A 177,011-nucleotide genomic window follows, 5' to 3' on the forward strand; every position below is an offset into this window, starting at 1 on the left:
AGCACTGCTCTATGCCTCAAGCACTCGCCAGTCCTCTGCCCACCAGCCATCACCGCTGGTGTCCTGCACTACCGACACGATCACGTCATCGACAATCTCAATGACAACCATCTCCCATAGGCTGCCGCCGAAGTCGTACGTGCCGCAGTGCCTACACCCCTCCAGCACGCCCTGAGCAAGCACACGGTGATGGCCGGGTTCACCCGCCACGGCCCATCTGTACTCCCAGTTCAGATGCTGCCCCACCTCATAGTCGATGAGGTCTGTCGCCCCGAACCAGAACTGCGCGGTCCAGATACCCGTCACTCCGCAGTTCGGGCAAGTGAGCGGCTTGGGAAACTTCACCCTGTTGAACAGCCCCATAGCTCATGCTCCATGCGAGCTCCCTGGCACGCCAACTTCTTTTCGCCTCCGGCGGGGGCACTCCGGCTCCGGGATGATTGTCGCGCGGGCCTGAGGCTCGTGATTAGTTGAGGTGGAAGCCTGATCACCCCGCCCGCCGTCGACCCGGGACAAGCCGAGCAGACCAGGGCCACGGGGCCAAGGTCGTTCCTCCAGTTGGGGGCTCCACCTTGTCCCCGTGGCCCTGGCCCGCTTCCCCTTCGGGCGGGTCGACGGCAGACGGGATGATCAGGCAGGCGGAGCGCGCGCGTCACGCTGGAAATTACCAGGTCGCGGGCTGATCGTCGTGCCATTAGCGTGCCATTAATGGCGGTAACGAGGGGTCAACCACGGTCACTCAGGACCGGCCTCAGTCCCAGGCCAACGTCCCTACGAGCCAAGATCCCTACAATTCCCAAGCTGAGGACGCCGATTCCGTCTCCTCCACCGCCAGCCCAAGCGCGGAGTTCGCTAAAGTAGCCATCTTCGGATGGGGCAACTTCCGGAGTCTCTGAAGGCGAACGCCCATGACGAACCCTGACCAGACGTCCGCCCGACTCCGTCTCAAGGCCGCGTTGAACCGCATGGCCGTCACCTTCCGTGGCATGACCGCCCGTCCTGATGAGTACAAGTGTGAGTGCCACTGGGGCAGTGCGGAAGAGCTCGCGCAGTTGAAGGTGCCGGACGTGGAGCTGGACCTTGATCTTCTGTACCGCGCTTGGCGGCCCCTCGATTGGAAAGACCACGCATCCGTGCTGCGCCGTGCTCTGCCCCAACTGTCGAGGGCTCTCGTTGACGGCCTTGTCGACTCACTCTTTGGTATGGATGAGGTCGGACGTTCGTTAGCGCGGGGCCAGTGGCAGCAGTGGCCTGGCGAGCAGGTTGCAGCGGTCTGGGAATTCCTGAACGCCTGGTGGGCCCATACTCTCATCGACCCGGATCCGGTTGTGCCCGTGCACGAAGTTCTCGCACTGTGTCACGAAGCCTCTGCCACACTCAGCCCCTGGCTGGAAGTCTGGGAAACGCAGACGTCCAGCGTGGCCGATCATCATCTGGCCAAGGCGGTGGCGCACTGGGAGTACGACTTGCTGGGAGACCAACTCCCGTGGGAAACCTGGGAGGACGCGGAAGAGACGCGTATCGAGTTGACGGCCTGGTTGATCCGCAATGCCCCTGCCCGGCTCCGTGCCCAGAACGCCCCCGTAGAACTGCTCCATCGGATACGACTGCTCAGCCTCGTCGGACCCGCCCGTTGGGAGGACCCCCACTGGCCTGGCTAGCGCTACTGAGTCAGCGCCCACCTCGCAGTGGTCACCGCTCCTGGACGTCACGCAGAGCAAGATCCGGAACATGCGCGGAATGACCTTGCCGGAGTTGAGAGGGAGCGGGCGATCGCGCGCAGGTCAGCACGTCCTTGGTTAGCCAAAGGACGATCCACTTCTGATCCGACGGTCGCAGGTTCGAATCCTGCAGGGCGCGCTTTCCAGAGACAGTGGACGAGAGCCCTTGACCTGCGGGAACGCCGGCCAGGGGCTCTCGTCTTCTGTCCGGGTGCGTACGGCTGACGGCGGGCCGCTGCGGATGATCGTGCCAGATGCGTGCGCACGTTCCGCGCATGCTCCGGATCATTCCTCCCTGAGGGCGTCGGCGATCCGGCGCTTGGCGGCCTCGTCCTGGCCGACGACGCACTTGGCGTAGATCCTGAGCAGGACCTCCACGCTGTGGCCGCGACCTGGGTGGTAGGCACACCCGCGTTGAGCCACGTCGAGACGCAGGCGAGACGCCGGTCGTGGACCCGCTTGGTGAGGAGTGAGGCGTATTGCGTCTCGGTAAGGGCGGCGGTCCGTGCACGACGCCATGGTGTCGTGGCTGGTGAATCCCGTCCCTGCGGCGCGGCGGCCGGGGGAGGGCCACCTGCTCACGGCGGCCGGCGTGGAGGCCGTACGGGAGACCACGGCCATGTTCGCCAAGCTGGACTACCGGTTCGGCGGCGGGCACGCCCGGTCCACGGGTTGTGCAGTACATCGCCATGGAGGTCGAACCGCTGCTCAAGCAGGTCTCGCCCGACACCGTGCTCGGCCGGGAGTTCCTGTCCGAGACCGCTGCCATGCTGCGGCTGGCCGTCTGGATGGCGTACGACACGGGCCGGCACGGGCTCGCCCAGCGGTACATGGTCAAGGCCCTCATGCTCGCGCGCGAGGCCGGCAACCGGATGCTCGGCGGACGCATCCTCGCGGGCATGAGCCACCAGGCCAACTACCTCGGGCACTACGGTGCCGCGGTGAACCTCGCCAGAGCCGCCCGCATGGGCGCTGACGGCGCGGCCACGCCCACCGCCATGGCGCTGTTCCACGCGATGGAGGCGCGGGCCCTCGCCTCCCAGGGGGACGAGGCCCGCGCCCTCGGGGAGGCCGAGCCGTGGTTCGAGCGGCGCGTCCCCGAGGACGACCCGGTCTGAGGTACTTCGACGAGGCGGAGCTGGCCGCCGAGTTCGCGCACTGCCTCCGCGACCTCGGACACCACCATCGGGCACAGGACCGCGTTCTGGAGAGCGTGGAGCTGTCGGAGAGCCTGTACGTGCGCAGCCTGTCCTTCGTCCGCACCATCCTGGCCACCATCCATGTCGCCGAGGGCGATCTTGAGCAGGGGATCGCGGTGGCGCGTGGTCTCGCGTTCGAAGGTTTTGCCGACGTCGTAGTGAGGTGCGGGTCGGCGGTTGGTGGAGCCGGGTGGCCGCCCAGGGCCGGGGCTTGCTCGGTTTCGGTGCACCGGCGGGGCAGGTGGTCTTCGCGCGCGTTGATCAGGTTCGATCGACGCTCAGGAGATCAGGTAACGCAACCAGTCCGGGTCCGCAGGCTCACAGACCAGGAAGGGCAGAAGCTACAACGCATTGTGCGGCGCGGCACGATGAGCACGGTGCGCCATTGGCGGGCGATGATCCTGCCGGCTCCGCCGGCGGCAACACCGTCCCGGTCATCGCCCGCCTGGTGCAGGCTGACGAGGACACCGTGCGATCCACCGCTTCACGAGATCGGGATGGCCTGCCTGGACCCTCAGTGGGCGGGAGGCCGTCCCCGCCTGACCAGTCCTGACGACGAAGAGTTCATCGCGACGACGGCCACCACCCGACCGACCAAACTCGGCCAGCCCTTCACCCGCTGGTCCATCCGCAAACTGCTCGACTACCCGCATCGCCTGCCCGGCCGCGCCATCACCATCGGCCGGGAAGCCTTACGCACCCTGCTGGCCCGCCACGGCATCACCTTCCAGCGCACCAAGACCTGGAAAGACTCACCTGATCCGAACTTCGAAGCCAAGCTGGAACGCATCGAGTACGCCCTGGCCCAGCGGCCCGACCGCGCCTTCGCCGTGGACGAGTTCGGGCTGCTCGGCATCCGTCCCACCGCCGGCTCCGGATGGGCACCACAAGCCGGACCGGCTGGCGGCCACCTACCGCCGCACCCACGGCGTCACCCACTTCACGGCTGCTACTCCGTCGGCGACGACCTGCTGCGGGGCGTCAACCGAGCCCGCAAAGGCATCGACCACACCTGGGCCGCGCTGAAGTCGATCCGCGCCGCCCGCCCGGACGGCGCCCCGACCTACGCCTCCTGGGCCAACCCCGTCGAGGCGCACTTCGGACCCCTGCGCCGGTTCGCCCTGGCCAACTCCGACCATCCCAACCACACCGTCCGGACCCGAGCCCTCCACGCCTACCTGCGCTGGCGCAACGCCCACGCTCGCCACCCCGACGTGCCGGCAGCACAGCGCCGCGAACGCGCCCGCATCCGAGGCGAGAAAGGCGTTCGATGGGGCGGGCGACCGCTCGCAACCGCGGCCTGAGACCTCACCCAACCCGGCGATCATTTCCGGTCACAGCACTGGCGGTCTCCGCACGGCGCCGCCGGCTCAGCGCTCTTCGCATGGAGTCTCCACCTTATCCGGGGCGATTCAGCGGGCTGATCAACGAGTACCAGCGCACTGGCTAACCAACCACCTTCAGCTAAAGAGCACCACACCTGTGTATGTGCCTAAGGCTGCGGTCCACAATAGCCAGCCTGTGAAAAATTTCTTGTGTCGACTTGCGGCGAATCCAGCGAGTCCGGCGAGTAGGTAAAGGGCGCAGGCGAACAGGAATCCAATCTGCACGCCTAGCATGAAGCCGCTGAATACAATGACAATGAGCGACGAACATGCAGCCGCGAACAGTCCTGTCGCAGTCTGGAATACGTTACGAGCGGTAATGTTGCACACTCCCGGGTCTGCTTGAAAATTGAACATAGGCGAAGCGCAGTCGGCACCTACCGTTCTGCACTTCCCTTTCTTGATGGTCTGCAGATCGTAGGGCATCTCTGTCTGGATCTTTCTCTGAAGTCTGATCCAGTTTTCACAGGTGTGGAGGTTGGTGAACCACTCTATACTCGGGTGGTGAACCCCCGTCTTTGGGCCCCATGCTGTGACGGTTAGCCACAAGGACGGTCCACGCCCTGGCTGTAGTTGCCGCCATAGGTCATTGAGAATTCGATAAAGGAGCCGGAGGGCTCGATGTGTCCTCCTTGCCTAGCTGGCTCCACACCCTGGTATGCCTGTCAGTTCACCCTTCCGTACGGCCTCCTCTTCCTTGGTCGACCATTCAGGAGAGTGTAGGTTTACCTCAATTTTTCGGGTTTTCGCTTTGCCGGTCGAATAGTCGGTGGGAGTGAGCGCCCCTTTCCCGTGTCTGTATCGTAAACGCCTACTCGGGCGCCTCTTTGGGGTCCCAATCGAGCTGGGACAGAATGTACTCTGCTGAGGCAATGTGCTCTATCCACCACTGTGCATGAACGAACGTCGCCGAGCAGATATTGTCACTGCAAACATGCCCTCCGCCGTTGCTGCTGTATGTGCCTGTGGAGGCTGCTATGTCGCCTGCACCAGAGTAACTGGAGCTGCTGTATCCAGAAGTGCTGTAGCCGCCACTGCCGAGGCTGACGCTCGTCCCTCCCGCGATTGTTGTGCCGCCGCCGTTGCCTGTGTTGACGCCGAGGCCGCTGGTGTAGTGACCGGTTGGGTCGATGCCGGTGAGAGGCGGGGCGTCGGCGTAGGTGGTGGCTGTCCCACTTGGTCCAGTTCGGAGCAATGATTAAGCGGACGAAGCGTAACTTTTGGGTGATCAAGGAACAAGAGTCACTTTTGCTGTGACATAGGTGCGGAATGCAACTTTCCGGATAAGAGGTGTGCTGCTGATCGGACGGTCTTGGTACCGCTACATGGACGGAGAGTGATCGGCGGGTGGGGCAGGTCACCCTCGGGGCGAAGATGACGATGCCGTGGAGGCGCAGCGGCTCCTCATCTATGAATATCCCAAGGTCGGAGACCGGTTAGCGTCGACTGGTTGTGGCTGTGCCAGCACATGGATGCCGCCGATCGCGTACGCCATCGATGCTGGGAATGTCTCCTGTGCCAAACACATGCCGAAGAAGACGCGAGCGGATCCCTTGGCTGACCTGCGCAAAAGCGCTGGTCGCGCCCTTGACTTCTAATCCGACGGTCGCAGGTTCGAATCCTGCAGGGCGCGCTTGTCCCGGCCGGCGTAGGAGAGCCTCTGGCCTGCAGAGATGCAAGCCAGAGGCTTTCTCCGCATGTCCGGCTGTCTGCGGCTCGCAGTGGCCGTTTGCGGGTGCCTAAGATGGTGATGACCGCCGGGCCGTGGCGCTCGCGCAGCCTCGCGGGGCAGCGAGGTCGGGAGCGCGGTGAGAAAGGCTCCGTCCTCAGGCGCGAATCGCACTCTGGTGTCAGCGCCGAGTTGGCGTTCAAGGACGGTGATCTGGTGGCGCAGGGCGAGAATCTCTACGTTCTTGTCCCGATCGCTCACGGGTAGCAAGCGCAGTGCGGTGAGAGCGTTCGTGACGGTGAGGTAGGCCAGGCGAAGGAGCGCGGTCGATCATCATGCCGCACCCGCCTCCCTCTCCTGCTCGCCGGAACTCGTGTATGCCGCACGTAGCCCTAGCAGGGGGCATGACCTGGGCGGACGTGATCTTTTCTGCAGGCGCGCTTCCACTCGATGATCCGGAGGTGGCCACCGTCTCGGGGTCAGCGACCGGGCTGAGTTCGCCCTCGCCGGCTCTGTGATCCCGCCCCCTCAGCGCCCGCCCCCTCAGCGCCCGCCCCCTCAGCGCCGGCTCCCTCAGCGGCGGCTCCCTCAGCGCCCGCCGCCCGGCGAACGTCCTGGCGGACCTGGACTCAGTCGACGATCGCGCCGCTGGTCAGGTTGGCGATCGTCCCGGTCATGGCCCCCGTTCGATCCGAAGCCAGGAACGCGGCCGTCTCCGCGATCTCGGAGAGCCTCGGCAGCCTCTTGAGCAGCGTCCCTTGCGCCATCGCCCCGCCTTCGAGCATCTCCTGGACCGACTGCCCCGCCGCTGCCGCGGCCTGCGCGAAGAGTTCCTTGGTATAGGAGCCTGCTGCCGGCGCGTCGACGACAGCGTGGGGACGGATGCCGATGACCCGGACGTTGCCGGGTGCCAGTTCCGCGGCCAGAACCCGGGAGAACGCCTCCTTGCCGGCCGCGCTCACGGCGTGCCCCAAGATGCCACCTACAGCCAGTTTGGCGCCCGGCTCCGACAGCGTCAGGATCACACCGGGACGCTCGCCCCCCATGTGCCGGGCCACGGCCTTGCTGGTGATGAACAGCGTCCGCAAATAGCCGTCGATCGGCCGCATGAACTCCTCCAGCGACAGATCCGCCAGCGAAGTCCCCTGGTCGTGCTGGACACTCACGGCGTTGACGGCGATGTCGATGCCGCCGGCCGTCGCCGCGACAGCGTCGGCGTGCTTCTCCACGGCCTGTTGATCGAGCACGTCGACCTGCGCGGTCTCGACCGTTCCGCCCGCGGCGGCGATGTCGCGCGCCACAGCGTCGAGCTTCGCCTGCGTCCGCCCGGCGATGAAGACCCTCGCGCCTTCCCGGGCGAAGACGCGTGCGATGGCGCCGCCGATGGCGCCGCCGCCTCCGTAGATCACAGCGTTCTTGTCCTTGAGCAGCAATCCGCTCATCGGTGACCTCCACATGATGTTCTTCCGGATGGACAGGCCGGCTCCGTGGTCAGACCGTGGTCGCGGCCATGGAGGCGTCCGGTGTACGAGAGCGCACTTGCGTGATGCAAGCGAGGCTAGAGGAGTAGTCTTGCATGACGCAAGTGATCCTCTGGGAGGTGGGGTCGCCATGCTGGGCAAGACCTACGACACACAGGTGTGTTCGGCCGCCAGGGCGCTGGAGGTCATCGGCGAGCGATGGAGCCTGCTGATCGTGCGCGACGTGTTGTTCGCCGGGGCGACCCGGTTCGCCGACTTCCAGCGCCTGGGCATCGCGACCAACATCCTGGCCAAACGCTTGGACAGCCTGGTGGACGCGGGCGTCCTCGAACGGCGATCGAGCAAGGAGCAGCCCGATCGGAGCGGCTACGCCGTGACCAGGAAGGGACGCGACCTGGCGCCCGTGATCATCGCACTGACGCAGTGGGGTGATCGATGGGCGGCGCCCGACGGTCCGCCCATTCTGTATCGGCACACCGGTTGCGGCGGGGCGGTCACCGAGCAGACCACCTGCGACACCTGCGGGGAGGTCACTGACCTCGCGCAGCTCCACGTCGTCCACGGCCCTGGCTTCCCCGAGGCCCTCAGCGCCTCGCGGAAGCATCGGCCGGATGTCGCCGACCTGCGGTGACGCTCCGCACTGGGAGATGAACGCTCAGCCCCGGGAGGCCGGATCCCGCGCACCGCGACGGCCACACGCCGTGCCTAACGCCGCTTCGTCGTCGGATTCGATGACGTGCGGCTGCCGCGTGAAGGCGTACCCGCCAAGCTCCGGAGCCGAACGCATCGACAGACACCCCTGGTCACTGCCACTGCGGGACTTGCCGAACCGATCTGTCAGACATCAAGGCGACGGTGCTCCGCACCGCCGCACGGCCCTCGCCGGCGGCGTGCCCGGCCCGCCGCCCGCACGCCGGGCCGGGCTGTGGCCTGGACCCTGATCCCGGCCGGTGGCGGGAACGCGAGCCGCCCGCCGTACGGGAGCCGCCCACCCTACAGGAGCCGCCCGCGGTACGTGATGCCCGCCGTACCAGCCCGCATCCGCCGACCAGGGACGTGCTGCAACCAACTGGTCTCGTGTCATCGGCATTTCCGTCGTCTCGGAGGAATGCTCGTTGGACCGAGCGCCATTGGCCCCGCATGCGTACGAACTCGTCGTCGGCAGCGTGCCGTGGCCGACGTCGTCCTCATCCTGGTTCCACGCCGATGGGGAGCCGCCTGCCTTGCCCCGCGTACTCATATGTTCCGGTGGGGTTCCCGCCGTCGTGGCTGAGCCATGGGCCGGCCAGCACGCCCGTGCGCGAACATCCAGATGGCGAGGCCGGTGAGGGTCGCGACAGAGACGCATGTCAGCGCGGGCATGTACCAGCCAGGGACGAGCATCGCGAGATCGTGATCGTCGTTGAGCTCCCAGAACGAGCTGATGGGATTGACCACTATGACCAGGGCAAGAGTCAGTAGGTACCCCACGCTCGCCATTCCGCGGAGGAGGAAGTCATTGACGGTGGGGCGACGACTCCGCTGGTCGAGCAGAGCGAGGAAGACCGCCTCAATGGCGAGGACAAGGGTGAGGCCGAGCGTCACCATTCGCGCCTGCGCGACAGCTTCGCCCAGTTCCCTCAGCGACCGATCATCCCAGGATTCCTCGTACCAGTTGACCCCCGTCGGGTGGGCGGCGATCTGCAGTGCGATCAGGTTCACTGCGACGTACAGCAATGGGGCCGCCAGAGCGCACAGCAGAGCGGGCGAGCCTTTCAGGACGCGCAGATTCATGAGGCATTGGACGCTGACTCGATCGCTCAGGTTCCGGGGTGATCGTTCACCAGCGTGGCGCACCGAGGCGAACAGGCTTCGATCATGGCGTGACCCGCCCATGGCGGGGTGGGCGTCGAAGCCGTCCCCGATGTCTGGGGCGGTGTCGTGCCGGCGCGTCCTGGCCGTACATGCCGAGGCCGGTGGCGGAACTGCGGCACCCGCCGCACGGATCGGCGGGCCTCCAGCAGGCTGGGTAGCGCTGCTCGGCGTGAACCGCGCCGAGTTTCGTGGAGACCCTGGTGTGCCGGATCGAGTGGTTCATGGATTCCTGTGCCACTTGATGAGGGGAAAGACGCGTGGGCCGGGCTTCCGGCAGGACGCCCGGCAACTGTCTGGATGGCCGAGCCCCGAGGTCAGCCGCCGACCACCTCGACCGCTGCGGCTACAAGGTCATCGACGACGGAGCAGGCAGGAGCGTCGCCCCAGGCTTGCTCTGCGGCCCGCCCGTCGCCGGTGCGTACCAGGATCGGCCGAACGCCGGCGGCCTGTGCGGCCGCGATGTCCGATGACCGGTCGCCGATCAGATGGCTCTTGGACAGGTCCAGGTTCAGCTCGGCGGCCGCGCGCCTGATCATGGCGGGGCTGGGCTTCGGTGCGTCACCCACGTTGTACCGATCGGAAACGGCGTGCTCCCCGGCCACCGGGCTGCTGTAGATCGCATCGACGGTGACGCCTTCGTCGGCCAGCAGCTCAGACATTCGATCATGCACCTCGTCCAGGGTTCCGGGCTCCGCGTAGCCGAGGCCGACGCAGGATTGGTTCGTCACGACGATCAAGGCGTAGCCGTGATCGCGCAGAAGCCGGAGCGCGGGCGCCGCGGCCGGCAGCAGTTGCATCGCCTCCGGCCCGTGTCTGTAGGTCGGAAGCGTGTTGATGCAACCGTCCCGATCGAGGAACACCGCCCTCCGGGCGGGTGCGTCACCTGCGAGATCAACCTGTGTATGCCGGACGGCGTCGACTCGATCGCCATCGAGCGCGATGTCGAAGATCCGGTACGGGTGGGGATGCTCGACAAGTGCCGGCGTGACACTGAAGGTGGTTGATCCGATCGTGGTCGGCTCGGCCCCCGGATGGTAGTGCCCGGACAGGGACAGGACGACCCGGCCGGAGTCGCTGGTCCGCTGCTGGAGCTCTTCACCTTCCGCGTAGGTGTGCGGATAGCCCTCGTCCAACCGTGGAGTGATGACGAAGTGCTGGAGATGGACCTGCGGACGTGTGCCTGGGTCGAGCAGTGACGAGTCGAACCGCTCCCGTTCGGTCAGCGTGCGACGAGGCACGTTGCCGGTCGACTCGCGATCCCAGAAGCTGACGATGCGTAGCTTCCCGACGTCACGGATGAATGGTCCGGAGCCCAGTTCCTCGGCGTGGACGCGATAGCTGTCGTGATTGCCGGGAACGGCGATCCATTCGATGCCGCAATCGTCCAGCATCCGTCGCACGAGGCGATAGTCCGCTCGTACCCGCTGCCAGGCCAGCCCGTCCCGGGCGGCGTCACGCTCGGGATCGAACAGGTATCCCGGAACGTCCACCACGTCACCGGTGATCACGATCAGTTGGGCGCCACGACGGCGGGCGTCGTCGAGCGCGGCCGCCAACAGTTCGGGAGCCGTACGACCTCGCCGGACCGGCAGCGTGGGGTGTCCAGGGATATGGCGTCGGAGGTGTATGTCGGTGATATGGGCGATGCGCATCGGGGATGCTTCTCCTGTCGTGCCGGCGCGTGACTCGAACAGCCTGCGTCTGTCGCGTGACCTTTGGTCGACACCGGCTGGTGCTGTGAGGAATGGTCTGTCCGGTGAGAGCAAGCCGGACGTGCTGATGGTCCGCTTTCTCCTACTGGAAGGCACCGGATCGAGCCGGTGAGATCACCCGGCCGACCGGGCCGTCGACTTCCGGACCTTGAGCTCGACGGGAAGCTCCCGATGAGGTCTCTCGATCTCGTCCCCGTTCAGGGCCCCGATCAGCATCGTCGCCGCCTGCCGTCCGATCTCGAACCGATCGAGCGCGATCGTCGTCAGGGCCGGGCCGAGCAGATGCGATGTCGGAAGATCGTCATGACCGACGACGCTGAGGTCGCGGGGAATCCGGAGCCCGGCTTCGATCGCGGCGTCGTAGACGTGGTGCGCCAGCAGGTCGCTGTCGGTGATGACGGCGGTCGGACGATCAACTCTGGAGAGTGCGCGAAGCACTCGCCCGACCGTTTCGTCGGCGGTGCCGCCGGAGATGACCCGAGACGGAAGCCCTGCGGCCTTCATCTTCCGACGGAACAAGGACACCCGTTCCGATGCCGACGACAGTCCCGGATTGGTGAGCAGGCCGATCCGGTGATGCCCGAGTTCGAGAAGATGGTCAACGGCCAACCGGACTGCTTGAGACGCGTCACCGCGGATGCTCATCGCACCCGATGACCTCGCGCTGCGCGCCGAGTTGACCAGCACCACGGGACGATCGGATTCACCCCGCCAGGTCGCCAGCACGGCCTCGACGTCGATCGGCGCGATCGCCAACCCGTCGAGCTGCCGGTTCGTCATGGCCCTGATCATGTTGGTCTCGCGCGACCGGTCAAGATCGGAGGTGCCGATCAGGATCTGATAGCCCTGCTCCTCGGCGGCACCGCTGAAGCCGTCGATCAGGCGCAGGTAGCCGGGGTTGCTCAGGTTCCGGCTGATCAGTCCGAGCATGTTGGAGCGCTCGACCCGGAGTGCGCGTGCGGCGAAGTTCGGACGGTAGCCCTGCTCTTCGGCGATCGCTCGCACGCGCTCCCGAAGCTCGTCACTCACCCCGGGGCGACCGTTCAGGGCCATGCTGACCGCGCTCGGGCTGATGCCGATGAGCGCCGCCAGCCCCTTGAGGGTCGGACCGCTGGACATCCTCGGCATCAGACGCCCCGGCTCGCCGTCGGCACGCCATCCCCGGCGTACGCGTCTTCGGCGTTGGGCCCCACCACGGCGTCTATTGTGCCACTCTGCTCGATGATCGGCGGCGTCGGCGAGCTGAACGAGTTGCCACTGACGACGGTCGCCGCGATCTCCCCGCCGACCGCGGCGTCCAGGTGGACCGCGGGTCCGCTGGTGCAGTTCACCACGTTGCCGGTGATCGCGACGCCGGTCACCCGCCGGTCACCGCCGGTCCTGATCCGGATCCCGGCAGCAGTACCGGAGAAGGTGTTCGCGGTGATCGAGACAGCGCCGGTGTTCGTCAGGTTGACCGCCCAGCACGACAGGTCGGTGGCGGTGTTGTTCGCGATCACGACCGAACCGTGCTGGAGACTCGGATGCCCCGTGTGACAGCCGACGAAGGTCGGATAGCCGGAGCAGAAGTTGTCGATCACGCGGACATGGCTGCTGTGGGTGTCGTCCTCGGCGCCCCAGGCTGTCAACCCGGGCGCGGCCAGGTCGAGGCTGACCGCCTCCGTCTGGTAGGCGTGCGGTTCGCGAGCGATGCCGGTGACGAAGCGGCATCCGGAGATCGTCACGTTGTAGGTCGAGTTCGTCTCGATGGCGTGCCACTCGGGCATGTTCCGGATCTCGAGATCACGAACCTGAACATCCCTCGCATGGTTGAACACCATGCCGAAGGACGGCCGGGGATTCTCGAAGCCGTTCACGTCCCAGATGCCGCCCTCGACCATGATGTTTCCTGGCCCGTCATGAGCGCCGACGGTTCGTCCGGCGCCGTACGGCCCGTTGATCAGCATCGTCTCGATCGGTCCGGTCCGCACGATGCGCGTCGCGGGCGTGAGCGTCAGCCGAGTTCCGGCGTGCACCCGCAACGGCGCCTCACGGAGCCGCCACTCACCAGGACCGACGATCACCTGCCCACCGGCGGACCTGGCCACCTCGTCCAGTGCCTGCTGCAACACGCGCTCGTCCTGCGCTCCGCTCTGCCGAACGACCTCGACCACGGCTCGATCTGTCACGTACGCCTCCGTCTTGCCGAACTGTTGTTTACGCCGTCCAGCCAGTGTTAGCGTGCCAACTATAACGTTGAAGTTGCCCCGAACTATAACGTTGAAGTCCCTGATGGGTCGAGCCAGAGGATGATGCCGTGACGTCCATTCAGGGGAGGGACACGATGGACCGTGAGACCGTCGTCACTCATCCCGACGCGACGACCCTGATCCGCCCGAACCCGCAGTCGTCCCCACCTTCCGGACGGATTCGACGACTCGCGCACGCACTGCGGCAGCACAAGGTGATCTATCTCCTGCTGCTGCCGGGCATGCTCTACTTCCTGGCGTTTCACTACCTCCCCTTGGCCGGCGTCTCGATCGCCTTCATGGACTACTCGCCGTTCCTGGGGCTGAGCGGCTCGACGTGGTCCGGACTGGACAACTTCGCCAAGCTGTTCGACGATCCGGAGTTCGTCGGCACCGTCCGCAACACCCTGATCATTTCGTTCCTGCAGATCGCGTTCGCGTTCCCCGCTCCGATCCTGCTGGCGTTGCTGCTCAACTCGCTGCTCAGCGAGCGGGTGAAGCGCATGGTGCAGGCCGTGGTGTACCTGCCGCACTTCCTGTCCTGGGTGATCGTGATCGCCGTCTGGCAGCAGGTCCTGGGCGGCGCGGGAGCCTTGGCCGACCTGTTCCAGCGGCTGGGGCTCGACGGCGTCAACGTGATGGCGAACGCCGAGACGTTCAAGATCCTGCTGACCTCACAGGTGATCTGGAAGGACGTGGGGTGGGGAACGATCATCTTCTTCGCCGCCATAGCCTCGATTCCCACCCAGTTGTACGAGTCGGCCGCGGTGGACGGGGCGGGATCCCTGCGACGCACCTGGCACATCACCCTTCCGGGGATCCTGCCGGTGATCGTGCTGCTGCTCATCCTCAGACTGGGCAACGTCCTGTCCGTCGGTTTCGAGCAGATCCTGTTGCAGCAGCCCTCCGTGGGAGGCGAAGCGGCGCAGGTGCTGGACACATTCGTCTACTTCCGCGGCGTGCTCGGCGGCGACTGGGGGATCGGCGCGGCCGCCGGCCTGCTCAAGGGCGCCATCGGCACCCTGTTGATCGTCGCCGCGAATCGGATCGCGCGCCGCACCGGCAGTGAAGGACTGTTCTGATGACGACGTCATCCCATCGGCCGGCCTGGGTCGAACCGCCGAACCCTGTCGTGACGACGATCAAGGGGGTCGTGATCGGCCTGATCCTGCTGATCATGATCTACCCCTTGGCGTACGTGATCCTGAACTCGTTCGCCAGCCCCAATGCCACGACGACAGCCGGGCTGATCCCGAGCGAGTGGAGCTTCTCGTCGTACAGCGCGATCTTCAAGGGTGGGATCGTGCAGCGGTCGTTGATCGTCTCGATTCTGATCACGCTGGTCGGCACAGCGCTGTCCTTGGCCGTCACCGCGACCCTCGCCTACGCGCTCACCAAGACCAGGCAGGTCCCGGGGGTCCGGCCGGCCCTGTATCTGGTCCTGCTGACGATGATCTTCAGTGCCGGCATCATCCCGAACTACCTGGTGGTGAAGGCGTTCGGACTGCTCGACTCCTACTGGTCGCTGATCATCCCCGTGCTGGCGTCGGCCTTCAACGTGGTGGTGATGCGGAACTTCTTCATGCAGTTGCCGCGGGAACTCTTCGAGGCCGCGCGCATCGACGGCGCCGGGGAGCTGAGCATCTTCATCAAGATCGTGCTGCCGCTGTCCAAGGCGGTGCTGGCGGTGATCGGCCTGTTCTACGCGGTGTCCTACTGGAACTCGTTCTTCAACGCGATGCTCTACCTCAACGACTCCTCGAAGTGGCCGATTCAGCTGGTGCTGAACTCGTACGTCCTCCAAGGACAGTCGATGAGCTCGATGAACAACACCGAGATGTACAACCTGCCCTCCAGCCAGTCCGTGCAGATGGCCGTCGTGGTGTTGGCCACGATCCCGATCCTGGTCGTCTACCCGTTCCTGCAGAAGTACTTCACCAAGGGTGTGCTGACCGGCGCCATCAAGGGCTGACCACCCGCAGCGCCGCTGCCACCAGTCACCAGTTCACTCCCCTGACCCAACATGTTGGGAGTTCAGCATGTCCTCACCGTTCACGTCCCCGCGCGCCGGAGGCGGCGTCCCCCTGATGAGCCGACGGGCCGCACTCGGCCTCGGGTTCGGTGCCGTCGCCGGGGCGGCACTGACCGGCTGCGCCTCCGGCGGCGCGAGACCGTCCAGCGCGAAGAAGGCCGCGGTGCCGCCGCCGACGTACGTCGCGCCGCCGGTCTATCCGGGGGCCATCGTTCCGGAGGTGCCCGGTGTCCCGACGGCCTATCCCTCGATGCCGAAGAAGCTGACCAAGACCGTCGCCGAGACACCGGGCCGGGGCGGCGCCGTCCGGCACTTCCACCTGACCTGGGGGCCGCCGGCGACCCCGCTCGCCGGCAACCGGTGGTGGCAGGGACTCAACGAACGTCTCGGCGTCGACTTCCAGGTGACGGAGGTGTCGGCCGGCAACTACGACGCGAAGTTCGCCACCATGCTGGCCGGAGGTGATCTCCCCGAGGTCGTCCAGCTGACCTTCTCCGCGGGCTGCATGAAGGCCATCAAGCAGGGCGCGTTCGCCGATCTGAGCGAGACCCTGTCCGGCGACAAGGTGCTGGAGTACGCCAACCTGGCCAACGTCCGCACCGAGCAGTGGCAGGCCTGCACCATCAACGGCGGGCTGTGGGGCGTCCCGATCGACGTGCCGGTCGAGTTGCTCGAGTACCGGTATCGGAAGGACTGGGCGGAGAAGCTGGGCTTCCCCAAGCCGCCGGCCGACGCCGACGAGACGGCTGAGCTCCTGGTCGCGATGACGAAGGGGAACCCGGAAGGGTCCAAGAAGACCTGGGGGCTGACGGCCTTTCCAGGGATGGCTCTCGACCTGGCCTACGGCATGTTCGGCGTACCCAACAACTGGAAGTACGAAGGCGGCACGCTCACGCACGCCATCGAGACTCCGCAGTTCGAGGCGGCGATCGCCTGGCTGGCCGAGCTGTGGAAGAAGGGCGGCATGCATCCCGACGCGCTGGCGCTGGGCAGCCAGACCGACCGCTACCGGGCCTTCGTCGTCCAACACCAGGTCGGCATGGCGGTGGACTCGGCGGCGAACTTCCACCGTCCGAACTCCCAGTTCGGCAAGGTGGTCGCGGAGCTGGACGGCGCCTTCGCCGCGTTCATCCCGCCCGGCCACGACGGGCAGAGCAAGGCGGTCTTCAGGAAGACGGCGGGGGTCTACGGCATCAACGCGATCTCGGCCAAGGTCGCCAAGGACAAGGACCGGCTGGCCGAGATCCTCCGGCTGTTCAACTGGCGGCGCGGGCCCGTGGGCAGCGAGGAGTGGTACTACCAGGGCTGGGGAGCCGACGGCGACTACTTCACCCGTGGGGCCGATGGGGAGCCGGTCGCGGTCGAGGGCACCAACCTCGACGCGGACAAGGGAGCCATCGGCTACGGACTGACGCCGCAGAGCTGGATCTTCCCGACCGCCAAGGACTGTGTGGAGACCAACTCCCAGATGGTCCGCCAGTCGGTCGCCAGCCCGGTCGAAGGGCTTCAGTCGGACACTCAGGACGCGCGCGGCGCCCAGCTCGACCAGCTCTTCGCCACCTACGTCAACCAGATCGTGGTCGGCTCCCGGCCGCTGAGCGACATCGAGAAGTACCGCCAGGCCTGGCGCAGCCAGGGGGGCGACAAGATCCGCCGCGAGTTCCAGGTGCAGCTGTAGGGGCGTTGACACCGACATCTTCAACCTCAGAAGGGAAACGACATGACAGTGAGTCGACGGGCCGCACTTGTGGCCGGTGTACTGGGCGGCGCCGCGGTGGTGACAGTCGGCGGCACCTCGGCAGCGCAAGCAGAAACGAGCGGGCCCGTGCCGAACACGCCGGTCGAGGGTGAGTCCGACAGCCTGCGCAGACTGCGCCTGCAGCTCAACCTCGCCGCTCTCGGCGACCGGAGCCTGGAGCGTGACGCCGGTGGGCGTTGTGTCGTGGTCGCCCCGGCGGGCGTCCACGTGTTGAAACGACCCCTGGTGATCGGTGGCAACACCACGCTGCGGGCGGACGGTGCGACCTTCACCTCCGACGTGGCGGTCAAGCCGCAGACGTACTACAAGGACAAGAACCAGCACTCCCCGGAGCCGACCTACCCGGATTCGTTCGTCAGTGTCGCGGCGGTGAACTCCCGCGAGGCGACGTTGCTGATCAACTACGTTCCCGACGACTGCACCGGCCACCAGGCAGCCGGCAACATCCGGCTGGAGGGCGGCATCTGGGACCCGACGGCGTACTTCGTGCGGAACGCGGTCGGTGATGACCGCGCTCGGGCGACGGATGCGCCGCCGATGAATGCGATCACCTTCGAACACACTCACCACGTCGAGCTGTCCGGAGTCACCGTGCGCAACGTCAAGTGGTGGCACGGAGTCGAGTTGAACGCCGTCCGTACGGCGATCGTGAGCGGCTGCCGGTTCGAAGGCTGGGTCGAGGCGCCGACGGCCGGGCTGTGGCACGGTGAGGCGGTCCAACTCGACTTGGCGACCACCGGCACCACCTGGGGCGGGGTCGCCGACAACACTCCGAGCACCGACATCCGGATCATCGACAACTACTGCGGTTCGTCGCAGGAGTATCCGGGCTGGGGCAAGCTCACCGGCTCGCACACCGGCGCCCCTGGCGCGGTGCACAGCGATGTGTGGATCGAACGCAACCTGATCGAGAACGCGAAGTGGGATGCGATCGGACCGATGAACACCTCCCGGGTCGTCATCAGAGAGAACACGATCAAGGCGAGCTGGGGCGGCGTCTACGTGAAGTCGATCAACCCGAATCCGAACCAGACGGTCGACATCATGGGCAACGACATCACACTGGTCGCCGGATCGACCCGTCCCGCGGTCGGCGTGAACGCCACCAACGCCCAACTGCCGGTCAGCGATGTCGCGGTCTACGCGAACACGGTGCGAGGCGGTGGGTTCAGCTACAGCTCGAACGTCACCTTCAGACGGGAGCCGCAACGGTGACCCGTCGTGCCCTTTGAAGGCCGCAGCGACGCTTTCGTGATCCCGGGGCGGGCGCTGTCCTTCGGCCGTTGACGTTCGGCCCGCCGCGGGCTGTCTCCGGCGGGTCAGCGTCCGTCGGCGGGCGATTCCTCTTCGCCGGTGCCGCAAGCGGTGGCGAGTGCCGGCGCACAGGCGAGCAGAAGGGTGTTCTTCACCGCTGTTCCTTCAGGGTGACGACGGTTCCGGTGAGGCGGGCCTCCTCTGCCGCCCACGCGATCTCATGGCTGTGCAGGCTTTCACGGGGGTCCGAGAGAATGGGGGATGGGTCGTTCCGGCTGAGGGCGTCCAGGAATGCGGTGACGAGGCCCTGGTCACCGCCGCTGTGCCCCTCCTCGGGAGGCTTCGTGTCGATGACTTCGACGGCCCCGGTCACGAAGTCGGTCACGGTGAGCCGGGCGCCGTCCCCCTCGAGGGAGCCGCGCGTGCCGAAGACGCGGGTCTGGCGGAGGGCCTTCGGAGAGAAGGCGGTCATGGTGAACGAGGCGGTCGCTCCGCCGTCGAAGTCCAGGCTGACCACCTGGTGGTCGACCACGTCGTTGTCGCACGCGTACACGCACCTGCCGTAGGGGCCCTCGCGCAGCGCGCGCAGCACACCCGCCTCCGTGGTGTCCTCGCTCAGCACGGCCAGCGGCCAGCGGTCCTGGCCGCCCACGAAGGGCAGGTAGATGCGCTTGGCGTCGTAGGGGCAGGCGTCCGCGACGGCGCAGTCCAGGCAGCGCTCCGCCGCGCCCGCCGGCTGGTTGTCGGCCGTGAAGTGCTTCAACCCCCCGAACGACGACACCCGCGTGACCCGGCGGCCCATCACGTACGTCAGCCAGTCGAGATCGTGGCACGACTTGGCCAGCAGCATGAACGTGGCCTGATCGGTACGACGCCAGTTGCCGCGCACGTAGGAGTGTGCGTGATGCCACCAGCCGACGGGCTCCAGGTGCTCGATGTTCACGATCTCGCCGAGCCGCCCGCTGTCGAGCACGGCCTTCACCCCGCGGGTGTAGGACGTGTAGCGCATGACGTGACAGACGGCGAACAGCACGCCTGCCCGTTCGGCGGCCGCGACGATTCTCCGGCAGTCCTCCAGCCGGATGGCCATCGGCTTCTCCAGCAGGATGTGGTAGCCGAGCTCGGCGAAGCGCACCGCCGGTTCCACGTGGTCGGCGTCCAGCGTCGCGATCACCACCGCGTCCGCGAGCCGCGGCTGCTCGGCGAGTTCCCGCCAGTCGCCGAAGCCGACGGCCTCCGGGTGGTCGGCGAGCAGCGCTTCCCGGCGCCGTGGATCAGGCTCGGCCACGGCGGCGAGCCTGGCCCGACCGTCCGTCGTCGCGTACCTCGTGTATCTCGTCCCCCGGTCGCCCGCGCCGACCAGGGCCAGATCAACTTGCGGCATGTTCTCAACTCCAATTATGAGAAGATGCGACGTAAAGCTAGAGTCTGCCCAGTCCGACCGTCAAGGGGCTTTATGAGAGCACTCGGTGTTACTAACGACACCGCCCTGCTGCGCCGCCTCAACACGCGCGCCACCCTGCACGCCCTGCGCCAGGGCGGGCCGCAGACGCTGACCCAGCTCGCGCGTGCCGCCGGCCTGTCGCGGCAGACCGCCGAGGTGGCGCTCGCCGATCTGACCGAGCGGGGGCTGGCGGAGGAGTCCTCGCCGACCGAGGGCAGGGCGGGGCGGCCCGCCCGGCGCTTCAGGTTCAGGGCCGAAGCGGGTCACGTCGTCGGCCTGGACGTGGGGCCACGGCGGATCCTCGCCATGCTGGCCGACCTCAACGGCGACGTGACCGAGCAGCGGTGGCTCGACGCCGACGAGCACATGCCCGCCGCCGAACGCCTCGCGCTGGCCGAGCGAGCCGCCACCGCGTGCGTGGAGGCGGCCGGGTTGGCGCGTGGAGGCGTGTGGGCGGCCACGGTGGGCACCTCGGGCGTCGTGGACCGGTCCGGCAGGGTGTCGGTCTCGACCCTCATCCCCGGCTGGACCGGGCTCGACCTCGGCGGCCATGTGGGGCGATGGTTCGGCTGCCCCGGGTTCGCGGCGAACGACGCCAACCTCGCCGCCGTCGCCGAGCACTGGCGCGGCAGCGCACGCCACGTCGACGACCTGGTCTACGTGCTTTCCGGATACCGGGCGGGACACGGCCTGCTGCTCGACGGCCGATTGCGTACCGGCCGCACCGGCAGCGCCGGCGAACTCGGCAGATTGCCGCTCGCCGGCTGGGAGGATCCGTCTGTCGTGCTCGGCGAGGCAGGGCGGGACGCGGAGGAGATCTTCCAGGCGGCGCAGGCGGGCGACGAGCAGGCGCTCGCGGTGGTGGACCGGCTCGCTCACGGGCTCGCGCGCGGCGCGTCGGCGCTCGTTCTCGTGGTGGACCCCGAGTTGGTCGTCGTGGGCGGTGGACTCTCGCGCGCGGGCGAGCCGCTGCTCGAGCGGATGCGGGCTCACCTGGCCGAGATGTGCCTCAACCCTCCCGAGGTCGCGCTGTCCACGTTCGGTGAGGAGAGCATCGCGCTCGGCGCGGTACGCATGGCACTGGACCACGTCGAGCAGGAACGGCTCGGGCTGTGACGGGAGAAGACCGCCTCCCGCGCCCCTGGAAGTTCCGTCGCGGTCGCGGTGATCGCGGCGCTGTACGGCCTGCCCAGAGCGGGACGCGCGCTGAGCATCGAGATCATCTCGGTCCGGCCCCTGTACGGCGTGGCCGGCCAAGTCACGTTGCCTGCGCCAGGGCGACGCCCAGGTCGGTGAGCGTCTCATGCGCGCTCATCCCTTCGGCGACCGCCTCGAGCTGGAACACGGAGACAGACGTGGGCGGGTAACCGATCAGTTCGACGGCCTTGCTCACGTGGGCCGGGCCGCTCATGTGCTCTGCGGAGTCCCAGAGGTAGACCGCTCCCCACACCTGGCGTTCGGGGTTGGCGAACCACATCTTCAGCCGCATGCCTTCAAGCCGCGAGTAGGCGTCGACGGCGTAGTGGCGCAGATAGGCTCGCAGGCTTTCCACGGTCTGCGCGGAGCGGGTGAGATCCCAGGCCACGATCGACACGTACATCAGGGGTGTCCTCACTCAGGGGAACGGGTGGGGGTGCGGGTTGGGCTCCCGGCCGGCCAGCGCCTGCCGGAGCCGGGGCAGGCCGTCGACCCGGCGGAGCGCGTGCCCGAAGGTCATCGGGAGCATGCCGGGGATGATCACTTTGACACAGGAGAAGCCGCCGGCCCGGTGTTCGGGCGTCGACTGGTCCACCACGACGACGTCCATGCCGCGTGCGAGATACCGTCCGATCAGCGCGTTGAGGTCGTCGCGGAGATCCGCGTTCCGGAAGGGGGCGGTGTCGCCGAGGTCGCCTACCTCGCGGGTCTCCACGGGGGAGAGGAGGAAGTCGAGCCGCCCGGCGGCCAGCGGGTCGCCGTAGAGGACGACGTGATGCTCCAGGTCGGTGACGAGCGCCGGATCGTCGGCCATGCGCCGGGCGAGGTCCCGCTGGACGGGGTGCAGGCGGATCCGGTCCGCCAGGATGTGGCCGAGCTCGTTCAGCGCGTTCTCCGCCGCGCGTTCCGGGTCCAGATGGGCGGCCGCGGCGCACACCGCGGCGGGTCGCTCGCCGTCGCGGGCGGGGTCCAGAGCCATGGCCCACACACTGGGGACGCCGTGTTCGCGGGTGATGTCGAACAACAGGACCTGATAGCCGGTCTCCGACTCCATCGCGCCGGCGACCAGCGGAAGGGAACGATCGGCGGCGCAGCCGAGGTCCACGCGCGGGACCGGGAGGTTCGCGTACCAGGTCATGAGGAATGCGTCGCGTTCGGCGACTTCCAGGACGCCGTGGAGGATCGCCTCCTCCAGACATCCGCCGAGGGCGCACCCGTTGGAGGTCTCGTAGACCAAGGGTTTGTCGCCGTTCGCGACCCATGCCCCGTAATAGGCGTAGGACTCCGGCACGAGGACGGGCTCGTCCCTGGCGAAGGAGTGGCACCAGACCCAGGCGATGGGGTCGTCCTCACGGAAACGGGCCAGGCCGGAGCCCGGGGCGTCGTACCGCCCCTCAGGGTGAAACCCGAGCTGCCGGGGATCCAGCGCCCGGTCCGCCAGGTCGCGGTAGGTCCCGTGGACGCTGGTGCGTCTGCCGCCGGGGGACACCCCGCCGTACCGTTCCAGGGCTTCCAGCAGCGCGGTCGTTCGGCTGCTGCGGTAGTCGCGGGTGCGGCCGAAGCCGTACTCCACCCCTCCGCTGCGCAGGCCGACGGTCGCGCCCGCGACGGGCAGGGAGCCCTGCTCGCGTTCGGCGATCCGGCGGATCAGGCCGGTTTCGTCGTCGACGTAGGTGGCGAGGAGCCGGTCGAGGCCGGCGCCCACGTCGCCGATCCGGTACGTCCTGGGATCCCGTTTGGGGCGGGAGGCGAGGACGACGGCCGCCAGAGCGGGCGCGTCCGCGGGCGCGACCCCGCACCGGGGGCACAGCGGGTCGGGGAGGAACCGGTGCCTGGCGACGTGCAGGCTGTCCAGTTCGAGATAGAGCAACGCCTGCCGGGTCCGCATCAGCCGCGGGTCGGCGTCGAGCTGCTCCAGCTCTTCCGCCACCACGGCCGACACGAGGTCGGCGCCGTGCCCGGTGAGCCACAAGGACGGCCGCGCCGCCAGTTCCGCGCGATGGCTCCGCCAGACCTCCTCGTGGGAACGCGGGTCGGCCCGGGCGAGGCGGCGCCGGAACTCCGCACACTCGTAGCAGCCCGGAACCCCCGGGAACGCGACCGGCCCGATGACGACCCGTCCCAGCTCGACGTGGACGGGGATCCACGGCACGCCCGCCGCCGCGCAGGAGGCGTGGAGCTCCGGATAACGATCCACGTCCCAGGAGTCGGCCACCGTCACCACGGGGCGGCGCAGGTCCGGCGGGATCTCCGGACGCCGGACCGCCTCCGAAAGCGCACCGGTGACGGCGTCGGCCAGGAGCCCACGGCCGAGCACGACGTACGCCGGGCGCTCAGTCATGGGCCAAGACCACGTGGACGACGTACGGCATGACCTTCCTCGCTTCCTGATCATGGGTGAGCGGGACCGCGACGGGGATGAGACCTCGGCGGGAAAGAGCGGCGATCAGGTCGGCCACGGGCGCCTCCCTGCCGGACGGGAGCGCCGCAGCGTCCGGTGACTGTCCGCGCGTGCGGGTCTGATGGTGGAACAACGCCTGCTCCAGCGCATCCCGTACGGCGGACTCGATGGCCGGCCCGCAGGCGCGGCCCGTGATCACGCCGTCCTCCTCGCACATCGCGGCGGGGACGTCGAGAGGCCCGGTGATGTCGTGGACCGTCACGGCCCGGCCCGCCGCCGCGAGTGCGGAACGCCAGCGCGCGCCGTGCTCGTCCAGCGGGAGCGCGGCCGGGTCGAGCAGGCCGGGCGCGGGTCTCGACGCCAGGTCCTCCAGCGTCACCTGCAGACACCTGCCGAGCAGGGCGGAGCCGACCGCCTCCCGCCAGGTGAAGCCTGCTGCCGTCCCGGGGGAGTCCGGCCCGTCCCCGCCGAGGACGGCGAAGACCTGCCGCGCGGGCACGAGCCGCGGCTCGCCGTCGTCGAGCCGGCTACCCGGCACATAGGCCGTCGTCTCCCCCGACCGGACGGCCGCCAGGCCCTTCCACGGATCGTCCACGCCGGACAAGGGCCGCCCGCCGGCGTCGAGGAGCCGCCGGGGATCGATCGTCAGCGCACCGTACAGGGCGAATGCCTTGAGGGCCGCGCGGAGCCGCGCGGTCCGGAAGTCCGCACCATGCCCCACTGCCACGGGACGGCGGGGCAGGAGCCTGAGCGGGTCCGAGACCTCGATCTCGCAGATCCGTAAGGGGACCTGGTTGTGGTCGCGCTCCTGCGGCTTGCCGAACAGGCCGGTCCACGGGTCCATGTACCGCGGCACGAGCCGGGCGAACTGTTCGCTGTCGACGGCGGGACCTTCCGGGAGCACGCCCGGACCGCCGTCCGCACGCGTGAAGGGGTGAGGGAGTACGCGCTGCGGTTCGCTCCGCAGCGTGGCGAAGTCGAACCGCGTCAGGTGGGCGGCCTCCTCGTCGCCGAGGGCCCCGTCAGCCGAGCGGAGGACCCGATGGATCCACTGGCCCATCGCGATCTTCAGGGCGGCGCCACGCGATGACGCGTGCCCCCCGTCAGGGGCGGGGTGCCGTGCCAGGTGCCTCAGCCAGCCGTCCGTCCAGCTCGGAGCGCCGTCCCCGATCCGGCCGACGGGCCCGATCCACGCCTGGCCGCCCGTGATGACGAGCTGGCTCACTCGTACGCCGATGCCCGCGCAGACCCGGTCCGCGATCATCGCGTGCTCAGGACGATCGGTGACGTGCAGGACGAAGTCGGGCCCGCTGTCCAGCAGGCTCTCCCGCGATTCGATCCGCGCGGCCGGTACCACGTGGATCCGGCGGAAACCGGCCCGGCGTGCCATCGCGGCCGCGGCTTCCACGAGCCGCTCGTCCCCGGCCATCGTCACCGCAGGAGAGCTTCGGACCGGTTCGCCCCTGGGCACCCGCCTGATCACGTCGCGCGACGCCAGGGCTTCGACCAGCCGCTCCACCGCCTGCCTGCGCTCCGGCGCCAGCTCGGCCGTGAGCTCGGCGAGGGTGAACCGGCCGTCCAGATAGGGCGCGAGCCGTACCAGCAGACGGTGCGCCGACGGACCGCGGAAGGCGACGGATCCCCGGTGCGTCAGCAGGTAGAGGCCGTCGGAGGAGGGGCCGTAGCAGACGTCGGGGCGCAGGAGCAGCGCGCTCTCCCCGGCGCTCATCCGGCCGCCCCGCTGCCGAGCATGAACTCGCCGACGCTGGCCTCGGCCAGTTCGTCGAGCCCGGTGGCGGCGCTGAACGCCGAGGAGTCACCGCCGCCCAGCGCGCACGCGCCGAGTCCCATGGCGGTGGCCACCAGGTACATCGTCTGCTGCAGCACCCCCACGTGCTTGAGAACGAGCGCGTAGGCCATCTCGCTGTAGGACCACATCACCCGCCCGAACCTGGCCGAGATCACGATGAGGACCTGGGGCCGCTCCCGCGTCGCCGCGGCCCATGCGGCGGCCGCGAGCAGGCGGTTCACCTCGGGGCCCGCGGATCTCACCAGGTTCAGCCGATGGGCCCGCGGGTCGTAGTGGTACATGCCGGCCTCCAGCCCCGCCACCGTCCGGACCACGGGATACAGTTCGAGCTCGTGCAACGCGCCGCCGGAGGGATACGGCCGATCCACCCTCTCCTGGTCATCCAGGAGATACCCGGCGCGCACACGGGCACAGCGATAGAGCAGTTCGCCCAGTTGCCGCACGTCGATCGGCCGTTCGTCGTCGAAGACCCGAGCCGATCGGCGATCCTCGATCACCGCGGTCAGCGACGGATCGGTGAGGCGCAGGGCGGCCAGGTCGGGGCGGTGGAGCCGCACGCCCGCGCCGCCGTAGCCCTCGTGGCGGGCGGGCAGGGGCGCGAAGGCGGCCTTCCCCCAGGACGTGCGGCCCCAGCCGCGGTCCGCGGGAAGCCGGTCACGCATGCGGCTGCGCTCATGGAACCACAACTCATGCGGGCCCCACTGGCGCAGCTCGCGTCGCGTCTCCTCCTCGCCGCAGGCCGGTACGGCGAGCCCGGCCACGCGCAGATCGTGTCTCACCCGATGGCCCAGCCGGTCGTCCGGGGTGAGCGGCTCGTGAACGGGCCCGGCCAGACCGGCCACGATCCGGGCCACCTCGGGGTCGTGGACGCGTACGCCCGCCCATGCCAGCGGCGACTCCAAAAGCAGTTCAGCCTCCTCCCGACGCATGATCGCGAACCGGGACAGGACGAGGTCCCCCGCCACCGGCTCCGGAACGGCAGGCGGGGAAACGGGACACAAGGTGTACAGGGCATCGCCGTGACGGCTGATGGTGATCTCCAGCCAGCCGCCCGCGCGCAGGGTCTTGAGCAGTTCCAGCTCCGGACCGACGGTGATCGGCCCCTCGGCCAGACTGCGCAGCAGGGCACGGTCATCAGCGCTCAGGGCGCCCAGCGCCTGGCATCGTCCCCAGCGCTGGAACAGGTGAAGCCGGCCCTGCTGGTCCTCGGCGCTCCACACGCCGGGCTTGAGCCGTACCCACTCCTGGAAGCCGCCTGTCATGAGGTCCCCTCCATCGCCGGAACCTGCTCCAGCGGCATGGACGCCACCTCGAGGGCCGTCATGCCGTACCGCGCCTCGACCAGGCCGGCGATCAGGTGGCAGAGCAGGTACCGCTCGGCCGGGTTCACCCCCAGGCGGGTCAGTTGCAGGTACGTGTAGTTCGTGAGCAGCCGGAACACCTGGAACCAGGTGGCGCCGCGCAGCTCGGACCAGGTCCGCGTGGCATACAGCTCGCGATGGAAGGGGCTGTCGTCGATCGAGCCGGACCACCGCGAGGTCATGAGCGAGGCCCCGGGGTCCATGGACAGCTGCCCGGACTCTATGAGCTGAGCCGCCCTCGATCTGAAGGGGGCCAGTGCCGCGGCCCACTCGCTCGCGTGGGACCCCGTGCCGCCGTCCAGCGACGACAACGCGGCGCTCAGGAGGCTCTGCAGGTGCGCGGAGTTCTGCTCGCCGAACGCGTCCCACTTCGCGCGCAGGCCGCGCCCTTCCGCGTGCAGTTCCAGAAACGCCTCGGCATGGGAGCGGAAGGACACGAAGCCGTTCATGATGCCGACGCCCGACAGGCTGTGCGCCAGCGCCGTCAGCAGCTCGAACGCGATCGCGAGCCGTCGCTCGCCCCGCCGGACGCCGTCCACCATGCGGAAGCTGAGGGGGGTCGTCGCGGTGTAGAAGTCGGCCAGCAGCTCGGCCGCGGGCCGGCCGCCGGCGGGCTCGAGGCGCCATTCGTAGTCGGCGCGATGAAGGGAGTTGTCGGGCCGCCAGGGGAACAACGGGCCGGGCTCCGCCTCAAGCTCGGCGAGCCTGCGATGGAGATCGAGATACCGCTCGGGGTCGAGTGCCGCCGTCGAGGGACGTTCCTTGAGAAACCCCCCGATGACCTCCTCGACGACCGGGCCGACCTCCTCGGACGGGCGCACGTTGACCCGGACGTGGGGGCCGAGCTTCCAGTGGCGGGTGTAATAGGCCGCCTCTACCAGGCCGTGGAGCCGCGCGAAGAGCGGGCGGATCCCGTCCAGCACCAGATCGTCGTGCGAGCCGTGATAGTGAACGTGGAAGCTCTGCCAGCTCACGGCGCGACCGCCGATCGTCCGGCCAGCGCGCCGACGGCCCGTACGGCCAGCTCCCGGACCGCCGACTCCTCCGCGAGCGTGACCCCGAGCCGGTTGCACGCGAGGTGGGCGCAGATGTCGAGCACTCCGACGGCCCGGCCGCGCGCGGACGTCTCCGCCACCGGTCGCGACCCTTCCCATCCGCGGACGGGAGGATCGAACCCGCCGGAGTCGATCTGAGTCTCCACCACGTCGGCCAGCGCGCGGATCGACCTGAACCAGGCGATGAGCGTGCCCTCCTGCCTCAGGAGCTCCGCGTTCGCGGCGAGCCGCAGCATGTCCGTGGCATGGCCGAGCCAGACGTCCGGCGGCCGTTCGAGCCGGGAGCCGGTCGCGCCGATCGTCGCGGCCAGTTCGGCGGGGGCGTCCAGGCAGGCGAACCAGCCGAGCAGGATCATGGCGTACGCCCCCACGAGTCTGCGTTCCCGCGTCGGCCCCTTGCGCAGCACCTGCATGACGAGCTCACTGGACTCCCCGAAATGCCGCTCGGCGGCCTCCATCGAGGCGCCGGCGCCGTAGCGGCGGTGCTCACGCCGGTACGGCAGGCGCTGCAGGGAGTTGTTGGGCCACTGGCGCGGCGCGTAGGAGGTGAGGCCCTCCCAGCGGGCCAGTTCCTGTGCCATCCGCAGGTACTCCGGCTCGGTGAGCCGGTTCTGAGAGGGATGGGCCGCGAAATATCGCCGGAAATCACGGAAAAGCAAGGACTCGACGGCCTGCCGGGCCGTCTGCCCGGCGGGCAGGACGCGTAACCGCACATGAGGACCTCCGTCCCAATAGCGGAGGAAGAACCACCGGTCGATCAGTCCGGCGCGGGACAGCTCCGCCATCAGGCCGTCCACCGGCCCGACCAGCAATCGATCCAGATCGCCCTGGTAGAACGCGTGCACGCTGATCCAATCCTCTTCACGCGGCATCGCCGGACACCTCCAGCAGGAACTCCGACACGTGCGGATCGGCCGGGTCACCGGCGAAGGCGTCCTCCACCTCCGGCAGGGCCTCCTCGAAGACCACGGTGCCATCGGCGTCGGCCGTCGTCCGCTCGAAGACCAGCACCAGGAGAGGGTTGGCGAAGTCGACGTAGATCGGTTTCCGGGTGCGATCGAAGTACCACTGCGTTCCCGGGCCGCCGTGCCGCCGGATCCGTACGAAGCACCTGGCCGGCATCCCGTGCCGGGCCAGCCAGCCCAGCATGAGCAGGAGGTAGTCCGCGTCCGGCCGGCCCTTGGCCCGCCGCGGCACCAACGGGGACGGCACGCTCCACCGGGCCCGCTCCAGCACGACCCGCCCCACCTCGACCCGCGGGGCGGCGACGATCTCCTCGGGCGCGTCCTGCGGGGGCACCGCCAGCAGCGGAATGCTCGGGTGCACGTAGTACCCGCCGCCGAAGCCGAGCGCGAGGAGGCGGGCGAGCGGCGGCAGGAGCGCCTCGGTCATCATGCCCAGGTGCATGGTGCGTACCTCGGCTCTCCGCTCGCGCGACCATAGTCGCGCCAGACCCGTCTTCCCGTCGTGGACGACCAGGAGATCGTTCAGTGCCATCCGCTCGTTCCCGGGGCGGGTGCTGGCGGTGAACGGATAGTCGATCTCGTACGGCAGGCTCGCGTGCCGCACGTTGAGCGGCGAGCCGAACAGGCCCCCCAACTCGGCCAGGAGGGGGCCTTCCGCCTGCGCGGCCCGCCCGAACCGCACGTCGCCGCCCGCCCGCTCCAGCAGGTAGGCCATCCTGCTGCGGCCTCGCCCGTACCCCGAGTACGCCCCGTTGAGCGCGACCCTGAGCGGCTGTTCCTCCCTGAGCACCTGCAGGTAGCAGGCGAGCGATCCGGTCGCCTCCACCCACTCGGGGAAGCGTCCCGCCTGCGCGAGCAGCAGCCGCGGATCGAGGCTCACCGTGCCGTCCGCAGGGGAGGCGGCCAGCCGCCTGGCGTCCTCCCGGAGCTGATCCAGCCGCCGTAGCCGCGGGAGCCGGCCTTCGGCCCGTACCGCCAGCTCCGGAGTGGCGGTGCGCAGCAGCCGGCGCAGGTCCCACGCGGCGTCCCCGCGCTCCGCCCCTTCGTCGGCCGCTAGTTCCCCCTGCACGGCCCGGTGGAAGTCCAGGAGCGGGACGGCTGCGCCGGGCCCGAAGCGTTCGGCGCAGTACGCGCCCAGCGCGATGCGGAACGGCAACATCCCGTCGAAGACGGCCAGCCAGCGCCGCAGAACGTCGAGATCTTCCAGGACGGGCCGCCACGCGGGCAGCGAGCACGTCCCCAGGGGACCGGCGAATACGGCGTTCTCGTGAAAGATGTGCTTACCCGGATCGTCGCGCCGCAACAACGCGCCCGCCGCCCGCCGCAGCCGCCGCTGGCGGTCTTCGTGCCCCCGTACGTCGTGCACGGGGATCGCCTTCGCCGTCTCGGCCCGCACCGCGCCCACCAAGGGCGCACTCTCATGGCCCGCGGCCGCCAGCCATGACTCCCATTCCCCCAGGGGGTCGCAGGCCAGGTCCGCGACGGGCTTGACCGGCTCCAGGAGACCGACCTCGACCAGCCCTTTCACGAACTTCTCGTGCTCGGGTGAGGCATATGGCACTCCGCTCAGGCAGTCGCGGAGCCCGGCCACCGTGGCGTGCGGCCGGTGTGCCAGCGCCGCCAGGCACGCCTCGACGGCGGGTGTCCTGGGCACCCTCACCACCGGCTCCCGCGGAGGCCGGCCCACGAAGCTCAGGCTCTGCTCCGTGAGCGTCACGCTCGGGTTCAGCCGCACCCGCGACTCCGGATCCTGTTCCAGGGCCGTGGCGAGCCCGTGCGTCACGAGCGCGCTCACCTCGATCACTCCGCGGACCTCCCGGCCGCCGTCCATGCCCAGGACGGGGCCCGTGCGATCCCAGGAAGCCAGCCCGCTGACCGTGAAAGTGCTGTAGGGACTGGTCTTCGCCGCCGCCCTGGCCACGTACTTGGCCAGCCGGACGAGTGACTGCCGCCTCGGCGGCTCGCCGTCGTCGTCCAGCCATCGGGTGAGCACGTCGTAGAGCGCCGGGCCGGCCTGCGACAGGGCGCGACGGAACATCGCCTGCTCCCCGGCCTCCCTGAGCACGTCCGACGCCTCGGCCATCGCGTTCTCCCAGACCTCGGGAAAGGAGGACCTGAGCCGTTTCACCTCGTCCAGGTCCGCCAGCCACGCCGTCACCCGGCCGCGTACGTCGCCGGGCAGCGAGGCCATGACGGCGCCGTCCCATTCACCGGTGCCCGGACGCCGTTTGCGGTGGACCGCCCGGCGCAGCCCCACCAGGCGCGGCTTGAGTCCTTGCCCCGCGGCCCCGATGAGGGCGTGCAGAACGGCGGACAGCGCCTGCCCCTCATCCTCCAGCCGCCTCTCCAGAGCGACCAGCCGCGCCGCCCGCGCCGCGAGCTCGGGCGAACGCGAACGCGTCAGGAACGACGCGGGAAGCCCTGCCATCCGGGCCATCACCAGCGCTTCCACCCGTGCGTCCCCGGACAGCCGCAAGTCGAGATCTCTCATGCTCCCCTCATCTCCCGCCCCGTCACGACGAGGGGGAGTGCCGCTGGAAGTCAGCGGCACTCCCGTCGTCAGCTGCTGCTGCTGCAGGCGACGCTGCACGAGCAGAGAGCTGAGGTCGAGGCGCCGGTCTCGGTCAGCCCGTGCCCGGCCGTCAGCGACTCGAGCCCGAGACCGCTGTCAGCCAGTTCGAACACGTCCATCGGCAGATTCGCCAGATCGAAGTCGAGCCCCTTGGACACGCTCACGCGATCTCCCTTCTCTGATGACTGTTGTCGATCACGACCATGGGTCCGCGGACCTCGTGGCGCGCTTGAGAAGGGCTCGGCGGCCGATGGGGCGGGGCTCAGACGTCGCCGAACATGCGCCGCTTGTCGCTCTCCGGCGCGTCGAGGTCGCGCAGCGCGCGCTTCAGCGCCCCCTCCTCGAATCCGAAGTGCGCCTTCATGGCGCCCTTGATCTCGTTGAGCTGCTGGAAGAGCTCCTGCGGCGTCGAGTCGGCGGAGTCGAGGGCCCTTTGGAAGTCGGTCAGGAGCCGCGAGAGGCCCTCGTGCTCGCGGGTGAGCGCGGTGATGATGGGCTCCAGCGCGGGGTTCTGCTTGAGCAGGGCGGGGAAGAACGCGGCGTCCTCGCTGCGGTGGTGAGTGCCCAGCGCGGAGCAGAACGTGTAGCAGAACTGCAGCAGCTCGGGCTTGAGCACGGCGGCGCGGTCGCCCTCGCGCAGGGCGTCTCTGGCCTCCTCCAGCGCCTTCTCCAGGCGGCGGTGGACGTTCCTCAGCTCAAGGTGCCAGGCGAACAGACGGTTACGCAGCATCGTGGGGCTCCTTCCGCGCGGCGGGGACCGGCGCCTTGTCGCTGTGCTTGGGCAGGGCGAAGACGAGCGCCAGGGCGATGAGCACGAACACGACGCTCGCGCCCATGGCGTAGGTGGCGCTCCGGGCGAAGACCACGTCGGGGGAGTCGCCGGTGGAGAAGTCGAGGGTGTCGAACAGGAGCCGCCCGGTCACGGCGATGCCGATGGCGCTGCCGACGCGCTGCATGGTCCCGATGACGCCGCTCGCGGCGCCGGCGTCGTCGCGCGAGACGGTTGCGACGATGAAGTCCATGTTGGGCGGGATGAACAGGCCGCTGCCGATGCCGCCGACGACCAGCGGCGCGACCAGCGTCCAGCCCCGCAGGTCGCTGGGCGTGACCACGGCGAGGAGGACCAGGATGGAGACCATGCTCAGCGTGACGAGGGCGAGGCCGATGATGAGCACCGTACGGCCGAAGCGGGCCGCCAGCTCGTCACTCTGCGCGGCCCCGATGATGGTGCCGATCGCGAAGGTCATCAGCAGCAGGCCCGACTGCAGTGCCGTGGCGTCGAGCCCGGCCTGCCACAGCAGCGAGATGGTGAAGAAGATGCTGGTGAAGGCGGCGAAGTAGACCAGGGCCAGCACGACGCCGCCGGTGAAGGCCGAACTGTGGAACAGGTGTGGCGGGACCAGGGGGTTGCCGCCGCGCGCGACCACCCGGCGCTCCCACAGGGCGAACAGGCCGAGCAGGGGCAGGCTGAGCACCGAGATGAGGTACGACCAGAGCGGCCAGCCCTGGTCGTGGCCCTCCACGAGCGGGACGAGCAGGACGATCAGCGCGACGGTGAGAATGACGAGACCGGCCCAGTCCGCCCGGTCGTCCTCGTCGGTCCTGCCTCCGGCGGGCAGCAGCCAGAGCGCGGCCAGGACGGCGACGACGCCGATCGGGAGATTGACGCCGAAGATGTAGCGCCAGCCGTTCTCCTGGCCGAACGCCTCGATGATCAGGCCGCCCGCGAGCGGGCCCACGGCGCTGGAGACGCCGATGACCGACCCCATGATCGCCAGCGCCTTGCCGCGCACGCTGCCGGGGAACATCAGGTGGATGAAGGCGGTGATGGAGGTGTAGAAGATGCCGGCCGAGAGCCCTTGGGCGGCGCGCGCGAGGTTGAGCTGCAGGTCGTTCTGCGCGAACGCGCAGGCCGCGCTGGTGAGGGTGAACAGGATCAGGCCGATGACGAAGACGGGCTTGTGGCCGTACCGGTCTCCGAGCCGTCCCGCGGGGACCAGCGCCAGCCCGTAGGCGAGCATGTAGCCGGACAGCACCCAGGACAGCGTGGACTCCGACGCCTTGAGGCTCGTGTAGATCGTTGGGATGGCGACGTTGACGATGGTGGTGTCAAGTAACGCCATGAAGGCGCCGACCAGCAGGACGGCCAGGGCCAGCCAGGCGGAACGGGAGGTCACCGGTGTTTCACGGTGCTGGGTCATGCAAGGTCCTCCGGGTCTTCTCGTCGAGGGTCAGCTGCGGCAGCTGCGCCGCGAGCTCCTCGTGCCAGGTGATCTCCGCCTTCAGCCGCACGACGTGGTGCCGCATGGCGAGGGATTCGGCCAGGGACAGGTAGCGGGCGACCGTGAGCATGTGCGCCTCGTAGTCGGTGAGCATCGCCTTCAGCGAGGCGAGGCGGGCCGTGATGACGGGCTCCAGGTCGTCGAGCCGGTCGAGGTCGAGCCGGGTGAGGGCGAGGTCGAACGGGTCGGGTCTGATGACGATCTCCCGCAGAGCGTTGATCTTGAGCGATGACAGGGTCTGGCGACCGGCCTCGGTGATGCGCCAGACCTTGCGCGTGGGGTAGGAGCCCACCTTCTCGGTACGCATCTCCTCGATCAGTCCTTCGGCGGCGAGGCGCTTGATGGCTCCGTAGAGCCCGCCGGTGGTGATGTCGGTCCATAGGTCGAGGTGTTCCTCCTCGGACAGGAGGCGTAGGTGGTGCCCGTGCATCGGGCCGCGTTCCGACAACGCGCTGAGGATGAAGATGCGTATTGACGACACACGACTAGTTTCGCGAGAGTAGTCTCCTGAAGCAAGGGCCCGAGGGCGCGAATGTCAACGCGTGACCGCGCGATCGGCGTCGGAGGGAGGAATCCGAAAGCACGCGTATCTAGAGGGCCCCGGGCACGTCTGATCTATGTCCATGTGACGCCGTCGCGATGCCATCAGCGCCGGTGACCTGGGTGTTCCCTTTGACCTGTGCGATCGAACGACCACTCCACGATCCCTCACGCGGAGGAGAAGGATCATGAAGACCGTCGCAGTAATCGGAGCAGGCGTGGCGGGCCCTACCGTTGCGATGGCCCTGCAGCTGGCGGGGTTCGAGCCGGTCGTCTACGAGTCGCATCCGACTGACTCGGACGGCGTGGGCGCGTTTGTGATTCTGCACGTGAACGGCATTGACGCGTTGCGCGCCATCGGCGCGGACAAGTGCCTGGACGGCCTGGGATTCGACACCCCGCAGATGCGTTTCCGCAGCGGGACCGGGCGTTCCCTGGGCGTGGCGGGTACCGGCCTGCCGCTGGCCGATGGGACGGTCGGGCGTACGATCCGGCGTGCGGACCTGTGCGGGGCGCTGAGGGACGAAGCGTTGCGCCGCGGCATCCGTTTTGAGTACGGCAGACGTCTGGTCGAGGCGGAGGACGAGGACGGTGGCGTCGTGGCCGTCTTCGAGGACGGCACCAGGCGTGCGAGCGAGCTGCTCATCGGGGCGGACGGCATCAAGTCGAGGGTGCGCTCGCTGATCGATCCCACCGCGCCGCCGGCCAGGTACATCCCCAACCTCTACATCAGCGGTTATGCCCGGGCGGGTGTGGTGGATGCGCGGCCGGGTGAGTATCAGATGGTCTTCGGCAGGCGTTGCTTCTTCGGCTACACCGTGGCGCCGGGCGGTGAGGTGTGGTGGTTCGCGAACCCGCCGTACCCGAACGAGCCGGGCCCGAACGAGCTGCGGGCGCTGGGCGACGCGCACTGGCGCACCACGCTCGCCGAGCTGCTCAGCGTGGATCCCGGCCCGGCACGGAAGATCGTCGAGGCCACCGAGCACGAGCTGGTGGCCTGGCCGTTCCACGACATCCCCACCGTGTCCCGCTGGCACCGCGACCGCGTGATCATCATCGGTGACGCCGCGCACGCGACGTCACCGGCGGCCGGGCAGGGCGCGTCCATGGCCATCGAGGACTCCGTCGAACTCGGCCGCTGCCTGCGCGACCTGCCTGACGCGCGGCAGGCGTTCCGCGCCTATGAAGGGCTCCGCCGCGCACGCGTCGAGCGCGTGGTCGAAACGGGCGCTAAATGGTCCACGTTTAAATCAGTGGGGCCGGTCACGCGTATGATTCGCGACCTGGTCATGCCGATCATGCTCAAGCACTACGCCGGCGACGGTGGTGCGTCCCTGGGCTGGATGCATCATCACCACATCGAATGGGATGAGCGGGTGCCGGCCTGATTCCACGCAGAATCCCACAATATTATTTTTCATTTTACGGCCCGCCTGGCCTGCTTGTTCGTCTTCTGCTGGGCGGGCTGGACCGTCGTGCCCGCATTCGTTTTGCCGTTCTCTGCACGGTGAATTTATTTGCATTACCGAGAGTTAACGCTGGTGCCCGTTAATGGTGATTGACATTCGGCGTCGCGAGCTACAAGACTGTAGACGAATAGCCGATTTGCAATAGGAGGCATACGGGGAGTGAGGCGATCGGTGCGGCCCGGTGCTGCGCCACGGGGAGATCAAGGGGATTTACCTTGGATCGCAGAAAAACCATTTCAAATTTGTCATGTCCGTTACCTGAAAAGGGGCAGGAGGAGGACCCCTCCCCAGACCACTGTTTGGAAGAGCTGGTCAAGCTGGCCAGGGACGGGAACCAGTGGGCGTGGGGCGATCTCCTGCGTCGGTTCCTCCCGCTCGTCCAGCTGATCGCGCGCAGGCACGGCCTCAAGGGACACGACGTCGAGGACGTGAACCAGGTCGTCTGGCTGAAGCTCCTCCAGCACATCAAGAGCATCAGGGACACCCGGTCCCTGCCCAGGTGGATCGCCACCACGTCGAGGAACGAGTCCGTGAACGTCATCCGGCGCTCGCGGCCCCTGGTGCTCTTCGACGACTGGCCCAGCTTCTTCGAGACGGCGCACACGGTCAGCTACGACTGGATCGAGGAGGTCGCCGCCTATGAGCGCAGGCGTGCGCTGGCCGACGCGCTCGACGACCTGAGCAGCCAGCATCGCGAGCTGCTGAACCTGCTCGCCAGGGATCCGCCCCTGTCCTACGTGGAAATCGGCCGGCGCATGGGGATGCCGGTGGGCAGCATCGGGCCGACCCGGCAGCGGGTCATCGCCCGGTTGCAGGAGCTGATGAGGGGATCGGCGGGCTCCCCGCCGCAGCAGAGGAAGTCCGCCTGAGAGCCGGGTGAGAGCACGAAACGGGACGGCCGCGACGCGGCCGTCCCGTTTCGTCTTGCGGCGGGTCCGGTCACCGGCCGAGCAGGAAGGCGCGGATCGCCTCGGCCACCAGCTCAGGCCGTTCCATGTACATGAAGTGGGCGGTCTCCGGGATCACGCTGAGCCGCGCGTCGCGGTGGTTGCCCTGGATCCACTCGGCCTGCTCCACGGTCGTGCACTTGTCCTGCGCACCCGCCACGACCAGGGCCGGGACGGTGAGCCTGCGGATCGTCTCCTCCAGGCCGGGATGGCGCATCCTGACCAGGTTCTGGTGCACCTCGAAGGCGATGACGGACCAGGCCGCGCTGACCCGCCTGGCGACGTCCGGATGCTTGTCGTGGAAGAAGAAGGGAAGGGCGCGGGCGTTGGCCTCACGCACGTACTCGCTCCAGGTCTCCTTGGTGGGCGGGTGCTCAGGCCGCTGGAAAGGCAGGCTGAAGGAGGCCGCGGACCCCATGAGGACGAGCCGGTCCACCAGGTCGGGCCGCCGGTCGGCGAGGGTGATGGCCACCGCCGAGCCCAGCGAGTGCCCGGCCAGCACCACCTTGTCCCATTCGTAGTGCAGGATCAGCCGCTCGATGTCGTCGGCGAACAGCGCCGCGCTCAGCGGGACGTCCAGCGTCGAGGACAGGCCGTGGCCGCGGAAGTCCACGGCGACGGTGTACTGGTCCGCGCCGAGCTGCTCCTGGAGGTCGGCGTAGTGCGAGTGGTTGTCGCGGTTGCCGTGCAGGAAGATCATGGGTGGCCGCGCCGTCGTACGCGACCCTGCGTGGCGGCAGAACAGCTGCACCCCGTCCGCCACCGCGACGTAGTCCGCGAGCACCGGGCCTTCTCGATCAAGCATCATCACTGACTCCTCGCAACGGTCACTCATCGATCAACGCGACGGGCCTCGCCCAGCCGGCGCCGGCGCCCTGCACTCGGACCGGGGCGCAGAACACGGTGAAGCCGGTGGGACCGGGCAGCCGGTCGAGGCCGGCCATTCGTTCGATCTGCAGGTACTCGCGCTCACGGCCGAACATGTGGCAGGGCCACAGGTGCCGGGAGTCACCCGTCTTCACGAACTGCTCGATCATGAAGGCGGTGGGCAGGTCGAATCCGGCGGTGTCGACGCCGATCAGCTTCACGCCGTGATCGACGATGACCTCGATCGCCTCGGGGGACATCGCCGGATGCGACGAGTAGTACGTGGGGTCCGGCCAGTGGGCGCTCCAGCCCGTCTCGATCAGGACCACGTCGAGCGGTCTGAGCCGGTGGCCGATCCGGTCCAGCTCGCCCCGGACGTCGTCGGCCGTGATGACCTCCAGGGCGTTCTTGCCGCGGAAGGACAGCCGCACCCCCGGGCCGCAACACCACTCCAGCGGCACCTCCTCGATCGTCTTGGCCGGCCTGCCGGCGGACGACGGCCCGTAGTGGTACGGCGCGTCCACATGGGTGCCACCGTGCACGCTGAGGGTGACGATCTCGTTGCTCATGAACACGCCGTCAGGAAAATGCTCCTTCTCCAGGAACGGCGCGGGGGAGACGCCCTCGCGGTCGGCGATCTGCTGGATCAGCGATTTCGCGGCGTTGCCCAGCCGGCCCGGCCCGCTCTCATGGGTCCACCGGTCGATGTCCCGGACGCCTGGGTCGTCCGGATGCTGGGCGATGGTCATGCTCAGGTCGATCAGGCGCATGGGTCAGCCTCGGGAAGAAGGGACGCGCAGGGAGTAGAACCGCATCTCGCTGGGTCGCACGAAGTACGGCCGCATTTCCGCCGTCATGCTGTCGTGGGCGGGCGACTCCAGCCACTCGGTGAATTGCTCACGCTTCTCCCACTCGCTGATCAGCACGTACGAGCCGGACACGCCCTCCAGGCGCAGGAGTTCGTCCCTGATGTGCCCCGGCATGGTGGCGACGCGTTCCCGCACTTTACTGAAGGCGGCCTCGAACTCCTGCTCCCGTTCCGGGTCGACGAACGAGAAGAGCATCATACGAACGGACATCCGGCATTCCTCCTCAGACGGTGACCGAGAACAGCGCGATGCTGCCCCGGGTGTGCAGCTTGTAATTCGTGAACCGCTTCGCCAGCGCGTTCTCGAGGTCCTCCAGGGAATCCTGCTCGTTGGCGAAGATTCCCATCTTGTTCATGTAGCCGAGCTGCGATCGCGACAGCCTCGTCTGGGGCACGCCGAGGCTGAGGATGGTCGAGCCGAACAGCCGGCCCTTCGGCCTGAGCAGCGGCGCGAGTTGGTCGAACACCTGCGCCTTGTCCTGGATGCTGCCCGGCAGGCAGTGCAGGACGTGGACGAGCCCGACGGAGTCGAACTGCGCTCTGCGCAGCGGAAGGGGTTTCAGCAGATTCCCCTTGACGCACTGCGGGTGATATCGGGCGATGCGCTCGGACACGCGGCTGAGGACGTCGATGTTCACGTCCAGCAGCGCGATTCTCGGGTGCGCGGAAGGGAACCGGCATTTGTTGAGGTACCAGCCGGTGCCCGGTCCCACGTCGAGATGGTCGTCCGACACGTTCCCGTGGTAAAGCCCAAGAATGGCCCGGCTGGGACAACGCCAGGTGAATCTGTTCTGGAAACGGACGACGAGTGGGTCGTAGACGTATTTCAGAAAGAACGGGGTGTAGGCGGCCTGGCCCGCATATGCCGGATCGTCGGGCTCCAGGCGTGGTTCGGGTTCATGACCGTTGTTGCTGACGCTCGGCGTGTAAGGCATGCCCTACAGACGGCGGACACCCGCCTTAGATACGGAGATTTTCGCCGGTATCAGGCGGCGGCCGCTTGCGTCTGAATGCCATACACGTTCTCCACTCACGAGCCCTTCTGCCCCAGGGAGAATCATGCCTTCTGACGAGTCGACCCTCGACAACCGCATTCAGGGCAGCGTGGTCAGGCCCGGTGATCCGCACTATGACGAATACCGCAAGGTGTTCAACGGCATGATCGACCGCCGCCCCAGCCTCATCGTCCGCTGCGCCTCGCCCGCCGACGTGGCGGAGGGAATCGCTCATGCCCGCCGCCACGGGCTGCCGCTGTCGGTGCGGTCAGGCGGCCACGGCGTGACCGGCGACGCCGTCCTCGACGACTCCGTCTGCCTGGACCTGCGGCCGATGAACTCGGTCACCATCGACCCCGATCGGCGGCGCGCCCTGGTCGGGGGCGGCGCGAACTGGGGTGAGTTCGACGCCGCCGCCCAGGAGTACGGGCTGGCCGTCACCGGAGGCCGCATCCGCAGCACCGGAGTGGCCGGGCTGACCCTCGGCAGCGGAAGCGGCTGGCTGGAGCGCAAGTTCGGCCTCACCTGCGATTCGCTGCTCTCCGTGGAGCTCGTCACCGCCGACGGCGACGTGCTCAGGGCTTCCGAGACGGAGAACAGCGAGCTGTTCTGGGGCGTACGGGGCGGCGGCGGCAACTTCGGCGTGGTCACGACGTTCGAGTTCCAGCTCCACCCGGTCGGCCCGCAGGTGCTCGGCGGGCTCGTCATGTATCCGCCGTTCCAGGTCGCCGACCTGATCCGGCAGTTCCGGGACTTCATGGCGACGGCGCCGGACGAGGTCGGCGGCGCGCTCGCCTTCATCTCGGCGCCCGACGAGCCGTTCGTCCCCGAGTTCGCCCGCGGCAAGCCCGTCGTGGGCGCGACGCTGGCCTACTTCGGCCCCATCGAGGAGGGCATCGAGGTGCTGCGGCCGATGCGCGAGTTCGGCCCGCCCGTACGCGACATGGTCGCGCCCATCGCCTACACCGACCTGCAGGGGCTGCTGGAGCCCAGCAACCACGAGGGCATGCAGAACTACTGGAAGGCGGAGTTCCTCGCCGAACTGCCCGACGAGGCGATCGACCACATCGTGCGCTTCACCCAGACCGTGCCCTCCCGCCTCACCCAGACGCTGCTCATGCCGCTGGGCGGCGCGCTGGCCCGCGTCGACAACAACGCCATGGCCTTCGGCCAGCGCGAGGCGCCCTTCAACATCCACATCATGTCCATGTGGGAGGACGCGGCCGACACCGAGCGGCAGATCTCGTGGACCCGCGAGTTCCACCGGGCGGTCCAGCCGTACAGCACGGGCGGCGCTTACCTGAACTTCATCGGCAACGAGGGCGGCGACCGGATCAAGGCCGCCTTCGGCCCGGAGAAGTACGAGCGGCTGGTCCGGCTCAAGCGGCGCTACGACCCGTCCAACGTCTTCGCGGGCAACCAGAACATCCCGCCGCAGGCCGAGGCCGTCGAGGAGGAGCCCAAGGAGACGGACGGGCAGGGGCACTTCGCTCCGCTGGCCGTCCTGGAACTGCTGAACGGGATGTGGGTCGCCCGCGCCCTTCAGGTCGCCGCGCACCTGCGGATCGCCGAGCAACTGGCCGGCGGGCCCCGCACGCTCACCGAGCTCGCCACCGAGTGCGGTTGTGACCCCGCGGCGCTGGGCAGGCTGATCTCGGCGCTCAGCACCGTCGGGTTCTTCGCCCGTACCGCCGAGGACAAGATCCAGCAGACGCCGCTCTCGGCCGTCCTGTCCGACGACCACCCGCAGTCCGTGGGGGCTGTCGCCCGCCTGTTCGGCTCGAACTGGCAGTGGCAGGCGTGGTCCCAGCTCGAACACTCGGTACGGAACGGCGAACCGGCCCTCGACCAGGTGCTCGGCACGAGCCTGCTGGAGTTCCTGGACACGATGTCGCCCGACGACGGAGCCCTCTTCGACCAGGCGATGACCGGCCTGTCCCGGTTCCTCAACCGGACGATCCTGAACGCCTACGACTTCTCCGGCGCGGGCCGGATCGCCGACGTCAGCGGCGGTCACAGCACTCTGCTGATCGACATCCTCGCCGGTGACCCCTCGCTGAGCGGGGTCCTGCTCGACCGGCCCGCGATCACGGCGAAGGTACGCGGCAGGGTGCGCGAGGCCGGTCTCGGCGACCGGCTGGACGTGGTGGACTGCGACTTCCTGCGGTCCCTGCCGGAGCAGGCCGACACCATCGTGCTCAACCGGGTGCTGCACGACTGGGACGACGACGCGGCCGCCGGCATCCTGCGGGCGTGCCGCGACGCCCTGCGCCCCGGAGGCCGGATCGTGGCGGTGGAGCAGCTCATGACCGGCGACAAACGCGCGGCCTTCCTGGACCTGCAGATGCTGGTGCTTCGCGGCGGCCGCGAGCGCTCGCGGGAGGAGATGGCCGAGCTGTTCGGACGCTCCGGCCTCCGCATCGCGGAGACGATCAACACCACCTCGCCCATGTGCCTGCTCATCGGCCACGCCCTCGACGACTGAACGGGGTTCTGCGACATGACGACCACCACGAAGGCCATCAACGCCGCCGACGTCACGCCCAACCGCCGCCGCGGCGGTGAGATCCGGGTGACGCTGAGCCAGAAGACCTGCGGCGCCACGTCGGGATTCGGCGGCTCCGTGCTGCTGCGTCCCGGTGAGTACGTGAGCGAGCACTATCACCCGTACTCGGAGGAGTTCATCCACGTCATCACGGGCGAGCTGGAGCTGAAGGTGGAGGGCGAGCCGGTCGCCCTGGGCCCCGACGACTCGTTCATGGTGCCCATCGGCCAGCGCCACCGCCTGGTCAACGTGGGCGACTCGACGGCGCACGTCATCTTCCACCTCTCACCGCTGGCGCCACGTCCCGACCTCGGCCATGTCGACACCGAGCCCCAGCCGGGAGAGCCGTTATGAGACGTGCGGTCATCACCGGGATGGGCGTGCTCGCCCCCGGTGGCGTCGGGCGGGACGCGTTCTGGAAGCTGCTGGCCGCCGGTCAGAGCGCGACCCGCGCCCTGACAGTGTTCGACCCGGCTCCGTTCCGTTCGCAGCTGTCCGCCGAGGTCGACTTCGACCCGCGCGCGGCGGGCCTGACCGAACGAGAGACGCGGCGCATGGATCGCGCGGCCCAGTTCGCCGTCGTGTGCACGCGCGAGGCGCTCACCGACAGCGGGCTGGACCTGTCCCGTGTGGACCCCTCGCGGGTCGGCGTCAGCCTCGGCAGCGCCGTCGGCTGCACCACCTCCCTGGAGGAGGAGTACCGGGTCCTGTCCGACGAGGGCCGCCAGTGGCTCGTCGATCACACCTACGGCGTCCCGCACCTGTACGGATACATGGTCCCCAGCACGCTGGCCGTCGAGGTGGCCTGGCAGGCCGGCGCCGAGGGGCCGGTTCACCTGGTCTCCACGGGCTGCACCTCGGGCCTGGACGCCGTCGGCACGGGCGCCCGCCTGATCGAGGAGAACGCGGCCGACATCGTGCTCGCAGGCGCGACCGAGGCGCCCCTGTCACCCATCACGTACGCGTGCTTCGACGCGATCAAGGCGACCTCGGCCAACAACGACGATCCCGAACACGCCTCGCGCCCCTTCGACGCCCGGCGCGACGGCATCGTCCTCGGTGAGGGAGCCGCGGTCCTGGTGCTGGAGGAGGAGAGCAGGGCACGGGCGCGCGGCGCCAGGATCCAGGCGGAGCTGGTCGGGTACGGCCAGCGCAACAACGCCTTCCACATGACCGGCCTGCGCCCGGACGGGCGGGAGATGGCCGAGGCGATCCGGGTCGCCCTGCGCGAGGCCCGCCTCGACCCCACCGCCGTGGACCACATCAACGCCCACGGCTCGGGCACCAAGCAGAACGACCGGCACGAGACCGCGGCGTTCAAGGACAGCCTCGGCGACCACGCCCGCCGGGTGCCGATCAGCTCGATCAAGTCGATGATCGGCCACTCCCTCGGGGCGATCGGCTCGATCGAGCTGGCGGCCTGCGTGCTGGCCCTGGAACACCAGGTGGTGCCGCCCACGGCCAATCTGCGCGTGCCAGACCCCGAATGCGACCTGGACTACGTCCCGCTGGAGGCCCGGGATCACCGCATGGACGTGATCCTCAGCGTCGGCAGCGGGTTCGGCGGGTTCCAGAGCGCGGTCCTGCTGGCCGCACCCGGAACGGTTCGCCCATGAGCGCGCTCGCGATCACCGGCATGGGCGTCGTCTCGCCGACCGGCCAGAGCCCGGACCAGCACTGGTCGTCGGTCATGGAGGGCCGCAGCGGGATCCGTCCCATCGGCCGCTTCGACGCGGCCTCCTATCCCGTCCGGGTCGCCGGGCAGGTCGAGGACTACGTGGCGCGGGGCTCCATGCCCTCCCGCTTCATCCGGGAGACCGACCGCTTCACGCAGATGGGGCTGAGCGCGGCGGACGCCGCGCTCCAGGACGCGGCGCTCGACCCGGCCGAGCTGCCGGAGTACGCGGTCGCCGTGGTCACGGCGAGCTCGTCCGGTGGCACCGAGTTCGGCCAGAAGGAGATGGAGCGCCTCTACCAGCACGGCCCCTCGTGGGTCAGCCCCTACCAGTCCATCGCGTGGTTCTACGCGGCCACCTCCGGGCAGATCTCGATCCGCCACGGCGCCAAGGGACCCGCCGGGGTGCTCTGCGCTGAGCAGGCGGGCGGCCTGGACGCCGTCGCGCTCGCCCGGCGCCTGGTCAGGGACGAGGTGAAGGCCGCCGTCGTCGGCGGCACCGACGCCTCCCTGTGCCCGTACGGACTGACGGCGCAGCTCACCTCGCGCCGGCTGTCCACGGTGAACGAGCCGGAGCGGGCCTACCGCCCCTTCGACGCCTCCGCCTCCGGCTATGTGCCGGGCGAGGGCGGCGCCATGCTGATCGTGGAGTCCGTGGACGAGGCCAGGCGGCGCGGGGCGCGGATCCACGGCACCGTCCTGGGGCACGCCGCGGGCTTCGACCCGGCGCCATGGACCGGCCGTCCGTCGGCGCTGCGACGGACCATGGAACGGGCGCTCGACGACGCCGGGATCGGGCCGCGCGACGTGGACGTCGTCTTCGCCGACGGGATGGCCGTGCCCGCGGACGACGCCGACGAGGCCGCGGCCATCGGCCAGGTGTTCGGCGGCGGCGGGGTCGCGGTGACCGTGCCCAAGGCGCTCACAGGGCGGCTGCACGCGGGCGGCGGGGGGCTGGACCTGGTCACGGCGCTGCTCGCCATGCGCCACGGCCGCGTGCCCCACACGGCGGCGACCACCGACGTCCCCGGCTCCTACGACCTCGACCTCGTGCTGGACGAGCCGCGCCGGCACCCGATCCGGCACGCGCTGGTCCTGGCCCGCGGGCACGGCGGCTTCGTCTCGGCCGTCGTGCTCGGCGCCTGACCCTTCACCGCTTCGACACCGATTCGACACCGATTCGACACCGATTCGACACCGATTGGACGAGGAGAGCGACATCATGCCAGAGCCCGCGACCGGCGTCTTCACCCTGGAAGACCTGCGCTCGATGCTGCGCGTCGACGACGCCGACGAACTGACCGAGAGCACCGTCGACAAGGAGTTCGAGTATCTCGGCTACGACTCGCTCGCCAAGTACGAGCTGATCTCCCAGCTCGTACGCCGGCACGGCATCCAGATCTCGGAGGAGACGATGGTCCACCTGCACACCCCCCGGCAGGCCATCGACCACATCAACAGCCTCCTGGCCGCCGCTTCGGACAACGCAGTGAGGTCCTGACATGTCAGCACATACCGACAATGCCATCACCATCGACGCCCCCATGGACCTCGTGTGGGACCTGACCAACGACATCGAGTCCTGGCCGAAGCTCTTCAGCGAGTACAGCGCGGCGGAGATCCTGCACCGGACCGACAACGTGGTGCGGTTCCGGCTGTCCATGCACCCCGACGAGAACGGGGTCGTGTGGAGCTGGGTGTCGGAGCGGATCGCCGACCCCGTCACCAGGACCACGCGCTCACAGCGGATCGAGCCCGGGCCGTTCAAGTACATGTTCCTGTTCTGGGAGTACCTCCAGACCGACGAGGGGGTCCTGCTGCGCTGGGTGCAGGACTTCGAGATGAAGCCGGGGCTGCCGGTCGACGATGCGGGCATGGCCGACCGCATCAACGCCAACTCGGCCGTGCAGCTGAAGCTGATCAAGGAAGCCGTCGAAGCGGCGGCGCGCGGCTGAGCGCGCCCTGATCGACCTTGAGGAGTCTTGCTCATGGCCTTAGCGAAGGATGACGGCAACTGGGAGCTGTGCCAGGAATGCACCGCACTCGTCTACCGGCCGCGGCTGCTGCGATCGCGCCGCGTCTGCCCCGAGTGCGGGCACCACCAGCGGCTCACCGCCGAAGAACGCATCGACACCGTCACCGACCCGGGCTCCTTCGTCCCCGCGCCGCAGGTCAGCGGTGGCGACCCACTGGGCTTCGCGGACTCGCGGCCCTACCCCGAGCGACTCGCCGAGGCGCGCGGCCGTACCGGGCTGCGGGACGCCATCCTGTACGGCACCGCCACCATCGGCGGCCGCCGGGCCGTGGTGGCGGCGATGGATTTCGGCTTCCTGGGCGGCAGCATGGGCTCGGCCGTCGGCGAGACGGTCACCCGCGCCTGCGAGACGGCGCTGCGCGAGCGGATCCCGCTGGTCCTCGCCATCACCTCCGGCGGGGCCCGTATGCAGGAGGGCGCGCTCTCCCTCATGCAGATGGCCAAGACCGCCCAGGCCATGCGCGTGCTGCGGGAGGCCGGGCTGCTCAGCGTGTGCGTCCTCACCGATCCCACCTTCGGCGGGGTCACCGCCTCCTTCGCGACGCTGGGCGACGTGCTGATCGCCGAACGCGGGGCCCGTATCGGCTTCGCCGGCCCCCGCGTGATCGCGGCAGCCACCAGGGAGGAACTGCCACGGGGCTTCCAGACGGCCGAGTACCTCAGCGAGCGCGGCCTGCTCGACCGGGTCGAGGCCAGGGACGGCCTGCGGCCGCTGCTTGCCAGGCTGCTCGCGGTGACCTCGGTCGTGGAGACGGCCGAGGTCACCGCCGGGGAGAGTCCCGGTGAGGAGCCGCAGCAGGCGTCCGCGCAGGAGGAGCCGACGCCGTACGCGACGCTCCGCCTGGCCCGCGACACCCGCCGCCCCACCGCGCTGGACTACATCTGGCAGATCTGCACGGACTTCGTCGAACTCCACGGCGACCGCCTGGAGGGCGACGACCCCGCCGTCGTCGGCGGCCCGGCGCTCCTCGACGGCCGCCCGGTCATGATCGTCGCACACCAGAAGGGCCACACCACCGACGAACTGGTCACCAGGAACTTCGGGCTGGCCCACCCGGAGGGCTACCGCAAGGCACAGCGGCTGATGCGGCTGGCGGGCAGGCTCGGCCTGCCGGTGGTCACGCTCGTGGACACCCAGGGCGCGGCTCCCGGGATCCGGGCCGAGGACCGCGGGCAGTCCTGGGCGATCGCGGAGTGCCTGGCCGCTACGTCGGAACTGCCGGTGCCGGTGGTCTCCGTCCTGATCGGTGAGGGCGGCAGCGGGGGAGCGCTGGCGCTGGCCGTGGCCAACCAGGTGCTCATGCTCCGGCACGCGGTCTACTCCGTGATCAGCCCGGAGAGCTGCTCCACCATCCTGTTCGGCGACCCGTCGCACGGCCCGCGCATGGCCGCGGCCCTCCGGATCACCGCACCGGACCTGCTCGCCCTGGGCGTCGTGGACGGCATCGTGCCCGAGCCGCCCGGAGGCGCCCAGGCCGACCCCGCCGCCGCGGCCGGGCACCTCAAGGCCGCCGTACGGCAGGCCCTGCGCGAACTCGCCGGGCTGAGCGGCGACGAGCTGCGCAAACATCGCTACGAACGCTTCCGCGTGCTGGGGATGATCGCCGATGACTGAGCACACCGACGAGCGGCAGGCCGCTCTGCGCCTGCTGCGCGAAGAGGCCGGCAAGATCGTCAAGACCGTCCCGGGCCCGCTGGCCAGCCTCTCCCTGCGGGCGGGCGAGCTGGCGCTGGACATCTTGTGGGCGCACGGGACCGCCCCCGCGGCCCCGCCGCCGGAGATGGAGACGGAGGCGGACGACCCCGCTCTGCACGAGATCACCGCCCCGTTGGTCGGCACCTTCTACGCGGCGCCGGAACCGGGCGCCACCCCGTACGTACGGGTCGGGGATCGCGTACGGGCGGGACAGACGATCGGCATCATCGAGGCGATGAAGCTGATGAACCAGGTCAAGAGCGACCTGGCGGGCGAGGTGGTCGAGGTCGTGACCGGCGACGCCACGCCCGTGGAGTACGGCCAGGCGCTGGTGCGGATCAGGGCGGAGGAGCCGTGAGCTTCAGCAAGATCCTCATCGCCAACCGGGGCGAGATCGCCCTCCGCATCGCCCGGACCTGCCGCGAGCTGGGCATCGCCACCGTCGCCGTCTACTCGACGGCCGACCGTGACGCCCGCTTCGTGGCCTACGCCGACGAGGCGGTGCACATCGGACCGGCCCCCGCCAGGCGCAGCTACCGCTATCCCCCCGCGATCATCGAGGCCGCCCTGCGCACCGGCGCCGAAGCCATCCATCCGGGCTACGGCTTCCTCTCCGAGGACGCGGACTTCGCCCGTATCTGCGCCGAGCACGGGCTGGTCTTCATCGGGCCCAGCCCGGAGGTGATGGAGTGCGTGGGCGACAAGGCGCGGGTGCGCGCCCTGCTCGCCGCGGCCGGGCTGCCGATCCTGCCGGGCAGCGACGGTCCCGTGGGGACCCAGGCGGAGGCCGAGGAGGTGGCCGAGCGCATCGGCTACCCGGTCATCGTCAAGGCCGCCGCCGGTGGCGGCGGCCGCGGCATCGAAGCGGCGCACCACCGCGCCGGGCTGCGTGAGGCGTACCGGCGCACGACCGCGCTGGCACGCCAGATGTTCGGCAACGGCGAGGTCTACCTGGAACGCCTGGTCCACGCCCCGCGTCACGTCGAGGTGCAGTTCCTGGCCGACACGCACGGCAACGTCCTGCACCTGGGCGACCGCGACTGCTCGCTGCAGCGCCGTAACCAGAAGCTGGTGGAGGAGGCCCCCTCACCGCTGCTGCCCGAGCGGGTACGCGAGCGGCTCGGCCGTCACGCCGTGGCCGGCGCCCGCCACGTCGGCTACGCCGGGGCGGGGACCATGGAGTTCCTGCTCGACGCCGCGGGCGAGATCACCTTCATGGAGATCAACGCCCGCATCCAGGTCGAACATCCGGTCACCGAGCTGCTGACCGGCGTCGACCTGGTGCGCGAGCAGATCCGCATCGCGGCCGGCGAACCCCTCGGCCTCACCCAGGAGCAGGTCACGCTGACCGGCGCCGCCATCGAGTGCCGGGTCAACGCCGAGGACCCGTCGGCGGGCTTTCGCCCCACGCCCGGCCGCCTGACCGTCTACCATCCGCCGGGCGGTCCCGGGGTGCGGGTGGACTCCGGGTTCAGCCAGGGCGACGTGATCCCCCCCGACTACGACTCGTTGCTGGCCAAGGTGATCGTGTGGGCGCCGACGCGCGAGCAGGCGATCGTCCGCGCCGACCGGGCGCTGGCCGAGTTCGCCGTCGAGGGGCCTGGGGTGGCCACGACGATCCCGCTGCTGCGCCGGCTGCTGACCCAGCCGGATTTCGTGGCCGCCAGGCATTCCACAGCTCTCGTCGACGCGTTGACACATGAATCCAACCTCATGGGAGAGAACCGGTGAACGTCCTGCAGACCATCAAGGGAATTCTGATCTCCGACCTGCTCGTCGACATCCCGGCCGAGAGGATGGAGCCGGGTGACAGCCTGCGCGACGCCTACGGCCTCGACTCGCTCGGCTACGTCGAGATGCGCGTCTGCATGGAGCAGACCTTCGGGATCACCATCGGCGACGACGATTTCTCGCCCGTGAACTTCAGCACCCTCGGCGGAGTCCAGGCGCTGGTCGAGCGCCTTCTCCAGGACCAGGAAACGGTCGGCTGACATTTCGTGGAGAAAGGATTTCCCCTCATGCTCCAGACAGCCTCACCGCAGGCGGACCGGTCCCCGGCCGACCGCACGCTCGGCTTCACCGAGATCAAGAAGTGGCTGCGCCACCGCCACCCGATGATCTACATCGACCGGGTCACCGACTATGAGCCCGGGGTGTCCCTGAGGAGCCTGCTGTCGGTCTCCGGCAACCTCGACGCGATCGCGGGGCACTTCCCCGAGCGCGCCATCTATCCCGGCAGCCATCTCATGCAGGCCTTCGCCCAGTCCGGCATCATCCTCTACCTGATGAGCACCGAGCCGCTGGCCGAGGACGAGCTGACGCTCATCGGCTCGGTCACCGCCCGCTTCACCAAACCGGTCGTCCCGGGCGACCAGGTCGTCTTCGACGTCCGGGCCGACCGGCTGAGCGGCGCGGCGTTCTTCTTCTCCTGCCGCGCGTTCGTCGGCAGCGCGACGGTCGCGGCCTTCAAGGGCACGCTCACCCGGACGAAGGTCGCGGCGATGGGCCGGCAGTTGTGGTGAGGGCGCCCGCGGTCGTCGTCACCGGGATGGCCTGGACCACGCCGCTCGGGGACGGGCTCGACGAGGTGTGGCGCCTGCTCTGCGCGGGCGCCACCGGCGTCGTGCCGGTCGGCTCGCCGCACCGGCTGCGCACGTCGCTCGCCGGGGAGGTGCCCTTCCCGCCGTACGCGTCCACGGCCCCGGAGGAACGGCAGATCGCCCTCGCCGTCCGCACGCTGGCCGCGGCCCTGGCCGACGCGGGGGTCGCGGCGGACGACCCCGCGGTGACGCTCGTGCTCGGCACCAGCTTCGGCGGCCGGCTCGACAGCACCGGCGAGCCCGGCGGGGCGGACGAGCCCGACCGGCATTGGACCCGGGAGGTCGCGCGACGGCTCGGGCATCCAGGCACCCCGCTGTGCGTGACGACCGCCTGCTCCGCGGGAGCCGACAGCCTGCTCGTCGCGCAGGCGCTGCTGCGCGGCGGCCGGGCGCGGATCTGCGTGGCGGGCGGCGCGGACGTGCTGAGCGAGGCCAAGCGCCTGGGACATTCGGCGCTCGGCACGATGAGCCGGACCGGGCTACGGGCCTTCGACACCGGCCACGACGGGACGATCCTCGGCGAAGGTGCGGGATTCCTGGTGCTGGAACCGGAGGAGACGGCTCTGGCGCGCGGCGCCCGCATCCTGGCCCGCCTGGACGGCGTGGGCTCCGCCAACGACGCCACCGGCCTGACCACGCTCGACCCCACGGGCGACAGCGTGGTCGCCGCGGTACGCAGATGCCCGGGCGGCACCTCGGACGTGGCCGTGGTGTGCGCCCATGGGACGGGCACCCCCGTCAACGACGAGGTGGAGGCGGCCGGCCTGAACCGGCTCTTCGCAACGGCGGGGAGCGATCCCATCGTCTTCGGGACGAAGGGCGCCCTGGGTCACAGCCTGGGCGCCACAGGCGCGATCGAGGCGATCGCCACCGTCCTGGCGCTGCGGCACCGGGCGGCCCCGCCACTCGCGGGTCTGGACACGCCGATGCCCGGCTTCACGCTGCGGCTGGCGGACGGCACGGCCCAGGAGTTGCGCGGCAGGGCAGGGCTCAGCCTGACGCTGGGGTTCGGAGGGTTCAACACCTGCGTGCGGTTCTCGTACGGGCAGGGCGGGCCGGAGGAGCGCGGCGCGCCGGCCGGGCCCGCCCGATCGGCCGTCGTCGGCCATGGCGAGCTCCTCTCCGAGGATCCCGCCGCCCGCTCCGCCGACCGCCCGGCCCTGTACGCCGACCCGGTGGCCTGGCTGGTCGCCGGGGCGGTGGAGGCCGTGCTGGACGAGAGCGGCTGCGGGCCGGACGTGCTCGCCGCACGGAACGACGTGGCGGTGATCGTGCTCACCGGCACCCAACCGCTGCCGACCAGCAGCGCGCTCGCGGCTCAGGTGGCCGCCCAGGGCCGGGTCTCACCGCGCCGCTTCGCCGGCGCCAACCCGGGCATTCTGGCCGGGCTCACCTGCATCCGATGGGGCCTACGCGGCCCGTCGCTGGTCCTCGAGGCGGCAGACGACGGCGCCGTCGACGCCGCGCTGACGGTCGCGGAATCGTGGCTCGGCTCCGGCCAGGCCCGCTACGTGATCGCGGTACGACACCAGACGCACTCCGGGGGACACACCGTCCGGTGCGCCGTGCTGCGCGCCGCCCCCGAGTCGGACTTCATGTCGCGCTGCGACCCGCGCGTCCTCCTGACCGCCCCCATCGCCTCTCCGGCCACGACGGCATGAAGAAGGGAACGTCCCCGATGTCCGCCACAGACCACGGACCTCCGCTGGACCCGACGCGCGTCGCCGGCTTCCTCGCCAGGTCGGCCGACCTGGACGGTTCGACGTCGCAGGAGGGAATCGACGGCACCCTCGACGACCTGGCGAAACTCAAGCTCGAACCCGGCGACGCGGTCATCGTCGCGCTGTCCAACTCCATGCGCACGGTGTGCACGTACCTCGCCACCCTGTTGCTCGGCCTCGTCCCGATCGCCGTCTCCCCGAGGACACCACCGGCCAGGATCAGGCGCCTCGCCGACACCCTGGGAGCACGCGCCCTGCTGGCCGCCAGACCGGACCCGTACAGGTACGGCACGACCGGCAGCCGGCCTGTGGGCGGGGCCGAGGCGGTGCTGCTCGGCGGCACCCCGACGGGAGGGCAGGCCGGGGACGTGCCGCCGTACCGGGCCGGACAGGTGCTCATGTCGACCTCCGGCACCTCCGGAGCCCTCAGCGCCTGCCTCCACCGCGCCGACGCGCTGCTGCGCAACGCCCGCCGCCACGCCGCCGCGGTCCGCATGACGGCCGACGACGTCGTGCTGGTCAACCTGCCGCTGTACTACTCGTACGCGATGGTCGCCCAGGTGCTGGCCGCCTACGTCACCGGGGCCAGGATCGTGGTCACGGGCCCGCCGTTCACTCCGGCCGGCTACACATCGGCCATCGCGGCTCACGGCATCACCCATTCCTCCATCACCCCCGAACTGGCACGCAGGCTCCTGGCCCATGGCGACCTGCCGCAGCGGGCACCCCGGGTCATGACGGTCGGCGGGGACCAGATCCACCCGGCCCAGGTCGCCCGGTTGCTGGCCGCCAGACCGGACGGCGAGCTGTACCTCACCTACGGCCTCACGGAGGCGGGCCCGCGCGTCCTGACCCTCGCCGCCCACGCCGAACCGGCCCACCGGCACGCCTCCGCCGGCCTGCCCCTGCCCGGTGTACGGACCTCCCTGCGCCCGGAGACCGGCGAACTGCTGGTGGAGTCCGACACCGTGCTGGAAAGGAAGATCGGCGGCCCGGCGCCCGAACGCACCCTGATCGCCCCCGGCCGCATCGCCACCGGCGACGTCTTCGCCATCGACGAGGACGGATACCACTACTTCCGCGGACGCAGGTCGGACTTCGCGATCGTCCGCGGCGAGAAGGTCCACCTCGGCGGCCTGCGGCAGACGGTCAACGCCATCCCCGGAGTCGTCCGCTGCACGCCCCGGCTGGCCCAGGACCCCGCGGGCGAGAGCGTCCTCGAACTGGAGATCACGGTCACCGACCCGCGGCCCGACACCGAGGCCCGGCTCCGCTCGGAGCTCGACTCCCTGCTCATGCCCGCCGAACGCCCCCGCGCCATCCGCATCGCCGCCGCCGACCCAGAGGACTTCCACAAATGACAGTGCTCTTCTGCGTGCCTTACGCCGGTGGCTCGGCACGGGTCTATCGCGGCTGGCAGAAATGGTTCGCCGGCGACGCCGAGGTCGTCCCGCTGGAGCTCGCGGGCCGCGGCACCCGCTCAACCGAGCCGGTGGCGCCGTCGGTGCGCGCGGCCGCCGCGGATCTCGCCCGCCGCGTGCGGGACATCGCGGCCGGGCGGCCGTACGTCCTGTTCGGCCACAGCATGGGCAGCCTGATCGCCTACGAGATGGCCGCGACCATCGAGGACGCGGCGGGCGACGGGCCGAGCCTGGTGGTCGTCTCCGGGCGCAACCCGCCCCAGACCAGGGCGAACTGGGGGGATGACGCGCTGATGCTGACCGACCTGGAGTTGTTCGAGGCGCTCCAGGCCGTGGGCGGCGTACCGGCCGGGCTCACCCCGTCGATCGCCGCCGCGCTCTTCGTGCCGCTGATCCGTGCCGATCTGAACAACACCGTCTCCTACGACCCCGGCTCGCCACCGCGCCGGATCTCCGCCCCGCTGCTGGTGCTTCTGGGACGGGAGGACCCGCTCGTGGGACCGGACGCGGGCGCGGGCTGGGCGAGCTGTACGCAGCGGGAATGCACGGTCGTGCGGCACGAGGGGCGTCACTTCTCGATCTTTGAACGCGTCGGTGAGCTCGCCGAAACGCTGAGACCGTTCTTGGCGCGCGGACATGAGCGCACCGCACCGGGTGATGCGGGGGTTGGTTGCATTGCGGGTAAGCCTGCTGGGCCCGTTGGAAGTGATGTGTGACGGGGTTCTGGTCACGCCGACCGCTGGAAAGCTCAGGCAGTTGCTCAGCCTGCTCGCGCTGCGCGCGAACACCGTCGTACGGACGGAACGGATCGTCGAGGAGTTGTGGGAGGCGACGCCGCCGGCAAGCGTCTCCACCACCCTGCAGACCTACATCTACCTGTTGCGTAAACACCTCAACCTCGGCCGCTCCCCGTCCGCCGAAAAGCCGGCCGAGCCCCTGCTGGAGACCTCCCCGTACAGCTACCGGCTCAGCCTGACGCCCGGCATGCTCGACGCTCTGTGGTTCGAGCAGCGCGCCGATCGCGGCCGGGCCGAGCTGGAGGCGGGCGACCTGGCGGCCGGCTCGGCGACCTTGGGGGAAGCGCTGCGGCTCTGGCGGGGCCCCGCCCTGGCCGACGTGGTGTGCGGGCCGCTGCTGCAGGCGGAGGTCCTGCGGTTGGAGGAGCGGTACAAGGGGGTGCTGGAGAGCCGCATCGACGCAGACCTCGCCCTCGGCCGCCACGCTGAGCTCCTGGGGGAGCTGACCTCGCTGGTGGCCGAGTACCCGACCCACGAGGGCTTCCCCTTCCGGCTCATGACGGCGCTCTACCGGTCCGGTCGCCGGGCCGACGCCCTGAGCGTCTACCAGCGGTTACGCCGCAGTCTCGCCGAAGACCTGGGCCTCGACCCCTCGGCCGGGATCCGGCGGCTGCACCAGAGCATCCTGGACTCCGATCCGCTTCTGGACCTGCCTGGGACCGCGACGGTCGCCACTCCGCCGCCTCCCGAGGTGAACATGGTCCCGGCCGCCCCGAAGATCGTGGGCCGGGCCCACCAGCTGGCGGAGATCTTCGATCTGCTGACCGCGCCTCCCGGCAGTCAACCGGCCGTGGTGATGATGGCCGGTCCGCCCGGCTCCGGCGCGACCACGATCTGCGCCCACGTCTCCCAGGTGGTCCGCGAGTGCTATCCGGACGGTCAGTTCTTCGCCTCCATGCTCGATCACGAAGGCCGGAAGATCGGCGCCGAACGCGTCCTGGAGGACTTCCTGCGGGCGACCGGAGTCTCCGGGGACTGCGTGCCGCTCTCACTTCCGGGCCGGGTCCTGGCCTTCCAGGACTGGACGCGGTCGAGACGGGTCCTGATCGTGCTGGACGACGTCACGGAGACGGCCCAGCTGAGCCCCCTGCTACCCGCCAACGCCGACAGCGCGGTGCTGGTGACCTGCCGGCGCAGGTTGTCGATCCCCTCGGTGAGCCACTTGATCAACATTCCTCCGCTGACCGTGGGGGAGGGCGTCCGGCTCCTGGCGGACCTCCTGGGTGACGCACGCGTCATACGAGAGCCCCATCGCGCCCGGCGCCTGGTGGAGCTGTGCGACGGCCTTCCCGGCGCCCTGCATGACGTCGCGGCTCGCCTGCTCGTACGACCGCACTGGGAACTCGGCAGGATGGTCAAGACCTGCGAGCTGTCGTACGCCGGCTCCTCCCCGGCCGGAGGCAGCATCTGGGCGAGCGTCGAACGCACCTGCCGGCTGGCTTCCCACCGGGTGCAGGCCGCACTGGGCCGCCTGACGGAGCTCGCGAGCCCCGTCGTCCCGCTCTCCCTGGCGGCCGCCACGCTCCAGGTGGACGAGCACCTCGCCGAGATGCTCCTCGAGGAACTGGTGGAACTGCGGCTCCTCGAGGCCGACCCCGGCGAAGGCCACGCCAAGGAACCGCGCTACCGGTTCATCCCCACCATCCGGCATGTCGCGCGGCTTCTCACCGGCCCCGCCGAAGCCGACCCGCTGGACGCAGCGCTGGTCCGCGCCGGCCTCCCCAGCTGACAGTGATGACGGAGGTGAGCGCTTCCCGCCAGGGTCTGACCCGCCGACTGACCTCGAGGTCCTCAACGGGATCTGTCGTCCCCGGCCGGGAAGCGCTCATGTGTGCTCACCGGACGTGGCGTTGTGACTCCGAAGCCCTCCATCCAGGGCAGGTGCGACAGCAGGGTGAACCGCGTCGTGCGCTCCACCAGGGCACCGATCGCCGACCTGCCGGTGCCGATGATGAGATCACCCTCCCAGTGGCCCGGAACCGCGCGGGGCTCCACGATGTCGTCCAGCGGCGGTCCTGACGGTGGGGTTTGTTCCGTCCCTTCCAGGGCGCTGTCTGCGGCCCCGCCACCGGCGTGCCGTCCGGGTGGCATACGTCCGCGTCGAGGCGTTGCGCCGGAGCTCGCGGGAGATCGTCGACGGCGAGCGCCCCAGGCGCCGGGCGATCTCGCGCACGCCGAGCTTCGGGCACGGCATAACGCGATCTCTTCCCGCTCCGCGAACGACAGGTAACGGCCCGACACCGTCGGGGAAAGGCATGGTCCCACCCCGCCGGCCTGGCGAAATCAGCGTGTCCCAACCGCCGGCGACACGCCGATCTCCGCCGCGGCGTCCTCCGAGCTCACCCCTCGAGCGATCGCTCGCCAGAACCGGACGCGGTCCTGTCGCCAGGCGACAGCCGGCCGTCCCGGCGAGGGGATCCGACCGCGATACAACCGGACGGCCTGCTGTTTCCTGCCCACCCCCATGCGCGAACACCTCGAACGACGAAGTGTTGCGAGCACCGATCGAATCCGCCCTGACAGCCCCTGTCCGAGTGAAAGATCACCGGCCCGGTGGGGCGGCGGCGTGCACAGGCCCGGCGCAGGGCCCCGGCATGGCACTGCGGCGGGCGTAGCAGGCGGCACGGGAGACTCCCAGCAGCTCACACGCCCGTTTGACGTTGTGGCCGCCCTGCTTCTCCGCCTCGATGAACGGGTGCACGCTCACCGGGTCTCCTTGGCGAAGAAAGCTGTCGCTCGCTTGAAAAGCTCGGCCGAGCGGTCACCGCGTCGGCACAGCTCCACGATCTCGGCCTTGAACTCCGGCGTGAACGAGCGGCGAGGACGCGGCTTCTTCTTCCTCATGCTCTCCATCATGGGCATCCTTCCGGGGACGAGCCCCTGATCTCGGATGTCCGTCAAACCGGATCAAGCCCAGCTACCTCGGCGCGGCGCAGACGTCGTAGAGCGATCAGCCGGCACAGCGCGGACACTTCACGCCACGTCGCCTGGTGCTCATTCCGTACGCAGCGCTTCGGCGATGGTCAGCCTGGCGGCCGAGCGCGCGGGCAGGTACGCGCCCAGCATGGCGATGGCGACGCCCGCCACGGCCAGTGCGGCCAGTGCTGTGGCCTGCCAGACGTCGAGCAGGATCTCAGGTGCGGTGAGCCCCGCCGCGTTGAGCATGGCCAGCACGATGACCCGGTGCGAGGCGATGCCGATGGGGATGCCGACCAGGCCGCCGAAGGCGCCCAGCGCCGCCATGGACGTGATCATCATCAGCGTCACCTGGCGCGGGGTCATCCCGATCGACTTCAGCATGGCCAGGTCGCGACGGCGCTCGCTGGTGTCGAGCACCACGGTGTTGAAGACGCCCAGTGTCGCCACCGTGCCGAGGAGCAGGGTGAAGACGGACGCCGCGCTGATGACGGCCACGCTGTTCTGGTCCACCCGCGACTTCGTCTGCGGGTACAGGCCCGGTTCGGCTGCTTTGACGGCGGCGTTGAACTTCTCGACGTCGGCGCCCGGAGTGAGCCGCACCTCGTACTGAGTGGCGCTGCTGTTCGGGTCGAGCGCGGTCAGCGTGGGCCAGCTCGCGACGACGAGGTCGTTCGCGGCGTCCATGAGCTCGCCCACGATCGTGGCCTGGGTGTGGCCGCCGCCGAGCGCGAGCGTGAGCCGGTCGCCGACGCGCAGCCCGAACCGCTTCAGGAACGCCGAAGGGGCGGCGACCTCGCCAGGCCCGGAGATGTAGCGCCCGGCCACGACCACGTCGCCGCGGGTCGCGGCGTCGCCGCGCAGAAACTGGGCCTTGATCCGGCCCGTGTGGCCCGGCAACTGCACGTCGATCCAGGCGTCGGCGGTCACGTACCGCACGCCGGGCTGCGAGCGCAGCAGCGCCTCGATGGCGGCGTCGTTCAGCTTGGGCCTGGTCTGGTCGGGCCGTCCGACATGGACGACGGAATGGACGTGGCCGACGCGCTGTGCCGTGTCGCCGTAGGCGGTCATCGTCTGGAACAGGCCGGTGGCGAGCGTCACCGCGGCCACGCCGAGGATGATCGCGGCCAGCGTCAACGTCGAGCGGCCGGGGCGGGCGAACGGCAGGCCCAGGCCCAGGCTCACCGAGCGCGGCAGCGGAGTGCCCGACAGCAGGCCCTGGATCGCCTGCCCGCGTCCCGGTCGGGGCGCGCTGCCGGCCCGGATGGTCTCGGCGGCGGGCAGCCGGTGCGCGCGAGAGGCGGGGATGAACGCGGCCAGGACGACCACGGCCGGTACGCCGATCAGCGCCGCGAGATACACCCACAGGCTGACGGCCAGGCCGATGGACGACCCGATGCCCGGGAACGCGCGTTGCAGCAGCGGCTGTGAGACCAGGGCGCCGAGCCCGGTGCCGACCAGGCACCCGGCCAACCCGGGCAGCAGGACCATGGCCAGGTACACGGCCATGACCTGGTTGGGGGTGAACCCCAGGGACTTGAGCACCCCGATGTGGCGCTGCCCGGCGACAACGGCGCCGCCGATGACGTTCGCCACGATGAGCACCGCCACCAGAAGTCCCAGGAGACCGAACCCCACCAGGAACGGCAGGTAGGCGGCGGCAGCCCGGGAGACGTCCTGCTTGACGGCGAGGTAGGACTGCTGGCTGAGCACGCCGGAGGGCGGCAGCCCGGCGGTGGTGCTCGTCGTGGCCGCGCGCAGGTCGCCTTCCGTCTCCGCCTTGGTGAACCGGTAGAGCATCTGGGTGGTCTTCGGGTTCATCGTCTGCATCTGCGCGGGTGTGACCCAGGCCTCGGATGTCCTGCTGACGCTGGAGGCCAGGCCGACGATGGTGAAGTTCACCCCCTCCTGGGTCTGCACCGTGGCGCCGATCAGGTCGCTGAAGAGCGGCTCGACCGGCCGGTTCACCACGATCTCCCCGGGTTCGGCGGCCCAGCGGCCCGCCCAGAGGTCGATCTGGTCCACGGGACCGCCCGGACCGGGCCGTCCGACGACCGTGAGCGGTCCGGGCGGCAGGCTCTGCCGGGTGTCGGCGACGATGACCACGGTCTGGCCGAACGGCCCGGCCGCCGCCTCGACCCCTGGCTTGCCCGCCGTCCGCGTGAGCAGCGCGTCGGGAACCGTGGCCCGGTCGAACGTGGACACGACGTGCGCCCCGTGCTGCTTGGCGAAGGTCCGGTCGAAGGGCCCCGAGGAGGCCTCGAGCAGACCGAGCGCCACGACGATCGCCACGGTCGAGGACATGACCACCACGGCCAGGATCGTGCTCTGCAACCTTCGCTGCCGCACCGCCGCCAGCGCGGCGCTCCACACCACGCTCATGGGGCCCACTCCAGCTTGCGTTCGGCGGTCACCCGGCCGTCGGCCAGCTCGATCACCCGGCCGGCGCACCGCTCGGCCAGCCGTTCGTCATGGGTGACCAGTAGCAGCGTCTGGCCGATCTGGTGCAGGTCGAGCAGCAGGTCCATCACCTGCTCACCGGAGTGGCTGTCCAGCGCGCCGGTCGGCTCGTCGGCCAGTAGCACGGCCGGCCGGTTCATCACGGCGCGGGCGACGGCGACACGCTGGCGCTCGCCGCCGCTCAGCACCGCTGGGTACATGCGGGCGCGGTCGGCGATACCGAGTTCGTCCAGCAGTTCCAGCGCGCGTCTGCGGGACTGGGCGGCGGGCGTGCCGGTGAGCTGGGCGGCGAGCGCCACGTTGTCGAGCGCGGACAGGTCGTCGAGCAGGTTGAAGAACTGGAAGACCATGCCGATCCGGCGGCGCCTGAACAGTGCCAGCCCTGTCTCGTTCAACCCGGTCAGGTCCTCGCCGTGGACGATGACCCTTCCGGCACTGGGCCGGTCCAGCCCGGCGATCATGTTGAGGAGCGTCGACTTCCCGCAGCCCGATGGCCCCATCACCGCGACCGCCTCACCGGCACGGATCTCCAGCGAGACGCCGCCCAGTGCCACGGTCTCGCCGTATTGCCTGCGTACCTGATCAAGTTGTACGACGATTTCGGTTCCGGTTGTCATGGAAGGAAGCTACAAACGGTGCCGGAGGCCGGGCGTCCTTCCCCGGATGTAAATCCGCTCCGATGTCATCCTGTGGATGTAGTGCGGATCTCCACGCCGTTTGCCAGGGTGGAACGGTGGGCGGAGTCTGGGCGTACGCCGTGGTCGTCGTTGTGGTCGCGCTGCTGGGAGCCACGCTGTCGCTGAGTGTCGCGCTCGTGCGATCCCACCGGCGGCACCGCGAGGCCATCGAGGAGCGAGGCAGGCTCCTGGAGTTGGAGAGCAAGAGGGCCGCCAGGGCAGCGGTCGACGCCGAGCGGGCCAGGATCGCCAGGGAACTGCACGACATCGTCAGCCACAACGTGAGCCTCATGGTGGTCCAGGCCGGCGCGGCGCGCGAGGTGATGACCAGCAAACCGGACGAGTGTGTGGAGGCGCTCAAAGCGGTCGAACACGCCGGCCGCTCGGCGATGTCGGAGCTGCGGCACCTGCTGGGACTGCTCGCCCCTTCCCCGGACGGCGTCGAGGACTCCTTCGACGCCGGCCTCGTGCCGTCGCCGAGCCTGCGCGGCCTGAACACGCTGATCGACCGCTTCTCCTTCGCCGGGCTGAACGTGGAGACGCGCATCCTGGGCGACCCGCGCGTGCTGCCGCCGGGCATCGACGCGACGGTCTACCGGATCATCCAGGAGGCGTTGACCAACACGCTCAAGCACGCCGAGCCGGACGCGAAGGCCGAGGTGACGATCCGCTACGCCGCGAACCAGATACGTGTGGAGGTGCTCAACACCGGACCCAGCACGCTCACCGCTGGCCGGCCCGAGCAGCCGGCAGGGCGAGGCCGTGCCCTGCCGGTGGCGCAGCAGAGGAAAGGTGACGACGGAGCCGGGCGCGGCCTGCTGGGGCTGAGCGAACGGGTCGCCGTGTACGGCGGGGACCTGGACGCCCGGCGCCGCCTCGGCGGCGGTTACCGCATCCGCGCCCGCATCCCGCTGAACGCGCCGCCCGCCGGCGACCGGTCTGGCCCGCCCTCGGCGGGCACGTTGTCCCGACAGGACGGTTGATGACCCCCGAGCCTTCGCCCCGCGTGCTGATCGTCGATGACCAGGCGCTCATCCGGACAGGTTTCCGGCTGATCCTCACCACCCGCGGCATCGACGTGGTGGGGGAGGCGGCCGACGGCGTGGAGGCGGTGACGGCCGCCCGGGAGCTGCGGCCGGACGTCGTGCTCATGGACATCCGCATGCCCAACATGGACGGGCTGGAGGCGGCCAGACGGGTCCTGGCGCAGGATCCGGGCTGCCGCGTGCTCATGCTGACCACGTTCGACCTCGACCGCTACGTGTACGCCGCGCTGGCTCTCGGCGCGAGCGGCTTCCTGCTGAAGGACGTCACGCCCGAGCACCTGGCCAATGCCGTGCGGCTGGTCACCACCGGTGACGCCCTGCTGGCGCCGTCGATCACCCGGCGGCTCGTCGAGCGCTTCGCCGCGCAGGAGCCCGCCGGCGGCGCGCCGTCCAAGGACGTGCACGCCACCCTGGCCGGCCTGACCAGTCGCGAGATCGAGGTGCTGACCCTGGTGGGGCGCGGGTTGTCCAACGCCGAACTGGCCAAGGCGCTGACGCTGAGCGAGACCACGGTGAAGACCCACGTCGCCCGCATCTTCACCAAGCTGGCTCTGCGTGACCGCGCCCAGGCCGTCGTCGTCGCCTACGAGACCGGGCTCGTCACCGCGGGCACCGGCAACTGACCGGCTCGGTCGGCGGGAGCGCTCACTGCCGGGCCTCGGCCAGACCGAGCACCTCGAACTCGGCGGCCCGATCCCCGCTGATCGAGGCCAAGGGCGGCGACGTGGGGGCCAGCACGCTCCGCAAGGGGCGGGCGCAACCGGCCGGTAGCGAGATCCTCGGCTCGTACGCTCACCGCCCTGTCCTGGTCGGCGCGTGCGTGCGGCCCGGAGACCACCTCCTCCTCACCATCGACCACGACCTGCACCCCGGGCAGCCGACGGCGCACCCGAGCCGGATCCGACATCGAAGACGAGTCAGCGGTCGGGCAACCTCGAAGACCGAGGGGTGGGGCTAAGGGGTTGGCTTGGTGATGCGCAAGGCGAAGTCCGCGTAGGCGTCGGCCACTTCGTCTGGCTCGTACGGCAGGGCGGAGTCGTACCAGTTCGCCACGCGCATCCCCATCCCGCTGATCGCGGTGACCGCGAGGAAGGCGTCGGGCACGTCGAAGACGCCCGCGGCGATGCCCTCGTTGATGATGTCGATGAGCAGCGTCCGGCCGGCCGCGCGGAGCATGAGCACGGGGCCGGCCAGCTCGGGGGAGAGGGCGTGCAGCTCGTTGTCGGCCACGACGGCGAGCATGGGGAACTCCGCGTGCGCCAGGACGTGCGCGCGGACGACCCGGCGCAGGCGCGACTCGGGGTCCGCCAGGCCTGTGGAGGCCGCCTCGGTGAGCCGCCGGTGGTGCTCCTCGTGGCCGATCCGCACCAGCTCGGCCAGGACGTTCTCCTTCGTGGGGTAATGGGAGTAGAGGGTCGCCGATCGGATGTCGCAGGCCAGCGCGAGGTCGCGGATGGAGGTGCCGTAGAAGCCCCGTTCGGCGAAGAGCCGCAGCGCCTCGCGGAGGATCCGGCCGGAGGTGCCCTGCAGCAGGATGTGCTCAGGCAACCGGATCTCGGAGGCGGCGATCCTGCGCAGGGTCCCCAGAGCTGCCGATCGATCGTTAGTCACGCGCTCATTCTGCCAAGGTGTCAGCCCGGTTGGTCTCCTTGAGCGCCAGGGCGCAGACGAGGGAGACCAGCAGGGAGACGCACACGTAGGCGGCCACGGCCCAGATGCCGGAGGCGGTGAGCAGGGCGGTGGCGATCAGCGGGGCCAGCCCGCCGCCGAGGACGGCGCCGATCTGACCGGCGACGCAGGCCCCGCTGAAGCGTACGGCGGTTCTTCACTGGGGGACGAGCGCGTTGCGGCGGACGTCCGACCAGGTGTCGCGGTCCACGCACATGCCGCAGGCCGGACCGTGGAACAGGGCGCGCGCCTCGGGGTCGTCCATGAGCTGGAAGCGCCACCAGGCGGTGGTGGGCGCGGCGAACGGTCCGGGGTCGCCGACGACGGTGAAGTGGTCGGCGCCGCGCACCTCGCCGTAGATCGCCGGGATGTGGTCCGCGTCGTCGAAGAAGGCCTTGACCAGCGAGGGCCAGACGATGGAGTCGTACTGGCCGGCCATGAGGAAGGCGGGGCCGTGGACGGCGTCGATGTCGGCGAGCGGGCCGGGCTGGATGGGCAGGATGCTGTCGACCCGGGCGTCGGCGCCGACGACGATGGCCGCGGCGCCGCCCTGGGAGTGCCCGGAGGCGCCGATGCGCGTCAGGTCGACCTTGCCGTGGAAGATGCTCGACGGGTCGGCGTCGCGTCGGGTGAGGGCGTCGATCCCGGCACGCATGGAGATGCCGAGGTTCGACATCGGAGTGTTGGCGGCGGAGACGATGAAGCCGTGGCTGGCCCACTGCAGGAGCAGGTCGCGGTAGACGAGCGGGGCGCCGCCCGTGCCGTTGCCCCAGACGATCACCGGGTGGCGGCGGCCGCTCTGGGCGATGTCGCGCGGGTAGTAGAGGGTGTTGACCACGCCGATCTCCATGGCGGTCGCGTAGGGGCCGGGGGCGCCCCAGTCGGTGCTCGCGGCCTGGGCAGGAGCCGTGCCCAGGGTGAACACGAGAAGCAGGGGGACGAGCAGGCGTCGCAACAAGACGGCCTCCTTGGTTGGGGGGTTGAACGAATCCTGTACACGGCTGAGGCCGCCGTCTCTCCGCACTTGGGGCAAGAATTGACGCGCCGGTTTGGGCAATGTGACGATCACGGGATGTCCGACCTGCACAGCGGGATGCAGCGGAGGGTGCGGGAGCTCACCACCGCGGTGATCGCCCGGTGCGCCGCCGACGTGCCGTTCTACCGGGAGTTGCCGCCCGAGACCCTCCACGGTGAGGTGACCCGCTCGGTCTCGGAGGTCCTCACGATCCTGCTGCGGACACTCGGCCGGCCTGACGCCGTCGGCCCGGCCGATCTCACCCGCGTCATCGAGTGGTCCGTGCGCCGCGCCGTGGACCGGCTGCCGCTGGAAGCGGCGCTGACCGCCTACCTCATCGGCGCCGAGGTCTGGTGGCAGGCGCTGACCGAGGTGGCCGAGCCTGAGGAGCTGGCCGCGGCCGGCAGAGGGATGCTCGGCTGCCTGCGTACGGTGATGCCCGCCGTCGCCCTGGCGCACCAGCAGGCGCAGGAGGACATCAGGAGCGAGGACAAGCGGGTCCGACGGGCGCTGATCAGCGCGTTGCTGAGCGGTCATCCGTACGAGAGCCTGGCCGCGGCGGCGGGGGTGGAGGTGGTCCAGGCGTACGAGGTGCTGCTCCTCGACCTGGGGCAGCCCGCGCCGCCGGTCCGGCTCGTGCAGTCGGCGCTGGACGCGCACACCGGGACGCTGGTGCTGATGGATCACGTCGACGGAGTCGCGCTGCTGCCCGGCGGATGCGCTCTGGAGCGGCTCGCGGGCAGGCTGGCCGAGGTGGTGGGACGGCCGGTGCTGGCCGCCGCGGCGTCGGCCTCGTCCCCTGGGGCGATCCCGGACGCGGCGCGGGAGGCCCGCGAGGTGCTGGCGCTGGTGCGCAGGCTCGCCCGGCCGCCCGGCGTCTACCGCCTGGACGACGTGCTGCTCGAACACCAGCTCGCCCGTCCGGGCGCGGGCCTGGCACGGCTGGCCGCCAAGCTGGCGCCGCTCGACGGCCATCCCCATCTGCTGGAGACGCTGCGGGCCTTCGTCAACCGCGGGCACAACCGTCGCCAGACCGCGCTCGACCTGCACATCCACCGCAACACGCTGGACTACCGGCTGCGGCGGGTGAGCCTGCTGACCGGGCTGGACCTCGCGGATCCCGCGCAGGCGCGGCTGCTGGGGGCGGCGGTCACCGCGCGCGATCTAGCCAGACCCTGAGCTCCTCGTCCCGCGGCGCGTGCACGACGCCGGAGCCGGGGGAGTCGAAGACCATGACGGGCCGGGAGGAGTCCCACCGCTGCCAGCCCGGGTCCCCGGTCGCGGCGAAGGCGATCCAGGCCCGGTGCATCGTGTCGGCCAGTTCCTGCGGGGCCTCGTCGCCAGCCAGTTCGCGGCAGTGCCGCAGGTTGTCGAAGACGAAGCCGATCTCCAGGCCGTGGCAGGCGCGCAGGTCCATGACCTCGGACCTCCAGGCGAACTCGTAGACATGGGCGCGGTCCACGCTGTCGGCCAGGCGGTTGAGCGGGGCGCGCAGGAGCAGGTCGGTGGCCATCTCGCCGAGAATCTCCCCGGACTTGGCGCCGGGCCGGCTGGAGCGGTAGAGCCGGGCGGCCCGTCCCGGGACGCGGAGCTTCAACAGGGCCAGGCGCAGCATGAGCCGGCTGACCCGGTCCACGGCTCCGGTGGGGACGAACCAGAGACGGTACTCCTCCCGGTTGGCGCCGATGAGGAGGCCGGCCTCGACCGGACCGGCGTCCGGCTCCGTCACGACGTGGAAGCCGGGCCCGCCGGTGATCGGGTCGGCCTTGCCGACCACCTCGACCTGTGCGTCGAGCAGCCGCTCCCGGTCGATCGCGGCGAACGCCTCGGCGGTGGCCGGAACCCCCAGCTCGGCCGCCATCAGCTTGACGATTCTCGCGGCCTCCTCGCGGGTCACGGTGTGCGGCGGGCCGCTCTGCATGATCGCTCGGTGGAACAGGCCCTTGGCGCGCGGGCTGGTGAGCAGCGCGCCGATGCTGATCGCGCCCGCCGACTCGCCGAAGGCGGTGACGTTGCCGGGGTCGCCGCCGAAGGCGGCGATGTTGTCGCGTACCCACTCCAGCGCGGCGATCTGGTCGAGCAGGCCGCGGTTGTCGGGCGCGTCGGGGAAGACGCCGAAGCCCTCGACGCCGAGCCGGTAGTTGATCGAAACCAGGACGACGCCGTCCCTGGCGAAGGCGTGCCCGTCGTACAGGGCCAGACTCGATGAGCCGTTGCGCAGGGAGCCGCCGTGGATCCAGACCATCACGGGACGCGCGCCGTCGTCCGCGCCCGGGGTCCAGACGTTCAGGTTGAGGCACTCGTCGCCGGGGATCTGCTCCTCGGGGATGAGCCGGTCGAGCGGCGGCCGGTAGGGCCGCTTGGGGGCGGTCGGCCCGAACTCCGACGCGTCACGGACCCCCTCCCAGGGCTCCACGGGCGCGGGGGCGCGGAAGCGGTGAGCGCCGAAGGGAGGCGCCGCGTAGGGAATGCCCCGGAAGACCTGGATCCCGTTCTGGAGTCGGCCGCGGATTCTGCCGTGCCGGGTGACCGCGATGATGTCCATGACGCGGATCCTACCGATCGATCGATCGGAACCAAGGGCGCCTGTTGCCCGTTCGCCGACGGTGACCGCGACCGGCCACAGGCCCCACCCTGTCGTCCAGCGTGATGGTCTGCCCGTCCGAGACGAGCACCCCGTCCATCGACCTGCCTGCGGTGTGGTGGTCCGATCTGCGGTGATGGGGGACATCACCGCAGACGCGCCCGCCGGAATCACCGGGCCACCGGGACAGAACGGCTAGCGCAGGTCGTCCCACTCCTGGAGGAGGTGGGTGGTGGCTGCTGCGGGGGCCGTGAAGGACCAGCGGCCCGGCGGCAGGTTCAGGGCGCAGCCTCCGTCGGCCAGTCTGGTGGTCGGCAGTTGCTCGCTGAGGCCCATGAGGAAGGTGCCGTTGACGGTCATGCCGTCCCACGCGCCGCGTACGGGCAGCACCGCGCGGGCGGTCACGCCGTCCGGCACGGCGAACGTGAACTGGACGCCGTCGGGCCCGGCGCGCCAGCCCGATTCGACGGTCCCCGACGCGCTCTCGTAGCGGGCGTGCGCCTGGCGCAGCAGCGGGACGGGCCCGGGACGCAGCAGCAGCTCGCCGAAGCCGCCGCCCGTCCCGCGCGGGTCGTCGCCGAGGCCCGCGACGTGCCGGAACAGCCAGTCGCCCACGCAGCCGTAGGCGTAGTGGTTGAAGGAGTTCATGGCGGGCGTCTGGAGGCCGTGCCGGTGGTGCCAGGCGTCCCAGCGCTCCCACATGGTCGTCGCCCCGGCGCGGAGCTGGTAGCGCCACGACGGATAGCCCTCCTGGTTGAAGATCCGGCACGCCAGGTCGTGGTGGCCGGTCTCCGACAGCACGGGCAGCAGCAGGGGCGTGCCGACGAAGCCCGTCATGAGCCGGTGCCCGTCGGCGCGGACCAGTTCGGCCAGCGCCTGCGCCGACGCGGCCCGGTCCTCGGGCGGGACGAGGTCCCAGGCGAGGGCGACGGCGTAGCCGGTCTGCGTCTCGGTGTGCAGTCTCGGCCCGCTGAGGAAGGCCCGCTGGAAGGCACCCGACACGCGGGTGAACGCCTCGCCGTACTCGGGCGCGTGCGGCTCGCCGAGCACGTCGGCCGCGTGGGCGACCAGGCGGAGGCTGCGGGCGAGGGCGGCGGTGGCGATGAGGCTCCTGGGCGTCTCGACCGTGCCGGGGGCCAGCCAGTCGCCGAGGGCCCTGCCCGGTCTGATGCCGTCGTCGGTCTGGGCCAGGCAGTAGTCGGCCCACCGCCGCATCGGGTCGTACGCGCGGCGCAGCGTGCGGTCGTCGCCGTAGCGCCGCCACAGCAGCCACGGCACCTCGACCAGCGCGTCGGACCACACGGGGGAGTCGTATCCGTACTCGGGCAGGACCGGCGCGACGTGCGGGACGGCGCCGTCGGCCCGCTGCCCGTCGATCAGGGTCGTCACCCAGCCGGACAGGAACGCCTGGGTGTGCCGCAGGAAGCTGAGCGTCGAGCCGAACACCGAGATATCGGCCGTCCAGCCGGTCCGCTCGTCGCGCTGCGGGCAGTCGGTCGGCACGCTCACCAGGTTGCCGTCCGCCGACGCGCCGATGTTGGCGACGAGTTGCCGCACGGCGGGGTCGCTCACGGTCAGCGTGCCGGTGACGGCGAGCGCGGAGGACAGCAGCACCGCCTCCAGGTCGTCGGGGGTCAGCGTGCCGGGCCAGCCGGTGATCTCGGCGTAGCGGAACCCGTGGAGGGTGAACGCGGGCTCCGCGACGTGCGAGCCGGGGCCGAGGACGAACTCGTCACGCTGGTCCGCGGTGCGCAGGTTGTCGGTGTAGAGCCGCCCGGTCGCGGTCAGCTCCTCCCCGTGCCGCACGACGATCCGTACGGGGCCGGGCGTCTCGACGCGCAGCCGTACGCGCCCGACGACGTTCCGCCCGAAGTCGGCCACCTGGACGCCCGGCGCGGGTTCGGTCACGGACACGGCGGGCACGGTGCCGATGACCCGCACCGGGGGAGCGGGGTCGGCCTCGACCAGGATCTCCGGGACCGTGATCTCCGAGGCGGGTCCGACCCGCGGGGAGGGGGCCCGGACGGTCTCGCCCATCACCAGGTCGGCGCGCGGGCGGCCGAGGTCGCGCCGGGTCCAGGTCGCGTCGGTCGCGAACACGCGGCGGACCCCGTCGTCGTCCCGCACGAGCACCTGGGCGCCGGCGGCGGGCCGGTCGCCGTAGCGGCGCGGGCCTCCTCCGGCGACGTGGCCCGCGTACCAGCCGGGAGCGAGCCACAGCTCCAGCTCGTTCTCGCCGGGCACGAGCAGCTCCGTGAGCTCCAGCAGCCGGTAGCGCGTCCGGTGGCGGTAGTCGGTCCAGCCGGGGGCGAGCTCCTCATCGCCCAGCCGTTCCCCGTTGAGCAGCGCCCGGTAGACGCCGAGCGCGGTGGCGGCCAGCCAGGCGCGCCCGGGAGCGGGACGCCAGGTGAACGACCCGCGCAGGCTCACCGCCGCCTCAGGGTCGCCCGCCAGCCAGGGGGCGTCCCACCGGCCGCGCGCCCGCAGCCCGGTGGTGAACGCGCCGGTCGCGTGCCCTTCGACCGTCCACGTGTACGGCGTCAGCGGCGCCAGCGACTCATCCGGCACGTCCACGCCGTGCGATCCGGCGGGCACGGACGACCGCCACACCTCGCGCCCGTCCGAGGACACCACCACGGTGGCCTCCGCGAGCAGCCGGGCGTTCCACGACAGCCGGGGCGACGGCTCGTCCACACCCACCGGATCCGGCAGTCCGCACGTCAGCCCCGCCCGCGAACCGGGCAGGACCGGGCGGATGTAGGGCGTCTGCGCGCCCGAGACCTGCACCCCCGAGTTCCGGTTCACGCATCGAGCCCGGTCGTGAAGGCGTTGTGCAGGCCGTCGACGTCGACGCCGGACAGGCTCGGCGCCATCACGTTGATCAGCAGCACGAAGCACGCGTCCTGCTCCGGGTACATCCACCACTGGCAGCCGGAGGCGCCGCCGTGGCCGTACAGCCGCCGTTCGAGCAGCCCGGGAGCGGAGTGGCGCAGGTTCCATGTGAGGCCCCAGTCCTGACCGGCGTTGACGGGGTCGGGCTGCAGCTTGACCAGGCCCGTCGTCTGCGGGGTCGTCATCGCGGCCAGGGTGGTGGGGTGGATCAGCGCGCGGTCGCCGCGCAGCAGCGCCGCGCCCAGCGCCAGGAGGTCCTCGGCGCGGGAGAACAGCGCCCCCGCCGGGTGGCGGAGCCGTACGAACGCGTCGAAGTCGAAGCCGGGCCCGAGCAGTTCGAGGCCGTGGACCTCGGCCGCGTCGCACGCCGGGTCGAAGGTGCTGCGCCCGCCGCCCGGCACCAGCGGGTTCAGGTCGGAGTCGATCACGCCCGCCACGTCGCGGCCCGTGACGTCGCGGATCATCTCCGCGATCCCGGCGAAGGCCAGGTTGGAGTACTGGCTGAGCGTGCCCGCCTCGAACATCGACGGCGCGGTGACGAGGTGCTCCACCAGGTCGTCGGGGGTGAGCGTCTGCTCGGCGATGCCGCTGGTGTGGGTGAGCAGGTGCCAGAGCGTCACGTCGGGCCGCGCGAAGCCCGGCAGCACGTCCCGCAGCGGGCGGCGCAGCGACAGCAGCCCGCGCTCGACCTGGCGCAGGGCGGCCAGGCCCACCAGCGGCTTGGTCACGGAGAACAGCGCGAAGTGGTCGTCGGTCCTGGTGGCGCGGCCGTCGTGCGCGCCGAACGACTCCAGCACCTGGATCCCGCCGGAGGTGGCGGCGCCGAACACCGCGCACGGCAGCCGCCCCTCCTTGATCTCGCGCCTGACCCAGTCGAGCGCGATGTCGTGAGTGGTCATCCCTTGAGTGCACCTTCCGTGAGGCCGGCCAGGACGCGCTTCTGCGCGACGACGTACACCGCCACGAGGGGCAGCGTGGTGAGCAGGACGTGGGCGAAGACGAGGTTCCAGTTGAGGCTCTGCAGGGTGCCGGAGGCGAACTGGAACAGGCTGAGCGGCAGCGTGGCGTTCGCGCTGCCCTGCAGCAGGAAGAGGGCGAAGAAGAAGTCGTTCCAGACGTTGATGATCAGGATCACGCCGCCGACGAACAGCACCGGCCGCAGCAGGGGCAGCAGGACGCGGACGAAGACCTGCGGACGGGAGGCGCCGTCGATGGCGGCGGCGTCCTCCAGGTCGCGGGGGAACGCCCGGACGAACCCGGTCGCCAGGAAGATCACGACGCCCAGGCGGCAGCCGGTCATCGTCAGCACGTAGCCGAGCGAGCCGCCGTCCAGTGACAGGGCGCGCAGCAGGTAGACGGTCGGGATGATCGACGGCGGCAGCAGGATCGACAGCCCCATCACGAAGTAGGCCGCCTGCAGCCACCGCGACCGGCTGCGCCCGAACGCCCACGCCGCCGCCGCGCCGAGGAGCACCACGGCCATCACGATCGGCACGGTCACCTTGAGGCTGTTGACCAGCCCCGTCAGGTAGCCGCCCCGGTCGAGCACGATGCCGTAGTTCTCGGCGATCGCCCACGTCCTGGGCAGGCCGAGGCCCAGCTCGGCGGCCTCGCCCGCGGGCTTGAACGAGTTGACGACCACGAGCCAGATGGGCACGAGCACCCACGGGATCGCGAAGAGCGTCAGCGCCGTGTACTTGAGCACGGCCCTCATGCCGTCACCTCCCTGCGCCGCAGCCACCACACGAGGGGCACGGCGGTGGCGATCACCAGGAGCGTCACGGTGAACCCGAGCGCGCTGGCGGAGCCGAAGAAGCCCTGCCCCCACTGCTGGCGCATCACCACGTTCAGGGCCCGCGTGTGGTCGCCGGGCCCGCCGCCGGTGGTGGCGGCGATCACGTCGTACGCGCTGAGCGCGCCCACCAGCGTGACCGCCACGTTGAAGGTCAGCGCCGGGGCGAGCAGCGGGAACACCACCCGCCGGAACCTGGTCCACGGCCCGGCCCCGTCGACGGTCGCCGACTCCAGCAGCGACTCCGGGATGCCGTTGAGGCCCGCGATGTAGACGAGGGTGATCAGCCCGCTCCACTTCCACGCGTCGATGAACGCGACCGTCACCAGCGCGGTGGACGGTTCGCCCAGCCACGCCCACTCGATGCCGAGGAAGGAGTTGACCGCCCCGTCGGGGGCGAGGAGGCCGCGCCAGATGTATCCGGCGGCCAGCGGCGAGACGAGCGTCGGCAGGAAGAACGCGGAGCGGAAGACGGTGTTGATCCCGCTGGTCCGCTGGAGGGCCAGGGCCAGCGAGAGGCTGACCGTGTTCTGGATCGCCATGCACAGGATCGCGTACAGCACGGTCACGGTGACGGCGTTGGCCAGCAGGTCCTGGTCGATCAGCGTGCGGACGTTCTCCAGCCCGTTCCAGGTGATCTCGGCTCGGAAGCTCGTCCAGGAGGAGAACGCGAACCGGACGTTCAGCAGGAACGGGGCGACGAAGAAGACCGTGACCAGCACGATCGCGGGCAGTGCCCACGGCAGCCAGGCCGCCCTGTTCCGCATCACCATCCGGGCAGTCCCGCCGCCTTGGCCGCCTGCTCGACCTGGCCCTGCAGCTGGGTCGCCGCCTTCTGCGGGTCCTTCTGCCCGGCGATCAGCTCGGACATGAGCTGGGCCAGCCCGCCCATGCCGGGGATGTCGGAGTTGAAGGCGATGACCGCGCCGGTGTCGTACGCCTTCTTGACGTCCTGCAGCACGGCCGGGACGCCCTGCGGGTCGGGCACGTCCTTGAACACGGGGAAGGTCTTGGACGCGGTGACGTACTCGGCGTAGGCGGGGCCGGTCATGAAGCGCACGAAGTCGAGCGACGCCTTCTCCCGCGCCGCGTCACCGGTCTTGGGCAGGTAGAACGTGCCGATCGGGCCGGGTGCGTAGGTCACGAGCGGCTTGTCGCTCGACAGGCCGGCGAAGCCGACGGTCTCGTCGACGGTCTTCTGGTCGCCGCCCGCGGCGGCGAGGAGGGCCGGGAGCATGTCGGAGTGCTGGGCGACCATGGCGGCCTCGCCGGTCACGAGGGCCTTCATGGAGTCCTCGAACTTGGCGGTGACGATGTCCTTGTTGAAGCAGCCGTCGGCCTTCAGCTTGGCGTAGGCGGTCAGGCCGGAGACGAAGGGCGAGCCGGGGTCGGCCAGGGTGCTGGTGTGGGAGGCGATGGCCTTGCCGTACGCGTTGGACTGGTTGGCGCCCGCCAGGTAGAGGATGGGCAGGATCTGCACCGGCCAGATCGACCCGCCCGACTCGAAGACCGGCGTGACCCCGGCGGCCTTGAGCTTGGGGCAGGCGGCGGCGAGTTCGGTGAAGTTCGTGGGCGGGGTCAGCCCGGCCGCGGCGAAGACCTTCTTGTTGTAGTAGAGGCCGAAGACCTGGGGGAAGCCGGTGATGGCGGCGTAGACCTTGCCGTCGACGGACCCGGCGGTCCGGTAGAGGTCGCCGGACCTCCCGATGTACGCCTCGCCGGTCAGGTCGCGCAGGTTCTGGGCCGGGTTGAGGGCGAGCAGGCCGCTCACCGTCGCGTGGTACTCCAGGATGTCGGGGCGGTCGCCGGTGGCCCACTTGGTCTGGGTGGTGTCCTCGAAGCCGTCGGACGGGATCGACACGAGCTCGATCTTGTGGCCGGACTGCTTCTCGAACTTCTTGTACATCTCCAGCAGCGGCGCCGGGTCCGCGCTGTTGTGCCAGAGGGTCAGCTTCACCTGACCGGTCCCCTCGGGGGCGGACGACCCGCAGCCGGAGAGGGACAGGGCGAGGACGGCGCCTATCGCCGCGCCGAGCGGACGAGATGGTGCTCTCACGCTCGTGCTCCTGTTCATGTGGGGGAATGTGTAGAACGTTCTACGGCATGGCGGAAACGCCCGTCAAGGGGTGGACCTGAGCAGTGGTGGCGGGCTAGCCTCTGCTCTCAGCGCAGTGTGTAGTTCGTTCTACGAGAACCCGAAGGATGGCGTGTGACGAGCGGACGGGTGACGATCGCCGACGTGGCCAGGCGGGCCGGGGTTTCCACGGCCGCCGTGTCCAAGGTGGTGCGCGGGGCCTACGGCGTGAGCGCGGAGATGCAGGCCAAGGTGACGCAGGCCATCGACGAGCTGGGCTACCGCCCGCACGCCGCGGCCCGCGCCCTGCGCGGACGCACCTACACCCTCGGCGTCATGCTCTCGGACACCCGCAACCCGTTCTTCCCCGACATCATCGAGGGCGTCACCGGCCGGCTGCGCGACACCGAGTACCAGGTGCTGCTCGGGCCCGGCGGGATCGAGCCGAGGACGCAGGCCAGGATGACCGACGCCATGATCGACCGGAGCATGGACGGGCTCATCCTGATCTCGCCGGTCATGACGGACGCCGAACTCGCCGCCATCGCCGCGGCCGTCCCGGTCGTGGTGGTGGGCAGGCACGGCGGGGCCGGTGCCTCCAGCGCGGCGTACGACTCGGTCGTCGACGACGACGTGATGGGGGCGAGGCTCGTGGTCGACCACCTGGTCGGGCTCGGGCACACCCGGATCGCGCACATCACCCACCTGGAGCGGGCCCGCGCCCAGGGGCTGCCGCACACGGTGCGCGCCGAAGGCTACCGCCAGGCGATGCGCGCCCACGGGCTCGCCGACGACGTGCTGGCCACCTCCTTCACCGAGGAGGGCGGCTTCGAGGGCGCGAGGGAGCTGCTCGCGCGCGACGACCGGCCCACCGCGATCTTCGCCGGGGCCGACATCGCGGCGCTCGGCGTGCTGCGCGCCGCCGACGAGGCGGGCCTGTCGGTGCCGGAGGACCTCTCCGTCGCCGGGTACGACAACATCGGCATCGCCTCGCTCAAGCGCATCTCGCTCACGAGCGTCGACCAGGACGGGCACGTCATCGGGGCGACCGCCGCGCGCCTGCTCGTCGAACGCATCGAGGGACGCTCGCGATCGGTGGCGTCGTCGGTGTCGCCCACGCTGATCGTCCGCGGAACCACGGGACCGCCTCGCCTCTGAGGGCCGGCCGCACGCCCGGGGGAGTGTCGCGGACCACCTATTAAAACGATTTAATGGAAGGACCCCCCACGTGAGACGACTCGCTCTCCTCGCCCTTCTCCTCCCGCTGGTCGCGCCCGCGCAACCGGCCCTCGCCCGGACGGCCGCCCCGTCCTGCCCGGTCAGGGTCGACCCCGCGGCGTTCGCCTCCGAGGCCCGCCTGAGCACCCTGGCGGAGCAGCAGAAGGCGTTCGGCCCCAGGCCGACCGGCTCCACCGCGCACGCCGCCTACGTCGACTGGCTGGAGGACGAGATGGCGGCCGTCCCCGGCCTCCAGCTCTCCTCCCTGCCCTACGCCATCGACCGCTGGGACAGCCTCGGCACCGGCCTGACCGTCGGCGGCACGGCCGTGCAGGTCGCGGCCCCCGTGCCGTTCTCCTCCTCCACCGGCGCGGGCGGCGTCTCGGCGCCGCTCGTCCACCTGGCCGCGGGGACGAACATCACGGCGGCCAACGCCGCCGGGAAGATCGTCGTCAGGGACCTGCCGTGGACCAGCGTGCCCAACCTGCTGTTCTATCCGCTCGGCGGCCTCGGCTACTCCATGTACGACCCGGCCCTCACGATCAACATGCTCGGCTCGGAGTCGATGGAGGCCCCGGCCGCGGCCGACGCCGACCTCAAGGCGGCCGCCGCCGCGGGCGCGGTGGGCGTCATCGAGGTCAGCCAGCTCCCGCACGCCCAGATCCAGGGCATGTACGCGCCCTACGAGGGGCTGCCGTACGGCGTGCCCGGCGCGTACGTCGGCGCCGACCAGGGCAAGCAGATCAAGGACGCGCTGGCCGCCGGGCAGCCGGTCCAGGCCACGCTGACCGTGAACGCCGCCTGGACGCCGACGACGACCCGCACCCTGCTCGCGACGCTCCCCGGCGGGAGCGCCCAGAAGATCGTCGTGGAGAGCCACACCGACGGCATGAGCCCGGTGTGGGACAACGGCCCGCTCACCATGATCGAGATGGCCCGCTACCTGTCGTCGCTGCCGGTGGAGTGCCGTCCGCGCACCGTGCAGTTCGCGTTCGTGACCGGCCACCTCTACCAGCACCTGACCGGCCCCGGCGCGCGCGAGGGCGGCGCGGGACAGCTCGCCGCCCAGCTCGACGCCGAGTACGACCAGGGCGGGGTCTCCTCCGTCGTCGTGCTCGAACACCTCGGCGCCAAGCGCTACGACGCGGTCGCCAGGCCGAACGGCCTGCCGGGCAAGCAGCTCGTCGCCAGCCCCACCCTCACCGAACTGCTGATGGTCCCCGTCAGCGAGAGCACGCCGCTGCGCGAACTGGTCAGGGGCCACATCGAGTACTGGGACGTGAGGCGCACCGCCGTACTCAAGGGCCTGTCCGCGGCCGACCTCGCCACGGTGCCGCACCACTGCGGCTTCGGCGGCGAGGGCACGCCGTACAACCAGCACCTGCTGCCCGTCATCGCGCCCATCGCCGCGCCCAGGACGCTGTTCTCGCCGCAGTTCGGCGTCGAGGCGATCGACCTGCCGGTGATGCGCAAGGCGTCGCTCGCCTTCACCGACGTCGTGCTCGACCTCGGCCCCATGGACCAGTCGGCCGTCGCGGGCGACGTCACCGCCATGCGCCAGCAGCGCGCCTCCGGCACGCCGGGGTGCGCGTGAGCATGGACAGGAGGGCACTCGTGCGCCGGCACACCGTCGTCGACGCCGGGTGTCCGCTCACCGTCGGCAACGGGGAGTTCGCCTTCACCGCCGACGCCACCGGGCTGCAGACCTTCGCGCCGCTCGGCACGCTCGCGCAGTGGGGCTGGCACACGATGCCCAACCCCGAGGGCCACGCGCTGGAGGACGCGTTCACCGACTACGACGGCGTCGGTTATCCGGACCTGTATCCGGCCACCGAGGCGGGCGGCTGGCTGCACGTGAACCCGCACCGCCTGCATCTCGGCCGGATCGGGCTCGACGCCGACGAGGCCGCCCCGCTCGGCCGGTCCGCGCAGACCCTCGACCTGTGGACCGGCACGCTGTCCAGCTCCTTCGAGCTGGGCGGCCTGCCGTACGAGGTGGAGACGGTCTGCCACCCCGAGCGGGACCTGCTGGCCGTTCGCGTCGTGGGCGGCGCGGGGATCAGGATCGCCTTCCCCTACGCCAGCGACGGCTGGAACACCACCGCCGACTGGGACAAGCCGAACAGGCACACCACCACGTACACGCGGGACGGCTCGCGCTGCGACTTCACCCGCGTCCTGGACGAGGACCGCTACCACGTCGCGGCCGAGTGGACGGGAGCCGCACGGCTCACGTCGCCCGGCGCGCACGTGTACCTGATCCGGGGCGACGAGGAGCTGGAGCTCGTCGTCGAGTTCGCACCCCACCCCGTCGGGGCCGCCCTCCCGTCCTTCTCCCAGGTCCGTACGGCAGCCGCCGCCCACTGGGAGAGGTTCTGGACGAGCGGGGGAGCGGTGAGCTTCGACGGCAGCGCCGACCCGCGGGCGCCCGAGCTCGAACGCCGGGTCGTACTCTCGCAGTACCTCACCGCGGTCAACTGCGCGGGCTCCACCCCGCCGCAGGAGACCGGGCTGGCGGTCAACTCCTGGAGCGGCAAGTTCCACCTGGAGATGCACTGGTGGCACGCCGCCCACTTCGCCCTGTGGGGCAGGCCGGAGCTGCTGGAGCGGAGCCTGCCGTGGTACCGCTCGATCCTGCCGCGGGCCAGGGCCACGGCCGCGCGGCAGGGCTTCCGCGGCGCCCGCTGGCCCAAGCAGGTGGGGCCGGAGGGCAGGGAGAGCCCCAGCGAGATCGGCGCCTTCGTCGTCTGGCAGCAGCCGCACCTGATCTACTTCGCCGAGCTGCTCCGCAGGGTCCGCCCGGGGGCGCTGGAGGACTACCGGGACCTGGTGTTCGAGACGGCCGAGTTCATGGCCTCCTTCGCGGGCGGCGGGCATCTGGGGCCGCCCCTGGTCCCGGCGCAGGAGTCCTACTACGAGTCCAGGCGGTCGGTGCGGGATCCCACGTTCGAGCTGGCCTACTGGTGGTGGGGGCTGGAGACGGCCCAGCGGTGGCGGGTCCTGCTCGGCCTCGACCCCGACCCCGAGTGGACCAGGGTCCTGGACCGCCTGGCCCGGCCCCTGGTGCGCGACGGCGTCTACGCGGCCATCGGCGTGGAGCCGTACACGGTCAGGACCGACCATCCCTCGATGACCGGCGCGCTCGGGTTCGTGCCGCCCACCCCGCTGATCGACCCCGAGATCATGCGGGCCACCCTGCACGACGTGCTCGCCGACTGGGACCTGGAGAGCACCTGGGGCTGGGACTATCCGATGCTCGCCATGTGCGCGGCCAGGCTCGGCGAGCCCGACACCGCCGTGGACGCGCTGCTGATGGACGCCCCGAAGAACACCTACCTGGCCAGCGGCCACAACCACCAGTGGCCCGGCCTGCTGCCCCTCTACCTGCCGGGCAACGGCGGCCTGCTGGCCGCCGTCGCGCACATGGCGGCGGAGGGGTGCTTCCCCGAGGGCTGGCTGGTTCAGGCGGAAGGGGTGGTCGCGATGCCGTGATCGGGCCCGGCGAGCAGGGTGACCGTGTAGTGGCAGAGGTCGCCGGCCCACGACGTCAGCGTGGCGACGCGGCCCTCACGCACCTCCGAGGCGATGAACTCGGTGGCGCCGTAGACGATCAGGCGGGGCACCGCGGCACGCAGCGGCGGCAGCGAGGGGTCCTCCAGCCTGGCCCGCGCGGCCAGGGCCCCCAGCATGTCGAGGAAGGGCCGGTAGGCGGCGTCGCGCTGCTCGACGGCCCGCTCGCCCACCCTCGGCAACTCCACGAAGTACGCCTGCGCGTACTCGGGGCGCTCCTGCCACCACCGCAGGTAGGCGGCCATCCCGAGCCGGAGCGCCTCCCTCCAGCGGTCGCCCGCCCCCGACGCGGCCGCGCGGATCGAGTCGATCATCTCGGGCAGGTCGCGCTCGCATCCGGCGAGGAAGCACGCCTCCTTGTCGGCGAACTGGGCGTAGAAGGCGTTGCGCGAGACCCGCGCGGCGGCGATCACGTCCGGCACGGTCGTGGCGGCGTATCCGCGCCTCGCGACGAGCCTCAGCATGGCCTCCACGAGGCGGTCCCGCTGGGAGGCGCGCACCGTGTCGGGGGAGAGCCCGTGCCGCCCCCTGGGGAGCGGCCGGGCCGCCGGAACTTCCTTCTGTTCATGTCTTGACATCGCTCACCGATCGTACTTCCCTCTCTTTGGAGACGTTCACGTCTCCAAATAATCCGCGAGGTGACCATGGAGAACTTCACCCGTCGGCAGGCGTTGCGGGCAGGGGCACTCGGCCTCGTGTCGGCCGGATTGCTGTCGTGGACCACCGAGGCCGGCGCCGCCTCCACCATCGAGACGATCTACAAGGCGGCGGGTCCGTGGCCGGTCGCCACCGGCACCTCGGGCGGCCACCGGCTCTACTACCCGTCGACCCTGGGCGCGGGCGGCGTCACCCACCCGATCGTCACCTGGGGCAACGGCTCGTGGGCCACCCCCGACAACTATCCGGGACTGCTCAACCACCTCGCCTCATGGGGCTTCGCGGTGGTCGCCTCCACCGACACGACCACGGGCACCGGCGCCGAGATCCTCGCCGCCGCCCAGCACCTCATCGGCCTCGGCGCCGACCCCGCCAGCGTCTTCCACGGCAAGCTGGACACCGCCCAGGTCGCCGCCGTCGGCCACTCCCAGGGCGCGGGCGGATCCATCAACGCGGCCAACCACTCCGCCGGGCTGATCAAGACCGTCGTGCCGATCGCCGTGCCCGCGCAGTGGATGGCCAGCCCAGGAGACGAGTTCTCCGTCCCCGACCTGACCTGCCCGGTGCTCTTCCTCAGCGGCGCGAACGACTGGCTGATCTCCTCCGCCGGGACCGTGCAGGGCTACTACGACCAGGCCACCGCCGGGGCGGGCATGGCGCTGCTCAAGGGCGCGGGGCACAACGACATCCAGAACACCGGCGGGGGCTTCCTCGGCTACCTGACCGCCTGGCTGAGGTACCGCCTCCAGGCCGACACCCAGGCCCGCGGGGCGTTCGCCGGCGGCGCCCCCGAGCTCCCCACCAACACCGCCTGGCAGAACCAGGCGCTCAAGAATCTCACCTAGGAGAACCACCATGGCGGATCTGACGCGGCGTGGGCTACTCGCCGCCGGCGCGCTCACCCTGCTCGCCGGGTGCGGCAAGGACCAGCCCCGGCAGCAGGCCGCGGACGGCAGGCCGCAGGGCAAGGTCACCGTCTGGCTGCACGGCTCGCAGGACACCGGCCGGCAGTTCCAGGAACTCGTGCACCGCTACATCGCCGAGTTCAACGTCGACGTGCAGTTGCTCTACCTGCCCGTGGGCCAGCTCGACGCCAAACTGCTCACCGCCTTCACCGGCGGCGCCCCGCCCGACGTCTTCAAGATCGGCCACTGGAGCTTCCCCGCGCACGCCAAGAAGAACCGGCTCGCGCCCGTCGACGCCAAGGCGCTCTCGTTACAGGACTACGAGCCGGGCACGACCACCCCGCTCACCTACCAGGACGTGCCCTACGGCGTGCCCATCGACTTCAACCCCTGCATGCTCTACTACCGCAAGGACCGGTTCGAGGAGGCCGGACTCGACCCCGACAAGCCCCCCGCGACCTGGGAGGAGGTCGCCGAGTACAGCGCCAAGCTCACGTCGCGGGACCGCAGGCGCGTCGGCCTGCAGTGGCTCTACGGCGACCCGCAGTGGGCCCTCATGACGCTGACCGCCCTCGTCCAGGGCAAGGGCGGCACGCTCGTCACGGCGGGCGGCGCGAAGGCGTCGCTCGCCACCGAGCAGGGCATCGACGCCCTGACGTACATGTCGGGGATCGGCAACCCCAAGCTCTCCAACCCGCTGGGCGCGCTCGGCCTGTTCTACTCCGGCGAGGCCGCCATGGTCGTCAGCGGCGCCTTCCTCGGCCCCGCGCTGGAGAAACTGGGCAAGGACCAGCTCACCTTCGGCAAGCAGTACGGCGTCGCCCCCATGCCCACCTGGGCCGGCGGCACGCCCGTCGTCCCCGCCTACACCTGGGGCTGGGGCGTGGCCAAGGACTCGCCCAACCAGTTCACCGCCTGGCACCTCGTCAACTACCTGCAGGGCGCCCCGGCGGTGGCCGCCAACCTCGACAACGGCATCATCATCCCGACCAAGGGCTGGCGCGACGCCGGGCCGCGCGGCAAGTCCGAGATCATGAAGATCGTCGCCGACAGCCTCCCGCACGTCGACTTCGGCCCGATCGTCCCCGGCGCCCTCGAACTGGCGAAGGCCGCGGCCGGCGCCGTCGACTCCGTCGCCCACGGCAAGTCGACCCCCGCCCAGGCCGCGGCCACCTTCGACTCCACCGTGCGACCGGTCCTGTGAGAACTCGGCCGCAGGCCGCCGCGGGGGTGGCGCTGACCCTGCCGGTGGCCGTCTTCTTCGTCGTGTTCTGGCTCGTCCCGTTCCTGGCCGCCGTCTACCTCAGCTTCACCGACTACGAGATGGCAGGGACGCCCCGCTGGGTCGGCCTCGCCAACTACGAGCGCATGTTCGCCGACCCCGGCTTCCTCAACTCGGCGTGGATCACCGTCGTCTACACGGTCTGCACGGTCGTCCCCACGATCGTGCTGGCCCTGCTGGTGGCCGTGCCGCTGAGCAAGCCGGGACGGCTCAACCGCCGGCTCAGAGCGCTCGTCATGATCCCGGCCGTGATGCCGCTCGCCGCCACGTCCATGGTCTGGGTGATCATCTACTCCGACCGGGGCCTGGCCAACACCCTCCTCGGCCTGGTCGGGATCGACCCGCAGTCCTGGCTGACCAGCTCCGACCTCGCCATCTGGGCCCTGGTCGTGATGGTCGTCTGGAAGAGCATGGGACTGTTCGTGATCATCCTGACCGCCGGACTGCAGGCCCTGCCCGGCGAGGTGTACGAGGCCGCCGCCATCGACGGCTCGGGAGCGGTGACCACGTTCACCCGGATCACGCTCCCGCTGCTGCGCAGGACCCTGCTGTTCGTCCTGGTCATCTCGGTGGCCGGATCGATGCAGGCGTTCGTGCCCGCCTTCCTGCTCACCGGCGGCGGGCCCGCCGACGCCACCCAGGTGCTGCCGTACTACATCTGGGCCAACGCCTTCCCGTACGAGCACATGGGCTACGCCGCCGCGATGGGCATGGTGCTGCTCGCCGCCATGGTGATCGTCTCGGCGCTGCAGTTCGGGTTCCTGAAGGGAGGCGACGAATGAGAGCGGGCACGATCCTGCGCGCGGTCTGGCTGATCGCCGCGGTCGGGTTCATGCTGCTGCCGGTCTACTCCATGCTCGTCGTCGCCTCCGCGCCCGACGACACCGACCTGCGCGGGCTGGTCTTCAACGGCTTCCACCTGCCCGAGAACATCGGGCAGCTGTTCGGCGAGGGCAACCTGCCCACCTACCTGCGCAACAGCCTCATCCTGTGCGTCGGCACCGGCGTCCTGGACGTGATCTTCTCGGCCGCCGCCGGATACGCGATGGCCCAGCTCTCCTTCCCCGGCCGCCGCGCCCTGTTCGCGCTGGTGGTCGGCACGCTCGCGCTCACCCCGATGGTCCTGGTCATCCCCGTCTTCCTCATCGTGAAGGAGCTCGGCTGGGTCAACACCTTCCAGGGGATGATGGTGCCCGGCATGATCAGCGCGTTCGGCGTCTTCCTGGTGCGGCAGTTCGCCCTCGGCATCCCGCAGGAGCTGCTGCTGGCCGCGCGCATCGACGGCGCGGGCGAGTTCCGCATCTTCGCGCGCGTCGCCGTGCCGCTGCTCAAGCCCGCGCTCATCACCCTGTTCCTCGTGCATTTCCTGGCGCAGTGGGACAACCTGCTGTGGCCGCTGATCGTGGCCAACGAGCAGGAGCTGTGGCCGTTGCCGGTCGGGCTGGCCAACTTCCAGAGCGAGGTCGGCTTCAACTACCACCTGACCACCACCGCGGCCCTGGTCACCGCCGTGCCGCCGTTCGTCCTGATGGTGGCGCTGCAGCGCCACTACGTGGCGGGGCTCACCTTCGGAGGGCTGAAACGATGATCCCGGACCTGATCCCCGGCGCCGCGCGGATGATGGAGTGGATCGAGACGGTCACCTCGCGGGGCATCAGGCGTCCCGGCTACCCGGCCGACGACTGGACCGCCGCGTGGGCCGCCGAGCGCTTCACCGAGTTCGGGCTCCACGGCGTCCGGCTGGCGCCGGTCGAGCTGCCCGCCTGGCGGCCGGTGACGGCCTCGTTGACGGTGCGCCTGGACGCCGACCCGTCGAGAGCCGTGCGGGTGGCGGCGTCGGCCCTGCCGTACACCACGCCGAAGGCGATCGTGAGCGCGCCCGTCAGCCGCGAGGTCGTGCCCGGCGCGATCGTCGTGCCCGAGTACACCTTCGCCGAGCTGCCGCAGTCCTACCTCAGGGACCTGGCGACGGCCGTGCACGACCCCGAGGGCGTCTTCGACGACCTGGTCCAGACGCTGCCGTTCCAGCTCGACCACCTCGACGTCATCCAGGGCGTCATGGACGGCGGCGCCGCCGCCTTCGCCGGGGCGCTGACCGGGGTGCCGTGGGAGACCCGCGACTACTACGTGCCCTACGACGCCGTGCACCGCGACCTCCCGGCCGTCTGGCTGTCGGGCCGCGACTCGCGGCGGGTGCTCGACCTGGTCGACGAGGGCCCCTGCACGGGCACGCTCACCGTCGAGTCGGAGACGGGCCCCGCCGTCTCGCACAACGTGATCGGCACGCTCCCCGGCCGCTCCGACCAGTGGGTGATCATCGGCTCGCACCACGACGCGCCCTGGGCCTCGGCCGTCGAGGACGCCTCGGGCATCGCGCTGGTGCTGGCCGCCGCCCGGTACTGGGCGGGCGTGCCCGAGCGGGACCGGCCGCACAACCTGGTCTTCCTGCTGACCGCGGGTCACATGGCGCACGCCGCAGGCACCCGGGCCTTCATCGAGGAGAACCGCGGCCTGCTGGGCGACGTCGTGCTCCAACTCCACCTGGAGCACGCCGCCCGGCGGTGCGTGGCCGTGGACGGCGAGCTGCTGCCCACCGGCGACCCCGAACCCGGCTGGTGGTTCACCACCAGGAAGCCGGAGCTGGAGCGCCTGGTGGCGGAGGCCGTCGTCGCCGAGGACCTGAGACGCTCGTTCGTGCTGCCGCCCGACGTGTTCTCCCCGATGCCGCCCACCGACGGGGCCTTCTTCCACCCCGAAGGGGTGCCGCTCGTGCACTTCCTGTCGGCTCCCATGTACCTGTTCGACTCGGCGGACACCGTCGACAAGGTGCACGAGGAGAGCCTTGAGCCGCTCACCCGGGCGGCGGTCAGAATCGTCGAAGGGACGGACGGATGGCGCCGCGCATGATCGTGCGAACCACTGCCGGGCTGGTCGAGGGCAGGGCCGAGGAGGGCGTGCTCGCCTTCCTCGGCGTGCCGTACGCCGCCCCGCCCTTCGGCGAGCACCGCTTCGGCGCGCCCGTCCCGCCACCCGCGTGGGACGGCGTGCGGCCCGCCGTCACGCGGGGCGCCGCCGCCCCGCAGGCGGCCGGCGAGGACATCGGCCTGTACGCGCCCGACGTCTTCGAGGTCGGCGAGGACTGCCTCAACCTCGACGTGCGCACCCCTCGAACCGGCCCTGACGCCGGGCTGCCCGTCCTGGTCTGGATCCACGGCGGCGCGTTCTCCATCGGCGGCAACGGGGCGGCCTGGCACCAGGGCCAGCGCTTCGCCCGCGACGGCGTCGTCTGCGTGGCCGTCAACTACCGGCTCGGCTTCGAGGGCTTCCTGGCCCTGGAGGACGCCCCGCTCAACCGGGGCGTCCTCGACTGGCTGGCCGCGCTGGAGTGGGTACGCGACAACATCGCGGCCTTCGGCGGCGACCCCGGCAACGTGACGGTCGCCGGGCAGTCGGCGGGCGGCGCCGCCGTCGCCACCCTGCTGGCGACGCCTCGCGCTGAAGGGCTGTTCCACCGCGCGATCGTGATGAGCGGCTCGGCCGGCCTGGTCGCCACCGAGCAGGAGGCGCGCGACTACGCCAAGGCGCTCGCCACCCGGCTGGGGATCGACCCGACCAGGTCCTCCTTCGCCCGGCTGTCCCCCGAGGCGCTCGTCGCCGAACAGCCGCCGCCGCTGACCGGCGACTCCGGCGGGCTGAACGAGTCGGTGCCGGTCAAGCCGGTCGTCGACGGCGACCTGATCCCGGCCGTCCCGCTGGCCGCCCTGCGCGGGGGCGCGAGCGCGCACCTTCCCCTGCTGGTCGGCTGCACCTCCCAGGAGGCCGACGTGTTCGTCCGCCGCCTCGTCGCCGACCTCGACGAGGCCGGCGCGCAGGCCGTGCTCGACCACCTCGGCGTCCAGATCGGCGAACCCGGCCTCACGCCCGCCGAGCGCGTCGGACGCGCCGTCACCCGGCACCTGTTCACCCGCGAGACGCGCTGGATCCGCGAGGCCAGGCCCGCCTACGCCTACGAGTTCCGGTGGGAGTCGCCCGTCGAGAGCCCCGTCGGCGGCGGACGCGTGGGCGCCGTGCACAACCTCGACCTGCCCTTCGTCTTCGACGTGCTCGACGCGCCCGGCGTCGAACGCACCGCGGGGCCGGGCGCGCCGCAGGCGCTCGCCGACGCGATGCACGCCGCCTGGGTGCGCTTCGCCCGCACCGGCGATCCCGGCTGGCCGCTCGGGCACACCATGGTCTTCGGCGACCCCGCCGACCGGCGCTCGTGACCCGCGGTCCTGCCCGGACCCGTGCCGGGCAGGACCGCGGGTGGCGCCCTCAGCGCTGCACGCTCCGGGCGTCGCCGCCGAGCTCAGTCGGCTGGGGTCCGCTGCGCGACGTCGGTGCCGGCGGCGCGCATGCGCGCCTCGAACAACGCCCTCAGCCGGGTCCAGGCCGGCTTCTGCTCTTGTCCGTGGTCGGCGAGCAGGCCGTACCTGGTCGCGGCGTCGGTGCGGGTCCGGAGCGCGGCCGGGACGGGCAGCAGTGCGGGACGGGCGAGGAAGTAGTCGGCCATGGCCGTGGCGAGTTCGTCGACGCGTGGGTCGTCCGGCTCCCACTCGGCGGCACGCCACATGCGCTTGACCAAGGAGACGTACCGGGGATCGTCGAGGCTGCGCTCGACCCGGGAGACGTAGTCGTCGAAGCCCTCCGGCACCAAGGCCCTGACCAGCACCAGGCCCTCCCGGGCCATCGTCACGTCCTCCGGGGTGAAGCCCAGGTCGGCGGCCACCTGGTCCAGTTTCGCGAGAACGCGGTCGGGCAGCAGGGCCCGGTCGCCGGTGGCGAGCCGGCGCAGCATGTCACGCCGCGCCATCAGATCGTCGATGCGTTCGTCGAGGCGCTGTTCGACGTCGGCGAGCGTGGCGGCGAACCGGTCAGGATCGGCGTCGAGGATCGCCCGGACCTCGGCCAGCGGCACGCCGGCGGCGGCCAGCGTCCGGATCTGGACCAGCCGCAGCAGGTCGGCCGATCCGTAGCGGCGGTAGCCGGAGCTGTCGCGGCGGGGTTCGTCGATCAGGCCGTGCTTGTGGTAGTGCCGGATGGCTTTCACCGTGACACCGGCGAAGGCCGCCGCCTGGCCGATGGTGACGCCGATCGTCATGTGCTCCGCCGGCCTGGTGATCGTGGGGCGCCGGCGAGTTCGCGGACGGCGTCGGCGACGGCGCGGAAGTCCTTGCTCAGGATGCGGCCGTGGCTGCCGGCGACCTTCGCGCTCATCCTGACGTTCGGGTGGCGCGCGAGCACCGGGGTGAGGGCGGCGCGCATGCTCTCCATCTCGTCACGGCCGCCTCCGAGGTTGGCGCCGGTGGCGACCACGTACCGGACCTGGCAGGTCACGCTGTCGAAGACCGGGTCGAGCGCGGCGTAGACCTCGTTGAGCTCGATGTTGCTGCGGGCGTGCTGCTCGGCGGACATCTTCGCGGCCATGCCCATCGTGGACAGCACGGGCAGCAGCGGGCGCGACCGGTGCCACAGCCGCCGGATCCGCTCCTCGGCGTAGCCGAAGTCGTACGGGTACGCGCCGTCCACGGACACCACCCCCGCGACGCGCCCCGGATTGCGGCCGGCCCAGTGCAGCGCCACCGGCGCGCCGTAGGACCAGCCGACCAGAATCGGCCGCTCCACGCCCCTGGCCGCGAGGACGGCGCCGACGTCACCGACGTGCGCCTCGAACGACGCGGCGGCGGCCGAACGCCGGGATCGGCCGCGGGCCCGCATGTCGTAGGTGATGTGCCGGTAGCCGCTGCCGAGTTCGGCGATGACGCGCCGCCAGTACCGCTGACTGGCGAACTGGCCGTTGAGGTAGAGCACGGAAGGGCCGGGCCCGCCGGTGTCGGTGACAGCCAGCGCGGTGTCGTCGACCGGTACCATGCCGGTCCAGGGGGAATGGGGGTCGGTCACCCGTTCAGCGTGCACCCTGACCCGAGGTCAAGGTCAATCCCCACCACGACCTCCCGGTGAGACGCCGACCCCGCACATCGCCTGGCGATCACGGGGCCGAACGCTCGGTTCGACCGTCAGCTCCTCAACGAGACCACTCCCCAGGGGTGAGGACGACGGCCGGCAGCGGGCTCTCCTTGTCCCGGTACGGACGTCGTGAAGAGGTCATGACGCGGCTCCGGTGAGCTGGGCGTGGAGGCGCCTGCACTCGTGGGCGAAGCGGCCCGTCCGGCGACTCCGCGCGAACTCCCCGATGACCGGGAGCTCGCCGCGCGCGCCGGTCCAGCGTGCCACGTCGGCGGCGAAGGCGACGAGTTCGGCGTGGGTCACGGTGACCCGCCGCCCCTCACCCGGCAGCATCCCGGGCAGCAGGGTGCGCAGGATGCGCCACACCTCGTGGTGGCCGCCGGCGTCGGCCAGCTCCCTCAGTGCCGTGATGGCGGGGCGCGTCTCCTGCCAGGTGCGGCGCAGCACCAGCGCGAGCTGGCGGCCGATCGCCTCGGCGGGCAGCTCGCCCCTGGCGGCCATGCTCAGGACCAGCGGGATCACGCCGGGCACGCTGCCGGCCAGGAGGAAGGCGAGGATCACCGCCGTGGACTCGCCCACAGGGCCCTGGGCGATCTCCAGGCCGGCGATCTCCGCCGGAGTCACCCCGGCGCCCCAGTAGCCGTGCAGCAGGAAGGGCAGGAAGTTGACGGCCACGACCTCGCGGTGCGAGGGCAGCATGGCGGGCCACGCCCCGAGCGTGCCGCCGGACCCGTCAACCTTCCAGTCGAACGGCTCGCGCAGCAGCACCTCGTCGATCAGCCGATGGCCGGTCGGGGCCGTCACCCGCAGCACGGGCTGCAGCCTGACCTCGGTGAAGTGCTCAGGTTCGCCGTCGCCGAACTCCACCATGGACGCGCCGACCATGTGCCGCCACACGTGGCCGCACTCGGGGTCGGCCATGCCGTCACCGGCGAGCCAGCGGGCGGCCGAGCGCGCCGCGTCCGAGTCGACCTTGGCGGCCCGGTCGGCGGCGTCCCGGTGGCACCCCCGGGGCAACCGCAGCAGCGCCTGCGCCAGGTCGGCGGGGAGCGGCTCCACGCCGGCGGCGGCGCAGGTCTCCAGCCGGTCGATCAGCACGTCGGGGTCGAGGTGGCCGCTCATCCACGTCGGCGTGGCCAGCAGCACCGGCGGCAGGGTGCCGTCGCGGAGGGCCTCGGCGAGTTCCGCGTAACGGTGCAGCAGGAAGTCGTGGGGCGGGGAGACGCGGTTCGGGTGGGGCAGCCGGTTGCGCCGCCGCCACTCGTCGTGCTCCGGCAGCTCCCTGGGCATGAAGGAACGCAGCCGGGGCGGGACGAAGACGACGGTCACCTGCACGAGCGGCTCGTCCGGGCTCGGCGGGGGCACCTGCTCCCCCGCCCGCATCGCGGCGATCCTGGCGGGGTCGACGCCCAGCTCGGCCATGCGCTCGTAGGCGCGGTCGAGGACGAAACGCGGCATGGCCTCCACGGAGTCGTCGTACAGGACGCCGGGCCTCGGCCGCGGCGGACGGCGGTGACGCGGCGGTCCGTCGTCGCGGATCTCCTCGTCGGCGGTGTCGTCATGCCACGGCTGCTCGGCATCGGTGGGGGAGCCGTTCAGGTGGATCCGGCCGTTGGAGAAGGGGATCTGCCGGTCGCCCTCGCGGGCCACCGCCGCGTCCGGGCCGTCGTCGCTGGTCCAGGTGATGAAGAAGGCACGCAGCGGAGCGTCGTCGTCGAGATAGCGGCCAGGCCGGAAGAGGCCGCCCACCGTGATCCGGTGGGGCGACGGCTCCGCTTCGGGCTCCTCGCCACGGGTGAGGGCGCGCACTCCCACGGAGTGGCTCGCGTCGTCCCAGAACTTCTCCGGCTCGATCGGCGGCAGCTCCGGAACGCTGCCGGGGGTGACGAGCTCGGCGGACAGCGCCCGCTGCCAGTCGTCGGGGTCGCGGCGCACCTCCCTCGCCCGCCAGTGGTCGCGGTCCCGCTCGACGTGGGGCTTGAGCGTGCGGCGCAGTCTCGCCCGGTCGTCGGCGATCCCGGTGACGAAGGCCGCCAGCCAGCGCTCCTGGCCGATCCAGCGCTCGCGGTGGTCGGGGAAGATGGACGGCTCGGGGAACCGCCGCGCCTCAGGAAGGCCGGGCAGCGGCGGGAACTCCTTCCGCTCCGGCGGCTCCTCGACCGGGGTCTCCCCGCCGAACCGCTCCGTCAGCCTCGCGCCCAGGCCGGCGGGCAGGTGAAGGACGCCTTGGCGGATCGTCTCGGCGTGGTCGGCGAACAGGTGGGCGTGTTTCAGGGTCAGCTCGACCGCGCGGACGCGCACGTCGAAGGACGTGTGCGCGTACGCCGTGGTCAGCGCCGTCACGAAGTCGGCGGCCGTCTCCGGCGTGGCGCGGATCGCCTGGTCGAGCCAGCGCAGGCCCGTGGCGGCGAGCTTGGCCTCGGCCCGGAACGTCAGCGCGTCGACCGCCTCGACCAGGTCGGCGTGGTCGAGCGGCATCGCCCCGCGCACCTGCCGCGCGGCCAGCTCGGCGACCGTGCCCGGAGCCGACGGCAACAACCGCAGGTAGTCGCGCAGACGGGGAGCGGACTCCGCGGGCGTGGGGTCGAGGAGCGTGTGCAGCCGGACGAAGAAGCGCAGGTCTTGTGCCTCGCCGCCGCGCAGGAAACGGCTCACGCAACCGTCGAGCACCTGTTCCCTGGGCAGCTCGCGGGCGGCCGCGGCCAGCCAGCGGGTCGGCTGGGGCTCCAGCCGCTCGTCACGGAGGGCGCGGCCCGCGCCCTCGGCGGTGAAGACACGAGGCAGCAGCACGGGGGTCAGCGGGTCGCCGGCCACGTTCGGCGCGGCCAGCCAAGCGGCCACCAGCGGGTCGTGGTCGGGCGGCACGGCGCCGGACTCGCGCAGCAGCGCCACGGCGAGCGGCGCGATGCGGTCGCCTGGACGGCGCACCCGCAGGGCCAGCCGGACCGCGACGTCGCGACGCCACTCGAGGGGGCGGGCGGCCGCCACCCGGCACACCTGGGCGACGTCGGGGTCTTCGGCCCAGCGGCGGTTGACGTCGCGGCCGGTCATCCACGCCACGGCGGCCGCCGGGCCCGTGATGACGCCGACGCCGGCCAGCAGCAGCGCGCCGGCCATGGTGTCGAGCAGGTCGCCGACCTCCCAGGAGGCGATCTCCGCGAAGCCGTCGGGATGCCGCGCGCGCACCTGCTCGGTGCGGGCGCGGCGCAGTTCCTTGACGAGGCCGGGCAGCCGCACGCCCAGCTCGGCGCGTTCCTCCTCGGTGAGTGTGACCAGCCGGTCGGCCAGGTGGGTGACCCGGTTGCCGGTGATCAGGTCGCGGATCTCCGTCCAGAGGGTCATCGGGAGACCTCCACGGCGGCGCGGGCGACGATCCGGGCGGCCAGCACGTGTTTGCACGGCCCACGGGACCCGCGATGGTCCCACCACCACTCGCAGGTGCAGGAGCCGTCGGCCAGCGAGACCCGGCGCGCGCCGCCCGAGGTGTGGACGGTGGCCGACTCGCCTTCGAGCTGCACGGCGCCCGCGTCGGCGAGCCGGCGCGCCTTGGCCAGCCGCGGGTTGAGCAGGAGCACGCTGTCCTTGTCATAGGGCAGCTCACGGTGGAAGTGGGCGGCCTCCGACAGGTCGTAGCCGACCCGGCCGGCGACGCCGAGCTGCGTCAGCGCGGCCCGCACCCGGTCGGCGGGGATGCCCGCGCGGTCGGCCAGCAGGCCGATCTCGATCTCGGGCTCGAAGTTGAGCAGCATGCCCACCACGTCGGCGTCGTTCTCGGCCTCGTCGGTGGCCAGGTCGTCGAGCACCGCGCCCTCCCCGGAGAAGCCGCGCCAGCGCTCCGGCGAGAGGGTGAGCGTGTAGCGCATGCCCGGCAGCTCCAGCTCCCAGGCGCTGGAGGCGGCGTCGGCGGGACCGTACAGCCGGAGGGACTTCGCGAAGCGAAGCAGCGGCAGGAGGGTGCCGAGCCGGTTGGGGCCGGCGAGCTGGACCGAGCCCGGAACCCGACGGTCGAAGACCCTCAGCTCACGCCCGGCCTGCGCCACCCACACCGTGCCCTTCCTGGGCAGCGCGCGCAGGAACCGCACCGCCGCCATGCCGGACAGCTCACCGCGCAGATCCATGCCCGAGGCGATGACCTGCACCTCGGCGAACCCGCGCAGCCAGCGCTCGGGCAGGGGCACCTTCTTCTCCACCACCGCGCCGTCGGTCGTGGTCACGACCAGCTCGTCGAGACCCACCCCCAGGTGCAGCGGGTCACGCGCGCCGATGCGCGCCAGCGCCTCCCGCAGCGGCGGGTTCACGTCGACGTTGGTGGTGCCCCGGTCGAACACCTCGCCGTCGAGCGCGCCGCTCATCAGGTCAAGCCTGGCGTACACCCCGCCACAGGCCGAGAACGACTCGAACCGCAACCGGTCTCCGTTGCACGTCACCACCGGGTCGCGCACCCAGCCGGGCCGCGACTGAGGCTGGTGGTAGCGGGCCAGCGCCACGTCGGCGACGCCGAGCAGGGCCGCCGCGGCGGGGGCCGCCTGGGTCACCACGCCGCTGAAGAACCGGGGGGCCACGGCGGGGCCGGACAGGGCCCGCCCGCCTGAGGTCGCCAACCCGAGACGACCGTCGACAAGGGAGGAGGGCGCGGCGTACGTGTACGCCTGCGTCGCTGAAGTCATGGCCGGGACAGTAGATCGTCCCACCGACAAACCGGCGCGGCGGATGCAGAGGGGATGAAGGATCTGCGGACACCCCGCCCGCACGAAGGGACCGTCGCCCTACCCCTTGCGCTCGGAGGTCACGTAAGGCATGAGATAGTTCAATAGCTGAAACAGCCTGGGCGGCGGGGGAGTCGTGGCGGAACCATCCATCGATTGGCCGGACCCCGAGGGTCAGGAGATCGTGGAGCGTCTGTTCGCCGCGGATGCGGCTCTGCGGGCGCACTTCGAGGAGACCGCCGCCGCGGTCGGCCTCACCGTGCCGCAGGCTCACACGATGCTTCAGCTCGGGCAACCTCTGCGCATGGGCCAGATAGCCGGCCAGCTGCACTGCGAACCCTCCCATGTCACCGGCATCGCCGATGCTCTCGAGCAGTGCGGTTTCCTGCGCCGGGAACCGGACCCGGATGACCGTAGGGCCAAGCGGCTCGTTCTCACGGCGTCGGGGCAGGACCTTCGAGGCCGCCTCCTGGCCTACCTGTTCGAGAGGGCGCCGATCATCTCGGTGCTGAACCCCGACCAGCGCACCGCGCTGCTGTCGCTGCTCCGCCTGGCCCAGTCCACCGGCGGGCCCCGCTCCCCGCGCTGACCTCCAGGCGACTGCCTCCCGCTCCACGTCACGGCTGCCCATGGACCGTCGGCGCTCTGCGCCGGCGGTCGCGTGACGCTGCCCATCTCCCCGCATCGCAGGTGGACCCCCCTGGTGTCGGTCGCAATAACTTCTGGTAGAACATAGTTCAGCCAGTGAAGTATTGAATCTTCTACACGAGGAACCGACATCCATGTTCATCGCCACCGCCGCCCTGTCCGTGCTGCTGGCTCTCGCCTTCGCCGGAGCCGGCTACCCCAAGCTCTCCGGTAAGGACTCCATGGCAGCCGAGCTCGGCAGGCTCGGAGTGTCAGCCGGGTTCATGCGCGTCATCGGCGCGCTGGAGATCCTCGGAGCCGTGGGGCTGATCGCCGGCCTCTGGATCGAAGCCCTGGGGGTCGCGGCCGCCACCGGACTGGCGCTCCTCATGGCCGGCGCCGTCGCCTCCCACCTCAGGGCCCGCGACACCGCCAAGCAGACCCTGCCGTCGCTGGTTCTGCTGATTCTCAGCGCGACCACGCTCGCTCTCGGGCTGGCCGGCCTCTGAGACGCAGCCGTCACCTCCCGACGCCTCCGCGACCGAACCCAGCCGTACCGACCCACCTCACCCCGGAACACGAAAGAGAAACCGAGATGACCACGCACGCCACGACCGAGGCCGGTCTCCCCATCGACACCCGTTTCGAACAGCCCGCCACCGAGGACCGGCTTCAGCGCGCCGCGGCCGCGCTGCGGGAGAAGGGCTTCGCCGTCGAGATCGTCGACACGGCGGCGGACGCGCGTGCCGTGGTCAACCGGCTGCTGCCCGGTGACCGGAGCGTCCTCACCGTCTCCAGCGAAACGCTCCGCACATCCGGCCTGGACGACGACATCAACGCGTCCGGCCGGTTCGACGCCGTGCGCCCCAAGCTCATGCGGCTGCGCGAGGAAGGGCGATTCGACGAGATGCGCGGCCTCGGCTCCGCCCCCGACATCGTCGTCGGGAGCGTGCACGCGGTGACCGAGGACGGGAGGCTGCTGACCGCCTCAGGCAGCGGCAGCCAGCTCGGCGCCTACAGCTTCGGCGCGGGCCGGGCCTTCTGGGTCGTCGGTTCCCAGAAGATCGTCCCCGACCTCGACACGGCGCTGCGCCGCATCGAGGCCTACGCCTACCCGCGTGAGGACGTCCGCGCTCGCCAGGCCTACGGCACGCCGGCTCTGCTCTCCAAGATCCTCATCATCAACACCGAGATGTTCCCCGACCGAGGCACCGTGATCCTCGTCCGCGAGCCCATCGGCTTCTGACCGCTCACGCTCTCGAGCGAGGACTTCATGACGTTCCAGATCAGGAACTCCATCGGCGGACGGGCAGGAGCCACACCGTGGTAGGACGAGTGCCCTACAAGTGGCTGGTCGCCACCGCGTTCGTGTTCGGGCTGTTCATGGAGATCCTCGACATGACGGTACTGAACACCGCGTTGCCCGCACTCGGCCGGCACTTCGGCGTCGGCACCGAGACACTGCAGTGGCTGGTCACCGGCTATCTGGTCAGCATGGCGGTGTTCATCCCCGCCTCCGGGTGGGTCGCCGACCGGTTCGGCACCAAGCGCACCTTCCTGTTCGCGCTCGCGGTCTTCACCGCCGCCTCGGCCTGGGGCGGGATCGCCGGTTCGCTCGGCGAGCTGATCGTGGCCAGGGTCGTCCAAGGCGTCGGCGGCGGACTGCTGACCCCGGTCGGCACCACGATGCTCTTCCGCGCCTTTCCGCCTGCCGAGCGGGCGAAGGCATCGGCGGTGCTGTCCATACCGACCACCGTCGCCCCGGCCTTCGGCCCGGTGCTCGGCGGATGGATGGTCGACACCATCAGCTGGCGGTGGATCTTCTTCCTCAAAGTGCCGATCGGCGTGCTCGGCCTGCTCTTCGCGCTGGTGGCCCTGCGCGAAGAGCGCGCGGACCGTCCCGGCCGCTTCGACGTCGCCGGGTTCCTGTCCGGCGGCGGCGCGCTCGCGCTGCTGCTGCTCGGCCTCGACGGCGGCGCCCGAGAGGGATGGGGAACCGCCCCGGTGCTCGTGCCGCTGGGCGCCGGGCTCGCGCTGGCGGCGGTGTTCACCACCATCGAACTGGCCCGCGGCGAGCCGATGATCGATCTGCGACTGCTGAAGGACCGGCTGTTCCGGACCGGCAATCTGCTGATGCTTCCGTCGTCAGGAGCGCTGATGGGCGCGCTGTTCCTGGTGCCGCTGCTGCTGCAGTACCAGATGGGCGTCGACGCGACCGGCTCCGGCCTGGTCACCATGTTCCAGGCGCTGGGCATGATGGCCTTCCTCCCGCTGGCCGGCCGCCTGTACCCGAGAATCGGCCCCCGCCGCGTACTCGCGACCGGATTCGCCGTCATCGCCGCCGCCCAGGCGATGCTGATCATGGTCGGCCCCGGCACGACCCTGTGGGCAGTCAGGCTGTCGCTGTTCGCCATGGGCGCGGGAATGGCGCTCACGGTCATCTCACTGCAGGCGGCGACCTTCGCCACGATCACCCCTGCGGCCATCGCACGGGCCTCGTCCGTGTTCTCCACCACCCGCCAGGTCGCCGGCGCCGCCGGCGTCGCCGTGGCCGCCACCCTGCTCACCGCGCGAAGCGACACCAGGCTCGCGGGCCTCGGCGACCGCGCCGCCGATCTCGCCGCCAGGCAGGAAGCGCTCTTCGCCGCCCACCACGACATCTTCCTCGTCACCACCGCGCTCGCGCTGGTCGGCTTCCTCGTCTCCCTGCGCGTGCGCGACAGCGACGCCGCCACCACCATGCGCCAGGCTGCGACAGCGACGAACAGGTAGCCGTTGCCCGCACGATCTGCGTGCCGGCCACGGCTGCCTACGCGCGAACTCACCACCGATGACAATGCGCCTGCGCGGATCTCGGCGTGCGCAGAAAGCCAAGGCTGATGTCGCGACAGACACGATCCTCCTCACGGGCCCGGCGCTCGGCCAGGGCTCGTACTGGGGCGCGGCATCCGTGGGGTCGTACTGAGGCGCGGCATCATCAGCACGCGTGGCCGGCGGCGCGCGTTGAGGCGAAAGCCCGCTGACGGGGACGAAAACGCGTTGCCGTGGATCCCCCTCGAAACGTATGGTTTTGCGCTCGTGACTACGGTGGTGGAGCGAATCCTGCCTGCCCGGCTGGGTGCGGGATTCCGGTGGCTGCTGGCCTCGAGCTGGCTGACGAATCTCGGTGACGGGGTCGCGGCCGCCGCGGGCCCGCTGCTGATCGCGTCGCTGACCCGCGACCCGCTGATGATCTCGCTGTCGGCCCTGGTGGGCTGGGCGCCGCCGCTGCTGTTCAGCCTGTACGCGGGCGTGCTGTCGGATCGGCACGACCGCCGCGGCATCGTGCTCGTCGCGAACGCGGTGCGGGCCGTGGTGCTGGCAGCGCTCCTCGCGCTCATGGTGACCGGCACCCTGACCGTGGTGACGGCGCTGGTGGCGCTCACGCTCCGGTCCGTCGCCGAGGTGTTCGCCGACAGCGCGACGGCCACGCTGACGCCCATGATGGTCGGCAAGGACGATCTCGTCATCGCCAACGCCCGCCTGGGCACGGGATTCATCACGCTCAACCAGCTCGCCGGGCCGCCGATCGGCGCGGCGCTGTTCGGCCTGGGTCTGACCTGGCCCTTCGCGGGCCAGCTGCTCCTGGTGGTGGCGGGCATGGTCCTGGTCTCCCGGATCACGTTGCCGCCGCACGGCCGGCAGGCCGGCGACCCCAGGCCCGGCACCGTACGGGAACTGGTCGCCGGGTTCAGCTGGACGGTCCAGCACGCGGCGGTCCGCACGCTGGCGCTCACCATCCTGATCTTCAACTTCACGTTCGGCGCGGCCTGGTCGGTGCTCGTCCTCTACACCCAGGAGCAGCTCGGCCTCGGCGCGATGGGCTTCGGCCTGATGACCACCATCGGCGGCATCGGCGGCCTGATCGGCACCGGCCTGTACGGGGCCATCACCCGCAGGGTGAGCCTCGGTGCGCTGATGCGCATCGGGCTCATCATCGAGACGTTCACCCACCTCGGCCTGGCCCTGACCCATTCACCGTGGGTCGCCGGGGGCATCTTCCTGGCCTTCGGCGCGCACGCCTTCATCTGGGGCACGACCTCGGTCACCGTCCGCCAGCGCGCGGTCCCGCACGAACTCCAGGGCCGGGTGGGCAGCGTCAACACCGTCTGCGTCTACGCCGGTCTCGTGGTGGGCTCGTTGATCGGCGGTGTCCTGGCCACTCGCTTCGGTGTCGCGGCACCCTTCTGGTTTGCTTTCGCGGGTTCCGCGGTGTTCGTGGTGCTGCTGTGGCGGCAGCTCATGCTCATCGCCCACGACGACTGAGAAGTCCGGCCCCGCACTCGGCCTCGGTAACATCGAGCGAGTGTCGTATCACAGTCGGTCGTCATCCGAGTCCTCGGATCGTCTACGCGACGCCATGGTCGCGGAGCTGCGAGAGTGCGGTGTGATCCGCTCGCCCGAGGTCGCCGCCGCCTTCGCCAAGGTGCCGCGCGAGAAGTTCGCCCCCGAGGCATCCCTTTCCGCGGCCTACTCCGTTCGTGACACCGTGGTCACCAAGCGCGACGCCGAAGGCAGGGCGACGAGCTCGATCAGCGCGCCGTGGCTGCAGGCCGAGATGCTCGAAGCAGCCCGCTTGAGGCCCGGCGCGCGAGTGCTGGAGGTCGGCAGCGGCGGCTACAACGCCGCACTCATCGCTGAACTCGTCGGGCCCGAGGGCGTGGTGATCAGCATGGACATCGATCCGTTCGTCACCGGGCGCGCCACCCGCTTCCTCGCCGAGACCGGTTATCCGCACGTGAAGGTGGTACTCGGCGACGCCGAGCGCGCCGCCGACGAGCTTGGGCCGTTCGACGTCATCCTCGTCACGATCGGAGCCTGGGACTGCCCCTGGGGCCACCTCCTGGCTCCCGGGGGCAGGATGATCGTCCCGCTGCGCTTCTGCGGGCTCACCCGCTCGTTCACCTTCGTGCGGGAGGACGACCATTTCGCCGGTCTGAACCCCACGGTGTGCGGGTTCATCCCCATTCAGGGCGCGGGTGCGCACCGCGAGCACACGGCAGCCTTGGCGGACAGGACAGTGAACCTGCTGGTCGACGCCGGCCCCGCACTCGACGTGGCGGCGCTCGACCTGGCACTGGACGGTAACCGGACCGAACAGTGGACGGGCGTCACAGTCGGCTACGGCGAACGGTTCGACACCCTCCATCTGTGGGTCGCAACCCGGACGGAGACCTTCGGCGTGATCCGGCGGGACCCGGAGCGCGGCAGCGACCGAGTCGAACCCGCCATGCGCTGGTTCACCCCCGCCCTCGTCACCCCCGACAGCTTCGCCTACCTCACCCTGCGTCCGGAGCAGCGGAAGGACGGCGAGCGCGGGCAACGCCGCTACGAACTCGGCGTCTACGGCCATGGCCGCTCCGGCGACGACCTGGTCCGGCGGCTCGCCCTTGAGGTGGTGACCTGGAATTCCGAGTGGCGTGCACACCCCGGCCCTGACTTCTCCCTGTATCCGATCGGGGCTTCCGTGCCGGCCCCGGCCATCGGCCGGATCTTCCCCAAACGCCACACCCAACTCGTTATGGCTTGGAGGTGACCTCCTGAACGGAAGAGCCCGCTCCGGACGCACTCAGACTTTCTCGAGATGGCGGGTGTCACCGAGGCTGACGACCGTGCGGTTGTGGAAGAAGTCGTCTTCGCGCAGCGTGGTGATGCTGCCCGATGGCACCCGGAAGCTGGCATAGCCGACCGCCTTGATCGGCATCTTGATCCAGGACGTTACGACAAAAGTCAGGGAGCCGCCGTGCGTCACGATGATTTGGTGTTCGCAGGGGCGCTGCAAGATCTCGTCCATGGCCGCGTAGATGCGCTGCGCCAGCACCGCCTTGGTCTCGGCCCCCTCCACGCCCTCGTCGTGTTCCAACCGCTCCCCGGCAGCCGGCGGCGGGACGAATCTTTGGTCCAGCCACTCCTGGGGCCTTCCCCCCGCCTCTCCGTACGACTTTTCCCGCAATCTGCGGTCCAGAATTGGTTTCACGCCGAACAGCTCGGCGACCTTCTCGGCCGTTTGCCGGGTGCGCTGCAGATCCGAGGAGAACAGCTCCACGTCGGCGCCGTCGGGGATCTGGGCCCGCAGCGCCTGGGCAATGGAGGCCGCCGCGCTGAGGCCGACCGGTGTCAGCTGCGAATCATGCCAGCCGCCGACGACCCTCTCGACGTGGTGCGTCGCCTCCGGATGGGTGACGGCGTAAATGGTGCGCATGAGTGAGCTCTTCCTGTAAGGAGGCGTTCTCGCGTGATCTTAAGAGTGGTTCACGAGTTCTCTGAATTTCGGTGATCGCGGCTCTGCCCGCCGACCATGGCCCGCCGTGAACTGCGCGAATGCGTCTACTTCGCGGCTCACCCAAGCTTCAGGAGTCCCAGGCCGTTCGGCGTCTTCTGCGTCGGGAAACGTCGGGCTCCCTTGGCAGGAATTCGGTGAATGTCGATGACGGGTTCGGTGCCGAGGTCGCGGCGCGCGGCCAGGTTGCTTCCTGTGCGTGCTGCTGGCGTGGGAAATAGCGCACTGCTCAACCGAGACCGAGAACGAGTTCAAGAAAGCGTGCGTCAGACGCCCTTCAGAACACGATCAAGTGCCGCCCGGCCTGCAGGCCCCCAGTTCGGCTTACCGCCGGGGAGGCCCCGATCTCCGTTCTGTCCCATGAGCATCAGGAAGAGGCTCTTCATGGCGGCCAGCCCGCGGGCGCGCCTGATCGTTGCCTCGTCCGCGTGCGCGTACGCGTCGAAGAACCGTGCGGCCGTGCCCGCGGGTAGCAGCACCCACGCGGCGCCGAGGTCCCACGCGGGATCGCCGGCGAACAAGGCACCGAAATCGATCACGCCCGAGATCGTCCCGTCCGAGACGACGACATTCGCGGGATGGAGGTCACCGTGCAGCCACATCGGCGGGCCCTCCCACTCGGGGGCCGCGACGGCATCGGCCCACACGGCCCGGACGGCCTGGACATCGCCGATGGCGTCGGGGTCGATGGCCTGCAAGAACTGCTCGAAGCCGCCCGTGCACCTCTTGGGGTGAGCGCCGAAGTCCGAACCGGCCGGGGCCTCGGCGGGCGCCTCCACATGGAGCGCCCTGAGGAAGCCCGCCAGCGTGTCGGCCGCGTGGGCGCCGCGGCTGATCGAGCCGTGGTCCAGTGGCTCGCCGGGGACCCACGTCATCACGGTCCAGTGCTTGGGGAAGCGCTCGGACGGTTCGCCGAACCGCACCGGGGTCGGCACCGGGAGCGGCAGGCGCGGGGCCAGCACAGGCAGCCATCGCCGCTCCTTGAGCTGGACCTCCGGGGTGGGGTCCATGCGCTGCATGCGCACGGCCAGCTCGTCCCCGAGGCGCCACATCTGGTTGCCCCAGCCGCCCGCCACCTCGCGGATGGCCAGCCCCGCAAGGTCTGGATGTTGCTCCTGCAGCAGGTCGCGGACCAGGTCTGCGGTGATCTCGATCTCGGTGTCGGTCATGTGAAGTCACAGTACTGAGGCGGCAGCGGAACGGCTCCCGCTCTGCGGAAGATCTCGCTGTGACGAGCGACCTCGGCGTCCCTGCCGCACGCCCCGTGCCAAGGGTCAGGTGTCGAAGCGCTGATCTGCGTGAATTCGCCCCTTTACCAGGCGGGTAACCCTTGCGAAGCGTGCCAGTTCCTCTTCGGGGATGGTCTTGTTCGGAACTTCGAAGACGGCTGAGGTGGCCAGCCGGAAGATCAGGGCCCTGACGAGCATCTGGAGCCCGTCACGGCCGGGAAGCACGCTGTCGATGAGTTCCGGCTCCGCATGGTGGTAGAGCAGGCCGTCGGCGACGACGATGGCTTCGGCATACCCGACAGGCCGCCAGTACGGCGAGAAGTCGATCACAGCAGGCGGCTGCCCACGGTGCAACAGCACGTTCCCAGTGAGATCCCCGTGCACGAGCTGACTGGGCGCGTCCACGGGACGCCGGAGCTCCTGCAACGTCGCCAGCAGCCCGTCGGTGTGAGCCGCTGCCACCGAACTGATCTCACCCCATGCGACGCGGTCGGCTACCGCCCAGGGATGCCGGCGTCGGTCAAGCAGGTCGGGGGTCGCGTCCACGGACGTGGTGTATGAGTCGATCTTCGCGTGATCCTGTTTCTGCAGGTTAAGCGGTGAGTGTCTGTGGGATCTGGTTCTGGGCGGGTGTGTCGCCTGGGATCACCCGCAACCGGGCTTTGGCCTCGGCTCGCTTGGCGTGGGTGGACGGCGGCGATGAGCGGGCGGGTTCAGGGCGGTGGGTACGCCGGTCGAGTCTCGGGTGCTGTCAGTAGTGGGAGCCACACCGCGTCCACGATCTCGGCGATCGACTCGTACGGCACCGGGCGCATCGTCATGAACAGGTCGTGGCGCAGCAGGTCCAGCGGCAGGTTCACCACGCGGGACGAACGTGGCACGTCGGGCAGTTCGCCGCGCTCGACCGCGCGGGCGACGATCATCTCGAAGGCGGTCGGCCGGCCCGGCGGGAGGAGGGTGTCGCGTAGCTCGCCGAGGCTGGTGCCGGTGTCGCGGAAGTAGTCCACGAGCTGCACGCTCATCAACGTGATCATGCCTGCGCGGTCGGCGTCGGCGTTGCGCAGGAAGCCGATCGCGTCGTCGCGGAGGCTTCCGGTGTCGGGCACCGCGATCGGCTGCCAGAACTTGGTGAGCGTGGCCAGCAGCAGGTCGTCGCGCTGCGGCCAGCGCCGGTAGAGCACGGGACGGCTCGTGCCGGCGCGGGCGGCGACCGCTTCGTAGGTGAAGCCGTGGTAGCCGTGCTCGACCAGCACGTCCCACGCGGCGTCGAGGATGGCGTCCTCCAGTTTCGGGCCGCGGCGACGGGTCGCGCCGCCGCCGTCCCGGGTCGCGCCGCCGTCGGGGCGGCGTTCTGTCGCCTGCGTCCCGATCGCTCCGCGCTCGTCCGCGGTCTGGTCCTGCTTACGGTCCACTTGCGTATCTTATCGCGGTGATCTACGGTGGCGCCTTATTAGATACAGTCACGTATCCTAAGGAGGCGTCAGCGATGTTCGACGTCATCGTCGCCGGAGGCGGGCCCACCGGCCTCTTTCTCGCCTGCGAGCTCCGCCTCGCGGGGGTCCGGCCTCTGGTGCTGGAACGACGGCCGGAACCGGACCCCGCGGACAAGGCGCACGGCCTCGCCGGCCAGGTGGTGCGACTGCTGGACCACCGCGGCCTCTTCGAACGCTGCGGGGGCCGAGGAGCGCCGGCGCCCGCGCCCGGGTTCTTCTTCGGCGGGTTGCCGCTGCCGCTGCACACGCTCGGCGAGGAGAACCCGATGTATCTCCTGCCGGTCAACCAGCGTGATCTCGAACAGGTGCTCAAGGAGCGCGCGGCGGAACTCGGCGCGGACGTCCGACGGGGCCGGGAGGTGCTGTCCTTCAGCCAGACCGACGACCGGGTGGACGTCGTGGTACGCGCTCCGGACGGAGCCGAGACGACGTTGACGGCGCGATACCTCGTCGGCTGCGACGGCGCCCGCAGCCTGATCCGCAGGCAGGCGGGAATCGCCTTCCCCGGTGTCAGCGACGACAGCGTCGTCGACCGGTCGGCCCTGATCGGGCCGAGCGACCGCTTCCGTCTCGTGCCGGGAGGACGGGTCGTGATCGACGGCCTCGGCGAGGTCCCGGCGCACTTCCACCGTACCGAGAAGGGGGTCTTCACCCTCCTCGCGCACGATCCGGAGCGGCCGCTCGTCAACACGGCCGAATGGGAGGACGCGCCGGCAGGCGACTTCCCGGGCACGGGCGCGCCGATGACGCTGGCCGAGATGGAGGAGAGCGTCGAACGGGTCCTCGGAGTGCGCCTCCCCCTGGCCCCGCCACCCGAGGGCGCGCCCACCATGCTTCGCCGCCTGTGCGGCCGGAACTCGCGGCTCGCCGACCGCTACCGGGTCGGCCGGGTCTTCCTCGCCGGCGACGCCGCGCACGTGAGCCACGGTCCGACCCTGAACCTGGCGCTCCAGGACGCGGCCAACCTGGCCTGGAAACTCGCCGCCGCCCTGAGGGGATGGGCCCCGGAAGGCCTGCTGGACAGCTACGAGGCAGAACGCCGCGTGAGCGGCGAACGCGTGCTCATGCACACCCAGGCCGCGAGCGCTCTGCTCGCACCCGGAGCCGACGTCACCGCGCTGCGCCTGCTCTTCGCGGAGCTCCTCGGCAGCCCCGAGAACCTGCACATGGTCGCCGCCCTGATGGCCGGTGCGGACGTCCGCCACGACATGGGCGAGGAACGTCCCGCCGCGCCCACCGGCCGGTTCGTGCCGCCCATCGACCTGACCACCGGCGACGGACACGTACGGCGCCTGGCTGAGCTGCTGCGCGACGCCCGCCCCCTGCTTCTGGACCTCACCGGCGGGGACGACCTCGCCGCCACCGCGGAGCCCTGGAACGACCGGGTACGCCGCGTGACCGCGACCGCCGACCGCGCCCCGGCGCCCGCCATGCTCATCCGGCCGGACGGCTACGTCGCCTGGGCGGGCGCGGACCCCGACGGCCTGAAGGCGGCCCTCACCCGCTGGTTCAGCCCGGCCTGAGGCCCTGCCGCGCTCACGTCGGCGCCTGCCTCCAGGACGACGCGTCGGCGGAGGCGAAGTGGTCCAGTACGGTCGTCGTGGAAACGTCGGACGACACCCCAGGGCGGCGAGCCGGGCCGGGACCCGCGGCCGCGTCGCGCCGGGGTGCGAGGCCGACTCCACGATCTCCGCCCGGAACCCCGCTGCGGCCACGAGACCCTGATGAAGGACGAGATGAACCCCGAAAGGCGACACATCGCCGTCACCGCCGCCGCCCCCTTCGAGCGCGGCAAGGAACGCGGCGAGCTGCTTCGCGAGGAACTCCCCGGTGGGCTCGACCTGTACTTCGAGCTCTTCCGCCTGGCCGGCCTGGCCGAGGGGCGCGTCCGCGAGGACGCGCTCCGCACGGCCGACGCGGCCGGCGCGTTCCGCCCCCGGCTGCGGGAGGAGATGGACGGCGTCGCCGCGGGCGCCGGGATCGACCCGTGGCACGTCTACGCGCTCAACGCGCGCACCGAGATCCTCGCGCAGAGCGCCGAGGGCCGCCCCGGCGAATGCTCGACCATCGCCCGGAGGCTCGCACCCGGCGCGGGAGGCCCGCCCACCTTCGGCGCGCAGACCTGGGACTGGCACGTCGAGCTCGCGCCGTACTGGCACACCCACGAGGTGCGCGGCGGCCGCCACGACCTGGTCGGGTTCACCGAGCACGGCATCCTCGCCAAGGTCGGCGTCAACAGCGCCGGGCTCGCCCTGCACTTCAACATCCTCGGCCATCGCGAGGACGGCGCCGGCGGCGTTCCCGTGCACCTCCTCGCCGCCGCCGTACTGGAGGAGGCCGGCACGGTGGGGGAGGCGCTCGACCTCGTGCGATCAGCGCCGGTCAGCGCGTCGAGCTCGTTCACCCTCTTCGACCGGGAAACGGTCGTCACCACCGACATCACGCCGGTCGGGGTGTTCGTCGTCGAACCGGTCGGCGGGACTGTCATCCGCACCAACCACTTCCTCTCGCCGGAACCCGGCGCGGGTGAGAAGAGCGAGCTCTACCAGCCGGACTCGGGCGAGCGCTTCGACCTGGTGGCCTCCCGCCTGGCGCGGGGGCGGGAGCCCCGGAGCGCGACCGAGCTGCTCGGCGTCCTCCGCTCCGGGCCGGGAGAGCCGCCGCTGTGCTGCGTGCCGGACATGACTCTGCCGCTCGGCCAGCGCTGGGCGACCCTCGCCACCGTCATGCTCGAACCCGCGACCCGCACGGCGCGCGTCGCCGACGGTTCGCCCCTGGAGGCGCGCAACGGGCCCTGGCGCGTGCTCACCGCCTGACCGCCGGCCGGCGGCGGGCTACGCCGGGACGTGGCCGAGTTGCCGCAGCTGTGAGTGGATGTCGACGACTCCCCAGAGGTCGATGATCTGCCCCTCGGCGAAGCGGATGATGAAGATCTCGCGGTAGGTGACGGATCGGCCGGTCGGGGGCACGCCCCGGTACTCACCGGTGTTGGTCCCCGTGACCGTCTGCCGAGCGATGATCTTGTCGCCGTCGGCGAGCAGGTCCTCGACCGTGACGTGAATGTCGGGGAAGGCGCGCAGGAGGGTCTCCCAGATGCGCTTCTGCGCCTCCACCGCGATCATGTCGGTCCCCTCCGCGGTGTGGAACCGTCCGTCCGGGTGGATGAACTCGTCGACCGCCTTCGTGATGACGTCCAGATCGCCGCTGTTGACGGCCTCGTGGAAGCGGTGGTACGTCTCCTTGTTACGTGCTTCCTGGGTTGTTGACATGTCGCCTCTCCTCGAATCGGCTGAAACCGGCGTCTCTGTGATGACCGACGAGGCAGCCCCCCGGATTGTGATGTCGTCAGGCGACCAGGTCACAGGCTGTCCCAGCCGTGCCATCCGTACCAGCGGCCTGTGAGACGCCGGTAGGTGTCGTCGGCCGTCTCCTCCGGCTCGCCGACGGGAAGCAGGAGGAAGTTCGTGTTGCTCTCCAGAGCCCATTCCTGGCCGATGAGGCAGGCGCTGCCGGGGACGTCCTGGTCGTCCTTCCCCCAGCCGGAGTAGGGGAAGGCGCCGCAGATCCGGTACAGCCCGAGCCAGCGGCAGGAGGTGTCCTGCGACGTCTCGGCCGTCACCGTCCGGGCGTAGGCTTCCATGCTCGGTTTCGAGATCGTGAACCGGAGCCAGAAGGGGGCGTCCGTCACGAGCGCGACCGCGAGGCCCGCGACGACGAACCAGGGCACCATCCAGCGTCTCAACCGCGCCTGCGCCGTACCCCTGCTCATGGCCAGGGTGAACCGGGCCGCCCAGATCAGCCACAACGGGATGCCGAAGAAGAGACCGGCCAGGAACATCTCGATGACACGCGCCGCTCCATCGCCACGGTTCCATCGGCCCTACCGGCGGTTCCCCCGCCCCGAGGGAGCGCCGCGGCCGGCCCGCCGAGCTCGCCTCGCGCCCTTGGACAGCTCGGCCCTCGGAGCCCCCGCCGCCGTGTCAGGAGGGGGCGGGGATCCACTCGGTCGTGGTGGTGGCGGCGGTCAGGGACGCCGGGTCGGGGAGCACGCCGAGGCCCGGCTCGGTGGGGACGGCCATCAGTCCGTCCTCCAGGACGAAGGGCCGGGTGATGTCGCGCCGGTAGTAGCGTTCGGTCGCGGAGATGTCGCCGGGCAGGGTGAACCCCGGCAGGCCGGCGAGCGCGAGGTTCCCGGCGCGGCCCAGCCCCGTCTCCAGCATGCCGCCGCACCACACCGGCACCCCGTGCGCCGAGGCGACGTCGTGGATGCGGCGGGCCTCCAGGTAGCCGCCCACCCGTCCGGGCTTGATGTTGATGACGGAGCAGGCGCCGAGCCTGATCGCCTCGGCGGCGTCGGCGGCGCTGGTGATGCTCTCGTCCAGGCAGACCGGGGTCTCGGCGCGGGCGGCGAGCGCGGCGTGGGAACGCAGGTCGCCGGGCGCGAAGGGCTGCTCGACGAGGGCGAGCCCGTAGGCGTCCAGGCCGGCCAGGTGGCGGATGTCGGCGGGGGAGTAGGCCGTGTTGGCGTCGACGGTGAGCATCGTCGCGGGGCCGAAGGTGTCGCGTACCGCGCGGACGGGCTCGACGTCCCAGCCGGGCTCGATCTTCAGCTTGATCCTGGCGTACCCGGCGGTGAGGTGCCGGTCCACCGTTTCGAGCAGGGTGTCGAGGTCGTCCATGATGCCGACGGAGACGCCGACGGGGACGCGGGTCCGCACCGCTCCGAGGTGGTCGGCGAGGCTCGTCAGGCGGGCCCGCAGCCAGCAGTCCAGTACGGCCATCTCCACGGCGGACTTGGCCATCTGGTGGCCGCGCAGGTGGCGCAGCGCGCCGGCCACGGACGCGGGCCGCAGGTCGAGCCCGGCCAGGGCGGGCACGACGAAGCGGCGGATGACGTCGGCGGCCCCGGCCAGGTATTCGGGGCAGTAGGTGGGATCGTCCTCGGCCACGCACTCGCCCCAGCCCTCGCCCTCGTCGCTCACGACCCGCAGGACGAGCGCCTGGCGGGCGGTCTGCGTGCCGAGCGAGGTGCGGAACGGGCTGACGAGCGGCAGCGCGACCTGGCGCAGTTCGATGCCGTCGAGCTTCACCGTGCGCCTCCCCGCGCCAGCAGGTACCAGCCGGACCGGGTGAAGCCGGTGACGTGGTAGCCGTGGCCGAGCGCGCCGCCGAGGCCGTCGTGGAGGGCGGCCCGCCAGCGCCGCGCCGCCGCCGGGTCGCTGGAGCGCAGCCCTTCGATGTCGGGCGGTGTCGCGCAGCGGAGCAGGCCCGCTCCCTCCGGCTCCCGTACGGCGCCGGACTCGTCCACGATCGTGCGGTGCGGCGGCTGGTCGGAGGGTTCCTCGGGCGGCGGCGCGGCGACGGGCCAGGTGACGAGGAGCCGGTCGGAGGGGCCGCCGTCGTTGAGACCGTCGGACATGGGGCCGTAGAAGTCGGGGAGGTAGGCGCTCACGCGGGCGCCCAGCCTGGCCAGGTTGAAGAAGGCGTTGCGGCGGACGAGCGGGTCGAAGGTCCACGAGACGGAGGCCAGGCCGCGCTCGCCCGCCCAGGCGCGCTGGTGCTCCTTCAGCGCCCGGCCGACGCCGCGCCCGCGCGCCCCCGGCGCCACGCCGGCGATGTGGGAGTGCAGGCTGCGGTCCGCGGCGAGGAAGCCGGCCGCCACGCCCGCGAGCTCGTCGTCGAGGTAGGCGCCGGCCACGTAGCAGCCGGAGTGGGCCAGGGCGCACAGCATGTCGAGGGCGATCGGGGGGTCGTCGCCCGGCTGGGTCGCCCATACCTCGCGCAGCAGGCCGGCGGCGCGCTGGAGCTCGGGGGTGCCGTGCAGGGTGCGGACCCGCACCTCGGCGGGAGCGGTGGTCAGGAGTTCTGCCATGGGCGACAGCATCGCGCCGGGGCGGCCTCCGCGGCGTTGGCGCTCACGCCGAACTTCGGCCCGCGGGCTTTGTGGCGCCGTTCAGCCGCGCGCCCGCGGGCCTCGCGCCGCTGTCCGGTCGTGACGCCGCGGGCTTCGCGCCGCCGTCCGGTCATGACGCCGCGGGCTTCGGGGCGTCGTTCAGGCGTAGTTGCAGGGCCAGCACCAGGCGGGTGTCGGTGTCGTCCAGCGGCACGATCTCGCTGATGCGGCGCAGCCGGTACCGCAGCGTGTTGGGGTGCACGGACAGCAGTTCGGCCGCGCGCGGCACGTCGTAGTGCGCGCCGACCCACGCCGACAGGCTGTGCACGAACCGGGTGCCGTGCCGGGCGTCGTGCGCGGCGATCAGCGCCAGCGGCTCGCCGCGCAGGGCCCCCTTGGAGCGCAGCGCGACCTCCAGGTCGGTGAGGAACAGCGCCGCGGACAGTTCCTCGTGCGTGCCGACGGGCTCGTCGGCGAACGGCCCGCACAGGGCGCGCAGCGCCTCCCCGGCCTGGCGGGCGCTGGCCTGGAGCGCGGCGGCGGACGGCACGGTCCTGCCGATGCCCGCCCGCCAGCCGCCGCCGAGCCGCTCGCCCACCTGAACCAGCGTGTCCGCGGTGATCCTGCGCAGCAGCGGCGTGCAGGCCTCGGCGGCGACGACGGCGTGCGCCCGCCCGTCCACGACGCCGGTGGCCGCCCTGATCCGGTAGGCCAGGTACGTCGTGCGCAGCAGGTCGGCGGCGTGGGAGGAGGCGAACGCGTCGGCGGAGCCGTCGGCGGGGCCGAGCGACACGACCGTCAGCGGCTCGTCGGCCGCCAGCCCGAAGGAGGTGGCCAGCTCGTCCACGGCGCCGATGCCGCGCAGCAGCCAGCCGAGGCACTCGTCGCGCCGCCGTCTGGCCTCGTCGGCCGCCAGGTTGATGCGCGCCAGGTGGGGCGCCGCGGCCGCGGCGGCCTCGGCCAGCACCTCCGCGGCGTCGGCGGCCAGCGGTTCCTCCGCCTGCACGGCCCAGATCGTGCCGAGCGCCTCGCCGCGGGCCCGCACCGCGATGGCCAGGCGCGGGTAGTACTCGCGCGGCTCGTAGCTCCAGATCGCGCCGTCGGCGCGCATGACGGCGGCGTACTCTTCGGCGTTGGTGGGGTGTTCCGGCACCCGCCTGCCGAGGATGCCCTCGCGTCGCAGTTCGTCGATCCGCTGCCCCTCGACGGTCGAGTAGGCCAGCACCCGCATGGCGACGTCCTCGATGGCCACGGCGCCGCCCACTCGGATGGCGACCTCGTTGGCCAGCGCGAACAGGTCGCCCGCGCGGGCCCCGCCGGGGTCGCCGGCCGGGGCGACGACGGCCAGCAGGGCGTCGACGAGGGTGTAGAGCTGCCCCCATGACAGCTCGGGCTGCGCGGCCAGCAGCGCGGTGCCCGCCGCCCGTGCCGCGGCGGCGAGCACGTCCAGGTCGCCGGCGGCCGGCTTGACGACGACGGCGGCCACGCCGCTCTCGCCCGCGCGGGCCACCGTCTCGGCGGACGGGCGGCCGGTCACGAGCAGCACGGCGCCGTCGAGGCCGGACATCGGCCCCTCGGGGTCGTAGATGACGGGCGCGCCGGCCAGGGGACGCCTGCCGTGCGGCAGCGCCAGCGGCTGGACGACGTCCGGGCCCAGGCTGTCGATGAGCACGCCGAGCGTGATCCGGCCCCGCGCGGTCACGGCGTGCCCCGCCGCAGCACGCGCCCGTGCCTGCCGCCGGTCGGTTCGCCGTCGGCCACCACCTGGCGTCCGGCGAGGAACACGTGGACGACGCCCGTGGGGCGCGCGTCGGGCCGCTCGTACGTGCCGTCGTGCCCGATGGTGCCGGGGTCGAACACGCAGACGTCGGCGACCGCGCCGGGCCCGAGCCAGCCGCGCCCGGCCAGCCCGAACTGCCCGGCGGCGGCCGAGCTGACCTTGCGGACGGCCACCTCCATGGGCACCGCCCGCTCCTCGCGCACGTACCGGCCGAGGAAGGTGGGGAACGTTCCGAACGTCCGGGGATGGTTGGGTCCCACGGGCGGGCCGCCGTCGGACCCGATGGACACCAGCGGGTCGGCCAGGAAGGCCCGCAGGTCGTGCTCGTGCATGGTGTGGAAGACGCCCGCCGCCCTCGGGTCGGCGGCGAGCAGGTCGCACAGCGCCTCCCACGGGTCGCCGCCGAGGTCGGCGAGCCGCCGGCCGGCGACGCGCGGGTCGCGGTGGGTGAGGATCTGCACGTCGGCGGGGTGCAGTTCGCGCCAGAGCCCGACGCCGATCCCGCTGCCCGGACTCTCGGCCAGCGTGCGCAGCGCGGCCCGCGTGCCGGGGTCGGCCAGCCTGGCCAGCAGCGCCTCCTCGCCGCCCTCGCACGCGGACGGCGGCAGCACGGCCACGAGCCCGGTGCCGAACGCCAGGTAGGGGTAGACGTCGGCGCGCACGTCCAGGCCGGCCGAGCGCGCCCGGGAGAGCCGGTCGAGCACCATCGCGGACGCGCCGTGCACGGCCCGTCCCGACGCCTTGCAGTGCGAGACGTGCAGCCGCACCCCGGCCCTGGTGGCCACGGTGATCGCCTCGTCGAGCGCCTCGGCCAGGCCCTCGCTCTCGCTGCGCAGGTGGGTGGCGTACGTCAGCTCCCACCGTTTGGCCACGAGCGCGAGCGCGGTCAGCTCGTCCAGGCCGGCGTAGGCGCCGGGCACGTACTCCAGCCCGCTCGACAGCCCGTACGCGCCGGCCTCGAACGCCTCGGCGGCGAGCGCGCACATCCGGTCGAGCCGGGCGGCCGTGATCTCCGCGGTCATGCCGGCCGCCGCCAGCCGCAACGTGTTGTGCCCCACCAGCACGGCCAGGTTGTTGGTGGGCCCGGCCTGCTGGGCCGCGTCGAGGTACTCGCGCATGGTGGGGAAGGCGGCGTCGGCCAGGACGGAGGGGGTGAATCCGGAGTCGTCGTCGTGTACCGGCGCGCAGGAGAAGCCGCAGTTGCCGATGATCTCGGTGGTGACGCCCTGCAGCAGCTTGAACGGCTGCTCCTCGGAGAGGAAGGGGACGGTGTCGGAGTGGCTGTGCGGGTCGACGAACCCGGGCGCCACGACGAGCCCGGCCACGTCGAGCACCCTCCTGGCCGGGCCGAGCCCGGTCCCGATCGCGGCGACGCGGCCCTCGTGGATCGCGACGTCGGCCGTGCGGGAGGGGCCGCCGAGGCCGTCGTGCACGGTTCCGTGGCGAAGCAGCAGGTCAAGCATGGACGAAAGGCTCCCTTACCCGATAGCACGGGCACTAGCGACTGAAGTACCGAATTCACTACAGACCCGGCACGGAGGCGATCAGGGTGCGGGTGTAGTCGTGCGCGGGCGCGTCCAGCACCCGGTCCGCCTCGCCGGCCTCCACGACCTCACCCCGCGAGAGCACCACCAGCCGGTCGGCCATCTGCCGCACCACGGCCAGGTCGTGGGTGATGAACAGCATGGCCGTGCCGACCTGGCGCAGCAGCTCCAGGACGTGCGCCTGCACGGAGACGTCCAGCGACGCCACGGGCTCGTCGCAGATCAGCAGGGACGGACGCACCGCCAGGGCCCGCGCGATGGCGACCCGCTGACGTTCGCCGCCCGACAGCGCCGAGGGCCGCCGCGAGGCGTACGCCGCCGGCAGCCCCACCTGCTCCAGCAGCTCGGACACGGTGGGCCGCGGGCCCGGCGCGCCCTGCGCCGCGGCCTCGGCGAGCGCCGCGCCCACGCTCATCGCGGGGTTCAGCGACGTCGAGGGGTCCTGGAAGACGCACTGCACCAGCCGGTGCCGCGGCCCCTCGCCGGCCAGCTCCACGGTGCCGGAGTCGGGCACGGCCAGGCCCAGCACGCAGCGCGCCAGCGTGGTCTTGCCCGACCCCGACCCGCCGACCACGCCGACCGTCTCGCCCCTGCGCACGTCGAGCGAGACACCGCCGAGCGCGACGTGGCCGCCGTACCGCTTGCTCAGGCCGGTGACGCGCAGCACCGGCGGGCCCGGCTCGGGCGGGGGCGCGGCCGTGACGTGGACGGCGGCGCGCGGACGCACCCGCGTGAGGCAGGCCGTGAGCCGGCCGGGGGACGCCTCACGCAGCGGCGGCCTCGCCTGCGTGCACTCGGGCGCGACCTGCTCGCAGCGCGCGGCGAACGCGCAGCCGCCGGTCACCTCGCCGGCCGCGGGCACGCTGCCGGGGATGCCCTCCAGCCGGGCCAGCCGCCGCTCCACCGTCGGGACGGCCGCCAGCAGCCGCAGCGTGTACGGGTGCGCGGGCGACCGTCTCACCTCGGCGGCCGGCCCCTGCTCGACGATGCGGCCCGCGTACATGACGGCCACCCTGTCGCACAGCTCGAACGCCACCCGCAGGTCGTGGGTGATCAGCAGGACGCCCATGCCGCGCGCCCGCTGGACCCGCCGGACGAGCTGCAGGATCTCGTGCTGGGTGGTGGCGTCGAGCGCGGTGGTGGGCTCGTCGGCGATCAGCAGCTCCGGGTCGCCGGCCAGGGCCGCCGCCAGCGCCACCCGCTGCCGCATGCCGCCCGACAGCTCGAAGGGGTGGCGGCGGGCCACCGAGGGATCGTCGATGCCCACCTCGGCCAGCCGCTCGGCCACCGACACGCGGGAACGCGCCGACTCCGCGATGTGCGCGCCCGCCGTCAGCAGCGGGTTGAGCATCGCGAACGGGTCCTGCATGAGCAGCGCCAGCCGCCGCCCGCGCACCGGGCGCCACACCCGCTCGCCGGCCCCGAGCAGCTCCCGGCCGCCCAGCGTGATCGAGCCCGTCGCCCGCAGCCCCCTCGGCAGGAGCCCCGCCATGGCGCGGGCGGTCAGCGACTTGCCGCTCCCGGACTCGCCGACCAGGCCCACGGTCTCGCCCGGCGAGACCTCCAGGTCCACCCCGTCCACGATGAGCCCGGGGCCGGTGACGCGCAGGCCGGTCACCTTCATCGGACGCCTCCTTTCGACATCGACTCGAACGCCCGGTCGCCCAGCAGCGTCGCCGCGCAGGCGACCACGGTGATGAGGGCGGCCGGCGCGATCGAGGCCCACGGGTTCAGGTCGAGCAGCTGCCGGTTCTCCTCGACCATGAGCCCCCAGTCCGGCGTGCCCGCCGGGAGGCCGACGCCCAGGAACGACAGCCCGGCCAGCGCGACCAGCGCCCCGGTGAAGCTGAGCAGCGCGTTCGCCACGACGGTCGGCGCCAGGTTGGGCAGCAGGTGGCGGAACATGATCCGGCCGGGGCGCAGCCCCAGCGTCCGCGCCGCCTCGGCGTAGGCCAGCTCCCGCTGGGCCAGCGTGAGGCTGCGCACCACCCGGATGTCGCCGGGGGTGAACAGCACCGCCATGGCCAGCACCGCCCAGCCGTAGCCGCCGCCGAGCACGCCCACGACCACGATCAGCACGAGCAGGCCGGGCATCGCGATGGCCAGGTCCACCACCCGCATGAGCAGCGCGTCCACCCAGCCGCGGCGGTAGCCGCTCAGCAGGCCGAGCGAGGTGCCGAGCGCCGTCGTGAACAGCGCGACCAGCACCGGCCAGAACAGGGCGGAGCGGGCGCCGGCCAGCAGCCGCGACACCACGTCGCGGCCCATCTCGTCGGTGCCCAGCCAGTGGGCCGCGCTCGGCCCAGCCGCGCCGAGCGCGAGGTCCTGCGCGGCCGGATCGTACGGCGCCAGCCACGGCCCGGCCAGCGCCGCCAGCGCCACCAGGCCCAGCACCGCCGTCAGCGCGGCCCTCATGCCGCCGCCCCCTTCCTGACCCGCGGGTCGACCACCAGGTACGCCAGGTCGATCAGCAGGTTGACGGCGACCACGATCACGCCGCCGAGCAGCACCAGCGCCTGCACCACCGGGATGTCCTTCTGCCCCACCGCGCCGATCAGCAGCGCCCCCAGCCCGTGCAGGCCGAACGCCCGCTCCACGAAGACCGACCCGGTCAGGTTCGCCGCCAGCAGCAGCCCGCCCACGGTCAGCACCGGCAGGGCGGCGTTGCGCAGCGCGTAGCTCGTCCAGACGCGGCGGCGCGGCAGGCCGCGCGCCCTGGCGAAGGTCAGGAAGTCCGACGCGGCGAGGTCCAGCGCCGCGGCCCGCATCTGCCGGACCACCAGTGCGGCCTGCGCCGCGGCCAGCGCGACGGCGGGCAGCGTGAGGTGCGTGATCCGCTCGGTGAGCGTGCGGCCCTCGCCGAACACGGGGAACCAGCCCAGCCGCACGGCGAACCCGTACAGCAGCAGGATGCTCAGCGCGAACGACGGGATCGACAGCGCCGCCAGCGAGCCGAGCGTGATGCCCTGGTCCAGCCGGCCGCCGCGGCGCATGGCGGCCAGCAGCCCGGCGGGCACGCCGACCACGACCGTGAGCACCAGCGCGTACGCGGCCAGGCCCGCCGTCACCGGCAGCCGGTCGGCGATCACCGTCACCACGGGCTCCCTGGAGTAGACCGAGGTGCCGAGGTCGCCGTGCAGCGCGTCGCCCAGCCAGCGGGCGTAGCGGACGGGGAACGGGTCGTCCAGGTGGTACTGCTCGCGGATCGCCGCCCTCGTCTCCGGCGTGGACGGCCGCCCGCCCAGCAGCACCTGCTCAGGGCCGCCAGGCGCGGCCAGCAGCAGGCCGTACGTGAGCGCCGACAGCACGCCCAGCAGCAGGACGGCGGCGCCGAGGCGGCGGCCGAGCAGCGTGAGAACGGCCATGTCAGCGCCCCGCCGGACGGATCCGCGCGAACATGTCGGTGGTCCAGGTGCCGAGCGAGGCGGTGAACCTCTCGCTCAGGGCCACGGCGTTGTCGGTGTGGAACAGCGGGATGTAGGGCACCTGCTCGGCGATCTCCTTCAGCAGCGCGGTGACCTGGGCCTTCGCGTCCTCGCCGGTGGCCGAGACGAGCGCGTCGAGCTTCTCGTCGGTCTCGGCCGAGCCGTAGCCGGAGAAGTTGAAGCCCTGCGGCTGCGCGGAGGCGCGGCTGATCATGTCGGGCAGGACCTCGATCGGCTCCGGCGTGCCGTAGGCGAGGCTGACGAACTGGATGCCGAGCCGGTCGTGCTCCATCATCCGCGACTGGTACTGGTCGGCCGGGGCCGGCTCCAGCCGGAGCGTGATGCCGATCTTGGCGAGGTCGGCGGCGACGGCCTGCATGACGGTGCCGGTGTCGCCGCCGCCGGCGTACGGCACGGCCAGCGTGAACCCGCCGGGGTGGGCGGACCTGGCCAGCTCCGCCCTGGCCTTCGCCGGGTCGTACGGGTAATCGGGCAGCGGAGGCGGGGCGCTCCCGTACAGGGCGGTGAGCATGGGCGCGGGCAGCAGGGCCGCGGCCGGGGCGCCGTGCCCGGCCGTCATCAGGTCGGAGATCGCCCTGCGGTTCACCGCGTACGCGATGGCCCGGCGGACGTGGACGTCGGCCAGGGGCCCGTTCCCGACCGCCAGGGACAGGTAGCTGATGTTGTCGCCCGGGTAGAAGATCGTCTTGACGCCGGGCAGGCCGGTCCACTTGCGGGCGTCGCGGGCGTTGAGGTCGCTGGTGCCGTCGACCTCGCCCGACCTCACCGCCAACCGCAGCGTCTCGGGGTCGGCGATGCTCTTGACCTCGATCCTGCGCAGCGCCGGCCTGGGCCCCCAGTACGCCTCGTTGCGCTCCAGCACGACCCCGGAGGTGAGCGAGAAGCGGCTGACCTTGTACGGGCCGGTGCCGAGCGTGCCGACCTCCGGGCTGCCCAGGTCCTTGGGGTGGGCCTCGGCGAGCTTGCGCGGCACGACCTGCCAGGCGATCGCCGACACCGACAGGAACGCCGGCGCCGGGCGGCGGAGCGTGACCTTGACCTGGCCGGCGCCGACCGCCTCGACCTTCTTGACCATGGTGAAGTAGCTGGCGGCCTGCGAGGCCACCGCCGGGTCGAGGTGGCGGCGCAGCGAGAACGCCGCGTCGTCGGCGGTGAGCGGGCTGCCGTCGGTGAAGCGCACGTCCTCGCGCAGGGTGAACAGGTAGCTGGCCGGGTCGGGCTGGGTCCAGCCGGCGGCCAGGCGCGGGACGGGCTTGCCGCGCTCGTCGAGGCCGACCATGCTGTCGAGGACCGCTGCCTGGACCAGGGTGGAGGCGCTGTTGAAGCCGTGCGCGATGTCGAGGCTGTTGGGCGCGGAGGTCGTGGCCCAGATCAGCGTGTCCGCCGGCGGCGGCGCGGCGCCGCCCGCCGAGCAGGCGGTGGCGAGCAGCAGCACGGCTGTCGCGGCGGCAGTCTTCGCAGGTGTCATCGGACCACCTCGGAAGGGGGAGTGGCGGGGACAGTCGGACGCTAGAAGCCGGACAGTCCCCGTTCACTGACCGGCCCGCCAAAACCGGCGGCCCCCGCCTCGTTCCGCAGGCCAACGACCCCTCGTCCGGACCGGAGCCGCCGCGGGGCCCGCGGACCCTCAGGTGAAGCGGAGCCGTCGCAGGCCGCCGCCGCTGACCAGCAGCGCGCCGCCCTCCAGTCGCAGCGTGAACGGCTCGGCCCGCCACAGGCCCGCGGGCGCCGGCGTCACCGGCAGTTCGAGGGTGCGGCCGATGCGCAGCACGCCGTCACGCACGCTCGCCCGCACGCCCAGTTCGTCGCTCTCCCACTCGCCGTCCGGCATCGGCGTGCCGTCAGGGGGAGGGGCGGCCACGAACGTGACCGGCCTGCGCGCGGCCAGCAGCGAGCCCACCACCAGCGTGTCCCCGGAGAACTCCAGCCAGGCCAGGTGTGCGTCGCCCAGCCCGTGCCAGCGCCCGTCGGCCCCCGGCACGAACGTGCCCACGTCCGCGACCTCCAGCCCGTCGTCACCGGCCCGGACCTCCAGCGTCGCGTCGCTCACCGGGTCGTGCCAGTGCTCGTGGCCGGGCAGGGGCAGCGCCCCCGGCTCCTGCCCCGGCTCGGGCGGGGCGCCCAGCAGCAGCCGCACCAGGCGCTCGTTCAGCGCGAGCGGGTCGATCTGGAGCTGGTTCGACAGCACCGCGAGGCCCAGGCCGTCGTCCGGCAGGAAGAGCAGGTCCGACAGGTACCCGTGCATGCCGCCCGCGTGGCCGAACGCCCGCCGTCCCGCCACCTCGTGGTGGTAGAGCCCCATCGCGTACGGCAACGTGGTGCCGTCCGCCAGCACCGCCCGCTCCAGCAGCGCGTCACGCAGGTCCGCGCCGAGCACCCGGCCGTCGGCCAGGAACCCGAACCACGGGGCGAGGTCGCGCACGCTCGTGACGAGACCTCCGTCGCCGACCGCGCTCTCCTGCGTGTCGGCCCGCACGGGCGGGCCGCCGTGGTTGGCGTAGCCGTACGCGAGCCTGGCGAGGGGCGCCGACGCGTCGTCCCTGAACACCGTGTCGTCCATGCCGAGGGGCGCGAACAGCCGCTCGCGGGCGAACTCCGCCAGCGACCGCCCGCTGACGCGCCGCACGGTCACGGCGGCCAGGACGTAACCCGTGTTCGAGTACGTGAAGTCCGTCCCCGGCTCGAACGTCGTCGTCCTGAGCCTGGCGATCACCTCCAGCAGGCGTTCCTCGGTCATCTCCGACAGGGGGTGGCCGGTCAGCGGCAGCACCGCGTACCACTCGGGCAGGCCGCCGGTGTGCTGCAGGCACTGCCGCAGCGTCACCGGCACCGCCAGGTTCAGCTCGGGGATGTGCGTGCGCACGTCGTCGTCGAGGTCGAGCTTGCCGTCGCGGGCCAGCAGCAGCACGCACGCGGCGGTGAACTGCTTGCTCGCGCTGGCGATGTCGAAGCGGGTGTCGGCGTCGATCGGCACGCCGAACTCCAGGCACGCCGTGCCGGCCGCCGCGGTGACCAGCGGCTCGCCGCCCGAGTAGACGGCCGCCGCGAGCCCGGGCGTGCCGGGGCCGACCAGCCCCGACACCTCTTTCTTGACCAGTTCGAGATCCATGTCCGCAGTATCGTCAGCGCGTCGCCGCCGCCCGTTGGCGTGGGCCACCACGCCTGCGGCCCGAAGTTTGGCCTGGCGGCACAAGCCGGTCCGGTGAGCGCTGCCTAGGTTCGCCGGCATGATGCGAGCCCTGCTCACCACCGTACTGGCGGCGGCGCTCACCGCCACCGCCCCCACGATCAGCGCACCTGCCGTCGCCGCGCCCGCCACCGCCGCGCCGAGGCTTCCCGCCCCCACGGGGCCCCACCCGGTCGGCACGCTCACCCGGGAACTGGTCGACGCCTCGCGCGCCGACCCCTGGGTGCCCTCCGAGCGCCGCCGGCTCATGGTCACCCTCTGGTACCCCGCCGCCGCCCCTTCCGGCGACCGCGCCCGCTACGTCACCCCCGAGGAGTCGGCCCTCCTGCTCGCCGCCCAGGGGCTGCCCGCCGGCGACCTGCTCAGCCGGGTCCGCACCCACTCCTTCGCCGCCGCCCCGCCCGTCCGCGGCCGCCTGCCCCTGGTGATCCTCTCGCCCGGGTTCGGCCTGCCCCGCTCCTCCCTGACCCTGCTCGGGGAGGACCTCGCGAGCCACGGCTACGCCGTCGCCGCCGTCGACCACACCTACGAGTCCGCGGCCATCACCTTCCCCGGTGGGCGCACCACCACCTGCCGCGCCTGCGAGATCGAGGACGCGCCCGGCCTCGTCCCGGCCGTCCGCTCCGCCGACGTGTCGTTCGTCGTCGACCGCCTGCTGGCGGAGCGCCCCGCGCTGATCGACCCGGCCAGGATCGGCATGGCCGGGCATTCCATCGGCGGCAACAGCGCGGCGCGTGCCATGGAGGACGACACCCGCATCGACGCGGGCGCCGACATGGACGGCGCGTTCATCGTCCCCCCGCCGGCCGGCGGGCTCGCCCGGCCGTTCCTCCTGCTCGGCACCCCGGACGTCCCCACCTGGGCGGAGAACTGGCCGTTGCTGACCGGGTGGAGACGCTGGGCCGAGGTGGCAGGGGCGGAGCACGACTCGTTCACCGACTACCCGGTGCTGGGCGAGCAGCTCGGCCTGCCCGCCGGAACCCTGCGGGGGACACGAGCCGCGGCGATCACCCGCGCCTACCTGCGCGCCTTCTTCGACGTGCACCTGCGCGGCAGGTCCGGCGCGCTGCTGAACGGGCCGTCACCGGCCTACCCGGAGGTCACCTTCCGCGGCTAGCCCTTCTCGCGGACGCGGTCAGGGCAGGATGGAGTCGACGTACCCGCCGTCGACGCGCACCGCGCCGCCCGTGGTGGCGGAGGCGTGGGGCGAGGCGAGGTAGACGACCATGTTGGCGATCTCCTCGGGCTCGATGAGGCGCTGCAGCAGCGACTGCGGACGGTACTTGACCATGAACTCGTGCTGCGCCTCGTCCCAGGGCAGCTCGTCGCCGACGAGCTCGCGGACGAATCCTTCGACGCCGCCGGTGTGGGTCGGTCCGGCGATGACGGAGTTGACGGTGACGCCGGTGCCGGCGGCGTCCTTGGCGAACCCGCGGCTGACGGCGAGGAGCGCGGTCTTGGTCATGCCGTAGTGGATCATCTCGGCGGGGATGGCCACGGCCGAGTCGCTGGCGAGGTTGAGGACGCGCCCCCAGCCCCGTTCCTTCATGCCGGGCAGGTAGGCGCGGATGAGCCGGACGGCGGACAGGACGTTGACCTCGAAGTAGCGCCGCCACTCGGCGTCGTCGATCTCCAGCGGGGGGACGGAGCCGAAGATGCCGAGGTTGTTGACGAGGATGTCGGCCGTGGGAACGGCCTCCAGCACGGCGGCGGCGCCCTGCTCCCTCGCCAGGTCGCCCACGGCGCCCGCGACGTCGTCGTTGCCGGAGCCGGCGCGTACGGTGCGGACGGCGTCCGCGACGCGCCCCTCGTCGCGGCCGTTGACGACGACGCGGGCCCCCGCGCGGGCCAGGCCGGTGGCGATGGCGTGGCCGATGCCCTGCGTGGAGCCGGTCACCAGAGCGGTGCGGCCGGAGAGATCGATCTGCATGACGGTTCCCCTCATCGAGTGGAGCTGGAGCTGCTGTGGCGGTGGTCCGGTGCTCGTTCAGGCGGTGCGCGGGGAGAGGGTGTAGCGGACGGTCTGCGCGCTGATGAGCCCGTCGCGGAAGACGAAGGTGTCGACGCCGTCGGTGACCTGGTGGGCGGCGCTGGTGGCGGTCCACTGCAGGAACAGGACGTTCCCGGCGAACTGCGGGGTCAGCTGCCAGTCGGCGTCCGGCAGGTCGGCCAGCAGGCGGCCGATGCCCTCCTTCACACCCTGACGACCTGTCAGGACACCCTCCGGGGTGAGGAAGACGGCGTCCTCCGTGTAGTTCTGGCTGATCAGGTCGAGGTCCCCGGTGCCCAGGCGGGTGCCGTGGTCGGCGAAGACCTCCTGGGGGGTGCGGGCCGTCCGCAGTTCGCCGAGCGCGGCGGTGGCGAAGGCGTGGTCCTGCTCGGGGGCGCCGCCGCCGAGGCCGAGGGCGCCGATGAGGTGCCCGTCGCGGTGGACGGGCACGCCGCCGGCGATGAACAGCAGGGGCTTGTCCAGCGCGGTGGGCAGGGAGTGGAAGGGGCCGTCCGGCTTGACCAGGTCGACCAGATCGGCCGTCGGCGCGTTCAGCTGCAGGGCGGTGTAGGCCTTGGCCGTGCTGGTCTCGCCGGAGATGAGGACGGCGCGCTCGTCACGGTGGAAGGCCAGCAGGTGTCCGCCGGCGTCGAGGACGGTGACGCTGACGGGGACGCCGGCCGCGCCGGCGGCGCGGCGAGCGGCGCGGACCAGGGTCTGCGCGTCTGAACCTGTCAGCGGGGCCACGGCGGTGGCGCTCATGGGAGTTCTCCTTGTGTCGTCAGGAAGCGTGTTGTCGGTGCCGGGGCGGGAGTCGCGGTGGTACGGGCCTGCCGCGGCTCCAGCCGGTGTGAGATGACGGCCAGCACCAGCGCGGCGGCGGTCAGGACCGCACCGACGGCGTTGGGCGCGGTGTAGCCGAGTCCGGCGGAGATCACCAGGCCGCCGAGCCAGGCGGACAGGGCGTTGCCCAGGTTGAAGGCGCCGATGTTGGCCGCCGAGGCCAGCGTGGGCGCGCCGTGGGCGTGGTCGAGGACGCGCTTCTGCAGCGGCGGGACGGTGGCGAAGCCGAGGGCGCCGATGAGGAAGACGGCCACGACGGACGCGGCCTTGCCGGAGGCGAGGAAGGTGAACAGCAGCAGGACCAGCGCCAGGCCGCCCAGGGCGGTGTAGAGCATCGGCATGAGCCTGCGGTCCGCGAATCGGCCGCCGACGAGGTTGCCCACCACCATGCCCGCCCCGAAGACCACCATCAGCCAGGTGATGGACGACTCCGCGAAGCCGCTGACCTCGGTCATCATCGGCGCGATGTAGGTGATCGCGGCGAACACGCCTCCGAAGCCGAGCACCGTCATGGCCATGGCCAGGACGACCTGGACGCTCCTGAAGGCGGCGATCTCGTGCCGCAGCCGCACTCCGTCCGGCTTGGGCAGGTCGGGTACGAGCTTGGCGACGCCGGCCAGGCCGACCACGCCGAGGGCGGCGACGATCAGGAAGGTCACGCGCCAGCCGGCGCTCTGGCCCACGAACGTGCCCAGTGGCACGCCGACGACGTTGGCCACGGTCAGGCCGGTGAACATCATGGAGATGGCGCCGGCCTTCTTCTGCGGCGCCACCAGTTCGGCGGCGACGACGGAGCCGATGCCGAAGAAGGCGCCGTGGGCCAGCGAGGCCACCACCCGGCCGATCAGCATGACGGCGAAGGCCGGGGCGACGGCGGAGATGACGTTGCCGATGACGAACAGGCCCATGAGCAGCATGAGCATGTTCTTGCGGGACATCCTGGTGCCGAGGACGGTCATGATCGGCGCGCCGATCATGACGCCGAGGGCGTAGCCGGTGACCAGGAGGCCGGCCGTCGGCACGGACACGCCGAGGTCCGCGCCGACCTGGGGCAGCAGCCCCATGATCACGAATTCCGTGGTGCCGATTCCGAAGGCCCCTATGGCCAGGGCCAGGAGTGCGAGCGGCATGACGAGGGTCCCTTGACAGACAGATCGTTTTGCGCAAGCGCCTTACGTGCGCCAACAATAATTGCACACGACGACTAATTGCAAACGCGGGTAGAGTGACACAGGCCTCTTTCTGCCCGCCTGGGGGAGCCGTTCATGACCGCCGGCGAGGTGCCTCCCCGCCGCCAAAGGCGCTTGACGCACCCTCGCCCCCTTCCCGCCCGCCTCGCGTCCACGGACGTGACGCGTGTTTCCGCAGCTTAGGTGGCAGGCGTCGGGGCGGGCGGGTTCGAGGCTGGTGTGTCGCCGGGCGTCCTGCGACGAGGGAAGGCAGGCCCGGCTGCGGCGCGGGTGGCGTCGGGAGGCGGCTGGGTAGGGGTGCGGGAGAGGGGAAGGAGAGCCGTCCATGAGTGTTCCGGCAGGGGATGCCGAGCGGCCCGCCACGGTGGAGGGCACGCGTCCCCTCGAACTACGGGATCTCTCCGACATCGGGGCGTACGTGGCGGACGACCGCGGGCGGATCGTCGAGGTCAACGCGCGGGCGCAGCTCCTGCTCGGCCGGTCCGCCGCCGAACTGCTGGGCCGGGACGCCCACGACCTGCTGCACCGGGGGAGGCACGGCGAGCCGCTGCCCCGGACCCTCTGCGCCATGCGGCAGCCGTTCGTCAGCGGGCACACCGCGCAGGGCGAGCGGGAGTGGCTGGAACGCGGTGACGGCTCGCTGCTGCCCGCCTCCTGGATGGTGACGCCGTGCCGGCTCGGGCCCGGCAGGACGGGGGCGCTGGTGCTGTTCAGGGAGAGCGGCTCACCCGGCCCCGCCGAGCCGCAGCCGACACGCCTGTCGTCGCCGCTGTCGGAGTTCGACCGGCTGGCGCTGCTCGCGGAGACGACGACGAGGCTGACGGCCAGCCTGGACGTGGGCGAGACGCTGCGCCAGCTCGTGCGGCTGGTGGTGCCGCTGCTCGCCGACTGGGTGGTCGTGGACCTGCTCACCGAGAAGGGCGGCGTGAACCGCGCCGCCGTGGTGCATCACGAGGGCGGCGTCCTGACCCACAGGATGGACCTGGAGGGGCCGATGCCGCCCCTGCCGCAGGAGTCGCCGATGCCGCTGTCGCGGGCGCTGCGCGGGGTGGCGGCGGCGCTCGTCGGCCCGAAGGACTACCAGGGGCCTCCCGACTCCGGCATCGCGGTCGCCCAGAGGAAGCTGTTCGAGGCGACCGGCATCCACTCGGCGAGCATCGCCCCGATCCGCGGCGTGCGCGAGGTCGTGGGGGCGCTGACGCTGGGCCGCTCCGAGCGGCCCGGGGCGTTCACCGCGGCCGACCTCCTGCTGGCCGAGGACATCGCCCGCCGGGCGGGGCTGGCCCTGGACAACGCCCGCCTGTACGAGCGGCAGCGGCGCGTGGCGGAGACCATGCAGCGGCACCTGCTGCCGCAGCTCCCGCAGGTGCCGGGCCTGGAGATGAGCGCGCGCTACCTGCCCGCTCCGCACGCCTCGCAGGTGGGCGGCGACTGGTACGACGCGTTCGTCCTGTCGGACGGCGCGACCGGGCTCGTGATCGGCGACGTGGTGGGCCACGACCTGGAGGCGGCGTCCGGCATGGCGCAGGTGTGCAACATGCTGCGCGCGTACGCGGGAGAGCTGGAGGAGCCGCCCAGCAAGGTCGTGGACCGGCTCGACCAGGCGGTGGCCCGCATGGCGGAGGCGACGATGGCGACCGTCGTCTTCGCCCGCCTGGAGCCGGTCGACGGAGGATGGCGGCTGTGCTGGACCAACGCCGGGCATCCGCCGCCGCTCCTCGTGCGGCGTGACGGGTCGGCGCGCCTGCTGGAGGAGGGGATGGGGCTGCTGCTGGGCACCGCTCTCGCCCCCGTCAGGGAGGACGCCGCCGTGGACGTGCCGCCGGGGTCCACGCTGCTGCTGTACACCGACGGGCTGATCGAGTCGCGGCGGCACCCGCTGGACGAGGGGCTGGCGCGGCTGCGCTCGTACGCCGCCTCGCTGGCGGACCGCCCGCTGAGCTCGCTGTGCGACCTGCTCCTGGCCGGGGTACGTCCGGAGGACAACGACGACGACGTCGCGCTGCTCGCGGTCCGCGTGCCGGAGTGAACGGGCCCTGGGACGCCGCGGCCCGCCGCTCCGGCCGCCCCGCGGTGGGCGGGCGGCGGAGGGCGGGCGGGCGAGCGGCAGGTCGGCCGTGAGGACTAGTGCTGGTCGTTCGGCGGGGGTGAGAACTGGCCGTAGCGGACGTTGCGCGTCCGGTCCCCCAGGGGCGGCTGGGCCTGGCCATGCGGCTGCTGCGGCCCACCGTGCGCAGGGGGCCCGTACTGGCCTCCGTACTGCCCGCCGTACTGGTCGGGCCCGTGCTGGGCGCCGCCGTACTGGCCGCCGTACTGGTCGCCGCCGTACTGACCGGCGCCGTGCTGGCCCGATCCGTACTGGTCGCCGCCGTGCTGCAGGTTGCCGTTCTGCTGGCCCGACCCGTACGGCGAGGAGCCGTACCCGCCGGGGCCGCCCTGCCCGTACGCACCGTGGCCATGAGCGCCGTGGGCGGGCTGCGCCGGGGGCGAGACGTGCCCCTGGCCCGGGGGCAACTGCTGCTGCTGCCACGGGGGCGGCGACACCGCGCCGTACGCGCCGACGGGCGCGGGCGAGGGGTAGGCCGGCTGGGGCTGCGGGCGCCGGCGTTCGCGCAGGACCTTGACCAGCACCAGGATCACCACGATGGCGACGATCACGCCGGCGGCGATGAGCACCCACATGAGGATGGGCTTGGGCGACTCGTCCTTGCCCGCGGAGATCGCCTGCTGGGAGTCGCTGATGTACTTGGCGACGTACGGGTGGTTCGGGAACAGCGCCTGGACCTCGCGGAACTTGGGCAGCGCGTCCTCGTAGTAGTGCCGGAAGTAGTCGTTGAGCGCCTCGTTGTACCGCGTGGTCGTCAACGCCTGGGCGGGCTTGACGTTCTTCTCGCCGAGCTTCTCCTTGATGATGCTCACGGGCAGGACGAAGCTCTCGCTCTCGGACGACTCGCCGGTCTCGCTCACCGTGCCGGCGATCAGCATGCCGATGACCTTGCCGTCCTTGCTGAACACCGGGCCGCCGGAGTTGCCGTGGTAGGAGGGCGCCTGGGTCTGGATGTACGGGACGCCGGTCTGGGTGGAGCGCTTGGCGTTGTACGGGCCCTCGGTCAGCGCCGGCTCCAGCCTGGACTCCAGGCTGAAGAACGGGGTGTTGGTGACCAGGCCGGGGAAGCCGCTGATGTAGAGCGTGTCACCGGTGCGGACGTCGGCGTCCTCGCCGAGCGGCACGGTCGGCAGGTTCTGCTGGCCGTTGACCTTGAGCAGCGCGAAGTCCTTGCCGGGGTAGCTCTCGCCCACGGAGACCAGCTCGGCGGGGACGGCCTTGGCGGTCTTGTCCACGCCGCCGCCCGGCAGGCTCTGCAGCACCGACAGGCTCTGCTTCAGGCCGCGGATCGTCATGTGGTTCGTGTTGAACGTGATGTAGATCTGCTGGGCCAGCTTGAGGATCTCCTCGTCGGCCTCCAGCCCCTGGAGCCCGCTGATGATCTCCTTGGCGTCCTGCTCGTTGAACTTGGTCAGCGCCTGCTTGGCGAACAGCTGGCTCAGCTCGGTCTCGCCGACCTGGACGCAGTGCGCGCCGGTCACCATGTAGCCGTCGGGGGTGACCCACCAGCCGGTGCACAGGCCGCCGACCTCGGCCTCGACCGTACGTTCCGGCGTGGTCGAGGTGAGGTAGGTGTCGACGTCGGCCGCGATCCGCTGGAACAGCCACTTGGCGATGCTGCGCTCGTCGGAGGAGATCTTGCCGGAGGCCACGGTGGCGGTGGCCTGCTGGACGAGCTCCTGGAACGCGGTCTGGTTGATGGTGCTGGTCGGCACGGCGACGGTGCCGGTGTAGGTGAAGCTGGTCATCTGCACCGCGGGCTGGGTGCGCGCCGCCAGCCAGGTGCCGACGGGCACGTCGGGCCGCTCGTCGGGGGAGCCGTCGGCCACCGCCGGGGACGCGGGCAACGCGACCGCCATGACGACCGCCGCCGCTGCGGCGATCTTCACTAACCTCTTCCTGAAATTTCCGCTCACGAGCGGCAATGGTGAGGGGCGCCGCTTGTGTGTGGCTTGAAGGCTACTTGGGGGAAATCAGCGTCTTCTTGCAATCCGCCGAACGGGGACGCTTCCCGCGGCCGAGACCATGATCCGTACGAGCCGCCGAGGGGATGCTACTCCATGAACGGCGCCCGCGTGGTTCCGCGCCGCCGCGGGCCCTCGCGGCGGTCCTTCCACCAGCGCTCGCCCGCCCGCAGCATGTCCTCGCAGACGCGGTCGAGGAAGCGGCTCATGTCGTCCAGGCGCATGCCGGCGGATGTGGAAGGCCCGAGGACGCCGGCCCCGCGCCTGGCCGCCTCGGCCAGCGTCGCGTTCCTCCTGGCGCTCGCCCGCCAGGCGCGGTACCAGGCGTCGTCGTCGATGACGTACCTGTCGCGGCGGCGGCGCGGGTCGCGCTCGCGGCGGATCAGGTCGTGGGCCTCGAGTTCGGCCACGGCCTTCGAGATGGACGCCGGGCTGACGCGCAGCCGCCGGACGAGGTCGGCCACCGTGAGGCTGCCGCTGTCGGTGACGTACAGGCAGGCGAGCACCCGGGCGGTCATGCGCGGCAGCCCCGTCACGGCCAGCACGGCGGTGAGCTCCTCCTCCGTCTCGTACACGGCTCCGGGGTCGCGTCCTGCCACGGCGGCGGGGGAGGGGGACGCCGGCGCGCGGCGGCGGGCGCGCTCCGCGGTCGCGCGGTGCGCCCGTTCGGCGTCGTAGCCGCCGGGGCCGCCGTTGCGGATCACTTCGCGGCTGACGGTCGAGACGGGCCGGCCCAGCAGGCGGGCGATCTCGGTGTACGTCAGCCCTTCCGCGAGGCCGTCGGCGACGCGCCGCCGGTCCTCGTGGGTCAGCCTGCCTCCCGGCATCCCGTCACGCCCCCTCGCGGTCCCGCTGCCGTCCCGCCGCCGTCCTGACCGACGACAGTATTGCGTTCGCCTTCACCTCATTGCAAGAGGCGGCATTTGTTTTGCATTCATGGCCACCACCATTGCAAATCACCTCTTCTAAAGGCTGTTTACAGTTGACGAATTTATAAAAGCAAATTAGCTTTTGTTCTGCGCTGCACGCGTACTATCGCGTTCGGTCTCGTCCTGTCGTCCCCTGGAAGGACACCCCATGACCTCCACGGCGCCGACCGCCGTCACCGCGCGGTCGCTCGCCCCCGACCTGGCGCGCGGCGTCATGCTGCTGCTCATCGCCCTGGCGCACGCGCCCGCGTTCGTGGACGACCGGCCCACAGGATCGGCCACGCTCGACGCCGCGGGGAGATTCGTCAAGTCGCTGCTCGTCGACAACCAGGCCCGCGCCATGTTCGTGTTCCTGTTCGGCTACGGGCTCGGCCAGCTCGCCCGCGCCCTGCGCGCCCGGGACGCCGACTGGACCGCGACGAGGACGCTGATGCGGCGCAGGGCGACCTGGCTCGTCGTCATCGGGTTCCTGAACACCGTCGTCCTCGTGCCGCTCGACATCGTCGCCGTCTACGGGCTGGCCCTGCTGCTGCTCGCCCCACTCGTACGGGCCCGCGACGCGGTGCTGTGGCGCATCGCCCTGCCGGCCCTCGTCCCCGCCACCCTGCTGGTGGCGTGGCAGAGCGTGCAGGCCCAGGTCCGGCCCGTCGTCGGGGCGGCGTTCATGGAGCCCACCTTCGGCGCCCACCTGCTGGCGAACCTGCCATCCTGGCCGGTGGAGACCGCCGTCTCCGTCGTCGTGGTGGTGCCCGGCATGCTGGTGGGCGTCTGGGCCGAGCGGCGCCGCGTCCTCGACGAACCGGAGCGGCACGTCCGCGTGCTGCGCCGCCTCACCCTGAGCCTGCTCGGCGTGGCGATGATCGGCAGGCTGCCCTCGGCGCTCGCGGCGGCCGGGGCGTGGACGCCCTCCTCGGACGCCGCCCGCTGGGCCGCCGCCGTCGCGCACGACCTCACCGGGTACGCGGGCGGCATCGGCATGGCGACGGCCGTCGGGCTCGTCGCGCTGAAGGCGGGCCGCGGCCCGCTCACCACGGCGCTCGCGGCGCTGGGGCAACGGTCGCTGACGTTCTACCTGTTCCAGTCCGCGGTGTGGCTGGCCCTGTTCTACCCGTTCACGCTGGGCCTGCACGACGAGGCCGGTTTCCTCGCCGGCTGCGGCATCGCGGTCGCCACCTGGGCGCTGTCGGTGCTGCTCGCCGAGTGGATGCGGCGCGCGGGCCTGCGCGGGCCCGCCGAGGTGGCACTGCGCCGCCTGACCTACCGCGACCGGCCGCCCGCCCCGTCCCGCTCGTCCGCCGCGCCGTAGGTGGTGGCGCGGAACAGGAAGGAGGCCCACGAGCGGTAGGGCCGCCACGCCTCGGCCAGCTTCCTGTACGCGCCCGCGGGAGCGTCCTCGGGCAGGCCGTACGCCTCGCGCAGGATCGCGAACAGGCGTGGCTCGTCACCGGGGAACGCGTCGGGCGCGCCCGCGCCGCGGATCAGGATCAGGCCCGCGGAGAACGGCCCCACGCCCGGCAGGGCGCGCAGCTCCGCCAGGGCCTCCTCGGGCGGCACCGCCCGCAGGTGCTCGGTCGTGAGCACGCCGTCGAGCGCCGCCCCGGCCAGCCCGCGCAGCCACTCCTCCTTCTGCGCGGGCAGGCCGAACCCGCCCGCGTCCACCAGGCTCACCGGCGGCGGGAAGGCGTGGTAAACCCGCCCGTCCACGGTCACCCGCGCGCCGAACCTCTCGGCGATGCGCTGCTTGATCCGGGACGCCACGAGCATCGACGAGCGCTGGACGATCACCGCCCAGCACGCCGCCTCCCACGGGCTCCAGAAGCAGAGCGGGCGCAGGCCGGGGCTGCGCCGCTGTAGGTCGCCGAGCACCGGGTCGGCCTCGCCGAGCGCGGCGAAGCCGGTGCCGTCGACGTCGAGGGAGAGGATGCGCGCCACCTCGCCCCTGATGCCGGGCCCGGCCGCGCGGGTCGTCGCGACGGCGACACCGCCGGGCGCGGCGGTCACGGTCACGCCGATCGGCAGCCAGTCGGACTCCGCGTTGTACGCGAAGCGCAGCGCCCGCCCGTCGGAGGGCAGGGCGCTGGTGGCCGGCCAGTCCTCGACGAAGCGCAGGGTGGCGCCGAAGTCGAACGGGCCGTCGGCGGTGATCGTGAATCCGTGGCGCGTCATGCGCGCCATGGTAGGCGGCCGCCGCCGGCACTCCAGCCGTACGCCGTGACGCCGGGCACCGGCCGCGACGCCGAGCTCGCGATGTCCGGTCGAGCTCACCTCGTTGCTGAGACGTCAGGAGCAGTGACGTGGCACCGTGCGCCCCGTGGGCGTTGGGCCTGTGCGGGCCGGATGCCTGATGATGGAGCGCATGACGAACGGGACGTCGACGTCCGGGACGACCACGCGCCCCGGGCCGCCTCACTTGCTCGGCCTGACCGAGCCGGCTGAGCGGCCCGGTAACGTGCCCGAGAGCTTCTGGGCGGGTCTGCTGGAGGTCGGCTGGGCCGCGCGGCTGCGCTCCGAGGACGCCCAGACCCGGTTCCGGCTGCACTACTACGGGCAACGGCTCGACGGGCTGGTCGTCGGTGACGAACTGCCCGCACTGGTGTACGCGGTGTCCGCGTCGGGACATCGGATTCTGCTGTTCGACGGCGCCGCGCATGGCCATGACGCGATGTTCTGCGACACCTGGGACCAAGACGCACTGCGAGCTCGGCGCGCCGACCAGGTGTATGTCGACGCTGACGGCGAGGACGTCTTCGAACTGGTGGTCTGGGCCGGCTACAACATCGACTGGGAAGAGGAACGGGACTCCTTCCTGGACGCTGACGGTTCCGACCTGGTCACACTCGCCGACGGTCGCCGCATCCCGTTCGAGGTCGCCCGGCACGCCGCCTTCGACGCGCTCACGGTAACCGCCACGAACGCGTACGGCAGGGCCACCGATGTCGTGTCGGAGGAACTGGCCTGAGCGCACCGCCGCCAGCGGCGAGGTTCATCCGCTCGCGCCGCCGGCGACGTGCCCCGGGGCCGCTAGTTCACGCAGTCCTGCTGGGGGAGGCCGAGGGCCATCTCGTAGATCGTGCCCTTGGCGTTGAGGAGGAAGGAGAAGTAGGCCTTCGGGTTGCCGGGGACGGTGACGTACGGGTAGCCGCTCGCGGCCGTCTTCAGGTTGGGATAGGCGCGTTTGAGCTGCTGCTTGGTGGAGCCCAGGCCGATGCCCTGCGGAGTCCTGGCGCCCTTCGGGGCGAAGATCACGGCCACGCCGTGCTTCTTCGAGATGAACAGCCCGACGGAGTCGCGGCCGGTCGGGTGGGCCTTGAGGTCCCAGGCGGTGCAGGTGGGGGAGGGGGCGGAGCCCCCCTTGGCGACCACCTTGCCCGTCGCCTTGGCGGTCTTGGCGCTCATGCCCAGCCTGACGCCGCCGTAGCCGTACGGGCCGAACGAGCCGGCGGTGGTGGCGGTGGCGGCCTGCGCGGCGGGCGCGAGGCCGCCCAGCAGCAGCCCGCCGGCCAGCGCCGCCGCGAACCCGGTACGGACGATCACGTGTGTGCTCATGCAGGGTACGACGCCCGGAGGGGCGGGGAGGTTCACCCGGATCCGCGCGCGTCCCCGTGCTCGTCGCCGGCGAGGAGCCTCGCCATGATCTCGTCGAGGGCGGCGAGGTCGCCCGCGGGCAGGGCGAGCAGGGAGCGCGGCGGCCTGGCCAGGATGCGCTCCGCCTGCCGGGCGGCGGCCTCGCCCTCGGGGGTGAGCGTGACGATCTTCGAGCGGCGGTCGTCGGGCGAGACGCTGCGGACGACGTGGCCGCGCCGCTCCAGGTCGTCGACGACCAGCGTGGTGTACGGCTTCTCGGTGGCCAGGCCGGCGGTCAGGTCCCGCATGCTCAGCGGGCCGGGCAGCAGGTGGCGCAGCGCCTTGACCCGGAAGAAGCTCATGCCGAGGGCGTCGGCGACCTCCTTGCGGCGGTCCTCGTGCTCCAGCACGAGCGCGCGCATGGCCGACCAGACGCGGACGGCGGAGCCCGGGGCGGCGGCGTCCGGGACTGCGGGGCCCGGCGCGGGGCCCGGCGCGGGGACGGTGGTGTCGCTCATGAGGTGCCGGCCGTTCTGGTCGAGACGTGGGAGAGCCGCTCCGCCGTGCGGACGGCGGTCAGGCCGGCCCACGACGTGGTCGTCAGGATACCGAGCAGCAGGATCGCCGCCCCGCATCCGGTGACGATCCACCAGCCGACGTGGCTGGCCTGCGGCAGCCCCGACGGCAGCGGCCCCCGCACGGCCGAGGTGACGAGCGAGCCGATGACGGCGACGCCGAGCGTCTGCCCGATCTGGCGGCTGGTCGAGGCGACGGCGGCGGCGACCCCGGCCTGGGCGCGCGGCATGCCGGAGACGGCGGTGTTGGTGATGGGCGCGTTCAACATGCCGAAGCCGAGGCCGAACAGCACGTACGCGGACATGAGCTGCCACAGCGGCGTGTGGGCGGTGAGCCCGGTCAGCATGAGGCCGCTCGCGCCGATCGCGATGCCCGCCACCAGCAGGGGGACGCGCGGGCCCGCGGCGCCGACGATGCGGCCGGACAGCGGCGCGCACACGGCGGTCAGCCCCGCCATGGGCAGGGTGTAGAGGCCCGCGTGCAGCGCCGGGTAGCCGAGGGTGGTCTGCAGGTAGAGGGTGTTCATGAACAGGAACCCCGCGAGGGCGGCGAAGCCGCACACGGCGACGACGGTGGCGCCCGAGAACGGCACGCTGCGGAAGAACCTGAGGTCGATGAGGGGTTCGGCGCGGCGCAGCTCGTACGGCACGAAGGCGCACAGCGCCAGCGCGGACACCGCGAAGCAGGCCAGCGTGCGCGTGGACGTCCAGCCGGCGGTGGGCGCCTCGATGATGCCGTACGTGAGGCTGGTCAGCAGCACGATGACGAGCGCCTGGCCGACCGGGTCCACCCGGCGCGGGTGCGGGGCGCGCGACTCCGGCACGAACAGCGCGCACAGCACGACCGCGGCCACCCCCACGGGGATGTTGATCCAGAAGATGGACTGCCAGCCGACCGAGCCGACCAGTGCCCCGCCGACGAGCGGCCCGAGCGCCATGCTGATGCCGATCACGCCGCCCCACACGCCGATGGCGCGGGCCCGCTCGCGCGGCTCGGTGAACGTGTTCGTGATGATCGACATCGCCACGGGGTTGAGCATCGAGCCGCCGACGGCCTGGAGCGCCCGCGCCGCGACCAGCCAGCCCAGGCTGGGCGCGAGCGAGCACAGCAGCGAGCCGAGGGTGAACAGGACGAGCCCGGTCTGGAAGGTGCGGCGGCGGCCGATCCTGTCGCCGGTGGAGCCGGAGAGCATGAGCAGGCCGGCCAGCACGAGCGTGTACGCGTCGATGACCCACTGCAGGCCGGAGACGGAGGCGTGCAGGTCGCGCTGGATGGAGGGCAGCGCGATGTTCACGATCGTGTTGTCCAGGCCGACGATGAACAGGCTCATGCAGCAGATCGCGAGCACGAGCACGCGTCGCCTGGGGGTGAGCCCGGCGGCGGCGGGGGTCGCTTCGCGCTGTCCCGCTCCACTGGTTATAGGCATAGAACGATTATATTCGTATAACTAATGAAGTGCCCAGGTATGTGGCGTACGGCATACCTCGCCGGCGGCGGCCCCGCCGTCCGGGGGACCTCCCCGCCGTCACTCCTCGCGGCGGTAGACGTCGCTGCGGGCGAGCGGCTCGAACCCGAGACCCCGGTAGAGGCGGCCGGGCACGGGGTGGCCGTCGTCGCCGCGCGGCCCGACCACCGCCCGGCGGGCCCCCGCCTCGCGCGCCGCGTGCAGCGCCGCCAGGCAGACGGCCCGCGCCAGGCCCAGGCGGCGGTGCTCGGGCGCCGTCCCCGCGGGCTCGATCGCGGCGGCAGCGTTGGACGGGTCGAGCCAGGCCAGGCAGAACGCGGCGGCCGAGCCGTCGGGGGCCTCGGCGATCCAGTCGAGGTCCGGCCGGTACGGCCAGGCCGCGCGCACCGCGAGATAGCTCTCCTCGGTGACCCGTGACGGGTGGAAGGCCGCCCGGTGGGCCAGGACGCGGGCCGGGACGTCGGCGGAGGTCACGGTCCTGAGCCGGTACCCCGCGGGGACGCGGGGCACGGGCAGCCGGTCCAGCTCGCGCGCCATGTGACAGAACCAGGGGGCGGTGTCGTCGCGCCGGTAGCCGTGGCGGTCGAGGGCGGCGAGCAGGTGGGGCTCGGACGACGCCGCCATGACGGTCCGCCGCGCCCCGGTGCCAGGGGAGGCGGCGCCCGGCGCCGCGGGACGGGCGGGCGCGGCCGGCGCGGTCTCGGCGAACCAGGTCAGGACCTCGTCGGCGAGGCCGGGGCAGGCCGGGTCCACCATCAGGTCGAGGTGGCCGGGCAGCTCGATCCAGCCCCAGGCGACGGTCCTGCCCCCGGACCGCCACAGCCTCGTCGGCCACTCCGGTTCGCGGCCGGTGTGCTGATGGCGTTCCCATGCCAGGTCGCCGACGTGCCGGCGGGAGGCGGGCGACCAGAGGCGGGCGGCGAGGTCCTGCATGGCCCGCAGGTCGCGGGCTCCGGTGTAGGGGCTGGACGAGATGGTCATGCGCTGATTTTTCCGGTTGCGCGCCCACCCCGCAGGCCGTTTCGGTCCCCCGCAAGGCCCGTATGACACGTTCGGCGCCGCCGTGCGCCGCCGCGCCGTCATGGTGCTGTTCCTGCTGCGGTGGGAACAAGGCGCATAAGCCTCAATGCCTCGCATATCCGCCCTTTCCGCTACGTTGATCGCATGAAGGGGGCGTTGCTGGTCGCGGGCACCACGTCGGACGCGGGCAAGAGCGTGGTCACCGCCGGCATCTGCCGGTGGCTGGCCCGCCGCGGAGTCAGGGTGGCGCCGTTCAAGGCGCAGAACATGTCGCTCAACTCGTACGTCACCGCCGACGGCGCCGAGATCGGCCGGGCGCAGGCCGTGCAGGCCCAGGCCGCGGGCCTCGAACCGGTGGCCGACATGAACCCCGTCCTGCTCAAGCCGGGCAGCGACCGGCGCAGCCAGGTCATCCTCATGGGCAGGCCGGTCGCCGACGTGGACGCCATGGAGTACGGCCGCCTCAGGGACCTCGTGCGCGACACCGCGCTCGGCGCGCTCGACCGGCTCAGGAAGCAGTACGACGTGGTGATCTGCGAGGGCGCGGGCAGCCCCGCCGAGATCAACCTGCGCAGGGGCGACATCGCCAACATGGGCCTGGCCAGGGCCGCGAACCTGCCCGTCATCGTGGTCGGCGACATAGACAGGGGCGGCGTGTTCGCCGCGTTCTACGGCACGGTCGGCCTGCTGGACGCCGACGACCAGGCGCTCGTCTCCGGCTTCGTCGTGAACAAGTTCCGCGGCGCGCTCGGCCTGCTCGAACCCGGGCTGGACATGCTGCGCCGCCTCACCGGCCGCCGCGTCTACGGCGTCCTGCCCTGGCTGGACGGCCTCTGGCTCGACGTCGAGGACTCCCTCGCGCTCGACGCCCGCCGCGTCGGCGTCCGCCCGCCGCACGGCAGGCAGACGCTGCGCGTCGCGGTCGTGCGCTTCCCCCGGATCTCCAACTTCACCGACGTGGACGCCCTCGCCGCCGAGCCGGGCGTCACCGTGCGCTTCGCGACCGACCCGGCCGGGCTGGACGACGCCGACCTCGTCGTGCTGCCCGGCTCGCGCGCCACCGTGCACGACCTGGCCTGGCTGCGCGAGACGGGGCTCGCCGGCGCGATCACCGCCCGCCGCGGCCCCGTGCTGGGGGTGTGCGGCGGGTTCCAGATGCTGGGCCGCGAGATCGTGGACGAGGTGGAGTCGGGCGCGGGCCGCGTGGAAGGGCTCGGGCTGCTGCCCGTACGGGTGGAGTTCGCGGCCGAGAAGCGGCTGGGCAGGCCCACCGGCCACGCGTACGGCCGGCCGGTGACGGGCTACGAGATCCACCACGGCGTGGCGACGGTGGAGGGCGGCGAGCCGTTCCTCGACGGCTGCCGCCAGGGCGACGTCTGGGGCACGACCTGGCACGGCGCGCTGGAGAACGACGCCTTCCGCCGCGCCTTCCTGGCCGACGTCGCCGAGCGGGCGGGCCGCGACTTCGTCCCCGCGCCCGGCACGGACTTCGCCCGGCTACGGGAGGAACGCCTCGACGCGCTCGGCGACCTGGTGGAACGCCACCTCGACACGGAGGCCCTGCTCGACCTCATCGAACGCGGCCCGCACCCGGTGCCCGTCCTCCCGCCAGGGGCGCCCACCGCCGGCTGACCTCGCGCGAGAAGAATCCGGCGATCACCTGCTCAGGCAACTCGTCGTGAGAGATTTCACGCCCGCCGGTGGTTACCGCACTAAATGGGCCGATCGTTGCTCCGATGGGGGAGCGCTACGTCGGGCATGGACAGCGAGGAGACCAGAGCCTCATATGTCCGCACCTTGCGAATAACGCCATAGGTGAGCAGAAGATTCAGTAAGCCGAGGGCGATCGCCGTAGGGCCCGGATGACAACGAAAGGCACAGTCCTCCTTGTCAACTGGACAGTTACGAGTGTGGCTGTCAAGAACCGGGAATCTCCACGCGGACAGGTTCGAGCCCTGTAGGCGGCGCACCCGGGAACATGCCGGTGAGGAGCGCCGCGACGGTGTAAAGGTTCCAGGCGAGCGCGGGCTGCGTGACAGAGGGCGCCGCGAACACGGCCTTCAGCTCGTCCGGCCGGACGAGCGCGGACAGGGCGTCGGCGCGTTCGAGGACATAGTCGCGGAGCAAGCCTGACAGGACCGGCCCCGGGCTGGTCCGCCAGTTCCAGCTCGCGTTGGTCTTCTTGACCGGCTTGGCGACGGCTTTGGGCGGGGCGGGCGTGCGCGACCACGGCCACGACCACGTCCCACTCGGCTTTCCGCCGTCCGCCGCGAATCGCCACGGGCTTCCCTCGAGCTCGATCTTCTCGAGACCCGGGGCGAAGCGCCGGATCAACTCGTAGACCACCTCCTCGGAGTGCCGCCATCGCTGGTCGAGTGAGAGTGCTTCGACCACGACGCGGTTGTCGAGGAAGGGCTGGACGGGATCGCCCCGCCGCAGGGAGCCGGCCCTGGCGGCGGCGTGCCAGCGGCCCACCCGGTAGGTGATGTACATGTGGTCGAGGACCTCCCACGGGTTCTCCCCGACCCGGGCGAGCCAGGGGGCGGCCAGCTCCTTCGCGTGCGTGTTCGCGTCCTCGGTGAACAGCGCCTCGTTCTTCAGGAAGAAGTCGTTGACCCGGCGACGCATCGCTTTGTCGGTGGTCTGTCCCTGGCTGTAGAGGAAGCCGCCTCTGAGGATTTCGCCGCTCTGCCCGGACATCGTGGGTTTGGCGCTATAGGGCAGGTACTCCACGATGCTCTCGTAGGCGGAGGTCATCCCTTCGCACGTCCGCACCACCTCGTATGTGCGTTCCTGCGGGTGCGGGATCACGACCGCGTCCTTTCGCTCCGTCTGTACCGGAGGAATGACGGTGTGGTCGACTCTCAGCTTTCCAGTGATCAGACGGGCGATCACGACATCGGGATGGGTGTCCAACCCGTTCGTGGTAGCCCGGAAGGGTATGCGCGCGGCGTGCAGCAGCGCCGCCATCAGACGGCTGTCGCGGCCTCCGGTCAGCGCGAGGTTCACCGGCTCGGGGGCCGCCCGCAAGGGCTCGACCGCCGCCACGAGCGCATCCGCCAGTCTGGCGATGGCCGCGCGCCGGGCTCGTGACGAACTCGGTGTCGGATCCGCCTGCGGAAGAGGCTCCGTCCAGATCGTTCGATGCGCTCCGCGGACGCGAATGGCGGAGGACGGCGGGAGAGCCCTCACCCCCGAATACGGGGTTTCGTCGGACAGGAAGTATCCCTGGCGAATCATCGACTGGAGGGCGATCTCGTCCCAGACTGTTTTCCCGCCTGTCGCTACGAGGTGGACGTGCAGCGCTCGGGTGCCGATCACGTGGAAGTCGGCATTCTCCGCGTAGAAGACCGGGAAGGCCCGGGTACTGGAGGTCACCGCCTGAACGCCTTCCGCTTCTCCGCGCAAAGCGGAGAAGCAGCCGGCCATGCGCCGCGCTTCGTCGTGCAGTGTGACGGCCTTGCCGATCCGGGTGACATCACCGTCCCAGGAGAGGTTTCCGCTGATCCCCGTGGCGTGGTTTCCGCTCTTCACCAGCAGTGGCGGCCGATTCGGGGCGGAGCCCTCATTGGACCATGCCAGCAGCGCTGCTTCTGTCTCGGTCCAGGCGGCCTCGGTCACCGTCTCGGGCGGAACGGGAAACACTTGGTCGATTACCGACCGTGCAGCCGATATGGCTCTCGTGACATCGGCTTGAGAGTGCTTGGCGGCCACTGCCAGGTAAATACGCATAGTTCAGCCTGTAATCGTGTCTGGAAGGGAGTGTCTCCCCGCGCTTGGGAGGCGGGGAGACACCATGTCGACACCCGCCGGCGTAATAGGCCCACGAGGTGCGGCTGACGACCGTGCAGGTGCAGGTGCGGGACTGTCGGTACTTGTGGTTGTACGCGTCACAGCCGGACGTCCCCGTGACGCACCTGTACTGGACGAGCCGGTGGGTCGCAGCGGCCTCGGTGCGAGGGAGAAGACGCGCAAGAAGGCCATCGGCGGCTTCTGGACTCCAAGGGTCACGAATCTCTCCTTGCGGAGGCTCGGGCCCCTTTCGCGGAAGAGTCTCAACGCCGAATCTCCACCCACCGCTCTGCTTCTTGCGAATCGCATCCGCATGCCCTCACGAACGAGGAGACGAGTTGCTCTCGGGGCAGATGTTCACGAGACAGGGTCGAGGCCGGCGTATTCCGTGGCAGGACATCGCCGAGGATCTTCGCCGTTCGCTCAAGCCGGCGCAGAATCATCCCATATCAAGCTTTGAGCTTGCGCATGTGTCAAACAAACTCAGCAACGGTTTGGGGCATCGAGAACTTGGGGCAGGATGGCGTTCCCTCCTGACCTCTTCGCATCAGGTCAGGACTGCGGATTCGACGCTGTCAATTGCATGCACCCCTCTAACTGCAAGCACCTTGATCGTTTGTCACGCTAACAGCAGGAGCAAGTGATGTGCAAGTTTGATGCCGGCATCGCCGGACACTCAAAGTCACAAGTTGTTGGCACGCGGTCAGACATATCTTTTGGTCGGCCCTATAGGCGCAGGAAGGCGAGATTTCGCGGAACGCCTGCCGGCTGCCCGCCGAACTGTCCGGTGTGATGGTGGTCAGTGACTTGGCTGGAAGGTGGACGACCCGCGTTACCTGCGCCGGACCGAGTGACGCCTGCACTGGGCGCAGCGGAGCTCGACGGAGGGCCTTGCCGTGTCCGCTGGAGACAAGGCGGCCCGGCATGGCCGCCACTTGGCCGGGATCGGCCGATGGTCTCCGGGCGCGAAGCTGTGCTCCACGTACGAGGCCGTCACGGCGTCGACGCCCATGAACGTCCGGGAGTGGACCAGCCCTCGTGGTCCACCACCCGGACGCGAACGCGCGGAGAACGTCCTGGCTGCCGGACGACCCGGCCCAGCGGTTCACCCCGGCGACCGCCGTGCCCGGCGCCCACCTTCTCGAATGACGCTGGGATGGCTGAGTCGGGCGCTAGTCCTGGAAGGCGAGGCGGACGCCGAAGCCGACGATCACGACCCCGGTCACCCGGTCCAGGAGGCGGCGCACCGACGGTGAACGCAGGACGGTGCTCATCAGCGACGCGAAGGCGATCAGCACGCAGCTCCACACCAGCCCCTCCGCCACGTGGACGCCCGCCAGCAGCAGCCCCATCGCCGCGTGCGGCGCGTCGGCGGGGATGAACTGCGGCAGCATCGCCACGTAGAACGCGCCGACCTTCGGGTTGAGCAGGTTCGTGAGCAGCCCGCGGCCGAAGCCCCGGCCGAAGCCCACGGTCTCCTGCACGGCCTCCGTCTCCTGCGCCTTCGCCAGGAGCATGCGCAGCCCCATCCACACCAGGTACGCCGCCCCCGCCCAGCGCAGCACGTCGTACGCCAGGCGGGAGGCCGACAGCAGCGCCGACAGCCCCGCCGCGGTGAGCACGCCCCAGGTGAGGGTGCCGAGCTGGATGCCCAGCACCACCCCCCAGGCGGGACGCCGGCCCGCGACCAGCGACGTGCGCAGGATGAGCGCGGTGTCCAGGCCCGGCGTGAGCGTGAGCAGCGCGACGACCGCCGCGAACGACAGGACCGCTCCGGTGATGTCCACGGCCGCCGCCTACGGGACGAGGAGGAGCTTGCCGGTGGTGCGGCGGCCGGCGAGGTCCTCGTGCGCCCGCCTCGCCTCGCGCAGCGGGTAGCGGTGCGACACCTCGATCCTGAGCTGCCCGGACGTCAGCCAGCCGAACAGGTCTGACGCCCGCCACAGCAGCTCGTCGCGCTCGGCGACGTAGTGCACCAGCGTCGGGCGGGTGAGGAACAGCGAGCCCGACCGGTTCAGCACCTGCGGGTCCAGCGGCGGCACCGGGCCGCTCGCCGCGCCGTACAGGGCCATGAGGCCGCGCGGGCGCAGCGCCCGCAGGCCGCCGTCGAACGTGGCCGCGCCGACGCCGTCGTAGACGACGTCGACCGTGCCGCTCAGCGCGTCGGCGAAGGTGTCGTAGCGCAGCACCTCGTCGGCGCCGGCCGCGCGGGCCAGCTTCTCCTTCTCGTCGGTGGAGACGGTGGCGTAGACGGTGGCGCCTCTCAGCTTGGCGAGCTGGATGAGGAGCTGCCCCATGCCGCCCGCGCCGGCGTGGACGAGCACCTTGTCGCCCTCGCGCACCTCGTGGGTGGAGTGGGTGAGGTAGTGGGCGGTCATGCCCTGGAGCATCGCGGCGGCGGCCAGGTCGGCGGGGACGCCGCCGGGCACCGGCACCGCGCGGTCGGCGGGCACGACGGCCTTGTCGGCGTAGCTGCCGAGCACGTTGGCCCAGGCGACGGTGTCGCCGACGGCGACGCCCGAGACGCCCGGGCCCACGGCCGAGACCACGCCGGCGCCCTCGGAGCCGATGACGGCGGGCAGCGGGAGCGGGTACGCCCCCGAGCGGTGGTAGATGTCGATGAAGTTGACGCCGCTCGCGGCGACGTCCACCACCAGCTCGCCGTCGCCCGGCACGGGGTCGGGACGTTCGGCGTACTCGAGAACCTCGGGGCCGCCCTGGGCGGAGACGACTATGGCATGCATGTGCCTAGTCAACCTCGCCCGCGCCGCCACGCCACCACCCGGGTGCCGGAGAACGACCCGCCGGGGCCGGGCCGGGCCGAGGTCAGGGGAAAGCGGGCCAGGGTGCCGGCCTCCACGGAAGGTCCCTCCGCGTCCGGGTCAGGGGAAGGCGGGCCAGGGTGCAGGCCTCCACGGAAGGTCCCTCCGCGCCCGGGTCAGGGGAAAGCGGGCCAGGGCGCCGGCCTCCAGCGCCACCCAGATCGCGCCGTCGGGGCCGACGCACAGGCCGTGGGGCTCCGGCGCCGGGGGCTCCCCGCCGCCGGGCGCCTCCAGGCGGGGGAGCGGGTGCTCCTCGACGGCCCCGTCCACGGTGATGCGGCCGAGCCGTCCGGCGGCCCACTCGGTGAACCAGAGCGCGCCGTCGGGCCCGGTGACGATCGCGTGCGGCCGGCAACCGGGGTCGGGCAGCGGGAACTCCGTGACCTTCCCGGTGACGTCCACGCGGCCGACCTGGCCCGCGCCGATCTCCGCGAACCACAGCGCGCCGTCCGGGCCCGCCGTGATGCCGACCGGGGCGGCCCCCGCCGTGGGCAGCGCGTGCAGCGTCACCTCGCCCGCGAGGGAGATCCTTCCGACCGCGTCGGCCTGGTTGAGGGTGAACCACAGCGCGTCGTCGGGCCCCGCCGCGATGCCCGCGGGCATGCCGCCCTCGACCGGCAGCGGGAACACGGTGACCGTGCCGTCGGGCGCGACCCTGCCGACGCCGCCGGGCTGCATCGAGGTGAACCACAGCGCGCCGTCGGGCCCCGCCGCGAGGCCGTAGGGGGCGGGCGCGGGGTGGTGGGTGATCTCGCCGGCCATGGTGACGCGGCCGATCCTGCCGTCCTCGGGACGGGCTCCGCCCTCGGTGAACCACATCGCGCCGTCGGCGCCCCGCGTGATCACCATGGGCTTCCCGCCGGCCGGGTCGAGCCGGCGGATCTCCGGTTCGCCCCCGGGCACCAGCCTGCCCACGCCGCCTTGGTGCACCAGCGTGAACCAGAGCGCGCCGTCGGGGCCCGCGGCGACGCCGTACGGCGCGCCGGCCTCGATCTCGATCAACATACGCGTCCCTCCACGACGTCGAGCACGGATGCGCGCAGGCGCCGCGACAGGGCGCGGTCGTGGGTCACGACCATGAGCGCCCCGCGGAAGCGGTCGAGCGCCTGCTCCAGCTCCTCCACCAGCAGCGGCGACAGGTGGTTGGTCGGCTCGTCGAGCAGCAGCAGGTCGTGCTCGCCCGCGAGCAGCAGGGCCAGCGCCAGCCTGCGCCGCTGGCCGACCGACAGCGCGCCGGTCCTGACGCCGAGCGTCTCGGGCGCGAACAGACCGGTGGCGAGCAGCGCCTGCGCGGCGTCGTCGGGGTGTCCGCCGTGGCCGCGCCGGTAGACGGCGAGCACGGTGCGGCCGGGGTCGAACGCCACCTCCTGGCGCAGATGGCCGACACGGCCGCGGGCGCGCCCGGCGACGAGCTCCAGCAGCGTGGACTTGCCGGCGCCGTTCGCGCCCCGGACCAGCAGCCGGTCTCCGGGCCTGACGGTCAGCTCCCCGACGTGGAGCCGGTCCCCCACCCGGACGTCCCGCAACTCGACCAGCGGCCCGGCCTGCGCCGCCGTCTCTTCCGCCCGGGCGTCGTCCAGGGGGCCGGTGAAGGCGCCGCGGAAGCGGAGCGGCTCGGGCGGGCGCGGCACCGGGTCGGCCTCCAGGCGGCGCAGCCGCTCGTGGGCGTCGCGCACCCGGGTCGCCACGGAGCTCTGCACCCGCCCCGCGTTCCGGTCGTAGGCCATCTTGTTGTTGTCACGCATGTCGCGTCCGGCCGCCACCCGGCGCGCGGTGGTGGCCGCGTGCTCGCGCACCCGGCGCACCTCGTCGGCCCACTCCGCGTACGCCTGCTCCCAGCGGGCCCTGGCTGCGGCCTTCGCCGCGAGGAAGCCGGAGTAGCCGCCGCCGAAGCGGCTGACGCGGCCTCCTTCGACCTCCAGCACGGCCGTGGCGACCCGGTCGAGGAACACCCGGTCGTGCGAGACCACGACGACCTCGCCCCGGTGCTCGCGCAGGCGGTCCTCCAGCCAGGTGAGCGCGGCCTCGTCGAGGTGGTTGGTGGGCTCGTCGAGCAGCAGCACGCGGGGCGCGGCCGCGAGCACGCAGGCCAGGCCGAGCCTGGCCTGCTCGCCGCCGGACAGGCTGGACAGCGTCCTGCCGGGGGTGACGTGGGCCAGCCCGAGCGCGTGGAAGGCGCGCTCGACGCGGACGCCGGCCTCGTACCCGCCGCGTGCCTCGTACGCGGTGAGCAGCTCGCCGTACTCGTCCGCCGCCGCGGCCCAGCCCTCGCCGGAGAGTTCGGACTCCAGCTCGCGCAGGCGCCGTTCCATGGCGCGCAGCCCGGCGAACGCGGCGTCCACCGCCTGGCGGACGGTGTGGGAGGGCGGCAGGCCGAGGGTCTGCCCGAGGTGGCCCACCTCGCCGGTGACGGTGACCTCGCCGTCGTCGGGCCGTTCGAGACCGGCCAGGAGCCGGAGCAGGGTGGACTTGCCGGAGCCGTTCTCGCCGACGACGGCCAGCCGCTCGCCGGGACGTACGGACATCGAGACGTCGGTGAGGACGGGCCGGTGGTCGTAGGACCGGGAAACCTTGCGCAGGTTGATCAGGACAGAAGCTCCAATCGCAACTAATGTAGCTTTAGTATGTCACGTGGAGAGCCGTTAACGCAACTGGAGTTGTTTTTGGAGTCGAACCGACGGCCGGGAGGCCGCAGCGCCAGGGTCCGCGACGCCGTACGCCAGGCCACGCTCGCCGAGCTCGCCGAGCACGGCTACGCGGGCCTGACCGTCGAGAACGTGGCCGAACGCTCCGGCGTCCACAAGACGACCGTCTACCGGCGGTGGGGCGGCGTCGACGGCCTCATCTCCGACGCCCTCGACCTGGCCGGCCAGGAGCCCTGGCCCGTCCCCGACACCGGCGACATCAGGGGCGACCTGCGGGGGATCGTCCAGCTCGTCCGCGGCGGCTTCGCCGATCCCGGGCTCGGCCCCGTGTCGTCGGCGTTCGTGGCGGCGGCCATGCAGAGCCCCGAGGCGGCGCGGGCGCTGCACGCGTTCTTCGCCGCCCGCCACGAGCAGTCGGCCGACGTCGTACGGCGCGCGGTCGCGCGCGGCGAGCTGCCGGCCGGCGTCGACGCCGCCGAGGTGATCAGGGTCGCCGTGGCGCCGGTCTACTACCGGCTGTTCGTCGCCCACGAGCCCGTGAGCGAGCGCGACGCCGACCGCGCCGCCGACGCCGCGCTCGCGGCCGCCCGCGCGGGCGTGCTCGGCGGCACCGCGGAGGGCTAGGGCTCCTTCTGGCCGCGCAGCTCGAAGTCGTCGAACGCGGTCTTCAGCACCGACCCGTCCTCCTTCGTGGTGCGGGCGAACACGCCGAGGCCGCCGTTGGGGATGCCGTTCGGGTCGTCCACCTGGCGCACCAGCTCGTCGTTCACCCACATGCTGAGCCGCACGGACGTCCCGCGCTGCTCGCAGGACGCCACGACGCGGTTCCTCGCCTCCAGGCCGTCCACCTTCACCGGAGCGGCCAGGGTGCCGCCCGAGCCGTCGAACACCCGCCTGATCCTGGCGTTGCCGGCGGTGTCGAGGGCGAACTCGTAGTACGTGCCGTCCTCGGCGTTGTGGCAGAAGACGCCGTACTCGCCGGTCTGCTTGAACGTCTTCACCTCGGCCGTGACGCCGACGACCACCGTGGCGGGCAGCATCGGCGTGGGGGTGGCCGACGGGTCGGGCGAGGCGGTCGGCGTGACCGGCGTGTACGGCACGGGCGCCTTCTCCAGCCGCTCCGAGCTGACGTCGTCCACGTCCAGCCCGTACGTGCCGTCGGTGCGGTAGCCGCGCGCGGCGCTGTCGGAGGCGTCGTACGTGCCGACCCAGCCGCCGGTGGTCTGCGTGAAGTCCTCCTGGTAGAGGACGGTCAGCTCGGGCGGCCCGCCGGGCGCGAGCAGCGCCCACCCGCCGATGCCGGCGGTCAGGAGGACGGCGGCGCCCGCCGCGAGGAGCCCGGCCCTGCGCACGCGCGGGGCGCCGCCCGGCGACGGGGGCGGCGACTCGGTCAACGGGGTCGTCGCGTGCTGCCAGGCCACCTGCGCGGTGCGGGCGGCCTGCTCCGGCGCGGCCGACCGGCCCACGAGCGCGTCGAGCAGCTGCTGCGCGGTGGGCCTCGCCGCCGGGTCCTTGCGCAGCGCCGCCCGGACCAGCTCGCGCAGGCCCGGCTCGACGTCGTCGAGGTTCGGCTCGGTGTTGAGCACCTGGTAGACGATCGCGGGGAGCGTTTCGCCGCCGAACGGCGCCCGGCCGCCGGCCGCGAACGCCACCAGGCAGCCCCAGGAGAAGACGTCGCAGGCGGGGGAGACCGGGTCGCCGCGCAGCACCTCGGGCGCCATGTACCGGGGCGTTCCGACCAGCTCGCCGGTGCCCGTGACCCCGCCCAGCGTGTCGAGCGCCCGCGCGATGCCGAAGTCGATCACGCGGGGGCCGACGGGGGAGAGCAGCACGTTGGACGGCTTGAGATCGCGGTGGACGACGTTGGCGGCGTGGATGGCGGTGAGCGCCGTGGCGACGCTGACGGCCAGCGCGTCGAGGCTGGAGCCGCGCAGCGGCCCCGACTGCCTGACGGCCTCCTCCAGGTTGGGGCCGGGGACGTACTCGGTGACGACGTACAGCAGGCCGCCGTCGAGCGCGGCCTCCAGCACGGCGGCCGTGCAGAACCTGCGCACCCGCCTGGCGGCGTCGGCCTCCCTGCGGAACCGCATCCTGAACTGCTCGTGCTGGCTCAGCTCCGGGTTGATCACCTTGATCGCGACCCGCTGCCCGGACGGGTCCTCGGCGAGGTGGACCGTGCCCATCCCACCCCGACCCAGCAGGCTCAGCAGCCGGTAGCGCCCGATGTGGGATGTTTCACCGCTCACGGCGCGCTAGCTTACCGACCCGCGCTCATCCGCCACAGTCGCCGCAGGAGGCCCGGGTGGCCCTCGCGTACGCGACCGCCGCCACCGCCATGCCGACGCCCCACACGAAGTACGCCGGCACGGCCACCCAGAAGAACGCCTCAGGCAGCTCGGGGCCGCCGCCGTCCCCGGCGAACGGCCGCCGCCCGGCCAGCCGCTCGGCGACCATCTGCCCGAGCCCCACCCCGAAGTACGCGACCAGCCCGCAGGACACGGCCGCGGCGGGCCACAGCACCAGCGGGCGCGGAACCCGGCGGCCCCCGAGCGCGGGCGTCCAGCGCGGCCACACCCGCCCCCAGCGGTGGACGAGGGCGAGCGGCAGCACCGTCCCGGCCAGCAGGAACCCGGCCTCGAACATCACCTGGGACGCCGTCCCCGCCATCCTGTCCGCGGGCGTGGGCGTGCCCGTGCCGCCGAGGTCCAGGGACAGCTGGGCCCCGATCCTGGTCAGGCAGCCCAGCACGGCGGCGTACGCGCCGGCGAACGCCCACACCGGGATCATCGGGGGCGCCGCGCGCTCCGCGGGCTCCCCGGCGGGCTGACGGATGGCCCGCCCGCAGGCGGCGCAGCCCCGCCCGGTGCGACGGGCGTGGCGGCGGCCCGCGCGCAGCACCAGCACGCCGAGCGTCACGCAGACGGCCCTGCTGAACACGCCCAGGGGGAAGACCGGGATGCCGAGGCCGGGAAAGATCACGCCCACCACGTCGAGCAGGAGCAGCGCGCCCGACACGACGAGCGCGGCGCCCACGGCGTACGCGGCGACCACGGGCACCCAACGGGCGGGGCCACGGGGCCGTACGGCGAGGGTGGCGGCCAGCACCGCCGCGGCGGCCAGGCACAGCCAGACGGCGCTCCAGCCGGTGAAGACGATCAGGTCGTCGCCGACCGGCGAGAGCGGCCGCCACCTGCCCGCCTGCTCCCAGCCGGCCCGCAGCACCGCGTACAGGACGGCGGACACCGCCGCGCCGGCCGTCCACAGCTCACCCCTGAGACCGGCCGCAGTCCCCGCCCCCGCCTGACCGGCCTCTGCCCGCCCTGCCCCTGTGCGCACCATGCCGTCAGCCTCACCGGGCCGCGCGGACGGCGGCCTCCCCGCCGCGAGCCATCCGCCTCCCCCGCCCGGGGGATCTTCCCGGCGCGGGTGTCAGGAGGCCCGGCGCAGGGTGGCGCGGATCTCGTCCAGGCCGGGCAGGCCCGACGGACCGACCCGGACGACGTGGCAGCCGGCCGCGCGGGCCGCCGCGATCCCCGTCGGGCTGTCCTCGACCGCCACGCAGCGCGCGGGGGCCACGCCGAGACGCCGGGCCGCCTCCAGGTACGGGTCGGGCGACGGCTTGCCCCGCGCCGTCTCCCCGTCCGCGATGACCAGGTCGAAGGCGTGGCCGAGCCGCGGCAGCACCAGATCCACGATGCGCCGCGGCGAGGCGCTGACCAGGGCGGTCGGGACGGCGGAGGCCGACAGGGCGGACAGCAGCTCCCGCGCGCCCGGCACGAGCGTCACGCCCCTGCCGACGTGCCCGGCGAACGCCTCGGTGAGCCGCGCGGCCACCTCCTCCACGCCCGGACGCCCCGCCAGGAGGTGGGCGGCGGTGTCGTGGGTGGTGCGCCCGAGGACGTGCGGCACGTCGGAGGGGCCGAGCGGGCGCCCGAGCGTCTCCGCGACGGCGGCCGTGGCCCGCCACCACAGGCCCTCGGTGTCCACCAGGGTGCCGTCCATGTCGAGCAGGACGGCGTCGAACGCCTCAGCCCGCATCGCCGGGCGCAACCGGACCGCCGGACGCGCCGGCAGGGGCGGGCTCGGGCCCGGTGGACGCGGACGCCGGGACGTCCGCCGGGGAGGCGGCCGGGCCGGGGGTGCGCGGCGCCACCAGGACGGGCCGTTCGACGAGGCGCACCGTGACCCGCGCCCCGGCGCCGAGCCGGGCCGCCTCGTGGCCGGGCACGTCGGCGAGCACCTCGCCGGCCCGGCGCCCGAGACCGTCACGCTGCCCGCCGTCACCCTGCCCGTCACCCTGCCCGCCGCCGGTCTCGGTGGCGGTGTCGGTGGCGGTCTCGGCGGTGGTCTCCGTGGCGCCGTCGGCGAGCAGGCGCAGCCGCAGCCGTACGGAGGCGCCCCTGAAGGAGGCCGCGACCACCTCGGCCGTGAGACCGGCCGCGCCGTTCGCCGCCGCGTCCTCCAGCGGCGTCACCCGCACGGCCTCCGGCCGGACGAGGACGTCCACGCCGGGCTGCGCCGGCAGCGCCCCGTCCACCGGCAGGACCTGGCCGAGCACCTCCACCCGGTCGCCGGACACCCGGCCGGGCAGGTGGTTCATGGTGCCGACGAACTCGGCCACGAACGGCGTCGCCGGCCGGTCGTAGACCTCGGCGGGCGGCCCGCACTGCTCAAGGCGCCCGTCGCGCAGCACCGCCACCCTGTCGGCGACGGACAGCGCCTCCTCCTGGTCGTGCGTGACGAAGATCGTGGTGATGCCGAGGTCGAGCTGCAGGCGGCGGATCTCCTCCCGCAGCGCCACCCGCACCTTGGCGTCGAGCGCCGACAGCGGCTCGTCCAGCAGGAGCACGCGCGGTTCGAGCGCGAGCGCGCGGGCCAGGGCGACGCGCTGCTGCTGCCCGCCGGAGAGCTGGTGCGGGTAGCGGTCGGCGTGCGACGGCAGCCCGACGAGCTCCAGCAGCTCGTCGGCCCTGGCCCGCCTGACGGCCACCGGCACCTTGCGCACGCGCAGGCCGAAGGCGACGTTGTCGCGGGCGTTCAGGTTGGGGAACAGCGAGTACGACTGGAACACCATGCCGGCGTCGCGCTTGCTGGCCGGGACGTGCGTGATGTCCTGGCCGTCGACCAGCACCGCCCCCGAGTCGGGGCGTTCGAACCCGGCGACGCAGCGCAGCGCCGTGGTCTTGCCGCAGCCGGAGGGGCCGAGCAGCGCCACGAACTCGCCCGGCTCGACGGTGAGGTCGAGCCCGTCCAGCGCGACGGTCCTGCCGAAGACCCGGCGCAGCGCGCGGAACTCCACCCGTGCGGTCATGTCCTTCTCTCCTTGACGGGATGCGCCGTGACCGGGTTCCTCCTGGCGAGGGCGCCGGACATGGCGAGCAGCAGCAGCCAGACGAGCACCAGGCTGAGGATCGACACGGCGACCGACACCTGGCCCTTGGAGCCCGACACCGTGACGATCCACACGGCGAACGGCTCGTACCCGAGCAGGCTGGCGACGGTGTACTCGCCCAGCACCAGGGCGAGGGTCAGGAACGAGGCGCTGGCGAGCGCCGAGCGCAGGTTCGGCATGACGACGCGGAACATGACGTGCGGCCAGGACGCGCCGAGGTTGCGGGCCGCCTCGACGAGGGTCCGCACGTCCATGGTGCGCAGCCCGGCGTCGAGCGACCGGTGGACGAACGGCAGCACGAGCACCACGTACGCGAGCACGAGCACGACGGGGAACCCCGGGTCCTGCGCCGCGATGAGCGTGGCCCAGAACGGGGTGGGCGCGAGGACGTCGGCGCCGGTCCGCAGCGCGGTGCCGATGCCGGCGACGAACGTGATCGGCGGCACGACCAGCGGCAGCGTGCACAGCACCTCCAGCACGGGGCGCAGCCGGGGCGCGCTGAGCCGTACCGCGAGCATGGCGGGCAGCGTCAGCAGCAGCACGAGCACGATGGTCGCGGCGGCGAGCGACAGCGAGAGCAGCAGGCTGCGCGCGAACCCCTCGGCGGTGACGAGCTCGCCGTACGCGGCGAGGGACACGCCCGCGCCCGGCGTGTGGACCGTGTACCACAGCGACGCGCAGAGCGGCACGAGGAAGTAGGCGGCGGCCGGCAGGAGCACCGCGCCGCGCCACAGCCGGGGACGGGCGGGCGCGGCCGGTGCGGCGGCGGTCACCTGCTCCAGTCCGGTCAGTGCAGCCATCGGGACGTCCTCCTCTGCAGCGGCAGGTACACCGCCATGACCAGCCCGGCCACCACGACCATGTCGAGGCTGAGGGCGAGGGCGATGTTCTCGTGGCCGACGAGCACGTCGCCGGTCAGCGCGCTGGCGATCTTCAGGGTGACCAGGGGGACGACGGTGCCGACCATGGCGTTCGCGGTGGCGTAGGCGGAGAAGGCGCTGCCGAACAGCAGCACCACGCCGCCCAGCATGGCGGGCGTCAGCACCGGCAGCGCGACGAGGCGCCAGTAGTGCCAGGCGGTGGCGCCGTTGTTGGCGGCGGCCTCCCGCCACTGCGGGCGCAGCCCGTCCAGCGCGGGCGCCATGACGAGCACCATGAGCGGCACCGCGAAGTACAGGTAGACGACGACCAGGCCCCAGAACGTGTAGAGCGCGCCCGTCGGCAGCCCGACCAGCCCGCTGACCACGCCCGAGTTGCCGAGCGTGGCGATCCAGAAGAACGCGAGCGGCACCCCGCCGAAGTTGGCCAGGACGCCCGAGGCCGTCAGCACCGACTCCCGCAGCAGCGTGGAGCGCGAGGTGACGACGGCCTGGGCGAGGAGCGTCCCGAGGACGGCGCCCAGCACCGCGACCACGGCCGACAGCTTGACGCTGCCGGCCATCGCGGTGAGGTAGCCGCCCTGGAGGCTCTGCGTGATGTTCGCCAGGCTCGGCTCGCCCCCGGCCGTGAGGGCCCCCGCCACCAGCACGGCGGCGGGGATCCCGAAGACGAGGGCGAAGAACGCCAGCAAGGGCAGCGCGCCGAGCCAGCCCCTGGAGCGGGTCATCCCGAGACAGCGGCGTCCCAGCCGCCGGCCAGCTTGGCCTTGGCCGCGTCCACCTGCTCGGGGGTGGGGAACGTGGGGGTGCCCTCGACCTGGGGCAGCTTCTCGGCGAGCGCCTTGTCGACGGTGCCGTCGGCGGTCATGGCGGGCAGCAGCACGGGGCGGGCGAAGCCCTTCAGGTAGAGGTTCTGGCCCTCGGCGCTGTAGAGGTACTCCTGCCAGAGCCTGGCCGCCGCCGGGTGCGGGGCGTCCTTGTTGACGGCCTGGGCGTACATCTGGAAGTACTTGCCGTCGGTGGGCACGTTGACCTTCCAGTCGAGGCCCTTGCCCGCCATCTGGGGGGCGTACGCGGCGTTGTTGTAGTCCCAGTCGATGCTGATCTGGGTCTCGCCCTTCTCGATGGTGGCGGGCGTGGTCTCGACCGGGTTGTAGTTGCCGGCGTCCTTGAGCTTCTTGAAGAAGTCCAGGCCGGGCTGGATGTCGTCGTAGGAGCCGCCGTTCGCGATGGCGGCGGCGTACACGCCGGCGAACGCCGAGCCCGACTTGGTCGGGTTGCCGTTCATGGCGACCTTGCCCTTGTACTCGGGCTTGAGCAGGTCGGCGAAGCTGGTGGGGCAGGTGGTGATCTTCTTGGCGTCGCAGCCGATGGAGACGTAGCCGCCGTAGTCGTTCACCCAGAGGCCGGTGGGCTCCTTCTGCCCTTCGGGGATCTTGTCGAAGCTCTGCACCTTGTACGGCGCGAACAGGCCCTCCTTGGCGCCGCTGATCGCGAACGACTGGCCGAGGTCCAGCACGTCGGGGGCGCGGTCCTGGCCCTTACGGGTCTTCACGGCGTTGATCTCGTCGGCGCTGGCGGCGTCCGGCGTCTCGCTCTCGATCTTGATGCCGTACTTCTCTTGGAACTTCTGGATGATCTCGCCGTAGTTCGCCCAGTCGGGCGGCAGGGCGATGACGTGCAGCGCCCCCTCCTTCTTGGCGGCCTCCACCAGTTTGTCGAAGCCGCCGAAGTCGGCGGCCGAGGTCGCGGTGGCCGCGTTGACCCCGCCCTCCGACGATGTCTTAGGCTGCTGCGTGCTCGGGGCGGCACCGCACGCCGCGGTGGCCAGGGTCAGGGCCGCGAGTACGCCGGCCGTACGGGCGCGAGGTGGCAACACGTCGCCTCCACTCTCCAGGGGTGTGGGAAGAACGTAGGTGGACTTGTCCAAACAAGCGAGCACCAGTTAGTCGCATAAACGTTGCTCTTTCATGAATGCAAAGGGTCGTCAATGGTGGCGCGCTATGAACGAATAGCCGATGAGCTGCGCGAGGAGATCCTCTCCGGCGCGCACCCGGTGGGCACGCAGTTGCCGAGCGAGGCCGAGCTGGCCGCGCGGTTCGGCGCGGCGCGCGGCACCGTGCGGCAGGCGGTGGCCGTGCTGGCCGCCGAGGGGCTGGTCGGCTCCCGGCAGGGCGCCAGGCGCATCGTCCTGGGCAACGCGCCCAGCCAGAGCTTCGCGGAGCTGCACAGCTTCGCGCAGTGGGCGCGCGCGAACGGCTACCGCTACGAGGGCCGGGTGATCGAGCAGCGCCGCAGGCCGGCGACGGCCGCCGAGGCCGCCAGGCTCGGCTCGGGCGAGGTGCTCGACGTGCTGCGCGTGCGCTCGCTGGAGGGCGAGCCGGTGCTCGTCGAGCGCACGGCGTACGCGGCGTGGGTGGCGGGCGAGGTGGAGCGGCTGCCGCCCGACTGCGAGTCGGTCACCCAGGCGCTGTACGACGCGATCGGGCTGGTGTTCGCGTACGGCGAGCACCTCATCGACGCCGTGCCGGCGGGCGCGCAGGACGCGCGGCTGCTCGGGGTGCGCCGCGGCAGCCCGCTGCTGCGCCAGCGACGTGTGACCACGACGCACGAGGGCAGACCAGTGGAGTCGTCGGACGACAGGTACCGGGCCGGGAGCGTGACCTTCAGCATCCGCAACTCGATCGGCGCCAACCCGCTCGTCCGGCAGGCCGGCGACTTGCGCTTCCGGCCCTGAGAACATATGTTCGACTTATAGCACCCGCCTTCCCCCGGGTGGCTCACCATCAGAACCAGGAGCCGCGGGGAGAAGCGACTTGAGCAGACTCTATGGCGACCCGATAGAGGTGTGGACGAGGGACGGCGATCCGATCCAGTTCGTCTGGCGCGACCGCCTCTACCTCGTGCGTCGCGTGCTCGACCACTGGGTGGTCGCGCGCGAGTGGTGGAAGACCGGCGAGAGCGATCCGGGCGAGCGCCGCTTCTGGCGGGTCGAGGCCGGCCCGGGGCGGGAGGTCGGCTCGTACGAGCTGAGGTTCGACACCGCCGGCGGCGACTGGCTGCTCCTGCGGGGGTGGGACTGATGACCGCGCCGTTCCCGCACCTCAACGTGAGCTCCGCCTACTCGATGCGCTACGGCACCGCCTTCCCGCACGCCCTGGCGCTGCGGGCGGCCGAGCACGGCATGGACATCCTGGCGCTGACCGACCGCGACGGCCTGTACGGCGCGGTCAAGCACGCCCACGCCTGCGCGGCGGCCGGCATCGCGCCGGTGCTCGGCGTGAACCTCGCGCTCGACACCTCGGCCCCCGAGCCGGGCCAGTGGCTGAAGGCGCCGCGCCCGCGCACGGGCCCCGACGCCGAGGACCGCGTCACCGTGCTGGCCCGCGGCGGCGGCTGGGCGCGGCTGTCCCGCCTGGTCACGGCCGCCCACCACGCGGGCGAGCGCGGCGCGCCGAAGGTGACCAGGGACCTGGTCGGGGCGTGGGCGGGCGGCCCCGGCGGCGCCCACGGGTTCGGCGCGGACGACGGCCTGGTCGTGCTGCTCGGCCCCAGGTCCGACGTGGGGCGGGCGGCGGCGCTGCGCCACGACGAGCGGGCCGCGGAGCTGCTCGCCCTGTGGCGGGCGGCCGTGCCCGGCGTCGTCGTCGAGGTGGCCGACCAGTACGGCTTCCGCGACTCGATCACGGCCGTGCGCATGCTCGCGCTGGCGGAGTCGGCCGGGGTGCCCGCGGTGCTGACCAACGCGGTGCGCCACCTCGACCCGGCCGACCACCAGGTCGGCGACGTGCTCGACGCGGCCCGCCAGCTCGTCCCGCTGCACCCGCGCCATCTGGAGGGCTCCACCACCCACGCCTACCTCAAGAGCACCGAGGAGATGCGGCAGGTGGCGGCGAGGATCTGCGGCGGCGACGGGGCCGCGGCGGGCCGCCTGCTGCTCACCACCAGGCGGCTGGCGGAAGCGTGCTCGCTCGACCCGCTGGAGCTGCTGGCGCTGCGCGCCGACCCGCCGAACCTGCATCTGCCGGAGATCGGCGGCGACCCGGTGCCGTTGCTGCGCGGCCGGGTCGAGGACGGCCTGGCCGCGCGCGGCCTGGCCCGCTCGCGCGAGGCCAGGGAGCGCGCCGCGGACGAGCTGCGGATCATCGAGAGGAAGCGGCTGTCCGGGTACTTCGTGGCGGTGGCCGGCATCACCGACATGATCCGCGGCATGGGCGTGCGCTGCGCCATCCGCGGCTCCGGCGCGGGCAGCCTGGTCAACTACCTCATCGGCATCGGCGGGGTGAACCCCCTTGAGCACGGCCTGCTCATGGAGCGCTTCCTCGCGGAGAGCCGCGTCGGGCTGCCCGACATCGACCTCGACGTGGAGTCGGCCCGCAGGCTCGACTGCTACAAGGCCATCTTCGACCGCTACGGCGAGTCCCAGGTGGCGTGCGTGTCGATGATGGAGACCTACCGGGCGCGCAGCGCGATCAGGGACGTCGCAGGGGCCATGGGCCTGCCGCCGCACGAGATCGACGCCATCGCCAAGGCGTTCCCGCACATCAGGGCGCGGCAGATCACCGCGTCGCTGGCCGACCTGCCCGAGCTGCGCGAGAGCCGGCTCGGCGAGGCCGGGCTCGACCGGGTGTTCCGGCTGGCCGAGAAGCTCGACGGGCTGCCCAGGCACATCGCCATGCACCCGTGCGGCGTGCTCGTCGGCAACGCCGGGCTGCGCGACAGGACGCCGGTCGAGCGCAGCATGCTGGAGTTCCCGATGTCGCAGTTCGACAAGGACGACGTCGAGGAGGCCGGGCTGCTCAAGCTCGACGTGCTGGGCGTGCGCATGCAGTCGGCCCTGGCGTACGCGCTGAGCGAGATCAAGCGGGTGGACGACGTCGTCGTGGAGCTCGACACGCAGCGCGGCGACGAGCCGGGCGTCGAGTACGTGCCGCACGACGACCAGGACACCTACGACCTGATCTGCGCGGCCAGGACCATCGGGTGCTTCCAGATCGAGTCGCCGGGCCAGCGCGAGCTGGTCGCCAAGCTGGAGCCGCGCGCGATGCACGACCTGATCGTCGACATCTCCCTGTTCAGGCCGGGCCCGGTCAACTCCGACATGGTCACCCCGTACCTGGAGGCCAGGGGCGGGTGGCGGCGGCCGTACTATCCGCACGAGCGGCTGCGCGACGCGCTGAAGGAGACCCACGGCGTCGTCGTGTTCCACGAGCAGGTGCTCAGGATCATCGCGGTGATGACGGGCAGGGACCTGTCGTTCGCCGAGAGCATGCGCCGCGCGCTCGACACCCCGGAGGGCAGGGACCGCGTCCGCCGCATGTTCGTGCCGCTCGCGCAGGCCAACGGGTTCGGCGACGACGCGGTCGAACGGGCGTGGAAGGTGCTCGACGCGTTCGGCGCGTTCGGGTTCTGCAAGGCGCACGCGGCGGCGTTCGCGCTGCCCACGTACCAGTCGGCCTGGCTCAAGCGGCACCACGCGGCGGCGTTCTTCGCCGGGGTGCTCACGCACGAGCCCGGCATGTACCCTCCGCGCGTCATCATCGACGAGGCCAGGCAGTGCGGCGTGCGGATCCTGCCGCTCGACGTCAACGCCTCGGGCAGGCACTGGCGGGTGGAGCGGCTCGGGCCGCGGGACGAGGACGCCGCCGCGCCGCTGCGCGTCCGGGTGCCGCGCGGGGAGCTCGACGGCGACCCGCTGCGGCTGCGCCGCGACCTCAGGATCGAGGAGATCGGCAAGGGGTACGCGCTGCGGGTGCCGTTCTCGGCGGTCAAGGGGGTCAGCGAGGCCGAGGTGGAGCGCATGGTGGCGGGCCAGCCGTACACGTCGCTCGCCGACTTCTGGGACCGGGCCCGCCCGTCGCGTCCCACGATGGAGCGGATCGTCCAGGTGGGCGGCCTCGACGCGCTGCACGGCCTGCACCCCGGCGGCCCGCGCTGGCGGCCGGGCGAGCTGACCAGGCGCGACCTGGTCGCGCAGGTGGGCGTGCTGGAACGGTCGTCCTCGATCGGCGTCAGGCAGGGGCCGCGCGCGTCGAGGCGCTACACCTCGCCCGCCTGCCCGCCTGAGGAGCCGCAGGGCGCGGTGCAGCTCCCGCTGGGCTTCACCGAGCGCGTCGCCGCCGGCGAGCTGCCCGAGATGACCGAGACGGAGATGGTCGAGGCGGAGCTGGACATCCTCGGCATCGACGTCAGCCGGCACGTCCTCAGCTTCTACGACGACCTGCTCGACGCGCTGGGCGTGGTGCGCTCGAAGGATCTGCTCGCCCAGCGCAACGGCGCCGAGATCCTGGTGGCCGGGGTCAAGGTGGCCACGCAGACGCCGGCCGTGCGCTCGGGTCAGCGCGTCATCTTCACCACCCTGGACGACTCGACGGGCCCGGTGGACCTGACGTTCTTCGAGTCGGTGCAGGGCTGGTGCGCGGCGACGGTGTTCGGCTCCTGGCTCATGGTCGCCAAGGGGGTGGTCAGGCGCACCGGCGTCCGCGCGGTCTCGCTGCGCGCCGTCGACTGCTGGGACCTGGTGGACCTCGACGCGCTGCGGCGCTCCGAGGGCGTCGAGGCGGTCAGGGAGCTCCTGGCCAGGAAGCCGGAGGAGCGCGGAGGGGTCGGCGGGCGCAGGATCGAGTACCCGAACGGCTACCGGCTCTCGCCGTACTCCGACCTGGGGCCGGCAGGGCCGGGGATCTCGTCGCCGCCCCGCCGCCTGTGGCACGCCAGCCCGGGCAGCTCGGGCCCCACCGCGGCCTGAGGAGGGTCAGGTCCGCACGGTCGTCGTGGCCGCCTCCGCCGCCTGGTCCCCGGCGGGCGTCTCGGCGCCCTCGCGGCGCGGCCCCCTCACCAGGGCGGCGCGCTGGACGTGGGTGATCTCGTGGACGGTCGCCGCGCACAGCGCCGCCGCCACGGCCGCGCAGGCCAGCTCCAGCGGCCCGACCCCGGTGAGGTCGCCGGCGGAGGAGTCGAGCGGCAGGCGGATCGTCACCAGCGCCAGCGTGGCCAGCCAGCTCAGCCACCAGCCGGCCAGCGTCAGCCGCCAGCGGCCGAGCCGCTCGCGGGGCGGTTCGGCGGCCCGCCACACGTCGTCCACCAGGATCACCGGGGCGATCAGGTTGACGCCCGGCATCAGCCAGGCGGCGGCGACCGGGCCGGCGAGGGCCGAGCGGTCCCTGACCTGCCTGGCCCGCACCAGCCACGTCGCGTACGCGGCGGCCGCGGCGATCGTGGTGCCCGCCATGACCATCATGAGGACGGCGAACGTCGTCACCGCGCCCACCACGGCCTCCGCCTCGGCGCCCCGGGGGCGGCCGCCGAAGGCGGCGAGCTGGGCGGCGAGGCTGCGGCCGCGGGTGGTCTCGAAGAGCACGAGGGCGCCGAGGGAGAGGATCTGCGCGGCGAGCGTCACGTAGACGGCGGTGGCGGCTCTGGTCGGCGGTGCCTGGGTGTGGCGCACGATGTTCTCCCCCCGGGCCATGCGCTGAGGTTCTGATTCACTTGTATCCCGCCGACCTCGCTGTTAATCAGCTCACGACACCCGATTCCCACGCCCAGGCCGCGATCTCCACCCGGTTCCTGACGCCGAGTTTCGCCTGGATGCTGCCCAGGTGCGTCTTGACCGTCGAGAGCGAGACGAACAGCTCGGCGGCCACCTCCTGGTTGGTGCGGCCGCGGGCGACGAGCCGGACGACGTCCAGCTCGCGGTCGGTCAGCGGGTCGTTCGGCATGGGGGCGGTGCGCCGCGGCCTGGCCAGGTGCTGGAGCAGCCGCACCGTGATCGACGGCGACACCAGCGACTCGCCGCTCGCCGCCGCCCTGACGGCCTCGATGAGCAGGGTGGGCCCGCTGTCCTTGAGCAGGAAGCCGGTGGCTCCCGCGCGCAGCGCGCCGTAGACGTACTCGTCCAGGTCGAAGGTGGTGACGATGACCACGCGCATCGGATGCTCGACGCCGGGGCCGGCGAGGAGCCTGGTCACCTCCAGGCCGTCGAGCTTGGGCATCCTGATGTCGAGCAGGCACACGTCCGGCTTGAGCCGCCTGGCCTCGGAGATCGCCTCGGCGCCGTCCGCGACGGCCGCCACGACCTCCATGTCCGGTTGAGCGTCCAAAATCATCTGAAAGCCGGTACGTACGAGTTGCTGGTCGTCGGCGATGAGCACCCGAATAGTCACGGCGACCACTCTAGGATCGGCCGATCGGCCGAGGCGCAACCGGTCGCGAGGCCGATCCGCCGCACCCCGCCCCCGCGGGAGGCTCGACCCCATGAACGACGTGCTTGTTGGACGGGCCCTGGTCAAACGGTTCGGGCAGACGGTCGCCCTGGGCGGCGTGGACATCGCGATACGCGCCGGCGAGGCCGTGGCCATCATGGGGCCGAGCGGGTCCGGCAAGTCCACCCTGCTCCACTGCCTGGCGGGGATCATGAAGCCGGACGACGGCGAGGTGCACCTGCTCGGCCAGCGCATCGACCGGATGCGCGAGCGGGAGCGCAGCGCCCTGCGCCGCACCCGGTTCGGGTTCGTCTTCCAGTTCGGCCAGCTCCTGCCCGAGCTGCCCGCCGAGGAGAACGTCGCCCTGCCGCTCATGCTCGGCGGCGTCGCCCGGCAGGAGGCCGTGCGGTCGGCCCGCGCCTGGTTCGTCCCGCTCGGCCTGCACGGCATGGAGCAGCGGCGGCCAGGCGAGCTGTCCGGCGGCCAGGCCCAGCGGGTGGCCATCGCCAGGGCGCTGGTCACCAAGCCCGCCGTGGTGTTCGCCGACGAGCCCACCGGCGCGCTCGACCAGCAGACCGGACACGACACGATGCGGCTGCTCGTCGAGGCGACCAAGCACAACGGCGCGTCCCTGATCGTCGTCACCCACGACCCGAACGTGGCCCGCGCGTGCGACCGCATGGTCGAGGTCCGCGACGGGCGGCTGCTGGCGGGCGGTGTCCCGGCGTGAACCTCGACCTGACCTGGCGGCTGCTCAAGGGCGGCGGCCGCAGGGGCCTGCTCGGCACCTGGCTCACCCTGGCCGCGGTCGCCGTGTCCACCGCCCTGCTGCTGTTCGCCGTGGCCGCCAACTTCGCGTTCGCCGCCCGCGCCGACCGGGGCGCCTGGCGCACGCCGGTGCCCGCCGAGGGCAGGCCGGCCGTCGCCGTCGAGGCCGCCCGCTTCGACTTCGTCCGCGACCGGGCGATCACCGTCGTCGACCTGGCCGCGCTCGACCCGGCCGCGCCCGCGCCGCCCGGCATGCCGCGCTTCCCGAAGCCGGGCGAGACGTGGCTCTCCCCGGCGCTCGCCGAGCTGGCGCGGACGCTGCCCGCCGGCGAGCTCGCCGCGCGCTGGCCGCGCCAGGCCGGCGTGCTCGGCGACGCGGCGCTGGTGCACCCGGACGAGCTGGTCGCGGTCGTCGGCCGCGCGCCGGACGACCCCGAGATGACGGCGGCGCGCAGCGAGGACTGGATCGCCGGCAGGCCGCCGACCAAGGTGGCCGACCTGCGCGGCAGGACGTCGGAGGACTCCGAGGCGTACCAGGTGCTGACGCTCATCGCGAGCGTGCTCATGGTGGTGCCGCTCCTGGTGTTCGGCGGGGCGGCGGCCAGGCTCACCGTCGCCAGGCGCGACCAGCGGCTCGCCGCGCTCCGGCTGGTCGGCGCCACGCCTGGGCAGGTGGTCGGCATGACGGTGGCGGAGGCGGTGATCGTCGCCTTCGCGGGGGCGGTGGCGGGCGTCGCCGCGTACGCGCTGGCCCTGCCGCTCCTGGCCCGCATCCCCATGGCGGGCGGCCCCTGGTACGCGGGCGACCTGTGGCCCGGCCTGCTGGTCGTCGCGGGGACGCTGGTCGCGGTGCCGCTGCTGGTGGGGCTGTCGGCGGTCGCCGGGCTGCGCAGGGTCGTGGTCAGCCCGCTCGGCGTGGCCAAGCGCGAGACGCCGCCCGCCCTGCGCTTCGTCCGCGTGCTCGCGCTGCTCGCGGCGCTGGCCGCGGTGCCGGTGCTCGGCATGGGCGTCAGCGCGGGCGTGATCGCGGCGGTGATCGCGCTGGCGTTCCTGTGCGTCAACCTGGTCGGTCCCTGGGTGGTCGCCCTGGTGGGGAGGATCGCGGCGGCCACCGCGAGGCGGCCGGCCCGGCTGCTCGCGGCCCGCAGGCTGATCGACGACCCCCGCTCGGCCTGGCGCACGGTCAGCGGAGTGGCGCTCACCGGGTTCGTCGCGGGCTTCATCGGGCTGCTCAGCCCCGGCGTCTTCTCCGGCGACGAAGGGCCGCCGCAGCTGCGCCTGGCCGTCCCCGCCGGGCAGACGGCCGAGGTGGCGGGACAGGCCCGCGAACGGCTGGAGCGGGCCGGGGTGACGGCGACGGTCGCCGAGTCGAAGAAGACCGTGGTCGCCGCGCTGGGCAGCTCCGCCGACGCGGCCGGCGTCGACAGGGCGCGCACCGCGCTCGCCGGGCTCGTCCCCGGGCACACGGCCTCGACCGAGGCCGACGACCAGCGCTTCGGGACGCAGATCCTGGCCGACGTCCGGGTGGGGACGGTGGTCGTGCTGGCGGTGTCGTTCCTCGTGGCGATCGCCAGCGCGGGCATCACGGCCGCCTCGTCGATCCTGGACCGGCGGCAGACGTACGCGCTGCTGCGGCTGGCCGGGACACCGCTGGAGGTGCTCGACCGGGCCCGCAGGACGGAGACGCTGCTGCCGCTCGCGGTGATGGGCGGCGGGGCGATCGCGGTGGGGATGATCTGCGCGGTGCCGCTCATGATGGGCGCGATGAACGCGACGGGGGCGATCACGCTGCTGGCCTGCGTGGTGCTGGGCTTCGGCGGCGTGGCGGGCGCGGGGGCGCTGAGCCGGCCGCTGCTGCGCTCGGTCACGGCCGACCCCGCGCCGCGCCCCGACTGAGCACACGCGCGCGAGCCGGGCGCGCGGTCCAGGACCGCGCGCCGCTCGGGACCCGGCTCGGGCAAGGGCGGCTCAGTCCAGGACCAGGTCCCTGATCAGCTTGAGCGACGGCTCGTCGCGGGGGCCCATGACGAGCAGGCTGGTGACCGGGCTGCGCCGCCACGGCTCCAACCGCTCCTTGATGCGGCCCGGCGGGCCGACCAGGGAGATGCCGTCGGCCAGCTCGTCCGGGATCGCGTGGAACGCCTCGTCCTTGCGCCCGGCCAGGTAGAGCGCCTGGATGCGCTCGGCGGCCTCCGCGTAGCCCATGCGGCCGACGATGTCGGCGTGGAAGTTGCGGTGCCGGGCGCCCATGCCGCCGATGTAGAGGGTGAGCATCATCTTGACCCCGTCGAGCGCGGCCCTGACGTCGTCGGAGATCACCACCATGACCATCGCGGCCACGTCGAAGCCGTCCGGCGCGCCCGACAGCGCCCCGCCGTACATCTCCTCGATCTTCGAGGGGAAGGTGAACAGCGGCAGCCAGCCCTGGCCGATCTCGGCGGCCAGGGCGACGTTCTTCGGCCCCTCGGCGCCGAGGTAGACCGGGATGTCGGGGCGCAGCGGGTGGGTGATGAGCCTGAGCGGCTTGCCCAGGCCGCCGGGCAGCGGCAGCGGGTAGTGCGGGCCGTCGCTCGTGACCGGCTCCTCACGCCGCCACACCCTGCGCATGATCTCCACGTACTCGCGGGTCCTGGCGAGCGGCGCGGCGAACGGGCGGCCGTACCAGCCCTCGACGACCTGGGGCCCCGAGGCGCCGACGCCGAGCAGCAGCCGGCCGCCGGTGAGGTGGTCGAGGGTCATGGCGGTCATCGCCGTGGTGACGGGCGGTCTGGCGGAGATCTGGGCGACGGAGGTGCCCAGCTTGATCCGCGACGTGCGGGCGCCGTACCAGGCCAGCGGGGTGAAGGCGTCGCTCCCGTACGCCTCCGCCGTCCACACGGAGTCGTAGCCGAGCCGCTCGGCCGCCAGCACGGTCTCCGTGGCGTCGTCGGCATGGCGCTGCCAGTAGCCCAGGTTCAGGCCGAGCTTCATCGTCACCTCCGGAATTAAGTTCTATTAGCGCTGTGTGAGCGCCTGGTGTCAATAAGCCGTCGTACGGGGAAGTGTGACCCTGTGCTCAAGGCTCTCTGTCGTCTCGCGTGCGTCCTGCTGCTGCTGTCGTCGGCGGCCGAGCCGTTGGCGGCCGCCGGGGCGACCCGGCCCAACATCGTGTTCATCCTCACGGACGACCTCGAAACGGGCACGCTGTCACACTTCCCGGTGATCAGCCGTGAGCTGGTGCAGCAGGGCGCGTCCTTCGACCGGTTCTTCGTCACGAACTCCTGGTGCTGTCCGTCGCGGACCTCGATCCTGCGCTCCCAGTACGTCCACAGCCACGGGGTGCTGACCAACACCGCGCCGGAGGGGGGTTTCGACCGCTTCAACACTTTGGGACTGGAACGTTCCACTCTGGGGACCTGGATGAAGGACGCCGGGTACCGCACCGCGCTGATGGGCAAGTTCCTCAACCACTACCCGGGGAACACCGCGCCGGAGACGTACGTGCCGCCCGGCTGGGACGAGTGGGCGGTGCCCGTCCGCGCCCTGTACGAGGAGTACGGCTACCGGCTCAACGAGAACGGCAGGCTCGCCGACTACGGGTGGTCGGCGCAGGACTACCTGTCGGACGTGCTCGCCCGCAAGGCCCGCGACTTCATCACCGGCTCCGACCAGCCGTTCTTCCTGTACATCCCGACCATCGGCCCCCACAACCCGGCCAACCCCGCCGTCAGGCACGCCGGCGCCTTCGCGGGCGTCACCGCGCCCAGGCCCCCGTCGTTCAACCAGCCGGACGTCAGCCGCGAGCCGCTCTGGCTGCGCTCGCTGCCGCCGCTCGACGCGGCCCAGATCGCCGCCGTGGACGATCGCTACCGCACCAGGCTGCGCTCCATGCTCGGCGTGGACGACCTCGTCGGCACCGTCATCGAGACGCTGCGCGCCACCGGCAAGCTCGACAACACCTACCTCTTCTTCGGCTCCGACAACGGCTTCCACCTCGGCACGCACCGCCTCAAGCACGGCAAGACCACGCCGTTCGACGAGGCCATCAGGGTGCCGTTCGTGGCGCGCGGTCCCGGCATCAGCCCGGGCACCACGATCGGCCAGATGGCGTCCACCGTGGACATCGCGCCCACCATCGCGGAGCTCGGCGGCGCCACCGTGCCGACGTTCGCCGAGGGCCGCTCGCTGGTGCCGCTGCTGCGCGGGCAGCAGCCGCAGCCCTGGCGCAGGAACGCCCTCGTCGAGTTCACCCGGCCGCAGGACGCCTCGTCCGCCCGCCAGACCCCGGTGCCGCCCTACCAGGCGTTGCGCACCGAGCGCTACGCCTTCGTCAGGTACGCGACCGGGGAGACGCAGCTCTACGACCTGGCCACGGACCCGTACGAGCTGAACAACCTGGCGGCGACGGCGGACCCGGCGCTGGTGGCGTCGCTGGACCGGCGGCTGCAGGCCATGCGCGCCTGCTCGGGCGCGACCTGCAGGCAGGCCGACACGCTGGAGTGAACCTCGCGCCCGCAGTCCTCAGTGGGCGTCCGGCGGGTAGGCGCGGGCGAGGTGGTCCGTCACGGCGCGTCGCGCCTCCTCCTGGTCGCCGCCGCGGACGGCGGCGAGGATGCGGCGGTGGTCGGCCTGCAGTCCGGACGTGTCGCCCAGGCGGATCACCGCCTCCACCGCGTAGCGCCGCATCGAGTCGCGCAGCGACCGCATGAACGCGGCGATCAGCCGGTTGCCGGACGCCTCCGCCAGCGCGCAGTGGAAGGCGGTGTCGTGCTCCACGAACTCCTCCGGCGTGCGGGCGCCGTCCATGCCGCGCAGCGCCCGCTCCAGCGCCGAGGTGTCGGGGCGGCCCGCGGCGGCGCGGGCGGCCGACCAGCACTCGATCATCAGGCGGGTGTCGATCACCTCGCCCGGCTCCAGCGCGGCCAGCCCCAGGTGCAGCCTGAGCAGGTCGGTCAGGGCGCTGTCCGGCTTCGACACGAGCACGGCGCCCGCGTCGGGCCCCCGGCCGACCTGCGACGACACGACGCCGAGCGTCTCCAGCACGCGCATGGCCTCGCGGACGGACGAGCGGCTGACGCCGAGCTGCTCGGCGAGCGTCCGCTCAGGGGGGAGCCGGTCGCCGGCGGTCAGGCCGTCCTCGGCGATGCGGCGCTCGATCTGCGCGAGCACGTCCTCGAACGTGCGGGTCCGCCGCACCGGGCGCCAGGCGCTCTCGGACAAGCCGTCCTCCTCATGGTGGCCTTCGTGCCATAGGGCGGAGTATGGTCTGACCATACAATGGTCGGACCATACCTTGGAAGGAGAGCCGTGCGGGTCGCCCTGTTCGTCACCTGCGTGAACGACACGCTCTTCCCCGGCACCGGCAAGGCCGTCGTGTCGCTCCTGCGCAGGCTCGGCTGCGAGGTCGACTTCCCCGCCGCGCAGACCTGCTGCGGCCAGATGCACGTCAACACCGGCTACCGCGAGGAGGGGGTCCGGCTCGCCCGCCGCTTCACCGAGGTGTTCGCCGGCTACGACGCCGTGGTGGCGCCCTCGGGCTCGTGCGCCGCGATGGTCAGGGAGCAGTACCCGAAGCTGGTGCGTCCCGGCAGCAGGGGAGCGGCCGCCGTCGCCGAGGTCGCGCCCAAGGTGTACGAGCTGACCGAGTTCCTGCTGGACGTGCTGGGCGTCGAGGACGTCGGCGCCTACTTCCCGCACCGGGTGACCTACCACCCGACCTGCCACTCGCTGCGCGGCCTGCGCCTCGGCGACCGCCCCGCGCGGCTGCTGAGCCGGGTGCGCGGCCTGGAACTGGTGCCGCTGCCAGGGGCCGAGGAGTGCTGCGGCTTCGGCGGCACCTTCGCCGTCAAGAACCCGGCCGTCTCCGCCGCCATGGGCGCGGACAAGGCGCGCGGCGTCCTCGACACCGGGGCCGAGGTGCTCTGCGCGGCCGACAACTCGTGCCTGATGCACATCGGCGGCACGCTGAACCGCCAGCGGTCGGGGGTGCGGATCATGCACCTCGCCGAGATCCTGGCCGCCACGGAGGAGAGCCGATGAGCGCGACATTCCTCGGCATGCCCGGAAATTTCCCTAAAAATGCTGCTGAAGCGGTGCAGAACTCGCAGCTCCGCTTCAACCTCAGGAAGGCCACCCACACCATCCGCGACAAGCGGGCCGCCGTCGTCGGCGAGCTCCCCGACTGGCAGGAACTGCGGGCCGCGGGCAAGGCCATCAAGGACCACACCCTCCGCCACCTCGACCGCTACCTGCTCCAGCTGGAGGAGGCCGTGACGCGGGCGGGCGGCACCGTCCACTGGGCCAGGGACGCCGCCGAGGCCAACCGCATCGTCGCCGACCTGGTCAAGGCCACGGGCGAGACCGAGGTCGTCAAGGTCAAGTCCATGGCGACCCAGGAGATCGGGCTCAACGAGGCGCTGGCGAAGGAGGGCGTCACCGCCTACGAGACCGACCTCGCCGAGCTGATCGTCCAGCTCGGCGACGACTTCCCCAGCCACATCCTGGTCCCGGCCATCCACCGCAACAGGTCCGAGATCCGCGAGATCTTCCTCCGCGAGATGCCCGACGCGCCCGCCGGCCTGTCCGACGACCCGGCCGCCCTGGCCGAGGCCGCCCGGCTCCACCTGCGCGAGCGCTTCCTCAGGAGCAAGGTGGCGATCTCCGGCGCGAACTTCATGATCGCCGAGACCGGCACGCTGGTCGTGCTGGAGTCCGAGGGCAACGGCCGGATGTGCCTGACCCTGCCGCGCACCCTCATCAGCGTCGTCGGCATCGAGAAGCTGCTGCCCACCTGGCGCGACCTGGAGGTGTTCCTGCAGCTCCTGCCGAGGAGCTCCACGGGCGAGCGCATGAACCCGTACACGAGCATGTGGACGGGCTCGGTCGAGGGGCAGGACTTCCACCTCGTCCTGCTGGACAACGGCCGCACCGGGGTGCTCGCCGACGAGGTGGGCCGTCAGGCGCTGCGCTGCATCCGCTGCTCCGCCTGCCTCAACGTCTGCCCCGTGTACGAGCGCGCGGGCGGCCACGCGTACGGCTCCGTCTACCCCGGCCCGATCGGCGCCATCCTGACGCCGCAGCTCAGGGGCATGTCGTCCGACCTCGACGCGTCGCTGCCGTTCGCCTCCAGCCTGTGCGGCGCCTGCTACGACGTCTGCCCGGTCGCCATCGACATCCCCGAGGTGCTCGTGGACCTGCGCGCCAAGGCCCCGCACGGCGCCGCCGAGCGGGCCGGTATGAAGGCCGCGGGCTGGGTGCTGAACTCCGAGCGGCGCCTCGGCGCGGCGCAGCGCCTGGCGTCCAGGATGCGGAGGTTCGTCCCGAAGCGGCGGCTGCCAGGCCCGCTGGCGGCCTGGACCGACACCAGGGACGTGCCCGACATCCCGGAAGAATCATTCAGAGACTGGTGGGAGCGGAATGAGCGCGCGTGAGGAGATCCTGGCCAGGATCAGGACGGCCGTCGCCGGGGCGCGGGACGACGGGCCCGCCGACGCGGGGATCCCGCGCGGCTACCGCGCCGTCCGGCAGGTGGACGACCTCGTGGAGCTGTTCGCCGAACGGGTGCGCGACTACCGCGCGATCGTCCACGTCGTGCCGGAGGACGACCTGACCGCCGCGCTCGCCCGCGTCGCAGGCGGACGCCGTCTGGTGCTGCCCGAAGGGCTGCCCGGCGGCTGGGCGCCCGGCCCCGGGCACGCCGACCCGTACACCGCCGACGGGGTGCTGACCGCCTGCGCCGTCGCCGTCGCCGAGACCGGCACGATCGTCCTCGACCACGGGCCGGGGCAGGGCACCAGGGCCGAGACGCTGGTGCCCGACCACCACGTCTGCGTGGTGCGCGCCGCCCAGATCGTCGGCGGGGTGCCCGAGGCCGTGGCCAGGCTCGACCCGTCGAGGCCGCTCACCTGGATCAGCGGGCCCTCCGCCACCAGCGACATCGAGCTGAACCGCGTCGAGGGCGTCCACGGCCCCAGAACCCTCGAAGTGGTCATCGCCACCTGACCCGCCGGCGGCGGACCTCAGTACCTCAGTACCTGAGCACCGCCGCCACGTCGTCCACCCGGTCGGTGAACCACAGCTCGGCGTCGGTCACGGCCGCCGCCCTGGCCAGCGCCGAGTCCGCGCGCTCCTCCACCGGGTGCTCGACCCCCCAGCTCCGCAGCTCCTCGGCGTCGGCCGCGAGCTGCGTGCCGCCCTCGCCGATCCACACCCGCCGCGGCAGCTCGCCCGGCATGAGCAGCGCGTGCACCCTGCCCTCCCGCAGCGCCCGCGCCACCTCCTGCACACCGGTCGGGCCGAAACCCTCGCCGTACCGGTCCAGCAGCTCGCCGCGCCTGCGGTCCAGCCACTGATCGAGCGCCCGCTCCACGTCCTCCTCGAACTGGCCGTGCTCCGACCTGCTGCCGTGCTCCACCGTCGTCACCCGCTCGGCCGCCTTCTGGCCCAGGTGACGCAGCAGGTAGGAGCGCGACTTCGGCTCGCCCGCCACCAGCACCAGCTCCGCGCCGATCCTGGACGCCTGCTCGTCGACCTCCTCCGCCACCGCGACCGCGTTCTTCTCCCAGGCCTCGTCCACCGCGCGCTCGTAACGCTTCTGGGACCAGCCGCCCTGCGCCGTCTTCTGCAGCGGCCACGCCGACGCCTCGACCGTCGTCCTGCGCGGCGACCCGCCGCCGTACACCGTCACCTCGGCGCCCGCGTGGTCCACGATCACCCGCAGGTGCGGCACGTTCTCGCCGCGGCGCAGCAGCATGGGCGTGACGTGCGGCAGCGGCGACCAGACGGCCAGCTCGTACGGCGCCTCGGCCAGCGTCTCCGCCAGCACCACGTCGCCGTGGGTGGCGAACAGCGCCCGGCCCGGCGCGGGCCGCGTCGCCTCGCGCTCCAGCGCGTCGATCGTCGCGGGGTCGGCCCGTTCCAGCTGGTCGCGCACGCTGTGCCAGTGCGTCTCACGCTCCGGCTCGGTCATCGCCCCCAGGTACACCGACGCGTACGGCCCCCGGCGCTCGTACAGGGGGCGGATGAAGTCGAGCAGCACCGGTCACCACCTCCGAATCTCCACGCCCAGCCCCAGGGCCTCGGCGACCTCCGCGATGTTGACGTAGCGGCGGTCGGGCAGGGAGGCCACCATGTCCATCACCGGGTCGGGCGCGCGGACCTGCTCGGCGTGGCGCGCCAGGTCGTCCTTCGTGGCGGGCCAGTGGGCGTCGCTCAGCCACTTGGCCAGGTCGCTGCGGACGTCCACGCCGTGCTGCGAGATCCCCTCCGGAGTGCCGGGCTCGTGGCCCGGAGGGTAGGAGGCCGACTCCTCGCCGGGCGCGGGCATCGACTCGGGCTCCTTCCACTCCTCCGCGTGGGTGGTGCCCCCGCCGCGGACCATGCCCTCCGTCTCGTGCTTCTGCTGCTCGTCGAGGCGCGGACCGTGCTTGTCGCTCCCACGTTGCTCCATCGTTCGCTCACTCCCCTCCCGTGCGCCCCTACCCGGGCTTTGGTGGGCAAACATCGGCGAGTGTGTACGCTGCGTCCGTGTTTCCAGCAGATGTGAGCATCGTCACGGATCGGCTCCTGTTGCGCCCGTTCGGCCCCGAGGACGAGCCGAGGATCAAGTCCATCGTCCAGTCGGGCGCGACGTTCCTGCCGCCCGGCACCCCCGCGAAGACGTCCGGCGTCGCCCGGTGGCTGGAGGCCGGCGTGCACGAGCTGCGCCGCTCCGGCCAGGGCGTGCACCTGGCCATGACCGACGCCACCCCCGGCGGCGACGGCCGGATCGTCGGCGCGATCAGCCTGTTCAAGACCTCGTGGACGGCGGGCACCACCGAGGTCGGCTACGGCGTCCACCCTCTCTACCGTGGCCGCGGCTTCGCCACGGAGGCGGTGCGGGCCCTCGCCGCCTGGGTGTTCCGCACCACCGAGCTGCGCAGGATCGACCTGACGGCCAACCTCGACAACCTCGCCTCGCTCCACGTCGCGCGGAAGGCGGGCTTCACCTGGGAAGGGGTGCTCAGGTCCGCGGTGCTGGAGCCCGACGGCCCCCACGACCTCGTCGTCTTCGGCCTGCTGCGCGAGGACGACGGCGAGCCCTCCCGCGTCCTGCCGAGAGAGGAGCTGCGCACCCCGCGCCTGCTCCTGCGCGCCTACGCGGAACGGGACGTCCCCGACCTGGTCGCCATGGCGGCCGACCCGCTCATCCAGGCCAACACCGGCGTCCCCCGCGACTACACCGAGGAGCACGCCCACGCCTTCTTCGGCAGGTCCGAGCGCATGCGGATGCGAGGCCACGGCATCGCCTGGGCCGTCGAGGAGCTCGCGAGCGGACGTCTCGCCGCCGACGTGGGCGTCCGAGACCTCGACTGGAACCACGGCACCGCCGAGGTCGGCTACATGGCCGCGCCGTGGGCGCGCGGCAACGGCTACACGGCCGAGGCCGTGGCGGCGGTCGCACGCTGGCTGTTCGAACAGCACGGGCTGCGCCGCCTCCAGCTCCGCGCCGCCGTCACCAACCACGCCTCGCAGCGGGTCGCGGAGAAGGCCGGGTTCGTCCGCGAAGGCGTGGCCCGCTCCTCCCTCGTCGGAGAGGACATGGCGCTCTACAGCCTCGTGCCGTCCGACCTGGCCTGACCGCCAGGGCGGACTCGCCCTCCCACCCCCTGGTGAAACACCCGGCGGGGCGTCAGGCTGGGGGAGAGGGCGGTGAGCGCGATGATCACGGTGGTCGGATGGGACGGTTCCGAGCTGTCGGCCAGGGCGGTGGACAGGCTCGCCGCCGCGGGCCTCGTCGTGGGCCCCGACCGCGTGCTCAGGGAGCTGCGCCTGGCCGTGCCCACCCTGCCCACCGCGCCCGCCGCGCCGGACTCGGCGCTCCTCGACGCCCTCGACGGCCACCTCGAACGCGGCGAGGCCCCGGCCGTCGTGCTCGCCGAGGGCGACCCCGGGTTCTTCGGCTGCGTCCGCGCGCTGCGCGGCCACGGGCTCGAACCCGAGGTGATCCCCGCCACGTCCCTCGTCGCCCGCGCCTTCGCCCGCGCCGGGCTCGGCTGGGAGGACGCCCTCGTCGTCGCGCCGTCCGGCCCCGCCTAGCTCCGCCGCGCCGTCAACGCCTGCAGGGCGCACCCCAAGGTGGCGGTCGTCGTCGCCCCCGGCGTCGGGCCCGGGGAGCTCGCCAGGGAGCTCGCGCCCACCACGCCCCGCTCCCTGCTCGTCTTCGAGGCGCTCGGCGGCCCCGGCGAACGCCTGACCCACAGCCGCATGGGCGAGGCCACGACGCGGCCGTGGAAGGACCCCGACGTCGTCCTCGTCCTCGACCCGCGCCACCGGCCCCTCGAACGCCCCTGGGTCGCGGGCGCCCAGCCGGGGCCCGCCGAGTGGGCGCTGCCTTCGCCGACCGGCCTGCCCGCCGAGGTCCGTGCGTTCGTCCTGGCCAAGCTCGGCCCGCGACTCGGCGACCTGGTGTGGGACGTCGGCGCGGGCTCCGGCGAGATCGCCGTCGAGTGCGCGCTGCACGGCGCCGCCGTCTTCGCCGTCGAACGCGACGCAGGCGCCTGCGCCTCGCTCCGCTCCCGCGTCCTCGCCCACGGCGTCAAGGTGGCGCTCACCAGGGGACTGGCGCCCCCCGCGCTCGAACCGCTGCCCGACCCCGACGCCGTCCACGTCGGAGGCGGCGGACCCGACGTCGTCATGGCCTGCGCCGCCCGCCGCCCCCGCGCCCTCGTCTGCGCCCTCAGGAAGGTCGAGCAGGTCACCGCCGTGCTCGACCGCCTGCGCGAGCACGGCTACCGCGGCGAGGCCGTCCAGATCCTCGCCTCCCGGCTCGTGCCCGCCCCGGACGGATCGCGTACGCTGGCTCCGGCCGACCCCGTGTTCGTCGTGCACGCGACACCCCTGCCCCCGGGGTGACCTGTCCCCCGACATCGGTTATCCTCGCGTGTCCTTGTCTACGCCCCGGAGATTCCCTCAATGAAGCCGCCGCTCCTGCTGATCGGGCAGGGCTCCAACGATGACGCCTACTCCGCGGAGTTCGGCAGGTTCGTCCACAGGCTGCGCTGCCGCCTCGACCAGACGGCGGTCTCGGGCGGCTACCTCCAGCACGCCACGCCCCTGCTCGGCGAGAGCGTCGCCTCCCTGGTCGCGCGGGGCCACCACCGCCTGGTGGCGCTGCCCATGAGCCTCGGCAGGGCCGAGCGCGACGTCGCCGCCGCCATGGCGCTGGAGCAGCAGCGCCACCCCACCCTCATGTACGACGGCACCCGCCCGCTCGGAGCCGACCCCCGCCTGCTCGCGCTGCTCGCCGACCGCCTCACCGAGGCCGCCGCCGACATCTCCAGGCCGCGCCCGCTGGAGCTCGTCGGCGCCAGGCCGCGGCTGCGCGCCGTCGAGTCCGCGCCCGCCGACGAGTTCCCCTCCCACGTCGAACCGGGCGAGACCGCCGTCGTCCTCGTCGGCGAAGGCTCCACCGACCCCGACGCCAACGCCGAGATCCACCGCGTGTCGCGGCTGTTCTGGGAGACGCACGCCTACGACTACATGACCGTCGAGACCGCGTTCGTCTCGGTCACCCCGCCGGGCGTCCCCGGCGGCCTCGAACGCTGCCGCCGCCTCGGCGCCAGGCGCGTGATCGTGGTGCCGTACCTGCTGTTCGCGGGCGGCCTGCTGGAACGCGTGTGGGCGCAGGCCCTCGCCTACGGCGCGGGCCACCCCGAGCTCGACATCCGCTGCGCCGAGGCCATCGGCGACTGCGAGGCCCTCGCCGACGTCGTGATCGAGCGGTACGAGGAAGCGCTGCAGCTCGTCCCGTGAATCCCCCTGCCAAGGAGGTCGCCCGTGCCCACCGAGACGCCCGCCGGGGCTTCTGACGACAGGCCCGCGGGGGCGCTGGCGGAGACGCTCGCCGCGATCCGTCCCGCCGACCCGCGCGCCCTCGCCGAGGCCCGCGCCCACCAGGACCGCCTCACCAAGCCACGCGGCTCCCTCGGCGCCCTGGAGGACGTCGCGGTACGCCTCGCCGGCGCCGCCGCGGCCTGCCCGCCGCCGATGCCCGAGCCCGCCGCGCTGGCCATCTTCGCCGCCGACCACGGCGTCCACGCCCGGGGCGTCACGCCGTGGCCGCAGGAGGTCACCGTCCAGATGGTGGCCAACTTCCTGGCGGGCGGTGCCGTCGCCAACGCCTTCGCCGCCCAGGCGGGGGCGTCCGTGACCGTGGTGGACGTCGGCGTCGCCGCCGACCTGCCCGACGCGCCCGGCCTGCGCAGGCACAAGGTCGCGTACGGCACCGCCGACCTGTCACGCGGACCGGCCATGACGCGCGAGCAGGCCGTCGCCGCGCTCGAGGCGGGCATCGCCGTGGCCCGCGACCTCGTCGCCGCGGGCGCCCGCTGCCTGATCACCGGCGACATGGGCATCGCCAACACCACCGCCTCGGCCGCGCTGATCTGCGCGTTCACCGGGGCCGACCCGGCGACGGCCACCGGCAGGGGCACCGGCGTCGACGACGAGACCCACGCCCGCAAGGTGGAGGTCGTCCGCGAGGCCCTGCGGGTCAACGACCTGCCCGCGGACGTCGCGCGGGACGCCGCGCCGGCGGGCGGCGTCGCGTGGTCCGGCGTGCGGCAGGAGGCGGCGCTGCGCGTGCTCGCCGCCGTGGGCGGCCTGGAGCACGCCGCGATCGCCGGCTTCGTCCTGGGCGGCGCCGCGGCCCGCGTCCCGGTGATCCTCGACGGCGTCATCGCGGGCGCCGCCGCCCTCGCCGCCGCCGCGCTCCACCCCGCCGCGATCGACCACTGCGTGGCCGGGCACCGCTCGGCCGAGCCCGGCCACGCCGCCGCGCTCGCCCACCTCGGCCTGCGCCCCCTCGTGGACCTGGAGCTGCGCCTCGGCGAGGGCACCGGCGGCCTGCTCGCGCACCCCCTGGTGTGCGCCGCCGTACGCGTCATGCACGAGGTCGCGACGTTCGACTCGGCAGGGGTGACCGAGAAGCCCGTGTGATGGGATGGACGCGGCGAGGCCGACCCGCTGGAGGTGAGAGGTGTCCCGTTACGGCCCGATGTTCGGCCCCGACTTCACGTTCCTCGGCGTCGGGCGCTGCGACCTCGGTGACCCGGCGACGTTCGAGGGCGCCGACGTCGTCATCGTCGGCGCGCCGTTCGACGGCGGCACCTCCAACCGCCCCGGCGCCCGGTTCGGCCCCATGGCGCTGCGCCAGGCCTGCTACCTGCCGCACGACGGCTCCAGGCCCAGCCTCGCCCTGCGCGTGGACGCGCTGCGCGACCTGCGCGTCCTCGACGCGGGCGACGTCGAGTGCTACTCCGGCGACGTCGAGGGCTCCCTGGCCGCCATCGAGGACGCCGTCCACAGCATCGCCGCCTCCGGCGCCGTCCCCGTCGTGCTCGGCGGCGACCACACGGTCGCCCTGCCCGACGCGCGCGGCACGGCCCGCGCCCACCCGCCCGGCCGCACGTCCATGATCCACTTCGACGCCCACGCCGACACCGGGGACATCTCGTTCGGCCACCTGTACGGCCACGGCCAGCCCATGCGGCGGCTCATCGAGTCAGGGGCGATCAGGGGCGACAGGTTCCTCCAGCTCGGGCTGCGCGGCTACTGGCCGGGGCCCGAGACGCTCGCCTGGATGGCGGAGCAGGGCATGCGCTCGTACGAGATGACCGAGATCACCGCCAGGGGTCTCGACGCCTGCCTGACCGAGGCGTCCGGCATCGCTCTCGACGAGTGCGACCAGGTCTTCCTGTCCGTCGACATCGACGTGTGCGACCCCGGCCACGCCCCCGGCACCGGCACGCCGGAACCCGGCGGCCTGACCGCGAGGCAGCTCCTCGACGCCGTCCGCAGGATCTGCTACGAACTGCCCGTCGCCGGCATGGAGGTGGTCGAGGTGGCGCCGCCGTACGACCACGCCGACATCACCGCGTTCCTCGGGAACCGCGTTATCCTTGAGGCGCTTTCAGCGATGGCCAGACGCCGCGGGGACGATCAGGGCGGGCCCCGCTGGGACCCGACGCAACCCCTCCTCGACGGCCGCTGACCCATGCGCAGCGAACGTCGCCATCGGAGCCGGTAGGTTTACCTCCTACACAACCTTCGCGAACGGGAGATTCCCCTCATGGGCCCCTACCTCCTCGGCCTGCGGCTCTCGGGCCGCCGGGTCCTCGTCGTGGGCGGCGGGCGTGTCGCCCAGCGGCGCGTGCCCGCGCTGCTCGAGGCCGGAGCGGAGATCACCGTCGTCTCGCCGTCCGTCACCCCGGCGCTCGACGACCTGATCGCCACGGGCAGGGTCACCTGGCACGCCCGCCCGTACGAGGTGGGCGACTGCGACGGGGCCTGGCTCGTCCACGCCTGCACCGACGACAGGCAGGTCAACACCGCCGTCGCCGCCGAGGCGGAGGCCAAGCGCATCTGGTGCGTACGCGCCGACGACAAGGACGCCTCAGCCGCCTGGACCCCCGCCTCCGGGCGCGTCGACGAGATCAGCGTCGCCGTCACCGCGGGCGGCGACCCGCGCAGGGCCGCCGGCATCAGGGACGCCGTGGTCGGCGCGCTGCGCGACGGCACCGTCGACGCCCGCCGCAACCGCACCAAGCCCGTCGGCGTCGCCCTCGTCGGCGGCGGCCCCGGCGACCCCGGCCTCATCACCGTGCGCGGACGCCAGCTCCTCGCCCAGGCCGACGTCGTCGTCGCCGACCGGCTCGCCCCCCGGGGGCTGCTCGACGAGCTCGCCCCCGACGTCGAGCTCATCGACGCCGCCAAGGTCCCGTACGGGCGCGCCCTGGCCCAGGACACCATCAACGAACTGCTCGTCGAGCGCGCCAGGCAGGGCAAGTTCGTCGTCAGGCTCAAGGGCGGCGACCCGTTCGTGTTCGGGCGGGGCGGCGAGGAGATGCTCGCCTGCGCCCGCGCCGGCATCCCCGTCCTGGTGGTGCCCGGCATCACCAGCGCCGTCGCCGTGCCCGCCGCGGCCGGGGTGCCCGTCACCCACCGGGGCGTCAGCCAGGAGTTCCACGTCATCTCCGTGCACGTCGCCCCCGACGACCCCCAGTCCACCGTCGACTGGCCCGGCCTGGCCCGCTCCAACGGCACCCTGGTGCTGCTCATGGCCGTCGAACGCCTCGCCAAGGTGGCCGACGCCCTCCTCCGCGACGGACGTTCTCCGGAGACTCCCGTAATGGTGGTGCAGGACGGTACTCTTCCGACCCAACGGGCGGTCACCGCTTCGCTGTCCACCGTGGCCGACCGCGTGTCCGCGGCTGGGATCCGGCCGCCTGCGATCGTCATCGTCGGCGACGTCGTGAACGTCGGCCAGGAGGTCGAGATGGTTCGAGCGGAGCGCCTGCCGTGAACACGGCCATGGACGACGGGCGGCACGAGTCCCTGGGGGAGCAGACGCTGAGCATCCCCCGGCTGACCGACGAAACCCTCGCCGCCCCCCACCCCCCGTCCCCGACACACCCCGACAAGCCGCACGCCGAGACCGCAGACGCGGAGGCGACGCCCACAGAGGCCGCGGACAACGCGGACGACACGGACGACGCGGACGACACGGAGACATCGGCGCAGGCCGCGCGAGACCGGGGGACGTCGTCGGAGCCTTCGGCGGCGGTGCGTGCCGAAGCTTCCGGCGAGCTGTCAGGAGCGGCGCCCGCCGAGGCTGCTGAGGAGGCGTCCGCCGACCCGGACGACGAGCCGCAGGAGGAGCCCTCCGCCAAGACCGACGCGCCAGGCGAGCCGGACGAGGCCGAGCTCCCGCCGTCCGACAAGGCCGAGGAGCGCTCCTCCGACAAGGCCGAGGAGCGCTCCTCTGGCAAGGCCGAGGCGGCCGGGAGGCCGTCGACCGGCGAGGCCAAGGGGGCGTCCGCCGGTGAGGCCGAGGAGGAGTTGCCCGCCGAGGCCGCCGAGGAGCTGATGGCGGCGCTCGGTGCGCTGAGGGAGAGCGTCGCCGACGTGCGGTTCGGCCTGGACCTGCCGGGCGCGGAGGAGGCGAGGCAAACCCGCACCGAACTGCTCGCCCAGCTTGAGGACTACGTCCTGCCCAGGGTCAGGACGCGAGCCGCGCCCGCGCTCATCGTCGTCGCGGGCTCCACCGGCGCGGGCAAGTCCACGCTGGTCAACTCCCTGGCGGAGAAGAACATCTCGCGTACCGGCGTGCGCCGCCCCACCACGGGCACCCCCGTGCTGGCCTGCCACCCCGGCGACCGCGCCTGGTTCGTCGAGGGCGACCTGCTGCGCGGCCTCCGGCGGCTCGACCGGCCGTCCCCCGACGCCGGCATGAGCAGTCTCGTCGTCGTCACCACCGAGAAGCTGCCGCAGGGCGTCGCCCTGCTCGACACCCCCGACATCGACTCGGTCGTCGAGGAGCACCACGAGGTCGCCCACCGCATGCTCGACGCGGCCGACCTGTGGATCTTCGTCACCACCGCCGCCCGCTACGCCGACGCCCCCGCCTGGAACCTGCTCCGCCTGGCCAAGGAGCGCGGTGCCCGGCTGGCGATCGTCCTGTCGCGGGTGCAGCCGAGGTCGCGCGAGGTGGTGCTGAAGCACTTCGTCCGCATGCTCACTGAGTACGGCCTGGGCGAGATCGACCGGTTCGTCATCAACGAGTCGAAGGTCGTCGACGGCAGGCTGCCCGACAGCGAGGTCACCGACCTGCGAATGTGGCTGGCCGAGCTCTCCGTGGACGAGGCGCGCCGCGCGCAGGCCGTCAAGGAGACCCTGACGGGCGTGCTCAACAGCTTCCGCACCCGCGTGCCCGCGCTCGCCAAGCACCTGGAGACGCAGGTCGCGTTCAGGTCCGAGCTGCGCGCCGACGTCGAGACGGCCTACCGCGGCGCGCTCGCCGACGTCGACAGGGCGTTCAGGAGCGGGTCGCTGCTGCACGGCGAGGTTCTGGCCCGCTGGCAGGACTTCACCGGATCCGGCGAGCTCATGCGCTCCTTCCAGCTCCGCAGACGGGGCAAGGCGGCCAGGCAGGCCCCCGAACGCCTGGGGTCGTTCAGGACGGCCCTCCGCTCGGGGGTGGAGTCGGTGATCGTGGCCGCCGCCACCCGCGCCGCCGAGGAGGTCGTCGGCCGCTGGCGGCGGCGCGCCGAACTCGGCGCCACGCTCGCCGAGGGCCTCGACCGCCCGTCCGACGACTTCCTGCGCCAGGCCGGCCGCGCCATCGCGGCCTGGCAGGACCACGTGGGCGAGCTGGTGAGCACCGAGGGCGTGGCCAAGCGCTCGGTGTCCAAGCTCGTCTCCTTCGACCCGGAATCGTTGTCCCTGATCTTCATGGTGGCCATGTTCAGCGGCGGCCACGCCGAGGGCGTGCCCCACCGGCTGGTCAACGCGCTGCTCGGCGCGGAGTCGCTGCGCGGCATCGGCGCCAAGGCGCTCAGCGACCTGCGCGCGAGGATCGGCATGCTGTTCGACGAGGAATCCATGCGTTACGTGAAAGCGCTCGACTCCGCGGGCGTCCCCGACGAGTCCATCGCCACCCGCCTCTACCAGGCGACGTACAACCTCGAGGTCGTCCGATGACGGCGCCGATGACCACGCCCACGGCGGCAGCGGCGCCGCCCGCCAGGCCCGGGCTCGCGCCGCGGCTGAGCGCGCTCACCAGGATCGTGGAGCTCGGCCCCGGCCGGCTCGACAACAAGCTGCTGACCGAGGCCGGCACGCTGCTGCAGCGCGCGGGCGACCGGCTCAAGCTGTCGTCCGAGCACACCGTGGTCGCGCTCGCGGGCGGCACCGGCAGCGGCAAGTCGTCGCTCTTCAACGCCGTCTCAGGGCTGGAGCTGTCGCCGACCGGCGTCCGCCGTCCCACCACCGGCCGCACCCACGCCTGCGTCTGGGGGCTCGACGGCGCGGCGCCGCTGCTCGACTGGCTGAAGGTCGAGGGACGTCACCGCTTCTCCCGGGCCAGCGCGCTCGACAAGGGCGACGGCCAGCTCCACGGCCTCATCCTGCTCGACCTGCCCGACCACGACTCCATCAGGGCGCTCACCGACACCGAGGCCGACCGGCTCATCGGCCAGGCCGACCTGGTCGTGTGGGTGCTCGACCCGCAGAAGTACGCCGACGCCTCCACCCACCGCCGCTACGTCACCGAGCTGGCCGGGCACGAGGCGGTCACCGTGTTCGCGCTCAACCAGGCCGACCGGCTCACCGCCGAGGAACTGGCCGAGCTCGTCATCGACCTCAACGACCTGCTGCGCCGCGAAGGCGTCGAGCATCCCACCGTGGTCCCGACGTCGGCGATCACCGGGCGCGGCATCGAAAGCCTCAAGAGCGTCATCGCGGGCGCGGTGTCGCGGCGGCGGGCCGCCATCCAGAAGCTCGACGCCGACCTGCACCGGCTCGAACAGCGCGTCGCCAAGGCGATGCCGGTCGGCGACGCGCTGAACGCGCCGTCCACCGTGGACGAGGCGCGCAGGATGGGCCTGACCGACGCGCTCTGCGACGCCGTCGGCGTGCCCGCCGTGGGCGAGGCCATGGAGAACGTGTACGCCGAACGCTCGAACCAGTGGGTCGGCTGGCCGTACCCGCGCTGGATCGCCAAACTGCGTCCCGACCCGCTCAAGACCCTGCGCCTCGACGACGTCGGCGACGAGATCCGCGGCATCTCCACGACGACGGTGAGCGCCCAGTCCGCCGAGGTGGCCAACGCGGTGCAGTCGCTCGCAGACGGCCTGTCCACCGGGATGCACCCCGTGTGGCGCACGGCGGTGCACCAGGCGGCGCGGTCCCGCATGAGCCAGCTGCCCAAGGCGCTCACCGACGAGCTGTCCGACCTCGCGCCCCGGCTCGACCACGTGCCCGGCTGGTGGCGGCTGCTCAAGATCTGGCAGTACGTCCTGGTGGCGGCGTTCGTGGCGGGTCTGGCGTGGCTCGCGGTCGGGGTCTTCATGCCCGGCCAGGTCCCCGACGCGCTGCGGGTGCTCGGCGACACCGCGGCACTGCCCTGGGTGGGGCTCATGCTGGTCGCCGTGCTGGGGCTCGGCGCGCTGTCGGGCATCGCGTCGCGCAACTTCGTGGAGCTGGGGGCGTCCAAGGAGCGGGAGCGGCTGGAACGCGAGATGCGCCGCCGGGTGGCGTCCGTGGCCGGGACGATGGTGGTCGAACCCGTGGAACGCGAACTGGCCCGCCACCACGGCTTCTACACGGCCCTCCGCGACCTGTCCCCCTGACCCACCCGCCGCCGTCGACCCGGAAGCCACGCCAATCCGCTGCGCGGGCCTGTACGGGGACGTCGGGTCGCCGTCCGGGCCTGTGCACGGCGTCGGGTCGCCGTCCGGGCTTGTGCGCGGCGTCGGGTCGCCGTCCGGGGTTGTGTGCGGCGTCGGGTCGCCGTCCGGGGTTGTG

153 protein-coding genes and 2 pseudogenes are annotated in these 177,011 nt (G+C 71.8%); 70 read left to right on the plus strand and 85 right to left on the minus strand.

Going from position 1 to position 177,011, the window contains the following annotated elements; genetic code table 11:
• Positions 1-9: 9 nt before the first annotated feature.
• Positions 10-363 carry a hypothetical protein gene (locus BMX74_RS31400; RefSeq protein ID WP_055509962.1) on the minus strand — a complete coding sequence of 118 codons (354 nt, stop codon included), beginning with the start codon at positions 361-363 and terminating at the stop codon, positions 10-12.
• Between the two features lie 545 nt (positions 364-908).
• Here BMX74_RS31400 and BMX74_RS31405 point away from each other — a divergent pair.
• From BMX74_RS31405 to BMX74_RS31415, 3 genes and pseudogenes are all read left to right on the plus strand, one after another.
• Entirely contained in the window at positions 909-1,661 is a 753-nt protein-coding gene (locus BMX74_RS31405) for a hypothetical protein (protein ID WP_055509964.1), read from the plus strand.
• 749 nt (positions 1,662-2,410) lie between these two features.
• A complete protein-coding gene (locus BMX74_RS31410) occupies positions 2,411-2,839 on the plus strand; it encodes an NsdA family TPR-like regulatory protein (RefSeq protein ID WP_143078821.1) in 429 nt (142 codons plus the stop codon).
• Between the two features lie 341 nt (positions 2,840-3,180).
• Positions 3,181-4,224 (plus strand): annotated as a pseudogene (locus BMX74_RS31415) (helix-turn-helix domain-containing protein).
• 156 nt (positions 4,225-4,380) lie between these two features.
• On the opposite strand, the gene BMX74_RS43375 reads toward BMX74_RS31415, so the two are convergent.
• Positions 4,381-4,731, minus strand: a complete 351-nt coding sequence (locus tag BMX74_RS43375) for a hypothetical protein (RefSeq protein WP_143078822.1) — start codon at positions 4,729-4,731, stop codon at positions 4,381-4,383.
• 1,872 nt (positions 4,732-6,603) lie between these two features.
• Positions 6,604-7,416: an SDR family NAD(P)-dependent oxidoreductase gene (locus tag BMX74_RS31425; RefSeq protein WP_091104225.1), complete on the minus strand. Its 813-nt coding sequence runs from the start codon at positions 7,414-7,416 to the stop codon at positions 6,604-6,606.
• A 169-nt stretch (positions 7,417-7,585) separates the two neighbouring features.
• Here BMX74_RS31425 and BMX74_RS31430 point away from each other — a divergent pair, with 169 nt between their 5' ends.
• Positions 7,586-8,086 carry a winged helix-turn-helix transcriptional regulator gene (locus tag BMX74_RS31430; protein WP_091104226.1) on the plus strand — a complete coding sequence of 167 codons (501 nt, stop codon included), beginning with the start codon at positions 7,586-7,588 and terminating at the stop codon, positions 8,084-8,086.
• A 605-nt stretch (positions 8,087-8,691) separates the two neighbouring features.
• On the opposite strand, the gene BMX74_RS31435 is transcribed toward BMX74_RS31430, so the two are convergent.
• From BMX74_RS31435 to BMX74_RS31450, 4 genes are all read right to left on the minus strand, one after another.
• Positions 8,692-9,228: a hypothetical protein gene (locus BMX74_RS31435; RefSeq protein ID WP_091104228.1), complete on the minus strand. Its 537-nt coding sequence runs from the start codon at positions 9,226-9,228 to the stop codon at positions 8,692-8,694.
• Between the two features lie 395 nt (positions 9,229-9,623).
• Entirely contained in the window at positions 9,624-10,961 is a 1,338-nt protein-coding gene (locus BMX74_RS31440; RefSeq protein WP_082535674.1) for an HAD-IIIA family hydrolase, read from the minus strand.
• Between the two features lie 174 nt (positions 10,962-11,135).
• The gene (locus tag BMX74_RS31445) at positions 11,136-12,140 is read right to left on the minus strand and encodes a LacI family DNA-binding transcriptional regulator (RefSeq protein ID WP_177227580.1); all 1,005 of its coding nucleotides are present in this window, start codon (positions 12,138-12,140) and stop codon (positions 11,136-11,138) included.
• Positions 12,141-12,148: 8 nt separating this feature from the next.
• Complete coding sequence (locus BMX74_RS31450) at positions 12,149-13,189, minus strand: glycoside hydrolase family protein (RefSeq protein ID WP_143078823.1); 1,041 nt, start codon at positions 13,187-13,189, stop codon at positions 12,149-12,151.
• A gap of 155 nt (positions 13,190-13,344) precedes the next feature.
• Here BMX74_RS31450 and BMX74_RS31455 point away from each other — a divergent pair, with 155 nt between their 5' ends.
• From BMX74_RS31455 to BMX74_RS31470, 4 genes are all read left to right on the plus strand, one after another.
• Entirely contained in the window at positions 13,345-14,331 is a 987-nt protein-coding gene (locus BMX74_RS31455; RefSeq protein ID WP_055510009.1) for an ABC transporter permease, read from the plus strand.
• On the plus strand, positions 14,331-15,221 hold the full coding sequence (locus tag BMX74_RS31460; RefSeq protein WP_055510012.1) for a carbohydrate ABC transporter permease: 891 nt from the start codon (positions 14,331-14,333) through the stop codon (positions 15,219-15,221). Before BMX74_RS31455 ends, BMX74_RS31460 begins: the two co-directional genes overlap by 1 nt.
• 67 nt (positions 15,222-15,288) lie before the next feature.
• Complete coding sequence (locus BMX74_RS31465) at positions 15,289-16,959, plus strand: extracellular solute-binding protein (protein WP_091104232.1); 1,671 nt, start codon at positions 15,289-15,291, stop codon at positions 16,957-16,959.
• A gap of 42 nt (positions 16,960-17,001) precedes the next feature.
• Complete coding sequence (locus tag BMX74_RS31470; protein ID WP_143078824.1) at positions 17,002-18,255, plus strand: right-handed parallel beta-helix repeat-containing protein; 1,254 nt, start codon at positions 17,002-17,004, stop codon at positions 18,253-18,255.
• A gap of 190 nt (positions 18,256-18,445) precedes the next feature.
• Here BMX74_RS31470 and BMX74_RS31475 read toward each other — a convergent pair whose 3' ends face one another.
• Positions 18,446-19,678: a Gfo/Idh/MocA family protein gene (locus BMX74_RS31475; protein WP_055510018.1), complete on the minus strand. Its 1,233-nt coding sequence runs from the start codon at positions 19,676-19,678 to the stop codon at positions 18,446-18,448.
• Between the two features lie 72 nt (positions 19,679-19,750).
• On the opposite strand from BMX74_RS31475, the gene BMX74_RS31480 reads away from it, so the two are divergent.
• Complete coding sequence (locus BMX74_RS31480) at positions 19,751-20,854, plus strand: ROK family transcriptional regulator (protein ID WP_177227581.1); 1,104 nt, start codon at positions 19,751-19,753, stop codon at positions 20,852-20,854.
• A gap of 142 nt (positions 20,855-20,996) precedes the next feature.
• Here BMX74_RS31480 and BMX74_RS31485 read toward each other — a convergent pair whose 3' ends face one another.
• The 11 genes from BMX74_RS31485 to BMX74_RS31535 form a co-directional block, all read right to left on the minus strand.
• Entirely contained in the window at positions 20,997-21,338 is a 342-nt protein-coding gene (locus BMX74_RS31485) for a hypothetical protein (protein ID WP_055510022.1), read from the minus strand.
• 15 nt (positions 21,339-21,353) lie between these two features.
• A complete protein-coding gene (locus BMX74_RS31490; protein WP_177227583.1) occupies positions 21,354-23,276 on the minus strand; it encodes a TOMM precursor leader peptide-binding protein in 1,923 nt (640 codons plus the stop codon).
• On the minus strand, positions 23,269-25,065 hold the full coding sequence (locus BMX74_RS31495; RefSeq protein ID WP_091104237.1) for a YcaO-like family protein: 1,797 nt from the start codon (positions 25,063-25,065) through the stop codon (positions 23,269-23,271). Before BMX74_RS31495 ends, BMX74_RS31490 begins: the two co-directional genes overlap by 8 nt.
• Positions 25,062-26,366, minus strand: a complete 1,305-nt coding sequence (locus tag BMX74_RS31500; protein ID WP_143078825.1) for a SagB family peptide dehydrogenase — start codon at positions 26,364-26,366, stop codon at positions 25,062-25,064. Before BMX74_RS31500 ends, BMX74_RS31495 begins: the two co-directional genes overlap by 4 nt.
• Before the next feature lie 38 nt (positions 26,367-26,404).
• A complete protein-coding gene (locus BMX74_RS31505) occupies positions 26,405-27,481 on the minus strand; it encodes a thiopeptide maturation pyridine synthase (protein WP_177227584.1) in 1,077 nt (358 codons plus the stop codon).
• A complete protein-coding gene (locus tag BMX74_RS31510) occupies positions 27,478-28,434 on the minus strand; it encodes a lantibiotic dehydratase C-terminal domain-containing protein (RefSeq protein ID WP_177227586.1) in 957 nt (318 codons plus the stop codon). Before BMX74_RS31510 ends, BMX74_RS31505 begins: the two co-directional genes overlap by 4 nt.
• Entirely contained in the window at positions 28,424-31,018 is a 2,595-nt protein-coding gene (locus tag BMX74_RS31515; protein WP_091104244.1) for a lantibiotic dehydratase, read from the minus strand. The genes BMX74_RS31510 and BMX74_RS31515 overlap by 11 nt, the downstream gene beginning before the upstream one ends.
• 68 nt (positions 31,019-31,086) lie before the next feature.
• Entirely contained in the window at positions 31,087-31,263 is a 177-nt protein-coding gene (locus BMX74_RS31520) for a thiomuracin/GE37468 family thiazolyl RiPP peptide (protein ID WP_236715171.1), read from the minus strand.
• Positions 31,264-31,361: 98 nt separating this feature from the next.
• Complete coding sequence (locus BMX74_RS31525; protein WP_055510037.1) at positions 31,362-31,829, minus strand: hemerythrin domain-containing protein; 468 nt, start codon at positions 31,827-31,829, stop codon at positions 31,362-31,364.
• A complete protein-coding gene (locus BMX74_RS31530) occupies positions 31,819-33,300 on the minus strand; it encodes an MFS transporter (protein WP_091104246.1) in 1,482 nt (493 codons plus the stop codon). Before BMX74_RS31530 ends, BMX74_RS31525 begins: the two co-directional genes overlap by 11 nt.
• A complete protein-coding gene (locus tag BMX74_RS31535) occupies positions 33,284-33,862 on the minus strand; it encodes a PadR family transcriptional regulator (protein ID WP_063792360.1) in 579 nt (192 codons plus the stop codon). Before BMX74_RS31535 ends, BMX74_RS31530 begins: the two co-directional genes overlap by 17 nt.
• Positions 33,863-34,109: 247 nt before the next feature.
• On the opposite strand from BMX74_RS31535, the gene BMX74_RS31540 reads away from it, so the two are divergent.
• The gene (locus BMX74_RS31540) at positions 34,110-35,309 is read left to right on the plus strand and encodes an FAD-dependent oxidoreductase (RefSeq protein WP_091104247.1); all 1,200 of its coding nucleotides are present in this window, start codon (positions 34,110-34,112) and stop codon (positions 35,307-35,309) included.
• 380 nt (positions 35,310-35,689) lie between these two features.
• Positions 35,690-36,259 carry an RNA polymerase sigma factor gene (locus tag BMX74_RS31545; protein WP_177227588.1) on the plus strand — a complete coding sequence of 190 codons (570 nt, stop codon included), beginning with the start codon at positions 35,690-35,692 and terminating at the stop codon, positions 36,257-36,259.
• 70 nt (positions 36,260-36,329) lie between these two features.
• Here the strand turns inward: BMX74_RS31545 and BMX74_RS31550 are convergent, their stop codons facing one another.
• The 4 genes from BMX74_RS31550 to BMX74_RS31565 are packed head-to-tail and all read right to left on the minus strand — an operon-like array spanning position 36,330 to position 39,007.
• Positions 36,330-37,145, minus strand: coding sequence for an alpha/beta fold hydrolase (locus tag BMX74_RS31550; protein ID WP_176573593.1), 816 nt, complete (start codon positions 37,143-37,145; stop codon positions 36,330-36,332).
• A gap of 19 nt (positions 37,146-37,164) precedes the next feature.
• A complete protein-coding gene (locus tag BMX74_RS31555; protein ID WP_091104250.1) occupies positions 37,165-37,974 on the minus strand; it encodes a cyclase family protein in 810 nt (269 codons plus the stop codon).
• A gap of 3 nt (positions 37,975-37,977) precedes the next feature.
• Positions 37,978-38,283: an antibiotic biosynthesis monooxygenase family protein gene (locus BMX74_RS31560; protein WP_055510052.1), complete on the minus strand. Its 306-nt coding sequence runs from the start codon at positions 38,281-38,283 to the stop codon at positions 37,978-37,980.
• A gap of 13 nt (positions 38,284-38,296) precedes the next feature.
• A complete protein-coding gene (locus tag BMX74_RS31565; RefSeq protein WP_082535681.1) occupies positions 38,297-39,007 on the minus strand; it encodes a methyltransferase domain-containing protein in 711 nt (236 codons plus the stop codon).
• Positions 39,008-39,131: 124 nt separating this feature from the next.
• Between BMX74_RS31565 and BMX74_RS31570 the strand changes: the two genes are divergently transcribed.
• From BMX74_RS31570 to BMX74_RS31640, 15 genes are all read left to right on the plus strand, one after another.
• Positions 39,132-41,552 (plus strand): methyltransferase, encoded by a 2,421-nt coding sequence (locus BMX74_RS31570; RefSeq protein WP_091104252.1) that lies wholly within the window; start codon positions 39,132-39,134, stop codon positions 41,550-41,552.
• Between the two features lie 15 nt (positions 41,553-41,567).
• A complete protein-coding gene (locus tag BMX74_RS31575; RefSeq protein WP_091104254.1) occupies positions 41,568-41,966 on the plus strand; it encodes a cupin domain-containing protein in 399 nt (132 codons plus the stop codon).
• Positions 41,963-43,228, plus strand: a complete 1,266-nt coding sequence (locus tag BMX74_RS31580; protein WP_055510056.1) for a beta-ketoacyl-[acyl-carrier-protein] synthase family protein — start codon at positions 41,963-41,965, stop codon at positions 43,226-43,228. Before BMX74_RS31575 ends, BMX74_RS31580 begins: the two co-directional genes overlap by 4 nt.
• Complete coding sequence (locus BMX74_RS31585; RefSeq protein ID WP_055510058.1) at positions 43,225-44,433, plus strand: ketosynthase chain-length factor; 1,209 nt, start codon at positions 43,225-43,227, stop codon at positions 44,431-44,433. The genes BMX74_RS31580 and BMX74_RS31585 overlap by 4 nt, the downstream gene beginning before the upstream one ends.
• 76 nt (positions 44,434-44,509) lie before the next feature.
• Positions 44,510-44,788 (plus strand): phosphopantetheine-binding protein, encoded by a 279-nt coding sequence (locus BMX74_RS31590; RefSeq protein WP_063792375.1) that lies wholly within the window; start codon positions 44,510-44,512, stop codon positions 44,786-44,788.
• A 1-nt stretch (position 44,789) separates the two neighbouring features.
• Positions 44,790-45,242 carry an SRPBCC family protein gene (locus tag BMX74_RS31595; protein WP_055510061.1) on the plus strand — a complete coding sequence of 151 codons (453 nt, stop codon included), beginning with the start codon at positions 44,790-44,792 and terminating at the stop codon, positions 45,240-45,242.
• Between the two features lie 33 nt (positions 45,243-45,275).
• On the plus strand, positions 45,276-46,937 hold the full coding sequence (locus tag BMX74_RS31600; protein WP_091104255.1) for an acetyl-CoA carboxylase carboxyltransferase subunit alpha: 1,662 nt from the start codon (positions 45,276-45,278) through the stop codon (positions 46,935-46,937).
• Positions 46,930-47,376, plus strand: a complete 447-nt coding sequence (accB, locus tag BMX74_RS31605) for an acetyl-CoA carboxylase biotin carboxyl carrier protein (protein ID WP_091104256.1) — start codon at positions 46,930-46,932, stop codon at positions 47,374-47,376. The genes BMX74_RS31600 and accB overlap by 8 nt, the downstream gene beginning before the upstream one ends.
• Positions 47,373-48,749, plus strand: coding sequence for an acetyl-CoA carboxylase biotin carboxylase subunit (locus BMX74_RS31610; protein ID WP_218154108.1), 1,377 nt, complete (start codon positions 47,373-47,375; stop codon positions 48,747-48,749). Before accB ends, BMX74_RS31610 begins: the two co-directional genes overlap by 4 nt.
• Complete coding sequence (locus BMX74_RS31615; protein WP_218154109.1) at positions 48,746-49,009, plus strand: acyl carrier protein; 264 nt, start codon at positions 48,746-48,748, stop codon at positions 49,007-49,009. The genes BMX74_RS31610 and BMX74_RS31615 overlap by 4 nt, the downstream gene beginning before the upstream one ends.
• Positions 49,010-49,036: 27 nt before the next feature.
• Entirely contained in the window at positions 49,037-49,540 is a 504-nt protein-coding gene (locus BMX74_RS31620) for a 3-hydroxyacyl-ACP dehydratase FabZ family protein (RefSeq protein WP_055510068.1), read from the plus strand.
• Positions 49,537-51,279 carry a beta-ketoacyl synthase N-terminal-like domain-containing protein gene (locus BMX74_RS44435; RefSeq protein ID WP_177227589.1) on the plus strand — a complete coding sequence of 581 codons (1,743 nt, stop codon included), beginning with the start codon at positions 49,537-49,539 and terminating at the stop codon, positions 51,277-51,279. The genes BMX74_RS31620 and BMX74_RS44435 overlap by 4 nt, the downstream gene beginning before the upstream one ends.
• Positions 51,280-51,296: 17 nt before the next feature.
• Positions 51,297-52,700: a class I adenylate-forming enzyme family protein gene (locus tag BMX74_RS31630; RefSeq protein WP_091104258.1), complete on the plus strand. Its 1,404-nt coding sequence runs from the start codon at positions 51,297-51,299 to the stop codon at positions 52,698-52,700.
• Complete coding sequence (locus tag BMX74_RS31635) at positions 52,697-53,476, plus strand: thioesterase II family protein (protein WP_082535682.1); 780 nt, start codon at positions 52,697-52,699, stop codon at positions 53,474-53,476. Before BMX74_RS31630 ends, BMX74_RS31635 begins: the two co-directional genes overlap by 4 nt.
• Entirely contained in the window at positions 53,397-55,286 is a 1,890-nt protein-coding gene (locus BMX74_RS31640; RefSeq protein WP_091104260.1) for an AfsR/SARP family transcriptional regulator, read from the plus strand. The genes BMX74_RS31635 and BMX74_RS31640 overlap by 80 nt, the downstream gene beginning before the upstream one ends.
• Before the next feature lie 146 nt (positions 55,287-55,432).
• On the opposite strand, the pseudogene BMX74_RS46850 reads toward BMX74_RS31640, so the two are convergent.
• The 6 genes and pseudogenes from BMX74_RS46850 to BMX74_RS31655 form a co-directional block, all read right to left on the minus strand.
• Positions 55,433-55,552: pseudogene (locus BMX74_RS46850) on the minus strand (IS30 family transposase); the annotation flags it as partial.
• Complete coding sequence (locus BMX74_RS46855; protein WP_337959865.1) at positions 55,515-55,814, minus strand: helix-turn-helix domain-containing protein; 300 nt, start codon at positions 55,812-55,814, stop codon at positions 55,515-55,517. The pseudogene BMX74_RS46850 and the gene BMX74_RS46855, both read right to left, overlap by 38 nt.
• A gap of 285 nt (positions 55,815-56,099) precedes the next feature.
• Complete coding sequence (locus tag BMX74_RS44440) at positions 56,100-56,264, minus strand: hypothetical protein (RefSeq protein ID WP_176573596.1); 165 nt, start codon at positions 56,262-56,264, stop codon at positions 56,100-56,102.
• Positions 56,261-56,401, minus strand: coding sequence for a hypothetical protein (locus tag BMX74_RS44445; RefSeq protein ID WP_177227591.1), 141 nt, complete (start codon positions 56,399-56,401; stop codon positions 56,261-56,263). The genes BMX74_RS44440 and BMX74_RS44445 overlap by 4 nt, the downstream gene beginning before the upstream one ends.
• 150 nt (positions 56,402-56,551) lie before the next feature.
• A complete protein-coding gene (locus BMX74_RS31650; RefSeq protein WP_091104262.1) occupies positions 56,552-58,855 on the minus strand; it encodes an ABC transporter permease in 2,304 nt (767 codons plus the stop codon).
• On the minus strand, positions 58,852-59,550 hold the full coding sequence (locus BMX74_RS31655; protein WP_055510078.1) for an ABC transporter ATP-binding protein: 699 nt from the start codon (positions 59,548-59,550) through the stop codon (positions 58,852-58,854). Before BMX74_RS31655 ends, BMX74_RS31650 begins: the two co-directional genes overlap by 4 nt.
• A gap of 116 nt (positions 59,551-59,666) precedes the next feature.
• On the opposite strand from BMX74_RS31655, the gene BMX74_RS31660 reads away from it, so the two are divergent.
• Both BMX74_RS31660 and BMX74_RS31665 read left to right on the plus strand, forming a co-directional pair.
• Complete coding sequence (locus BMX74_RS31660) at positions 59,667-60,593, plus strand: sensor histidine kinase (protein ID WP_063792364.1); 927 nt, start codon at positions 59,667-59,669, stop codon at positions 60,591-60,593.
• Positions 60,593-61,279, plus strand: a complete 687-nt coding sequence (locus BMX74_RS31665; RefSeq protein ID WP_055510080.1) for a response regulator — start codon at positions 60,593-60,595, stop codon at positions 61,277-61,279. Before BMX74_RS31660 ends, BMX74_RS31665 begins: the two co-directional genes overlap by 1 nt.
• A 331-nt stretch (positions 61,280-61,610) precedes the next feature.
• Here BMX74_RS31665 and BMX74_RS31675 read toward each other — a convergent pair whose 3' ends face one another.
• Together BMX74_RS31675 and BMX74_RS31680 are read right to left on the minus strand one after the other, a co-directional pair.
• The gene (locus tag BMX74_RS31675) at positions 61,611-62,267 is read right to left on the minus strand and encodes a TetR/AcrR family transcriptional regulator (RefSeq protein WP_256257376.1); all 657 of its coding nucleotides are present in this window, start codon (positions 62,265-62,267) and stop codon (positions 61,611-61,613) included.
• Positions 62,268-62,481: 214 nt separating this feature from the next.
• Positions 62,482-63,282: an alpha/beta hydrolase family protein gene (locus BMX74_RS31680; RefSeq protein WP_091104265.1), complete on the minus strand. Its 801-nt coding sequence runs from the start codon at positions 63,280-63,282 to the stop codon at positions 62,482-62,484.
• A 114-nt stretch (positions 63,283-63,396) separates the two neighbouring features.
• On the opposite strand from BMX74_RS31680, the gene BMX74_RS31685 reads away from it, so the two are divergent.
• A complete protein-coding gene (locus BMX74_RS31685) occupies positions 63,397-64,518 on the plus strand; it encodes a PucR family transcriptional regulator (RefSeq protein ID WP_091104266.1) in 1,122 nt (373 codons plus the stop codon).
• Here the strand turns inward: BMX74_RS31685 and BMX74_RS31690 are convergent.
• From BMX74_RS31690 to BMX74_RS31715, 6 genes are all read right to left on the minus strand, one after another.
• On the minus strand, positions 64,490-65,884 hold the full coding sequence (locus BMX74_RS31690) for a carboxylesterase/lipase family protein (RefSeq protein ID WP_091104268.1): 1,395 nt from the start codon (positions 65,882-65,884) through the stop codon (positions 64,490-64,492). The genes BMX74_RS31685 and BMX74_RS31690 overlap by 29 nt on opposite strands.
• 234 nt (positions 65,885-66,118) lie before the next feature.
• Positions 66,119-68,728 carry an alpha-L-rhamnosidase gene (locus BMX74_RS31695; RefSeq protein ID WP_177227592.1) on the minus strand — a complete coding sequence of 870 codons (2,610 nt, stop codon included), beginning with the start codon at positions 68,726-68,728 and terminating at the stop codon, positions 66,119-66,121.
• Complete coding sequence (locus BMX74_RS31700) at positions 68,725-69,714, minus strand: serine hydrolase domain-containing protein (RefSeq protein ID WP_091104271.1); 990 nt, start codon at positions 69,712-69,714, stop codon at positions 68,725-68,727. Before BMX74_RS31700 ends, BMX74_RS31695 begins: the two co-directional genes overlap by 4 nt.
• The gene (locus tag BMX74_RS31705) at positions 69,711-70,529 is read right to left on the minus strand and encodes a carbohydrate ABC transporter permease (RefSeq protein ID WP_055510096.1); all 819 of its coding nucleotides are present in this window, start codon (positions 70,527-70,529) and stop codon (positions 69,711-69,713) included. Before BMX74_RS31705 ends, BMX74_RS31700 begins: the two co-directional genes overlap by 4 nt.
• Positions 70,526-71,374 (minus strand): carbohydrate ABC transporter permease, encoded by an 849-nt coding sequence (locus BMX74_RS31710; RefSeq protein WP_256257377.1) that lies wholly within the window; start codon positions 71,372-71,374, stop codon positions 70,526-70,528. Before BMX74_RS31710 ends, BMX74_RS31705 begins: the two co-directional genes overlap by 4 nt.
• On the minus strand, positions 71,374-72,663 hold the full coding sequence (locus BMX74_RS31715) for an ABC transporter substrate-binding protein (RefSeq protein WP_091104275.1): 1,290 nt from the start codon (positions 72,661-72,663) through the stop codon (positions 71,374-71,376). Before BMX74_RS31715 ends, BMX74_RS31710 begins: the two co-directional genes overlap by 1 nt.
• A 153-nt stretch (positions 72,664-72,816) precedes the next feature.
• Here BMX74_RS31715 and BMX74_RS31720 point away from each other — a divergent pair, with 153 nt between their 5' ends.
• The 3 genes from BMX74_RS31720 (at position 72,817) to BMX74_RS31730 (ending at position 77,391) form a co-directional block, all read left to right on the plus strand.
• Positions 72,817-73,839 (plus strand): LacI family DNA-binding transcriptional regulator, encoded by a 1,023-nt coding sequence (locus tag BMX74_RS31720; RefSeq protein ID WP_091104277.1) that lies wholly within the window; start codon positions 72,817-72,819, stop codon positions 73,837-73,839.
• Positions 73,840-73,909: 70 nt separating this feature from the next.
• Entirely contained in the window at positions 73,910-75,493 is a 1,584-nt protein-coding gene (locus tag BMX74_RS31725; protein ID WP_091104279.1) for a zinc-binding metallopeptidase family protein, read from the plus strand.
• Positions 75,494-75,513: 20 nt separating this feature from the next.
• Positions 75,514-77,391: a hypothetical protein gene (locus tag BMX74_RS31730; RefSeq protein WP_218154111.1), complete on the plus strand. Its 1,878-nt coding sequence runs from the start codon at positions 75,514-75,516 to the stop codon at positions 77,389-77,391.
• Here the strand turns inward: BMX74_RS31730 and BMX74_RS31735 are convergent.
• Positions 77,361-78,047, minus strand: a complete 687-nt coding sequence (locus tag BMX74_RS31735) for a TetR/AcrR family transcriptional regulator (protein WP_091104280.1) — start codon at positions 78,045-78,047, stop codon at positions 77,361-77,363. The two genes, BMX74_RS31730 and BMX74_RS31735, sit on opposite strands and share 31 nt — an antisense overlap.
• A 66-nt stretch (positions 78,048-78,113) precedes the next feature.
• On the opposite strand from BMX74_RS31735, the gene BMX74_RS31740 reads away from it, so the two are divergent.
• The 6 genes from BMX74_RS31740 to BMX74_RS31765 are packed head-to-tail and all read left to right on the plus strand — an operon-like array spanning position 78,114 to position 84,578.
• Entirely contained in the window at positions 78,114-78,971 is an 858-nt protein-coding gene (locus tag BMX74_RS31740; RefSeq protein ID WP_091104364.1) for an alpha/beta hydrolase family protein, read from the plus strand.
• A gap of 10 nt (positions 78,972-78,981) precedes the next feature.
• A complete protein-coding gene (locus BMX74_RS31745) occupies positions 78,982-80,235 on the plus strand; it encodes an ABC transporter substrate-binding protein (protein ID WP_055510110.1) in 1,254 nt (417 codons plus the stop codon).
• Positions 80,232-81,095 (plus strand): carbohydrate ABC transporter permease, encoded by an 864-nt coding sequence (locus BMX74_RS31750; protein WP_143078827.1) that lies wholly within the window; start codon positions 80,232-80,234, stop codon positions 81,093-81,095. Before BMX74_RS31745 ends, BMX74_RS31750 begins: the two co-directional genes overlap by 4 nt.
• Positions 81,092-81,901 carry a carbohydrate ABC transporter permease gene (locus BMX74_RS31755; protein WP_055510114.1) on the plus strand — a complete coding sequence of 270 codons (810 nt, stop codon included), beginning with the start codon at positions 81,092-81,094 and terminating at the stop codon, positions 81,899-81,901. The genes BMX74_RS31750 and BMX74_RS31755 overlap by 4 nt, the downstream gene beginning before the upstream one ends.
• Complete coding sequence (locus BMX74_RS31760; protein ID WP_236715174.1) at positions 81,898-83,220, plus strand: M28 family metallopeptidase; 1,323 nt, start codon at positions 81,898-81,900, stop codon at positions 83,218-83,220. Before BMX74_RS31755 ends, BMX74_RS31760 begins: the two co-directional genes overlap by 4 nt.
• Positions 83,217-84,578 (plus strand): carboxylesterase/lipase family protein, encoded by a 1,362-nt coding sequence (locus tag BMX74_RS31765; RefSeq protein ID WP_177227594.1) that lies wholly within the window; start codon positions 83,217-83,219, stop codon positions 84,576-84,578. The genes BMX74_RS31760 and BMX74_RS31765 overlap by 4 nt, the downstream gene beginning before the upstream one ends.
• Before the next feature lie 83 nt (positions 84,579-84,661).
• On the opposite strand, the gene BMX74_RS31770 is transcribed toward BMX74_RS31765, so the two are convergent.
• The 4 genes from BMX74_RS31770 to BMX74_RS31785 all read right to left on the minus strand — a co-directional run bounded on the left by BMX74_RS31770 (position 84,662) and on the right by BMX74_RS31785 (position 90,986).
• Positions 84,662-85,453 (minus strand): MerR family transcriptional regulator, encoded by a 792-nt coding sequence (locus BMX74_RS31770; RefSeq protein ID WP_091104285.1) that lies wholly within the window; start codon positions 85,451-85,453, stop codon positions 84,662-84,664.
• Entirely contained in the window at positions 85,450-86,253 is an 804-nt protein-coding gene (locus BMX74_RS31775) for an alpha/beta fold hydrolase (RefSeq protein WP_256257378.1), read from the minus strand. Before BMX74_RS31775 ends, BMX74_RS31770 begins: the two co-directional genes overlap by 4 nt.
• 204 nt (positions 86,254-86,457) lie before the next feature.
• Complete coding sequence (locus BMX74_RS31780; protein WP_091104288.1) at positions 86,458-89,661, minus strand: DUF7824 domain-containing protein; 3,204 nt, start codon at positions 89,659-89,661, stop codon at positions 86,458-86,460.
• Positions 89,658-90,986 carry an SWIM zinc finger family protein gene (locus BMX74_RS31785; RefSeq protein WP_055510125.1) on the minus strand — a complete coding sequence of 443 codons (1,329 nt, stop codon included), beginning with the start codon at positions 90,984-90,986 and terminating at the stop codon, positions 89,658-89,660. Before BMX74_RS31785 ends, BMX74_RS31780 begins: the two co-directional genes overlap by 4 nt.
• Positions 90,987-91,161: 175 nt before the next feature.
• Between BMX74_RS31785 and BMX74_RS31790 the strand changes: the two genes are divergently transcribed.
• The 6 genes from BMX74_RS31790 (at position 91,162) to fxlM (ending at position 97,227) form a co-directional block, all read left to right on the plus strand.
• On the plus strand, positions 91,162-91,614 hold the full coding sequence (locus BMX74_RS31790) for a MarR family winged helix-turn-helix transcriptional regulator (RefSeq protein ID WP_055510127.1): 453 nt from the start codon (positions 91,162-91,164) through the stop codon (positions 91,612-91,614).
• A 193-nt stretch (positions 91,615-91,807) separates the two neighbouring features.
• Complete coding sequence (locus BMX74_RS31795) at positions 91,808-92,161, plus strand: DoxX family protein (protein ID WP_055510129.1); 354 nt, start codon at positions 91,808-91,810, stop codon at positions 92,159-92,161.
• An 86-nt stretch (positions 92,162-92,247) separates the two neighbouring features.
• On the plus strand, positions 92,248-92,898 hold the full coding sequence (locus BMX74_RS31800; RefSeq protein WP_091104290.1) for an LUD domain-containing protein: 651 nt from the start codon (positions 92,248-92,250) through the stop codon (positions 92,896-92,898).
• Positions 92,899-92,975: 77 nt separating this feature from the next.
• On the plus strand, positions 92,976-94,424 hold the full coding sequence (locus BMX74_RS31805; RefSeq protein WP_218154112.1) for an MDR family MFS transporter: 1,449 nt from the start codon (positions 92,976-92,978) through the stop codon (positions 94,422-94,424).
• A 306-nt stretch (positions 94,425-94,730) separates the two neighbouring features.
• Entirely contained in the window at positions 94,731-95,957 is a 1,227-nt protein-coding gene (locus tag BMX74_RS31810) for an MFS transporter (RefSeq protein WP_055510132.1), read from the plus strand.
• 40 nt (positions 95,958-95,997) lie between these two features.
• A complete protein-coding gene (fxlM, locus tag BMX74_RS31815; protein WP_256257380.1) occupies positions 95,998-97,227 on the plus strand; it encodes a methyltransferase, FxLD system in 1,230 nt (409 codons plus the stop codon).
• 33 nt (positions 97,228-97,260) lie between these two features.
• Here fxlM and BMX74_RS31820 read toward each other — a convergent pair whose 3' ends face one another.
• The 4 genes from BMX74_RS31820 to BMX74_RS31835 all read right to left on the minus strand — a co-directional run bounded on the left by BMX74_RS31820 (position 97,261) and on the right by BMX74_RS31835 (position 100,612).
• Positions 97,261-97,893 (minus strand): histidine phosphatase family protein, encoded by a 633-nt coding sequence (locus BMX74_RS31820; RefSeq protein ID WP_091104293.1) that lies wholly within the window; start codon positions 97,891-97,893, stop codon positions 97,261-97,263.
• Between the two features lie 344 nt (positions 97,894-98,237).
• The gene (locus tag BMX74_RS31825) at positions 98,238-99,140 is read right to left on the minus strand and encodes an aminoglycoside phosphotransferase family protein (RefSeq protein WP_091104295.1); all 903 of its coding nucleotides are present in this window, start codon (positions 99,138-99,140) and stop codon (positions 98,238-98,240) included.
• A 105-nt stretch (positions 99,141-99,245) separates the two neighbouring features.
• Entirely contained in the window at positions 99,246-99,746 is a 501-nt protein-coding gene (locus tag BMX74_RS31830; RefSeq protein ID WP_143078828.1) for a phosphotransferase, read from the minus strand.
• Positions 99,747-99,913: 167 nt separating this feature from the next.
• Positions 99,914-100,612, minus strand: coding sequence for a TetR/AcrR family transcriptional regulator (locus BMX74_RS31835; RefSeq protein WP_091104298.1), 699 nt, complete (start codon positions 100,610-100,612; stop codon positions 99,914-99,916).
• A 74-nt stretch (positions 100,613-100,686) separates the two neighbouring features.
• Here BMX74_RS31835 and BMX74_RS31840 point away from each other — a divergent pair, with 74 nt between their 5' ends.
• Together BMX74_RS31840 and BMX74_RS31845 are read left to right on the plus strand one after the other, a co-directional pair.
• On the plus strand, positions 100,687-102,216 hold the full coding sequence (locus tag BMX74_RS31840) for an FAD-dependent monooxygenase (RefSeq protein WP_091104300.1): 1,530 nt from the start codon (positions 100,687-100,689) through the stop codon (positions 102,214-102,216).
• 201 nt (positions 102,217-102,417) lie between these two features.
• Positions 102,418-103,509 (plus strand): C45 family autoproteolytic acyltransferase/hydrolase, encoded by a 1,092-nt coding sequence (locus tag BMX74_RS31845; protein ID WP_218154113.1) that lies wholly within the window; start codon positions 102,418-102,420, stop codon positions 103,507-103,509.
• Between the two features lie 18 nt (positions 103,510-103,527).
• Here the strand turns inward: BMX74_RS31845 and BMX74_RS31850 are convergent, their stop codons facing one another.
• From BMX74_RS31850 to BMX74_RS31900, 11 genes are all read right to left on the minus strand, one after another.
• The gene (locus BMX74_RS31850; RefSeq protein ID WP_091104301.1) at positions 103,528-103,962 is read right to left on the minus strand and encodes an ester cyclase; all 435 of its coding nucleotides are present in this window, start codon (positions 103,960-103,962) and stop codon (positions 103,528-103,530) included.
• 89 nt (positions 103,963-104,051) lie between these two features.
• Complete coding sequence (locus BMX74_RS31855; RefSeq protein WP_091104303.1) at positions 104,052-104,531, minus strand: hypothetical protein; 480 nt, start codon at positions 104,529-104,531, stop codon at positions 104,052-104,054.
• A 142-nt stretch (positions 104,532-104,673) separates the two neighbouring features.
• Positions 104,674-105,783 carry an o-succinylbenzoate synthase gene (gene menC, locus BMX74_RS31860; protein ID WP_091104305.1) on the minus strand — a complete coding sequence of 370 codons (1,110 nt, stop codon included), beginning with the start codon at positions 105,781-105,783 and terminating at the stop codon, positions 104,674-104,676.
• Positions 105,780-106,565 carry a GNAT family N-acetyltransferase gene (locus tag BMX74_RS31865; protein ID WP_256257382.1) on the minus strand — a complete coding sequence of 262 codons (786 nt, stop codon included), beginning with the start codon at positions 106,563-106,565 and terminating at the stop codon, positions 105,780-105,782. The genes menC and BMX74_RS31865 overlap by 4 nt, the downstream gene beginning before the upstream one ends.
• A gap of 151 nt (positions 106,566-106,716) precedes the next feature.
• A complete protein-coding gene (locus BMX74_RS31870) occupies positions 106,717-108,288 on the minus strand; it encodes a PucR family transcriptional regulator (protein ID WP_055510149.1) in 1,572 nt (523 codons plus the stop codon).
• Positions 108,285-109,829 (minus strand): N-acyl-D-amino-acid deacylase family protein, encoded by a 1,545-nt coding sequence (locus BMX74_RS31875; protein ID WP_091104308.1) that lies wholly within the window; start codon positions 109,827-109,829, stop codon positions 108,285-108,287. Before BMX74_RS31875 ends, BMX74_RS31870 begins: the two co-directional genes overlap by 4 nt.
• Before the next feature lie 58 nt (positions 109,830-109,887).
• On the minus strand, positions 109,888-111,534 hold the full coding sequence (locus BMX74_RS31880) for an oligopeptide/dipeptide ABC transporter ATP-binding protein (RefSeq protein ID WP_055510153.1): 1,647 nt from the start codon (positions 111,532-111,534) through the stop codon (positions 109,888-109,890).
• Positions 111,531-112,325 carry an ABC transporter permease gene (locus tag BMX74_RS31885; RefSeq protein ID WP_055510156.1) on the minus strand — a complete coding sequence of 265 codons (795 nt, stop codon included), beginning with the start codon at positions 112,323-112,325 and terminating at the stop codon, positions 111,531-111,533. The genes BMX74_RS31880 and BMX74_RS31885 overlap by 4 nt, the downstream gene beginning before the upstream one ends.
• The gene (locus tag BMX74_RS31890; protein WP_055510158.1) at positions 112,322-113,275 is read right to left on the minus strand and encodes an ABC transporter permease; all 954 of its coding nucleotides are present in this window, start codon (positions 113,273-113,275) and stop codon (positions 112,322-112,324) included. The genes BMX74_RS31885 and BMX74_RS31890 overlap by 4 nt, the downstream gene beginning before the upstream one ends.
• Position 113,276: 1 nt before the next feature.
• A complete protein-coding gene (locus BMX74_RS31895) occupies positions 113,277-114,824 on the minus strand; it encodes an ABC transporter substrate-binding protein (RefSeq protein WP_091104309.1) in 1,548 nt (515 codons plus the stop codon).
• Between the two features lie 159 nt (positions 114,825-114,983).
• The gene (locus BMX74_RS31900; RefSeq protein ID WP_177227596.1) at positions 114,984-116,465 is read right to left on the minus strand and encodes a serine hydrolase domain-containing protein; all 1,482 of its coding nucleotides are present in this window, start codon (positions 116,463-116,465) and stop codon (positions 114,984-114,986) included.
• A 118-nt stretch (positions 116,466-116,583) separates the two neighbouring features.
• On the opposite strand from BMX74_RS31900, the gene BMX74_RS31905 reads away from it, so the two are divergent.
• Positions 116,584-117,660 (plus strand): alpha/beta hydrolase family protein, encoded by a 1,077-nt coding sequence (locus BMX74_RS31905; protein WP_218154114.1) that lies wholly within the window; start codon positions 116,584-116,586, stop codon positions 117,658-117,660.
• An 18-nt stretch (positions 117,661-117,678) separates the two neighbouring features.
• Here BMX74_RS31905 and BMX74_RS31910 read toward each other — a convergent pair whose 3' ends face one another.
• Genes BMX74_RS31910 through BMX74_RS31925 form a run of 3 tightly spaced genes read right to left on the minus strand, consistent with a single transcriptional unit; the run spans position 117,679 to position 120,506 of the window.
• Positions 117,679-118,473, minus strand: a complete 795-nt coding sequence (locus tag BMX74_RS31910) for an SDR family NAD(P)-dependent oxidoreductase (protein ID WP_091104314.1) — start codon at positions 118,471-118,473, stop codon at positions 117,679-117,681.
• A gap of 57 nt (positions 118,474-118,530) precedes the next feature.
• Entirely contained in the window at positions 118,531-119,295 is a 765-nt protein-coding gene (locus BMX74_RS45120; protein WP_082535692.1) for a heme-binding protein, read from the minus strand.
• Positions 119,292-120,506 (minus strand): MFS transporter, encoded by a 1,215-nt coding sequence (locus BMX74_RS31925; RefSeq protein ID WP_091104316.1) that lies wholly within the window; start codon positions 120,504-120,506, stop codon positions 119,292-119,294. The genes BMX74_RS45120 and BMX74_RS31925 overlap by 4 nt, the downstream gene beginning before the upstream one ends.
• A gap of 385 nt (positions 120,507-120,891) precedes the next feature.
• Between BMX74_RS31925 and BMX74_RS31930 the strand changes: the two genes are divergently transcribed.
• Positions 120,892-122,595, plus strand: a complete 1,704-nt coding sequence (locus BMX74_RS31930) for a SpoIIE family protein phosphatase (protein ID WP_091104317.1) — start codon at positions 120,892-120,894, stop codon at positions 122,593-122,595.
• 95 nt (positions 122,596-122,690) lie between these two features.
• Here BMX74_RS31930 and BMX74_RS31935 read toward each other — a convergent pair whose 3' ends face one another.
• Positions 122,691-124,562 (minus strand): S1 family peptidase, encoded by a 1,872-nt coding sequence (locus BMX74_RS31935; protein ID WP_256257384.1) that lies wholly within the window; start codon positions 124,560-124,562, stop codon positions 122,691-122,693.
• 164 nt (positions 124,563-124,726) lie between these two features.
• Positions 124,727-125,464: a MarR family transcriptional regulator gene (locus tag BMX74_RS31940; protein WP_055510173.1), complete on the minus strand. Its 738-nt coding sequence runs from the start codon at positions 125,462-125,464 to the stop codon at positions 124,727-124,729.
• Between the two features lie 250 nt (positions 125,465-125,714).
• On the opposite strand from BMX74_RS31940, the gene BMX74_RS31945 reads away from it, so the two are divergent.
• A complete protein-coding gene (locus tag BMX74_RS31945) occupies positions 125,715-126,872 on the plus strand; it encodes a DUF418 domain-containing protein (protein ID WP_055510175.1) in 1,158 nt (385 codons plus the stop codon).
• Here BMX74_RS31945 and BMX74_RS31950 read toward each other — a convergent pair.
• Entirely contained in the window at positions 126,824-127,732 is a 909-nt protein-coding gene (locus BMX74_RS31950) for a DNA-3-methyladenine glycosylase family protein (RefSeq protein ID WP_091104371.1), read from the minus strand. The genes BMX74_RS31945 and BMX74_RS31950 overlap by 49 nt on opposite strands.
• Positions 127,733-127,922: 190 nt before the next feature.
• Between BMX74_RS31950 and BMX74_RS31955 the strand changes: the two genes are divergently transcribed.
• The gene (locus BMX74_RS31955) at positions 127,923-128,525 is read left to right on the plus strand and encodes a hypothetical protein (RefSeq protein WP_143078829.1); all 603 of its coding nucleotides are present in this window, start codon (positions 127,923-127,925) and stop codon (positions 128,523-128,525) included.
• A gap of 62 nt (positions 128,526-128,587) precedes the next feature.
• Here the strand turns inward: BMX74_RS31955 and BMX74_RS31960 are convergent, their stop codons facing one another.
• The 4 genes from BMX74_RS31960 to BMX74_RS31975 all read right to left on the minus strand — a co-directional run bounded on the left by BMX74_RS31960 (position 128,588) and on the right by BMX74_RS31975 (position 132,152).
• Positions 128,588-129,112, minus strand: coding sequence for a hypothetical protein (locus tag BMX74_RS31960; protein ID WP_091104321.1), 525 nt, complete (start codon positions 129,110-129,112; stop codon positions 128,588-128,590).
• Between the two features lie 32 nt (positions 129,113-129,144).
• Positions 129,145-129,648 (minus strand): MarR family winged helix-turn-helix transcriptional regulator, encoded by a 504-nt coding sequence (locus BMX74_RS31965; RefSeq protein ID WP_143078830.1) that lies wholly within the window; start codon positions 129,646-129,648, stop codon positions 129,145-129,147.
• A complete protein-coding gene (locus BMX74_RS31970) occupies positions 129,645-131,132 on the minus strand; it encodes an MFS transporter (protein ID WP_091104323.1) in 1,488 nt (495 codons plus the stop codon). The genes BMX74_RS31965 and BMX74_RS31970 overlap by 4 nt, the downstream gene beginning before the upstream one ends.
• A 99-nt stretch (positions 131,133-131,231) precedes the next feature.
• On the minus strand, positions 131,232-132,152 hold the full coding sequence (locus tag BMX74_RS31975; RefSeq protein WP_091104324.1) for a GNAT family N-acetyltransferase: 921 nt from the start codon (positions 132,150-132,152) through the stop codon (positions 131,232-131,234).
• A 183-nt stretch (positions 132,153-132,335) separates the two neighbouring features.
• Between BMX74_RS31975 and BMX74_RS31980 the strand changes: the two genes are divergently transcribed.
• A complete protein-coding gene (locus BMX74_RS31980) occupies positions 132,336-133,823 on the plus strand; it encodes a cobyric acid synthase (protein WP_091104326.1) in 1,488 nt (495 codons plus the stop codon).
• Between the two features lie 285 nt (positions 133,824-134,108).
• Here BMX74_RS31980 and BMX74_RS31985 read toward each other — a convergent pair whose 3' ends face one another.
• The 5 genes from BMX74_RS31985 to BMX74_RS32005 all read right to left on the minus strand — a co-directional run bounded on the left by BMX74_RS31985 (position 134,109) and on the right by BMX74_RS32005 (position 141,393).
• On the minus strand, positions 134,109-135,923 hold the full coding sequence (locus tag BMX74_RS31985; RefSeq protein WP_091104327.1) for an asparagine synthase-related protein: 1,815 nt from the start codon (positions 135,921-135,923) through the stop codon (positions 134,109-134,111).
• A 1,232-nt stretch (positions 135,924-137,155) separates the two neighbouring features.
• Positions 137,156-137,770: a LysE family translocator gene (locus tag BMX74_RS31990; RefSeq protein ID WP_055510191.1), complete on the minus strand. Its 615-nt coding sequence runs from the start codon at positions 137,768-137,770 to the stop codon at positions 137,156-137,158.
• Positions 137,771-137,779: 9 nt separating this feature from the next.
• Positions 137,780-138,727 carry a quinone oxidoreductase family protein gene (locus tag BMX74_RS31995; protein ID WP_091104329.1) on the minus strand — a complete coding sequence of 316 codons (948 nt, stop codon included), beginning with the start codon at positions 138,725-138,727 and terminating at the stop codon, positions 137,780-137,782.
• Between the two features lie 138 nt (positions 138,728-138,865).
• A complete protein-coding gene (locus BMX74_RS32000) occupies positions 138,866-139,810 on the minus strand; it encodes a Vgb family protein (RefSeq protein WP_091104330.1) in 945 nt (314 codons plus the stop codon).
• Positions 139,804-141,393 (minus strand): ABC-F family ATP-binding cassette domain-containing protein, encoded by a 1,590-nt coding sequence (locus BMX74_RS32005; protein ID WP_420538155.1) that lies wholly within the window; start codon positions 141,391-141,393, stop codon positions 139,804-139,806. The genes BMX74_RS32000 and BMX74_RS32005 overlap by 7 nt, the downstream gene beginning before the upstream one ends.
• Before the next feature lie 75 nt (positions 141,394-141,468).
• Here BMX74_RS32005 and BMX74_RS32010 point away from each other — a divergent pair, with 75 nt between their 5' ends.
• Positions 141,469-142,074, plus strand: coding sequence for a TetR/AcrR family transcriptional regulator (locus BMX74_RS32010; protein ID WP_475717165.1), 606 nt, complete (start codon positions 141,469-141,471; stop codon positions 142,072-142,074).
• Here the strand turns inward: BMX74_RS32010 and BMX74_RS32015 are convergent.
• The 7 genes from BMX74_RS32015 to BMX74_RS32045 all read right to left on the minus strand — a co-directional run bounded on the left by BMX74_RS32015 (position 142,071) and on the right by BMX74_RS32045 (position 149,599).
• On the minus strand, positions 142,071-143,696 hold the full coding sequence (locus BMX74_RS32015; RefSeq protein ID WP_256257386.1) for a serine/threonine-protein kinase: 1,626 nt from the start codon (positions 143,694-143,696) through the stop codon (positions 142,071-142,073). The genes BMX74_RS32010 and BMX74_RS32015 overlap by 4 nt on opposite strands.
• A 25-nt stretch (positions 143,697-143,721) precedes the next feature.
• A complete protein-coding gene (locus BMX74_RS32020; protein WP_143078831.1) occupies positions 143,722-144,789 on the minus strand; it encodes a hypothetical protein in 1,068 nt (355 codons plus the stop codon).
• A 90-nt stretch (positions 144,790-144,879) separates the two neighbouring features.
• Entirely contained in the window at positions 144,880-145,488 is a 609-nt protein-coding gene (locus BMX74_RS32025; protein ID WP_091104337.1) for an HAD family hydrolase, read from the minus strand.
• Complete coding sequence (locus tag BMX74_RS32030; protein ID WP_091104339.1) at positions 145,478-146,761, minus strand: ABC transporter ATP-binding protein; 1,284 nt, start codon at positions 146,759-146,761, stop codon at positions 145,478-145,480. The genes BMX74_RS32025 and BMX74_RS32030 overlap by 11 nt, the downstream gene beginning before the upstream one ends.
• Complete coding sequence (locus BMX74_RS32035) at positions 146,758-147,642, minus strand: ABC transporter permease (protein ID WP_055510209.1); 885 nt, start codon at positions 147,640-147,642, stop codon at positions 146,758-146,760. The genes BMX74_RS32030 and BMX74_RS32035 overlap by 4 nt, the downstream gene beginning before the upstream one ends.
• Complete coding sequence (locus tag BMX74_RS32040) at positions 147,630-148,448, minus strand: ABC transporter permease (RefSeq protein WP_055510211.1); 819 nt, start codon at positions 148,446-148,448, stop codon at positions 147,630-147,632. The genes BMX74_RS32035 and BMX74_RS32040 overlap by 13 nt, the downstream gene beginning before the upstream one ends.
• Positions 148,445-149,599 (minus strand): ABC transporter substrate-binding protein, encoded by a 1,155-nt coding sequence (locus tag BMX74_RS32045; RefSeq protein WP_055510213.1) that lies wholly within the window; start codon positions 149,597-149,599, stop codon positions 148,445-148,447. The genes BMX74_RS32040 and BMX74_RS32045 overlap by 4 nt, the downstream gene beginning before the upstream one ends.
• Before the next feature lie 111 nt (positions 149,600-149,710).
• Here BMX74_RS32045 and BMX74_RS32050 point away from each other — a divergent pair, with 111 nt between their 5' ends.
• The 3 genes from BMX74_RS32050 to BMX74_RS32060 all read left to right on the plus strand — a co-directional run bounded on the left by BMX74_RS32050 (position 149,711) and on the right by BMX74_RS32060 (position 154,468).
• Complete coding sequence (locus BMX74_RS32050) at positions 149,711-150,457, plus strand: GntR family transcriptional regulator (RefSeq protein WP_055510215.1); 747 nt, start codon at positions 149,711-149,713, stop codon at positions 150,455-150,457.
• 79 nt (positions 150,458-150,536) lie between these two features.
• On the plus strand, positions 150,537-150,803 hold the full coding sequence (locus BMX74_RS32055) for a DUF6504 family protein (protein WP_055510217.1): 267 nt from the start codon (positions 150,537-150,539) through the stop codon (positions 150,801-150,803).
• Complete coding sequence (locus BMX74_RS32060; RefSeq protein ID WP_091104341.1) at positions 150,803-154,468, plus strand: DNA polymerase III subunit alpha; 3,666 nt, start codon at positions 150,803-150,805, stop codon at positions 154,466-154,468. Before BMX74_RS32055 ends, BMX74_RS32060 begins: the two co-directional genes overlap by 1 nt.
• A 6-nt stretch (positions 154,469-154,474) precedes the next feature.
• Here BMX74_RS32060 and BMX74_RS32065 read toward each other — a convergent pair whose 3' ends face one another.
• Both BMX74_RS32065 and BMX74_RS32070 read right to left on the minus strand, forming a co-directional pair.
• On the minus strand, positions 154,475-155,188 hold the full coding sequence (locus tag BMX74_RS32065) for a DUF4328 domain-containing protein (RefSeq protein WP_082535696.1): 714 nt from the start codon (positions 155,186-155,188) through the stop codon (positions 154,475-154,477).
• A gap of 46 nt (positions 155,189-155,234) precedes the next feature.
• Positions 155,235-155,882, minus strand: a complete 648-nt coding sequence (locus BMX74_RS32070; protein ID WP_055510478.1) for a response regulator — start codon at positions 155,880-155,882, stop codon at positions 155,235-155,237.
• A 91-nt stretch (positions 155,883-155,973) separates the two neighbouring features.
• Between BMX74_RS32070 and BMX74_RS32075 the strand changes: the two genes are divergently transcribed.
• Entirely contained in the window at positions 155,974-156,651 is a 678-nt protein-coding gene (locus BMX74_RS32075; protein ID WP_091104342.1) for an ABC transporter ATP-binding protein, read from the plus strand.
• On the plus strand, positions 156,648-158,585 hold the full coding sequence (locus BMX74_RS32080; protein WP_055510223.1) for an FtsX-like permease family protein: 1,938 nt from the start codon (positions 156,648-156,650) through the stop codon (positions 158,583-158,585). The genes BMX74_RS32075 and BMX74_RS32080 overlap by 4 nt, the downstream gene beginning before the upstream one ends.
• Before the next feature lie 72 nt (positions 158,586-158,657).
• Here the strand turns inward: BMX74_RS32080 and BMX74_RS32085 are convergent, their stop codons facing one another.
• Positions 158,658-159,659: an LLM class F420-dependent oxidoreductase gene (locus BMX74_RS32085; protein ID WP_055510225.1), complete on the minus strand. Its 1,002-nt coding sequence runs from the start codon at positions 159,657-159,659 to the stop codon at positions 158,658-158,660.
• 81 nt (positions 159,660-159,740) lie between these two features.
• On the opposite strand from BMX74_RS32085, the gene BMX74_RS32090 reads away from it, so the two are divergent.
• Positions 159,741-161,171, plus strand: coding sequence for a sulfatase family protein (locus BMX74_RS32090; protein WP_236715179.1), 1,431 nt, complete (start codon positions 159,741-159,743; stop codon positions 161,169-161,171).
• 18 nt (positions 161,172-161,189) lie between these two features.
• On the opposite strand, the gene BMX74_RS32095 is transcribed toward BMX74_RS32090, so the two are convergent.
• Complete coding sequence (locus BMX74_RS32095) at positions 161,190-161,888, minus strand: FadR/GntR family transcriptional regulator (protein WP_055510229.1); 699 nt, start codon at positions 161,886-161,888, stop codon at positions 161,190-161,192.
• An 87-nt stretch (positions 161,889-161,975) separates the two neighbouring features.
• Between BMX74_RS32095 and BMX74_RS32100 the strand changes: the two genes are divergently transcribed.
• From BMX74_RS32100 to BMX74_RS32110, 3 genes are read left to right on the plus strand one after another with little or no spacing between them, the layout of a single operon-like run.
• On the plus strand, positions 161,976-162,707 hold the full coding sequence (locus tag BMX74_RS32100) for a (Fe-S)-binding protein (RefSeq protein WP_091104344.1): 732 nt from the start codon (positions 161,976-161,978) through the stop codon (positions 162,705-162,707).
• A complete protein-coding gene (locus tag BMX74_RS32105; protein WP_091104346.1) occupies positions 162,704-164,098 on the plus strand; it encodes a lactate utilization protein B in 1,395 nt (464 codons plus the stop codon). The genes BMX74_RS32100 and BMX74_RS32105 overlap by 4 nt, the downstream gene beginning before the upstream one ends.
• Positions 164,085-164,669 carry a LutC/YkgG family protein gene (locus BMX74_RS32110; protein WP_091104348.1) on the plus strand — a complete coding sequence of 195 codons (585 nt, stop codon included), beginning with the start codon at positions 164,085-164,087 and terminating at the stop codon, positions 164,667-164,669. The genes BMX74_RS32105 and BMX74_RS32110 overlap by 14 nt, the downstream gene beginning before the upstream one ends.
• A gap of 25 nt (positions 164,670-164,694) precedes the next feature.
• Here BMX74_RS32110 and BMX74_RS32115 read toward each other — a convergent pair whose 3' ends face one another.
• Complete coding sequence (locus BMX74_RS32115; RefSeq protein ID WP_055510237.1) at positions 164,695-165,705, minus strand: baeRF2 domain-containing protein; 1,011 nt, start codon at positions 165,703-165,705, stop codon at positions 164,695-164,697.
• A gap of 3 nt (positions 165,706-165,708) precedes the next feature.
• Positions 165,709-166,116: a DUF2795 domain-containing protein gene (locus BMX74_RS32120; protein ID WP_055510239.1), complete on the minus strand. Its 408-nt coding sequence runs from the start codon at positions 166,114-166,116 to the stop codon at positions 165,709-165,711.
• 77 nt (positions 166,117-166,193) lie between these two features.
• On the opposite strand from BMX74_RS32120, the gene BMX74_RS32125 reads away from it, so the two are divergent.
• The 9 genes from BMX74_RS32125 (at position 166,194) to BMX74_RS32160 (ending at position 176,836) form a co-directional block, all read left to right on the plus strand.
• Positions 166,194-167,285 carry a GNAT family N-acetyltransferase gene (locus BMX74_RS32125; protein WP_176573600.1) on the plus strand — a complete coding sequence of 364 codons (1,092 nt, stop codon included), beginning with the start codon at positions 166,194-166,196 and terminating at the stop codon, positions 167,283-167,285.
• Positions 167,286-167,366: 81 nt separating this feature from the next.
• A complete protein-coding gene (locus BMX74_RS45125; RefSeq protein WP_256257392.1) occupies positions 167,367-167,744 on the plus strand; it encodes an SAM-dependent methyltransferase in 378 nt (125 codons plus the stop codon).
• 39 nt (positions 167,745-167,783) lie between these two features.
• Positions 167,784-168,560 (plus strand): bifunctional cobalt-precorrin-7 (C(5))-methyltransferase/cobalt-precorrin-6B (C(15))-methyltransferase, encoded by a 777-nt coding sequence (locus BMX74_RS32130; protein WP_218154116.1) that lies wholly within the window; start codon positions 167,784-167,786, stop codon positions 168,558-168,560.
• 60 nt (positions 168,561-168,620) lie between these two features.
• Positions 168,621-169,460 (plus strand): sirohydrochlorin chelatase, encoded by an 840-nt coding sequence (locus BMX74_RS32135; RefSeq protein ID WP_055510243.1) that lies wholly within the window; start codon positions 168,621-168,623, stop codon positions 169,458-169,460.
• Between the two features lie 24 nt (positions 169,461-169,484).
• Entirely contained in the window at positions 169,485-170,645 is a 1,161-nt protein-coding gene (gene cobT / locus BMX74_RS32140; protein ID WP_236715180.1) for a nicotinate-nucleotide--dimethylbenzimidazole phosphoribosyltransferase, read from the plus strand.
• Positions 170,646-170,685: 40 nt separating this feature from the next.
• Complete coding sequence (gene speB / locus BMX74_RS32145; RefSeq protein WP_055510244.1) at positions 170,686-171,699, plus strand: agmatinase; 1,014 nt, start codon at positions 170,686-170,688, stop codon at positions 171,697-171,699.
• Between the two features lie 78 nt (positions 171,700-171,777).
• Positions 171,778-173,010 (plus strand): uroporphyrinogen-III C-methyltransferase, encoded by a 1,233-nt coding sequence (gene cobA, locus BMX74_RS32150; RefSeq protein ID WP_091104349.1) that lies wholly within the window; start codon positions 171,778-171,780, stop codon positions 173,008-173,010.
• Positions 173,007-175,187: a GTPase gene (locus BMX74_RS32155; protein ID WP_256257388.1), complete on the plus strand. Its 2,181-nt coding sequence runs from the start codon at positions 173,007-173,009 to the stop codon at positions 175,185-175,187. The genes cobA and BMX74_RS32155 overlap by 4 nt, the downstream gene beginning before the upstream one ends.
• Positions 175,184-176,836: a GTP-binding protein gene (locus tag BMX74_RS32160; RefSeq protein ID WP_236715182.1), complete on the plus strand. Its 1,653-nt coding sequence runs from the start codon at positions 175,184-175,186 to the stop codon at positions 176,834-176,836. Before BMX74_RS32155 ends, BMX74_RS32160 begins: the two co-directional genes overlap by 4 nt.
• Positions 176,837-177,011 lie beyond the last annotated feature (175 nt).

Source organism: Nonomuraea pusilla, from assembly GCF_900109355.1.
GTDB lineage: Bacteria > Actinomycetota > Actinomycetes > Streptosporangiales > Streptosporangiaceae > Nonomuraea > Nonomuraea pusilla.

What these genes read in the sequence shown, in the direction of transcription:
- BMX74_RS31755 (WP_055510114.1), top strand. Translation starts at nt 81,092, where the DNA reads ATGAGAGCGGGCACGATCCTGCGCGCGGTCTGGCTGATCGCCGCGGTC.
- BMX74_RS31735 (WP_091104280.1), bottom strand. Translation starts at nt 78,047, where the DNA reads ATGTCAAGACATGAACAGAAGGAAGTTCCGGCGGCCCGGCCGCTCCCC.
- BMX74_RS31800 (WP_091104290.1), top strand. Translation starts at nt 92,248, where the DNA reads ATGACCACGCACGCCACGACCGAGGCCGGTCTCCCCATCGACACCCGT.
- BMX74_RS31585 (WP_055510058.1), top strand. Translation starts at nt 43,225, where the DNA reads ATGAGCGCGCTCGCGATCACCGGCATGGGCGTCGTCTCGCCGACCGGC.
- BMX74_RS31910 (WP_091104314.1), bottom strand. Translation starts at nt 118,473, where the DNA reads ATGCAGATCGATCTCTCCGGCCGCACCGCTCTGGTGACCGGCTCCACG.
- BMX74_RS31485 (WP_055510022.1), bottom strand. Translation starts at nt 21,338, where the DNA reads ATGTACGTGTCGATCGTGGCCTGGGATCTCACCCGCTCCGCGCAGACC.
- BMX74_RS31955 (WP_143078829.1), top strand. Translation starts at nt 127,923, where the DNA reads ATGACGAACGGGACGTCGACGTCCGGGACGACCACGCGCCCCGGGCCG.
- BMX74_RS32035 (WP_055510209.1), bottom strand. Translation starts at nt 147,642, where the DNA reads ATGGCTGCACTGACCGGACTGGAGCAGGTGACCGCCGCCGCACCGGCC.
- BMX74_RS31650 (WP_091104262.1), bottom strand. Translation starts at nt 58,855, where the DNA reads ATGAGCGTGGTGTGGAGCGCCGCGCTGGCGGCGGTGCGGCAGCGAAGG.
- BMX74_RS31475 (WP_055510018.1), bottom strand. Translation starts at nt 19,678, where the DNA reads ATGCCGCAAGTTGATCTGGCCCTGGTCGGCGCGGGCGACCGGGGGACG.
- BMX74_RS31995 (WP_091104329.1), bottom strand. Translation starts at nt 138,727, where the DNA reads ATGCATGCCATAGTCGTCTCCGCCCAGGGCGGCCCCGAGGTTCTCGAG.
- BMX74_RS31560 (WP_055510052.1), bottom strand. Translation starts at nt 38,283, where the DNA reads ATGTCCGTTCGTATGATGCTCTTCTCGTTCGTCGACCCGGAACGGGAG.
- BMX74_RS31795 (WP_055510129.1), top strand. Translation starts at nt 91,808, where the DNA reads ATGTTCATCGCCACCGCCGCCCTGTCCGTGCTGCTGGCTCTCGCCTTC.
- BMX74_RS31700 (WP_091104271.1), bottom strand. Translation starts at nt 69,714, where the DNA reads ATGACCACTCACGACATCGCGCTCGACTGGGTCAGGCGCGAGATCAAG.
- accB (WP_091104256.1), top strand. Translation starts at nt 46,930, where the DNA reads ATGACTGAGCACACCGACGAGCGGCAGGCCGCTCTGCGCCTGCTGCGC.
- BMX74_RS31490 (WP_177227583.1), bottom strand. Translation starts at nt 23,276, where the DNA reads ATGACTGAGCGCCCGGCGTACGTCGTGCTCGGCCGTGGGCTCCTGGCC.
- cobA (WP_091104349.1), top strand. Translation starts at nt 171,778, where the DNA reads ATGGGCCCCTACCTCCTCGGCCTGCGGCTCTCGGGCCGCCGGGTCCTC.
- BMX74_RS31780 (WP_091104288.1), bottom strand. Translation starts at nt 89,661, where the DNA reads ATGACCCTCTGGACGGAGATCCGCGACCTGATCACCGGCAACCGGGTC.
- BMX74_RS31820 (WP_091104293.1), bottom strand. Translation starts at nt 97,893, where the DNA reads ATGCGCACCATTTACGCCGTCACCCATCCGGAGGCGACGCACCACGTC.
- BMX74_RS31655 (WP_055510078.1), bottom strand. Translation starts at nt 59,550, where the DNA reads ATGACAACCGGAACCGAAATCGTCGTACAACTTGATCAGGTACGCAGG.
- BMX74_RS31480 (WP_177227581.1), top strand. Translation starts at nt 19,751, where the DNA reads ATGAGAGCACTCGGTGTTACTAACGACACCGCCCTGCTGCGCCGCCTC.
- BMX74_RS31985 (WP_091104327.1), bottom strand. Translation starts at nt 135,923, where the DNA reads ATGCGTATTTACCTGGCAGTGGCCGCCAAGCACTCTCAAGCCGATGTC.
- BMX74_RS32065 (WP_082535696.1), bottom strand. Translation starts at nt 155,188, where the DNA reads ATGGCCCGGGGGGAGAACATCGTGCGCCACACCCAGGCACCGCCGACC.
- BMX74_RS31705 (WP_055510096.1), bottom strand. Translation starts at nt 70,529, where the DNA reads ATGAGGGCCGTGCTCAAGTACACGGCGCTGACGCTCTTCGCGATCCCG.
- BMX74_RS31740 (WP_091104364.1), top strand. Translation starts at nt 78,114, where the DNA reads ATGGAGAACTTCACCCGTCGGCAGGCGTTGCGGGCAGGGGCACTCGGC.
- BMX74_RS31895 (WP_091104309.1), bottom strand. Translation starts at nt 114,824, where the DNA reads ATGACACCTGCGAAGACTGCCGCCGCGACAGCCGTGCTGCTGCTCGCC.
- BMX74_RS32060 (WP_091104341.1), top strand. Translation starts at nt 150,803, where the DNA reads ATGACCGCGCCGTTCCCGCACCTCAACGTGAGCTCCGCCTACTCGATG.
- BMX74_RS32030 (WP_091104339.1), bottom strand. Translation starts at nt 146,761, where the DNA reads ATGACCGCACGGGTGGAGTTCCGCGCGCTGCGCCGGGTCTTCGGCAGG.
- BMX74_RS31565 (WP_082535681.1), bottom strand. Translation starts at nt 39,007, where the DNA reads ATGCCTTACACGCCGAGCGTCAGCAACAACGGTCATGAACCCGAACCA.
- BMX74_RS31850 (WP_091104301.1), bottom strand. Translation starts at nt 103,962, where the DNA reads ATGTCAACAACCCAGGAAGCACGTAACAAGGAGACGTACCACCGCTTC.
- BMX74_RS31925 (WP_091104316.1), bottom strand. Translation starts at nt 120,506, where the DNA reads ATGCCGCTCGCACTCCTGGCCCTGGCCATAGGGGCCTTCGGAATCGGC.
- BMX74_RS31940 (WP_055510173.1), bottom strand. Translation starts at nt 125,464, where the DNA reads ATGCCGGGAGGCAGGCTGACCCACGAGGACCGGCGGCGCGTCGCCGAC.
- BMX74_RS31785 (WP_055510125.1), bottom strand. Translation starts at nt 90,986, where the DNA reads ATGACTTCAGCGACGCAGGCGTACACGTACGCCGCGCCCTCCTCCCTT.
- BMX74_RS32110 (WP_091104348.1), top strand. Translation starts at nt 164,085, where the DNA reads ATGAGCGCGCGTGAGGAGATCCTGGCCAGGATCAGGACGGCCGTCGCC.
- BMX74_RS31495 (WP_091104237.1), bottom strand. Translation starts at nt 25,065, where the DNA reads ATGAGCGCCGGGGAGAGCGCGCTGCTCCTGCGCCCCGACGTCTGCTAC.
- BMX74_RS31950 (WP_091104371.1), bottom strand. Translation starts at nt 127,732, where the DNA reads ATGACGCGCCACGGATTCACGATCACCGCCGACGGCCCGTTCGACTTC.
- BMX74_RS31555 (WP_091104250.1), bottom strand. Translation starts at nt 37,974, where the DNA reads ATGCGCCTGATCGACCTGAGCATGACCATCGCCCAGCATCCGGACGAC.
- BMX74_RS32105 (WP_091104346.1), top strand. Translation starts at nt 162,704, where the DNA reads ATGAGCGCGACATTCCTCGGCATGCCCGGAAATTTCCCTAAAAATGCT.
- BMX74_RS31930 (WP_091104317.1), top strand. Translation starts at nt 120,892, where the DNA reads ATGAGTGTTCCGGCAGGGGATGCCGAGCGGCCCGCCACGGTGGAGGGC.
- BMX74_RS31890 (WP_055510158.1), bottom strand. Translation starts at nt 113,275, where the DNA reads ATGGCCGTTCTCACGCTGCTCGGCCGCCGCCTCGGCGCCGCCGTCCTG.
- BMX74_RS32025 (WP_091104337.1), bottom strand. Translation starts at nt 145,488, where the DNA reads ATGCGGGCTGAGGCGTTCGACGCCGTCCTGCTCGACATGGACGGCACC.
- BMX74_RS45120 (WP_082535692.1), bottom strand. Translation starts at nt 119,295, where the DNA reads ATGAGCGCCACCGCCGTGGCCCCGCTGACAGGTTCAGACGCGCAGACC.
- BMX74_RS44445 (WP_177227591.1), bottom strand. Translation starts at nt 56,401, where the DNA reads ATGAGGAAGAAGAAGCCGCGTCCTCGCCGCTCGTTCACGCCGGAGTTC.
- BMX74_RS31685 (WP_091104266.1), top strand. Translation starts at nt 63,397, where the DNA reads ATGTCCGACCTGCACAGCGGGATGCAGCGGAGGGTGCGGGAGCTCACC.
- BMX74_RS31945 (WP_055510175.1), top strand. Translation starts at nt 125,715, where the DNA reads ATGACCTCCACGGCGCCGACCGCCGTCACCGCGCGGTCGCTCGCCCCC.
- BMX74_RS31570 (WP_091104252.1), top strand. Translation starts at nt 39,132, where the DNA reads ATGCCTTCTGACGAGTCGACCCTCGACAACCGCATTCAGGGCAGCGTG.
- BMX74_RS31425 (WP_091104225.1), bottom strand. Translation starts at nt 7,416, where the DNA reads ATGAGCGGATTGCTGCTCAAGGACAAGAACGCTGTGATCTACGGAGGC.
- BMX74_RS43375 (WP_143078822.1), bottom strand. Translation starts at nt 4,731, where the DNA reads ATGCCCTACGATCTGCAGACCATCAAGAAAGGGAAGTGCAGAACGGTA.
- BMX74_RS31400 (WP_055509962.1), bottom strand. Translation starts at nt 363, where the DNA reads ATGGGGCTGTTCAACAGGGTGAAGTTTCCCAAGCCGCTCACTTGCCCG.
- BMX74_RS32075 (WP_091104342.1), top strand. Translation starts at nt 155,974, where the DNA reads ATGAACGACGTGCTTGTTGGACGGGCCCTGGTCAAACGGTTCGGGCAG.
- BMX74_RS31970 (WP_091104323.1), bottom strand. Translation starts at nt 131,132, where the DNA reads ATGCCTATAACCAGTGGAGCGGGACAGCGCGAAGCGACCCCCGCCGCC.
- BMX74_RS31430 (WP_091104226.1), top strand. Translation starts at nt 7,586, where the DNA reads ATGCTGGGCAAGACCTACGACACACAGGTGTGTTCGGCCGCCAGGGCG.
- BMX74_RS32050 (WP_055510215.1), top strand. Translation starts at nt 149,711, where the DNA reads ATGGTGGCGCGCTATGAACGAATAGCCGATGAGCTGCGCGAGGAGATC.
- BMX74_RS31435 (WP_091104228.1), bottom strand. Translation starts at nt 9,228, where the DNA reads ATGAATCTGCGCGTCCTGAAAGGCTCGCCCGCTCTGCTGTGCGCTCTG.
- BMX74_RS31575 (WP_091104254.1), top strand. Translation starts at nt 41,568, where the DNA reads ATGACGACCACCACGAAGGCCATCAACGCCGCCGACGTCACGCCCAAC.
- BMX74_RS31600 (WP_091104255.1), top strand. Translation starts at nt 45,276, where the DNA reads ATGGCCTTAGCGAAGGATGACGGCAACTGGGAGCTGTGCCAGGAATGC.
- BMX74_RS31975 (WP_091104324.1), bottom strand. Translation starts at nt 132,152, where the DNA reads ATGACCATCTCGTCCAGCCCCTACACCGGAGCCCGCGACCTGCGGGCC.
- BMX74_RS32135 (WP_055510243.1), top strand. Translation starts at nt 168,621, where the DNA reads ATGAAGCCGCCGCTCCTGCTGATCGGGCAGGGCTCCAACGATGACGCC.
- BMX74_RS31825 (WP_091104295.1), bottom strand. Translation starts at nt 99,140, where the DNA reads ATGACCGACACCGAGATCGAGATCACCGCAGACCTGGTCCGCGACCTG.
- BMX74_RS31440 (WP_082535674.1), bottom strand. Translation starts at nt 10,961, where the DNA reads ATGCGCATCGCCCATATCACCGACATACACCTCCGACGCCATATCCCT.
- BMX74_RS31540 (WP_091104247.1), top strand. Translation starts at nt 34,110, where the DNA reads ATGAAGACCGTCGCAGTAATCGGAGCAGGCGTGGCGGGCCCTACCGTT.
- BMX74_RS31765 (WP_177227594.1), top strand. Translation starts at nt 83,217, where the DNA reads ATGATCGTGCGAACCACTGCCGGGCTGGTCGAGGGCAGGGCCGAGGAG.
- BMX74_RS31595 (WP_055510061.1), top strand. Translation starts at nt 44,790, where the DNA reads ATGTCAGCACATACCGACAATGCCATCACCATCGACGCCCCCATGGAC.
- BMX74_RS32020 (WP_143078831.1), bottom strand. Translation starts at nt 144,789, where the DNA reads ATGGTGCGCACAGGGGCAGGGCGGGCAGAGGCCGGTCAGGCGGGGGCG.
- BMX74_RS31745 (WP_055510110.1), top strand. Translation starts at nt 78,982, where the DNA reads ATGGCGGATCTGACGCGGCGTGGGCTACTCGCCGCCGGCGCGCTCACC.
- BMX74_RS31630 (WP_091104258.1), top strand. Translation starts at nt 51,297, where the DNA reads ATGTCCGCCACAGACCACGGACCTCCGCTGGACCCGACGCGCGTCGCC.
- BMX74_RS32000 (WP_091104330.1), bottom strand. Translation starts at nt 139,810, where the DNA reads ATGTTGATCGAGATCGAGGCCGGCGCGCCGTACGGCGTCGCCGCGGGC.
- BMX74_RS31965 (WP_143078830.1), bottom strand. Translation starts at nt 129,648, where the DNA reads ATGAGCGACACCACCGTCCCCGCGCCGGGCCCCGCGCCGGGCCCCGCA.
- BMX74_RS31465 (WP_091104232.1), top strand. Translation starts at nt 15,289, where the DNA reads ATGTCCTCACCGTTCACGTCCCCGCGCGCCGGAGGCGGCGTCCCCCTG.
- BMX74_RS45125 (WP_256257392.1), top strand. Translation starts at nt 167,367, where the DNA reads ATGATCACGGTGGTCGGATGGGACGGTTCCGAGCTGTCGGCCAGGGCG.
- BMX74_RS31885 (WP_055510156.1), bottom strand. Translation starts at nt 112,325, where the DNA reads ATGAGGGCCGCGCTGACGGCGGTGCTGGGCCTGGTGGCGCTGGCGGCG.
- BMX74_RS31840 (WP_091104300.1), top strand. Translation starts at nt 100,687, where the DNA reads ATGTTCGACGTCATCGTCGCCGGAGGCGGGCCCACCGGCCTCTTTCTC.
- BMX74_RS31525 (WP_055510037.1), bottom strand. Translation starts at nt 31,829, where the DNA reads ATGCTGCGTAACCGTCTGTTCGCCTGGCACCTTGAGCTGAGGAACGTC.
- BMX74_RS31590 (WP_063792375.1), top strand. Translation starts at nt 44,510, where the DNA reads ATGCCAGAGCCCGCGACCGGCGTCTTCACCCTGGAAGACCTGCGCTCG.
- BMX74_RS32085 (WP_055510225.1), bottom strand. Translation starts at nt 159,659, where the DNA reads ATGAAGCTCGGCCTGAACCTGGGCTACTGGCAGCGCCATGCCGACGAC.
- BMX74_RS31770 (WP_091104285.1), bottom strand. Translation starts at nt 85,453, where the DNA reads ATGACGATCGGCGTCACCATCGGCCAGGCGGCGGCCTTCGCCGGTGTC.
- BMX74_RS31410 (WP_143078821.1), top strand. Translation starts at nt 2,411, where the DNA reads ATGGAGGTCGAACCGCTGCTCAAGCAGGTCTCGCCCGACACCGTGCTC.
- BMX74_RS32120 (WP_055510239.1), bottom strand. Translation starts at nt 166,116, where the DNA reads ATGGAGCAACGTGGGAGCGACAAGCACGGTCCGCGCCTCGACGAGCAG.
- BMX74_RS31980 (WP_091104326.1), top strand. Translation starts at nt 132,336, where the DNA reads ATGAAGGGGGCGTTGCTGGTCGCGGGCACCACGTCGGACGCGGGCAAG.
- BMX74_RS31880 (WP_055510153.1), bottom strand. Translation starts at nt 111,534, where the DNA reads ATGAAGGTGACCGGCCTGCGCGTCACCGGCCCCGGGCTCATCGTGGAC.
- BMX74_RS31875 (WP_091104308.1), bottom strand. Translation starts at nt 109,829, where the DNA reads ATGCTTGACCTGCTGCTTCGCCACGGAACCGTGCACGACGGCCTCGGC.
- BMX74_RS31515 (WP_091104244.1), bottom strand. Translation starts at nt 31,018, where the DNA reads ATGAGAGATCTCGACTTGCGGCTGTCCGGGGACGCACGGGTGGAAGCG.
- BMX74_RS31470 (WP_143078824.1), top strand. Translation starts at nt 17,002, where the DNA reads ATGACAGTGAGTCGACGGGCCGCACTTGTGGCCGGTGTACTGGGCGGC.
- BMX74_RS31760 (WP_236715174.1), top strand. Translation starts at nt 81,898, where the DNA reads ATGATCCCGGACCTGATCCCCGGCGCCGCGCGGATGATGGAGTGGATC.
- BMX74_RS31855 (WP_091104303.1), bottom strand. Translation starts at nt 104,531, where the DNA reads ATGTTCCTGGCCGGTCTCTTCTTCGGCATCCCGTTGTGGCTGATCTGG.
- BMX74_RS46855 (WP_337959865.1), bottom strand. Translation starts at nt 55,814, where the DNA reads ATGCCTTTCCCCGACGGTGTCGGGCCGTTACCTGTCGTTCGCGGAGCG.
- BMX74_RS31510 (WP_177227586.1), bottom strand. Translation starts at nt 28,434, where the DNA reads ATGCCGCGTGAAGAGGATTGGATCAGCGTGCACGCGTTCTACCAGGGC.
- BMX74_RS31580 (WP_055510056.1), top strand. Translation starts at nt 41,963, where the DNA reads ATGAGACGTGCGGTCATCACCGGGATGGGCGTGCTCGCCCCCGGTGGC.
- BMX74_RS31550 (WP_176573593.1), bottom strand. Translation starts at nt 37,145, where the DNA reads ATGATGCTTGATCGAGAAGGCCCGGTGCTCGCGGACTACGTCGCGGTG.
- BMX74_RS31845 (WP_218154113.1), top strand. Translation starts at nt 102,418, where the DNA reads ATGAAGGACGAGATGAACCCCGAAAGGCGACACATCGCCGTCACCGCC.
- BMX74_RS31640 (WP_091104260.1), top strand. Translation starts at nt 53,397, where the DNA reads ATGAGCGCACCGCACCGGGTGATGCGGGGGTTGGTTGCATTGCGGGTA.
- BMX74_RS31710 (WP_256257377.1), bottom strand. Translation starts at nt 71,374, where the DNA reads ATGCGGAACAGGGCGGCCTGGCTGCCGTGGGCACTGCCCGCGATCGTG.
- BMX74_RS31665 (WP_055510080.1), top strand. Translation starts at nt 60,593, where the DNA reads ATGACCCCCGAGCCTTCGCCCCGCGTGCTGATCGTCGATGACCAGGCG.
- BMX74_RS31455 (WP_055510009.1), top strand. Translation starts at nt 13,345, where the DNA reads ATGGACCGTGAGACCGTCGTCACTCATCCCGACGCGACGACCCTGATC.
- BMX74_RS31620 (WP_055510068.1), top strand. Translation starts at nt 49,037, where the DNA reads ATGCTCCAGACAGCCTCACCGCAGGCGGACCGGTCCCCGGCCGACCGC.
- BMX74_RS31865 (WP_256257382.1), bottom strand. Translation starts at nt 106,565, where the DNA reads ATGGCAGAACTCCTGACCACCGCTCCCGCCGAGGTGCGGGTCCGCACC.
- BMX74_RS31905 (WP_218154114.1), top strand. Translation starts at nt 116,584, where the DNA reads ATGATGCGAGCCCTGCTCACCACCGTACTGGCGGCGGCGCTCACCGCC.
- BMX74_RS31960 (WP_091104321.1), bottom strand. Translation starts at nt 129,112, where the DNA reads ATGAGCACACACGTGATCGTCCGTACCGGGTTCGCGGCGGCGCTGGCC.
- BMX74_RS31530 (WP_091104246.1), bottom strand. Translation starts at nt 33,300, where the DNA reads ATGACCCAGCACCGTGAAACACCGGTGACCTCCCGTTCCGCCTGGCTG.
- BMX74_RS31405 (WP_055509964.1), top strand. Translation starts at nt 909, where the DNA reads ATGACGAACCCTGACCAGACGTCCGCCCGACTCCGTCTCAAGGCCGCG.
- BMX74_RS31460 (WP_055510012.1), top strand. Translation starts at nt 14,331, where the DNA reads ATGACGACGTCATCCCATCGGCCGGCCTGGGTCGAACCGCCGAACCCT.
- BMX74_RS32160 (WP_236715182.1), top strand. Translation starts at nt 175,184, where the DNA reads ATGACGGCGCCGATGACCACGCCCACGGCGGCAGCGGCGCCGCCCGCC.
- BMX74_RS31635 (WP_082535682.1), top strand. Translation starts at nt 52,697, where the DNA reads ATGACAGTGCTCTTCTGCGTGCCTTACGCCGGTGGCTCGGCACGGGTC.
- BMX74_RS31690 (WP_091104268.1), bottom strand. Translation starts at nt 65,884, where the DNA reads ATGGACATCATCGCGGTCACCCGGCACGGCAGAATCCGCGGCCGACTC.
- BMX74_RS31445 (WP_177227580.1), bottom strand. Translation starts at nt 12,140, where the DNA reads ATGTCCAGCGGTCCGACCCTCAAGGGGCTGGCGGCGCTCATCGGCATC.
- BMX74_RS32040 (WP_055510211.1), bottom strand. Translation starts at nt 148,448, where the DNA reads ATGACCCGCTCCAGGGGCTGGCTCGGCGCGCTGCCCTTGCTGGCGTTC.
- BMX74_RS31900 (WP_177227596.1), bottom strand. Translation starts at nt 116,465, where the DNA reads ATGGATCTCGAACTGGTCAAGAAAGAGGTGTCGGGGCTGGTCGGCCCC.